This is a genomic window from Glutamicibacter sp. MCAF14 (genome assembly GCF_052114325.1).
Taxonomy (GTDB): domain Bacteria; phylum Actinomycetota; class Actinomycetes; order Actinomycetales; family Micrococcaceae; genus Glutamicibacter; species Glutamicibacter arilaitensis.
On the sequence record NZ_JBFREO010000002.1, the window covers coordinates 171259 to 397725 of the forward strand.

At 58.1% G+C, this 226467-nt stretch carries 233 protein-coding genes, 5 tRNA genes, 3 pseudogenes and 2 riboswitches (2 of these 243 cut by a window edge); of the genes and pseudogenes, 164 read left to right on the plus strand and 77 right to left on the minus strand.

Annotated features, from left to right (window positions below; genetic code table 11):
- From AB4Y71_RS03315 to gabT, 3 genes are all read left to right on the plus strand, one after another.
- A protein-coding gene (locus AB4Y71_RS03315) for a sodium-dependent transporter (RefSeq protein ID WP_441717970.1) crosses the window boundary here: on the plus strand, positions 1–302 show its 3' portion. Its footprint begins 1306 nt before the window's first position; only the last 302 of its 1608 coding nucleotides appear in the window; its start codon lies beyond the left edge, outside the window; its stop codon occupies positions 300–302.
- 2 nt (positions 303–304) lie between these two features.
- Entirely contained in the window at positions 305–448 is a 144-nt protein-coding gene (locus AB4Y71_RS03320; protein WP_013349747.1) for a methionine/alanine import family NSS transporter small subunit, read from the plus strand.
- Positions 449–652: 204 nt separating this feature from the next.
- Positions 653–1996: a 4-aminobutyrate--2-oxoglutarate transaminase gene (gene gabT / locus AB4Y71_RS03325; protein WP_013349746.1), complete on the plus strand. Its 1344-nt coding sequence runs from the start codon at positions 653–655 to the stop codon at positions 1994–1996.
- 97 nt (positions 1997–2093) lie between these two features.
- On the opposite strand, the gene rarD is transcribed toward gabT, so the two are convergent.
- Entirely contained in the window at positions 2094–3032 is a 939-nt protein-coding gene (gene rarD / locus AB4Y71_RS03330) for an EamA family transporter RarD (RefSeq protein WP_441717973.1), read from the minus strand.
- A 239-nt stretch (positions 3033–3271) separates the two neighbouring features.
- Here rarD and htpX point away from each other — a divergent pair, with 239 nt between their 5' ends.
- Together htpX and AB4Y71_RS03340 are read left to right on the plus strand one after the other, a co-directional pair.
- Positions 3272–4144: a zinc metalloprotease HtpX gene (gene htpX, locus AB4Y71_RS03335; protein WP_102597318.1), complete on the plus strand. Its 873-nt coding sequence runs from the start codon at positions 3272–3274 to the stop codon at positions 4142–4144.
- A gap of 225 nt (positions 4145–4369) precedes the next feature.
- Positions 4370–4966: a hypothetical protein gene (locus AB4Y71_RS03340; protein WP_441717976.1), complete on the plus strand. Its 597-nt coding sequence runs from the start codon at positions 4370–4372 to the stop codon at positions 4964–4966.
- A 105-nt stretch (positions 4967–5071) separates the two neighbouring features.
- On the opposite strand, the gene AB4Y71_RS03345 is transcribed toward AB4Y71_RS03340, so the two are convergent.
- Entirely contained in the window at positions 5072–5560 is a 489-nt protein-coding gene (locus AB4Y71_RS03345) for a YajQ family cyclic di-GMP-binding protein (protein ID WP_013349742.1), read from the minus strand.
- Between the two features lie 182 nt (positions 5561–5742).
- Here AB4Y71_RS03345 and AB4Y71_RS03350 point away from each other — a divergent pair.
- Positions 5743–5824 (plus strand) — tRNA-Tyr (locus AB4Y71_RS03350).
- A gap of 141 nt (positions 5825–5965) precedes the next feature.
- Positions 5966–6340: a thioredoxin gene (trxA, locus tag AB4Y71_RS03355; protein ID WP_013349740.1), complete on the plus strand. Its 375-nt coding sequence runs from the start codon at positions 5966–5968 to the stop codon at positions 6338–6340.
- Between the two features lie 24 nt (positions 6341–6364).
- Here the strand turns inward: trxA and AB4Y71_RS03360 are convergent, their stop codons facing one another.
- On the minus strand, positions 6365–7327 hold the full coding sequence (locus AB4Y71_RS03360; protein ID WP_013349739.1) for a DNA-3-methyladenine glycosylase family protein: 963 nt from the start codon (positions 7325–7327) through the stop codon (positions 6365–6367).
- Positions 7328–7466: 139 nt separating this feature from the next.
- Here AB4Y71_RS03360 and AB4Y71_RS03365 point away from each other — a divergent pair, with 139 nt between their 5' ends.
- Positions 7467–8831 (plus strand): pyridoxal-phosphate dependent enzyme, encoded by a 1365-nt coding sequence (locus AB4Y71_RS03365; RefSeq protein WP_102597321.1) that lies wholly within the window; start codon positions 7467–7469, stop codon positions 8829–8831.
- A 27-nt stretch (positions 8832–8858) separates the two neighbouring features.
- A complete protein-coding gene (locus AB4Y71_RS03370; RefSeq protein ID WP_134779707.1) occupies positions 8859–10016 on the plus strand; it encodes a cystathionine gamma-synthase in 1158 nt (385 codons plus the stop codon).
- Positions 10017–10114: 98 nt separating this feature from the next.
- Here the strand turns inward: AB4Y71_RS03370 and AB4Y71_RS03375 are convergent, their stop codons facing one another.
- Complete coding sequence (locus AB4Y71_RS03375; RefSeq protein WP_013349736.1) at positions 10115–10531, minus strand: hypothetical protein; 417 nt, start codon at positions 10529–10531, stop codon at positions 10115–10117.
- 308 nt (positions 10532–10839) lie between these two features.
- Here AB4Y71_RS03375 and AB4Y71_RS03380 point away from each other — a divergent pair, with 308 nt between their 5' ends.
- The gene (locus AB4Y71_RS03380) at positions 10840–12756 is read left to right on the plus strand and encodes a DEAD/DEAH box helicase (RefSeq protein ID WP_193057675.1); all 1917 of its coding nucleotides are present in this window, start codon (positions 10840–10842) and stop codon (positions 12754–12756) included.
- A 93-nt stretch (positions 12757–12849) separates the two neighbouring features.
- Here the strand turns inward: AB4Y71_RS03380 and thiC are convergent, their stop codons facing one another.
- Entirely contained in the window at positions 12850–14592 is a 1743-nt protein-coding gene (thiC, locus tag AB4Y71_RS03385; protein WP_441717979.1) for a phosphomethylpyrimidine synthase ThiC, read from the minus strand.
- Positions 14589–14696, minus strand: a riboswitch (TPP riboswitch). Its footprint overlaps the gene before it by 4 nt.
- Positions 14697–14896: 200 nt before the next feature.
- Positions 14897–14968, minus strand: a tRNA-Thr gene (locus AB4Y71_RS03390).
- A gap of 513 nt (positions 14969–15481) precedes the next feature.
- Here AB4Y71_RS03390 and AB4Y71_RS03395 point away from each other — a divergent pair.
- Positions 15482–15553 (plus strand) — tRNA-Thr (locus AB4Y71_RS03395).
- Positions 15554–15600: 47 nt separating this feature from the next.
- A tRNA-Met gene (locus tag AB4Y71_RS03400) sits at positions 15601–15677 on the plus strand.
- A gap of 162 nt (positions 15678–15839) precedes the next feature.
- Here AB4Y71_RS03400 and AB4Y71_RS03405 read toward each other — a convergent pair.
- Together AB4Y71_RS03405 and AB4Y71_RS03410 are read right to left on the minus strand one after the other, a co-directional pair.
- On the minus strand, positions 15840–16103 hold the full coding sequence (locus AB4Y71_RS03405; protein WP_134779711.1) for a hypothetical protein: 264 nt from the start codon (positions 16101–16103) through the stop codon (positions 15840–15842).
- Between the two features lie 264 nt (positions 16104–16367).
- On the minus strand, positions 16368–17186 hold the full coding sequence (locus tag AB4Y71_RS03410) for a GTP pyrophosphokinase (RefSeq protein ID WP_441717982.1): 819 nt from the start codon (positions 17184–17186) through the stop codon (positions 16368–16370).
- Positions 17187–17380: 194 nt separating this feature from the next.
- Here AB4Y71_RS03410 and AB4Y71_RS03415 point away from each other — a divergent pair, with 194 nt between their 5' ends.
- The 7 genes from AB4Y71_RS03415 (at position 17381) to AB4Y71_RS03445 (ending at position 22546) form a co-directional block, all read left to right on the plus strand.
- Positions 17381–18322: a DUF2797 domain-containing protein gene (locus tag AB4Y71_RS03415; RefSeq protein ID WP_441717985.1), complete on the plus strand. Its 942-nt coding sequence runs from the start codon at positions 17381–17383 to the stop codon at positions 18320–18322.
- A 99-nt stretch (positions 18323–18421) separates the two neighbouring features.
- Positions 18422–18697 carry a hypothetical protein gene (locus AB4Y71_RS03420; protein ID WP_013349730.1) on the plus strand — a complete coding sequence of 92 codons (276 nt, stop codon included), beginning with the start codon at positions 18422–18424 and terminating at the stop codon, positions 18695–18697.
- A gap of 98 nt (positions 18698–18795) precedes the next feature.
- Positions 18796–19242, plus strand: a complete 447-nt coding sequence (locus AB4Y71_RS03425; RefSeq protein ID WP_013349729.1) for a MaoC family dehydratase N-terminal domain-containing protein — start codon at positions 18796–18798, stop codon at positions 19240–19242.
- Between the two features lie 2 nt (positions 19243–19244).
- A complete protein-coding gene (locus tag AB4Y71_RS03430; RefSeq protein WP_102597328.1) occupies positions 19245–19685 on the plus strand; it encodes a MaoC family dehydratase in 441 nt (146 codons plus the stop codon).
- Between the two features lie 2 nt (positions 19686–19687).
- Positions 19688–20887, plus strand: a complete 1200-nt coding sequence (locus AB4Y71_RS03435; RefSeq protein WP_134779713.1) for an MFS transporter — start codon at positions 19688–19690, stop codon at positions 20885–20887.
- A gap of 53 nt (positions 20888–20940) precedes the next feature.
- Positions 20941–22002: a UDP-N-acetylmuramate dehydrogenase gene (locus AB4Y71_RS03440; RefSeq protein ID WP_134779714.1), complete on the plus strand. Its 1062-nt coding sequence runs from the start codon at positions 20941–20943 to the stop codon at positions 22000–22002.
- Between the two features lie 19 nt (positions 22003–22021).
- Entirely contained in the window at positions 22022–22546 is a 525-nt protein-coding gene (locus AB4Y71_RS03445) for a GNAT family N-acetyltransferase (protein ID WP_013349725.1), read from the plus strand.
- 93 nt (positions 22547–22639) lie between these two features.
- On the opposite strand, the gene asd is transcribed toward AB4Y71_RS03445, so the two are convergent.
- From asd to AB4Y71_RS03490, 9 genes are all read right to left on the minus strand, one after another.
- The gene (asd, locus tag AB4Y71_RS03450) at positions 22640–23758 is read right to left on the minus strand and encodes an aspartate-semialdehyde dehydrogenase (RefSeq protein ID WP_441717989.1); all 1119 of its coding nucleotides are present in this window, start codon (positions 23756–23758) and stop codon (positions 22640–22642) included.
- Positions 23759–23870: 112 nt separating this feature from the next.
- A complete protein-coding gene (locus AB4Y71_RS03455) occupies positions 23871–24098 on the minus strand; it encodes an NF038396 family protein (RefSeq protein ID WP_013349723.1) in 228 nt (75 codons plus the stop codon).
- A gap of 7 nt (positions 24099–24105) precedes the next feature.
- Complete coding sequence (locus AB4Y71_RS03460; RefSeq protein WP_441717992.1) at positions 24106–24681, minus strand: dihydrofolate reductase; 576 nt, start codon at positions 24679–24681, stop codon at positions 24106–24108.
- Entirely contained in the window at positions 24678–25481 is an 804-nt protein-coding gene (locus AB4Y71_RS03465; protein WP_441717994.1) for a thymidylate synthase, read from the minus strand. The genes AB4Y71_RS03460 and AB4Y71_RS03465 overlap by 4 nt, the downstream gene beginning before the upstream one ends.
- 74 nt (positions 25482–25555) lie before the next feature.
- A complete protein-coding gene (locus AB4Y71_RS03470) occupies positions 25556–25888 on the minus strand; it encodes a GNAT family N-acetyltransferase (RefSeq protein ID WP_441717997.1) in 333 nt (110 codons plus the stop codon).
- 139 nt (positions 25889–26027) lie between these two features.
- On the minus strand, positions 26028–27035 hold the full coding sequence (locus AB4Y71_RS03475; RefSeq protein ID WP_441718000.1) for an NUDIX hydrolase: 1008 nt from the start codon (positions 27033–27035) through the stop codon (positions 26028–26030).
- Entirely contained in the window at positions 27035–29251 is a 2217-nt protein-coding gene (locus AB4Y71_RS03480; RefSeq protein WP_134779718.1) for an RNA degradosome polyphosphate kinase, read from the minus strand. The genes AB4Y71_RS03475 and AB4Y71_RS03480 overlap by 1 nt, the downstream gene beginning before the upstream one ends.
- Positions 29252–29333: 82 nt before the next feature.
- Positions 29334–30290 carry a mycothiol synthase gene (mshD, locus tag AB4Y71_RS03485; RefSeq protein WP_102597331.1) on the minus strand — a complete coding sequence of 319 codons (957 nt, stop codon included), beginning with the start codon at positions 30288–30290 and terminating at the stop codon, positions 29334–29336.
- A 52-nt stretch (positions 30291–30342) separates the two neighbouring features.
- Positions 30343–31011, minus strand: coding sequence for a winged helix-turn-helix transcriptional regulator (locus tag AB4Y71_RS03490; protein WP_134779719.1), 669 nt, complete (start codon positions 31009–31011; stop codon positions 30343–30345).
- Positions 31012–31137: 126 nt separating this feature from the next.
- Here AB4Y71_RS03490 and AB4Y71_RS03495 point away from each other — a divergent pair, with 126 nt between their 5' ends.
- The 3 genes from AB4Y71_RS03495 to ygfZ all read left to right on the plus strand — a co-directional run bounded on the left by AB4Y71_RS03495 (position 31138) and on the right by ygfZ (position 33845).
- The gene (locus tag AB4Y71_RS03495; RefSeq protein WP_441718002.1) at positions 31138–31878 is read left to right on the plus strand and encodes a hypothetical protein; all 741 of its coding nucleotides are present in this window, start codon (positions 31138–31140) and stop codon (positions 31876–31878) included.
- A gap of 267 nt (positions 31879–32145) precedes the next feature.
- The gene (locus AB4Y71_RS03500; RefSeq protein WP_441718004.1) at positions 32146–32760 is read left to right on the plus strand and encodes an FABP family protein; all 615 of its coding nucleotides are present in this window, start codon (positions 32146–32148) and stop codon (positions 32758–32760) included.
- Between the two features lie 2 nt (positions 32761–32762).
- Positions 32763–33845: a CAF17-like 4Fe-4S cluster assembly/insertion protein YgfZ gene (gene ygfZ / locus AB4Y71_RS03505; RefSeq protein ID WP_102597332.1), complete on the plus strand. Its 1083-nt coding sequence runs from the start codon at positions 32763–32765 to the stop codon at positions 33843–33845.
- A gap of 74 nt (positions 33846–33919) precedes the next feature.
- On the opposite strand, the gene AB4Y71_RS03510 is transcribed toward ygfZ, so the two are convergent.
- From AB4Y71_RS03510 to AB4Y71_RS03525, 4 genes are all read right to left on the minus strand, one after another.
- Positions 33920–34948, minus strand: coding sequence for a 6-phosphofructokinase (locus tag AB4Y71_RS03510; protein ID WP_013349711.1), 1029 nt, complete (start codon positions 34946–34948; stop codon positions 33920–33922).
- A gap of 256 nt (positions 34949–35204) precedes the next feature.
- Positions 35205–35447, minus strand: coding sequence for a PspC domain-containing protein (locus AB4Y71_RS03515; RefSeq protein ID WP_013349710.1), 243 nt, complete (start codon positions 35445–35447; stop codon positions 35205–35207).
- A 34-nt stretch (positions 35448–35481) separates the two neighbouring features.
- On the minus strand, positions 35482–35730 hold the full coding sequence (locus AB4Y71_RS03520) for a hypothetical protein (RefSeq protein ID WP_013349709.1): 249 nt from the start codon (positions 35728–35730) through the stop codon (positions 35482–35484).
- 12 nt (positions 35731–35742) lie between these two features.
- Positions 35743–37062 (minus strand): PspC domain-containing protein, encoded by a 1320-nt coding sequence (locus AB4Y71_RS03525; RefSeq protein WP_441679914.1) that lies wholly within the window; start codon positions 37060–37062, stop codon positions 35743–35745.
- A 150-nt stretch (positions 37063–37212) separates the two neighbouring features.
- On the opposite strand from AB4Y71_RS03525, the gene AB4Y71_RS03530 reads away from it, so the two are divergent.
- Together AB4Y71_RS03530 and AB4Y71_RS03535 are read left to right on the plus strand one after the other, a co-directional pair.
- Complete coding sequence (locus AB4Y71_RS03530; RefSeq protein WP_223261467.1) at positions 37213–38442, plus strand: ATP-binding protein; 1230 nt, start codon at positions 37213–37215, stop codon at positions 38440–38442.
- A 4-nt stretch (positions 38443–38446) separates the two neighbouring features.
- A complete protein-coding gene (locus tag AB4Y71_RS03535; RefSeq protein WP_013349706.1) occupies positions 38447–39115 on the plus strand; it encodes a LuxR C-terminal-related transcriptional regulator in 669 nt (222 codons plus the stop codon).
- Between the two features lie 76 nt (positions 39116–39191).
- Here AB4Y71_RS03535 and AB4Y71_RS03540 read toward each other — a convergent pair whose 3' ends face one another.
- Positions 39192–40391, minus strand: coding sequence for a pyridoxal phosphate-dependent aminotransferase (locus AB4Y71_RS03540; protein ID WP_013349705.1), 1200 nt, complete (start codon positions 40389–40391; stop codon positions 39192–39194).
- A 268-nt stretch (positions 40392–40659) separates the two neighbouring features.
- Between AB4Y71_RS03540 and AB4Y71_RS03545 the strand changes: the two genes are divergently transcribed.
- The 8 genes from AB4Y71_RS03545 to AB4Y71_RS03580 all read left to right on the plus strand — a co-directional run bounded on the left by AB4Y71_RS03545 (position 40660) and on the right by AB4Y71_RS03580 (position 46234).
- A tRNA-Trp gene (locus AB4Y71_RS03545) sits at positions 40660–40732 on the plus strand.
- Between the two features lie 114 nt (positions 40733–40846).
- Positions 40847–41095, plus strand: coding sequence for a preprotein translocase subunit SecE (gene secE, locus AB4Y71_RS03550; protein WP_013349704.1), 249 nt, complete (start codon positions 40847–40849; stop codon positions 41093–41095).
- Positions 41096–41167: 72 nt separating this feature from the next.
- A complete protein-coding gene (gene nusG / locus AB4Y71_RS03555; protein ID WP_441688223.1) occupies positions 41168–41995 on the plus strand; it encodes a transcription termination/antitermination protein NusG in 828 nt (275 codons plus the stop codon).
- Between the two features lie 129 nt (positions 41996–42124).
- Entirely contained in the window at positions 42125–42556 is a 432-nt protein-coding gene (rplK, locus tag AB4Y71_RS03560) for a 50S ribosomal protein L11 (RefSeq protein ID WP_013349702.1), read from the plus strand.
- A gap of 135 nt (positions 42557–42691) precedes the next feature.
- Positions 42692–43393, plus strand: coding sequence for a 50S ribosomal protein L1 (gene rplA / locus AB4Y71_RS03565; protein WP_013349701.1), 702 nt, complete (start codon positions 42692–42694; stop codon positions 43391–43393).
- 555 nt (positions 43394–43948) lie between these two features.
- A complete protein-coding gene (rplJ, locus tag AB4Y71_RS03570; protein WP_013349700.1) occupies positions 43949–44470 on the plus strand; it encodes a 50S ribosomal protein L10 in 522 nt (173 codons plus the stop codon).
- 73 nt (positions 44471–44543) lie between these two features.
- The gene (gene rplL, locus AB4Y71_RS03575; protein WP_013349699.1) at positions 44544–44918 is read left to right on the plus strand and encodes a 50S ribosomal protein L7/L12; all 375 of its coding nucleotides are present in this window, start codon (positions 44544–44546) and stop codon (positions 44916–44918) included.
- A gap of 146 nt (positions 44919–45064) precedes the next feature.
- Positions 45065–46234, plus strand: a complete 1170-nt coding sequence (locus AB4Y71_RS03580; protein WP_441718007.1) for an acyltransferase family protein — start codon at positions 45065–45067, stop codon at positions 46232–46234.
- On the opposite strand, the gene AB4Y71_RS03585 is transcribed toward AB4Y71_RS03580, so the two are convergent.
- Positions 46188–46685 (minus strand): aminoacyl-tRNA deacylase, encoded by a 498-nt coding sequence (locus AB4Y71_RS03585; RefSeq protein ID WP_013349697.1) that lies wholly within the window; start codon positions 46683–46685, stop codon positions 46188–46190. The two genes, AB4Y71_RS03580 and AB4Y71_RS03585, sit on opposite strands and share 47 nt — an antisense overlap.
- A 610-nt stretch (positions 46686–47295) precedes the next feature.
- Between AB4Y71_RS03585 and rpoB the strand changes: the two genes are divergently transcribed.
- The 19 genes from rpoB (at position 47296) to AB4Y71_RS03680 (ending at position 69935) form a co-directional block, all read left to right on the plus strand.
- Positions 47296–50802, plus strand: a complete 3507-nt coding sequence (gene rpoB / locus AB4Y71_RS03590; RefSeq protein WP_441718010.1) for a DNA-directed RNA polymerase subunit beta — start codon at positions 47296–47298, stop codon at positions 50800–50802.
- Between the two features lie 98 nt (positions 50803–50900).
- Positions 50901–54791: a DNA-directed RNA polymerase subunit beta' gene (locus AB4Y71_RS03595; protein WP_134779725.1), complete on the plus strand. Its 3891-nt coding sequence runs from the start codon at positions 50901–50903 to the stop codon at positions 54789–54791.
- A gap of 600 nt (positions 54792–55391) precedes the next feature.
- Entirely contained in the window at positions 55392–55766 is a 375-nt protein-coding gene (rpsL, locus tag AB4Y71_RS03600; RefSeq protein WP_013349694.1) for a 30S ribosomal protein S12, read from the plus strand.
- Complete coding sequence (gene rpsG, locus AB4Y71_RS03605) at positions 55766–56236, plus strand: 30S ribosomal protein S7 (protein WP_013349693.1); 471 nt, start codon at positions 55766–55768, stop codon at positions 56234–56236. Before rpsL ends, rpsG begins: the two co-directional genes overlap by 1 nt.
- 69 nt (positions 56237–56305) lie before the next feature.
- Positions 56306–58420, plus strand: coding sequence for an elongation factor G (gene fusA, locus AB4Y71_RS03610; RefSeq protein ID WP_441718014.1), 2115 nt, complete (start codon positions 56306–56308; stop codon positions 58418–58420).
- A 242-nt stretch (positions 58421–58662) separates the two neighbouring features.
- Positions 58663–59853 carry an elongation factor Tu gene (gene tuf / locus AB4Y71_RS03615; protein ID WP_417364852.1) on the plus strand — a complete coding sequence of 397 codons (1191 nt, stop codon included), beginning with the start codon at positions 58663–58665 and terminating at the stop codon, positions 59851–59853.
- Positions 59854–60006: 153 nt separating this feature from the next.
- Positions 60007–63783 carry a hypothetical protein gene (locus AB4Y71_RS03620; protein WP_441718017.1) on the plus strand — a complete coding sequence of 1259 codons (3777 nt, stop codon included), beginning with the start codon at positions 60007–60009 and terminating at the stop codon, positions 63781–63783.
- A gap of 406 nt (positions 63784–64189) precedes the next feature.
- The gene (gene rpsJ / locus AB4Y71_RS03625) at positions 64190–64498 is read left to right on the plus strand and encodes a 30S ribosomal protein S10 (RefSeq protein WP_013349689.1); all 309 of its coding nucleotides are present in this window, start codon (positions 64190–64192) and stop codon (positions 64496–64498) included.
- A 20-nt stretch (positions 64499–64518) separates the two neighbouring features.
- Positions 64519–65169, plus strand: a complete 651-nt coding sequence (rplC, locus tag AB4Y71_RS03630; protein WP_013349688.1) for a 50S ribosomal protein L3 — start codon at positions 64519–64521, stop codon at positions 65167–65169.
- 4 nt (positions 65170–65173) lie between these two features.
- A complete protein-coding gene (rplD, locus tag AB4Y71_RS03635) occupies positions 65174–65776 on the plus strand; it encodes a 50S ribosomal protein L4 (protein WP_013349687.1) in 603 nt (200 codons plus the stop codon).
- Complete coding sequence (gene rplW / locus AB4Y71_RS03640) at positions 65773–66075, plus strand: 50S ribosomal protein L23 (RefSeq protein ID WP_013349686.1); 303 nt, start codon at positions 65773–65775, stop codon at positions 66073–66075. Before rplD ends, rplW begins: the two co-directional genes overlap by 4 nt.
- 31 nt (positions 66076–66106) lie before the next feature.
- Complete coding sequence (gene rplB / locus AB4Y71_RS03645; protein ID WP_013349685.1) at positions 66107–66946, plus strand: 50S ribosomal protein L2; 840 nt, start codon at positions 66107–66109, stop codon at positions 66944–66946.
- A gap of 12 nt (positions 66947–66958) precedes the next feature.
- Positions 66959–67240, plus strand: a complete 282-nt coding sequence (gene rpsS / locus AB4Y71_RS03650) for a 30S ribosomal protein S19 (protein ID WP_013349684.1) — start codon at positions 66959–66961, stop codon at positions 67238–67240.
- Between the two features lie 59 nt (positions 67241–67299).
- Positions 67300–67665, plus strand: coding sequence for a 50S ribosomal protein L22 (gene rplV / locus AB4Y71_RS03655; protein WP_013349683.1), 366 nt, complete (start codon positions 67300–67302; stop codon positions 67663–67665).
- Positions 67666–68445 (plus strand): 30S ribosomal protein S3, encoded by a 780-nt coding sequence (gene rpsC / locus AB4Y71_RS03660; protein WP_038992194.1) that lies wholly within the window; start codon positions 67666–67668, stop codon positions 68443–68445.
- Positions 68446–68862, plus strand: a complete 417-nt coding sequence (gene rplP / locus AB4Y71_RS03665) for a 50S ribosomal protein L16 (RefSeq protein ID WP_131088784.1) — start codon at positions 68446–68448, stop codon at positions 68860–68862.
- 2 nt (positions 68863–68864) lie between these two features.
- Positions 68865–69128 carry a 50S ribosomal protein L29 gene (rpmC, locus tag AB4Y71_RS03670; RefSeq protein ID WP_013349680.1) on the plus strand — a complete coding sequence of 88 codons (264 nt, stop codon included), beginning with the start codon at positions 68865–68867 and terminating at the stop codon, positions 69126–69128.
- Positions 69128–69415, plus strand: a complete 288-nt coding sequence (gene rpsQ / locus AB4Y71_RS03675) for a 30S ribosomal protein S17 (RefSeq protein ID WP_013349679.1) — start codon at positions 69128–69130, stop codon at positions 69413–69415. The genes rpmC and rpsQ overlap by 1 nt, the downstream gene beginning before the upstream one ends.
- Before the next feature lie 25 nt (positions 69416–69440).
- Positions 69441–69935, plus strand: coding sequence for a RidA family protein (locus AB4Y71_RS03680; protein ID WP_441718019.1), 495 nt, complete (start codon positions 69441–69443; stop codon positions 69933–69935).
- On the opposite strand, the gene AB4Y71_RS03685 is transcribed toward AB4Y71_RS03680, so the two are convergent.
- Complete coding sequence (locus AB4Y71_RS03685) at positions 69932–70549, minus strand: helix-turn-helix domain-containing protein (protein WP_441718022.1); 618 nt, start codon at positions 70547–70549, stop codon at positions 69932–69934. The two genes, AB4Y71_RS03680 and AB4Y71_RS03685, sit on opposite strands and share 4 nt — an antisense overlap.
- Positions 70550–70790: 241 nt before the next feature.
- On the opposite strand from AB4Y71_RS03685, the pseudogene AB4Y71_RS03690 reads away from it, so the two are divergent.
- Together AB4Y71_RS03690 and AB4Y71_RS03695 are read left to right on the plus strand one after the other, a co-directional pair.
- Positions 70791–71293: pseudogene (locus tag AB4Y71_RS03690) on the plus strand (VOC family protein).
- 241 nt (positions 71294–71534) lie between these two features.
- Positions 71535–72338 carry an endonuclease/exonuclease/phosphatase family protein gene (locus AB4Y71_RS03695; RefSeq protein WP_441718025.1) on the plus strand — a complete coding sequence of 268 codons (804 nt, stop codon included), beginning with the start codon at positions 71535–71537 and terminating at the stop codon, positions 72336–72338.
- A 53-nt stretch (positions 72339–72391) separates the two neighbouring features.
- Here the strand turns inward: AB4Y71_RS03695 and AB4Y71_RS03700 are convergent, their stop codons facing one another.
- Entirely contained in the window at positions 72392–72529 is a 138-nt protein-coding gene (locus AB4Y71_RS03700) for a hypothetical protein (protein WP_441718028.1), read from the minus strand.
- 309 nt (positions 72530–72838) lie between these two features.
- Between AB4Y71_RS03700 and rplN the strand changes: the two genes are divergently transcribed.
- The 18 genes and pseudogenes from rplN to rplQ all read left to right on the plus strand — a co-directional run.
- A complete protein-coding gene (gene rplN, locus AB4Y71_RS03705; protein WP_013349674.1) occupies positions 72839–73210 on the plus strand; it encodes a 50S ribosomal protein L14 in 372 nt (123 codons plus the stop codon).
- Positions 73211–73212: 2 nt separating this feature from the next.
- The gene (rplX, locus tag AB4Y71_RS03710; RefSeq protein ID WP_013349673.1) at positions 73213–73557 is read left to right on the plus strand and encodes a 50S ribosomal protein L24; all 345 of its coding nucleotides are present in this window, start codon (positions 73213–73215) and stop codon (positions 73555–73557) included.
- Entirely contained in the window at positions 73557–74126 is a 570-nt protein-coding gene (rplE, locus tag AB4Y71_RS03715; protein WP_013349672.1) for a 50S ribosomal protein L5, read from the plus strand. The genes rplX and rplE overlap by 1 nt, the downstream gene beginning before the upstream one ends.
- 57 nt (positions 74127–74183) lie before the next feature.
- Positions 74184–74582, plus strand: a complete 399-nt coding sequence (gene rpsH, locus AB4Y71_RS03720; protein ID WP_013349671.1) for a 30S ribosomal protein S8 — start codon at positions 74184–74186, stop codon at positions 74580–74582.
- Between the two features lie 20 nt (positions 74583–74602).
- Complete coding sequence (rplF, locus tag AB4Y71_RS03725) at positions 74603–75139, plus strand: 50S ribosomal protein L6 (RefSeq protein WP_441718031.1); 537 nt, start codon at positions 74603–74605, stop codon at positions 75137–75139.
- Positions 75140–75141: 2 nt separating this feature from the next.
- The gene (gene rplR, locus AB4Y71_RS03730; protein WP_013349669.1) at positions 75142–75513 is read left to right on the plus strand and encodes a 50S ribosomal protein L18; all 372 of its coding nucleotides are present in this window, start codon (positions 75142–75144) and stop codon (positions 75511–75513) included.
- A 29-nt stretch (positions 75514–75542) separates the two neighbouring features.
- Positions 75543–76220 carry a 30S ribosomal protein S5 gene (rpsE, locus tag AB4Y71_RS03735; protein WP_173362795.1) on the plus strand — a complete coding sequence of 226 codons (678 nt, stop codon included), beginning with the start codon at positions 75543–75545 and terminating at the stop codon, positions 76218–76220.
- 3 nt (positions 76221–76223) lie between these two features.
- The gene (gene rpmD, locus AB4Y71_RS03740; RefSeq protein WP_013349667.1) at positions 76224–76430 is read left to right on the plus strand and encodes a 50S ribosomal protein L30; all 207 of its coding nucleotides are present in this window, start codon (positions 76224–76226) and stop codon (positions 76428–76430) included.
- Between the two features lie 2 nt (positions 76431–76432).
- Positions 76433–76885, plus strand: coding sequence for a 50S ribosomal protein L15 (gene rplO / locus AB4Y71_RS03745; protein ID WP_013349666.1), 453 nt, complete (start codon positions 76433–76435; stop codon positions 76883–76885).
- A 256-nt stretch (positions 76886–77141) separates the two neighbouring features.
- Positions 77142–78446, plus strand: coding sequence for a preprotein translocase subunit SecY (gene secY, locus AB4Y71_RS03750; RefSeq protein ID WP_013349665.1), 1305 nt, complete (start codon positions 77142–77144; stop codon positions 78444–78446).
- Entirely contained in the window at positions 78443–79015 is a 573-nt protein-coding gene (locus tag AB4Y71_RS03755) for an adenylate kinase (RefSeq protein ID WP_134779732.1), read from the plus strand. The genes secY and AB4Y71_RS03755 overlap by 4 nt, the downstream gene beginning before the upstream one ends.
- 146 nt (positions 79016–79161) lie before the next feature.
- On the plus strand, positions 79162–79995 hold the full coding sequence (map, locus tag AB4Y71_RS03760) for a type I methionyl aminopeptidase (RefSeq protein WP_441718033.1): 834 nt from the start codon (positions 79162–79164) through the stop codon (positions 79993–79995).
- A gap of 229 nt (positions 79996–80224) precedes the next feature.
- A complete protein-coding gene (gene infA / locus AB4Y71_RS03765) occupies positions 80225–80446 on the plus strand; it encodes a translation initiation factor IF-1 (RefSeq protein WP_013349662.1) in 222 nt (73 codons plus the stop codon).
- Between the two features lie 127 nt (positions 80447–80573).
- Complete coding sequence (gene rpmJ / locus AB4Y71_RS03770; RefSeq protein WP_013349661.1) at positions 80574–80687, plus strand: 50S ribosomal protein L36; 114 nt, start codon at positions 80574–80576, stop codon at positions 80685–80687.
- A 148-nt stretch (positions 80688–80835) separates the two neighbouring features.
- Complete coding sequence (rpsM, locus tag AB4Y71_RS03775) at positions 80836–81210, plus strand: 30S ribosomal protein S13 (protein ID WP_013349660.1); 375 nt, start codon at positions 80836–80838, stop codon at positions 81208–81210.
- A 43-nt stretch (positions 81211–81253) separates the two neighbouring features.
- The gene (gene rpsK, locus AB4Y71_RS03780; protein ID WP_013349659.1) at positions 81254–81655 is read left to right on the plus strand and encodes a 30S ribosomal protein S11; all 402 of its coding nucleotides are present in this window, start codon (positions 81254–81256) and stop codon (positions 81653–81655) included.
- Positions 81656–81825: 170 nt separating this feature from the next.
- Positions 81826–82827: a DNA-directed RNA polymerase subunit alpha gene (locus AB4Y71_RS03785; RefSeq protein WP_013349658.1), complete on the plus strand. Its 1002-nt coding sequence runs from the start codon at positions 81826–81828 to the stop codon at positions 82825–82827.
- 83 nt (positions 82828–82910) lie between these two features.
- Positions 82911–83351 (plus strand): annotated as a pseudogene (gene rplQ, locus AB4Y71_RS03790) (50S ribosomal protein L17); the annotation flags it as partial.
- A 131-nt stretch (positions 83352–83482) separates the two neighbouring features.
- Here rplQ and AB4Y71_RS03795 read toward each other — a convergent pair.
- Positions 83483–83923, minus strand: a complete 441-nt coding sequence (locus AB4Y71_RS03795; protein ID WP_134779735.1) for a hypothetical protein — start codon at positions 83921–83923, stop codon at positions 83483–83485.
- Between the two features lie 307 nt (positions 83924–84230).
- Entirely contained in the window at positions 84231–84671 is a 441-nt protein-coding gene (locus AB4Y71_RS03800) for a hypothetical protein (RefSeq protein WP_441718035.1), read from the minus strand.
- Positions 84672–84925: 254 nt separating this feature from the next.
- On the opposite strand from AB4Y71_RS03800, the gene truA reads away from it, so the two are divergent.
- From truA to AB4Y71_RS03825, 5 genes are all read left to right on the plus strand, one after another.
- On the plus strand, positions 84926–85861 hold the full coding sequence (gene truA, locus AB4Y71_RS03805) for a tRNA pseudouridine(38-40) synthase TruA (protein WP_441680478.1): 936 nt from the start codon (positions 84926–84928) through the stop codon (positions 85859–85861).
- Positions 85862–86186: 325 nt separating this feature from the next.
- Entirely contained in the window at positions 86187–86630 is a 444-nt protein-coding gene (rplM, locus tag AB4Y71_RS03810; protein WP_134779737.1) for a 50S ribosomal protein L13, read from the plus strand.
- Positions 86631–86668: 38 nt separating this feature from the next.
- Positions 86669–87169, plus strand: coding sequence for a 30S ribosomal protein S9 (gene rpsI / locus AB4Y71_RS03815; protein ID WP_013349651.1), 501 nt, complete (start codon positions 86669–86671; stop codon positions 87167–87169).
- 170 nt (positions 87170–87339) lie between these two features.
- The gene (gene glmM, locus AB4Y71_RS03820) at positions 87340–88686 is read left to right on the plus strand and encodes a phosphoglucosamine mutase (protein ID WP_441718038.1); all 1347 of its coding nucleotides are present in this window, start codon (positions 87340–87342) and stop codon (positions 88684–88686) included.
- Positions 88687–88835: 149 nt separating this feature from the next.
- Positions 88836–90206 (plus strand): UDP-glucose dehydrogenase family protein, encoded by a 1371-nt coding sequence (locus tag AB4Y71_RS03825; protein WP_134779739.1) that lies wholly within the window; start codon positions 88836–88838, stop codon positions 90204–90206.
- 77 nt (positions 90207–90283) lie between these two features.
- Here the strand turns inward: AB4Y71_RS03825 and AB4Y71_RS03830 are convergent, their stop codons facing one another.
- The 3 genes from AB4Y71_RS03830 to glmS all read right to left on the minus strand — a co-directional run bounded on the left by AB4Y71_RS03830 (position 90284) and on the right by glmS (position 94204).
- Positions 90284–91810: an NAD(P)H-hydrate dehydratase gene (locus tag AB4Y71_RS03830; protein WP_134779740.1), complete on the minus strand. Its 1527-nt coding sequence runs from the start codon at positions 91808–91810 to the stop codon at positions 90284–90286.
- 83 nt (positions 91811–91893) lie between these two features.
- Positions 91894–92244 (minus strand): holo-ACP synthase, encoded by a 351-nt coding sequence (locus tag AB4Y71_RS03835; protein WP_441718040.1) that lies wholly within the window; start codon positions 92242–92244, stop codon positions 91894–91896.
- An 88-nt stretch (positions 92245–92332) separates the two neighbouring features.
- On the minus strand, positions 92333–94204 hold the full coding sequence (glmS, locus tag AB4Y71_RS03840; protein WP_102597349.1) for a glutamine--fructose-6-phosphate transaminase (isomerizing): 1872 nt from the start codon (positions 94202–94204) through the stop codon (positions 92333–92335).
- Positions 94205–94371: 167 nt separating this feature from the next.
- On the opposite strand from glmS, the gene coaA reads away from it, so the two are divergent.
- The 7 genes from coaA to tsaD all read left to right on the plus strand — a co-directional run bounded on the left by coaA (position 94372) and on the right by tsaD (position 99990).
- Positions 94372–95331, plus strand: coding sequence for a type I pantothenate kinase (gene coaA / locus AB4Y71_RS03845; RefSeq protein WP_102597350.1), 960 nt, complete (start codon positions 94372–94374; stop codon positions 95329–95331).
- Positions 95332–95440: 109 nt separating this feature from the next.
- Positions 95441–95839, plus strand: coding sequence for a large conductance mechanosensitive channel protein MscL (mscL, locus tag AB4Y71_RS03850; protein WP_041648926.1), 399 nt, complete (start codon positions 95441–95443; stop codon positions 95837–95839).
- A gap of 146 nt (positions 95840–95985) precedes the next feature.
- Positions 95986–97185: an alanine racemase gene (alr, locus tag AB4Y71_RS03855; protein WP_441686086.1), complete on the plus strand. Its 1200-nt coding sequence runs from the start codon at positions 95986–95988 to the stop codon at positions 97183–97185.
- Entirely contained in the window at positions 97178–97756 is a 579-nt protein-coding gene (tsaE, locus tag AB4Y71_RS03860; protein WP_287041399.1) for a tRNA (adenosine(37)-N6)-threonylcarbamoyltransferase complex ATPase subunit type 1 TsaE, read from the plus strand. Before alr ends, tsaE begins: the two co-directional genes overlap by 8 nt.
- Positions 97749–98426 carry a tRNA (adenosine(37)-N6)-threonylcarbamoyltransferase complex dimerization subunit type 1 TsaB gene (tsaB, locus tag AB4Y71_RS03865; protein ID WP_441718042.1) on the plus strand — a complete coding sequence of 226 codons (678 nt, stop codon included), beginning with the start codon at positions 97749–97751 and terminating at the stop codon, positions 98424–98426. Before tsaE ends, tsaB begins: the two co-directional genes overlap by 8 nt.
- Complete coding sequence (gene rimI, locus AB4Y71_RS03870; protein WP_441718045.1) at positions 98423–98914, plus strand: ribosomal protein S18-alanine N-acetyltransferase; 492 nt, start codon at positions 98423–98425, stop codon at positions 98912–98914. The genes tsaB and rimI overlap by 4 nt, the downstream gene beginning before the upstream one ends.
- Positions 98911–99990 (plus strand): tRNA (adenosine(37)-N6)-threonylcarbamoyltransferase complex transferase subunit TsaD, encoded by a 1080-nt coding sequence (tsaD, locus tag AB4Y71_RS03875; RefSeq protein ID WP_013349639.1) that lies wholly within the window; start codon positions 98911–98913, stop codon positions 99988–99990. Before rimI ends, tsaD begins: the two co-directional genes overlap by 4 nt.
- Positions 99991–100387: 397 nt before the next feature.
- Here tsaD and AB4Y71_RS03880 read toward each other — a convergent pair whose 3' ends face one another.
- From AB4Y71_RS03880 to AB4Y71_RS03905, 6 genes are all read right to left on the minus strand, one after another.
- The gene (locus AB4Y71_RS03880; protein WP_441718046.1) at positions 100388–100582 is read right to left on the minus strand and encodes a hypothetical protein; all 195 of its coding nucleotides are present in this window, start codon (positions 100580–100582) and stop codon (positions 100388–100390) included.
- A 34-nt stretch (positions 100583–100616) separates the two neighbouring features.
- Entirely contained in the window at positions 100617–100949 is a 333-nt protein-coding gene (locus AB4Y71_RS03885; protein WP_441718049.1) for a hypothetical protein, read from the minus strand.
- 266 nt (positions 100950–101215) lie between these two features.
- On the minus strand, positions 101216–102388 hold the full coding sequence (locus AB4Y71_RS03890; protein WP_441718052.1) for a metallophosphoesterase family protein: 1173 nt from the start codon (positions 102386–102388) through the stop codon (positions 101216–101218).
- 234 nt (positions 102389–102622) lie between these two features.
- Complete coding sequence (locus AB4Y71_RS03895) at positions 102623–103921, minus strand: MFS transporter (protein WP_133833644.1); 1299 nt, start codon at positions 103919–103921, stop codon at positions 102623–102625.
- Between the two features lie 39 nt (positions 103922–103960).
- Positions 103961–104866: a carbohydrate kinase family protein gene (locus tag AB4Y71_RS03900; protein WP_441718055.1), complete on the minus strand. Its 906-nt coding sequence runs from the start codon at positions 104864–104866 to the stop codon at positions 103961–103963.
- Complete coding sequence (locus tag AB4Y71_RS03905; RefSeq protein WP_013349634.1) at positions 104863–106335, minus strand: glycoside hydrolase family 32 protein; 1473 nt, start codon at positions 106333–106335, stop codon at positions 104863–104865. Before AB4Y71_RS03905 ends, AB4Y71_RS03900 begins: the two co-directional genes overlap by 4 nt.
- Before the next feature lie 122 nt (positions 106336–106457).
- Between AB4Y71_RS03905 and AB4Y71_RS03910 the strand changes: the two genes are divergently transcribed.
- The 16 genes and pseudogenes from AB4Y71_RS03910 to AB4Y71_RS03985 all read left to right on the plus strand — a co-directional run bounded on the left by AB4Y71_RS03910 (position 106458) and on the right by AB4Y71_RS03985 (position 130298).
- On the plus strand, positions 106458–107486 hold the full coding sequence (locus tag AB4Y71_RS03910) for a LacI family DNA-binding transcriptional regulator (protein WP_223261468.1): 1029 nt from the start codon (positions 106458–106460) through the stop codon (positions 107484–107486).
- A 391-nt stretch (positions 107487–107877) separates the two neighbouring features.
- On the plus strand, positions 107878–108882 hold the full coding sequence (locus AB4Y71_RS03915) for a LacI family DNA-binding transcriptional regulator (RefSeq protein WP_441718496.1): 1005 nt from the start codon (positions 107878–107880) through the stop codon (positions 108880–108882).
- 44 nt (positions 108883–108926) lie between these two features.
- A complete protein-coding gene (locus AB4Y71_RS03920; protein WP_441718058.1) occupies positions 108927–110603 on the plus strand; it encodes an ABC transporter substrate-binding protein in 1677 nt (558 codons plus the stop codon).
- A gap of 72 nt (positions 110604–110675) precedes the next feature.
- Complete coding sequence (locus AB4Y71_RS03925) at positions 110676–111653, plus strand: ABC transporter permease (protein WP_096256852.1); 978 nt, start codon at positions 110676–110678, stop codon at positions 111651–111653.
- Positions 111654–111658: 5 nt separating this feature from the next.
- Positions 111659–112633, plus strand: a complete 975-nt coding sequence (locus AB4Y71_RS03930; protein ID WP_441718061.1) for an ABC transporter permease — start codon at positions 111659–111661, stop codon at positions 112631–112633.
- Complete coding sequence (locus AB4Y71_RS03935; RefSeq protein WP_441718064.1) at positions 112630–113547, plus strand: ABC transporter ATP-binding protein; 918 nt, start codon at positions 112630–112632, stop codon at positions 113545–113547. The genes AB4Y71_RS03930 and AB4Y71_RS03935 overlap by 4 nt, the downstream gene beginning before the upstream one ends.
- Positions 113544–114491 (plus strand): ABC transporter ATP-binding protein, encoded by a 948-nt coding sequence (locus tag AB4Y71_RS03940; RefSeq protein ID WP_441718066.1) that lies wholly within the window; start codon positions 113544–113546, stop codon positions 114489–114491. The genes AB4Y71_RS03935 and AB4Y71_RS03940 overlap by 4 nt, the downstream gene beginning before the upstream one ends.
- 158 nt (positions 114492–114649) lie before the next feature.
- Positions 114650–116080 (plus strand): glycoside hydrolase family 32 protein, encoded by a 1431-nt coding sequence (locus AB4Y71_RS03945; RefSeq protein WP_441718069.1) that lies wholly within the window; start codon positions 114650–114652, stop codon positions 116078–116080.
- A 609-nt stretch (positions 116081–116689) separates the two neighbouring features.
- A pseudogene (locus AB4Y71_RS03950) lies at positions 116690–117454 on the plus strand (tRNA (adenosine(37)-N6)-threonylcarbamoyltransferase complex transferase subunit TsaD); the annotation flags it as partial.
- Positions 117455–118047: 593 nt separating this feature from the next.
- Entirely contained in the window at positions 118048–120018 is a 1971-nt protein-coding gene (locus AB4Y71_RS03955; RefSeq protein ID WP_441718072.1) for a type I restriction-modification system subunit M, read from the plus strand.
- Positions 120018–121259 (plus strand): restriction endonuclease subunit S, encoded by a 1242-nt coding sequence (locus tag AB4Y71_RS03960; RefSeq protein WP_441718499.1) that lies wholly within the window; start codon positions 120018–120020, stop codon positions 121257–121259. Before AB4Y71_RS03955 ends, AB4Y71_RS03960 begins: the two co-directional genes overlap by 1 nt.
- 2 nt (positions 121260–121261) lie before the next feature.
- Positions 121262–122197 carry a restriction endonuclease gene (locus tag AB4Y71_RS03965; protein WP_441718075.1) on the plus strand — a complete coding sequence of 312 codons (936 nt, stop codon included), beginning with the start codon at positions 121262–121264 and terminating at the stop codon, positions 122195–122197.
- A 10-nt stretch (positions 122198–122207) separates the two neighbouring features.
- Positions 122208–125285, plus strand: coding sequence for a type I restriction endonuclease subunit R (locus AB4Y71_RS03970; RefSeq protein WP_441718078.1), 3078 nt, complete (start codon positions 122208–122210; stop codon positions 125283–125285).
- A 584-nt stretch (positions 125286–125869) separates the two neighbouring features.
- Complete coding sequence (locus tag AB4Y71_RS03975; RefSeq protein WP_441718081.1) at positions 125870–127057, plus strand: SIR2 family protein; 1188 nt, start codon at positions 125870–125872, stop codon at positions 127055–127057.
- Positions 126976–128724: a P-loop NTPase gene (locus tag AB4Y71_RS03980; RefSeq protein WP_441718500.1), complete on the plus strand. Its 1749-nt coding sequence runs from the start codon at positions 126976–126978 to the stop codon at positions 128722–128724. The genes AB4Y71_RS03975 and AB4Y71_RS03980 overlap by 82 nt, the downstream gene beginning before the upstream one ends.
- A gap of 192 nt (positions 128725–128916) precedes the next feature.
- A protein-coding gene (locus AB4Y71_RS03985; protein WP_441718084.1) for an IS3 family transposase occupies positions 128917–130298 on the plus strand; the annotation gives its coding sequence in 2 pieces (ribosomal slippage) (positions 128917–129235 and positions 129235–130298; 1383 coding nt in all).
- A 179-nt stretch (positions 130299–130477) separates the two neighbouring features.
- On the opposite strand, the gene AB4Y71_RS03990 is transcribed toward AB4Y71_RS03985, so the two are convergent.
- Entirely contained in the window at positions 130478–131650 is a 1173-nt protein-coding gene (locus AB4Y71_RS03990) for a metallophosphoesterase family protein (RefSeq protein ID WP_441718087.1), read from the minus strand.
- A 227-nt stretch (positions 131651–131877) separates the two neighbouring features.
- On the opposite strand from AB4Y71_RS03990, the gene AB4Y71_RS03995 reads away from it, so the two are divergent.
- Positions 131878–133149: an MFS transporter gene (locus AB4Y71_RS03995; protein WP_441718088.1), complete on the plus strand. Its 1272-nt coding sequence runs from the start codon at positions 131878–131880 to the stop codon at positions 133147–133149.
- Positions 133146–133820 carry a FadR/GntR family transcriptional regulator gene (locus AB4Y71_RS04000; protein ID WP_441718091.1) on the plus strand — a complete coding sequence of 225 codons (675 nt, stop codon included), beginning with the start codon at positions 133146–133148 and terminating at the stop codon, positions 133818–133820. Before AB4Y71_RS03995 ends, AB4Y71_RS04000 begins: the two co-directional genes overlap by 4 nt.
- A 27-nt stretch (positions 133821–133847) precedes the next feature.
- Here the strand turns inward: AB4Y71_RS04000 and AB4Y71_RS04005 are convergent, their stop codons facing one another.
- Positions 133848–134990, minus strand: a complete 1143-nt coding sequence (locus AB4Y71_RS04005; RefSeq protein WP_102597364.1) for a glutamate--cysteine ligase — start codon at positions 134988–134990, stop codon at positions 133848–133850.
- Between the two features lie 155 nt (positions 134991–135145).
- Positions 135146–136387, minus strand: coding sequence for a THUMP-like domain-containing protein (locus AB4Y71_RS04010; protein WP_134779756.1), 1242 nt, complete (start codon positions 136385–136387; stop codon positions 135146–135148).
- Between the two features lie 530 nt (positions 136388–136917).
- On the opposite strand from AB4Y71_RS04010, the gene AB4Y71_RS04015 reads away from it, so the two are divergent.
- From AB4Y71_RS04015 to guaB, 5 genes are all read left to right on the plus strand, one after another.
- Positions 136918–138399, plus strand: a complete 1482-nt coding sequence (locus AB4Y71_RS04015; protein ID WP_441718093.1) for an amino acid permease — start codon at positions 136918–136920, stop codon at positions 138397–138399.
- 191 nt (positions 138400–138590) lie between these two features.
- On the plus strand, positions 138591–138887 hold the full coding sequence (groES, locus tag AB4Y71_RS04020; protein WP_013349608.1) for a co-chaperone GroES: 297 nt from the start codon (positions 138591–138593) through the stop codon (positions 138885–138887).
- Between the two features lie 33 nt (positions 138888–138920).
- Positions 138921–140522: a chaperonin GroEL gene (gene groL / locus AB4Y71_RS04025; protein WP_441718095.1), complete on the plus strand. Its 1602-nt coding sequence runs from the start codon at positions 138921–138923 to the stop codon at positions 140520–140522.
- Between the two features lie 431 nt (positions 140523–140953).
- On the plus strand, positions 140954–143050 hold the full coding sequence (locus AB4Y71_RS04030; protein WP_441718097.1) for an acyltransferase family protein: 2097 nt from the start codon (positions 140954–140956) through the stop codon (positions 143048–143050).
- A gap of 120 nt (positions 143051–143170) precedes the next feature.
- Complete coding sequence (guaB, locus tag AB4Y71_RS04035) at positions 143171–144676, plus strand: IMP dehydrogenase (protein ID WP_441718100.1); 1506 nt, start codon at positions 143171–143173, stop codon at positions 144674–144676.
- 82 nt (positions 144677–144758) lie between these two features.
- Here the strand turns inward: guaB and AB4Y71_RS04040 are convergent, their stop codons facing one another.
- Complete coding sequence (locus AB4Y71_RS04040) at positions 144759–145526, minus strand: SDR family NAD(P)-dependent oxidoreductase (protein WP_441718103.1); 768 nt, start codon at positions 145524–145526, stop codon at positions 144759–144761.
- 24 nt (positions 145527–145550) lie between these two features.
- Positions 145551–146900, minus strand: a complete 1350-nt coding sequence (locus AB4Y71_RS04045; protein WP_441718106.1) for a short-chain fatty acid transporter — start codon at positions 146898–146900, stop codon at positions 145551–145553.
- A 275-nt stretch (positions 146901–147175) separates the two neighbouring features.
- On the opposite strand from AB4Y71_RS04045, the gene AB4Y71_RS04050 reads away from it, so the two are divergent.
- From AB4Y71_RS04050 to AB4Y71_RS04105, 12 genes are all read left to right on the plus strand, one after another.
- On the plus strand, positions 147176–148237 hold the full coding sequence (locus AB4Y71_RS04050) for a LacI family DNA-binding transcriptional regulator (protein ID WP_441718109.1): 1062 nt from the start codon (positions 147176–147178) through the stop codon (positions 148235–148237).
- 76 nt (positions 148238–148313) lie between these two features.
- Positions 148314–149636 carry an MFS transporter gene (locus AB4Y71_RS04055; protein ID WP_441718112.1) on the plus strand — a complete coding sequence of 441 codons (1323 nt, stop codon included), beginning with the start codon at positions 148314–148316 and terminating at the stop codon, positions 149634–149636.
- Between the two features lie 28 nt (positions 149637–149664).
- Positions 149665–150450, plus strand: a complete 786-nt coding sequence (locus tag AB4Y71_RS04060) for an SDR family oxidoreductase (RefSeq protein ID WP_441718115.1) — start codon at positions 149665–149667, stop codon at positions 150448–150450.
- Positions 150451–150461: 11 nt separating this feature from the next.
- Positions 150462–151394 carry a 3-keto-5-aminohexanoate cleavage protein gene (locus tag AB4Y71_RS04065; protein WP_441718118.1) on the plus strand — a complete coding sequence of 311 codons (933 nt, stop codon included), beginning with the start codon at positions 150462–150464 and terminating at the stop codon, positions 151392–151394.
- 271 nt (positions 151395–151665) lie between these two features.
- Positions 151666–152982 (plus strand): BtrH N-terminal domain-containing protein, encoded by a 1317-nt coding sequence (locus AB4Y71_RS04070; RefSeq protein ID WP_441718121.1) that lies wholly within the window; start codon positions 151666–151668, stop codon positions 152980–152982.
- 174 nt (positions 152983–153156) lie between these two features.
- Positions 153157–154308: a GuaB3 family IMP dehydrogenase-related protein gene (locus AB4Y71_RS04075; protein ID WP_013349601.1), complete on the plus strand. Its 1152-nt coding sequence runs from the start codon at positions 153157–153159 to the stop codon at positions 154306–154308.
- A 175-nt stretch (positions 154309–154483) separates the two neighbouring features.
- Positions 154484–155293 carry an SURF1 family cytochrome oxidase biogenesis protein gene (locus AB4Y71_RS04080; RefSeq protein WP_441718123.1) on the plus strand — a complete coding sequence of 270 codons (810 nt, stop codon included), beginning with the start codon at positions 154484–154486 and terminating at the stop codon, positions 155291–155293.
- Between the two features lie 50 nt (positions 155294–155343).
- Positions 155344–155808 (plus strand): DUF3817 domain-containing protein, encoded by a 465-nt coding sequence (locus tag AB4Y71_RS04085; RefSeq protein WP_013349599.1) that lies wholly within the window; start codon positions 155344–155346, stop codon positions 155806–155808.
- Positions 155809–155955: 147 nt separating this feature from the next.
- A complete protein-coding gene (gene guaA, locus AB4Y71_RS04090) occupies positions 155956–157542 on the plus strand; it encodes a glutamine-hydrolyzing GMP synthase (protein ID WP_013349598.1) in 1587 nt (528 codons plus the stop codon).
- 254 nt (positions 157543–157796) lie between these two features.
- On the plus strand, positions 157797–158435 hold the full coding sequence (locus AB4Y71_RS04095) for a DUF4352 domain-containing protein (protein WP_441718126.1): 639 nt from the start codon (positions 157797–157799) through the stop codon (positions 158433–158435).
- A gap of 217 nt (positions 158436–158652) precedes the next feature.
- Positions 158653–162921: a DNA helicase gene (locus AB4Y71_RS04100; RefSeq protein ID WP_441718129.1), complete on the plus strand. Its 4269-nt coding sequence runs from the start codon at positions 158653–158655 to the stop codon at positions 162919–162921.
- Positions 162921–163238, plus strand: a complete 318-nt coding sequence (locus AB4Y71_RS04105; protein WP_013349595.1) for a hypothetical protein — start codon at positions 162921–162923, stop codon at positions 163236–163238. Before AB4Y71_RS04100 ends, AB4Y71_RS04105 begins: the two co-directional genes overlap by 1 nt.
- Positions 163239–163240: 2 nt before the next feature.
- Here AB4Y71_RS04105 and AB4Y71_RS04110 read toward each other — a convergent pair whose 3' ends face one another.
- Positions 163241–163951 carry an RcpC/CpaB family pilus assembly protein gene (locus AB4Y71_RS04110; protein WP_441718131.1) on the minus strand — a complete coding sequence of 237 codons (711 nt, stop codon included), beginning with the start codon at positions 163949–163951 and terminating at the stop codon, positions 163241–163243.
- A 61-nt stretch (positions 163952–164012) separates the two neighbouring features.
- The gene (locus AB4Y71_RS04115) at positions 164013–164627 is read right to left on the minus strand and encodes a 5-formyltetrahydrofolate cyclo-ligase (RefSeq protein ID WP_013349593.1); all 615 of its coding nucleotides are present in this window, start codon (positions 164625–164627) and stop codon (positions 164013–164015) included.
- An 85-nt stretch (positions 164628–164712) separates the two neighbouring features.
- On the opposite strand from AB4Y71_RS04115, the gene AB4Y71_RS04120 reads away from it, so the two are divergent.
- Together AB4Y71_RS04120 and AB4Y71_RS04125 are read left to right on the plus strand one after the other, a co-directional pair.
- Positions 164713–165333 carry a GNAT family N-acetyltransferase gene (locus tag AB4Y71_RS04120; protein ID WP_013349592.1) on the plus strand — a complete coding sequence of 207 codons (621 nt, stop codon included), beginning with the start codon at positions 164713–164715 and terminating at the stop codon, positions 165331–165333.
- 180 nt (positions 165334–165513) lie between these two features.
- Complete coding sequence (locus tag AB4Y71_RS04125; RefSeq protein WP_441718133.1) at positions 165514–166347, plus strand: hypothetical protein; 834 nt, start codon at positions 165514–165516, stop codon at positions 166345–166347.
- 72 nt (positions 166348–166419) lie between these two features.
- Here AB4Y71_RS04125 and AB4Y71_RS04130 read toward each other — a convergent pair whose 3' ends face one another.
- Entirely contained in the window at positions 166420–166926 is a 507-nt protein-coding gene (locus AB4Y71_RS04130; protein ID WP_193058247.1) for an Lrp/AsnC family transcriptional regulator, read from the minus strand.
- Positions 166927–167038: 112 nt separating this feature from the next.
- Between AB4Y71_RS04130 and AB4Y71_RS04135 the strand changes: the two genes are divergently transcribed.
- The 4 genes from AB4Y71_RS04135 (at position 167039) to AB4Y71_RS04150 (ending at position 170913) form a co-directional block, all read left to right on the plus strand.
- Entirely contained in the window at positions 167039–167509 is a 471-nt protein-coding gene (locus tag AB4Y71_RS04135) for an NUDIX hydrolase (protein ID WP_134779770.1), read from the plus strand.
- Between the two features lie 40 nt (positions 167510–167549).
- Positions 167550–168455: a hypothetical protein gene (locus tag AB4Y71_RS04140; protein ID WP_441718136.1), complete on the plus strand. Its 906-nt coding sequence runs from the start codon at positions 167550–167552 to the stop codon at positions 168453–168455.
- Positions 168456–168547: 92 nt separating this feature from the next.
- On the plus strand, positions 168548–169768 hold the full coding sequence (locus AB4Y71_RS04145) for a pyridoxal phosphate-dependent aminotransferase (protein ID WP_013349587.1): 1221 nt from the start codon (positions 168548–168550) through the stop codon (positions 169766–169768).
- Positions 169769–170049: 281 nt separating this feature from the next.
- The gene (locus AB4Y71_RS04150) at positions 170050–170913 is read left to right on the plus strand and encodes a PPK2 family polyphosphate kinase (protein WP_441718137.1); all 864 of its coding nucleotides are present in this window, start codon (positions 170050–170052) and stop codon (positions 170911–170913) included.
- Between the two features lie 20 nt (positions 170914–170933).
- On the opposite strand, the gene AB4Y71_RS04155 is transcribed toward AB4Y71_RS04150, so the two are convergent.
- Both AB4Y71_RS04155 and xseA read right to left on the minus strand, forming a co-directional pair.
- The gene (locus tag AB4Y71_RS04155) at positions 170934–171164 is read right to left on the minus strand and encodes an exodeoxyribonuclease VII small subunit (RefSeq protein WP_441718140.1); all 231 of its coding nucleotides are present in this window, start codon (positions 171162–171164) and stop codon (positions 170934–170936) included.
- Positions 171165–171192: 28 nt separating this feature from the next.
- Positions 171193–172455, minus strand: a complete 1263-nt coding sequence (gene xseA / locus AB4Y71_RS04160) for an exodeoxyribonuclease VII large subunit (RefSeq protein ID WP_102597380.1) — start codon at positions 172453–172455, stop codon at positions 171193–171195.
- 205 nt (positions 172456–172660) lie between these two features.
- On the opposite strand from xseA, the gene AB4Y71_RS04165 reads away from it, so the two are divergent.
- From AB4Y71_RS04165 to AB4Y71_RS04185, 5 genes are all read left to right on the plus strand, one after another.
- The gene (locus AB4Y71_RS04165; protein ID WP_441718143.1) at positions 172661–173746 is read left to right on the plus strand and encodes a 4-hydroxy-3-methylbut-2-enyl diphosphate reductase; all 1086 of its coding nucleotides are present in this window, start codon (positions 172661–172663) and stop codon (positions 173744–173746) included.
- A gap of 78 nt (positions 173747–173824) precedes the next feature.
- A complete protein-coding gene (gene ychF / locus AB4Y71_RS04170) occupies positions 173825–174910 on the plus strand; it encodes a redox-regulated ATPase YchF (RefSeq protein ID WP_441718146.1) in 1086 nt (361 codons plus the stop codon).
- 297 nt (positions 174911–175207) lie between these two features.
- Entirely contained in the window at positions 175208–175435 is a 228-nt protein-coding gene (locus tag AB4Y71_RS04175; protein WP_441718501.1) for a type II toxin-antitoxin system prevent-host-death family antitoxin, read from the plus strand.
- 104 nt (positions 175436–175539) lie between these two features.
- Entirely contained in the window at positions 175540–175818 is a 279-nt protein-coding gene (locus tag AB4Y71_RS04180; protein WP_441718148.1) for a HigA family addiction module antitoxin, read from the plus strand.
- Between the two features lie 176 nt (positions 175819–175994).
- Positions 175995–176228, plus strand: coding sequence for a hypothetical protein (locus tag AB4Y71_RS04185; protein WP_441718151.1), 234 nt, complete (start codon positions 175995–175997; stop codon positions 176226–176228).
- A 20-nt stretch (positions 176229–176248) separates the two neighbouring features.
- Here AB4Y71_RS04185 and AB4Y71_RS04190 read toward each other — a convergent pair whose 3' ends face one another.
- The 4 genes from AB4Y71_RS04190 to AB4Y71_RS04205 all read right to left on the minus strand — a co-directional run bounded on the left by AB4Y71_RS04190 (position 176249) and on the right by AB4Y71_RS04205 (position 178790).
- Complete coding sequence (locus AB4Y71_RS04190) at positions 176249–176542, minus strand: DUF4287 domain-containing protein (RefSeq protein WP_013349572.1); 294 nt, start codon at positions 176540–176542, stop codon at positions 176249–176251.
- Positions 176543–176725: 183 nt separating this feature from the next.
- Positions 176726–177112 (minus strand): hypothetical protein, encoded by a 387-nt coding sequence (locus AB4Y71_RS04195; protein WP_013349571.1) that lies wholly within the window; start codon positions 177110–177112, stop codon positions 176726–176728.
- Between the two features lie 47 nt (positions 177113–177159).
- Entirely contained in the window at positions 177160–177999 is an 840-nt protein-coding gene (locus AB4Y71_RS04200) for an alpha/beta fold hydrolase (protein ID WP_441718154.1), read from the minus strand.
- A gap of 95 nt (positions 178000–178094) precedes the next feature.
- Positions 178095–178790: an SDR family NAD(P)-dependent oxidoreductase gene (locus AB4Y71_RS04205; RefSeq protein WP_441718157.1), complete on the minus strand. Its 696-nt coding sequence runs from the start codon at positions 178788–178790 to the stop codon at positions 178095–178097.
- Positions 178791–178961: 171 nt separating this feature from the next.
- Here AB4Y71_RS04205 and AB4Y71_RS04210 point away from each other — a divergent pair, with 171 nt between their 5' ends.
- Positions 178962–179591: a hypothetical protein gene (locus tag AB4Y71_RS04210; RefSeq protein WP_441718160.1), complete on the plus strand. Its 630-nt coding sequence runs from the start codon at positions 178962–178964 to the stop codon at positions 179589–179591.
- Positions 179592–179612: 21 nt separating this feature from the next.
- Here the strand turns inward: AB4Y71_RS04210 and AB4Y71_RS04215 are convergent, their stop codons facing one another.
- The 4 genes from AB4Y71_RS04215 to AB4Y71_RS04230 all read right to left on the minus strand — a co-directional run bounded on the left by AB4Y71_RS04215 (position 179613) and on the right by AB4Y71_RS04230 (position 182633).
- Complete coding sequence (locus AB4Y71_RS04215) at positions 179613–180380, minus strand: SCO1664 family protein (RefSeq protein ID WP_441718162.1); 768 nt, start codon at positions 180378–180380, stop codon at positions 179613–179615.
- Positions 180377–180916 carry a DUF3090 domain-containing protein gene (locus tag AB4Y71_RS04220; RefSeq protein ID WP_013349566.1) on the minus strand — a complete coding sequence of 180 codons (540 nt, stop codon included), beginning with the start codon at positions 180914–180916 and terminating at the stop codon, positions 180377–180379. Before AB4Y71_RS04220 ends, AB4Y71_RS04215 begins: the two co-directional genes overlap by 4 nt.
- Before the next feature lie 10 nt (positions 180917–180926).
- Positions 180927–181610 carry an MSMEG_4193 family putative phosphomutase gene (locus AB4Y71_RS04225; RefSeq protein ID WP_441718165.1) on the minus strand — a complete coding sequence of 228 codons (684 nt, stop codon included), beginning with the start codon at positions 181608–181610 and terminating at the stop codon, positions 180927–180929.
- 189 nt (positions 181611–181799) lie between these two features.
- The gene (locus AB4Y71_RS04230; protein WP_441718166.1) at positions 181800–182633 is read right to left on the minus strand and encodes an RCC1 domain-containing protein; all 834 of its coding nucleotides are present in this window, start codon (positions 182631–182633) and stop codon (positions 181800–181802) included.
- Positions 182634–182900: 267 nt separating this feature from the next.
- Between AB4Y71_RS04230 and AB4Y71_RS04235 the strand changes: the two genes are divergently transcribed.
- Together AB4Y71_RS04235 and AB4Y71_RS04240 are read left to right on the plus strand one after the other, a co-directional pair.
- Positions 182901–183866: an RluA family pseudouridine synthase gene (locus tag AB4Y71_RS04235; protein WP_441718169.1), complete on the plus strand. Its 966-nt coding sequence runs from the start codon at positions 182901–182903 to the stop codon at positions 183864–183866.
- A gap of 26 nt (positions 183867–183892) precedes the next feature.
- Positions 183893–184747, plus strand: a complete 855-nt coding sequence (locus AB4Y71_RS04240) for an MBL fold metallo-hydrolase (RefSeq protein WP_441718171.1) — start codon at positions 183893–183895, stop codon at positions 184745–184747.
- A gap of 12 nt (positions 184748–184759) precedes the next feature.
- On the opposite strand, the gene AB4Y71_RS04245 is transcribed toward AB4Y71_RS04240, so the two are convergent.
- The 4 genes from AB4Y71_RS04245 to AB4Y71_RS04260 form a co-directional block, all read right to left on the minus strand.
- On the minus strand, positions 184760–185224 hold the full coding sequence (locus tag AB4Y71_RS04245) for a phage tail protein (protein ID WP_441718174.1): 465 nt from the start codon (positions 185222–185224) through the stop codon (positions 184760–184762).
- 65 nt (positions 185225–185289) lie between these two features.
- Positions 185290–186489 (minus strand): acyl-CoA dehydrogenase family protein, encoded by a 1200-nt coding sequence (locus AB4Y71_RS04250; RefSeq protein WP_441718176.1) that lies wholly within the window; start codon positions 186487–186489, stop codon positions 185290–185292.
- Complete coding sequence (locus tag AB4Y71_RS04255) at positions 186486–188078, minus strand: fatty acyl-CoA synthetase (RefSeq protein WP_441718178.1); 1593 nt, start codon at positions 188076–188078, stop codon at positions 186486–186488. Before AB4Y71_RS04255 ends, AB4Y71_RS04250 begins: the two co-directional genes overlap by 4 nt.
- Before the next feature lie 24 nt (positions 188079–188102).
- Positions 188103–189251 (minus strand): acetyl-CoA C-acetyltransferase, encoded by a 1149-nt coding sequence (locus AB4Y71_RS04260; protein WP_013349556.1) that lies wholly within the window; start codon positions 189249–189251, stop codon positions 188103–188105.
- 261 nt (positions 189252–189512) lie between these two features.
- Between AB4Y71_RS04260 and AB4Y71_RS04265 the strand changes: the two genes are divergently transcribed.
- Genes AB4Y71_RS04265 through AB4Y71_RS04275 form a run of 3 tightly spaced genes read left to right on the plus strand, consistent with a single transcriptional unit; the run spans position 189513 to position 191333 of the window.
- Entirely contained in the window at positions 189513–190238 is a 726-nt protein-coding gene (locus tag AB4Y71_RS04265; protein WP_441718180.1) for a class I SAM-dependent methyltransferase, read from the plus strand.
- Positions 190239–190257: 19 nt separating this feature from the next.
- Positions 190258–190809: a GNAT family N-acetyltransferase gene (locus AB4Y71_RS04270; protein WP_441718182.1), complete on the plus strand. Its 552-nt coding sequence runs from the start codon at positions 190258–190260 to the stop codon at positions 190807–190809.
- Entirely contained in the window at positions 190809–191333 is a 525-nt protein-coding gene (locus AB4Y71_RS04275; protein WP_441718185.1) for a 2'-5' RNA ligase family protein, read from the plus strand. The genes AB4Y71_RS04270 and AB4Y71_RS04275 overlap by 1 nt, the downstream gene beginning before the upstream one ends.
- On the opposite strand, the gene AB4Y71_RS04280 is transcribed toward AB4Y71_RS04275, so the two are convergent.
- Positions 191330–191908: a CDP-alcohol phosphatidyltransferase family protein gene (locus tag AB4Y71_RS04280; RefSeq protein WP_441718188.1), complete on the minus strand. Its 579-nt coding sequence runs from the start codon at positions 191906–191908 to the stop codon at positions 191330–191332. The genes AB4Y71_RS04275 and AB4Y71_RS04280 overlap by 4 nt on opposite strands.
- Positions 191909–192086: 178 nt before the next feature.
- A complete protein-coding gene (locus tag AB4Y71_RS04285; protein ID WP_013349551.1) occupies positions 192087–192380 on the minus strand; it encodes a hypothetical protein in 294 nt (97 codons plus the stop codon).
- A 183-nt stretch (positions 192381–192563) separates the two neighbouring features.
- Here AB4Y71_RS04285 and AB4Y71_RS04290 point away from each other — a divergent pair, with 183 nt between their 5' ends.
- The 5 genes from AB4Y71_RS04290 to AB4Y71_RS04310 all read left to right on the plus strand — a co-directional run bounded on the left by AB4Y71_RS04290 (position 192564) and on the right by AB4Y71_RS04310 (position 196077).
- Complete coding sequence (locus tag AB4Y71_RS04290) at positions 192564–193103, plus strand: GNAT family N-acetyltransferase (RefSeq protein WP_287042170.1); 540 nt, start codon at positions 192564–192566, stop codon at positions 193101–193103.
- A 49-nt stretch (positions 193104–193152) separates the two neighbouring features.
- Complete coding sequence (locus AB4Y71_RS04295) at positions 193153–193539, plus strand: VOC family protein (protein WP_441718191.1); 387 nt, start codon at positions 193153–193155, stop codon at positions 193537–193539.
- Positions 193540–193567: 28 nt separating this feature from the next.
- On the plus strand, positions 193568–193993 hold the full coding sequence (locus tag AB4Y71_RS04300; protein ID WP_441718194.1) for a GNAT family N-acetyltransferase: 426 nt from the start codon (positions 193568–193570) through the stop codon (positions 193991–193993).
- Positions 193994–194174: 181 nt separating this feature from the next.
- Positions 194175–194936 carry an isocitrate lyase/PEP mutase family protein gene (locus tag AB4Y71_RS04305; protein ID WP_441718197.1) on the plus strand — a complete coding sequence of 254 codons (762 nt, stop codon included), beginning with the start codon at positions 194175–194177 and terminating at the stop codon, positions 194934–194936.
- A gap of 58 nt (positions 194937–194994) precedes the next feature.
- Positions 194995–196077 carry a tellurite resistance/C4-dicarboxylate transporter family protein gene (locus tag AB4Y71_RS04310; RefSeq protein WP_441718200.1) on the plus strand — a complete coding sequence of 361 codons (1083 nt, stop codon included), beginning with the start codon at positions 194995–194997 and terminating at the stop codon, positions 196075–196077.
- Here AB4Y71_RS04310 and AB4Y71_RS04315 read toward each other — a convergent pair.
- From AB4Y71_RS04315 to AB4Y71_RS04330, 4 genes are read right to left on the minus strand one after another with little or no spacing between them, the layout of a single operon-like run.
- Positions 196074–196691 (minus strand): NAD(P)-dependent oxidoreductase, encoded by a 618-nt coding sequence (locus AB4Y71_RS04315; protein ID WP_441718202.1) that lies wholly within the window; start codon positions 196689–196691, stop codon positions 196074–196076. The genes AB4Y71_RS04310 and AB4Y71_RS04315 overlap by 4 nt on opposite strands.
- A 38-nt stretch (positions 196692–196729) precedes the next feature.
- Entirely contained in the window at positions 196730–197017 is a 288-nt protein-coding gene (locus AB4Y71_RS04320) for a transcriptional regulator (RefSeq protein ID WP_134779798.1), read from the minus strand.
- Positions 197018–197022: 5 nt separating this feature from the next.
- Entirely contained in the window at positions 197023–197454 is a 432-nt protein-coding gene (locus AB4Y71_RS04325) for a hypothetical protein (RefSeq protein WP_013349543.1), read from the minus strand.
- Complete coding sequence (locus AB4Y71_RS04330; protein WP_146040893.1) at positions 197451–197684, minus strand: hypothetical protein; 234 nt, start codon at positions 197682–197684, stop codon at positions 197451–197453. The genes AB4Y71_RS04325 and AB4Y71_RS04330 overlap by 4 nt, the downstream gene beginning before the upstream one ends.
- A gap of 223 nt (positions 197685–197907) precedes the next feature.
- Here AB4Y71_RS04330 and AB4Y71_RS04335 point away from each other — a divergent pair, with 223 nt between their 5' ends.
- Complete coding sequence (locus tag AB4Y71_RS04335) at positions 197908–198336, plus strand: hypothetical protein (RefSeq protein ID WP_441718205.1); 429 nt, start codon at positions 197908–197910, stop codon at positions 198334–198336.
- On the opposite strand, the gene AB4Y71_RS04340 is transcribed toward AB4Y71_RS04335, so the two are convergent.
- From AB4Y71_RS04340 to AB4Y71_RS04355, 4 genes are all read right to left on the minus strand, one after another.
- Positions 198333–198827, minus strand: coding sequence for a mycothiol transferase (locus tag AB4Y71_RS04340; protein ID WP_013349541.1), 495 nt, complete (start codon positions 198825–198827; stop codon positions 198333–198335). The two genes, AB4Y71_RS04335 and AB4Y71_RS04340, sit on opposite strands and share 4 nt — an antisense overlap.
- The gene (locus AB4Y71_RS04345; protein ID WP_441718208.1) at positions 198824–199723 is read right to left on the minus strand and encodes a GNAT family N-acetyltransferase; all 900 of its coding nucleotides are present in this window, start codon (positions 199721–199723) and stop codon (positions 198824–198826) included. Before AB4Y71_RS04345 ends, AB4Y71_RS04340 begins: the two co-directional genes overlap by 4 nt.
- A gap of 118 nt (positions 199724–199841) precedes the next feature.
- Positions 199842–199997 (minus strand): hypothetical protein, encoded by a 156-nt coding sequence (locus tag AB4Y71_RS04350; protein WP_441718211.1) that lies wholly within the window; start codon positions 199995–199997, stop codon positions 199842–199844.
- A gap of 29 nt (positions 199998–200026) precedes the next feature.
- Complete coding sequence (locus tag AB4Y71_RS04355) at positions 200027–200155, minus strand: hypothetical protein (protein ID WP_287042180.1); 129 nt, start codon at positions 200153–200155, stop codon at positions 200027–200029.
- A 329-nt stretch (positions 200156–200484) separates the two neighbouring features.
- Here AB4Y71_RS04355 and AB4Y71_RS04360 point away from each other — a divergent pair, with 329 nt between their 5' ends.
- From AB4Y71_RS04360 to AB4Y71_RS04385, 6 genes are all read left to right on the plus strand, one after another.
- Positions 200485–201165, plus strand: coding sequence for a VOC family protein (locus tag AB4Y71_RS04360; protein ID WP_441718213.1), 681 nt, complete (start codon positions 200485–200487; stop codon positions 201163–201165).
- Positions 201166–201207: 42 nt separating this feature from the next.
- The gene (locus tag AB4Y71_RS04365) at positions 201208–201927 is read left to right on the plus strand and encodes a lysoplasmalogenase (RefSeq protein WP_441718216.1); all 720 of its coding nucleotides are present in this window, start codon (positions 201208–201210) and stop codon (positions 201925–201927) included.
- Positions 201918–202751 (plus strand): alpha/beta fold hydrolase, encoded by an 834-nt coding sequence (locus tag AB4Y71_RS04370; protein ID WP_013349535.1) that lies wholly within the window; start codon positions 201918–201920, stop codon positions 202749–202751. Before AB4Y71_RS04365 ends, AB4Y71_RS04370 begins: the two co-directional genes overlap by 10 nt.
- 67 nt (positions 202752–202818) lie before the next feature.
- On the plus strand, positions 202819–203253 hold the full coding sequence (locus AB4Y71_RS04375) for a GNAT family N-acetyltransferase (protein ID WP_102597396.1): 435 nt from the start codon (positions 202819–202821) through the stop codon (positions 203251–203253).
- Between the two features lie 31 nt (positions 203254–203284).
- A complete protein-coding gene (locus tag AB4Y71_RS04380) occupies positions 203285–203716 on the plus strand; it encodes an OsmC family protein (protein ID WP_102597397.1) in 432 nt (143 codons plus the stop codon).
- Between the two features lie 295 nt (positions 203717–204011).
- The gene (locus tag AB4Y71_RS04385) at positions 204012–205232 is read left to right on the plus strand and encodes a mechanosensitive ion channel (protein WP_441686951.1); all 1221 of its coding nucleotides are present in this window, start codon (positions 204012–204014) and stop codon (positions 205230–205232) included.
- Positions 205233–205315: 83 nt separating this feature from the next.
- Here AB4Y71_RS04385 and AB4Y71_RS04390 read toward each other — a convergent pair whose 3' ends face one another.
- Complete coding sequence (locus tag AB4Y71_RS04390; protein WP_441718219.1) at positions 205316–206281, minus strand: GNAT family N-acetyltransferase; 966 nt, start codon at positions 206279–206281, stop codon at positions 205316–205318.
- Positions 206282–206360: 79 nt separating this feature from the next.
- Positions 206361–206465, plus strand: a riboswitch (TPP riboswitch).
- On the opposite strand from AB4Y71_RS04390, the gene thiO reads away from it, so the two are divergent.
- The 7 genes from thiO (at position 206463) to AB4Y71_RS04425 (ending at position 212843) form a co-directional block, all read left to right on the plus strand.
- The gene (thiO, locus tag AB4Y71_RS04395) at positions 206463–207575 is read left to right on the plus strand and encodes a glycine oxidase ThiO (RefSeq protein WP_013349530.1); all 1113 of its coding nucleotides are present in this window, start codon (positions 206463–206465) and stop codon (positions 207573–207575) included. (Overlaps the previous riboswitch by 3 nt.)
- 15 nt (positions 207576–207590) lie before the next feature.
- A complete protein-coding gene (gene thiS / locus AB4Y71_RS04400; protein ID WP_441718221.1) occupies positions 207591–207836 on the plus strand; it encodes a sulfur carrier protein ThiS in 246 nt (81 codons plus the stop codon).
- 2 nt (positions 207837–207838) lie between these two features.
- Entirely contained in the window at positions 207839–208660 is an 822-nt protein-coding gene (locus tag AB4Y71_RS04405; RefSeq protein ID WP_013349528.1) for a thiazole synthase, read from the plus strand.
- Complete coding sequence (gene moeB, locus AB4Y71_RS04410) at positions 208657–209802, plus strand: molybdopterin-synthase adenylyltransferase MoeB (RefSeq protein WP_441718224.1); 1146 nt, start codon at positions 208657–208659, stop codon at positions 209800–209802. The genes AB4Y71_RS04405 and moeB overlap by 4 nt, the downstream gene beginning before the upstream one ends.
- 31 nt (positions 209803–209833) lie before the next feature.
- Complete coding sequence (locus AB4Y71_RS04415; protein WP_102597401.1) at positions 209834–210376, plus strand: GNAT family N-acetyltransferase; 543 nt, start codon at positions 209834–209836, stop codon at positions 210374–210376.
- Positions 210377–210523: 147 nt separating this feature from the next.
- Entirely contained in the window at positions 210524–212431 is a 1908-nt protein-coding gene (gene typA / locus AB4Y71_RS04420) for a translational GTPase TypA (protein ID WP_013349525.1), read from the plus strand.
- 58 nt (positions 212432–212489) lie between these two features.
- A complete protein-coding gene (locus AB4Y71_RS04425; RefSeq protein WP_041648876.1) occupies positions 212490–212843 on the plus strand; it encodes a hypothetical protein in 354 nt (117 codons plus the stop codon).
- 70 nt (positions 212844–212913) lie between these two features.
- Here the strand turns inward: AB4Y71_RS04425 and AB4Y71_RS04430 are convergent, their stop codons facing one another.
- Positions 212914–213423: a helix-turn-helix domain-containing protein gene (locus AB4Y71_RS04430; RefSeq protein ID WP_102597403.1), complete on the minus strand. Its 510-nt coding sequence runs from the start codon at positions 213421–213423 to the stop codon at positions 212914–212916.
- Between the two features lie 123 nt (positions 213424–213546).
- Positions 213547–213789, minus strand: coding sequence for a putative acetyltransferase (locus AB4Y71_RS04435; protein ID WP_013349522.1), 243 nt, complete (start codon positions 213787–213789; stop codon positions 213547–213549).
- A gap of 214 nt (positions 213790–214003) precedes the next feature.
- On the opposite strand from AB4Y71_RS04435, the gene fdxA reads away from it, so the two are divergent.
- The 4 genes from fdxA (at position 214004) to AB4Y71_RS04455 (ending at position 217590) form a co-directional block, all read left to right on the plus strand.
- Positions 214004–214327, plus strand: a complete 324-nt coding sequence (gene fdxA / locus AB4Y71_RS04440; protein ID WP_013349521.1) for a ferredoxin — start codon at positions 214004–214006, stop codon at positions 214325–214327.
- Between the two features lie 12 nt (positions 214328–214339).
- Positions 214340–215455, plus strand: coding sequence for a succinyldiaminopimelate transaminase (gene dapC / locus AB4Y71_RS04445; RefSeq protein WP_441718226.1), 1116 nt, complete (start codon positions 214340–214342; stop codon positions 215453–215455).
- 98 nt (positions 215456–215553) lie between these two features.
- Positions 215554–216840 (plus strand): citrate synthase, encoded by a 1287-nt coding sequence (locus AB4Y71_RS04450; RefSeq protein WP_013349519.1) that lies wholly within the window; start codon positions 215554–215556, stop codon positions 216838–216840.
- A gap of 201 nt (positions 216841–217041) precedes the next feature.
- Positions 217042–217590 (plus strand): hypothetical protein, encoded by a 549-nt coding sequence (locus AB4Y71_RS04455; protein ID WP_441718229.1) that lies wholly within the window; start codon positions 217042–217044, stop codon positions 217588–217590.
- A 63-nt stretch (positions 217591–217653) separates the two neighbouring features.
- Here the strand turns inward: AB4Y71_RS04455 and dapD are convergent, their stop codons facing one another.
- A complete protein-coding gene (gene dapD, locus AB4Y71_RS04460; RefSeq protein WP_013349517.1) occupies positions 217654–218607 on the minus strand; it encodes a 2,3,4,5-tetrahydropyridine-2,6-dicarboxylate N-succinyltransferase in 954 nt (317 codons plus the stop codon).
- Positions 218608–218688: 81 nt separating this feature from the next.
- Here dapD and dapE point away from each other — a divergent pair, with 81 nt between their 5' ends.
- A complete protein-coding gene (dapE, locus tag AB4Y71_RS04465) occupies positions 218689–219765 on the plus strand; it encodes a succinyl-diaminopimelate desuccinylase (protein ID WP_013349516.1) in 1077 nt (358 codons plus the stop codon).
- Positions 219766–219857: 92 nt separating this feature from the next.
- Here dapE and AB4Y71_RS04470 read toward each other — a convergent pair whose 3' ends face one another.
- The 4 genes from AB4Y71_RS04470 to AB4Y71_RS04485 all read right to left on the minus strand — a co-directional run bounded on the left by AB4Y71_RS04470 (position 219858) and on the right by AB4Y71_RS04485 (position 223176).
- Positions 219858–220769: an amino acid ABC transporter permease gene (locus AB4Y71_RS04470; protein WP_441718232.1), complete on the minus strand. Its 912-nt coding sequence runs from the start codon at positions 220767–220769 to the stop codon at positions 219858–219860.
- The gene (locus AB4Y71_RS04475) at positions 220766–221443 is read right to left on the minus strand and encodes an amino acid ABC transporter permease (RefSeq protein ID WP_013349514.1); all 678 of its coding nucleotides are present in this window, start codon (positions 221441–221443) and stop codon (positions 220766–220768) included. Before AB4Y71_RS04475 ends, AB4Y71_RS04470 begins: the two co-directional genes overlap by 4 nt.
- A 139-nt stretch (positions 221444–221582) precedes the next feature.
- Positions 221583–222413, minus strand: coding sequence for a glutamate ABC transporter substrate-binding protein (locus tag AB4Y71_RS04480; protein ID WP_134779817.1), 831 nt, complete (start codon positions 222411–222413; stop codon positions 221583–221585).
- Positions 222414–222444: 31 nt separating this feature from the next.
- Positions 222445–223176: an amino acid ABC transporter ATP-binding protein gene (locus tag AB4Y71_RS04485; RefSeq protein ID WP_441718503.1), complete on the minus strand. Its 732-nt coding sequence runs from the start codon at positions 223174–223176 to the stop codon at positions 222445–222447.
- A gap of 177 nt (positions 223177–223353) precedes the next feature.
- Between AB4Y71_RS04485 and AB4Y71_RS04490 the strand changes: the two genes are divergently transcribed.
- The 3 genes from AB4Y71_RS04490 to AB4Y71_RS04500 all read left to right on the plus strand — a co-directional run bounded on the left by AB4Y71_RS04490 (position 223354) and on the right by AB4Y71_RS04500 (position 224778).
- A complete protein-coding gene (locus AB4Y71_RS04490; RefSeq protein WP_013349511.1) occupies positions 223354–224139 on the plus strand; it encodes a TIGR00730 family Rossman fold protein in 786 nt (261 codons plus the stop codon).
- A 3-nt stretch (positions 224140–224142) separates the two neighbouring features.
- Entirely contained in the window at positions 224143–224487 is a 345-nt protein-coding gene (locus AB4Y71_RS04495) for a DivIVA domain-containing protein (RefSeq protein ID WP_013349510.1), read from the plus strand.
- Positions 224488–224610: 123 nt separating this feature from the next.
- Entirely contained in the window at positions 224611–224778 is a 168-nt protein-coding gene (locus tag AB4Y71_RS04500; protein ID WP_134779820.1) for a DUF3117 domain-containing protein, read from the plus strand.
- 91 nt (positions 224779–224869) lie between these two features.
- Here the strand turns inward: AB4Y71_RS04500 and AB4Y71_RS04505 are convergent, their stop codons facing one another.
- The gene (locus tag AB4Y71_RS04505) at positions 224870–225535 is read right to left on the minus strand and encodes an O-methyltransferase (protein WP_193057840.1); all 666 of its coding nucleotides are present in this window, start codon (positions 225533–225535) and stop codon (positions 224870–224872) included.
- A gap of 171 nt (positions 225536–225706) precedes the next feature.
- Here AB4Y71_RS04505 and sigE point away from each other — a divergent pair, with 171 nt between their 5' ends.
- Entirely contained in the window at positions 225707–226291 is a 585-nt protein-coding gene (gene sigE / locus AB4Y71_RS04510) for an RNA polymerase sigma factor SigE (protein ID WP_134780598.1), read from the plus strand.
- A gap of 77 nt (positions 226292–226368) precedes the next feature.
- A protein-coding gene (locus AB4Y71_RS04515; RefSeq protein WP_193057838.1) for a sec-independent translocase crosses the window boundary here: on the plus strand, positions 226369–226467 show its start. Its footprint extends 306 nt past the window's final position; 99 of the gene's 405 nt are visible here — the first part of the coding sequence; it begins with the start codon at positions 226369–226371; the stop codon falls past the right edge of the window.

Consider the following 226467-nt stretch of genomic DNA (forward strand, 5'->3'; position numbering starts at 1 on the left):
ACAGCTCCATCAAGCTGGGTACCGGTTGGATGGTCCTGGTTGGCGGCATCGGCCCGGCAGCCTTGGGCTACATGCTGATCAATGAAGTCCAGAGCAAGATGGCCGAGTCCTACAGCGGTTACCCGGTCTGGTTCAACGGAGTCTTCGGCTGGGGCATGGCCGGCTTGCTGATTGTCGGCGCGGTTCTGCTCTCACTGGTTCCATGGAGCCGGAATTCGAAGATCAATGATCCTGAATTCGATCAGCATCGGGCAAATGTCGAAGCTGAAGAAGTTCCTGAAGTCACCGGAAAGGAATACTAGCCATGAGCGCTATTGCGATTGTCTTCATGATCATTTCCATGCTGACCATTTGGGGCGGCCTGGCCGTCGCGTTGATCAGCCTGAATCGACACCCTGAAAAGCACGACGATGATGTAATCGAGCCAGCTGGCTCGGCAGGCAACTGATACCTGCAGGCATCAGCTGAATTGAAGACCTCTGCGTAGCAAGCACAGCTTGAAACGCAGAGGTCTTTTTCTGTGCAAATGCACTACGCGACACGGAGGTCGTTGTGCCGATCCTCGTAGTCGCATGGTCATGAGAAGAATACTCTCTAGGTAGAGAGAAATCAGAGCGACCAAGCTCGTGAACAAGTTCTGGAAGGACAACACATGGACGTTACCTACCGCATTGATCAGCAGCGCAAGATCAACGGCCCATTCCCCGGCCCGAAGTCGCAGGAACTGGCTGCACGCCGTGCCAAGGCAGTTGCCGCTGGCGTCGCTTCCAGCCTGCCGGTCTACGCAGCGGATGTTGATGGTGGCATCATTGTTGATGTCGACGGCAACCAGCTGATCGACCTGGGCTCGGGCATCGCTGTGACGACTGTCGGCGCCTCGAACCAGGCTGTTGCCAAGGCTGTGGCCGAACAGGCCGCCCGCTTCACCCACACCTGCTTCATGGTTGCTCCGTACGAGAACTACATCGAACTGGCAGAGAAGCTGGCCACCATCACCCCGGGCAACTTCGAGAAGCGCGCAGTCTTCTTCAACTCCGGCGCCGAAGCGGTAGAGAACGCCATCAAGGTAGCCCGCATTGCCACCGGCCGCCAGGCCGTAGTGGCCTTCGACCACGCCTACCACGGCCGCACCAACCTCACCATGGGCCTGACCGCCAAGGCAGCCCCGTACAAGCGCGGCTTCGGCCCACTGGCACCGGAAATCTACCGCATGCCAATGAGCTACCCATACCGTGAAGAGAACCCGAACATCTCCGGCAAGGAAGCAGCAGAGCGCGCCATCCTGGCCATGGAGAAGCAGATCGGCGGCGACCAGATCGCTGCGATCATCATCGAACCAATCCAGGGCGAGGGCGGTTTCATCGTCCCAGCCACCGGCTTCCTGCCACGCATCGCCGAATGGGCCAAGGAAAACGGCATCGTCTTCGTTGCCGATGAAGTCCAGGCCGGCTTCGCACGCTCCGGCGCCTGGTTCGCCTCGGACATCGAAGGCATCGAACCTGACATCATCACCCTGGCCAAGGGCATCGCCGGCGGCATGCCGCTGTCGGGCATCATCGGCCGCGCCGAACTGCTTGACTCGGTGCACGGCGGCGGCTTGGGCGGCACCTACGGCGGCAACCCGGTAGCCGTGGCCGCAGCCCTGGAGTCCATCAAGTTCATGGAAGAGCAGGATCTGGCAGGCCGTGCCCGCGAGATCGAAGAGAAGTTCTTCACCCGCTTTGGCGCACTGCAGAAGGACATCAAGGAACTCGGTGACATCCGTGGCCGCGGCGGCATGGTGGCCATGGAATTCGTCAAGGCCGGCGGCCAGGAGCCAGACGCAGAGCTGACCAAGGCCATCGCCACCGAATGCCTGGCCCAGGGCGTACTGATCCTCACCTGCGGTACCTACGGCAACGTGGTCCGCCTCTTGCCTCCACTGGTAATCGGCGACGAACTGCTCGAAGATGCGTTCAACGTGCTCGAAGCAGCTATCCGCAAGGCCGTCGCGTAAGCAGCCTGGCTTCGGCTTGAAAACGACGAATGCCTCGAATCTCCCAACAGGGGATTCGAGGCATTCGCTGTATTAAGCGCTGCAGACCGCCCGGTTATCAGGCCAGTTTTTTCGGTTCGGGCATGGGCCCAACCCGTGGAGTGCGCAGCATGTCCACGAGGACAAAAATCACCGCGACCCACACCAAGCCAAAGCCGACCCAGCGTTCAAAAGGCATATGCTCGCCGAAGACCACCAAGCCCAAGATGAACTGCAATAGCGGGGCGAGGAACTGCAAGGATCCCACCGTGCTCAACGGCAGTCGGCGTGCCGCCCCGCCGAAGAGCAGCAGTGGAACAGCGGTGATGATGCCGCTGGCGGCCAAGAGCAGATGCCCGGGGACATCTGCGGAGAATAATGCTGACTGCCCGTTAACGGCCAGCCAGATCAGATAGGCAATGGCCAATGGAGTCAGCCACAGGGTTTCAATGGTCAACGAGCCCAGCGCAGTGCCGCTTTGCCCCACTTTGTTCTTCACCAAGCCGTAGAACCCGAAGGAGAAAGCCAAGCCGAGGGAAATCCACGGCACCCGGCCTAGGCCAACGGTCAGGACGATGACCGCAACGGTGGCTACGGCGACAGCAACCCACTGCAACGAGCGCAACTTTTCCTTCAGGACAATCACCCCCAGAAGGATCGCCACAATGGGATTGATGAAGTAGCCCAGTGACGCTTCCAAGACATGGCCGGTCAGCACAGCCAACGCGTAGAGTACCCAGTTCGCGGCAATCAGCACGCTGGCCAGCCCCAGCTGCCACATGGTCTTGGAATCCTTGAACATCTTCGCGAACTGCTTGAACTGTCCGGTGAACGCCAACAGCAACAGGCAGAATATCAGCGAGTAAATCACTCGCACGCCAACGAACTCGAAAGCCGAGATTGCGGGCAGCAGCAGGAAATAAGCTGGGAGCATGCCCCAAATCAGGTACGCGGCGGTGCCTTGGATCAGCCCGTAACTGTGTTCGGAGCGGATCGGTTTAGCGGTACTTAAGGACATGCAGAGCGCACACTTTCAGACACGATGTGGATCGGGGTCGTGGCCCGGACGGAAAATAAAATGCGGGACCACAGCTTAAAAGTACAACGTCAACGCGGTTGGAATATTCCCCTAGGCTCTCGATGCCGGCAACGCCACACCTTCATGTGATCTTTTCACCGGAACACAACCGGAATTCCAGACGTTGACTAGACTAGAGAACACCAACTTGGCTTGCTTCATTAAGGGAGTACCTCACCGTGCATGGACATAACAACGGACTGAAAACCGCCTTCTTGATGGGCGGAATGATCGCCTTGCTGCTGGCTATCGGATCGCTGATCGCCGCCGGTACCGGACGGTCGATGTTCATCTGGATTTTCGCGCTGATTGGCCTTGCAAGCACCGCATACAGCTATTGGAACAGCGACAAGCTGGCCCTGCGCTCGATGCATGCCTACCCGGTCACCGAACAGCAGCAGCCCGGCATGTACCGCATCGTGCGCGAGCTGTCGATGAACGCGCAGCAGCCGATGCCGCGCCTGTATGTCTCGCCCACTGCTTCGCCAAATGCATTCGCTACGGGCCGCAATCCACAGAACTCGGCAGTGTGCTGCACCGAAGGCATCTTGCAGCTTCTGGATGAGCGCGAGCTGCGCGGAGTGCTGGGCCACGAGCTGATGCACGTGTACAACCGCGATATCCTGACCTCCTCCGTTGCTGCGGCAATCGCCGGTGTGATCACCTCCGTTGCCCAGTTCCTGATGTTCTTCGGCGGCGGAGGCAATAACCGCGGTGTGAATCCAATTGCCTTGATTGCACTTTCGCTGCTGGCGCCACTGGCAGCTTCCATCATCCAGATGGCCGTAAGCCGCACCCGTGAATACGATGCGGATGAAGATGGTGCCAAGCTGACCAATGATCCGCTGGCGCTGGCCAGTGCGCTGCGCAAACTGGAATCCGGAATCAGCCAGGCTCCGCTGGCTTCTAATGACCAGAAGCTGGTAAACAGCTCGCACCTGATGATCGCCAACCCGTTCGGTTCGCGTCTCAAGCGCATGTTCTCCACCCACCCTCCGATGGAAGATCGCATCGCACGTCTTGAGGCGATGGCTGGCGGACGCCAGTACTGAGCCAAACATCGTCTTGATGCTGAAGGCCGCATCCTGCTTGCAACGCAGGGTTCGGCCTTCCTCCGTTTTAATGCGCTCTTCCTGAATAAGGAAGGACTTCTGGCTTCGAGCGTCACAACGATTTGCGGCTCGCCTACTTACCTAGCCATGCACGGGTGATGTGATGTGATTCGATGGTCAGAGAAAAGCACAACGAGCACGTACAGGTGTTGAAGAAGGAGCAGTATGCCAGGTCCTGAACAAGCACGTTTGCCGAGTCTGGCATGGGCCATCACCGGCCAACTGACAACAGGTGCCATCAAGTGCCTGATCGCCTTGGTTCTGGCATGGATTTGCTCGTGGTGGATCACCCTGGACACCGATTTCGGCAGGATCGCTCTTTGCTTGGTGATTTCCTACATCGTCTCGGAAATCGTTGGTGCCATCATCGCCAGGCCAATGGTCCTGAAAGAAGGCCGGTCGAACCCTGGGGGAGTGCCCTTTGCTGTTCTTCCGTTTACTGCGGGGCTGGTGATCAGTTTCGTGGCGTCCTACGCACTCACCGGCTCGATGCACGACAGCCTTTTGGCGGCAAGCCTGATTGCGGTTTGCAATGCGGCAGAGATTTTCTGGCTCAAGCTGTGGGAAAAGGGGCCGACACCTGAAGAAGAACAAGCCCGGTTCAGTGAATTCAAGGCAATGACGAAAGAATATTTCGCCGACGACGTTGCGCAGATCAAATCTCGTGCCCGCGACAAGACTCGCGAAAAATACTTTAGGAAGAAAGCCCGCCAAGAAGCGAAATCGAATCAGCGGAACTACCAGAGCGACGAGAACTCCTGAACGAGGCGCTCAGGCGCCACCTAAAAAGAACAGCGAGGACTGTTTCCCAATTGCCGTGGGAAACAGCCCTCGCTGTGCGATGCGCTTAATGGCGCACGGTGAGTCTTAGCGGAAATTCACGAACTGCAGGTCGGCTTCCTCGAAGTCACGCAGCAGAGCCATGGTGGCCTGCAGATCATCGCGGGACTTCGAAGATACTCGCAGCTCGTCACCCTGGATGGTGGACTTGACGCCCTTAGGAGCCTCATCGCGAATCAACTTGTTGATCTTCTTGGCAACATCCTGGGCGATGCCCTCCTTGATACTTGCCTCAATGCGGTATTCCTTGCCCGAGGCGAATGGCTCGCCGGCATCCAGGGATTTCAAGGAAATGCCGCGCTTGACCAGCTTGGACTGGAAGACATCGAGCACTGCGTTCACGCGCTCTTCCGAGTTGGCCTTCATCAGGATCTTCTCGCCGCTGAAATCAACTTCAGCGCCAATGCCCTTGAAATCGTAGCGCTGTACGATTTCCTTCTGAGCCTGGTTCATCGCGTTGGCGACTTCCTGGCTATCAACCTTGCTTACGACGTCGAATGTGGAATCACTAGCCATGTGAATACTCCTAGTTGAAACGGGTCTGATTCGATTCATAGCCTACCGGTTTTACCCTCTGAATTTGGGGTGTGATCAGGCTTACAGCAAAAACACCCTTCTCGATTTCACAACATCGAAAATCTCCTGTAGAGTTATTTCTCGTTCCGACAAGAGCAAATGTTCTTGAAGCGAACGTACTCGGCAGATTACCCGAGTGGCCAAAGGGGGCTGACTGTAAATCAGCTGGCAACGCCTTCACTGGTTCGAATCCAGTATCTGCCACAAAATAACTCCCGGATCTTAGGATCCGGGAGTTTTTTGCATACGGAAGGTATGCATGGCTACCGGCATTGTTTTTATTCCCGGGTCCAACCAAGATCACCTTTCTACATATTTCAAATAAGGATCGGCTACCGTATAACCATGGCAACGAAAAATGTGAGCGAAGACGAATTCGCGCAGCTGATTGATGAGAACGACATCGTCCTGGTGGACTTCTGGGCAGCTTGGTGCGGACCATGCCGTAATTTTGCGCCGGTTTACGAGCAGACTTCCGAGAAGTTCAGCGATGTAGTTTTTGCCAAGGTGGATACCGAAGCAGAGCAGGGCTTGGCCCGCGCCGCGAATGTCACCTCGATTCCAACCATCATGGCTTTCCGCGAAAACGTCCTCGTGTTCTCGCAGGCTGGTGCGCTGAACCAGACCCAGCTCGAAGACCTTGTCACCGCAGTCAAGGGCATCGACATGAGCGAAGTGCATAAGCAGATTGCTGAAGAAGCCGCACAGGCTGATTCCTAAGTATCCTTTCTAGCTTCGGACTCCTTAGCGCCGCCGGTGATCCAACGGCGCGTAGCGGGGTCCGAAGCTTTGTTTTTTCTGCCCCGAAAGCATCAGCATCCGCACGACGCGTTGACGATGCGGGGCGTAGGGTGCCAATAATTCCAGCATTTGCGAATCACTGATTCGTTTTCCGGTCAGCACCTGGCCAACAAAATCGGCAAGATGGTAATCACCCACCGAAATAAAGTCACCGGCTCCATGGGAGCGTTGCAAAGTTTCGGCAATGGTCCATGGCCCAATACCGGGCACCGAAGCCAAAGCGGCCGCCAACGTTCCCGGAGGCATTGCCGCAGGTTTGACCTGGTCAATTGGTTGGCCAGCCCACCACTGCAAACTATGCGCCACCTGCACCAGGCGTCCCATGGTGTTGGCTCGTTGGGCTTCCACCCTCGCCTTTTGCCAGTCCCATCGCTTCATGGATGCCAACCGGTGCGGTTCGGGAAAAATCATCAGCCCTTCGGGTACCGGACCGGGAGCGCGGTGTCCTAGATGGCGGATTATCCAACGCCACGCATGATTAGCTTCAATTCCGGTTACCCGTTGTTCCAAGATCGCACCTGCCGCGTGCTCGAAGATCCGCCCGGTAGTGGGCAATACCGCATCGGGATGTTCCAGTCGGGTACGCGCAACGATCTGCGGGAATCTTCCTTCTTTGATTCCCTGGTCAAAATCGCTCCAGTCATCCAAAGCGCCCAGCAAATTCGGCGCAGACTCCAAAGCCCACTGTGCTCCCGGGCCCCACGCCTGCAATGCCGCAGGCGAGCTGGTTGAAGGCTTGTGCAAATGCAATGAGGCATCTCCCAAGGGTGTGGCAAAAGCTAGCCACGCCTCGGTGGCCGATAAGCGGATGGTCGGATCACCCAGGCCACGGCGCAGGATTCCCAAAGTCTTGAGCAGCGATACCGGGCGCTTCGGGTCGTACTGGACGCTCAACGACTTCTCCATAATTCGCATCTTATAGCGTCCGCCCCACAGAAACGCGGGCCCGCTGCCGCTAGCACTGGAGAAAACTCTTCGTCCACTGCGTGACGTTTCGCTACGTACCGGAACGACATGTATGACGTACGCCGGTAAAGTTCTTGACATGAAGTATGCGTCCACAGTTCTAGATCTGATCGGCAATACCCCGCTGGTGAAGCTCAATCGAGTCACCGACGGAATCAAAGCCACCGTGTTGGTGAAACTTGAGTACTTGAATCCGGGCGGTTCCATCAAGGACCGCATCGCATTGAAGATGGTCGAGCGCGCCGAAGAATCCGGCCAGCTCAAGCCCGGCGGAACCATCGTGGAACCAACCAGCGGCAACACCGGTGTTGGTTTGGCCATGGTCGGCCAGCTCAAGGGCTACGACACCATTTTCGTCACCCCGGATAAGGTGGGCGAAGAAAAGCGCGACGTATTGCGTGCCTACGGTGCCAAGGTCGTTGTCACCCCAACCGCAGTCGCCCCGGATTCGCCCCAGTCCTACTACGGAGTTTCGGACCGTCTGGTCACCGAGATTGACGGCGCCTACAAGCCGGACCAGTTCTCCAATCCCGGCGCACCCGATAGCCACTTCGAAACCACCGGCCCGGAAATCTGGAATGACACCGAAGGCAAGCTGACCCACGCAGTAATCAGCGCCGGCACCGGCGGCACCATCACCGGCACCGGACGTTATCTCAAGCAGATCTCCGCCGACCGCGCCTCGGGCCCGGTCAAGATCATCGCCGCGGACCCCGATGGCTCGGTCTACTCCGGTGGCACCGGCCGCCCGTACTTCGTTGAAGGCGTGGGCGAAGACATGTGGCCGGGGAACTACGACCCATCCGTCCCGGATGTTGTCGAACCAGTCACCGACGCGGAATCATTTGAAATGACCCGCCGTCTGGCCAAGGAAGAAGGCCTGCTGCTGGGCGGTTCCTCGGGCATGGCCGTGGTTGCCGCATTGCGCGTGGCCAAGGACCTGGGCGAAGATGACGTCGTCGTGGTGATCGCTCCGGATGGCGGCCGCGGCTACCTGGCTAAGATCTTCAACGACCAGTGGATGCTGGACCAGGGCTTCACTACCGATGAATACTCCGCACTGGACTTCATCGGCGCCGCTCTGGCCAAGCAGGGCACTGGCACCGTAACCTTGGAAACCACCCTGGCTGAGGCTGCCAAGGCACTGCGCGAACAGGGCGATGACGCACTGGTGGTTTCTGCTGCACCGCTTCCGGCCCGTATCGGAGAAATCCGTGGGGTCATCGGGGCAGGGGACATCACCGATGCACTGCTCTCCGGCGCAGAACCAACCAGCACCCTGGCGGACCTAGGTGATCTGCCGATGCCGCTGATCGGCACTGCAGACACCGCCGAACATGCCCAAGAACTGCTCAAGAGCCATCCCGCGGTCTTGCTGACCAAGGGCGGCGAAGTGATCGCCGCAGCTACCGCAGCTGATCTATTGGCCTACTCCACCCGCTAGAGACAACACCTCAAAGGATTGATATCGATGACTGAAAACCATCAGGGAGCAAACACCCGCTTTGTCCATGCGGGCCAGGAATTCGAGCCGGTCACCGGTGCTGTAGTTCCACCGCTGCACTTCTCCTCGACCTACGCCCAGGACGGCATCGGCGGCCTGCGCAACGGCTACGAGTATGGCCGCGGCACCAACCCGACCCGCGACGCGTTGCAGGCACAGCTTGCTGGCGCCGAGTTCGGCAACCACGCTTTCTCCTTCAGCTCCGGCCTGGCCGCCGAGGACTCGCTGATCCGTGCGATTCTGCGTCCCGGTGACCACATCGTGCTGGGCAACGACGCCTACGGCGGAACCTTCCGCCTGATCGACCGCGTGCTGGGCGACTGGGGCATCGGCAACACCCCAGTGAACATGGCTGATGAAGCAGCGCTGGCTGCCGCCATCGAAAAGAACAAGGCCAAGCTGGTCTGGGTTGAAACCCCATCGAACCCGATGATGACCATCACCGACATCGCCAAGGTCGCTGAAATCGCCCACGCCGGCGGCGCGCTGCTGGTCGTGGACAACACCTTCGCCAGCCCATTCCTGCAGCAGCCGCTGACCTTGGGCGCTGACATCGTGGTCCACTCGACCACCAAGTACATTGGCGGCCACTCCGATGTGGTCGGCGGTGCAGTGATCGTCAAGGATGCGGCGCTGGCAGAAAAGATCGGCTTCATCCAGTTCGCCGTCGGTGCGGTCTCGGGCCCAATGGACGCCTTCTTGACTACCCGCGGGCTGAAGACCCTGGGCGTGCGCATGCGTGCCCACTCGGAGAACGCCGCACAGGTTGCCGGGTGGTTGCGCGATCGCAGCGAAGTGGAGCGCGTGCTCTACCCGGGCTTCGAAGACCACCCCGGCCACGAGATCGCCAAGAAGCAGATGTCCGGCTTCGGCGGCATGGTCTCGGTGCAGTTCAACGGCGGCGAAGCAGCAGCTCGCAAGATTGCCGAGAGCACCAAGCTGTTCACCCTGGCTGAATCCCTAGGTGGCATCGAATCGCTGATGAACTACCCATCGGAGATGACCCACGCTTCGGTGAAGGGCACCGAGCTGGCAGTTCCAGTGAACCTGCTGCGCCTCTCGGTTGGCATTGAAGACCCGGCCGATCTGATTGAGGATCTGGAAAAGGCCTTCACCAACCTCTAAGGCCAAAGCCAAAGGACCTGAGTTCCGCTGCCTAACGGGCAAGCGGACCTCAGGTCCTTTGTTCTTTCAGTTGTGCAGCCTGCTTGCTGGTGGCCTGCCTACCGGCGGGGCTTGGCGGGCTTGGGATCTACGATCTTGAAGTACTTGTTGCTTGCAGGCATCCACATCAGCACCACGCTGAACATGATGATGGCCGCCAGGATCGAATAACGGCCGAATCGCAGCAGCAACGGCAGTGCGGTGATCAGTCCGACCCAGGACAATTGGGTGCGTGCTGCCCGGTCTCCGGTGAATAAGCGGTAACCCAGCACACAGCAGGCCAGGCCGGCGGCGGCAAAAAGGATGATCAGTGCAATGACCGCGAAGCCCATGGTGGACTGCTGGGTATGCTCATGAACCAGGAAGCCGCCGAAGCCGAGAAAAAGCACTCCGGCTAGGAGCCATAGCATTTGGGCGATGAATAATCCGCCGGGGGTTGGCTCGTTGGGACGTCGTGGAAAAAGTGGTTTCTTCACATGTACAACCCTACGTGTTCCAGCGCGGTGCCCGATCTCACACGCTCTGGACACTGACAATAGTGGTGGGTTCAAGCTAGCATTAAGTGTTCGCGAACATCAGGGTATCCCTCTCGCATCCAGCCCAATTTTTGAGGCCGGAGCCTTCTCGTGTTGTATTTTCCGCAAAGTGTGTGCGGGTCTTTATGTCATAGGGGAGCGCTTGATGAGCGTGACTTGTATCTGACTGTGCAGCCTATACGTCGTTTCTTTTGGGACGGCCAAGGCCTATCCCCAAACGAATGAGGTAATTCTTCGTGTCTTCTGACATGCCCGTAAACACCGACGACAACCAGACCCCAGAAGAGCCAACTGTGCTCTTCTCCGAACTTGGTCTGGATGCCCGCGTGCTTGCATCGCTTGCCGACCTTGGCTACGAAAAGCCATCGCCAATCCAGGCAGCAACCATCCCACTGCTTCTCGAAGGCCGCGACGTTGTCGGTCTGGCTCAGACCGGTACCGGTAAGACCGCTGCTTTCGCACTTCCTGCCCTGTCCCGCATGGCAGAACTGGCTGACACCAATGGTCCAGCCAAGACCCCTCAGATCCTGGTTCTGGCTCCAACCCGCGAGTTGGCCCTCCAGGTAGCCGAGGCTTTCACTTCCTACGCCAAGTACCTGCCGAACTTCACCGTTCTGCCAGTGTACGGTGGCTCGCCATACGGCCCGCAGCTCAACGGCCTGCGCCGTGGCGCCCAGGTAGTCGTTGGTACCCCAGGTCGCGTAATCGACCACATCAACAAGGGTTCCTTGGACCTGTCCAACCTGCAGTACGTTGTCCTTGATGAGGCCGACGAAATGCTGCGCATGGGCTTCGCCGAAGAGGTCGACAAGATCTTGGAAGCCACCCCAGAGGACAAGCAGGTTGCCCTGTTCTCGGCCACCATGCCACGCACCATCCGCCGCATCGCGTCGGAATACCTGCGCAACCCGCAGGAAGTTGCCGTGAAGTCCAAGCAGTCCACCGGCACCAACATCACCCAGCGCTACCTGCAGGTGATGGGCGCCCACAAGCTTGACGCCATGACCCGCATCCTGGAATCCGAGACCTTCGAAGGCGTTATCGCCTTCGTACGTACCAAGATGGCTACCGAGGACCTGGCTGACAAGTTGAAGGCTCGTGGCTTCACCGCTGCCGCCATCAACGGCGACATCCCGCAGCAGCAGCGCGAGCGCACCATCGAGAACTTGCGCTCGGGCAAGATCGACATCCTGGTTGCAACCGACGTGGCCGCTCGCGGACTTGACGTAGAGCGCATTTCCCACGTTGTGAACTTCGACATCCCGCATGACACCGAGTCGTACGTGCACCGCATCGGCCGTACCGGCCGTGCCGGCCGCAAGGGCGACGCGATCTTGTTCATGACCCCACGCGAGAAGTACTTGCTGCGTGCCATCGAGAAGGCTACCCGCCAGCCGGTGACCCAGATGCAGCTGCCTTCGCTGGATTCGGTCAACGACCGCCGTATCCAGAAGTTCACCGATCGCATCGACAAGACCATCAGCGGCCAGGACCTGACTACCTTCCGCGAAATCGTGGAGAAGTTCGCTTCCGAGCACGAAGACCTGGATCAGCTGGAAATCGCAGCTGCGCTGGCTCTGATGGCTCAGGGCGGTCGCCCGCTGCTGATGACCGAACCAGTCATGTCGCCTTCGAAGAAGGCCCGCATGGATCGCCCAGAGCGAGGCGGCGAACGCGGTGAGCGTGGCGATCGTGGTCCACGTGCCCGCAAGACCGCTGCTGAAGGCAACGCCATGTACCGTCTGGCCGTTGGCCGCCGCAACCGCGTGCAGCCAGGCTCGATCGTTGGCGCACTGGCTAACGAAGGTGGCTTCGATTCTTCGGAAATCGGCGGCATCGAGATCCGTTCGGACCACACCCTGGTCGAGCTGCCAGCCGAGCTGACCAAGGACCAGTGGCGTGCACTGTCCAAGACCCGCATCGGCGGCGAAGCCATTGAGCTCGAGCTCGACAATGGCCGCAGCCCACGTCGTGAAGACGACGGCGACCGCGGTGGCTTCCGCGGCGGCCGTGGCGGCGGCTTCGGTGGCGGTCGCAGTGGCGGCGGACGTGGCGGCTTCGGCGGTGGCCGTGGTGGCGGACGTGGCGGCTTCGGCGGCGGCGGACGCGGCGGCAAGGATCGCTACAGCGATTCGGGCCGTAGCGGTGGACGTCGCGACTACTAAGCCTGTCGCACACTAGCTGAACAGCATTAGATAACGCCCTCGGGGCAAGCATGAAGCTTGCTCCGAGGGCGTTTTCCGTTAACCGGAGCCCGCTTACGGGGCCGGGCTTCCCAACGGGATCTGGTCCCCGAGGTAGACCGTGCCGCCGCTTTCCAAGAACTGCCTGCTCTTCTGCGCCATCCCGGCCAGCGCGGCTTGGGCCTCGGCGGATCCGTACTCGTCACGGATATCCTGGGAAATGCGCATGGAACAGAACTTCGGCCCGCACATGGAGCAGAAATGCGCGGTCTTGGCTGGTTCGGCCGGCAGCGTCTCGTCATGGAATTCCTGGGCTGTGACCGGGTCCAGGGACAGCGCGAACTGGTCATGCCAGCGGAACTCGAAGCGCGCCTTGCTCAACGCATCATCGCGAGCCGTGGCCCCAGGGTGGCCCTTGGCCAGATCTGCGGCGTGCGCGGCGATCTTGTAGGTGATGACGCCGGTTTTCACATCATCCCGGTTAGGCAGTCCCAGATGCTCCTTGGGAGTGACGTAGCAGAGCATCGCGGTGCCGTAGCGGGCGATCTCGGTGGCGCCGATGGCGCTGGTGATGTGGTCGTAGCCCGGAGCGATATCGGTGACCAGCGGGCCCAGCGTGTAGAACGGAGCCCCATCGCACAGTTCCTGCTGGCGCTCCACATTCTCGCGCACCAGGTGGAACGGGATATGCCCCGGTCCTTCCACCATCACCTGAACGTCGTACTTCCAGGCGCGCTTGGTCAGCTCTGCCAAGGTGTCCAGCTCGGCGAACTGGGCGGCGTCATTGGCATCCGCAATGGAACCAGGGCGCAGCCCGTCGCCCAGCGAGAACGCCACATCGTACTGCGCGAAGATCTCGCACAGCTCATCGAAGTGGGTGTAGAGGAAATTCTCCTGATGGTGCGCCAAGCACCAGCCTGCCATGATGGACCCGCCGCGCGAGACCATGCCGGTGACGCGGTTGGCGGTCAGCGGGATGTAGCGCAGCAGCACTCCGGCGTGGATGGTCATGTAGTCCACGCCCTGCTCGCACTGCTCAATGACGGTGTCCCGGAAGATCTCCCACGTCAGTTCATTAGCTTCGCCATTGACCTTCTCCAGAGCCTGGTAGATCGGCACGGTGCCGATGGGCACCGGCGAATTGCGGATGATCCACTCGCGGGTGGTGTGGATGTCATCTCCGGTGGACAGATCCATGACCGTGTCCGCACCCCACTTGGCTGCCCACTGCAGCTTGGAGACTTCCTCGGCGATGGAGCTGGTCACCGCCGAATTGCCGATATTCGCATTGATTTTCACCAAGAAGGCCTTGCCGATGATCATCGGCTCGGATTCCGGGTGGTTTATGTTCGCCGGGATGATGGCCCGGCCGGCCGCAAGCTCGCTGCGCACCAGTTCGACATCGCATTCTTCGCGTATGGCAACATAGCGCATTTCCGGGGTGATGATCCCGGCCCGGGCATAGTGCATCTGGGTCACACGGGCTGCGCTGACGGCCCTTCGCGGAGGCGCCGAGCGTCCGGCCCACTCTGCGCTGGCGGTGCCTCTGCGAACCGCAGAGCGTCCGTCATCGTGCAGATTGCGTTCTCGACCCTCATAGGTTTCCACATCCCCGCGTTCCAGGATCCACGGTTCGCGGAAAGGCTGCAATCCTTGGGTGGGTTCGCTTCCCGGTCCGCTGGTGCGATACACCTGCAACGGTTCATTTAGCTCGCCATTGGGGGAGCCAGCCAATTGGATCTGGGTGACGGGAACGGAAATTCCCTCAGACACGCGGTAGGCAAGGGTGTGGGCAAGGTGCTGTTCAAATTGTTCCACTGGGGAAACTCACTTCCTTCGCCGGCATTACCCGGACAGGTTCAACGGTCGCGGACGGCGATAGTCCGATCTCAGCCCTTGCCAGGGCACCCGTGTGGTCGCGATCAACTTAGCACGATTTCTGCCAGAAAAGACAGCAGCGCTGCACAAATTATGGATGTGAAGAAGCAGCGGTCCAGAAGATGGGAAGTGGTTTCACTCTCGCTGGCAGCTGGGAAACAGGCTGCTGTGGGGCGTAGTGGGAGAAACTTTTGGGGAAACGAAAAGAGAGACAATCTGCAATCAGATTGTCTCTCTTATTTCGAGCCCCCTGCCGGAATCGATCCGGCGACCTCGTTCTTACCAAGAACGCGCTCTACCACTGAGCTAAGGGGGCAACAGGTAAATACTTTACACAGGTTTTTAAGGTTTGCAAAATCCGCTGAGAATTTGTTGCTGACGTCACAACATCACTACTCAGGTTGCGTTTGGTGCATAGATACCCGAGTGTGAAATTAGCTGGGTAGTGAAAGGAATTTGAGGCATTCAGCATCTTAGAAAAGATCTTTTTCTTGCTTTGATGCTCCGGGCGCCCACCGCGGCTTCGTGCAGGGGTTTGCTGCCGATGGGAACGGGTTTCCCGTCGGGCGTCAGGACGGTTGCTGGGCAAAGTCACCTGATCATCGTTCGAGGCATGCGGTCTAGTGCAAAAGCGCTAGTGAGCCCAGGGAATTACCAAAGTGAGCATCGTCACCCAAGCCCTTTTTGTGCCACTCATAGTTCTACGTCGCATGGGCCCTGCATGTAAATTAGCACTGACTAGGCCTTATTCGTTTTGGATGGGCCATTCCTATGGGCGAGTTGGCCGATTTTTCTTTGCTGGGAAATCCGTGTAGAGTATTTACTCGTTGCCCCCTTAGCTCAGTGGTAGAGCGCGTTCTTGGTAAGAACGAGGTCGCCGGATCGATTCCGGCAGGGGGCTCTGAGTGAGAAGCTTTCTTGGCTTCTACTGGATTGCTTCTCACTTGTGGCGGCGTAGCTCAGCTGGTTAGAGCGCACGACTCATAATCGTGAGGTCCCGGGATCGAGTCCCGGCGCCGCTACCAAATGAAGACCCGCAGCTTTTGCTGTGGGTCTTTTTTGGATTTCAGGCACTCAGGACAAATCGGGCCCCTAAGTAAGGTCTGGAGAATTCTTGAATTTTTCGCCTGCTTGCTTGCCTGCCAAGTGATTCGTTTGTGAATCACCTGGCAGGTGAAGATCGCTTCTTATGGCTTTGGCTTGCCCAGTGCGTTGACTGCATCGCTTATCGTCGCGCCGCGGTGCTGCTGCCGGTAGGCTTTGACATCTTTCGGGTCAAGATCACTGGCATCCACAGTGACTTTTTGCTGTTTGTCGCGGAACCAGAACCACCCCATCAAAGCCCAGCTGCCAAGCAAGAGGCCATAGATTGGTTCATCGGATACCACGATGAGAAGTGCTGCCAGGAGAGCCAACGTCAAGATTGCCATTTCGCGTGCTGCTTTGCTCATCGAATGCCCCTAACTAATGCCTGCCGCCTCGAATCGAAAAACTATACTGCGCGGTCGTGGTCCCAAGGGTTCATGAATGTTCCAAGTTGCTTGAGGGGGTGATGTCCAGCCTCATGCCCGGATATTCCCACTCTATGAATTAATATGCGTCTTGTAAATCCTACTTTTGTGGGAGGAAACTTCTGGATTCGAGCAGTGGTTCTGCTTGGGCAAACCGCGGTAACCGAACACAAGAAATTACCGGGAGCACCGTATGGGCGGGAACTAGCTTTTTGACCCGGTGGACTTGCGCTTCTCCGCGCTTGATTCCCTGGCCAACGACAAGAGATTGTCGATTGCCGTGTTGTCGAAATCAGTGTGGCTGGCACCGTCGTGGTCGGCATCGTGGCCATGGACTTCGGTATGCAGCCGTTGCATTCGCATGTCCAAGGTCGTGGCGATTGCGGCCGCTTCAGCAAGCTCGTCCGCAAGACGGGCTGGAACGTCCCCTTCATACTTATAGAAAATCTTATGTTCCAAGCTGGCCCAGAAATCTTGGGCAATTGTGCGGATCTGCACTTCAACGACAACATTGACCGGCCCGTCGGACAAGAACACCGGAATCTCGATAATCGCGTGCACGCTCTTGTAACCGTTGGATTTTGGATTCTTGATGTAATCCTTGATCTGGATGACCTTCAGATCACTTTGAGAAGTTAGCGTGTTCAAGACCTTGTAGATGTCCTTCACGAAGCTGCAGGTGATGCGCACTCCAGCAATATCACTAATATTTTCCCGAATGATCGGCAAGGACGGAGCGATATTCCGCTTGCTCACCTTGCGCATGATGCTTTCAGGAGTTTTCACCCGTGAAGAAACATGCTCGATCGGGTTGTATTTATGCAGATACAAGAACTCTTCACGCAGAATTGAAACTTTAGTCAGCATTTCATCGACGGCGAATTGGTACTCCATCATGAAACGCTGGAAATCGTGATGGAACGCTTGTGCCATTTCCTGGAGCTCGGCAGGTGTTGCTTGCTTTGCAAGGGGAGCCGCAAGCGCTGCGTGAGACTCCTGATCGTGTTCGGCTGAAATTCTCAATCACCTCTGCGAATAGTTTTCATCCCAGCAAAGTAGAACTCACTGGGACTTCAGCCTAGTGCGCCCTCCTAAGAATTAGGCAAGAACAAGTAGAGAATTTGGCCAACTGGATTCTTGGGGCGCTTCGCAGGCACTTTAGAGTTCAGCGCAGCGGTGCTCTATCGTTGACTGGGTAACTGTGCGGAAAGGTATTGATGGAACTCGCTAGCGACTTTCGGCAGCTTTGCCACGGAATCAGCTTTTCCGAGCATGAGCCAGCGCCGATGCTTCGACTGCGGCAAGCAGCAAACTGGCGCACCGATTATCTGGAACCCAATCGTGTGCTGAGCCTGGAAATTGGCGACCTCAAATTCTGCCTGGGCTACGTCACGATGAACAAGGACGGTTCACGCAACACCTTGCCGTGCCCTAAGACCAAGGCCTTGCGCACCGGTACCCAATGCGATCGCTGCCGCCGGATGGACCAGACGAAGTTCATGCACCATTTCCACAAGACCGGTGAAGCTCCCGAGGGACTGCGCAAATATCTGGAGCAGCCGCATTTCTTGTATATCGCCAGCTTCGCCCATGGCGTGACCAAGGTCGGAACGACCTCTACGAAGAGCAAATGGAGCCGACTGGCCCAGCAGGGTGCGGTCATTGCCCGCTATGTTGCGCGTGCCTCAGATGGTGCGGCAATTCGAATTCTTGAAGATTTGGTGACTAAGCATGTGGGTCTGAGCCAGCAGGTTCGGCAGAAATCAAAGATCAAGGGGTTGAGCAGCTGGGAGCTGGACTACGCGCAGCTTGACGCCATCAATTCTGAAGCTGCCGAACGTGCACGGGAGTTCCTCGGATCCCAGCGCGGACTGGACACCTATGGCGTTGAATTACGCGACGAACTTTGGCAGCAGCCCTCCTTCGCCAAGCCGGTCATTGAAGCCTGGGATTCCCGTTCGTTGCATGCGTGGAGCAGCGTGCTGCCGGGCAGCACGGTGAATCTGCGTATCCGCGGGGTGCTGGGGCAAAGCATCCTTGCCGACAGCGGCGAGAACACCACGCTGCGCTTGCTTGATGCCGCAGAGCTGAAAACCCGCGCCGTGGCAGTCATAGAACAGCATGGTGACTTCAAAGAAGAGCAATCCGCATTGTTCTAAGCGTGCCACGCACCGAGCAGATGGTTTGTCGGGGGAGTCACGCGGAAATACCGCGCCCGCAATGAGAGCTGGCGCTGGGTGCTGAACTAGACTTGACCCATGACCAACACTCCTTGGGAATCAGCTTCCTCGCTCTATAAGAAGCTCGTCTTTATTGCGGTAAGCGTGATGGGCGCAGGCATCATCCTAGCTATCGTCGGCGCAAACATTCCTTCACTGCCCCTGGTGTATATCGCTATCGGGATCATGGTCCTCGGGATGCTCTGCCACATCGCTGGATTGGTAGTGCGTTCCAAGGACGCCCGTGCATGGCGCATCGCCAACGGGCTGGACAAGCCGCGCACCAAAAAGCGTTCTACCGAGACCGGGAAGTAGCTCCGGCAAGATTTGCACATCGTGGCCAGCTGGCTGGACCTGGAGCAGAATCCAGACCGGTGCACTGCGCTCACCAAGAACAACGTTCAGGAGAATCCATGGGCATCAACCCTGACCTGGTAGGGCGCATTTACCCTGCCGGCCAGTCCTACCAAGTAGGACGCGAAAAAATCCGCGAATTCGCCACCGCGGTGAAAGCCACTAGTCCGGCGCACTTCGATGTAGAAGCCGCCCGCAAGCTGGGCTTCAATGACGTCGTTGCCCCGCCAACTTTTGCGATCATCATCGCCCAGCGTGCCGACGCTCAGCTGATCGCCGACCCCGCCAGCGGCATTGACTTCTCCCGCGTGGTGCATGCTGACCAGCGCTTCACCCACCACCGCCCTATCGTTGCCGGTGATGAACTGCTCGCCGAGCTGTACGTGGACCAAGTCCGCGAAATGGGTGCCGGTGCCATGATTACCACTCGTGCAGAAATCACCACCGTGTCTGGCGATAAGATCGCCACCACCACTTCATCGCTACTGGTACGAGCAGAGGACTGATCATGATTGAATTCGAAAGCCTCGAAAAGGGCCAGATCATTGGTTCGCACACCGTGCAGGTCAACCGCGCCGACCTCGTGCGCTACGCAGGTGCCTCGGGGGACTTCAACCCGATTCACTGGAATGAGCGCTTCGCCAAGGAAGTTGAACTGCCCTCGGTCATTGCCCACGGCATGTTCACCATGGGCTCGGTCATCGAACTGGTCTCCACTTGGGTAGGCAACCCTGCAGCTGTCATCGACTACCAGACCCGCTTCACCAAGCCAGTGGTCGTCGAAGATCCTGAAGGCTCGAACCCAACGGATCACGAAGGCACCACCATCTCGGTAGAAGGCAAGGTCGGAGCACTGGATGCCGAAGCCCGTACCGCCCGCATCGACTTGGCCGTCTCGGCCAACGACAGCAAGGTACTGCTCAAGTGCCAGGCCGTGGTACAGCTCTAAGCATGCAACTCTCCGGTGATGCGCAGAAGCCAGTAACGCTCTGGCGCAACGCGCTGATGGCAGCCTACCTGGCCAGCGGTCTGCTGATCTCGGCCCTGGTTTCGCGGCTGCCCGCGGTGCGTGACGCCCTGCAACTGGACCACGCCAGTGTTGGCTTGCTGCTTCTGTGCATGAGCGCCGGATCCTTCCTATCGGTCGCCGTCTCCGGACAGCTGGTTCTGCGTCTTGGCGCCACCCTCGTCATGCGCATCGCCGCGACCCTGGCCGGAAGCTCACTGATCCTCGTGGGCGTCGGCGCCGGAGTCTTTGGAAGCGCCATCATGTGCGGCATCTTCCTCTTTACCCAAGGGCTGGGAACCGCTTCATGGAATGTGGCTTCCAACGTCCAGGGAGCCGCGATGGAACGCGCGCTAGGCAAGAGCATCATGCCTGCCCTGCACGGATTCTTCTCCATCGGCACCGTGATTGGTGCTGGCGCCGGGGCCCTTGGAGCCCGCCTACAGTTGCCGCTGCAGTACCACTACGGCTTCATGGGCCTGGTCATTGTCTTCACCGTCCTCTACAGCACCCGGTTCTATGGCGAAGACTTCAGCCGGGTGCCGCGCACCAGTGGTGGTACATCACTGAAAAAGGCGTGGACCGAACCACAAACGGTGCTGCTTGGCGTTCTGGTGTTGGGCATGGCCCTGGCCGAGGGTGCAGCCGGAGACTGGGTCGCCATGGCACTGGTAGATGGCTATGGGACCAAAGAAGGCGTGGGAGCTATTGGCTACGGCGTCTTCGTGACCGCCATGACCCTCACCCGGCTGCTCTCCGGGGACTTGATCCTGCGGCTGGGGCGGGTGGTGATGATCCGTGCCAGCGCCATCAGCGCACTGGTGGGCGTACTGCTCTTCGCCTTTGGCAATAGCCTGCCGCTGGCCTTCGTCGCCTTGGGGATCTGGGGCATGGGCGTGGCCCTGACTTTCCCGCTGGCCATGAGCGCGGCGTCGGATGATCCAATCCATGCCGCAACACGCGTATCGGTAGTCTCCACCATCGGCTACGGCGCCTTCCTGGGCGGTCCACCGCTCTTGGGCTTGCTTGCCGAACTGATCGGCTTGCTGCCGGCCCTGGGCTCCATTTCGATCTTGATAGTCCTGGCTTTCTGCCTGTCTTCAAATACCGCCGGATACCGCACCGGCGATCAAGACAAGGCATGAATCGCACGCCTGAGTGCACCCATTCGTCTTTTTATGGAAAGTAAACTGAAGCAATGCTGAAGAATCTGACCACGACCCGCGTTGGCGGGCCAGCCCAGCAATTGGTGACCGCAACCAGCGAAGCTGAATTGGCGCACGCCGTGGGGGCAGCAGATGACGCAGGAAATGATGTCCTGCTCATTGGCGGTGGCTCTAACCTGGTGATCTGCGATGAAGGATACCCAGGTGTGGGCGTGCAGATTGCCACCCGCGGACTGCACCTGGACGAACAGCCCAACGGCAAAGTCCTGCTGCGTGCGGCAGCCGGCGAGAACTGGGACGTCACCGTTGAATACAGCCTCACCGAAGGCCTGAGCGGCTTGGAAGCACTCTCGGGCATCCCGGGGTGCACCGGTGCCACCCCGGTGCAGAACGTCGGAGCCTATGGTGCTGACGTCTCGCAGACCTTGGCTTGGATCCGCGCCTATGACCGGCACAATGGGCAGGTCATCAAGCTTCAAAATGCTGATCTGGAATTTGCCTACCGCGATTCACTGATCAAGCGCACCAGCACCAACGGCTCCCCACGCTACGTCGTGCTGGAAGTGGCCTTCTTACTGGAACGCTCCAACGACTCAGCACCAATCCGCTACGCCGAACTCGCCCGCCGCCTGGGCGTGGAAGCCGGCGAACGCGCCGACGCGCACCAAGTGCGCCAGACAGTTCTGGAACTGCGCCGTTCCAAGGGCATGGTCTATGACCGGCAGGATGCTGATTCGCACTCCACCGGCTCCTTTTTCACCAACCCGATTGTGCCCAGAGAAATACTGGAGAACTTGCCGGACAACGCACCGAACTACCCGGTGGCGCAAGAAGGCTTCGTCAAGCTCTCGGCAGCCTGGTTGATCGACCAGGCGGGGTTCTCCAAGGGCTACGGGCTGGAAGGCACCGAGGGCTTCGCCCTGGCCCAGGGCCGTGCCTCGCTGTCCACCAAGCACACCTTGGCGATCACCAACCGCGGCGAAGCAACCGCACAGGACATTCTGGCTATTGCGCGAGCCGTCCGTGCAGGCGTGGCTGAGCGTTTCGGCATTGAACTGGTCAATGAGCCATTACTGATTGGCCTGTCCCTCTAAACTTCACAAAGGAGCGGTCATGGCCGAACTTTCCCTGCGCAAACTCAGCCAGATGGACATCGACCTGCTGGAAGCGAATTTCCAGTCGCTTCATGGAGCAGGCGCTTCGCAGTGGTTCGGTTTCTGGGACACTAACAAGCTGCGCCGCCGGATAGCCGAGGACCAGCTGATTGGCAGTGCTGACGGGGCGCTGGCCATCAGCTTGGGGGAGCAGATGATCGGCAAGGCCGATTGGTTCACCAGTACAGCCTGGGGCAGGGCCAACACCTCGGCCTGCTGGGAAATCGCGATTGGCCTGTTCCCGGAATACCGGGGCAAGTCCCTTGGCACCCAAGCCCAGCGCCAGCTTGTCGATTACCTGTTCACGCACTATCCGCGCCATCGCATCCAGGCCACTACGGCCGCCGAGAACACGGCTGAACAACGCTGCCTGGAAAAGCTCGGCTTCACCCGCGAAGGAGTGATCCGCCAAGCCCAGTGGCGCGACGGTGGATGGCATGACCAGATCATCTACTCGGTATTGCGCGATGAATGGGCTGGCTGATCCTTAAAGGCAAGGCCCTAGACCAAAAGGCACGGTCCGGAACAGAAAAACTGTTCCGGACCGTGCCTTTTAATTCTTGGATGCGTGAGGAGTCTAGAGACGACCCTGCGCGATAGCCAGCATGCGGCGCAGCGGTTCGGCCGCACCCCACAGCAGCTGGTCGCCTACGGTGAAGGCCGAGATGTACTCCGGGCCCATTTCCAGTTTGCGGATGCGGCCTACCGGGATGTCCAAGGTGCCAGAAGCGGCAACTGGGGTCAGCGCATCTACGGTGGCTTCCTTGGTATTAGGAACTACCTTGGCCCATTCGTTGTCAGCTGCCAGCAGCGACTCGATTTCCGAAACCGGGAGGTCTTCGGTCAGCTTCAGGGTCAGGGCCTGCGAGTGCGAGCGCATCGCACCAATGCGGACGCACAGTCCGTCCACCACGACTTTGTTCTCTGCGGAATTGCCCAGGATCTTGTTGGTCTCGACCCCGGCCTTCCACTCTTCCTTGGACTGGCCGTTGCCCAGATCTGCGTCGATCCACGGGATCAGCGAGCCGGCCAGCGGCACGCCGAACTGGGTGGCGTCCAAGCCGCCGCGCTGTGTTGCCAGGACCTTGCGGTCGATCTCCAGGATCGCTGAAGCCGGGTCATCAAGTTCGGAGGCGACGTGGGAGTTGATGTCGCCGAACTGGGTGAGCAGTTCGCGCATGTGGCGGGCACCGCCACCGGAGGCTGCCTGGTAGGTCATGGCGGTGCTCCATTCGACCAGACCGTTCTTGAACAGTCCGCCCAAGCCCATCAGCATGCACGAGACGGTGCAGTTGCCGCCGATGAAGTCCTTGGTGCCCGAGGCCAGCGACTGGTCAATGACATTGCGGTTGATCGGATCCAGCACGATCACCGAATCATCATTCATGCGCAGCGTGGAAGCCGCATCGATCCACAGGCCATCCCAGCCGGAATTGCGCAGCTGAGCATGGACCTTGGTGGTGTAGTCCCCGCCCTGGGCCGTGACGATAATGGGCAGCTTGGCCAGCGTCTGGATGTCATATGCATCCTGCAGCGGCGCAGCGCCTTCGGCGAATGCCGGGGCCTGGCCGCCAGCATTGGACGTGGAGAAAAATACCGGGTCGATCTGCGCGAAGTCGCCCTCATCGAGCATGCGCTGCATCAGCACGGAGCCAACCATGCCTCGGTAACCTACAAAACCAACAGATGAAGTCATACATCAATGGTAGAGGCGTTTAGCTGCCAGCACCCGGTTCGTTACAGCAGTTAAAGCAGAACCACACCCGAGGGCCAGCAGGCTTCGGGTGTGGTTCGGTGCAGGATAAGTATTACTTCTTCTCAATGAGCAGCTTGCGGTTCTTGATCGCCCACATGGCTGCAAAGATGAAGATCTGTGTCGGTACCAGCAGCAGGATCAGGCCAAAGAGCTTGTATCCACCGAGCACCATGAAGAAGCCGAGAACGGCCACGACCAGTGCCAACAGCGGGAAAAGCATGTATCCGAGAATGAAGAGTGCTTCGGGGTGCTGCTTTAGCTCTCCGATGTATTTTTTCATGGTCGTTCTAGTCCTTTTGGCGAAGCCAGGTTTCAAAGCGGTAGCGGGTACCGGTGGAGGAAGTGTGCCAGCGGGCAGCTTCCGAATCTAGCGAGGGATCGCTGGTGCCCAAGGCGAAGTCGGCAGTCAGCTGGGGTGCGGAAGTATCTCCCTGGGCCGCTACCTCAAGCTTGGTGATCACCGCGAGGTCCAGCAGTTCCAAGGCCTGGGCATAGACCTGGCCTCCGCCGATAATCCAGATCTCTTCACCGCCGGTGCTTGCCTTGGCCAGCGCAATGGCCTCTTCCAAGGTGGATACCGGTTCAGCCCCATCTTGGCGCAGCTGTTCGTGGGCTGAGACATCGCGGGTGAGCACGAGATTAGTGCGTCCGGGCAACGGGCGGAACTTCGCCGGAAAAGAATTCCAGGTGGCACGGCCCATGATGACCGGGTGTCCGGCAGTGGTGCGCTTGAAGTGGGCCAAGTCCTCAGGAACATGCCAGGGCATGGTGCCATTGGCGCCGATGATGCCGTTTTCAGCTTGGGCCCAGATGGCGCCAATCAGGGGTTCGAGAGCGCGTGCGTGGCGAGGCGCGGGGGTCATACGGCGACGGTTCCCTTAATGGTCGGGTGGTGCTGGTAATCGTTGATGGAGAAGTCCTCCAGCGTGTAGTTGAAGATCGAGGCCGGCTTGGAATTGAAGCTCAGGGTCGGGTACGGGTAAGGATCGCGTGAGAGCTGTTCCTTGACCTGTTCCACGTGGTTGGTATAGATGTGCACGTCGCCGCCGGTCCAAATGAACTCGCCTGGCTCCAAATCCAGCTGGTGAGCCAGCATGGCAGTGAGCAGGGCGTATGAAGCGATGTTGAAAGGCACGCCCAGGAACATGTCTGCACTGCGCTGGTAGAGCTGGCAGGAGAGTTTTCCGTCGGCTACGTAGAACTGGAAGAACACGTGGCATGGAGGCAGCGCCATATTCTGGATCTCTGCGACATTCCATGCCGAGACGATGTGGCGGCGGGAGTCTGGATTGTTGCGCAGCGAGTCCACCAGCTGGGAGATCTGGTCGATGTAGCCACCTTCTGGGGTGGGCCAGCTGCGCCACTGGACACCGTAAACCGGGCCGAGTTCGCCATCTTCATCGGCCCATTCGTTCCAGATGCGAACGCCCTGGTCCTGCAGCCACTTCACATTTGATTCACCGCGCAGGAACCACAGCAGTTCGGCTGCCACGGACTTGAAATGCACGCGCTTGGTAGTGATCAGCGGGAAAGAATCCTGCAGATCGAAACGGATCTGGCGTCCAAAGACCGACAGGGTTCCAGTCCCGGTGCGGTCTTCTTTGGCAGTGCCGTTTTCCAGCACGTCGCGCAGCAGGGTCTCGTATGGGGTCGCGATGTTCACGCACCCCAGTTTAGTTCAGATCATCCTTGCAGGACTAAAAACGTGTGAAAACCTACGCGGGTCGTGGACACGTACTAGCCAGCGTCAACGACCATGTCGTTGTACTCCGGATAACGGCGCAGGTAATCCTGGACATAGCTGCACTCGGGGATGATCTTCAATCCTTCATTGCGGAAGCGGTCCAGCACCAAGGTCACCAAGGCGCGGGCATAACCGCGGCGGCCAAATTCCTCATTGACGATGGTGTGCTGGATAGTGGCCACACCATCTTCCAAGCGGTAGCCCAAGAAGCCAACGAATGTGGATCCGTGCCACAGCGAATAGCGGCCGCGGTCAGCATCCTGATCCAGGCGCAGTCCATGGTGCACGATCTTGTCCACTGGATTGTGCGGCTGCTGGGCAGTCATGGCGATACCTCGTTCGTAGATGTGACTGATGTCCTATTTACAGTCTTATCCCTAATCGGAGCCAGATGCAACGACTTTTGCCAAGTCCTGCGAGAACACTGATGCCCGGCATGCAATGCCGGGCATCAGTTGCTCAACGCTAATCGTGATAGGGCGTATGAATTTCAAAGGAGACGATGCGCGGGGTGCCGCCGTGGACCTGCTGGGCCACGATCAACGACCCGGGGTCCAGATAGGGATCCTGATCTGGCAGTGCCTTGGCAAGCTCCGGGGTCGAATTGCGCGCCAGCACTTCGAGCACGAAGGGCAGGACCGGCCGGTGCGTGCATATGATCTGCGAGCGGTACTTGTCAAAAAGCTTCTGCACCGCCTTGCGGGCGCGTTCTGGCTTGCGCGTTGCCCCGTGCTCGGTCAGCGCCTTGATGGTCTTGAGCTTCATCGCGTGCAGGGCCGCATAGGGCGTGATCGTTTGAACGCAACGCATCCACGGCGATGAAGCCACATGCATTGGCTGCCACGCTTCGAGCATCCGGGATACTGCCTGGGCTTGGCGCCTCCCGGTAGCTGCGAGCGGACGTTCGCCTTCGGCACGGGTCCACTTGCCTCGCGGTTTGGCCTTGGCATGGCGCACAATGAGCACCGGGTGCGTGTTCAGCACCCCAGCATCATGGGCCTTGACCAGATCATCCAGCGGCTGGGCGTCGGTTGGATTGGACAGCATCTGCGCGGCCTTAGTGGGGCTGACCCACATGGTTTCATCGCATTCTTCGCCATCGGGCTCAACCACCGTATGCACATCGGTTTTTGCCGCCCAGTAATAGACAACCTTGGTTTTCTGCTTCACCGAGTACGCCGTGGCTGACAGCGGGATGCCCAAGGTGATGCGCAACCCGATTTCCTCACGGACCTCGCGCAAGGCGCATTCAGCGATGGATTCGCCCTGATCCAGTTTGCCCTTGGGCCATGACCAGTCGTCATACTTGGGACGGTGGATTACCAGAACTTGAAGTTTGCCGTTCTTCAACCGCCAAGGGATCGCCCCAGCAGCCACAATGTCGTATTCTCCGAGGCGGATTTCCTCGGCATCCACTGAACGAATGATCTCACGCGCCCTAATGCGGGTATCGCGCAGCTCTGATTCGGCCACTAGCTATTACGTCCGCTGTTTCGTCGTCGGGCATGCTCTTCGACCAGCCAGAACTGGACATCGGTCAGCGGGTTGCCATCCTCATCCTGGTAATGGCGGATCCAGTCGCCATCGGAGTTCAGATGCCATGAGGCGGTCTTGTCATCCATGTAGCGTGAGAGCAGGGTGATCATCCGGTCGATGTCTTCTTGGTTGCGCAGCGAAACCAAAGCTTCAACGCGGCGATCCAAGTTGCGGTGCATCATATCGGCCGAGCCGATGTACACCAGCGGGTCGCCACCGTTTTCAAACATGAAGACGCGGCTGTGCTCAAGGAAGCGGCCAAGGATGGAACGCACCTCGATGTTCTCGCTCAGTCCCGGAACACCTGGACGCAGGGCGCAAATGCCGCGAACAATGACTTCGACCTTGACTCCAGCCTGGCTGGCCCGGTACAACGCATCGATGATTGCTTCATCCACGATGGAGTTGACCTTGATGACCACCTTGGCCGGCTTGCCGGCGGCAGCGTTGGCGATTTCCTTTTCGATATGCGCCAGCAGTCCGGTGCGTACCGAGCGCGGAGCAACAAGCAGGCGTTTGTATGTCGAGCGCGGCGCGTAGCCCGAGAGCTGGTTGAACAGCTTCGAGATGTCCTCGCCCACCTCGTCATCGCAGGTAAGCAGGCCGAAATCCTCGTAGTAGCGTGCGGTGCGCGGGTGGTAGTTACCGGTGCCGATATGGCAGTAGCGGCGCAGCTTGTCACCTTCACGGCGAACCACCAAAGAGAGCTTGGAGTGGGTCTTGAGGCCAACGATGCCGTAGACCACGTGCACGCCGGCCTGTTCCAACTTGCGCGCCCAGGAGATGTTGGCCTGCTCATCGAAGCGAGCCTTGATTTCCACCAGGGCCAAAACCTGCTTGCCGGCTTCCGCAGCGTCGATCAGCGCATCGACAATGGGGGAGTCGCCGCTGGTGCGGTACAGGGTCTGCTTGATGGCCATGACCTTTGGGTCAGCTGCGGCCTGTTCCAAGAAGGCCTGCACACTGGTGGAGAAGGAATCGTAGGGGTGGTGCAGCAGGATGTCTCGGCGGCGAACCGCAGCGAAGACGTTGGCAGCCTTGGCGGTTTCCGATTCGTTGAGGTAGTTCGAGGTGTGGCCTACATGCTTGGTGTAGTGCAGCTCGGAACGGTCAAGCGAGGCGATGACGCCCAGTCCGCGCAGATCCAATGGGGTAGGAAGCTTGAAGACTTCATCCTCTTCAATACCGAGCTCGCGGGTGAGCAGTTCCATGATTTCAGGGTTGATGTCATCGGCAACTTCCAAGCGAACCGGAGGGCCGAAGCGGCGGCGCAGCAGTTCCTTCTCCAGTGCCTGCAACAAGTTCTCTGCGTCGTCTTCTTCTACTTCCAAATCTTCATTGCGCGTGACGCGGAAGTAATGGTGCTCAACGATTTCCATGCCCGGGAACAAGAGTTCCAGGTGTACGGCAATCAGCGCTTCGAGCGGGATGAAGCGTGCGGTGCGCAGCGAAGAGTGCGCTGCACGGGTGCCATCGATGCTGATCAAGCGCGCGATGGTGTCCGGCACCTTCAGGCGGGCAAAGAGTTCCTTGCCGGTCAGCGGGTTGCGCACCACCACTGCCAGGTTCAATGACAACCCAGAGATGTATGGGAAAGGGTGGGCCGGGTCAACGGCCAGCGGAGTGAGCACCGGGAAGACCTGGGAAACAAACCACTTAGAGAGTACCTCGCGCTCTGAAGCTGAAAGTTCATCCCAGGTGGTGATCCGGATGCCCTGTTCGTTCAAGTCCGGGTATACCGAGTCGGCGAAGACCTTCGCATGGCGGGTTTGCAGCGCGTGGGCCGAGGAGAGCAGCAATTCCAGCTGGTCTACCGGGTTCATGCCGTTGGCCGCAGGCACCGCCAATCCGGCGTGGATGCGGCGCTTGAGGCCAGCGACACGGACCATGAAGAACTCATCGAGGTTCGAAGCGAAGATCGATAAGAAGTTCACCCGTTCAAGCAACGGCAATTTGGTGTCTTCAGCCAGTTCCAGAACACGGGCGTTGAAGTGCAGCCAGCTAAGTTCGCGGTCAAGGAAACGCTCATTGGCGAATTCGCCCTCAGGATGCAGATCCGGTAGGGAATCCGCAGGCTCTATACGATCTTCGTTGACCTTCGATGAAGGGACATCTCGTAGTTGAGTGCTGGTTTCCTTGGGGTAGCTATTCATCTGCTGAACTCACTTCTTTCCTGCAAGTGGACGCTAAAGACACCGCTAGTTGAGGACCCGAAAGATCGGGACGGCCTGCTTACTAGTCTAGCTTCTGCGGACCGTACATGATGTCGGCATCCCAAAGTGTGAAGCCCAGCGAACGGTAAAGCTTCACCGCTGGCTCGTTGTCGGCATCGACATACAAAATCACCGAGTCGACGCCCAGCTCCAGCAGGTAATTAACGCCGGTATTGGTCAAGGATCGGCCTAGGCCCATGCCTTGCGCTTCGGGAACCACACCGACCACATAAACCTCACCGGTGGGGCGAATTTGGTCCCCGGTGGCAGGATGGATTTTGGTCCAGTGATACGCAAGCAAATTCTGATCAGAGTCGAAGGCCAGGAAGAAGCCGGTTGGATCAAACCAGTCCTCGGACATGCGCGCTTCAAGATCATTGAGCGTGAGTGAACCCTGCTCGGGGTGGTGTGCAAATGACTTGGCGTTGGCTTCCAGCCACACCGGCTCGTCCTCGCCGACCCGGAAGGTGCGTACGTTAAAGCGGCGATCAAGCGGAGCTTCTTCAAGGTAATCGGTGCCTTCGCGGCGCATGCGGTACAGCTCGCGTACCCGGTCCAGTCCGGCACCGGTGGCCAGCTTCTTGGCAGCCTCATGATCACCGTGCGCCCAAGCCTGGATCTGCGACAGGTCCACCAGCTCACCGAGCTTGCCCAGCAGCGCCCGGCCGATGCCGGCACGGCGCTGCTCAGGGTGGACTACCAATTCCAGAACCCATGGGTGATCCGGGGATTCCCGGACCGCGATGGCCACGCCAGCCAATTTCGCGTCGACACCTTCGCCGACCTCAGCAAGCAGGGCCAGCAAATTATCGTTTGGCTCGTCGGCTGCCAAGGCCACCAGAGTCTGGTCGCTTAGCGGCGGGTTGCCGTCGGCTGCCTGCGCGTCGAGGGCTAAGTCACGCACGTCGGATAAGGCCCGTTCATCAAGCTCACCGGGGACGTGCTGGATGGATACAGTGTTCTGTGGCAGTTCGCTCATGCATTTCACGATAGTCGCAAAATGTTCGAAGTGGCTAGGAGTTATCTGAACGTTATGATTCGGTGTAGAAGCGGTAGCCCACGTTGCGTACCGTTCCGATCAGCTGCTCATGATCGGTGCCGAGTTTCGCGCGCAAGCGACGCACATGCACGTCCACGGTGCGAGTGCCACCGTAGTAGTCATAGCCCCAGACTTCATGCAATAGCTGCTCGCGGGTGAAGACCCGGCCCGGGAACTGGGACAGGTACTTGAGCAGTTCGAATTCTTTGTAGGTCAGATCCAGCATGCGGTTATCGATGCGGGCGGTGTAGCTCAGCTCATCGATGCGCAGCCCCGAGGTGCTTTCGGCAGCCACTGGCGCAGGCGCTGGAACACTCGCGCCAGAGAGCATCAGGCGGATGCGTGCATCGAGTTCGGCGGGGATGGCCGAAGGCAGCAGAAAATCTGCTGCGTGCCAGTCCGAGTTCAAGATGCCAAGTGCGCCTTCGCTGACAACCAGCAGCAACGGGACATTCAAATTCGTGTGCAGCAACTGTGCCAAGGAGCGGGCTGGAACCAGATCGGTCCGAGCATCCAGGATGACTGCGTCGCACTCCGGCAGCTGGGCCAAGGACTCGGTGGTTGCCGGGAAGAAAGTTATCTCGTGCAATAGCAATTCGAGTGCCGGAAGAACTTCAGCGGCATTTTCGGCATGATTACTAAGTAGCAACAGGTGAGCCAATCGGTCTTCCTCCTGCCAGATAGTTGCGAAAAAATCACTTTTACGTGTCACAGTATAAGGAATGATTCAGTTGAAGCACGCATGTGAACACGCAAGTGCGGACACATTACCGTCAGGAAAAAGAATTTGAGAATCAAGGTTTTATTCAGTGGACTCGTCGCCGCGGCACTGCTTGTCGTAGCAGCCAGCCTCGATTCGATGAGCTGGCTGATGGGTGTTCTCACCGCCGTTTTACAGCTGATTTTCGCCTACACCTGGCCGCGCATGGTGCGCTCTGACGCGCCGTGGCCGATCAGCATCATCGTTGCGTTGTGCTCCTTGGCAGCCACTGCCGCCACTATGTTCATGCCCGGCGGGTCGGTGATGTCACATAGCGTCGAAGCAATCGCCGTGGGTGTGCTTCTGGTATTTATCAGCCAGGTGCTGCGCGGCGCGGAAGCCGAAGGCCGTTTGGCTGGTGTGGTTTCCGGCGTAAGTGGTGTGGTGCTGGGCGTACTTGGTTCAGCCTGGGCTGCAAGCGCACTGGTGCCATATGGCTTTGGGATGACAGTCAGTAGCGTCATAGCCCTGCTTGGTGCTGGTGCCGTTGCCGTAACCCGGCTGCCCAACCGGATCACCATGGCACTGGCCCCGGTGGTTGCCGCCGCTTTAGGGGCAGCCTCCACAGCGCTTCCCATGGATATGCTCTGGTACCAGGGCGCCATCCTGGGCTTGCTGATCGGCTTGTTGGTAGGTTCATTACGCGCCTTGGCCTTGGTCAGCCGCAGCGTGCGCAACCTGAGCGGAATTCTTGGCCTTTCCTGCGCAATCCTGCTGATGAGCGGTGCTGTCAGCTGGTACGCAATGGAAGTTCTGGCCTTCATTTAACGCTAAGCGGTTCAAATATGATGCAAGCTGCGTCACGAGTGTCGAAGTTCTCTTACCGCGCGCGCTAAGATGAAGCCATGAATGAAAATTACCTTGCAATCGAAATTTTCTTCCAGGCACTTGTAGTGATCGCCGGTATCGGAATGGCCGGGTTCGCAGGCTTGGTAGTGAAGCGTCTCTTCCAGGGCCAGAAGTAAAAACAGCGCACACAATAACGTGTGCGCTGTTTTCATTTCATCACTGACTAAATTTAGGAGCGAGTAGTCCATGGCTTTTGACCTCCCTACGGACCTCACCCCGGAACTTGTACCTTTCGCTTGGCTTATCGGCACCTGGGAAGGTGCTGGACGTCTTGGCGAGGGTGAAGCCGAGGACGAATTCTTCTGGCAGCAAGTCACCTTCCGTGACGTTGGTGGCCCATACCTCGAATACCGAAGCGAAGCTTGGCTCACCGAAGCCGATGGCACGAAGCTGCGCATCCTGGCTGTTGAAAACGGATTCTGGTCTTTGGACCGTGAACAGCAAGAAGCCGATGCAGGACCTGGCATGAAGCCCGGGGACATTTTCCCAGTGCTGCGTTCAGCCGATGATGTGCAGAAGCTGCACACCAAGGACGGGTTCAAGATCCAGGCGCATATTGTCCGCCCGGACGGCATCTCTGAACTGTATTACGGACTGATCGACGGACCGCGCATTCAGCTGGCGACCGAGAGCCTCTTGCGCAGCAAGAACGCTCAAGCATATGGCTCTTCCACCCGTATCTACGGATTGGTCAACGGCGAACTGTTCTGGCGTTGGGATGTTTCCAAGGGCAACATGGATCTGCAAGCTCACGCCTCGGCAGCGCTCAAGCGCGTCGCGGCAGAAGGTGCGGCGAAATAGCCATGACTGCTGGATACCGTTCGGTCCTGCTCGAACGCGCTGGTGCTGTGGAAGCTGGCGGTGTTGACGCTGGTGTTGCAGCTCATTATGGTGCTCCAACCCGCGAAGCCCGCAAGCTTGCTGAAGGCAAGGCCATCGCTGACCTGAGCCACTTCGACGTCGTTGAAATCCGTGGTGAAGACCGCCAGAGCTGGCTCGATACGCTCAGCAGCCAGCGCATTTCCACCTTGAAGCCGGGGCAGAGCACCCAGACGCTTCTGCTCTCGGTCCAGGGACGCATTGAGCATGAAATGAAGGTGCTGGCCACCGAGGACCGCCTGCTGCTGATTGCTGAACCCGGTGCCGGGGCGGGCCTGGCGCAGTTCTTGAACAGCATGCGCTTCATGCTGCGTGTTGAGGTTAATGACCTGAGTGCAACCCATGGCGTGCTGGCGGCAACCCGCACCATCGATACTGCCGGCTCCCTGATTTGGCAGAATCCTTGGCCGGGAATCAGCGAGGGCGGTTGGGCATACTCGCGTGAAGACCACCCGGGCAAGGAACGCGCATGGTTCATGCACATCATTGAGCTGGACAAGCTGTGCGAGGCTGTGGCCGAGGAAGAGCTGGCCGGCATGATGGCCGTCGAGGCTTTGCGCATCGCCGCGTGGGAACCACGCTTCGGTGCCGAGATCGATGACAAGACCATTCCTCATGAGCTGGACTGGCTGCGTACCGCCGTGCACATGGATAAGGGCTGCTACAAGGGCCAGGAAACTGTTGCCCGCGTGCACAATATCGGCCACCCGCCGCGCCGCATGGTGTTCTTGGATCTGGACGGTTCCATGCACACGCTGCCGGCAACCGGTGCTGAAGTGAAGCTGGGGGAGCGTACCGTTGGACGGATTACCTCCGCGACCTTGCACTACGAAGCCGGACCCATCGCGCTGGCAGTTATCAAGCGCAACGTCGACCCGGAAGCGGTCTTGACCATCGTGGATGGCGAAACCAACTACCCGGCCTCGCAAGAAGTCATTGTGGCTACCGACGCAGGACAGGTTGCCGGACGCTTTACCGGGTTCCTGAGAACCCCTCCACAGGGCTAAGAGGCAAAACCAAGGGCGTGGGTGCAACTGCTGATTACAGTATGTGCACCCACGCCCTTGGCATTCGCTTTGGCTTAGCCGAAGAGTACGGCAGCTTCCTCATAGCGTTCCATCGGGACACGCTTGAGGTTGTTCAGGGCCGCGCGCAGTGGCACGCGCAGCACCTTGGTGCCGTGCAATGCGACCATGGTGCCCCATGCCTGTTCGTTGACCGAATCAACGGCAGCCATGCCCAAGCGCGTGGCCAGCACGCGGTCGAACGCGGTAGGTACGCCACCGCGCTGGATGTGGCCCAGCACCGTCGCACGCGTTTCAATGCCGGTACGTTCTTCAATGATCGGGGCGAGCATTTCACCGATGCCGCCCAGGCGGGCACGCCCGAAAGTATCAACGCCACGAACGGAGAAGGCTTCTTCCATGCCTTCAGGCACAAAGCCTTCAGCAACAACTACCAATGGCGCACGTCCGCGCTCATGGGCTTCGTTGACCCACTGGCAGATCTGCTCCATGCTGGTGGAGACTTCTGGGATGAGCACCGCGTGGGCACCGGAAGCCATGCCCGCATGCAGGGCAATCCAGCCAACGTGGCGGCCCATTACCTCGGCCACCATGCAGCGGTGGTGCGAGTCGCCAGTGGTGCGCAGACGGTCAATGGCTTCTACGGCGATCTGGTTAGCGGTATCGAAACCGAACGTGTAATCGGTGGCGTCCAAGTCATTATCGATGGTCTTGGGAACGCCAACAATTGGCAGGCCGGCTTCGCACAAGCGCTGAGCTCCAGCCAAGGTGCCTTCGCCGCCGATGGCAATCAGCGCGTCGATGCTGTTGGTCTTCAAGATATTGGCGATGTTCTCGGGCCCGCCAAGTTCCCCTTCAAAAGCGTTGGTGCGCGAGGTGCCCAGAATGGTGCCGCCCTGCTTGGCAATGCCCCGCACAGCGGTTCGGGGAAGGTCGAAGAAGTCGCCTTCCTTGACACCGCGCCAGCCATCGCGAAAACCGACGAATTCGTAGTCGTAGCTTTTGATGCCGTTCAGTACCGCACCGCGGATAACAGCGTTCAGACCGGGGCAGTCGCCACCTGAGGTCATGATTCCAATGCGCATTGGCCCTCGCTTAGTAATAGGGAAAGCTTTGTGCGCCAGCTGGAGCGAGCGAGCCCCGTGGTCGTGCCGCGTCAACAAAGAGTTCCATTCGGATTTATTCAAGATCCGCGCGCCATTGAGCATCTACTCTGGGTGTCATTGTACGTGCTTAAAGCCACTAGGGCGAGTCTCAAGTCACTGTGTGTGCATGAGACTCGCCCTAGGGGAGATGAGCATGCTAGATGGTGTTCACCAGCAGGCAAGCTCGGAAAGGAATTTAGAATTTACGCAGCCATTTCTGCAAAATGATGGTGTCGTCCTGACCAGGAATGAGGATCCACGCCACGATATATGAGGCAATGCCCAAGACGGGAAGCAGGAAGGAAAGCAGCAGGGCAATACGCACCAAGGTGACGTCCCAGCCGAACTTGTCAGCGATGCCTCCGGCTACGCCGCCGGCCAAACGGCCAGGACCGCGGCGCAGGGGCATGGAACGAAGTGAATTGAAGAATGCGTCCATCAGGAACTCCTAAATGTTTGAAAGGCTATAAAGCTCAGAGGTTGGGATCGGTGGGAACCGGTGGTTCATCTTTGGATTTGCGGGACTTGCCAGCTGATGCCAGTCCGGAGAAGATCATTGCAACGCCGGCGAAAGCGACAATGGCAATGAGCAGCAACGGCATATCGAAGCTCCAGTGCAAAACCAGGCGGCTGAGCGATGCCAGGGCGACAACGATCAGAATCAGGCCGAAGACCAGTGTTCCGGTAGGGAACTTTTTGGCCGGTGTGGAAGAAGTATTCATCAAGCTCAGTCCTTAGAAACTCTCAGTGCTGCGGTTCAGTGCATCAGGAGCATCCACCGAAGTGGAGAACGAAGAAAACGCGCCGTCTACCTCAATGGTCAGCATAGGTGCATTTTCCGGCAGAGAAAGCGCATCCTGGGGAAGGTCCATCCCTGTCCCGGAAAGGAAGACCCCATCGCTCTCAATCGTTACCGGAACATTAGCCGGCAGCAGCAGTTCCATATTAGAAAATACCGAATCGATCTCTACCGTAGTTGGTTTGCTGATATTGCCTAGGTGGGTCAGGTCAACTGTCGAATTGCTGAACACTGCACTGTAGTGGCTGTCGCCATCGCTGGATGAGTGCACCAATCCGCGGCGCGAATCTCCAGCGGTGTTCGCTGCGAAGATCACGGTCAGCACCAGCAGGGGAATAGCCAGGCCCAGCAAACCGCCACTGGTCCGGCCAACAAGTGCGGCCAGGACAATGGCGACGCCAACAACCAGCAGGCCGCAGGCTAGTGCCACGGCCCAGCCTGAACCTGGCAATGCCACAATATTCAGGTAATCAGCCAGCAGGACTACAGCGATGACCAGTACGGTCAGCCCTACCACGGTGGTTGCCACCCAGCCTGGGATGGCGCGGCTGACCGGCTTGTCAACTGCCTTGGAATAGTAGGCCTTGGTGTAGGCGGGGTCCGGAGAATAACTGTTCTGGTATTGGCTTCCGGCGCCGGAGTCACCTGAACTCATGGGGTACTCCTTAGTCGAGGCATCCGTGGTGGCAGATGCGAACCCTGCTGTGCTGGCCGTGGAACTGTAGGCCTGCTCTTCACGCCACGGATGTTCCAGCGCCGTGCTCTTGGGATCCTGCGCGGCAGGTGAGGCCGAATCGGTGCCAGGGGATGCTGGCTTGCGGCTTTGGTTCGGGCGGGCAAATCTGGTGTTCTTTCGGCTGAAAATGATGAACACGATGGCGGCGACAATGGCCAGTGGCCACAACACCGGTGCCAGCGAATCGAGGAACCATGGAGCGGGGAAGATGCCCAGCGCGAAAATCAGCACTGCGCCGGTCATGCCGCTGGTCCAGTTCCGATTGCCAGCACTTTCCAGATGGATCTTGCCTTCGGTATCCGGAAGCAAAGCCCACGCCAGACCGTAGAGGACCATGCCCAGTCCGCCCAGCACACCGAGCACCACGAAGATGCCCCGGATCAAAACGACATCTACCTTGAAATAGTCGGCAATACCGGTTGCTACGCCGCCGACCCACTGCGAGTCCTTGCGCGCCACTGGTGACTTGCGCAGCTGGTCATAGAAGCCGCGACCACGTTGAGAGCCTTCGTTGTTCATAGTTCAATTCTCTCTTGGCCAAGGGATCGCCCGCTATGAGGGGATACCCTGAACTTTCCCTAGGGGTGCCCCTAGAACCGGTGATCAACCGCGAAGAAACACGAAGAACATGTTTGACTTAGAACTATGGAAAGTCCTGAAAGACGTTTGATGGTGCGCAGCGGAAACCGGCTCATTGCCGGTGTCTGCGGTGGCCTCGCCGAGCACCTGAATATCCCTCTGGGATATGTCCGTCTGGGCTTTTTGGCGCTCACGGCACTGGGCGGTATCGGGATTCTCCTTTACGCCTGGCTGTGGGTGTTCGTACCCAGCGCTGAAGAAGCGCATGCTGATGAACTTCGTTCTTGGAGTACCCGGTCCCGCAGTCTTGCCGAAGAAATGAGTCGTGTCCAGCAAGGAATCTTCGGGTCGCGTGAAGGCTGGGAACGGAACTCGACTTGGCGAGAGACCCTGATCGGTGCCGGGCTGTGTGCGCTCGCCGTGCTCGCCTTCGGGCAGTGGGTTGGCTGGAACATTCGTTGGGAATTGATTTGGCCCTGCCTGGGGATCGTGGCTGGCATCGTGCTGGCCTGGATCCAGTTTGATGAGGGCATCACCGATCAGAAAAAGCGGCTTGCCTTGCCACTGCTCCTCCGCTTGGCCTTTGGGCTGGTGCTGGTCATCGGTGGACTGCTGGCGCTATTGAGCGCCGCTGTCGGGACCACCGATCTGCTGAGTGGACTATGGACGGCCCTTGCGATCATTGTCGGTGCCGTTGCGGTGCTGCTGCCTTGGGGTACCAGGTTATGGCGTGATTACATTGCTGAGCGCAGTTCACGCCAGGCAGCTGCCCAACGTGCAGATTTTGCCGCGCATCTGCATGACTCGGTGCTGCAGACCCTGGCGGTCATCCAGAAGCGTAGCGAAGACCCGGCCGCGGTCAGGGCCCTGGCCCGCGTCCAAGAGCGCGAACTGCGCCAATGGCTTTATGGCAACCAGGACCTTGATGATGAAGATGTCGTCGCGGAAATCCAGCACGAGGCCAGTCACATTGAACAGCTGCTATTGCGCGATGTGGAAGTTATTGCCGTGGGTAACGCGCAGGGTTTTTCCGGACAGCAAGCGCTGGTGGCCGCGAGCCGCGAGGCGATGATGAATGCGGCTAAGCATGCGCAAGGAAAGATTTCGGTCTTCATTGAATGCACGGCCGAGCAAGTCGAAGTATATGTGCGTGACCGTGGAGCCGGATTCGAAGTCAAGGACATACCCACGGACCGGCACGGGGTGCGCGAATCCATCATTGGCCGCATGGAGCGTGCCGGAGGCACCGCGCAGATCCGCAGCAAAGATACCGGAACCGAAGTGCAGCTGAGCATGCCGCGGAACATGGAGGAAGATTAGAATCATGAGCACAGAAAATCCCGTCAAGACCTACCGCGTAGTGCTGGTCGATGACCATGCTATTTTCCGTTCCGGGCTGCGTGCCGATTTAGCCCACGACATTGAGATTGCCGGGGAAGCTGGCACCGTGGAAGAAGCCATCAAGGTGATCCACGAACAGCAACCGGATGTGGTGCTCTTGGACGTGCACCTGCCCGGGGGTCGTGGCGGTGGCGGGGCAGAAGTGCTCAAGGGCTGCACGGGCCTGTTGGGAAGCACCCGGTTCTTAGCGTTGAGCGTGTCCGACGCGGCTCAGGACGTGGTGACGGTGATCCGCAGTGGGGCACGCGGGTATGTCACCAAGAGCATTTCCGGGGCTGAGATTTCTGATGCGGTGCGCCGTGTGGCCGGGGGAGACGCGGTGTTCTCCCCGCGTTTGGCCGGGTTCGTGCTCGATGCCTTTGGCAGCAGCACTCCGGTGGCGGAAATTGATGAAGAACTTGATTTGCTCTCGGACCGGGAATTGCAGGTAATGCGGCTGATTGCCCGCGGATACAGCTATAAGGAAGTGGCCAAGGAACTGTTCATTTCGGTGAAGACCGTTGAATCGCATGTCTCCAATGTGCTGCGCAAGCTCCAGCTTTCTAATCGCCATGAATTGACCCGTTGGGCAGTGGATCGCAAGATCCTCTGAGCCCCTCAGGTAGAAGCAAAGAAGCCGGGCAGTCCATCATCCTGGACTGCCCGGCTTCTTCAGCGTTGCTACTTGGTTACTTGGCTTCGCCCAGCAGCTTGGCCATGCGCGATACGCCTTCTGCGAGATCTGCATCGCCCAAGGCGTAGGACATGCGGATGTAGCCAGAAGGACCGAAGGCCTCACCAGGCACTACAGCAACTTCGGCCTGTTCCAGAATGAAAGCGGCCAGTTCTGCACTGGTGTTGTTCACTACGCCACGAATTTCCCGACCCAACAGGCCGCGGACATCCGAGTATGCGTAGAACGCGCCTTCAGGGGTTGGGCAGTGCAGGCCGTCAATTGCATTCAGCGACTCGACGATGGCCAGGCGGCGGCGGTTGAAAGCAACCTTCATTTCGTTCACCGCATCCAGTGGACCGGCCACTGCTGCTAGGGCCGCACGCTGGGAAACGTTGGAAACGTTGGACGTGGCGTGGGACTGCAGATTGGTTGCGGCCTTGATGACGTCGGCAGGACCGGCCATCCAACCCACGCGCCAACCGGTCATGGCGTAGGTCTTGGCCACGCCGTTGAGGATGACCACGCGGTCTTCAAGTTCTGGGACCAAAGTGGCGATGGAGCTGAAGGAAGCATCACCGTAGGTTAGATGCTCATAGATTTCGTCGGTCACTACCCACAGGCCCTTGGAAGCAGCCCACTGGCCGATCTGGCGAACCTGCTCCGGGGTGTAGACCGCACCGGTTGGATTCGACGGGGAGACGAACAGCAGCACCTTGGTGCGTTCGGTCAGTACCGACTCGAGTTGCTCGACGGTGACCTTGTAGCCCTGCTCGGGGCCGGCGAAGATCGAAACGGCTTTGCCGCCGGCAAGCTGGATGGCCTCCGGATAGGTGGTCCAGTACGGAGCCGGAACGATGACCTCGTCGCCTGGATCAAGCAGGGTTGCGAAAGTGTTGTACACCGCCTGCTTGCCGCCATTGGTCACCAGTACCTGGTTGGCCTTCAGCTCGTAGCCCGAATCGCGCAGAGTCTTTTCTGCGATTGCTTCGCGAAGCTCTGGCAGGCCGGCAGCAGGGGAGTAGCGGTGGTTCTTTGGATCCTGAGCCGCTTTGACTGCTGCTTCAACAATGTAGCCGGGGGTGGGAAAGTCGGGTTCACCGGCACCGAAACCGATGACTGGTCGACCTGCTGCTTTGAGTGCCTTCGCCTTGGCATCTACTGCGAGAGTCGCGGATTCGGAGATTGCGCCGATGCGGCGAGAAATGCGAGACATTAGGGATTCGTCCTGAGATCTATGGGGACAGCTGTTAGTTCCCAGTTTAGTTCGCGCGAGTGCACTTGAGCATCCCAAAAGTGAAAATGACACAATATGGTGCGAAACAGTGCCCAAGAGTGCGTTCTGCGCCACACCGGAGGTTGTCAGTTCGACAATTCCCATTTCGTTGCGTAAAGTTATTTCTCGTTGCCGAGACATCGCAACGGAGAAAGCAACTTGTTTGATCCGCTAAGATGTTCTAGGTGGGAGCAGTAAAAAGCTCCGAAGGGTAGTGGCGCAATTGGTAGCGCAGCGGTCTCCAAAACCGCAGGTTGCAGGTTCGAGTCCTGTCTGCCCTGCGCAGTAGCGATTTATCGCTTAGCGAATTATCTCATCACGGTGTGTTGCAGTCGAATAGACTATGGCACACCGTGATTGTTTCAACTGGCCAAATTTTTGAAACGAGGAAGAACATGACCGAATCTGCTCTGAGCTCAGGTAAGGGCGGACAGAAGTTGGGTTTCTTTGCCCGAATCTTCTTGTTCTTCCGTCAGGTAATCGCAGAACTTAAGAAGGTCGTCACACCGACCCGCAGCGAACTGGTGAATTACTTCCTGGTTGTTGTCGGCTTCGTGGTCGTGGTGATGCTGATCGTGACGGCCCTGGACTTTGTCTTCGGGCAAGGTTCGATCCTCCTGTTCACCAAGCAGGTCGAACAGTAATTTTGTTGCCTCGGAGGTATGATTACCCCGAGGCAATTTAGTGTCATTCAGTCAAAGAAAGCAGGAGCTGCAGTGTCCGACAAGGAACTCGAACCGCAGATTAATGACGAGGTCGAAAACGAGTTCGTTGAAGCCGCCGGCGATCAGGTTGAGCCAGCTGTTGAAGCTGACATCGACCCAACCGAAGCACCAGCACAGGACGCTGAAGACGCTCAGGTAATCGAAGGCGAAGCCGACGAAACCGAAGCTGAAGCCGAGGACGCTGAAGACGCTGACGGCGAAGACAACGTAGCCAAGCTCAAGGAAGAATTCCGCGCCAAGCTGCGTCGTCTTCCAGGTGACTGGTTTGTTATCCACACCTACGCTGGCTACGAAAACCGCGTGAAGGTCAACCTCGAGACTCGTATCCAGACCCAGGACATGGATGAATTCATCTTTGATATCCAGGTTCCAATGGAAGAGGTCGTTGAGGTCAAGAACACTCAGCGCAAGATCGTTCGCCGCGTGCGCATCCCGGGCTACGTCCTGGTTCGCATGGAGCTGACCGACGCTTCGTGGGGTGTTGTTCGACACACTCCAGGTGTTACCGGATTCGTTGGCAATGCCCACGATCCAAACCCATTGAGCCTTGATGAAGTGTTCTCCATGCTGGAACACACCATCGTTGACCCAGTAGAGCAGCCTTCGGCTTCGAAGCCAGGCCGTGCTCCAATTACTGAGGTCACCGTGGACTTCGAGGTTGGCGAATCGGTCATCGTGAACGACGGACCGTTCGAAACCATGCCGGCAACCATCTCGGAAATCAAGCTGGATGCCGCACAGCTGGTCGTACTGGTTTCGATCTTCGAACGCGAGACCCCAGTGACCTTGAACTTCAACCAGGTCACCAAGATCCAGTAGTATTAAGTCTTCGTGCTCCATATCGGTCGCTTATCGGTATGAGAGCGCGCTTGGCTGTCGCGCCACGATAGCCAGATCCCCGTGCCACGCTCCTGTGCCGCGGGAAACGCAAGAGTAGAAGGACCCGACATGGCCCCAAAGAAAAAGGTCACCGGACTCATCAAGCTGCAGATCCAGGCAGGTGCTGCTAACCCAGCTCCTCCAATCGGTCCAGCCCTTGGTCAGCACGGCGTCAACATCATGGAATTCTGCAAGGCTTACAACGCAGCGACCGAGTCGCAGCGCGGTAACGTAGTTCCGGTTGAGATCACCGTATACGAAGACCGTTCGTTCACTTTCATCACCAAGACTCCTCCTGCAGCTGAGCTGATCAAGAAGGCTGCTGGCATTGCAAAGGGTTCGGGTGTTCCACACACCGACAAGGTTGCAAACCTTACCTTGGCTCAGGTTGAAGAAATCGCCAGCACCAAGATGGCAGACCTGAACGCAAACGATCTGGCTGCTGCAGCTAAGATCATCGCCGGCACCGCCCGCTCCATGGGTGTGACCGTAGAAGGCTAATTCCGCCTTCCGCTATTCACCTGGTGAACAGCAACAAAGAATTTAAACTAAGGCGTTTCGATCCATTGGTCGATTCGCCCGTGGCAGGACCGGGCGCGGTCCATATGACCACGACTGCATAAGGAGATAACGCAGATGGCAAAGCGCAGCAAAGCATACGTAGCCGCCGCGGCTAAGATCGATGCCGACAAGTTCTACGCTCCAGCCGAGGCAATTGCCCTGGCTAAGGAGATCGCAGGCGACAAGGGTCACTCGACCGTTGAGGTTGCTTTCCGCTTGGGTGTTGACCCACGCAAGGCAGACCAGATGGTTCGCGGTACCGTAAACCTTCCACACGGTACCGGTAAGGTAGCTCGCGTGGTTGTATTCGCTAACGGCGACAAGGCAGAAGCAGCTCGTGAAGCTGGCGCCGACTTCGTTGGCTCGGACGACCTGATCGAAAAGATTCAGGGCGGCTGGACCGACTTCGACGCAGCAGTTGCAACCCCTGACCTCATGGGCAAGGTTGGCCGCTTGGGTAAGGTACTGGGTCCTCGTAACCTGATGCCAAACCCTAAGACCGGTACCGTAACCATGGATGTTGCTAAGGCTGTTAACGACATCAAGGGCGGCAAGATCGACTTCCGCGTTGACAAGCACTCGAACCTGCACTTCATCATTGGCAAGGTTTCGTTTGACGCTCAGCAGCTGACCGAGAACTACGCAGCTGCATTGGACGAGGTTCTGCGCCTGAAGCCTTCGGCTTCGAAGGGTCGCTACATCTCGAAGGCAACCATCGCTACTACCTTCGGTCCAGGTATCCCTGTTGACGCGAACGTAACCCGCGTTGAGGCCTAAGCCTAAAAGCTGACGAAGTTGAGGAGCATACCGATTATCGGTGTGCTCCTCAACCTTTTAAGCCACCTATCTTTGGAATTGCTCCGGTCGCTGAATACTTCCTGCGAGTTTCGTGGCAGCCGGCGCCCGGTGATAAACTTGGACTACCGAGAACCTCGGTCATCCGCGTATGGATCCCCCAAGGCCCTACGCGGATGAGATATGAAAGTTTCCCCAAAGCTTTTGTATCGGCGGGACTTACTATCCGCGTTCCCCAAGCGTTGGTATCTGAGTCCCGCCACACCAATTTAATGCGTCTAGTGACCAGGATCATCGTTTTGCTTCCGGGCTTAATTTGCTGTGGGCTTGATGGCTCCTATAAACTAGAACTACCGAAGACCGTCGGTTGAACATTTGGTTTCCAGATGTTCCTAAAGATCCGCAAGGATGACCAACGCAGGTTACATAGATTTTTTGACTTGAATTAGTTGAAACGCCCTGTGCTCCTGCGCGGGGCTATTTTTATGGCCTCGCCGGTTTTGAAACGGTACCGAACAAATCCCCGGAAGGAGTGTTATGGCAACCCCAAGCAAGACTGCAGCGATTGAAGAAATCACTACGGAATTCAACGATTCGTCGGCGGCTGTCTTGACCGAATACCGTGGGCTTACCGTTGCACAGCTCAAGGATCTGCGCCGCTCGCTTGGTCAGGAGACCAAGTACGCAGTCGTAAAGAACACCTTGACCGCAATCGCAGCGAAGAACGCCGGCATCGATGCATTCGATGACCAGCTTTCTGGTCCAACCGCAATCGCCTTCATTAAGGGCGACGCAGTTGCTGCCGCTAAGAGCCTCACGGAATTCGCCAAGACTAACGACAAGCTGGTCATCAAGACCGGTTGGTTCGAAGGCAAGGCACTGGATCAGAGCGGCATCGCTGCTCTGGCTGCTCTGGAGTCCCGCGAAACTCAGCTCGCCCGCGTTGCAGCAGTGCTGCAGGCTCCAGCTTCGGCTGCTGCCCGCGCTGTCGAAGCTCTGCGTGCAAAGCTCGACGAGAACGGTGGCGCAGCCGCCGAGGAAGCTCCGGCAGAAGCCTAAGCTTTCGAGTTCTCTCGCAACGTAAACCCAAATTCATCGGCCCTCAAGGCCAAAAAACGAAAGGACGCCCACCATGGCGAAGCTCAGCAACGAAGAGCTGCTTTCCGCATTCAAGGAAATGACCATCATCGAGCTTTCCGAGTTCGTTAAGGAATTCGAAGAGACCTTCGACGTAACCGCTGCTGCTGTTGCAGTTGCTGGTCCAGCTGCAGGCGGCGAAGCTGCTGCTGAAGAGCAGACCGAATTCGACGTAGTACTCGAGTCGGCTGGCGACAAGAAGATCGCAGTTATCAAGGAAGTTCGCGCACTGACTTCCCTGGGCCTGAAGGAAGCTAAGGAGCTCGTTGACGCTGCTCCAAAGGCTCTGCTTGAGGGTGTTGCAAAGGACGCAGCCGAGAAGGCAAAGGAAGCTCTCGAAGCTGCCGGCGCAACCGTTTCGGTTAAGTAAGTTCCGCGGTCACTCGCAACTTATTGCTAAAGGTCCACAGACGAAAGTCTGTGGGCCTTTGGCCGTTAAACGGTATAAACCTTAGCAATTGTTTATAACGTTTCTATTAACAGGGTTCATTCAAGTTCATTGCATACAGTGAATATGTGTCAAAAACTGTAGCTACCCAGACCCACAAGCCAGCACCGCGGCTAGGACTCCTAGACGCGTTGCGAATTACAGCTGCGCTAATTGTCGTCCTATACCACTACACGGCATGGGGACATGAGCACTGGGGGACCAAGGCCGCAGAGTACTGGCCGGTCCTTTCGGAATTCACTCGCTACGGACAGCTCGGTGTCCAGTTATTCTTCCTGATCTCCGGCTTTGTCATCCTGATGTCCCTGCAGGGCAAAAACGTCATAGGTTTCATCGGCTCACGTGTAGGCCGGCTCTATCCGGCTTATTGGCTGGCGGTAATCGCCGCAGCAGTGATCTCGCTTCGCATCTGGCCCACCGGCAATGAAGGCCGCTCGGCCAGTGATATCCTGCCGAACCTGACCATGATGCAGGCGGGCTTCGGAGCAACGGATATGGACGGGGTCTACTGGACCCTCTGGGTGGAACTGCGCTTCTACATCTTGCTTGCGGTGCTGTTGGCCTTCGGTTTGGTGAAGAACAGGCACATTCTCTGGCTGGCGGGCATCTGGCCCGCACTAGGCCTCTATCTGCACTTCACCAACCTGGACTCGCTTCAGGAGTGGATCGCTGGTGAATATGCGGCCCTGTTCGCAGCTGGCATGGTGCTGTACCTGATCTACCAAAGCGGACACAGTGCGCTTCGCTGGGCAATGGTTGCCGGCAATACTGCCATCGCCGCCTATTTCACCGGCATCAAGGGCCGCAAGGACGCGGACTTCCTTTCCGGTCTGGATATTCCGGCATGGCATTTCCAGCTGCTAGCAGTGTTGTGCGTCGTACTGCTCGCGGTGTGTACCCTGACCCCGCTGAAAAACGTCCAGGGCAAATGGCTAGCAGTGGCAGGCTCACTGACCTACCCGCTGTACCTGATCCACCAGCTATGGGGCTGGTGGCTGATCAACCAGCTGCACGACGTGGTCAACAAGTACGTTTTGCTGGCCGGGTTGATGGTGCTGATGCTCTTTGTTGCGTATCTGGTGGCCCGCTACGTTGAACAACCATTTGGACTGCCACTGCGCAATGCGACCATCAACGGCTTGACCATGGCCCGGAGCTGGGCGAAGAAGGCCTTGGCCAAGCCGGAGCTGGCTATTCCGGAGTCGAAATATCAACAATCTTGGCATCAAATCCGCTAACCAGATCCTTAGCCCGAACCAGCAAGCCATGGGTGCGGTCCCCACTGCCCAAGCCGATATGTTCTGGGACCGGCTCATCAAAGACGGTGGCATCGATATAAACCGGCAGCACCGTATGCGAGCCGAAGGGCGTGATGGTTCCGGGTTCGTAGTGCGTGACATCCCATGCGATATCCGATGGCGGTAACGAAAGCTTGTTGACGCCAATCACCGTGCGCAGCTTGGCCCAATCAAGTTTCCGGCCGCCCGGGATCAGAGCGAAAACGAACGTATCGTCGGATTTCTTGATCACCAGGGTCTTGAGCAGGGCGGAGGCTGAGATGCCTAAAGCATCGGCAGCTTCTTCCAACGAGCTCACCTTCTCGCGCGGCACAATCTCAATCGGTACATTCCGGCGCGAAGCGTCCAGGGTAACTCGGGTGAGTGCTTCATCTGACTGCAGCTTGTTCACTTCTTCTCCTTAACCGTGGATGTTTGCTCGATCATAGCTAGTGGTCCTACAAGAAGCCACCAGACACACGTCGGCGCCAAGGCTTAACTCAGCTGGGGAGCAGGGAGCAATGACCGGCAGAAGCGGTTTAAAATTATTGCCAAAAAACCTTGAGCAGGTACCGAAGGGGCGCAAAAACTGGCGTTTTCCGCCTTGTTTGCACAGATGTGACAAAACACATATGTGCCACAGAAATTCGAAAAACGGACAGCGCGTTGGCTGCGAGCTGAATTTCAATGATTTCCTCAGAACGCCGAAAACAAGGGGATCATTTGGGTAAATATGAATCAAAATCCGCGCAGGAATCGCTTGGGGGAGTTGCTAGGCTCGGCAGTCAGAACGCAATGGTGCCCCGGGCGAAAGAGGGGGCGAAAACTATAGCACGAATTTCTGCACCGAGTATCGACAACCGGATTTTCCTCCGGTAGAGTAGAAATTTGCGCCTTGCTGTTTGCGCGCGGCCTTCATATAGCGGTGGGTTCGTGCGGACGAAAAAAGAGGAACTGTCCTATGGCAGGAACCTTAGCACGGTAAGCGTTCGGAAACCTGACGGTCTTTGGAAGGATCCATCTTGGTCGCCTCGAGCAACCCTAACAACCAAACCGCTAGTTCGGCCCGCGATGCTGCATACGCTGGCCGACTTTCTTTTGCAAAGATTCACGAGCCCCTTGAAGTGCCTAACCTGCTGGCATTGCAGACCGAGAGCTTTGACCGCCTCGTCGGCAACCAGAACTGGGTAGAGCGCCTGGCCAAGGCAGAAGCCGCTGGCGACTTCAGCGTGCCTAACACCTCGGGCCTGGCAGAAATCTTCGAGGAAATCTCCCCTATCGAGGACTTCCAGGACACCATGTCCTTGAGTTTCTCGGAGCCGGAGTTCGCTGATCCGAAGTACTCGATTGCAGAGTGCAAGGACCGCGACGCCACTTACGCGGCACCGCTGTATGTCAAGGCTGAATTCATGAACAATGAAACCGGCGAAATCAAGCAGCAGACCGTGTTCATGGGCGATTTCCCGCTGATGAGCGAGAAGGGCACCTTCATCATCAACGGCACCGAGCGTGTCGTTGTTTCCCAGCTGGTTCGCTCCCCAGGTGCGTACTTCGAGTCCGCACCGGACAAGACCAGTGACAAGACGATCTACTCGGCACGCATCATCCCATCGCGTGGTGCATGGTTCGAGCTGGAAATCGACAAGCGCGACCAGATTGGCGTACGCCTTGACCGCAAGCGCAAGCAGTCGGTAACCGTTTTGCTCAAGGCCCTTGGCTGGTCCGAAGAGCAGATCCTGTCTGAGTTCGGCCAGTACGATTCGATGCGCGCTACCTTGGAAAAGGACAGCATCAAGGATCAGAACGAAGCCTTGCTGGACATCTACCGCAAGCTGCGTCCAGGCGAGCCTCCAACGGTTGAAGCCGCACAGGCACTGCTGAAGAACATGTACTTCGAGCCTAAGCGCTATGATCTGGCCAAGGTTGGCCGTTACAAGATCAATCGCAAGCTGGGCGTGGAGACTCCGGTCAACGCTGAGAACGCTTCGGTGCTCTCGCTTGATGACCTCGTTGCCATGATCCGCTACCTCGTTGCGCTGCACGCCGGCGAGAAGAGCGTCAAGGGCACCCGCAAGGGCGAGATCGTCGATGTTCCTGTGAACGTCGATGACATCGACCACTTCGGCAACCGCCGCATCCGCGCAGTTGGCGAACTGATCGAGAACCAGGTCCGCACCGGCCTGTCCCGCATGGAGCGTGTTGTGCGCGAGCGCATGACCACCCAGGACGTCGAGGCAATCACCCCGCAGACCCTGATCAACATCCGCCCTGTCGTAGCTGCCATCAAGGAGTTCTTCGGAACCTCGCAGCTCTCGCAGTTCATGGACCAGAACAACCCACTGGCCGGCCTGACCCACAAGCGTCGCTTGTCGGCTCTGGGCCCAGGTGGTCTGTCCCGTGACCGCGCAGGCATGGAAGTTCGAGACGTTCACCCGTCGCATTACGGACGCATGTGCCCAATTGAAACTCCCGAAGGCCCGAACATTGGTCTGATCGGTTCGTTGGCAACCTACGGCCGCATCAACTCCTTCGGCTTCATCGAAACCCCATACCGCCGCGTTGCCAATGGCGTCGTGTCCAACGAGGTCGACTACCTGACCGCCGATGACGAGCTGCAGCACTACATCGCACAGGCCAACGCGCCGCTGGATGAGAACGGCCGCTTCGTTGAAGAGACCGTGCTGGTTCGTGAAAAGGGCGGTGGCGGAGAGCCTGTTATCGTCGATTCCGCTGAAGTAACCTTCATGGACGTTTCGCCTCGCCAGATGGTTTCGGTTGCAACCGCACTGATTCCATTCCTCGAGCACGACGATGCCAACCGTGCACTGATGGGCGCCAACATGCAGCGCCAGGCTGTGCCGCTGCTGAAGTCCGAGCGTCCGCTGGTTGGTACCGGCATGGAGAAGTTCGCCGCGGTTGACGCCGGCGACTCCGTTGTCGCCGCCAAGCCAGGCGTGGTCACCGAGGTATCTGCTGACCTGGTTGTCGTCATGAACGATGACGGCACCGAGTCGATGTACCCGATCATGAAGTTCGCACGCTCGAACCAGGGCAACGCCTACAACCAGCGCGTTCGCGTTTCCGAAGGCGACCGCCTGGAGTACCAGTCGATCATCGCTGACGGTCCGTCGACCGACTCCGGTGAGCTGTCCCTGGGCAAGAACCTGCTCGTGGCATTCATGTCGTGGGAAGGCTACAACTACGAGGATGCGATCATCCTCTCCCAGCGCATGATCTTCGATGACGTGCTCACCTCGATTCACATCGAAGAGCATGAAGTTGACGCTCGCGACACCAAGCTCGGTGCTGAGGAAATCACCCGCGACATCCCGAACGTCTCGGAAGATATCCTCTCCCAGCTTGATGACCGCGGCATCGTCTACATCGGTGCTGAAGTTGAAGCCGGCGACGTACTGGTAGGCCGTGTCACCCCTAAGGGCGAGACCGAGCTGACCCCGGAAGAGCGCTTGCTGCGTGCCATTTTCGGTGAGAAGTCCCGCGAAGTTCGCGATACTTCCCTGAAGGTTCCGCACGGCGAGTCCGGCACCGTCATTGGTGTTCGCATCTTCGACCGCGACAACGACGATGACCTGTCCCCAGGCGTGAACCAGCTGGTCCGCGTTTACGTGGCACAGAAGCGCAAGATCTCCATTGGTGACAAGCTTGCAGGCCGTCACGGTAACAAGGGTGTCATCTCGCGCATCATGCCGCTGGAAGACATGCCATTCCTGGAAGACGGCACTCCTTTGGATGTCATCTTGAACCCGCTGGGTGTTCCAGGCCGCATGAACGTCGGTCAGGTGATGGAAATCCACCTGGGTTGGGCTGCCAAGCAGGGTTGGACCATTGAAGGCGAGCCTGAATGGGTCCGCGATCTGCCGAACCTGCCACGCGAGTCCGGTTCCACCACTGTGGCCACCCCGGTCTTCGACGGTGCCTCGGAAGAGGAAATCCGCGGAATCCTGGATGCGACCAACAAGACCCGTGACGGTGTTCGCCTGATTGGCAACTCCGGCAAGGCGAAGTTGTTCGACGGCCGCTCCGGTGATCCACTGCCGGATCCAGTATCCGTGGGCTACATGTACATCTTGAAGCTGCACCACTTGGTGGACGACAAGATCCACGCCCGCTCCACCGGTCCATACTCCATGATCACCCAGCAGCCACTGGGTGGTAAGGCCCAGTTCGGTGGCCAGCGCTTCGGTGAAATGGAAGTTTGGGCACTGGAAGCATACGGTGCCGCTTACACGCTGCAGGAAATCCTGACCATCAAGTCGGATGATATCCACGGCCGCGTGAAGGTCTACGAAGCTATCGTCAAGGGCGAGAACGTTCCAGAGCCAGGTGTTCCGGAATCGTTCAAGGTGCTCATCAAGGAAATGCAGTCGCTGTGCTTGAACGTTGAGGTACTTGGTACCGACGGCAACACTATCGAAATGCGTGAGTCGGACGAGGAATCGTTCCGCGCCGCTGAAGAGCTGGGCATCGACCTTTCCCGGTCGGAGCCGAACTCCGTAGAGGAAGTTTAATTTGACGCCCTGCCTGCGCTGAACGTGCAGGCAGCGGCCGAGAATTCAACCCTCATTCGTATCGACTTCAGACACCACAGAAGAGAGAAAAGGACCATATGTCCAGCGATTCCTCATTCGGCCTCATGCGAATCAACCTTGCCACCGCGGATGAAATCCGTGGATGGAGCTACGGCGAGGTCAAGAAGCCGGAAACCATTAACTACCGCACCCTGAAGCCGGAGAAGGACGGTCTTTTCTGCGAAAAGATCTTCGGCCCTTCCCGTGACTGGGAATGCTACTGCGGTAAGTACAAGCGCGTGCGCTTCAAGGGCATCATCTGCGAGCGTTGTGGCGTTGAGGTGACCCGTGCGAACGTTCGTCGTGAACGCATGGGCCACATCGAGCTTGCTGCTCCAGTGACCCACATCTGGTACTTCAAGGGCGTTCCATCGCGCTTGGGCTACCTGCTTGATCTGGCTCCGAAGGACCTCGAAAAGGTCATCTACTTCGCTGCCTACATGATCACTTCGGTCAACGAAGAGCGTCGCCACGCCGAAATGCCTAACCTGCAGGCCCAGCACGATCTGGAACTGCGCAACCTTGCGAACAACGCAGAAGCTGACAAGAAGGCTGTTGCAGCCGACTTGGAAGCCGAGCTGGAGCGCATGGAAGCTGACGGTGCCAAGAACGCGGAGCTGAACAAGGCCCGCACCCTGGCTGAGAAGACCGTGCTGCAGATCGACAAGCGCGCCAAGGCTGAAGCTGAGCGCCTGCGTGCAGTATGGGAGCGCTTCAAGACCCTGAAGGTCGCTGACCTTGAAGGCGATGAAGGCCTGTACCGCACCATGCGTGAGAAGTACGGACTGTTCTTCGAAGGCTCCATGGGTGCAGAAGCCATCCAGAAGCGCCTGGAGAACTTCGACTTGGCCGGCGAAGCTGAAGAGCTGAAGACCATCATCGAAAACGGCAAGGGCCAGAAGAAGGCTCGTGCACTGAAGCGACTGAAGGTTGTTAACGCCTTCTTGGTCAACGGCAACTCGCCTAAGGGCATGGTCCTTGACGCCGTTCCGGTGATCCCACCAGAACTGCGCCCAATGGTCCAGCTCGACGGTGGCCGTTTCGCTACCTCGGACCTCAACGACCTGTACCGTCGCGTGATCAACCGCAACAACCGCCTCAAGCGCCTGCTTGATCTCGGTGCGCCAGAGATCATCGTGAACAACGAAAAGCGCATGATGCAGGAAGCTGTTGACTCGCTGTTCGATAACGGTCGTCGTGGCCGTCCGGTCACCGGTCCGGGCAACCGTCCACTGAAGTCCCTGAGCGACATGCTCAAGGGCAAGCAGGGTCGTTTCCGCCAGAACCTGCTCGGCAAGCGCGTTGACTACTCGGGCCGTTCGGTCATCGTGGTTGGCCCGCAGCTGAAGCTGCACCAGTGTGGTCTGCCTAAGCAGATGGCTCTGGAACTGTTCAAGCCTTTCGTGATGAAGCGCCTGGTTGACCTCAACCATGCACAGAACATCAAGTCGGCTAAGCGCATGGTTGAGCGCTACCGTCCACAGGTTTGGGATGTTCTCGAAGAGATCATCACCGAGCACCCGGTACTGCTGAACCGTGCACCTACCCTGCACCGCTTGGGCATCCAGGCCTTCGAGCCACAGCTCATTGAAGGTAAGGCACTGCAGCTGCACCCACTGGTGTGTGGCGCGTTCAACGCTGACTTCGACGGTGACCAGATGGCAGTACACCTGCCGCTGAGCCCAGAAGCACAGGCTGAAGCACGCATCTTGATGCTGTCCTCGCACAATATCTTGAAGCCTTCCGATGGCCGCCCAGTGGCACAGCCTTCGCAGGATATGATCATCGGTCTGCACCACTTGACCACCAAGCGTGCCAACGAAGTTGGCGCCGGTCGCGTGTTCGCAACCGTTTCCGAGGCCATCATGGCCAAGGATCTGGGAGAGCTGCACCTGAACGCACCGATCAAGGTCCGCGTGGAGAACTTTGTTCCTTCCGCAGACCAGCCGGCCCCTGAGGGCTGGGAGCCAGGTACCCCGGCATTGCTGGATACCTCGCTTGGCCAGGTGCTGTTCAATGACACCCTGCCTGCGGACTACCCTTGGGTAGCCACCGTAGCTGGCAAGGATGCACTCTCGGAGATCGTCAACGATCTGGCAGAGCGCTACCCGAAGATTATTGCCGCAGCCACCCTGGATAACCTGAAGGACGCCGGTTTCTACTGGTCGACCCGCTCAGGTGTCACCGTGGCGATCTCGGACATCACCTCGAACATGGACAAGGCAGCCATCTTGGCTCCTTACGAGGAGAAGGCCGCCAAGGTCCAGGCTTCCTACGACAAGGGTCTGATTGCAGATACCGAACGTCGCCAGGACCTGATCGACATCTGGACCAAGGCTACCGATGAGGTTGCCGAGGCCATGAAGAACGGCATGGAAGAGCTGAACACCATTAACCGTATGGTGACTTCCAAGGCTCGTGGTAACTACCTGCAATTGCGTCAGATTGCCGGTATCCGTGGTCTGGTGTCCAACCCTAAGGGTGAAATTATTCCTCGCCCGATCAAGTCTTCCTACCGTGAAGGCCTGTCGGTTCTGGAGTACTTCATCGCAACCCACGGTGCGCGTAAGGGCCTGGCCGATACCGCACTGAAGACCGCAAACTCCGGTTACCTGACCCGTCGTCTGGTAGACGTTTCGCAGGACGTTATCGTCCGCGAAGAGGACTGCGGTACCAAGCGCGGCTTGACCGTTGCCATTGCAGATAACACTGCAGGCATCCGCATCAAGCACGAAACCGTGGAGAACTCGGCTTACACCCGTACGCTGGCTACCGACGTGAAGAACGCCGAAGGCACCGTACTGGCTACCGCCGGTTCGGATGTGGGCGATGTGCTGATCGACGAGCTGTACGCTGCAGGCGTGGATGAAATCCGCGTTCGCTCCGTACTGACCTGTGATTCGGCTGTTGGAACCTGTGCACTGTGCTACGGCCGTTCGCTGGCATCGGGCAAGACCGTGGACATCGGCGAGGCTGTTGGCATTATCGCCGCACAGTCCATCGGTGAGCCTGGTACCCAGCTGACCATGCGTACCTTCCACACCGGTGGTGTAGCGTCGGCTGACGATATCACCCAGGGTCTGCCTCGTATCCAGGAATTGTTCGAAGCCCGTACCCCTAAGGGTGTGGCTCCGATGTCCGAGGTTACCGGTCGCGTGTCGATCGAAGACGACGAGAAGCAGCTGCGTGTTGTAGTTACTCCAGACAACGGCGACGAGAAGCAGGCCTACCCGGTTCTGCGTCGTGCTCGCCTGTTGGTTGAAGAGGGCGAAAGCATCGTAGCAGGTACCCAGCTGACCAGCGGTACCCTGGATCCGAAGCAGGTTCTTCGAGTCCTGGGCCCACGTGAAGCGCAGAAGTTCCTGGTCCGCGAAGTCCAGGATGTGTACCAGTCCCAGGGTGTAGGCATCCACGATAAGCACGTGGAAGTCATCGTCCGCCAGATGCTGCGTCGCGTCACCGTGATCGAGTCCGGCGAGACCGACTTGCTGCCAGGCGAGTTGGCCGATCGTTCGCGCTTCACCGCTGCGAACCGCAAGGCCGTTTCGGAAGGCAAGCGTCCAGCTGCCGGCCGTGACGAGATGATGGGTATTACCAAGGCATCGCTGGCCACCGATTCGTGGCTGTCGGCTGCTTCCTTCCAGGAAACCACTCGCGTCCTGACTCAGGCTGCGATGGAAGGCAAGGAAGATCCTCTGCGCGGTCTGAAGGAAAACGTGATCATCGGTAAGCTGATCCCGGCCGGTACCGGTCTGGATCGCTACACCCAGGTCAACGTTGAGCCTACCGACGAAGCAAAGGCAACTTTGTTCACCGGTACCTCAGCCTTCTCCTCGGGTCTGTACGACGATGCATTGGAAGGCGGGCTGTCGCCTGAATTCCGTGCCATCTCGATGGACGACTACGACCACGGCTCGGACTTCCGCTAAACCGGAAGAGCTGACACCGTAAGGTAGTTTGATCTGATGCCTGTCTGCACATTGTGCGGGCAGGCATCAGTCATTTAAGCGCACTAGTTCTTGTGATTTGCAACCGGGGGGCAAGTGCACTGCCGGGCGCAAGAATAGTAGTAGATGAATCATCTGGGAGAAAGCTCATCTAGTCATTTTTAAGAGAAAATTGCCAGGGCCCATGGCCGGCAGAGGTGCGCTAGGCCGCGGGATTCAGGCGCTTTTCATCTACTGGACCTGCGGCGTTCAGCTAAGCCCGGTAGCGTGATCACTACCCAAGCCGTTCGAGGGCGCTGGGGGCCAAGGGTGGCCTGATCGGTGAGATAGCTTACTGTACATGGTGGCTCGGTGGATTAATGCTAGACTGAAATCAATTGTTTTATGTGTGGCAAAATGGACTCGGTCCGGGTTGCGGGTAGGTTGCGCAACGAATGCCACACTTTCGCACGCCTAGGGACATTTGCTTCCAAGTGGGCGGTAAAGCAAGCAGCTAGCTACACAGCGAAGCGCTAAAACTTTTCTAGGCTTAGGCGTTTTCGTCGTGTTGCCGAAGAACTTAGACAATGGAAGGACACGAAAGTGCCTACTATTCAGCAGCTGGTCCGTAAGGGCCGCTCGCCTAAGGTCGTCAAGACCAAGGCCCCTGCCCTTAAGGGCAACCCAATGCGCCGTGGCGTGTGCACCCGTGTGTACACCACCACCCCGAAGAAGCCAAACTCGGCTCTGCGTAAGGTCGCACGTGTGCGCCTTGCCGGTGGCGTCGAAGTTACCGCTTACATTCCAGGTGTCGGACACAACCTGCAGGAACACTCCATCGTGCTCGTTCGCGGTGGTCGTGTAAAGGACCTTCCAGGTGTTCGCTACAAGATTGTTCGCGGTGCTCTGGATACCCAGGGTGTTAAGGATCGTAAGCAGGCTCGTTCCCGCTACGGTGCAAAGAAGGATGGTAAGTAATGCCTCGTAAGGGTCCGGCGCCAAAGCGCCCACTAGTTTCTGATCCAGTCTTCGATTCCCCATTGGTCACCCAGCTGATCAACAAGGTACTCGTAGACGGCAAGAAGTCCACTGCAGAGCGCATTGTTTACGGTGCACTCGAAGGTGCCGCAGCAAAGTCCGGTGCCGACGCTGTTTCGACCCTCAAGAAGGCTATGGACAACATCCGTCCAGCCCTCGAGGTTCGTTCCCGCCGCGTTGGTGGCGCTACCTACCAGGTTCCTGTTGAGGTCAAGCCAGGCCGTGCAACCGCACTGGCTCTGCGCTGGCTGGTTGGCTACTCGAAGGCTCGCCGCGAGAAGACCATGATCGAACGTTTGATGAACGAGATCCTGGACGCATCGAACGGTCTGGGTGCCGCTGTGAAGCGTCGCGAAGACACTCACAAGATGGCCGAGTCCAACAAGGCCTTCGCACACTACCGCTGGTAAGAACCGCTCGGAAAAGCTGGGCATCAACCGATGCCCAGCAATTCCGGCCTCACCTTATAGGGAGACAACGTGGCACAGGACGTGCTTACTGACCTTAACAAGGTCCGCAATATCGGCATCATGGCTCACATCGATGCCGGTAAGACCACTACTACTGAGCGCATCCTTTTCTACACGGGTGTAAACCACAAGCTCGGTGAAACCCACGACGGTGCTTCGACCACCGACTGGATGGAACAGGAAAAAGAGCGCGGTATCACCATTACCTCCGCTGCTGTTACCTGCTTCTGGAACAAGAACCAGATCAACATCATCGACACCCCGGGCCACGTTGACTTCACCGTTGAGGTGGAGCGCTCGCTGCGCGTGCTCGATGGCGCCGTAGCCGTCTTCGATGGCAAGGAAGGCGTTGAGCCTCAGTCTGAGACCGTTTGGCGCCAGGCTGACAAGTACGACGTTCCTCGTATCTGCTTCGTCAACAAGATGGACAAGCTAGGCGCTGACTTCTACTTCACCGTAGATACCATCATCCAGCGCCTTGGTGCCAAGCCGCTGGTCATGCAGCTGCCAATCGGCTCCGAGTCCGAGTTCACCGGTGTCGTTGACCTGCTGTCCATGAAGGCATTCGTTTGGGAGGGCGACTCCAAGGGTGACGTCACCATGGGTGCTGCTTACGAAACCCGCGAAATCCCTGCCGACTTGGTTGAGCGTGCTGAAGAGTACCGCGCCAAGCTGGTTGAAGATGTCGCTGAGGCATCCGAAGAGCTCATGGAAAAGTACCTCGAAGGTGAAGAAATCTCCGTTAAGGAACTCAAGGCTGGCATCCGCAAGCTGACCGTGAACTCGGAAGCCTACCCAGTGTTCTGTGGTTCGGCCTTCAAGAACCGCGGCGTTCAGCCAATGCTGGATGCAGTCATCGACTACCTGCCAAACCCACTGGACGTTGGCGCCACCATCGGTCACGATCCGAAGGATGAAGAAGTTGAGCTGACCCGCGAGCCTTCGGAAGACGCACCGTTCTCGGCACTTGCGTTCAAGATCGCCGCTCACCCGTTCTTCGGTCAGTTGAACTTCATCCGCGTTTACTCCGGCAAGGCAGAGTCCGGCGCACAGCTGCTGAACTCCACCAAGGGCAAGAAGGAACGCGTAGGCAAGCTCTTCCAGATGCACTCCAACAAGGAGAATCCGGTAGACGAGATCCACGCAGGTCACATCTACGCTGTGATCGGCCTGAAGGCCACCACCACCGGTGACACCCTGTGCGATCCAGCCCACCCAATCGTTCTCGAGTCGATGAGCTTCCCGGATCCAGTGATCTCTGTGGCCATCGAACCAAAGACCAAGGGTGACCAGGAAAAGCTGTCGACCGCTATCCAGAAGCTGTCGGCAGAAGATCCAACCTTCACCGTGTCCCTGAACGAAGACACCGGCCAGACCGTCATTGGCGGTATGGGCGAGCTTCACCTGGACATCCTGGTTGACCGCATGAAGCGTGAATTCCGCGTGGAAGCAAACGTTGGTAAGCCACAGGTTGCATACCGCGAAACCATCAAGAAGGCTGTGGAGAAGGTTGACTTCACCCACAAGAAGCAGACCGGTGGTTCGGGTCAGTTCGCAAAGGTCCAGGTCTCGTTCGAGCCTCTGGAAGTTGTTGACGGCGTAACCTACGAGTTCAAGAACGCCGTGACCGGTGGTCGTGTTCCTCGTGAGTACATCCCTTCGGTTGACGCTGGTATCCAGGACGCAATGCAGTACGGTATCCTCGCAGGCTACCCACTGGTCGGTGTCAAGGCTACCCTCATCGATGGTGCTTACCACGATGTTGACTCCTCTGAAATGGCCTTCAAGATCGCTGGTTCGCAGGTATTCAAGGAAGGCGCACGCCGCGCTAACCCTGTTTTGCTTGAACCGCTGATGGCTGTTGAAGTTCGTACCCCGGAAGAGTACATGGGCGACGTTATCGGCGACCTGAACTCCCGTCGTGGTTCGATCAGCGAGATGTCCGACGCTGCTGGCGTCAAGGTCATCCGCGCTGGTGTGCCACTGTCGGAAATGTTCGGTTACATTGGTGACCTGCGTTCGAAGACCCAGGGTCGCGCAGTTTACTCGATGACCTTCGACAGCTACTCTGAGGTCCCGAAGGCAGTTGCCGACGAGATCATCCAGAAGTCCCGCGGCGAGTAATCGTCTCGGAATAAAAACCTGGCCGTGACCCCCATAGCGGGGAAGTGGCCGATCGCGGGCCGGTTGGGCTGAGAAGTCCAGCCGGCACCGCAAACGGCCAACGAGGGATTTGCATCACAATGCAGGACCCGCAGAGGACCGGAATTTCCTAAATTATCCAAGCCCCCAGTAGACTATTTCTAGTTCGTTTGCGAACCGCGCAGACGAAGAATGTCTTCTGTAAATGTTTCTAGGAGGAACTTGTGGCAAAGGCAAAGTTCGAGCGCAACAAGCCGCACGTCAACATTGGTACCATCGGTCACGTTGACCACGGTAAGACCACTCTGACCGCGGCAATCTCCAAGGTTCTGGCTGACAAGTACCCAGACCTGAACGAACAGCGCGACTTCGCTAACATCGACTCGGCACCGGAAGAGCGCCAGCGCGGTATTACCATCAACATCTCGCACATCGAGTACCAGACCGAGAAGCGCCACTACGCACACGTAGACGCTCCAGGCCACGCTGACTATGTCAAGAACATGATCACCGGTGCTGCACAGATGGACGGCGCAATCTTGGTTGTTGCCGCTACCGATGGCCCAATGGCTCAGACCCGCGAGCACGTTCTGCTGGCCCGCCAGGTTGGTGTTCCAACCCTGATGGTTGCACTGAACAAGTCGGACATGGTTGATGACGAAGAGCTCCTCGAGCTCGTGGAGATGGAAGTTCGCGAACTTCTGTCCTCGCAGGGCTTCGACGGCGACGACGCTCCAGTGATCCGCGTTTCGGGCCTGAAGGCTCTGGAAGGCGATCCAAAGTGGGTTGCAGCTGTTGAGGAACTGATGGATGCAGCTGACAGCTTCATTCCAGATCCAGTTCGCGACCGCGACAAGCCATTCCTGATGCCAATTGAAGATGTCTTCACCATCACCGGCCGCGGTACCGTTGTTACCGGTCGCGCCGAGCGTGGCACCCTGGCTATCAACTCGGAAGTTGAGATTGTTGGCATCCGCCCAATCCAGAAGACTACCGTTACCGGTATCGAGATGTTCCACAAGCAGCTCGACGAAGCATGGGCAGGCGAGAACTGTGGTCTGCTGCTTCGCGGTCTGAAGCGCGACGACGTTGAGCGTGGCCAGGTTATCGTAGCCCCAGGCTCGATCACCCCACACACCAACTTCGAAGCTAACGTCTACATCCTGTCGAAGGACGAAGGCGGACGTCACAACCCGTTCTACTCGAACTACCGTCCGCAGTTCTACTTCCGCACCACCGACGTAACCGGCGTTATCACCCTCCCAGAGGGCACCGAAATGGTTATGCCTGGCGACAACACCGAAATGTCGGTTGAGCTTATCCAGCCAATCGCCATGGAAGAGGGCCTCGGCTTCGCAATTCGCGAAGGCGGCCGCACCGTTGGTTCGGGCAAGGTAACCACCATCACCAAGTAGTCTCTACTTGATGTGGTAGTTCCTTAGTGAACTGAAAAGAATCCCCCAGCACTTCGGTGCTGGGGGATTCTTTCGTTAAAAAAGTGCGTCAGCTAGTGAATATATCAATAAGGTGGTCTAATTGGAGGGCACGCCAATTCAATAACCGGGGGAGTGAACGTCATGACCGGCTGGGTCATCATCACCATCATCTTGATTCTGCTGGCGTTCTCCCTTGGACGACGCCAAGGCAAACGCGCCGAATCCCGCAATGAGCGGCACCTCGATGCCCTGCAGCAAGCATGGCAAAAGGGCTACGACGATGCGCTGAACTACCTGGGCAAGAATGCCGCCGTAACCGGGCGCCCACTCGCCCGGGCACCTTCCGAACCCACCACCCCCGAGCCGGCAACTCCCGAAGCTAACTGGCATGCGGCTGCACCCAGTGGACCGAGCGCACCGGCCCCCAGCTATGGACCGGCGGTGCCGCACCAGCCTGCTCAACAACCGGCACCGGCCCAGCCATATCTGCAGCCATCCGCTCCCAGCTCCGCCCCCTTCGCTCAGCCGATCGCCTCCCCTGTAGCCCTGGCGGCGCCAGCCAAGCCAATTAAGGTGCTGACAAAGCGCGAACGCGAACTGCGCAATATCAACATCACGTTGTACGTAGCAGCCCTGATGATTGTCGCCGCGGGAGCACTGTTCCTGAGCTTCGCCCTGCCACCGCTTTCCAAGCTCATCGCCTTCTTTTTGCTCACTGCCGCCTTTTACGGCGGGGGACTGCTCACCTACGCGCTCAAGCCATCCTTGCGTCCAGCCGGCGCGGCCTTTGCCGGAACCGGATTGGCGCTGCTGCCGCTGTGCGCCATCGCTACCTACACCACCACCGGTCTGTCTGGACCGGCTACCTGGCTGGTCTTCTCGGCTATCGGTACCGTGGCAGTGGGCTATGCAACATTGAGATTCAAATCCCGCGTCTTGGCCTGGGTTGCCGTGCTGATATTGGTCAGTACCGCAATGGCCAGCGCCGCGGCCATGCAGCGCGGCGTGCTCTACTACATGCTGATCCTGCTGGTCCTGTCGATTATCCTGATGATCTTGGCGGTACGCAGCCCAAGGGTGCGCCGGTCAATTTTCTTCCAGGCGCTGTTCGGTACAGCCCAGCTGCTGCCAGCCTTCGTCTTCGCCCTGACTCTGATCCTCTTCGAGCCGCTGACCAGCCGGGACGTGTTCTGGATCTTCGCCCTGCTCACCGCCCAACTGCTGCTGAGCGTCAGGTTGCTGGCCAACTTGCGGCTAGTGCGCTTCTACGCAGCACGGGCCAGCTTCATGCTGATGCTCGCCGCCGGGTGCCACTATCTGGACTTCTCCGGTACCACCACCTGGCTGGTTATCGCCTTCGCCTTCGGCATCCAAGCGGTCGCGGTACTGCTCTATGCCAGCGGATACCGGCAAGCATTGGGTTTGCGGGCAGATGTGGTGCGGATAGAACGCGCTGTGCTGTGGGGCTTGGGCATCTTGGCGATGACTGCCGCTTTTGCCTTGGCGCCGACTAATGAAGAATCCATCCTCCGCTATGTCGTGCTGCCACTGTTCATGGCGCTGAGCCTTCCAGGGCTGTTGCGCAGCACTAAGCTGGAAGCAGGAGTCTTGGCGGTACTGCCACTGCTGGCGCTGGTGAATTGGAAAGAGCATACCTGGAGTCCATTGCCTGCATTCGCTGTGGCATTACTCGGACTGTCCTTGGCTCACCACCGCGCGAAATCAGTGCATCGATTGGTCTTGGGCCATACCCGTTGGGCGCTGGGGCTGGTTGGTGCCGGGGTGCTGGGCGCCGCGGTGAGCGAACTGACCGCGCCGTGGTACTCGGGTTCGATAGGCCCATCGATTGTGATTGCGGCGCTGCTCGTAAATCTGATCTGGTGGGCGGCCAGCCTGGCCCAGCGGTCTTTCCTGGCCCCGGGCACATATTTAGTTCACCGTATGGCGCGTGTAGGTGCTTCGGCACTGATCGCGGTGGTGCTGTCGCTGACTCTGCGCCTGCGATCAGCAGTCCCAAACGAGGTGTTGCCCAACTATGAACGCGTGCTGTTCCTGGGACAGAGCACGCTGATCTGGTTCATGATCTGCCTGCTGCTCAGCCTCGGCGTGGTTATTGCTTCTGGCTGGCGGCTCACCGGACTACCGGATCAAAACGCGCCGCTGCAAAATGTCGTTGATGCCTCGGCACTGGGCCTGATCGGCGCACTGTACGCGTTGAGCTTCGGCGAAGATTTCTGGGTGCTGTCCGTCGTTGTCGGACTGATTTCCCTGGGCTACGTACTGTTCAACTTGCGCAGGAGCATGGACCAGCATTGGAAGATCATTAATGCCGCTGCGGCCCAGGTACTCTTCAGCTCCATGGTCTGGTGGTTCGCCACCAGCCTTGAATTCGATATCCACGGACGCTTCAGCCTGCTGCTGGTATCGCTGGGAATCCCACAGCTTGTCCGCTTGGCCATCAGCATCCGCAGCGCCAAGGCTTTGCGCAAGGAATTGCGCTTCATAGCCATTGGGCTGCTTGGCGGCATTCCGCTAGCCACGCTGGCCTATGGGCAGATCATCGGCTTTGACCGCGGAGCGGTGCTGCTGGCCACCTTGTTCTTCGGGCTGCATGGACTGGCCGCGTTCAAGGCTGATTCCGCCTTGGATAAGATCAGCCGGCAGTTCTACCTGATAGCTCCCGTCCTCTCGCTGGTTTTGATCTCTTGCATCCCAGCTACGAGTCTCTGGGCTGAATCCGGATGGATTCGCTCATCGTGGTGGAGCGCCGAGGTAGCTTGCGCCATCTTGCTGGTCATGAGCCTGGTCGCGGTGATCAGCGAATGGCGTTTGCGTGGGAATCCCAAGTATTCGATAGCCGTGGGCACAGCGATCTTCCTGCCGGCTACTGTGGCCGCCATTTGGCAGGAAGGAACCTGGTGGGCAGTGGGCGCCTGGCTGCTGGCAACCGTTGCGTTGATCTTGATGGTGCATACCCGGCACAGCGCTTGGTACGCTGCGGCGGCCAGCCTGACTCTGGGTACGGCGATCTTGCGCGCGGTGTTTGAGCTGCGCCAAGCTGGCGGTGCTTGGAGGCTTGAATCCATGGATGTCGTGTGGTCGCTGCTGGGCACGGGCATAGCCTTGTATCTGCTGTCGATCTTCCATGGGCGGATGAAGGATCCGGAACCGAAATATCCAGAATTTGGCTACCGCCATGATGACGCAGCCGGCGGAGCCTCGCGGATCTACATCCTGGCGATGCTTCTGGCATTGCTGCTGGCCGGCGGTATTGCGCACGCAACGGGCGGTCAGAACTGGTTCATTATCGGCGGGGCCGTGGTGATCTTCGGTGTGGCCTTGCTGGTGCGCTACTTTGAATTGGGCCAGCACCTGGTTACCTATGCGGTTGACGGGTACATTGTCTTGGCCGCGTTGCTGGCATTGACCAGCTACGCGCAGATTCTGGGCACCCCGCAAGCCAGCAATATGGCAGCCTATGCCTGCATCGTCACGGTGCTGCTGGTTCTGTGGCGCAATATCAAAGCCGATGCGCGGTTGGAAAAGTACTACCTGCTGGCCGCTTCGGTGGCAGGCAGCCTCACCTTGCTCACCGCACTGGTCGAATCCAATTCTGTCGCACAGATTATTGGCTTGGTCTTCTTCGGTGCCTTGGTGGCGTGGGGGTTGAAGCTGGGGGAGAGGCTGCTGATCTGGTGGGGTGCCATAGCTATCACGCTATCGATCCTCTGGTTCCTGCGTGATCTGGCTTTCCTCTGGCTGGTGATCATCGGCATGGGCTTGATTGCGGCGGCCGTGTTCAAGCTGGTGAAGGTGGACAAGCAGAATTCGCTACCTGAGCAGATCCGAGAACCGCAGGCACCGGTCGTGCCGCCGGCGCAGGGACCCGAAGGCGATGGCCCGCGCTAGTGTGTGAGGTCAAGATCACGGGCGCAGATAGGCATAAAAGATTTGCGCGATCGTTGCCGACCTGTCAGACTAGATAAGTTGCTTGAGTGCAACCCGGTCCCCATTTATGGGGTAACCGGATCTGGTTTGAACGACCGGGATCGACTCTCACGCAGGATAATGCCTGGGGTTCGGGATCGATACAACTGCTTCAAACTATAAGGCCCTTCGATAAAGTGAAAACTTTGTGGGAGTGTTGTGACTGAAAATTTCACGACACGCCCGAGCGCGGGGGTCGGAGCCTCCTGCGAGTGAGGAACCCGGATCTGATTCGGATTCAGTCGCAGAGCAAGGCGTGCCGGTCTGCAAAGACCCGTATATAGGCACAGAAATTTTAGATAGTGCTAACAGAAAGAGGCATGACGCCATGGCGGGACAGAAAATCCGCATCCGGCTGAAGTCGTATGACCACGAGGTCATTGACGTTTCGGCCCGGAAGATCGTTGAGACGGTCACGCGCGCAGGCGCAACCGTAGTCGGCCCAGTGCCGCTGCCAACGGAGAAGAACGTGTACTGCGTTATCCGTTCGCCACACAAGTACAAGGACAGCCGTGAGCACTTCGAAATGCGCACGCACAAGCGTCTGATCGACATCGTTGATCCGACCCCGAAGGCTGTTGATTCGCTGATGCGTCTCGACCTGCCAGCGGATGTCAACATCGAAATCAAGCTTTAAGGGGAGGTGGCGAGAAAACTATGACCGCAACCCGTAATTTCAAGGGCCTGTTGGGCACGAAGCTCGGCATGACCCAGGTTTGGGATTCGAACAACAACCTGATTCCTGTCACCGTCGTGCAGGCTGATAGCAACGTTGTCACCAAGCTCATCAACGAAGAGCGCGATGGCTACACCGCAGTTCAGATCGGCTACGGCCAGATCGATCCTCGCAAGGTCACCAAGCCACTGGCTGGTCACTTCGAGGCTGCAGGCGTCACCCCACGTCGCCACTTGGTAGAACTGCGCACCGCAGACGCTGCTGAGTACACCGCAGGCCAGGAACTTTCCGTAGAGGTCTTCGAAGCCGGCCAGAAGGTCGACGTCGTTGGCACCTCCAAGGGTAAGGGCTTCGCCGGCGTTATGAAGCGTCACAACTTCCACGGTGTTGGCGCATCGCACGGTGCTCACAAGAACCACCGCAAGCCAGGTTCCATCGGCGGCGCATCGACCCCAGGTCGCGTTTTCCGTGGACAGAAGATGGCTGGTCGCATGGGTGCTGAGCGTGTTACCACTCAGAACCTGACCATTCACGCTATCGACGCTGAGAAGAACCTCCTGCTGATCAAGGGTGCCGTTCCAGGCGCCCGCGGCCGCGTCGTTCTCGTACGCAACGCCGTGAAGGGAGCATAAGTAAATGACTAAGGCACTTAACGTCGAACTGCCTGCAGAGATCTTCGACGTACAGACCAACGTCCCGCTGCTGCACCAGGTTGTCGTTGCACAGCTTGCTGCTGCCCGCCAGGGTACCCACAAGACCAAGGACCGCTCGGAAGTTTCCGGTGCAGGTCGCAAGCCGTTCAAGCAGAAGGGTACCGGCCGCGCCCGTCAGGGTTCGATCCGTGCTCCACACATGACCGGCGGTGGCATTGTCCACGGTCCAACCCCACGTGATTACTCGCAGCGTACCCCGAAGAAGATGAAGGCTGCTGCACTGCGCGGCGCCCTGTCTGATCGCGCACGCTTCGATCGCGTTCACGTGATTGAGAACTTGGTTGCTGGCGACAAGCCTTCGACCAAGGATGCTCTGGCTACCTTGCGCTCGGTTACCGAACGCAAGAACCTGCTTGTCGTCATCGATCGCGCCAACGATGTTGCAGCCCTTTCGGTTCGCAACCTCGTCAATGTGCACGTTCTGTACGTCGACCAGCTGAACACCTACGATGTTCTGGTTTCGGATGACGTAGTCTTCACCAAGGCTGCCTTCGATGCCCTGGTCCAGAAGGAGGAAGCCAAGTGAGCGCGTTCTCAAAGGCTCCACACGACGTGGTCATCGCACCTGTCGTTTCGGAAAAGAGCTACGGTCTGATCGACCAAGGTCAGTACACCTTCGAGGTGGCACCAAGCTCCAATAAGTCGGAAATCAAGTACGCCGTTGAAGCTATCTTCAACGTCAAGGTTGACTCCGTAAACACCATCAACCGAGCTGGTAAGCGCAAGCGCACCCGCTTCGGGTGGGGATCGCGCAAGAGCACCAAGCGCGCCATCATCACCTTGAAGGACGGCTCGATTGACATCTTCGGCGGTCCGCTTTCCTAAGCGGAGACCACTTTAACGAGGAATATTAATAATGGGAATTCGTAAGTACAAGCCGACTACCCCGGGCCTTCGCGGCTCGTCGGTAGCCGACTTCGCAGAAATCACCCGATCGACTCCGGAAAAGTCGTTGGTTCGTCCCCTGACCAAGTCAGGCGGCCGTAACAACACCGGTAAGATCACCACCCGTCACAAGGGTGGCGGACACAAGCGCGCTTACCGTGTTATCGACTTCCGTCGTCACGATAAGGACGGCGTTCCGGCAAAGGTCGCTCACATTGAGTACGACCCGAACCGTACCGCTCGTATCGCTCTGCTCCACTACGTGGACGGCACCAAGCGCTACATCATCGCACCGAACAACCTCAAGCAGGGTGACCAGGTTGAGGCCGGCGCAAACGCTGACATCAAGCCAGGTAACAACCTGCCACTGCGTAACATCCCGGTTGGTTCCGTGATTCACGCTGTGGAGCTCCGCCCAGGCGGCGGCGCTAAGATGGCTCGTTCCGCAGGTGCTTCGATCCAGCTGGTAGCCCGTGAGGGCCGCTTCGCTCAGCTGCGTTTGCCTTCGGGCGAAATCCGCAACGTTGATGTGCGCTGCCGCGCAACCATCGGCGAAGTTGGCAATGCTGAGCAGATCAACATCAACTGGGGCAAGGCCGGCCGTATGCGCTGGAAGGGCGTACGCCCAACCGTTCGTGGCGTTGTCATGAACCCAGTTGACCACCCACATGGTGGCGGTGAGGGCAAGACCTCCGGTGGTCGTCACCCGGTCAACCCGAACGGTAAGCGTGAGGGACGCACCCGTCGTCCAAATAAGGAAAGCGACAAGCTCATTGTGCGTCGTCGCAAGACCGGCAAGAACAAGCGATAGGAGCCTGGAAACATGCCACGCAGCCTGAAGAAAGGCCCCTTCGTCGATCAGCACCTGTTCCTAAAGGTCGTTGCTGAAAACGATAAGGGCACCAAGAACGTCATCAAGACGTGGTCCCGCCGTTCGATGATCATCCCGGACATGCTGGGACACACCATCGCCGTACATGACGGTCGCAAGCACATCCCTGTGTTCGTAACCGAATCCATGGTTGGTCACAAGCTCGGAGAGTTTGCTCCAACCCGTACGTTCCGTGGCCACGTGAAGGACGACAAGAAGGGCAAGCGCCGCTAGGCCCCGCAAGGGTACTAGTATCGCTTAGCACTTCTTCGATAGACGAGAGAAGGATAGCAATGGAAGCCAAGGCAATTGCGCGTCACATCCGCGTAACGCCTATGAAGGCCCGGCGCGTCGTCAACCTTGTTCGTGGTCTGCAGACCAACGAAGCACTGGCCATCTTGAAGTTTGCCCCACAGGCAGCTTCGGAGCCGGTATACAAGGTTGTCGCATCGGCAGTGGCTAACGCCCGTGCCGCCGCGGACCGCGCAGGTGAAGCATTCAATGAGGACGAGCTGTTTATCAGCGAAGCGTTTGTTGACGAAGGTCCGACCATGAAGCGGTTCCAGCCGCGTGCACAGGGTCGCGCATTCCAGATCAAGAAGCGCACCAGCCACGTGACTGTGGTTGTTTCAACCACGCAGAAGGGTGGGGAGAACTAAATGGGACAGAAGATTAACCCGAACGGTTTCCGTCTCGGCATCACCACCGATCACGTATCCCACTGGTTCGCTGATTCCAGCAAGCCAGGCCAGCGTTACGCTGACTACGTGAAGGAAGATGTCCAGATCCGCGCCCTGCTGTCTAACGGCATGGATCGCGCTGGCATCGCTCGCGTAGAGATCGAACGTACCCGTGACCGCGTACGTGTGGATATCCACACTGCACGTCCAGGTATCGTAATCGGTCGTCGCGGCGCAGAAGCTGACCGTATTCGTGGCGAGCTGGAAAAGCTCACCAAGAAGCAGGTTCAGCTGAACATCCTCGAGGTCAAGAACCCTGACATGGAGGCCATGCTGGTCGCCCAGGGCATCGCCGAGCAGCTTGCTTCCCGCGTGGCTTTCCGCCGTGCGATGAAGAAGGCAATGCAGTCGGCAATGCGCGCTGGTGCCAAGGGCATCCGCGTTCAGTGCTCCGGTCGACTTGGCGGCGCAGAAATGTCCCGCAAGGAGTTCTACCGCGAAGGCCGTGTGCCACTGCACACCCTGCGCGCGAACATCGACTTCGGCAAGTTCGAAGCCAAGACCACCTTCGGCCGTATCGGCGTAAAGGTTTGGATCTACAAGGGTGACGTCACCGCCAAGGAACTGGCTGCACAGCAGGCTGCTGCTCCAGCTCGTGGCGGCCGCGGCGGCAACGATCGTCCACGTGGCGGCGAACGCCGTCGTCGTAACGATCGCAAGGGCGCTGCAGCTCCGGCTGCGGAAGGAGGACAGGCTTAAATGCTTATCCCACGTCGTGTGAAGTTCCGCAAGCAGCACCACCCAAAGCGTTCGGGTGCTGCTAAGGGCGGTACCACCGTTTCGTTCGGTGAGTACGGCATTCAGGCGTTGACCCCGGCTTACGTGACTAACCGTCAGATCGAAGCCGCTCGTATCGCCATGACCCGTTACATCAAGCGTGGCGGTAAGGTCTGGATCAACATCTACCCAGACCGTCCGCTTACCAAGAAGCCTGCCGAAACCCGTATGGGTTCCGGTAAGGGTTCGCCGGAGTGGTGGGTCGCCAACGTCAAGCCAGGACGAGTCATGTTTGAACTCGGTGGCGTCAGTGAAGAGGTAGCTAAAGAGGCATTGCGACTTGCAATCCACAAGCTGCCAATGAAGGCACGCATCGTGCGTCGTGAAGGTGGTGAATAGGGATGTCTATCGGCTCGAAAGACCTTAGCATTGAGTCCCTGGACGGCTTCGATACCGCTCGTTTGAACGAGGAATTGAAGAAGGCCAAGGCAGAACTGTTCAACCTGCGTTTCCAGTCGGCCACCGGCCAGTTGGATGCACACGGTAACCTGAAGTCCATCAAGCGCGACATCGCACGCATTTACACTGTGCTGCGCGAGCGCGAGCTGGGCATTCGACAGGATGTCGTTGTTCCGGTTGAAGAAACCAAGAAGGATTCCAAGTAATGAGCGAGAAGGAGAACGGTGTGGATAACGCTACCGAGCGTAACGACCGCAAGACCCTCCGTGGTTACGTGGTATCTGACAAGATGCAGAAGACCATCGTCGTTGACGTTGAGGACCGTGTAAAGCACGCCCTCTACGGCAAGGTCATGCGTCGCAACAAGAACGTGAAGGCTCACGACGAGAACAACGAAGCCGGCATCGGCGACTTGGTTGTAATCGCTGAGACCCGCCCGCTGTCCGCTGACAAGCGCTGGCGTCTCGTTGAGATCGTAGAGAAGGCTAAGTAAGCTTCCCCGCGATTTCACGGATCTCGTGATTGAAGAATGCCCCGAACTTTTCGAAAGAAGAATTCGGGGCATTTCTGCATTTAAAACCAGTGGCGCAAGTGCAACACTGGAGCTAGGAACAGATCAAGAAGCTGCGCGCCCCGCAAGGCTGGTCAGCTCGCCGGCGTTCAGCCATGTAGCGATCGTCCCGCCCGGTGCCACCACCATCTATCTCGGCGGGCAGAACGCCGTAGATGAAGCCGGGCAGCTGATCGGTCGCGAAGACGCTGCAGTGCAAGCAGCCAAAGCCCTGGGCAATGCCAAGCTTGTCTTGGCTGCCGCAGGAGCAGGTTTTGAAGATGTTCTGCAGTGGAACGTGCTGCTGGTGGACGGCACCGATATCAATAGCGTCTATGGGGTTATTGGACCGCAGCTGGCTTCTGATTCCCCGCCGCTGGTGACCGCTGCTTTCATCACGCAGTTGGGGGTGCCTGGCGCGTTGATTGAAATCAGTGCCGTGACTGCAAGGCTGGCAGATTAGCCGCTGCCCTTGCGATAAGCGCTGGGGGAGTACCCGAGAACTTTTTGGAAGTCGGCGGCAAGATGGGCTTGATCCGTATAGCCCAGTGTCGCCGCGATGCCAGTGATAGACGCTGCTGGATCTTCACGCAGCCAATAAGCGGCTTCCTGCAATCGGTAGTGGCGAATGAGCGCCAGCGGACTCATGCCCAAATGCCTTTCTGAAATGCGTTGTACGCTGCGTGTGCTCAGCGATAAGCGGTGAGCTAGCTGGGACACTTTCACGATCCCGCGGTCTGTTGCTACAGCGTCGAGCAGCTCATTGGCTTGATGGCCGGCGCTAGTGGCCGATGGAAGAGTAGCGCTGATCCACGAGCTGAAAACCTTGACACAGGCTGTTCCCGGGCTCTGGTGATTGGACTCTGTCTTGATCTTGCTTATCGCGGACAACAGCTGCCGGGCATCGAACCGCTCTACTTGATCCAGTAACTGCGATGGGTCAACACTCAATCCCTGCGCGGCTGCTGGCAGCAGCAATGCAGCGACGGCCCAACTGGTCCCCGATAGGTCGCGGTGAGAAGCTCCGCTGGCAGGCCCGGAAAGCGTGACGCCCTCGGGCTGAACCACCAAATTCATTTGGGGAAATGACAGGAGGTCTTGCCGTGAGGTGCGCCCGGGCAAGATATCCCAATCCACAAGCTAAAACCAAGAGACCAATTCTTTGACGTGCGTGCCCGGGAAATGGCGCTCGATTGACGGCAGTCGGGCCGGGTAGAGAATGCCGTGGGGATCCGGCGCTGAATCCATGACCTACCGCCAATAATTGTAGTCGCATATTTACAAGAGCCAGCCTGCCATATGGACATAGCCCAGGGACATGGAAAAACGAGATGAATTGACCGGCGGCGTAACCGGAAAGCACACTACCGCCGGTGTCCCTCATGGATTCAGCAGCCTGACACCGTTCCTCGCTGTGCCCAATGCCCGTGCGGCCTTGGAATTCTACGAGGAAGTGTTCGGTGCAAAGGTGCTTGACTCCACTGAAATGGGTGGACTGGTGGTGCACGCCGAAGTTGATTTCGGCAGTGGCCGGTTACAGATCGGGTACCTTCCCCAGCCTATGGGCTGGTCAGACCGCCAGATGCGCCGAACGCCTGCTACTCCTTGGGGTACTACTGCGAGAACGCCGATACGGTTGTAGCCAAGGCTGAAGCTGCCGGTGCTAGCATTCGTGAACCATTGGGGAACTTCGTCTCAGGGGACCGGTTTGCCTCGATCGTGGATCCTTTTGGAGTCCGCTGGTCCATCATGAGCCGGATCGAAGACCTGTCTACCGAAGAAAGCTCCCGACGGGTGGCCCTGTGGGCTTCACAGCAGTAGCGGACTAGGAGGTGGCACGGCAGCGGGAACCGGAGCGGACGAGGGTATAAAGAGATTCTTCAACTACTTCGAATAAGATCGGGGGATGAAGATAACAACCCGAAAGCTCAGTCTGGGATGGATTTCGGGTAGCGTCCTCTTTGCTTGCCTAGCCATCGGGACACTTCCGTATCTCGATTTTCTCGGCGCTGGCTGGATTCCCAAGTTGCAGGCATTCCAGCCAATGCTCTTGGCTTTGCCCGTGCTGGCGCTGATTATTGGAGTGCTTCGCCGACGGTGGATCGCCTGCGGTTTCGTGGTGGTGTTTCTACTCTGCGGACTATTACCGAACCTGAACCTGGCCACTACTGCCATCCAGAAGGACAGCGCCGACTTTGATCTGTCGGTCTTAGCATTCAATGCCTTGAAAGCAGGCTCGGACCCGGAACAGCTCGCAGAATTGATCAGTGTTGCGGATCCGCAGATCCTGGTTCTCGTTGAAACCAGCGAACCTTTGCATCAGCAGCTGGCCACGCGGGGTGCCTTGGACCACCTTGGCTATCGGAGCCTGGAAGCGCCCGCCGGGGGAGAGCGAGACACCGTGATCTTCTCGAAGTACCCACTGCACGAACGCACTACCGAGCTTGATACGAAGACGACCGGTTGGTATTCCTTGCCTGTCGTTGATGTGAAGTCGCCGGGCGGCATTTTCACGGTTGCCGGGATCCATATCTATCCGCCCGTTGGCGATGCGCAACGTTGGAGGAATGGACTTCAGGCGGTCGATGGCTGGACAGGTGGGCAACGGGATCATCCACTAGTACTTGCCGGAGACTTCAATTCGGTTAGAGCTCATCCGGGGTTCCGTGCGCTGACGAACGACGGCTTTTCCGAGGCGGATGGAATCTGGCCTGCATCAACATGGCCGGCTGATCGAAAATTCAATGCAATGATCGGCCTTGACCACATCATGTCCAGGGGAGCATCCGTGACAGAGTTCTCCGTTCACGCTGTTGATGGGTCAGATCATTTGGCAGTGAGCGCTACGGGTGAATTCGATCATTGAGCGGTCCTGCCTGCCGGTGCCTAGGCTCATGGCTGGACGAGAATATTTTTCACTCATTGCGAATCGGACTCCGGATTTTCGTCGTAACGCTGGCTGGAGCCGGGAAACTCTCGTTGATGCCGTTTGAACTGACCGGCTGCCAGGGCAGTGAGCAGCACCAAAACCCCGTATTTTCGGGATTCTTCGGTCATTGGGATGTGACGAAGGACGCTCACTTTTCTCCTACCACACCATTTCGGATTCGCGCCACTCTAGGCTAGACTTAAGAATCTGTGCGCATCATGCCCGGGGACTATCCACCTTCGACATAATGCAGTGCGGTCCAAATCCGTTTTGGCCGCGCAAGTACAGCCTCGATATTTTACGCCTCGGCCCTGCCGGCATTTGGGATCAGCATTCGGTGCGCCCGCGCCAGTGGGGGTAAGCGATACGTATCGTGGAGACCATATCCGTTCCGCAAGGCTCATTTATGAGAACCAGCGAGACGACAGGAGTAAGAAGTGATTCAGCAGGAGTCGCGACTTAAGGTTGCCGATAACACCGGTGCTAAGGAAATCCTTACCATTCGTGTTCTCGGTGGCTCGAAGCGTCGCTACGCAAGCATTGGCGACACCATTGTCGCTACCGTCAAGGATGCAATTCCTGGCGGCAACGTGAAGAAGGGCGACGTCGTAAAGGCAGTCGTCGTTCGCACCAAGAAGGAAATCCGTCGTGCAGACGGTTCCTACATCAAGTTCGATGAGAACGCTGCAGTTATCCTCAAGGGTGACGCTGCGGATCCTCGTGGTACTCGTATTTTCGGCCCAGTGGGCCGCGAGCTTCGTGACAAGAAGTTCATGAAGATCGTTTCGCTGGCTCCGGAGGTGCTGTAACCATGGGCGCAAAGATCAAGAAGGGTGACCTGGTTCAGGTCATCGCTGGCAAGGAACGTGGCTTGCAGGGCAAGGTCCTGAAGGTCATTACCGAGTCCAACCGCGTGCTCGTTGAAGGCGTTAACCGCGTCACCAAGCACACCAAGGCAGGTCAGACCGAATCCGGTTCGACCACCGGCGGCATCGAGGTTGTCGAGGCTCCAGTGCACGTTTCCAACGTTGCAGTGGTTGACCCAGAGACCAAGAAGCCAACCCGCGTCGGCTTCCGCGAGGAAACCGTAGAAAAGAACGGCGTGTCCAAGACTGTACGCGTTCGTTACGCCAAGGCTTCCGGAAAGGATCTGTAATGACTGAAGCAGCCACCAAGATCCAGCCACGTCTGAAGGCTAAGTACGCAGCTGACATCCGCCCTGCTTTGCAGGAGCAGTTCAACTACGCCAACCCAATGCAGGTACCATCCCTGACCAAGGTTGTCGTGAACATGGGTGTTGGCGAAGCAGCCAAGGACTCGAAGCTCATTGAAGGCGCCGTACGCGATCTGACCGCAATTACCGGTCAGAAGCCAGTGGTCACCAAGGCTCGCAAGTCGATCGCACAGTTCAAGCTGCGCGAAGGCATGCCAATTGGTACCCACACCACCTTGCGTAACGATCGCATGTGGGAATTCGTTGACCGCCTGATCACCCTGGCACTGCCTCGTATCCGCGACTTCCGCGGCTTGAGCGATCGCCAGTTCGATGGCAATGGCAACTACACTTTCGGTCTGACCGAACAGTCGATGTTCCATGAAATCGATGTGGACAAGGTTGACCGCGTACGTGGTATGGACATCACTGTCGTAACCACTGCCAAGACTGATGACGAAGGCCGTGCCTTGCTTAAGGCTCTGGGCTTCCCATTCAAGACCACCAACTAATCTCACTACGTTACAGGTCCGCTAAGGAAACCGTAACGAGGAAGGGCTGAAGCCCACATGTCTATGACAGATCCAGTCGCAGATATGCTGACTCGTCTGCGTAACGCTAACTCGGCATACCACGACACTGTGTCGATGCCGTCGAGCAAGCTTAAAGTACGCATTGCTAACATCCTGAAGGAACAGGGCTACATTGCCTCGTTCGAGGAAGTTGCAGCTGAAGTCGGCAAGACTCTGACTATCACTTTGAAGTACGGTCCATCGCGCGAGCGCTCGATCGCTGGCGTACGCCGTATCTCCAAGCCAGGTCTTCGCGTATACGCAAAGTCCACCAACTTGCCTCACGTGCTCGGTGGTCTTGGTATCGCTATCCTGTCCACCTCCTCCGGTCTGCTTACTGACCGTCAGGCTGCAAAGAAGGGCGTGGGTGGGGAAGTCCTCGCCTACGTCTGGTAACGGGAAAGGGGAAACATACAATGTCACGTATTGGACGTCTTCCGATTTCCGTACCTGCCAACGTTGAGATGAATGTCGACGGCCAGCTGGTCGCCGTCAAGGGTCCTAAGGGTGAACTTTCGGTCACCGTCAAGGCTCCTATCACCGTTGCCAAGGACGAGAACACTGTTACCGTCAGCCGCCCGAACGACTCCCGCGAGGCTCGTTCGCTGCACGGTCTGACCCGCACCCTGATCAACAACATGATCATCGGTGTGACCGAGGGTTACGAGAAGAAGCTCGAAATCCACGGTACCGGTTACCGCGTACAGGCTAAGGGTGCCGAGCTGGAGCTTGCTCTGGGCTACTCGCACCCAGTGAAGGTTGCTGCCGTTGACGGCATCACCTTCTCGGTCGAGGGCAACAACAAGATCACCGTTGCTGGTATCGATAAGCAGCACGTCGGTGAAGTTGCCGCTAACATCCGCAAGCTGCGCAAGACCGAGCCTTACAAGGGCAAGGGCATTCGCTACGCTGGCGAGATCATCCGCCGCAAGGTCGGAAAGGCTGGTAAGTAATCATGGCTATCGGAATCAAGGGCAAGAGCAAGTCCGCTCAGCGCGGTCGTCGTCATCAGCGTTTGCGCAAGCACATCGTTGGTACCTCCGTTCGTCCACGCCTGGTTGTCAACCGCTCGGCTCGTCACATCTTCGTACAGATCGTAGACGACTCGCAGGGTATCACCCTGGCCAGCGCTTCGACCATGGAAGCAGATCTTCGCGCAAGCGATGCCGACAAGACCGCAAAGTCCAAGCAGATTGGCCAGCTCGTTGCAGAGCGCGCCAAGGCTGCTGGCATCGAAGCAGTTGTCTTCGACCGCGGCGGCAACAAGTACCACGGTCGCGTGGCTGCTGTTGCTGAGGGCGCACGTGAAGGTGGGCTGGCACTGTGAGCGAAGCAACTAACAAGAAGGAAACTCAGGTGTCTGAAGCTACTGAAGCAGTCGAGACTGCATCGGCTCCCGCTACCGAGAACGCAGGATCCCGTCGCGGCGAAGGCCGCGGTCGTGGTGAAGGCCGTGGACGTGGCGAAGGCCGCGGTCGTGGTCGTGACCAGAAGGATAGCCGCAACGAAGACAAGGACAAGTTCCTTGAGCGCGTTGTAGCAATCAACCGCGTCTCCAAGGTCGTCAAGGGTGGTCGTCGCTTCAGCTTCACCGCACTTGTCGTTGTTGGTGACGGCAACGGTATGGTCGGCGTTGGCTACGGTAAGGCCAAGGAAGTTCCTGCTGCTATCGCCAAGGGCGTTGAAGAGGCTAAGAAGTCCTTCTTCCGCGTTCCACGCGTAGGCACCACCATTCCACACCTGGTCAAGGGTGAGGCCGCCGCTGGCGTTGTCTTGCTCCGTCCAGCAGCTCCTGGTACCGGTGTTATCGCCGGCGGTCCAGTGCGCGCCGTGTTGGAGTGCGCAGGCATCCACGACATCCTGTCGAAGTCGATGGGTTCGCAGAACCAGATCAACATCGTTCAGGGCACCATTGCTGCACTGAAGGCTCTGGAAGAGCCTGCAGCTGTTGCAGCTCGCCGCGGTCTTCCGCTGGACGAGGTTGCTCCAGCAGCAATGCTGCGTCACATCCAGTCCCAGAAGGCAGGTGCTTAATCAATGGCTAAGAACATTGTTCCAAGCGACGCCAAGCTGGCAATCACCCAGGTCAAGTCCATCATTGGTGGTAGCCAGGTTCAGCGCGACGTAGTTCGCTCGCTGGGTCTGAAGCGCATCGGTCACACCGTTGTGCGCACCGCCGATCCTGTGACTGTTGGCATGGTCAACAAGGTCCCACACCTGCTGAAGGTTGAGGAGGCGAAGTAGAGATGGCTGAAGAAAAAGCACTTAAGATTCACCACCTGCGCCCAGCTGAGGGTGCGAAGACTGCGAAGACTCGTGTCGGTCGCGGTGAAGCATCCAAGGGTAAGACTGCAGGTCGCGGTACCAAGGGTACCAAGGCTCGTTACCAGGTGAAGGCAGGCTTCGCAGGTGGTCAGCTTCCGCTGCACATGCGTCTGCCAAAGCTGCGCGGCTTCAAGAACCCATTCCGCGTCGAGTTCCAGGTTGTAAACCTGGACAAGATCTCGGAATTGTTCCCAGAGGGTGGCGAAGTCACCGTCGAGGCACTGGTTGCCAAGGGCGCCGTTCGCAAGAACCAGCCTGTCAAGGTCCTGGGCACCGGCGATATCACGGTTAAGGTTGACGTGAAGGTTGATGCCTTCTCGACTTCCGCTTCCGAGAAGATCGCTGCTGCTGGCGGCTCGGCAAACACCCTCTAATACGGGGTATAGCCTTTGAATGGTCCCGGTTCGCGTTGAGCAATCAACGCGAACCGGGGCTTTTCTTTTCTAACAGCGAAACATTCTAAGATTTCTTATAAATGCTTGGATGGTTAGTAGGTTTAGTTTCAATTCTGCAAATATTTGTGCTTATTTCGTGTGGCGCATTTGGCAGGATTGGCTCACAGACCGCTAGAATCGTTAGGTCTGGGAAGATTCTCTTCCTCAGGTTCAAGCACATACTTCAGGAGGACGCTTGTTCAGCGCCATAGCCCGAGTTTTTCGGACGCCTGATCTGCGCAACAAGTTGCTGTTCACGCTTGGGATCATTGCGATCTATCGTGTCGGTGTATTCATTCCCGCTCCGGGCATTGATTACAGCAACGTTCAGCAGTGTCTGGCAATGGGTGAAACCACCGGTGGACTTTATTCGTTCGTAAACCTGTTCAGTGGCGGCGCCCTGCTGCAGGTCTCAGTTTTCGCAATGGGAATCATGCCGTACATTACTGCGGCAATTATCGTCCAGTTGCTGCGCGTGGTGATCCCGCACTTCGAGACCTTGCACAAGGAAGGCCAGGCCGGCCAGGCCAAGCTGACGCAGTACACGCGTTATCTGACCATCGCGCTGGCGCTGCTGCAGGGAACCACCTTGGTGACTCTCGCGCGTACTGGCAGCCTGTTCCCAAGCTGTACTCTTTCGCTGGTCCCGGATGACTCGCTGATCGTGATCATGCTGATGATCATCACCTTGACTGCAGGCACGGGCCTGATCATGTGGATGGGTGAGCTGATCACCGAGCGCGGTATCGGCAACGGCATGTCCATCCTGATCTTCATCTCGATTGCTTCGGGCTTCCCATCCTCGATGGGTGCGATTTTCCAGGCTCAGGGTGTCATGACCTTCATCGGCGTGCTGCTGGTGGGCTTGCTGATTGTGGCCTTGGTGGTCTTCGTTGAGCAGTCCCAGCGTCGTGTGCCGGTGCAGTATGCCAAGCGCACCGTTGGCCGCCGTACCGTTGGCGGTACTTCCACCTACATTCCGTTGAAGCTGAATATGGCGAATGTGATCCCAGTGATCTTCGCCAGTTCCATTTTGGCGCTGCCGCAGATGATTGTGCAGTTCAACCAGAATGATGATGGCACATTGCCTCAGTGGGCGATGTGGCTCCAGGAGCACTCGGCGACCTCCTCGCCGTGGTACATGCTGGTTTACACGCTGCTGATCATCGGCTTCACCTACTTCTATGTTGCGATTACCTTCAATCCTGAAGAGGTCGCGGACAACATGAAGAAGTACGGTGGCTTCATTCCTGGTATTCGCGCTGGTCGTCCGACCGCTGACTACCTGCAGTACGTGATTTCCCGTATTACTTTCCCGGGCGCCTTGTACTTGGCGTTCGTGGCGTTGATTCCACTGATTGCTTTCGTGTTGTTCAACGCTGATCAAAGCTTCCCATTTGGCGGTACATCGATCTTGATTATGGTTGGTGTGGGTTTGGAAACCGTCAAGCAAATCAATGCTCAAATGCAGCAACGGAACTATGAAGGGCTTCTGCGATGAGTCGACTGCTAATTATTGGACCACCCGGTGCCGGCAAAGGCACCCAGGCCGTAAAGATCTCCGAGCGCTTGGACATTGTTGCCATCTCGACCGGTGATATCTTCCGTGCCAACGTCAAGGGCGGCACCCCGCTGGGTATCGAAGCCAGCAAGTACATTGACAATGGAGACTTTGTACCTGACTCGGTCACCAACAACATGGTCGAAGACCGGTTGAACCAGGACGACGTCGCAACCGGCTTCCTGCTCGACGGCTACCCACGCACCAGCGCACAGGTTGACGCGCTGGATGCCATGCTGGCCAACAAGGGCATCGCCCTAGACGCTGTGCTGCAGCTGACCGCCGATGACGACGAGCTGGTAGCTCGCCTGCTGAAGCGTGCAGAGATCGAAGGCCGCGCAGATGACACCGAAGAGGTCATCCGCCACCGCCTGAGCCTGTACAACGAAGAGACCCGCGTCGTCGTAGAGCGCTACGAGGAACGTGGCATCGTGCGCAAGGTCAACGGCCTGGGCGCAATCGATGAAGTCACCGAACGTGTTCTTGCAGCGTTGAACGTCAACGCCTAAGCACCGAGTTCTACATCGCGCAGGGACCGTGCGGCAACAATGGATGTTGCAGCCCGGTCCCTGCGCACTTTTTGCATTGATGGACCTTGCGCCGGTGGGCAACTGCGGCAGGCAAGGACATCACACTTTGAGGCAGGGGAATCACATTGGCTTTAGGACAGCCGAAAATCGAGTACAAGTCCAACTCCGAGATCCTGAAGATGCGCCAGGCCGGATTGGTGTTGGCTGAAGCTCTGGATGAGGCAGTGGCCATGGCTCGTCCGGGTGTGCGAACCGAAGAGCTCGACCAGGCCTTCGGCAAGGTGCTCGAACGCCACAACGCCACCAGCAACTTCCTTGGTTACCACGGTTTCCCGGCGAACATCTGCGCCTCGGTGAACCACGAAGTAGTCCACGGCTTCCCATCGGACTACGTGCTTAAGGACGGGGACGTGCTGAAGATCGATGGCGGTGCCATCATCGACGGATGGCACTCGGACTCGGCACGCACCGTACTGGTGGGGGAGAACATCGATCCCGCCGACCAGCGCCTGAGCGATATCACCGAGCAGGCAATGTGGGCCGGCATCGCCGCCCTGGCTAATGCCCGCTTCATCGGCCAGATCGGCCAGGCCGTCGATGACTTCGTGACCAGCCAGCCAGGTGCTGAACTGGGAATCCTCGAAGACTATTGCGGCCACGGCATCGGCTCGCAGATGCACATGGCCCCGGATGTGCTGAACTACAACCCCGGCCACCGCGGTCCGCGAGTGAAGCCGGGCATGTGCCTGGCCATCGAGCCAATGCTGGTTCGTGGCGGCATCGAGACCTCCGTGCTGGAAGACGACTGGACCGTAGTCACCAATGACAAGTCCAACGCTTCGCAGTGGGAGCACACCGTTGCAGTGCACATGGGCGGTATCTGGGTATTGACTGCCCATGATGGGGGAGCGGCCGGACTAGCACCTTTCGGCGTCACTCCATCCCCAATCCAGGGCTAGAAGCCAACTGGAAATCCTTAGATCCAGCAGGCCACCAAGCGGTGGCGTGCTGGATCTAACATTTTAAATGTCAATGAACGATTGGCGATGTGCGGGCTAATGCCGTATCGTTGTTTGTTGGTTCCTGATTTAATTGCGCCTAAAACTCCTAAGTTTTCGGTACAGGGATCATGGACCAGAACCAATTACTTGTTGGTGAAATTACCAACAAAAAAAGTTAGCGGGGAAAATGGGCAAGAAGGAAGGCGTCATCCAGGTAGAGGGCACCGTTTCAGAGGCACTGCCGAACGCGATGTTCCGCGTGGAGCTGCCGAATGGACACGTAGTGCTCGCCACTATCTCGGGTAAGATGCGTCAGCACTACATTCGAATCCTCCCAGAGGACCGAGTGCAGGTTGAAATGAGCCCATACGATCTCAACCGAGGTCGTATCGTTTACCGCTACAAGTAAATCTGCAGACTCAAAGACTTTCCCAGCGAGCAAAGCACGGTTTAGTGCGATGGCCGCTGGATGAATGTTCTTGGACAAAGCTCTTTTACTGCTCCACATTTAACTGCAACCGCAAAAGGACAAAGCCTTGAAGGTTAACCCTAGCGTGAAGCCGATCTGCGACAAGTGCAAGGTGATCCGTCGTAACGGCGTGGTCATGGTGATCTGCGAAAATCCACGCCACAAGCAGCGTCAGGGCTAATTCCGTTTTTACGGGATTCCCACGCGTAGTCAAATAGGCAGTATCAGTCAGGACGCAAGTCCTGGTTCACCCCCGGATTCGGAGGCCGGGGCCGTGAGAAGTCACGGAAGATGCTGCTCCAGACCTCCGTTCGTTGAAAGGTAGCCACTTGGCTCGTTTAGCAGGCGTGGACATTCCACGCGAGAAGCGCGTAATCATCGCGCTGACTTACATCTACGGCGTGGGCAAGACCCGTGCAGAAGAGACCATCGCTGCGACCGGCATCAGCCCGGACATCCGCGTGAAGGATCTCACCGACGAACAGCTCGTGCAGCTGCGCGACTTCGTCGAAGGCACCTACAAGGTTGAAGGTGACCTGCGCCGCGAGGTTCAGGCTGACATTCGCCGCAAGGTAGAGATCGGATCCTACGAAGGTATTCGTCACCGTAAGGGCCTTCCGGTCCGCGGTCAGCGCACCAAGACCAACGCACGTACCCGCAAGGGCCCGAAGCGTACCGTCGCCGGTAAGAAGAAGACTCGCTAAATCTTAGCGATCTAGTTCAAATACTTTTTTCGTAGGAGAAGAAATGCCCCCAAAGACTCGTGGAGCGGTACGTAAGCCGCGTCGCAAGGACAAAAAGAATATCGCGCTTGGACAGGCGCATATCAAGAGCACCTTCAACAACACCATCGTATCGATCACCGATCCGACTGGCGCTGTTATCTCGTGGGCTTCGGCCGGCGAGGTAGGCATGAAGGGTTCGCGCAAGTCGACCCCATACGCTGCCCAGATGGCTGCTGAGTCCGCTGCAAAGCGCGCTCAGGAGCACGGCATGCGCAAGGTTGACGTTTTCGTCAAGGGCCCAGGCTCGGGACGCGAAACCGCGATCCGTTCGCTGCAGGCTGCTGGCCTTGAGGTTGGATCCATCTCGGATGTTTCCCCAAGCGCACACAACGGTTGCCGCCCATCGAAGCGTCGCCGCGTCTAATTGATTCGCTAGGCTTAGCCTGAGAAGTCACCGAAGCATTCCCTTACGGGTGCTCCGGTGACTATCTTGGACTTATTAGCCTGCAAAAAGACGAACGGCCACCTCAGGCTACCGTCGTTTCCACCCCCGTGAGGCGTCATATAGCGGACGCTCGCTGAAAGGAAATGTAAGTGCTCATTACGCAGCGCCCAACCCTGACCGAAGAAGTAGTTGCTGAAAACCGCTCCCGGTTCGTAATCGAACCACTGGAGCCAGGCTTTGGCTACACCCTTGGTAACTCGCTCCGCCGTACCCTGCTCTCTTCGATTCCTGGTGCCTCTGTCACCAGCATTCGAATTGACGGTGTACTGCACGAGTTCACCACTGTAGCCGGTGTCAAGGAAGACGTCACCGAACTGGTCTTGAACATCAAGAACCTGTCGGTCTCTTCCGAGCACGACGAGCCAGTCGTTGCCTACCTGCGCAAGCAGGGCCCAGGCATCGTTACTGCAGCGGACATCACCCCTCCAGCAGGTGTGGAGTTCCACAACCCTGATCTGCACATCGCCACCCTCAACGCCAATGGCAAGTTCGACATGGAACTGACCATTGAGCGCGGCCGTGGCTACGTGTCTGCCGCTCAGAACAAGAGCGCTGATGGCGAGATCGGTCGAATCCCAGTTGATTCGATCTACTCCCCAGTGCTGAAGGTGACCTTCCGCGTGGAAGCAACCCGTGTTGAGCAGCGCACCGACTTCGATCGCTTGATCGTTGACGTGGAGACCAAGGAATCGATCACCCCGCGCGATGCAGTTGCATCCGCAGGTACCACCCTGGTTGAGCTGTTCGGTTTGTTCCGCGAACTGAACACTCAGGCTGAAGGTATCGAAATCGGTCCATCGCCAACCGATGCAGCCATGGCTGCTGACATGGCACTGCCGATCGAGGATCTGGAACTTACCGTTCGTTCGTACAACTGCTTGAAGCGTGAGGGCATCCACTCCGTGGGTGAACTCGTTACCCGCTCCGAAGCTGACTTGATGGACATCCGCAACTTCGGTGCGAAGTCCATTGACGAAGTCAAGGCCAAGCTGGTTGAACTGGGTCTGGCCCTGAAGGATTCCCCTCCGGGCTTCGATCTGGCCGCTCGTAGCGCCATCGACGATGGCGACGAATACGACGAAGGTCTGTAAAGACCCGCGTCTAGCGACACACTACTTCATCCGACTGAACGAAAGATTCGTTCAGTACGGGTTATTCATCTAGGAGAACCACCATGCCTACCCCTACCAAGGGTCCGCGTCTCGGCGGCAGTGCAGCACATGAGCGATTGATTTTCGCTAACATGTCGGCACAGCTCTTCGAGAACAAGAAGATCACCACCACCCTGACCCGTGCCAAGCGTCTGCGTCCACACGCAGAGCGCTTGATCACCTTCGCAAAGCGCGGAGACCTGGCATCGCGTCGCCGCGTCCAGGCCGTCATCGCTTCGCGTTCGCGCACCAACAAGTCGATCGTTCACGAACTGTTCGAGAACATCGCACCAGCAATGGCAAACCGCGAGGGTGGCTACACCCGCATCACCAAGATCGGTAACCGCAAGGGCGACAACGCTCCTATGGCTGTTATCGAGCTCGTGATGGAGCCAGTTTCGCCAAAGCAGGCCGTCGTCAAGGAAGCCACCCAGGCTACCGAGAAGGCCGCTGAGACCGAAGAGGCCTAAGCCCCTTCGAGCTAAAGCTCATCACCTTTCGAGGTGAAAAAGATTCCCGTTGGATCCGCAAGGAACCAACGGGAATCTTTTGCTTTAACCAGTTGCTGCCACGAGGGCAGCATCCGGCTATCGGACTAGTTGAAACTGTCCATGTTGGGGCAGGCTTCGTCCAGATAGGCGGTAGTTTCTGAGGCTTCATCGGTATCCAGAGCGGCGAGTTGCTCGTTGATCTCGGCGGAATTCTCACCGTTGCCCTGAGCCATGAGCTTGGAGACTTCTCGATTCTGTACGGAAGCGGCGCTCAAGGCATCAACAAGCTTCTTGTCCTTGGTCTTGGATTCCGCGTCAATGAGAATCGCATTGAATTCGTCAATGATCTTGGCGTAATCCTTGGTGTCTCCGGCGATGAGCTGTTCACTGAGATCTTCGGCCTTTTGCAGCAAGTTCTGCTCGGCTACTTGGTCGTTGATGAATGAACAGGTTTCTTCGGTATCCAGCTTTCCCGAGGAACAACCGGTGATAACCGTGGCGGCCAGCGTCAGCACTGCGACGCTGGCCGCAACTTTCTTGAGCATGTAATTCCTTGAGTCGAGATGATCGAGTGACAGTGAGCATTGATGGCCTTGTCAACATTGTTTTAAGCCTACACAAGGGAAATGAGCAAATTGGTTCGACGAAGGGTGGTCATGCCGGACAACAAATTCTGTTGACGCGATGAGAAGCAGCAGGCGGTGCTGCCGGCCTGATGCACTTTGTGCCGACGGTAAAGCGGTATCCTGCGGGGGCGAGCATTTGGAGCTAGTGCAAAGAAACGGCTCCACACGAATTGAAACAAATTCGTGCGGAGCCGCTTACCCTTCAAATGGCCAGTCAGCAGTGCCGCTACTGGCCCAATTCCGCCAGGCCTGGGCATGCGGTATTCACGTAGCCCATTTTCTCTGAGTCCTCTGTGGTGTTAGTGTCTTGGCTCTTCGCGATCTTCTCCATCAGAGTTAGATCGTCGTCGGTCAGGGACTCAATCATTTGGTTGTTCTGGTCAATAGAGACTTGAAGCCCGTCCGCCAAATTCTTGTCGCCGGTCTTGTCTACGGCTTCTTGCAAGAATGCAGTGACCTCCTCCATCGCCGACTTGAAGCTCTCATCGTCGCCCTCGAGCAGGGCTCGCACGGAGCTCTCGGTTTTCTCAGCGAGGCTCAACTCCGTGGCCTTGTCGACTAACAATGCGCAAGTCTCCTCAGTGGAGAGTTTTCCCGACGAGCATCCGGAAAGGGTTGAGAGTCCAAGCGCGATTACTGCCGCTGTTACGCCAATTTTCTTGAGCATGTGTTCCTCATATAGCGATGATGGGGGCCGACGGATGTGTTTGGTGTTGGCAACTGATCTTTACTCTACATGTGGGAGTTATCTGGATTGCAAGAATTAAGTGACTCTTGTCGCGGGGAAAACGCAATTTAGTCTCCATGTGCTGTCTAACTCGGATCTTCCGATGAAAAGCGCGAGAACGCTGTGCCTTGCGGTGCCAAGAGGAACTGAATCCAATTGGCTCCCACCATGGGCCAGCACGCATAATTGAACCCATGAGCACTGACCCTGAATCCATCGATCCTCTAGGCACCACCGCTTTGGGGGCCACGCAAACACCAGCATGGATCCGCATGCGCATGGTGCTCGGATATGACGGTGCCGCATACAGCGGGTGGGCGAGACAGCCCAACGTCTTGGGCGTGCAGCAGCTGGTTGAAGAAGCCTTGGAAATGCTGATCCGGCGACAGGTACGCGTCGTAGTTGCCGGCCGCACCGATGCCGGAGTGCACGCACGCCGCCAGGTAGTGCACTTCGACCTGACCGAGGAAGAATACACAAGCCTGCCGCGCAAGGCGCCACTGGCCCCGGGCCCTGCGCTGGTACGCCGCATCAACGGGATTCTGGGACGCCAGGATGGCGCGGTATGGGTCCATGAAGCAGAACGTGCTCCTGAAGGCTTTGATGCCCGCTTCTCGGCGCTGGCTCGCCGGTATTCCTACCGGATTGCCGATGGCCAGCAGCGCTGGGATCCACTGACCCGCCAGTTGACCACGTGGCACCGCGAGGAGCTGGATGTCGAGGCGATGAACCGCGAAGCGCAGAGCGTGCTGGGACGGCATGACTTCTTGACCTACTGCAAGCCTCGGCCCCATGCCACCACTATCCGCACCCTGCAGGAATTCACCTTCACTCGTGGAGCGGACGGATTAGTCCTAGCGCACTTGAAGGCGGATGCCTTCTGCCACAATATGGTCCGCGCCCTGATTGGCGCAGCGATGATGGTGGGTGATGGCCGGGAGCAGCCAGGATTCCTCGCCGAGCGCCTTGAGTTGATGGTGCGCGATTCGAAGACAAAGCTTTCGCACCCGCGTGCACTGGTTCTCGAAGAGGTCTACTATCCGGAAGCTGCAGAGCTGGCCGCACGGGCGCTGCAGACCCGGGCCCGTCGAACCGAGGCCGAGGTAGATGAAGCTGCCGCGGGGAGCTGATCACCCCATGATCCCCGGGATCTTAAGGGTGTTGTTGCTCACGAGGCACATGCTTTTTTGGCCGGAAACACTTTAATCCGCTAAACTCTTATGAGTTGTGTATGTCCACGTTCGACACTACACGCCCAAGCGTGACGGCTTAGTTGCATAGTCGCTGGTCTGCTGGGTGTGCGAACAATATATGGACGGCCGGATATCTTCAGTCCTCACCTGACGTACTGGTCTAAACACAAGAACAACACGACAGTGCTCGTCACTGAGGGATCTCACCGCCTTCAGCCAAGCGACTGTTTGACCAGAAACGAATCAACGTAAGGCAATTACTGTGCGTACGTACACCCCAAAGCCGGCTGACCAGACTCGTCAGTGGTATGTCATTGACGCCACCGACGTAGTACTCGGCCGTCTCGCCGTCCAGGCCGCAACCCTGCTGCGCGGCAAGCACAAGCCAACCTTTGCAGCCCACATGGACATGGGCGACCATGTCATCATCATCAACGCTGACAAGGTTGCACTGACCGGTAAGAAGCTTGAGAACAAGCGCGCTTACCGCCACTCCGGTTTCCCAGGTGGCCTGAAGAGCATCAACTACGCAGACCTGCTGGAAAAGAACCCAGTTCTGGCTGTAGAGAAGGCTATCAAGGGCATGCTGCCTAAGAACAAGCTTTCGGATGCCCAGCTGTCGAAGCTGAAGGTCTACCGCGGCGCAGAGCACCCACACGCTGCTCAGTCGCCAAAGGCACTGGAAATCACCCAGGTCGCTCAGTAGTCCTGGCCCCGAGAAGAAATACTTAATAGGAGATTATCGTGGCTCAGAACACTGAAGAAACCACTGAATTCGAGGGTGAGACCCCTTCGACCTACACTACCGAGACCGTAGCTTCGACTGCTGCTGTTGACACCGAGCGCGCTCCACTGACCGTGCCAGGTGCAGCAGTTGGCCGCCGCAAGCAGGCTATTGCTCGCGTTCGCCTGGTTCCAGGCTCCGGCAAGTGGACCGTTAACGGTCGCACCCTGGAGAACTTCTTCCCTAACAAGCTGCACCAGCAGGACGTCAACGAGCCTTTCAAGATCCTTGGTCTTGAGGGTGCTTACGACGTTATCGCTCGTATCAACGGTGGCGGCATTTCCGGCCAGGCCGGTGCACTTCGTTTGGGTATCGCCCGTTCGCTGAACGAGATCGATCGCGATGCAAACCGCGCAGCCCTGAAGAAGGCTGGCTACTTGACTCGTGACGCACGCGTCATCGAGCGTAAGAAGGCTGGTCTGAAGAAGGCACGTAAGGCTTCGCAGTTCTCGAAGCGCTAAACCTTACTTCAAGGTCTTTCCAAAGGTCCTGTCATCCTGCAAAGGGTGGTGGGGCCTTTGGCCTTTTAATGCTGAAGGTAATGAAATCCCATTAATCTTTTCTCATTTCACTGTGATTGTCGGGACTTAAAGCCCTTTAAATCAATGCAGAGGGCATATGATTGTATGCGATGGCAAGGTTATTTGGGACCGATGGGGTCCGAGGAAAAGCAAACGAACTGTTAACTCCCGAGCTCGCGCTGGAACTGGCGCAGGCAGCATCGGTGGTGCTGGGCTTGAGCCAACCAGAGGACGGCTACAAGCCGGTCGCTGTGGTTGCCAAGGACCCGCGCATCAGTGGTGACTTCCTGTCCGCCGCAATTGAGGCTGGCCTCGCCGCCTCCGGCGTTGATGTCATGGATGCCGGCACCCTGCCGACACCTGCGGCAGCATTCTTGGTGGGGGACCTGAACGCCGATTTCGGTGTCATGATCTCCGCTTCGCACAACGCGGCTCCGGATAACGGTATTAAGTTCTTGGCCCGCGGCGGCAAGAAGCTGGACGATGCGCTGGAAGACGCCATCGAAGCCTGCTTGAAGATGCCAAAGCCACGCCCAACCGCAGGAGAGGTAGGCCGAGTCTCGCGTTTCGCTGACGCTGAAGACCGCTACATCATGCACCTGCTGCAGGCACTGCCAAACCGCCTTGAAGGGCTGAAGGTAGTCCTGGACTGCGCCCACGGCGCAGCCTCGGGTTGCTCCCCAGAAGTCTTCAAGGCCGCCGGCGCCGAAACCATCGTAATTGGTGCCGAGCCAGATGGCATCAACATCAATGACGGCTACGGCTCCACGCACCTGGAGAAGCTGCAGGCCGCTGTGCTGGAGCACGGTGCAGACCTGGGCATCGCCCACGACGGCGACGCCGATCGCTGCTTGGCCGTAGACCATGAAGGTACCGTCGTTGACGGCGACCAGATCATGGCAGTCATGGCACTGGATATGAAGGACCGCGGAGAACTCAAGGACAACACCCTGGTAGCTACCGTGATGAGCAACCTCGGACTGACCCTGGCCATGGAAGCTGCTGGCATCACCGTCAAGCAGACCGGCGTGGGCGACCGCTACGTGCTAGAAGGCATGCGCGAAGGCGATTACTCGTTGGGCGGCGAACAGTCCGGCCACGTGATCTTCTCCAAGCACGCCACCACCGGCGACGGCGTGTTGACCGGCCTGATGATTGCAGCCCGCGTGAAGGCAACCGGCAAGTCCCTGAAGGAACTTGCCTCGGTGCTCATCGTGCTGCCGCAGGTACTGATCAACGTGCGTGGCGTGGACAAGGCAGGTGTTCCAGAATGCGAGCCGCTGCAGGAGGCCATTGCCGCCGCAGAAGCACGCTTGGGCACCACCGGCCGTGTACTGCTGCGCCCATCGGGCACCGAACCAGTTGTCCGCGTCATGGTCGAGGCAGCTACCCACGAGCAAGCCCAGGCTGAAGCTGAGACCCTGGCCGAATCGGTCAAGGAACACCTGGCCCTCTAAAGTTCAGTAGCTTCCCAGCAACCAATACGTAAATATCAAGAAAACTCACACCCCCGCAGGGCGTTCCACGAGGAAGCGCGCTGCGGGGGTGTGGCATGCTAATTATTAGAAACTGATATCGGTTCGCGTTCTCGGAGAGAAGGACTTTCGTGACTTTACGCATTAGCGTGATCGGCACCGGCTACCTCGGTGCAACCCATGCCGCCTGCATGGCCGAAATGGGCTATGAAGTCATTGGACTGGACATAGACAAGGCCAAGCTGGACGCACTGGCCGCTGGCATCCTGCCCTTCCACGAACCAGGCCTGCCCGAACTGCTGCGCAAGCACGTAGCTTCCGGACGCTTGCGTTTCACCGACAGCTACGCGGAAGTCGCGGCCGGAGCTGATATCCACTTCATCACCGTAGGCACCCCGCAGCGCGCCGACTCCCAGTCTGCAGACATGTCTTATGTCGACGGTGCCGTGGACTCGTTGCTGGAACACATCACCGGCGACGCGTTGATTGTCGGCAAGTCCACCGTCCCAGTAGGCACCGCACGTCGGTTGAGCGAAAAAATTGCCCAGGGTGCCAAGGCTGGAAGCAGCATTGCACTGGCTTGGAATCCCGAATTCCTGCGTGAAGGCTTCGCAGTCCAAGACACCTTGCGCCCGGACCGGTTGGTATACGGCCTGGATAATGGGCGCGGTCTGGAATTGCTGCGCGAAGTGTATGCACCCGTCCTTGCCCTGGACACCCCAGAGGTCGTCACCGACCTGGAGACCTCAGAGCTGGTCAAAGTCGCAGCCAATGCCTTCCTTGCCACCAAGATTTCCTTTATCAACGCCTTTGCTGAAGTTACCGAGACCGTGGGCGGCGATATCAAGGTACTCGCCGACGCCATTGGCTACGACAAGCGCATTGGACGCCGGTTCTTGAACGCAGGAGTGGGCTTTGGTGGCGGTTGCCTGCCCAAGGACATTCGAGCTCTGCAGGCACGCGTCAGCGAGCTTGGCCTGAGCCAGACCATGGGGTTCCTAGCTGAAGTAGACCAGATCAACCTGCGCCGTCGTGACCGCGTAGTCTCGCTGGCCTCGCACATGCTGGGCAATGAACTGGCCGACAAGCAGGTATCGGTGTTGGGCGTGACCTTCAAGCCCAACAGCGATGACGTGCGGGACTCACCAGCATTGGACATTGCCGTACGCCTGTACAACGAAGGCGCTGAAGTCTCGGTCTACGACCCGGAAGGCAACGCCAACGCAGCTGGACGCTTCCCGCGCTTGAACTACGTGGATTCCTATACGGAAGCAGCCAAGAACGCGGACCTGGTCCTGGTGCTCACCGAGTGGGATGAATTCCGCGAATTGCAGCCAGCTGATCTTGCCAGCGTCGTGTCCCAGAAGAAGCTTATTGACGGACGCAATGTCCTTGACCGTCCAGAATGGCGGGAGCAGGGCTGGAGCATTACCGGTCCGGGGGAGTACTTCGAACTGGGCAATATGGCTCCGGCAACGACCGCGATCCCCGTGCAGTCCTAAGTGCTGAAAGCACGAAAAACGGGCGGTGTTCTTCTCAAAAGAAGAACACCGCCCGTTTCGTTTGGACAAGGTGAAGATTAGAAGCCGAACTGCTTCATTACCTTCGGCAGATTCTCGATCAAGCGCGAAGCGTTCACAGTTCCGTCAGCAGCGGTCACTCGGCCCAGATGGCCGTGGATGTAAGCCGCGCAAGCGGTCAGTTCCATCATCCGGCGGTTAGGTACGGTTCGCAGGCCCTCAGTGCCCGTCAGGGAGCTATCTGAGAGCATGTAGCCAAGGATGCCAGTCAGGACATCTCCACTGCCTGCAGTGGCCAGCTCAGGAGCTGAATGGCTCACCATCAAGCTGTCGCCATTAGGTGCAACGATGTAGCTGGTTGGACCCTTGAGTAGCACCACTGCGTTGTAGGCCAACGCAGCCCAACGGGTCCAGCGAATTGGATCCTGGGCAATCTCATCCGGGGTGATCTTCACGCCAGCGCGGCTCAGGAGCATGCGTAGTTCCTTGGCATGAGGTGTCAGCACACGAGGCTGCTCGCTGGGACCGGCAGGAACAACTTCCAAACCGGATGCATCAATCACTGCCGGCTGCGGGCTGGCAAAGACATCAGCGATAGCACCAGTTGGGGGAGTGCGCCCATCGAGGCCCGGGCCAATAGCCCATGCCTTGATCTTGGCACCCTTGCCGTGGATCTGTCGGCGCGAAGAAGACAATGCTTCCTTGATCTGATCATCATCCAAGGGAACAGATTCCGGTACGGACAGAGCCATCATCGGCTGGATGGACTCCGGAACGTGAGTGCGCAGCAAACCGACACCACAGGCTACGGCAGCCTTGGCAGTCAGTTGCGCGGCTCCCGGATACAGATCAGAACCAGCAATCAGGCCCAAGACCCCGCGCTGGTACTTATGCCGACCGGCGTCCCTCCAAGAGCGGTGCTGGTTCAACAGCTCGCGGGTAGCGGTCTCTTCCACCAGCTGCGTTCCAGCCTCAACGGAAGAAAAATCGAATTCCAGATCTGCCACGGTAATATCCCCGGTGACCAGCGGACCATCAATGGCCAGCAGTCCGGACTTCAAGGCACCGAAAGTGAGCGTGCGTTCGGCAAGGAGGACACCGTCCTCGGCCACGCCGGTATCCGGATTCAAACCTGATGGAACATCGCAGGCAAGCACTCGTGCGTTCGCAGGAAGTACGGGCAGGGCAGAGCCGGGACGGTATCCAAGGCCATAAATGGCGTCAATGATTAGTGAGGCATTAGCTAGTTCGCTTTCGCCATCGGAGAGATCCAGCATGGTGCCGCCAGTTGCTTGATAGGCGGCAGCAGCTTCAGCGTGGACCTGTTCGTGGCACTGCAGTGCCAGCGTGGAAATCTTTTGCAGTTGGAGTTCTGCCAGTGCGTACAGCCCATCGCCACCGTTGTTGCCCGGGCCAATGAGTGCCACCACGAAAGCCGGTTCGGCGCTGGTATTCTCGGCCAGCATTCCAAGCGCTGTTGAAGCCAAATGGGAGGCTGCCTGCTTCATTAAGCTGGTTTCGCCCCGCTTGGAGTTCTCCTGGGCTTCAACCGCACGAATTTGCGCAACACTGTAGACAGGAATCATAAGTCAAACAATACTCAAGGCTTCTGTGTGATGCCTTATTTAATGAGATACGTGTCGTTATTCTTTCAACGTGGTCGCAGAGCTTAGCGCTCGGCAACCACCATCGCGATAGCCATGTCGCCATCATGGGACATGGTCAGATGCCATGAAGTGATCCCTCGCAGGTTGCTTGCCTCGGCGACAGACCCGGTGTTGTGAATCTGCGGATCACCGTCTTCATCCTTGCGGATGGTGCAGTGCTGCCAATTCATGCCCGAAGGAGCGCCCAGTGCCTTGGCAATGGCTTCCTTGGCTGCGAAACGGGCCGCCAGGGAACGCAGGGGCAGGTCGCGTTCTTCTTCGGTGAAGAGCCGCTCACGCAAACGTGGAGTCTTTTCAAGCTGACGTCCAAAACGTGGCACATCAACTATGTCCACTCCAATACCTGCAATCATGCCTCCTAGTTTATCCAGAGCCGGCAGGGCAAAAAAATTGCGGGCACTCCTCAAAAGGGAATACCCGCAATTTCTAGAGCTTGGTGGATTACTCCACGGTCACCGACTTGGCCAGGTTACGTGGCTGGTCAACGTCGAAGCCCTTGGCGGAAGCCAGTTCGCAAGCGAAGATCTGCAGTGGCACGGTGGCCAGCAGAGGCATCAGCAGGGTTGGGGTTTCTGGTACGTAGAAGACCCACTCGGAGAAGTCTTTGACGGCGCTGTCGCCATCTTCGGCAATAACCAGGGTCTTGGCGCCACGGGCGCGCACTTCCTGGATATTGGAGACAACCTTGGAGTGCAGCGAGTCTCGACCACGTGGGGAAGGAACTACAACGAACACTGGCTGGCCATCGTCAATCAGCGCAATAGGGCCGTGCTTCAGCTCGCCAGCGGCGAAGCCTTCAGCATGGATGTAGGCGATTTCCTTGAGCTTCAAGGCGCCTTCCATTGCTACCGGGTAGCCAACGTGGCGGCCCAGGAACAGCACGGAATTGGCATCTGACATATTGCGTGCCAGATCCTTTATCTCTTCAGCGCGGTCCAGGATGTCCTGGATCTTGGAAGGGATCTTGCCCAGGTCAGCAAGGATGTCCTTGATCTGGCCCTGGAACAGGTTGCCGCGCAACTGTGCCAGGTACAGGCCCAGCAGGTAGGTGGCGGTGATCTGTGCCAAGAATGCCTTGGTGGATGCCACTGCGATTTCTGGACCGGCGTGGGTGTACAGCACCGCATCGGATTCGCGCGGGATGGTCGACCCGTTGGTGTTGCAGATCGACATGGTCTTGGCGCCCTGCTCCTTGGCATAACGCACAGCCATCAGGGTGTCCATGGTCTCGCCGGACTGGGAGATCGAAACGATCAGGGTCTTCTCGTCCACGATTGGCTCGCGGTAGCGGAACTCGTGGGAAAGCTCAACCTCAACCGGGATACGGCACCAGGATTCGATAGCGTACTTGGCAACAGAGCCGGCGTAGGCCGAGGTACCGCAGGCAAGAACAACAATCTTGGAAATTTCTGCCAGTTCTTCTGGAGCAATACGCAGCTCGTCCAGGGTCAGACGGCCATCAGCGTCTGAACGGCCCAGCAGGGTATCAGCAACAGCTGCTGGCTGGTCGAAGATTTCCTTCTCCATGAAGGATGGGAAGCCGCCCTTTTCAGCGCTGGCTGCGTCCCAGTCAACGGTGAATTCCTTGCCTTCGGCAGGGTTGCCGTCGAAGTCGGTGATGGAGTGGCTATCCGGGGTGATGGTAACGATCTGGTCCTGGCCCAGCTCTACGGCACGACGGGTGAAGTCGATGAAGCCCGAGACATCCGAACCCAGGAAGTTTTCGCCCTCGCCCAGACCCAGAACCAGAGGGGAGTTGCGGCGTGCCGCAACTACAACACCTGGGTGGTCCTGGTGAACGGCCAAGAGGGTGAAAGCACCCTCGAGCTGCTGAACTGCAAGCTGCATGGCGTAGGTCAGGTTGCCTTCGGCCTCGGTGCTGTAGAGCTTGCCCAGCAATGCTGCGGCAACCTCGGTATCGGTATCAGAGAGGAATTCAACACCCTCGGCTACCAGGCCGGCCTTGATGCCGGCGAAGTTCTCAATAATTCCGTTGTGGATCATGGCAAGCTTGCCACCATCAGCCAGGTGTGGGTGAGCGTTAGAGTCGCTCGGTCCACCATGGGTTGCCCAACGGGTATGCCCGATGCCGGTCATCGACTTAGGCAATGGGGACTCGGCAATTTCATTTTCCAGATTGACCAGCTTGCCGGCCTTCTTCCGAGAATGAATGGCACCATCGGCAACAACAGCGACACCAGCCGAGTCGTAACCGCGGTATTCCAACCGACGCAAACCTTCAATTAGAACGTCGAGGGCGCCGTGATCAGCGACCTGGCTCGAGGTTCCTGCATATCCAACAATTCCGCACATGGGAAAAATCCTACCGGTTCAATGCCCATCGATGGGAATAATCGTGGCAGAGCACTCAAAAAAACCTATGTCTTAGATCACGCATTTACCGGTTTTTGCCGAAAATGAATGCACTGTTGACCTTGTTAATTGGGTTGTAGAGCATATTCTTGGCAGAATTTACCCTCGTGGAACCACACGGAACACTAGAAACACCCATTTCGCCCTTTGTTGAACTGGAGCGCGAGACGTGGGCACGGCTGTCCAACAAGATGGAACAACCGCTGAACTACTCTGACATTGAACGGCTGCGTGGCCTGGGAGATCAGCTGAACCTGCAAGAGGTCCGCGATGTCTACCTGCCGCTGAGCCGCCTGCTGTATCTCTACGTCGAAGGCGCCGCAGCGACACATCAGGCAACCACCACTTTTTTGGGTGAGCAGACACGGCGCACCCCATTTGTCATCGGAGTTGCCGGTTCAGTAGCTGTGGGCAAATCCACAACAGCCCGTGTGCTCCAGGAAATGCTGCGCCGCTGGCCGCAGACTCCTGACGTCCAGCTGATCACCACCGACGGCTTCTTGTACCCGAACGCTGAGCTTGAGCGCCGCGGGATCATGCACCGCAAAGGTTTCCCCGAATCCTATGACCGGCGTGCACTGTTGCGTTTTGTCTCGGCGATCAAATCTGGGGCACCGGAAGTAAGCGCCCCGGTGTACTCGCATTTGACCTACGACATCATTCCGGGGGAGCGCAACGTGGTGCGCTCGCCGCAGGTGCTGATTGTCGAAGGGCTAAATGTCTTGCAGCCGGCACGCACGCGTTCGGATGGAACCGTGGGCCTGGCTTTGAGTGACTTCTTCGATTTCTCTGTATATGTAGATGCACGGAGTTCGGATATTGAAGAGTGGTACATCAAGCGATTCATGCGGCTGCGCTCTGGTGCTTTCTCTGACCCGGCCAGCTATTTCCACCGCTATGCCCAGCTCACTGACGTCGAAGCAAGGGAAACGGCTCACGGTATTTGGAAGCGTATTAATGAGCCGAACTTGAAAGAGAATGTCTTGCCGACGCGTGGGCGCGCGCAGCTGGTGCTGCGCAAATCCGCAGATCATTCGGTACGCCGGATGCTTTTGAGGAAAATCTAGGCGCGATCAATTGTTATTTATGTAAACGGTTCCTGTGAATTTGCCGAACGATTGGAAATCGAAGGCAAAATTATGCCAGTCCTGTGATTATCCTGTGTATGCTCGAACCATGCTAAAAGGTTTCCGCGATTTTATTATGAAGGGCAACGTTGTCGATCTGGCCGTTGCTGTCGTCATCGGTGCTGCCTTCGGCGCCGTTATCACTGCCCTTGTTGACAATGTGCTGATGCCATTGATCGCTGCGTTGGTTGGTTCGCCAAACTTCGACAGCTTCTTGGTACTGACCATTGATGGCGTAGACATCAAGTTCGGTGTCTTCCTCACTGCTCTGGTCAACTTCCTGTTGATCGCTGCTGCAGTCTACTTCGCACTGGTACTGCCAATGAACAAGCTGAATGAGCGTCTTGCTGCTCGCCGCGCTGCCGGCCAGGAAGAGCCAGAGGAAGAAGTTGATCCTCAGCTGGAACTGCTGGCTCAGATCCGCGACGAGCTGAAGACTCTGCGCTAAGCACCGACCATCATCCGTCTCCAAGGAGCGGATCAAAGCAACTTAGTTGTCTTGATCCGCTCCTTCCGACTTTAACCAGGCCCATGTGCTGAACTGCGCACCGGGGTAACAAAGCATCTGAAAGCGAAAAGTGCGAAGATGTTTAGGTGAACTCTGAAGCGCTTGAAGAAAGCAACCTGACAAACAGCACCAGCAGTGCACAGGCCACTGGATTTGAACGCCGGGCAGTCATTGACCTGTCGGCCATCCGCAACAACGTCAAGCAGATTTCTGATGTTGTAGCTCCCGCTGCCGTCATGGCCGTCGTCAAAGCTGACGCATACGGCCACGGCGCCATCCAGGTGGCAAAAGCCGCCTTGGAAGGCGGAGCCCGCTGGATCGGATGCGCCCACGTCACCGAAGCCCTGGCCCTGCGCGAAGCTGGCATCGACGCACCTATGCTTGCGTGGCTGCACACTGAAGACACCCCATTCGAAGCCGCCATTGACGCCGGCCTGGATCTGGGAGTCTCTGGCTGGGAACTGGAACGCGTCGCCGCGGCAGCTCGTGCCGTGCAAACTCCGGCCCGCATCCATATCAAGGTCGATACCGGACTGGGACGCAACGGCTCCACCATGGAGGCTCTGCCGGACCTGCTGAACCGTGCGAGCGACTTCCAAGAAGAAGGACTGCTGCGTGTAGTAGGGCTCTTCTCCCATCTGGCTGTGGCTGATGAACCTGAGCGCCCGGAGACCGATGAGCAGCTTGCCGTCTTCAACACCGCCATTGAGCTGATTGAAGCAGCCGGCTTCGATCTAGAAGTTCGCCACATCGCCAATACCCCTGGCATTCTTTCCCGACCCGATTCCCATTACGAGATGGTTCGACTTGGACTGGGCCTGTACGGACTGAGCCCATTTGAGGAAGACACCCCGCAAAGCTTTGGCCTGCGCCCAGCGATGACGGTGAAAACCCGCGTGGCCAACGTCAAGAAGGTCCGCCCCGGACAAGGCGTGTCCTACGGACTGAATTACAAGACTGAAGGCGAGACCTACTTGGGGCTGATCCCAATGGGCTATGCCGATGGTTTGCCGCGCATCGCCACAGGTGCCCCGGTGACAGTTAACGGACGCACCTACCCGGTACGCGGACGCATCGCCATGGACCAGTGCGTCATTGATCTTGGTGCGGATATCAATCCGGAAGACTTCCTCGGCGCTGAGGCGATTATCTTCGGCGATGGCGGACAGTCGGTGAACACCTGGGCCTACGCTGCGAACACCATCAACTACGAAGTGGTAACCCGCATTTCTCCACGAGTGCCTCGCTACTACGTTGAAGGCAGCTGGGGTGAAGCCGGTGAGTAACCCGGTGCAGGAGTTCTCCTGCCAGCTAGATGACCTCACCGTCACCGAAGCACTGGGCGAAGCCTTGGGTACTCAGCTCAAAGCTGGAGATCTAGTGATCCTCACCGGTGCATTGGGTGCTGGCAAGACCACCCTGACGCAATCACTCGGCGTAGGCCTGAACGTGCGACAGGGAATTATCTCCCCGACCTTCGTCTTGGCTCGCCAGCACCCATCACTTGGCGATGGACCCGGACTGATCCACGTCGATGCCTACCGCTTGAACGGCCACGACGACGTTGACACTCTGGACCTCGAATCAACCTTGGCTGAATCAGTCACCGTGGTGGAATGGGGACTGGGCAAGGTGGAACACCTGACGGACTCGCGTCTGGAAATCCAGCTGGACCGCGAAGCCTTGGCCGCACCGAGCGCTAACCCTTGGGAAGAATCCGAGGAAGAACTGGACGAGCCACGGTTGTTTAGCCTGAAGGGGATCGGCCCACGCTGGGACGAGAACACTTTTGCCCAGTTGAAAGACACATTGCTGTCCGCAATTGTTGCGCAGCACACGGAAGAGAAGCATGCCTAACTACTTAGCTATCGACACCTCAGCCAACGCATCGGTGGCACTGGTTGATAAAACCACCGGTTCAGTTGTCGACCAGTGTGTGTCTTCCAAGGGAAACGACCAAACCGAAACCCTCTCGGGCTACGTCAAAGAACTCTTGGACGCTCATGGACAGAAAGGCCAAGACCTCGCCGGCATCATTGTCGGCGTAGGCCCAGGCCCATTCACCGGCCTGCGCGTGGGACTGGTTGCCGCACGAACCTTCGGCTTCGTATGGCAAATCCCCGTGTACGGAGTGATGTCCTTGCATGCGCTCGCCGAACAGGTGCTTGATGCAGGTCAGGTTCCGGCCGAATTCGTCGTGGCATCTGATGCACGCCGCAAAGAAGTGTACTGGGCCCGATATGACCAAGACGGCACCATAGTGGATGGCCCGCACGTTTCCGCAGCTTCAGCACTTCCGGCATTGCCGATCTACGGCGTTGGCGCAGGGATCTATGCCGAACAATTTCACGAAGCAGGCGCCCAGCCAATGCCTGCGTCCTTTGAATGGATTGCCAACGCTGGCTACCTTGCCCGTCGTGGCATGAATGAACTGGCAGTGGGCAAGGATCTATCTGATACTTCGCCGCAGTACCTGCGCGAATCCGATGCTCAGGTTCCGGCATTCATGAAGCAGGCCAAGTCATGAGTGAAGCAAATCAGATCACTTTGCGCCGCATGGCCGCAGAAGATCTGCTGGCTGTCCACGAGCTGGAACAGCAGCTGTTTCCAGAAGACGCGTGGCCGCTGGCAGGTTTTGAATCCGAGCTAGCTCAGAGTGATACCCGCACCTACTGGGTCTATGAGGACGCTGGTCGAGTTGTCGGCTATGCCGGCCTCTGCGTGGTCTTGCCGATTGCCGATGTGCAGACCATTGCCATGCACCCGGACTACCAAGGGCGAGGCTTGGGACGCAAGCTTTTGGCATTGCTCATCCAGACCGCAGGCGAGAAGAATGCATTGGATGTGATGCTCGAAGTTCGCTTTGATAACCCCGGTGCCATTGGTCTGTATGAATCCATGGGATTCACTTCCATTCACCGTCGCAAGGGCTACTACAAGGGCGGGGTAGACGCACTGATTATGAGACTGCCGCTGGATGTCCAGCAAGGACAAGAGGAAGAACGCAACGCATGAGCAACACAGAACCCGTAGTACTGGGCATCGAGTCTTCCTGCGATGAAACCGGTGTGGGAATCGTGCGCGGCAATAAGCTGCTTGCTAACGCTGTCTCCAGTTCCATGGATGAGCACGTACGCTTTGGCGGAGTGATTCCAGAGATCGCAGCGCGTGCACACCTGGAAGCCTTTGTGCCCACCCTGCAGTCAGCTCTGGACACCGCGGAACTGACTCTTGATGACATTGACGCCATTGCCGTGACCAGCGGTCCAGGCCTGGCCGGTGCTCTGATGGTTGGCGTTTCGGCAGCCAAGGCTCTGGCGTTGGCTACAGGGAAGCCGTTGTACGGGATCAACCACCTGGTAGCCCACGTGGGTGTTGGAGTACTTGAAGGAACGGTGCTGCCACCTACGTTCGGCGCCCTGCTGGTATCGGGAGGCCACACCGAAATCTTGAAGGTCACCTCGCTGACCAACGATGTACAGTTGCTGGGCTCCACCATTGATGATGCAGCTGGCGAAGCCTATGACAAGACTGCGCGACTGCTGGGCCTTGGATACCCAGGCGGACCGGCTATCGACAAGGCAGCCAAGGACGGAGACCGCAAGGCTTTCCGCTTCCCTCGTGGTCTGTCGTTGCCAAAGTTTGTCGGCAGTGCCGAAAATCCAGGCAAGCATCGCAATAACTTCTCCTTCTCGGGGCTGAAGACTGCTGTCGCGCGCTGCGTAGAGCACTTCGAGGCCAACGGAGAAGAAATTCCTGTCGCTGATATTGCTGCGTCATTCCAGGAAGCAGTCGTTGACGTGATCACGTCGAAGGCAGTCCGGGCGATGCAGGAACAGGGACTGAAGACTCTGCTTCTGGGCGGGGGAGTGGCGGCGAATACTCGACTGCGTGAACTTCTGGCGGCCCGATGTGCTTCTGCGGGCATAGCCTTGGTGGTTCCTCCGTTTAGCTTGTGCACGGACAACGGCGGAATGGTTGCAGCTCTCGGCGCGCAGCTGGTTGCTGATGGCGTTTCTCCGTCTGGGCTGGAATTCGCAACCGACTCTTCGCAGCCGGTAACGAACATCGTTTTGAATTCTCGAAGCTAGACACCTGAGCAACCTCAGTTTGGGGCCACCACGTACAGGCGGTGGACCCCAAACTAATTTCTAGGGTTGTCCATCCTAATCGGCATTCGTAGTCAAGATCTGTCGGTCCAAGACTAAACAAAACTCCTAACGGGGCCATGTGCCACCGAGTGGAAAAGCGAACAGCAAGACCTCTTGCACCTATGTACGTCTATGTGTCTCAGGGTAATGATTCGTCATAGCATCACGTTGCGAAGGCTTCCTAGCCCGATCTTGCAAACCAGTAGCAAGAAGAAAATGAACTATCTCGTCCGGGGCATCCACCTCTAGCTAGGCATTGATTGCCTTTTGCGTCCTTCTCCCGAGGTGTAGGTGATCTTATCAATAGTCTCGGGAAGACTTGGCGATGAACTGAAATCTATCGGTCCATTTGCAATCGCTTCACGTTGTAACTGCTCGTGTGGTTCGGCGTGCGCATGATCGATTCGACGGCATTGATTTGGTCGTCGTCGCTGATTCCGGTGTCTTCGAATAGCTCGTTGATCTGCTTAATCTGTCCGTCGAAAGTGGGTAGGGTCGTCTCCCGCACAACGCCCGAATCGGCTGCAGTCACCTCTCGATTCCCTTGCCTTGCCCACCCACTAGCTTCAGGTCCTGTGCTTCTTGCACCTCAGGGCATAGTGGGTGAGCGCCGCATCGGAAAGGTCCAAGCTGTTGCCGGTGGCTGTGGTCTGCAGTGCCTTGGCCAGTAGCTTCAGGTAGATCGCGAATTTCTCGATTCGGGTGCTGCCGTAGTCGATGACCTGCGAGAAGAAGTCGTAGGACTTGTTGAAGGCGCCCGCGGTTTTGCGGAATTCGACTGGTTGTTCCGGTTCCAGAGTGTTGTTATCCTGCGTGGTATTCCTGCGGCGGTCGTGGAATACGTCGATGGGAGGTTGCAGGTGTGAGTCCGAGCCCTTGTGGTTGTGTTGGGCTACCACTTCGTGGCGACCAGGTCCACGTCCTTGTCGCTGTAGCTCCCCATCGAGTCCGGTTTCATGATCATGTCGAGGATGATGTCGGGTTGGATTCCTTGTGGATGGAGACGTCTTCGTAGTAGGTCTGGAACGCTTTACAAATACGCCGGCCACGGTTTCCAGCTGTTCGATAATTTGCCGTTACCAGTTTCGCTGCGGTAAAAAATGTCTGGGCAAGACGAAATCGCTCATTCGTCGGTCGGTTTCGTCTTGCTCAGAACTTGTCTTGGCTATGGAAGCGGCAGTGGCCCGTCGATCGGTTGTCCCTGAGTACCCATGTCGATACCCAGATCCTTGGCGAACACGGTGCGGGTTCCGGCGTAAACGCTTTTCTTGTTCTCGTCGAGTTCGAAGACCCGGGCGCCACGTAGGTGATGGTTCTCGGTCCCACCGAGGCCGTAGGTGCCGAAACCGGTACCTGGACCGTAGCCGAGCTCGATGCCGTAGTAGTCACCCATGTAGGTGTTGATGTGGTCGTGGCCGCAGTACACGCCCCGGACATCTCCGCGTTCCTGCAGCGCGGCGAACATGCCGGAATTGAATGCGCCGGTGTAGACGCCCTCGTTCTTCACTCCGACGATAGAGTGCTTCTTGATGGCCTTCTCGTGGTCAGCGTCGTTCGAGGTGAACTGGGCGCCGTACCACATGTGGTTGTGCTCCCACAGCGGTATGTGGAAGAACATTAGCGACTGAACCTTGCCGTAGCGGTTTTCGGTGGCTATGGAAGCCTGACGATACCAAGCGATCTGCTCGGGACGGATCCAGTCGTAGGACATGAGGCCCTCGAAGTCCTGGCCGCCAACAGTCTTTGGAGCGTAGCGGTTCGAATCAAGCAGCCAGATGCCAAAGACAGGTTTGGCGCTCTTCGAGGAAGCGATCAGCAACTGGGAATTCGATTCGCCAACAATCTTGTCATTCTTCGAGTTGGCATTGAACTCATAGCCTCGGATGAAGTCCAGGATCTTTGCCTCGTCCATGCCTGTGCCATTGGGCATTGAATCTTCATCGTGATTGCCGAAGGTAAGTGCCCAAGGGATACCGCGGGACTCCATCGGCTGCACGACGTTGTTGATAGCCTGCTTGACGACGGTAACTGTTTGAGAGGAGCCATTGATTACATCGCCGTTGATCAGGGCGAAGCCGGGCTTCTCGGCATCTAGAACCTTCTCCATCAGCTCAATGGTGCGACGATCGGTGCGCGGTCCATCCTGGGTGTCATTGAACTGAACGATCTTGAACTTGCCATCTGCCGCGAATTTCAGTTTTGGCCTGGGAGCCGTTCCCGGATTCTCAGCTGGTGCTGGGGATGCAGTTGCGCTGTTGGCGGCGAAGAGTCCGGTGATAGCGGCTGCGGTGCCGGCAACCAATACCCCGCGACGTGGAACAGAAGACGATGTTTTCATGGAGACCTTTCAAAATGATTCTGTGATTCGCCGTGTAATTATCGTGGCGACAATGTTTAGATCGTAGGAATCCAGAGTGACGAAATGATGAAATTAAGTCATCGACAATAGGTGTGCAACATAAATAAACCCAATGCAGAAGTTGCGCATTTTTGACATTACTTACTCAAACGAGAGCGGGGTGGGATGTCGTCGAATTCGACAACATCCCACCCCGCTTCGCCTAATAGTCAGCTATGAGTTCATGGCAGCTTTTGAATGACGCATGAACGGGTCACCATCTACCTGCTGATCATCTTTTTTGAGAGCGAAGAATCCGTAGATCCCAGCTAATAGCACAACTAGAGAAATCACGATGAAGGTCTGCTGGTAGCCCATACGGTCATGGAGCGCGCCGAGGGGAGTGGACAGAATGACGTTGCCAATCTGTGCCGATACTTGGAACCCAACCATGTATAGGGTTGCCGACAGTGCCGGATTGAAGTGCAGCGTGAAGTAACGGAAGATCGGCAAGATGAATAGCGGTGTCTCAATGGCATGCAACATCTTGATTGCCGAGACCAGCACCGGATCGTCAACCAGGGCGCAGCCGATGATGCGGACAAACATGATGGCCACTCCCAGTAGCAATGCTGAACGAATGCCTATCCGGCGCATGACCAGGGGGATGATGCCAAGCATGGCTGCTTCAACGAACACCTGAACTGAGTTCAAGATTCCGTATACCCGCTGTCCGGTCTCGGGTGATTCAAATAGGCCGGTGTAGAACTCGGGGAACATCTGCTGGTCGAAGACGGTGTAGAACGTCCAAGAGAGCATGACGAACAAGATGATCAGCCAGAGACTCGGCAGACGGAATAGCCTGAACATCTCACGAATTGTCGGTGTAGTTGCGGGGGAAAGAATTTTCCTGCCGGAACCGGCGGCGATCACTGGCTGTCTATTGGTACGGCCCAGCACCAGCAGCAGGAGATGGGCCAGGCCCAGAACGGACCCGATCCAGAAGTTCAGCATGGGGTTGATAGTGAACAGGAAGCCGGCCGCCAATGCGACCAGAGCGTAGCCAAAGGACCCCCACATGCGGGCCTGCCCGTATTCAAAGTTGAAACGGCGACTGTAGCGTTCGGTCAAGGCTTCAAATAGCCCAACTCCGGCTAGGAAACCAGTTGACAAGACAATGGCGCCAATGAGCACGCCGGCCATGAACTGGGACTGCAATAGCGGCTGGTAGACCCACGTGCAGAATGGCCCGATCAGGGCGGTCACCGAGGCAAGAATGGTGGCCAGATGCTTTCTGTCGCCAAGCCGATCCTGAATGGCCCCGTAGGCAAACATCAGGATCAGCGTTGCGAGCGAGTTTACCGAGTAGAGCGTACCGACCTGTGCCCCGGTGAGTCCTAGACCTGCTGATTCGCTGGTGAGCCAGATCTGGAAGAAGGACCACCAGATGCCCCACGATGCGAAGAACAGGAGCATCGAGAAGGAACTCTGGAGGTAAATAGGATTTTTGTAAGTAGTCGTAATGCCAGCCATCTTTGTCCTGGATTCTTTCGTGAACGCTGCGAAGCGTAGTTACTGAGCGATTGCGAGGGAGAAGTCTTTAATCCACGGGGGATTGGCTCCGGCTTGTGCCACTGTCAGTGCAGCTGAGGTTAATGCCTGACGAAGTGCCTCTTCAACATCTTGAGACTCAGCCGTTGCGCCGTGACGAAGAGCTTGAGCGAATTCTGGATTAGCCAGCACTCCAAAGAGCAGCCCGGACATGAAGGCGTCCCCGGCACCTATGGTGTCCACAAGATTGGTGGGAGAGGCAGCGACATCAAATTGCCGTCCCGAGGAAAGCGCCACGCAACCATCGCCACCCTGAGTCATCACTGCCAAGGCTGGGCCGAGGCTGGCTACGTGCTTCAGAACCTCCCATGGCTCTAGGTCTGGGTATAGCCACTGACCATCAACGTCGCTGAGCTTCACGATGTGGCTCAGGCCCATCAGCAGCTCAATGCGTTGCAAAGCCGAGTCCCTGTCCTCGACAAGATCCGGACGGAGGTTAGGGTCATAGCTTCGAAGTGAATCGTCTGATGCATTCTTGAAAGCATCGACAATGATTTGACCCGAGGGTTCAATCCAAGCAGCGATGGAACCGGTGTGCAGCAATTCGCTGGAATCATCAGCGGGGACAGCAGGAATCTGCTGGTGGATGTCGAAGGTGTAACGAGCATTTAAGTGCTCATCCATCACTACCTGGGCTACGGACGTGGGATGCCCAGTTACTGAGCCGGCGGCAACATGCACTCCCGCCTGATCCAGGTGCTCCGCAATTTGAATGCCGTAGGAATCCTGACCGAATTCCGTATAGAACTGAACATCATGTCCCAGCCGGGCAAGCCCGACGGCGACATTCAGCGGTGATCCGCCAGGATGCGCAGTTTCTTCAACAACGTCGACGAGGGATTCGCCCATTACGCTAATGCGGCTCATGCCTTGGACTCCAGTGCGTTATCAAAGAGTTCTTGAACTTTGAAAGACGCATTCGCACCAGTTGCGACGCGCAAGGTCGCGTAGGCCAGCGCTGCCTCACCGGTGAGCTGATCCGTAAGGGAACGTCGACCACCAGCAGCTAGGATTTCGATAGATCCGTGATCCACGAGAACTTTCACATCTAGTTCATCCGAACCAACGGGCAGAGGCATGCGCTGGTTGGAGGCGTAGAGCTCGTGGTCTACCTTGCCTGCTTCGCGGCGGTGCTGAATCAATTCGGATTCAACGGTGAGTTCGCTGATAAGAGTGTCATCGGCGCGGAATAAGGAAAGGACTGCTGGTTCGATTGGGCTCGTAGCAAACGTCAGTTCAACCAGAGCGGGGGAGCCCAGCTCAATACGATTTTCGCCAGCGTTGGCCTTGCTTGATGCAACGTCGGCTTTTGGCAATCCGAGAATGCGCTGGCGAATGTCAAACTTGCCGTTGGAGTCTTTCACCAAATCCAGCCGGCGTGCGGCGCTCATGGATCCGCGCCATCCATCGTGGGGGAGGTCGCGGGCGTAGTCCCAGTTGCTCATCCAGGCAATGAGAGTTTGCTCGTCTAGTGGCAAGCCGTGGAAGCTGACACCTGCATAGAAGTCGCGCCCCCAGTCCAGCCAGTCGCCCTGCTTCAAGGATTCGTATCCGAAGCTATCCCAAGTTTCCTGAGTCTCATCAGGAGTGAAGGTGGTGCCGTTGAATTCACCAATGAAGTACTGGGTACCTGAGCCGCCGGCCACGCCGCCTGGGTTCAGCGAAACAATTAGAACCCACTTCAGCTGGTCTGTGCCGGCAACTGGTAGCTGGAATAGATCTGGGCATTCCCAGATTCCGGCAACAGCAGCCTGGGGTCCGAAGCTGGAGAGCTCGGTCCAGTCCTTGAGGTTCTCAGAACGGTAGATCATCACTCGGCGATCAATGGCTTCAACAGCAACCATGACCCAGAAGGAACCCTGCTCGGATTCGTATCGGATGACCTTTGGGTCGCGGAAGTCCTTGGACCCTCGATCCAGAACTGGATTCTGCTCGTATTTGGTGAAAGTGATTCCACCATCCAGCGAGTAGGCGATGGCTTGGGACTGGTTGGTCTCATCCTTGGCTGCCGCGGTGTAGATGGCAACGACCGGCGCAACCGTGCCGTCGCCGAAGCCGCTGGTATTTTCGTGGTCCACCACGATGGAGCCGGAGAAGATATCAGCCATGTCGCCGTGCAGAATCGCGATAGGAAGTTCTTCCCAGTTCACCAGATCGGTGCTGACCGCGTGGCCCCAAGACATGAATCCGTGGCCTACGCCGTGAGGATTGTGCTGGAAGTACAGGTGGTATTGCTCTCCGTCAAAGAACAATCCATTGGGGTCATTGATCCAGTTTTTCTTCGCAGTGAAATGTAGCTGTGGTCGCTTCACCGCGACCTGTTGAGTTTCGGGCAACGCTGCCATCCTTCGATATGAGTTGGCTAAATGGATTTAGCACAAGACTCTAACAGCGCGGCCGAATCACTGCAATAGGCTAGGGTCGAATAATTGCATTCGAACTGTCTCAAGAGGGAAATGTGGAATCGCCTAAAGCCAAGCGGATAACAATTGCTGACGTTTCAGAAGCTTCGGGGATGTCCAAGGCTGCCGTCAGCATGATCCTGAACAATAAGCCGGGCACGCGACTGTCCGCCGAAGCCACAGAACGAGTGCGCGCGGCCGCCAAGAAACTGGGTTACCGGCCAAATGCGGCAGCCCAATCCTTGCGAAGCGGGAAGACGCGCACCCTGGGGTTCATCTCTGATCAAGTTACCGTGACTCGTTTTGCTTCCGAAATGATCACCGGCATCCTGCGCGCAGCGGAAGAGCGAGGCCATACGGTGCTCATTGCTGAGACCTTCGGCAAGCCAGAGCAAATGGCTGAAGCAATAACGCAGATGACCCACCGGGACGTTGACGGGCTGATTCTTGGGTTCATGGATTCTCGCCAACGTGATTTGAAGATCCCGAAAACTGGATTGCCCACCGTGCTGGTCAACGGCCTAGACGACAGCCCTTGCGTCGCAGTGCTTCCCAATGAGATGGATTCGGGGGCTAAAGCCGTGCAGAGGGTTATCGAATCCGGGGCGAAGAGTGTTGCGGTCATCGGTGAACTTGAAAACGCCGAAAAGGATCCGCGAACCTATCCAAGTATCTCTCGCCGCTTCGGCTCCCTGCGCAGAGCCTTGGCGGAATCAAACCTCGAAGTACTGGGCCACTGGGTGCTCGACGACTGGAACCCCACCGACGGATATGAAGCAACAATCCGGATGCTAGCCGACGGGTACAACCCTGACGCCATCATTTGCGCCAATGACCGCGTGGCCATGGGTGTCTTCCAAGCGCTCGCCGAAAATGGCCTGAAGCCAGGAACGGACCTGTCCGTGCTGTCTTTCGATGACGAGATTATTGCCAGCTACCTTCGCCCGCAATTGACCTCTATTCGACTTCCATATGAGGGGATGGGGGCTCTGGCCGTTGAGCTTCTGCTCGATGGAAAGCTGGAGCCCGGGGAGCATCAGATCGACATGCCGCTCATCGAGCGCGAGTCCATGAAATCCCGCTGACTCGCGGGCACAACCGAGCCGGCCGGTTCCGCGAACCTGATTTCCACGATTTCCTTTGTGTCCACCCGTGCCATTTCGGGGAATGGCTGCCATGCTTCGGGATGCTGATTACGCCTCTGCCCTGTGGCATCGTGCCCCATTTGCCCTACTCAGCTGAATGAAGCAAGGGATTTCGATGTCTTGGATCCATGGCCTTGACGGTCAGGAATCGATCCTGTCAATGATTTTCACTGCCGCAAAACTTCTTCCTTGACAGCCGTAAGTGATGTAGGTTACCTTATTTCACAGCGTAGTAACGCGCGTTACTGAATCGTGTTAGCAAACCGTTGGCACGACGCGAAACGCACTGATCTCGAAGGGGAGGAGGGGCATGTCTCAACAGTCAGTGACCATGGCCGACGTTGCCAAAGCAGCCGGGGTGAGCCGAACAACCGTCTCATTCGTACTCAACGGCCGGATGGAATCAAGCATCCCCGAAACCACAAGAGAACGAATCAACCAAACGGCGCGCGAACTGGGCTACCGCCCCAACGCAGCCGCACGAACCTTGGCCAGCAAACGCAGCTCCTGGTTCGGGCTGGTGACCGAAATTGCCACCTCGCCCTTTGCCACTGACGTGATCAAGGGAGCGCAGCAGGCAGCATGGAAAGACGGCAACTTCCTCCTTATCGCACCCAGCGACGATGATCCAGGTATGGACAACCTCGCCGTTGAGAAGCTGCTTGAACAGCAGGTTGGCGGATTGATCATCGCGACTTCCTGGCACCGCCAAATCACGGTGCCGGAAAATGCAAAAACAGTTCCCTGCGTACTGGTCAACTGCTTCGATGCCGGAGGCCAATTGCCATCAATTGTTCCGGACGAATTCGGCGGCGGATACGCTGCCGCCGAAATCCTGGCCAAGGCCGGGCACACCAGCATCGGGCACATCACTCTCAAAACAGGAATTCCTGCGCAAATCGGACGCCAAGCCGGTATGAAGCAGGCCCTGCGCGATCACGGAATTGAATTCAATGATTCCCGGATCGTGCCTGGTGATGGAACTGCCGACAGCGGGTACCACGGTACGCAAACACTGCTAAGCCAACTGGATCCGCCTACCGCAATTTTTTGCGGTAATGACCGGATCGCCATGGGCGCCTATGACGCAATCAAGGAACTCGGTTTGCGAGTGGGGGAAGACATCTCAATCGTCGGTTTTGATGATCAAGAGATTCTGGCACCACATATGCGACCAAAACTGACAACCATCGCCTTGCCCTTTGAAGAAATGGGTATGGCAGGGGTGTCATTACTGAATCAAATGGTAGAGGGCTCACCGATTGAGAATCGCCAAATTACCATCGGCTGCCCTCCACGCATTCGTTCATCTGTGGCCATGCACGGCCAAAGATGAGCTTCCCCTCCGCTACACATCACATGAATGGATGAGGAACTTCCATGATAGTCAAATACTTACGCCGCGCGCACCTTGCCGTGGCTGCGACCGCAGCGGTCGGCGCGCTCGCGCTGACCGGATGCGTCGCATCAAATCCAGGCGGAACCGAAGCTGACGGAGCAACAACCAGCTCAGCGTTCCTCACTATTCCGCGTGAAGACATGGGTACCTTCTCCAAGAATTTCAACCCGTTCTCGCCCAACGCCGCGCCAATGACCGGCCAGTCCATCTACGAGTCCATGCTGGTTTACAACCCTGCCGGCGGCGACACGGTGCCCTGGTTGGCCACCGACTGGGAAGCGGGCACCGACGGCAAGTCGCTGACCTTTAATCTGCGTCCGGGAGTCAAGTTCTCCGATGGCACCGAGCTGACCTCCAAGGACGTGAAGCTTTCCGTGGAGCTGCAGAAGGAACTGCTCGGCGGCTATGACTACCTGAAGTCCATCAAGACCCCGGATAAGACCACCGTGGAGTTTACCTTCAAGAAGGCTTTCGCCCCGGCACTGTACGAATTGGGCCAGCAGGTTATCGTGCCTGCGCACATCTGGTCCAAGTTCGACAAGCCAGGCAACGAAGAGAACCCGACTCCGGTCGGCACCGGCCCGTACACCGAGATTGCCAACTTCCAGGCCCAGTCCTTCGAGCTGCAAAAGAACCCGAACTACTGGCAGCCCGAGAAGCAGAAGCTTGGCGGCATCCGGATGCTCGCCTTCGCCGGCAACGACGGTGCCAACCTGGCAGCTATCTCCGGCGATGTCGACTGGACTCAGACCTACATGCCGGACATCCAGACCACCTATGTGGACAAAGACCCAGAACACCGCCACTACTGGTTCCCAACTACCGGGGCAGAGATCAACTGGCAGCTGAACACCACCAAGGAAGAATTCTCCGACGTCCGGGTGCGCAAGGCATTGAGCATGGCCGTGGACCGTGAACAGGTTGTTAAGGTCGGCATGACCGACTACACCGTTCCGGCCGACTGCACCGGGCTGTCGGGCAACTATGACAAGTGGCGTGATGCCTCGGTCGTAGAGAAGTGCGACTGGACCAAGCGCGATCTTGAAGGCGCCAAGAAGCTGCTGGATGAGGCTGGCTACAAGGAAAACGCCCAAGGACAGCGCACCACCCCAGACGGTAAACCATTCACCTTCGACATCTCCGTGGGTTCAAGCTCCACTGACTGGCTGTCGGTAGCAAACATTATCGCGCAGAACCTTCAGGATGTGGGCATCAAAGCCACCGTTGATTCCCCTGACTGGGCCGCGGTGACCGCAGCCTACGAGACCGGTGAATTTGATACCGGTATCGTCTGGACTGCTAACGCTCCGACCCCGTATCAGTACTACCTGAACCTCATGGGAAGCCAAAACGTCAAGCCGGTCGGCAAGCAGACCTTTGACAACTACCACCGCTTCAGCGACAAAAAGGCAGATGACCTGCTGAACAAGTTTGTGGCTACCGGTGATGAAGGCGAGCAGAAGCAGGTCATCAATGACTTGCAGTCGCTGTATAGCGAACTAGCTCCGGTTGTGCCGTTGTTCCCTGGCCCGGAGTGGGGTGCCTACACCACCGAGAACTTTGTTGGTTGGCCCACCGAGGAAAACCCTTACGCGACTCTGAGCAACCGCGCACCGACCACCGTGCTGGTGCTCACCAACCTAGAACCCGCGAAATAGCATCAAGCTCCCACGTGGTGGGCGGCCTCTAGCTGCCCACCACGACGCGATCTTTCGTGAAGGACACATATTATGAGCTTCCTCTTCCGGCGTCTGGGCTTTTACCTGCTAGCCTTCTGGGCGTCCATCACCCTAAACTTTCTGCTGCCGCGGCTGATGCCCGGTGACCCGGTCACCCGCATGCTTTCCCGCTCGCAGCAACGCCTCGAACCACAGCAGGTCGACGCGCTACGCACCATGATGGGCGTAGACGGCGGCCCGCTGATCCCCGAATACTTCAGCTACCTTGGCCGCATCCTCACCGGCGATTTCGGTATGTCGATTTCTCGTTTCCCCACGCCAGTCTCCGAAGTTATCGCCTCTCAGCTGCCTTGGACGCTGTTGCTCGGGATCACCTCATTGGTGATCGCGGTGATCCTCGGCAACTTGCTGGGTATCCTCGCGGCCTGGCGCCGTGGCGGTTTCCTGGACTCGGTGGCTCCGCCACTGCTGGTATTCATCGGTTCCTTCCCGTACTTCTGGCTCGCCATGGGTGCGCTATATATCTTTGGCATCAATATGGGTGTCGCCCCGATGCGTCACGCCTTCTCCGTGGGTCTGGTCCCCGGATTCAACCTTGAATTCATTTTGGATGTGGCAGCTCACCTGTTCCTGCCAGCATTAACCATTGTGCTGGTGTCCTTGGGCGGCTGGATGCTGGGCATGCGCAACACCATGATTGCCACCAACTCCGAGGATTACATCCTGATGGCCGAGGCCAAGGGCCTGCGCCCGCACCGCATCATGCTGAACTATGCTGCACGCAATGCAATGCTGCCCTCGGTGACAAGCATGGGCATGAGCATCGGGTTTATCGTCGGTGGAGCCTTGCTCACCGAAGTAGTGTTCGCCTACCCGGGCGTTGGATACCAGCTGCTCGCTGCAGTCCAAGGCCTTGACTACCCATTGATGCAGGGCATGTTCCTGACCATTACCGCCGCGGTGCTGATCGCGAACTTCCTTGTAGACCTGGTCTACGTCCGACTCGACCCTCGTGTGCGGAAGGGCTGAACCTCATGAGCCAGATAACCACAGATTCCCTGACCTTGACTCCCGAGGACCCGGCGGCAGAAAGCTCCACGGCTCGCGCTCGACTAGGTGCCACACGCCTGCTGCGTACCTTGCTGCGCAACGGCAAGGCGGTGGCCGGGCTGAGCATCATTTTAGTGTTCATTGTGCTGGCGCTGCTGGCCCCGGTGTTCTTCCCGGGAGATCCGGCGCGCATCACCTCTGCCGGTGCCTCCGCTCCGAGTCTGGAACACTGGCTGGGCACCACCACCAAAGGCCAAGACGTCCTCGGCTTGACCTTGTGGGGAGCGCGCTCCTCGCTATTTGTCGGCTTTGCCGCTGGTATCTTGTCCACCGTGATCGGCGTGCTGATCGGTTTGAGCGGCGCGTACTTCGGCCGTGGTCTGGACGAAGCGCTCTCGCTGGTGACCAACGTGTTCCTGCTGGTTCCGGGTCTGCCGTTGTTGGTCATCCTGGCAGCATTCATGCCGCCGGGTCTTGGAACGGTCATCGTGGTGCTGGTGATTACCGGTTGGGCCGGTAGTGCCCGCGTCATGCGTTCTCAAGCCATGTCCATTCGGGGCAAGGATTATGTGGCGGCCGCCCAGGTATCCGGTGAACGTCCACTGCGCATTATGGTGCGCGAGATCTTGCCGAATATGGCCTCAGTGGTCATGACCACCCTGCTGGGCTGCATCATCGGTTCCATTGGTGCCCAAGCCGGACTCGAATTCCTGGGTCTGGGAGATGTAAACACGCTCTCCTGGGGCACCAACCTGTTCTGGGCTACCAGCGATGGTTCGCTGATGCTCGGCCAGTGGTGGATCTTTGTTCCATCGGGTCTGGCTATTGCGTTGGTGGCCTTCGCCTTGGCGTTGTGCAACTACGCGGTAGATGAGATTACCAACCCGCGCCTGCGCAGGCCTAAGCATGCAACGAAGAGCACCGCGGCGACCACCGTGGCGCGAAAGGAAGAAAAATGACCGTCCCGGTATTGGAAGTTCAGGAGCTGACCGTCGAATACGTCAGCGATGAACGTGCGGTCCGCGGTGCGGATCGGGTCAGCTTCACCATCCATTCTGGTGAGATCTTTGGCCTGGCCGGCGAGTCCGGCTGCGGTAAGTCCACGATCGCGAACTCGATCATGCGTCTGCTCAAGGACCCTGCCCGGATCAGCAACGGGAAAGTCCTCTTTGACGGCACGGACGTGCTGGGCATGGATGAGGCAGCGTTGCGTTCCTGGCGTTGGAATAACGTGGCCATGGTGTTCCAGTCGGCCATGAACTCCCTGAACCCGGTCACTCGTATCGGTGAGCAATTCATCGACGTGATCCGCACCCACCGTGGCGGTACCCGGGCGGCCGCGCTGCATCGTGCCCACGAACTGCTAAAGATGGTGCGCATCGATCCGATACGGTTGCGCGCTTACCCGCACCAGCTTTCCGGAGGCCAGCGCCAACGCATTGTCATCGCCATGGCCTGTGCTTTGAACCCGCGGCTGTTGATCCTCGACGAACCTACTACAGCGCTAGATGTGGTGGTTCAGCAGGAGATCTTGGAACAGATCCGTGAACTGCAAAAAGAACTCGGCTTCGCGATTTTGTTCATCACCCACGACATGTCGTTGATGCTTGAACTATCTGACCGTATTGGCATCATGTACGGCGGTCGCATTGTGGAGCTGGCTCCGGCAACAACGCTGCGCCATGGTTCCCGGCACCCCTATACTCAAGCGCTGCTGGGAGCTTTCCCACCTCTGCATGGCCCACGTGTCAAGCTCACAGGGCTTGCCGAAGGTACCAAATTTACCAACATCCAGGATCTGGAAGACACCGGCGAGGGCCATTGGGTGGCTCCCTCGGATCAGCCTGTGCTGTCGCAAGGAGAACTGCTATGACTTCAACTGCTACCCAGCGGACCGCAGTGGGTCCGGCCGTGCGAATCCGTTCGCTGAGCAAATCGTTTACCAGCTCTGCGCTGTTTAGTCGAAAGAAAATTCCTGCCTTGCGAGATATAGATCTGGAAATGCAACACGGGGAAATCGTGGCACTGGTGGGGGAGTCGGGATCCGGCAAGTCGACGCTGGCCCGTTGCCTTGCTCTGCTTGAAACTCCGGATTCCGGCGAGGTTCTAGTTAATGGAACAGATATTGCGGGGCTGAAGGGGGCAGCGGTGCGCAAGTACCGAAGCGAAGTGCAGATGGTCTTCCAAGACCCCTTCGGTTCGCTGAACCCTACCTTCCGCGTGGAGCATATCTTAGAACGTTCCTTGGCTCTGCACCAGCCAGAAATTAAATCAAAGCGCAGTGAAATGGCAAAGCTGGTGAGTACCGTGGGCCTCAGCCCGGATGTGCTCTCCTCATTCCCCCACGAGCTCTCTGGCGGACAGCGTCAGCGCATCGCGATTGCCCGAGTGCTGGCGGCCAAACCGAGCATCATTCTGGCCGACGAACCGACCTCAATGCTAGACGTCTCGGTGCGCATTGGTGTGTTGAACCTGCTGCATAAACTGCGTGACGAGCACGGGATCACCATCTTTTACGTCACCCATGATCTGGCTTCGGCCCGTTATCTCTCGGACCGAATTGCTGTGCTTAACGAGGGGCGAATCGTGGAATCAGGAGAATCCGTGCAACTGCTGGATAACCCGAGCCATCCATATACTCAGCTGCTCGTGGGTGCGGTGCCTGACCCTGACCGAGACGGTAGCCTCGACGCCCCAAAGCGTGCGGCCCTACGCGAACAAATCCAGCGTTGGTCCACCAGCGCCAACCTGCAAAAGCACATTATCGATGAATCAAGCCAGCACTGGGTGCTGGCGGACGAAAGCGAAATGACATGAGCTCAAACAAAGACATGACCAATGCTGGACCGTCCAGACGGAGCATCGTTGCCACTCTGACCTCGGCCACTGCATTGACCCTGACTGGACTAGGCGCTGGGGCGGCCGTTGCGACCCCATCAAAACGGGGAAAAAATAACAAGAAGGCTTCTGCTGCGATGAGCTACCGTCCCAGTTATCACTTCAGCGTTCCGGATAATTGGAAAAATGACCCGCAGCGTCCGGTGTATCTGGACGGTGAATACCTGTACTACTACCTATACAACGAGGACTACATTCTCGGTGGCACCGGTACGAGCTGGCGTTTGGCAACCACCACGGACCATGTGAACTTCACCGACCACGGTGTAGCCATCAGCAAGCATGAAAGTCCTAACGGGGATTGCTGGTCCGGCTCGATAGTCATCGACGAAAAGAACACCGCGGGCTACGGGAAAGGCGCGTTGATTGCTCTGGTCACCCAGGCACCGGGCGGCGTGCAAGCCCAGTACCTCTGGTACTCCACCGACAAAGGACGCAGCTTCAAACCCGGTGGAACCAATCCGGTACTGGCTAACCCAGGCGTGGAAGCCTTCCGAGACCCGAAGATCATCTGGCATGAGCAAAGTTCACTGTGGGTCATGCTTAATGCTGAGGGGGACCGCATCGGGTTGTATACCTCGGTGAACCTGAAGCGGTGGAAAAGAACCAGCGAATTTGTGCGCACCACCTTGGGCACCCTCGAATGCCCGGACCTGTTCCAGATCCAGGCTTCTGACGGAACCAAACAATGGGTGCTTGGCACCAGCGCCAATGGCAAGCCACATGATCTGCCCGCCACTTACGCATACTGGGTGGGCGACTTTGATGGAGAGGCCTTCACCACCAAGGAAGAAGATCCGCAATGGCTTGACTGGGGCTTTGACTTCTACGGTGCGGTGACCTATCCGGATCATCGTGCTGACGGGAGCGAAAATCCCAAACTGCGCCGTGTCATTGGGTGGAACAACTTCTGGGATTACCCACACAATGCCCCAAGCATGGCCACAGATGGCTACAACGGAGATGACATGATTGTGCGCGAGGTGCGGATGATCGCCGGTGCAGAAGGCTACTACCTCGCCTCGATTCCGGTAAAGCAGTTGGACAAGCTGGCCGGTCCGACAAAAAGCTTAGGCAGCCCGGCGGTATCTGGGGAGCAGGTCCTGGATTTCTCGAGCAGTGCTTATGAGCTGGAATGCGAATTGAGCTGGGATCCAGCTAACCCGCCAGAGAACGTGGGATTTGAGCTGTGCCGGGCAAAAACCGGCACGCGTCACGTGGCCACCGGAATCTTTCTGGCCGGAGGGTTCGCCTACATGAACCGCAAGCCGAGCTTCCACCCCGGGGATAAGAGCGAAACCAAGAGTCCATTAGAGGCACCGAGCGGAAGACTCAAGGTACGCATCCTGGTGGACCGCTCCAGCGTCGAAGTGTTCTTCGGTAATGGCAGGATCGTTCACTCGCACCGGGTATTCCCGCTGGCCACAGATTCCGGGATCAAATTGTTCGTTTCGGGCGGGACAGCAACGTACAAGAACCTCACCGTGCGCAATCTGGCATTCGCTTAGAAGTTAGGGCAAGACCGGTATGACGCTAAGCCGGTTCCCGACACCCAAGGTTGGCCCGGGGAAGCAAGCTTTCCCGGGCCAATACCCTACTTTTCCTGGCGCAAAGAGGAGTATCCGGCCGGTCGTGCGATCGCCTGCTACGGGGAATCGCGGATCTTGCTGAGGAATTTGTAAGTCATGATGAGTGCTGGCATCAAGTCGCGCTTCAACAGTGCCCCACCATGTTCGGTGTAGTCTTGAACAGGATAGTCCGAGAGGAACAAGCCATGTTATGCACAGTTGATCATTTGTGAGGCAAATTTTGTCGCTGCGCTTACCGGATTTGTCAGTTCACCATTCCCCCCGCACTCGGCAAGTGAGTTCGTGACCATAGGTGAGTCGACGGCATTGCGTGGGGAAGCCAGTCAGAATGACATCAGGGGGTTGCCGTGGCATGAACCACTGAGATAAACCAAGATTTCTTTCACCCCTCCCAACCTAAATCCTTGGGTGTTGCATGAAGTAGTGGTTCTCCGTTATGGACAACGCTTATTTTCCAGCCGGCAAGCGCGGCATCGATTTTGATATCAACTGGCGTGGAGAAGCGGGTATCGAAATAGTCCAGTGCCGGCCACCGGCAAGCCGCTGTACGGCATTAACCACTTGGTGGCGCACGTGGGTGTCGGGGTGCTTGAAGGTACCGTGCTTCCACCGACCTTCGGTGCGCTGCTGGTCTCCGGTGGCCATACCGAAATTCTGAAGGTTACCTCGCTGACCAACGATGTGCAGATGCTTGGCGCCACCATCGATGACGCAGCTGGCGAAGCCTATGACAAGACCGCCCGTTTGCTGGGCCTGGGCTATCCGGGCGGGCCGGCCATAGACAAGGCAGCCAAAGACGGAGACAGGAAAGCGTTCCGTTTCCCTCGCGGGCTGTCGCTGCCGAAGTTCGTGGGCTCCGCCGAGGAACCGAGCAAGCACCGGAATAACTTCTCCTTCTCCGGGCTGAAGACCGCCGTGGCTCGCTGCGTGGAGCATTTTGAAGCGGCGGGGGAGCAGATCCCGGTAGCGGATATTTCCGCATCTTTCCAAGAAGTTGTGGTGGACGTGATCACCTCTAAGGCAGTGCGCGCTATGCAGGAGAATGGGCTGAAGACTTTACTGCTGGGTGGGGGAGTCGCGGCGAATACCCGCTTGCGCGAGCTACTTGCGGCGCGCTGCGCTTCGGCCGGAATCGAACTAGTGGTTCCGCCGTTCTCGCTTTGCACGGATAACGGTGGAATGGTTGCCGCTCTCGGCGCCCAGCTGGTGGCCGCGGGCGCCGAACCTTCGGGCCTGGACTTCGCGACGGACTCTTCGCAGTCGTTGGTCCAGATGGTACTGAAAAAACCATAGCTTCAGTTCTACGCCACGGAAAACTTCCAGAGCCATCCTAAATCAGTTGATCAAAGCGGTGAATTCAAGTTGGCCACGGCTGTCGATGGCGTAGGTACTCGACGACGTTTTTGAATCGACGTGTCATGTAAGACTCGGTCCCATGTACAAGAGTCGGCACTGCAAATTACTTCTAGCTAAGTAGCGTACCGCGAGTCACCTTGGCGCGAGTTCTTACAGCAGGCGGCCTCATCACTTGGATGATGAGGCCCCTAGATAGCCATACCAATGAGCGACCGTTTCCGTTCGTTATTGGCCGCAGACGAATTGGCATGCATCTCAGGCATCAGTTCTAAGCTGACAATCGTGGGCGCTACATGCGGAGGATCACTCCCAAATACTCATGCAGCACTAGCAGAATGTCAGGTACTCGTTTTGGATCACTAACAGTTCATCTACGAGAGCGTCAATCGTCAGAACATGGCTGGTCTCAACATACAATTCAAGGTAAGTACGTGTGCGATCAATCTAAGCTGCACGGCAATGGGGACGCGGCCAGTGGCAAACAAGACTTCCGGTGTGCCCCCTGCCTGTGGCAATGGAAGTAGGAGTAAGTGGCCGGGAATAACAACGCCAATCTGGTGTGGAGCATCGCAAACATTCTGCGGGGTACCTATAAACCGGCACAATACGGTTCGGTGATTCTCCCGTTCACCATCCTGCGCCGACTGGACGGTGTGCTTGCAGAAACCAAGGATGCCGTCCTGAAAGAGGCAGAGGACAAAAAGAAACTGAACATCCCTCTGGACACCTTCCTCCAGAAGGCTTCAGGCCATAGCTTTTTCAACACTTCGCTATTCAACTTCGCCAAGCTCCTAGATGATCCTACGAATATCAAGGCCAACATCCTCAACTACGTTCAGGGGTTCTCGGAAAACACCCGTGACATCTTCGAACGATTCGAGTTCTACAAGACGCTTGATAAGTTGGACGGCTCGGACCTCCTCTACCACGTGGTCAAGGACTTCGCGGCGATTGATCTCCGCCCGGAAACCATCAGCAACATCGAGATGGGCCTCATGTTTGAAGAGCTCATCCGTCGCTTCGCTGAATCTTCCAACGAGACCGCCGGTGAGCACTTCACCCCGCGCGAAGTCATCCAGCTCATGGTCCAGCTCCTACTGAACTACGACGACGACGTCCTCACCAAGGAGGGAATCGTCCGCAGCATTTACGATCCCACCGCCGGGACAGGGGGCATGCTCACCGTCGCCCAGGAACACTTACACTCGCTCAACCCCAGCGCCTCACTCGTTGCATATGGCCAGGAAATCAACGACGAGTCGTACGCCATCTGTAAATCCGACTTGCTCATCAAGGGCCAGGACATCTCCAAGATCTCCGTTGGCGACACCCTGGCTAATGACCAGAACATCGGCCAGCAATTCGACTTCATGCTTTCCAACCCTCCTTTCGGCGTGGAATGGAAGAAGATCCAGTCGCAGATCCAGAAGGAGCACGAGCTCCACGGATTCGACGGCCGCTTCGGCCCAGGCCTCCCGCGGGTCAGTGGCGGCTCCCTGCTCTTCCTACTACACCTCGTCCGCAAGATGCGCCCGGCCCACGAAGGTGGCTCACGCATCGGCATCGTCCTGAACGGCTCGCCGCTGTTCACCGGCAATGCTGGCTCCGGTGAATCCGAGATCCGCAAGTACCTGATCGAGAACGACTTCGTGGAGGCCATCATTGCCCTGCCCACGGACATGTTCTACAACACCGGCATCGCTACCTACATCTGGATCCTCTCCAACAGCAAGAAGCATAAGCATCCGGAGCGTGTCGGCAAGATCCAGCTCATCAATGGTGTTGACTTCTTCCAGAAAATGCGCAAGAGCCTCGGGTCCAAACGCAAGGAACTCGGTCCCAACGACATCGCGAGCATCGTGCGGATGTACGGGGCGTTCGAGAACGACGGCGAGACCTCCAAGATCTTCAACAACCAGGACTTCGGCTACTCCACCATCACCGTGGAGCGCCCGCTGAAGATCAACTTCGCCTTCACCGCAGAGCGTATCGACGCCGTGCTGGAGCAGAAGCCGGTGGAAAAGCTGGCCAACGACGACCGGCTGCTCTTGGAAAAGGCACTCCGCTCCGAAATGGTCGACCCAGCTGAGGTTTACAAGAACCGCGAGGCCTTTCTCAGGATCCTCAAACCGGCACTCACAAGAAGCGGACTGAAACTCGGCGCGCCAACACTCAAGGCCGTGCTCGCGGGGCTATCCGAACGCGACGAGACCGCGGACGTGTGCAAGGGGCCAAAGGGAAAGCCAGAAGCCGACACGGAGCTTCGCGACACGGAGAACGTGCCGCTGTGCGAAGACATTCGGACCTACTTCGAACGAGAAGTACTCTCGTACGTCCCCGATGCCTGGATCGACGAAACAAAGACCAAGGTGGGCTACGAGATCCCGTTCACGCGGCACTTCTACAAATACGTCGCACCGAGGTCTCTGGATGAGATCGATGCGGACCTCAACAGCCTTATCTCGGAGATCACCACGCTGTTGGCCGAGGTCGAGAAGTGATGGTTGCTGCTGGACGAAAGTCCTCCGGGTCATTTTGGTATGACACGATTCCCCAAGCGTGGGCGGAGCCTAACCTCCGCTATCTTGCCTCAATACGAAATGGGTCAGATTACAAAGACTTCCAAGTTGACGAGGGCGGCTACCCGGTCTTCGGTTCGGGCGGCGAATTTGCCCGAACGTCTCGTTTCTTGCACGATGGAGAGTCCGTTCTCCTCGGGCGAAAGGGAACGGTAGACAAGCCTCTCTATGTCAATGGCCGGTTCTGGACTGTCGACACCATGTTCTATACGTCCGTAAGCCGCCGAATTTCGGCAAAGTACCTGCACTACTTTGCGACGACGATTCCTTACGATTACTTCCAAACCAACACGGCTGTACCGAGCATGACCCAGGGAGACCTTGGTTCGATCAAAGTTCCACTGCCGTCCCTCGTGCAACAGCAGTCCATTGTGGTGTTCCTTGATCGTGAAACGGCCCAGATTGACGACCTGATCATCAAGCAGGAACGCCTCATCGAACTGCTTGCCGAGAAGCGCCAAGCCACCATCACCTATGCCGTCACCAGAGGCCTCGACCCCACCGCCCCGACCAATCCCTCCAGCGTCCCTTGGCTCGGTGACATCCCTAGTCATTGGACGGAGAAGCCGATGTGTCATTTCATGGCAGGGCGAGTGGACTATCGCGGTGCGACTCCAAAGAAGACCGACGATGGGATCTTCTTGGTTACGGCAAAGAACGTGAGGAAGGGCTACCTCGACTATGAAGCCTCGACCGAATATGTGGGGGTGGATGATTACGATAATGTCATGAGCCGAGGCCGACCTGCGCTAGGCGACATTCTCATGACGATGGAGGCTCCTCTCGGAAACTTCGCACTCGTTGATGATCCGGGGGTGGCTTTGGCCCAGCGTGTTATCAAATTCCGGCCGAAGGCAGAGTTGATTCCAGAATTTTCCGTGTATGCAATGAATTCTCCTTACTTCCAGGCTCAGCTCGAGGAACGGGCAACTGGATCGACTGCTTTGGGGCTTAAGGCAAGCAAGCTTATCGAACTTCGACTTGTTGCTCCATCCATTACGGAACAGCAGAGGATCGTCGACTATCTTGATTCGAGGACGGGACGCATCGACGCCTTGATACGTCGTTCGGAGACGGCCGTGAAGCTCCTATCCGAGCGCCGCTCAGCCCTCATTTCCGCTGCCGTCACCGGGAAAATAGATACTCGAAAAGGAGCTGCTTAACGATGGCGCTGCCACAGTGGCATGGGTTTGTTGACCCCGTCCTAAGGATCATGTCGGATGGGCAGATCCGGAGGAATGCCGAGATACGGGCCGCGGTGGCGGACCGTACGAATCTCTCCGACGAGGACATGGCCGAAGTCATGTCCTCGGGGGAAGCCCGCTGGGTAAACCGGGTCTACTGGGCAGTGTTCGACTCGATGAAGGCCGGATTGGTCGTGCGCGAAGCTCGCGGTCAATATCGGATCAGCGACGAGGGACGTCGCCGCATTGCAGACGGTGCACCCATCACCTATCAGACACTGATGGAGTACGACTCCTACCGCGAGTATCAGAAGAAATCGAGGCTCCCCAAGGCTCCTTCAACGGCAAGCACTCGCACAATGGATGCTTCGGCAATTCCAGTGGCCGAATCCGATCCCTCTGAAGTCCTGGAACAAGCGGCGAACCAGCTGAACCAGGTCGTGATCGACGAGATCTACCGCAACCTTCTGGAACTCACTCCTGAAGCGTTCGAACGCTTGATTCCATTCGTGGTTAAGGCGCTGGGCTACGGAACCGACAGGGAAGACAACCTGAGGCCCACGCAGCGATCCGGCGACAAAGGGATCGACGGCATCGTGTGGCAGGATGCCCTTGGATTCGACCGCGTCTATCTCCAAGCGAAGCGGTACGCCGAGGGGAACAATGTTGGCTCACCCGAGGTGCAGGCCTTCAGCGGCGCCTTGGGCCAGTTCCGTGCCACCAAGGGCATCTTCATTACCACCTCGACGTTCACAAGCGGTGCGCGTGCCGTTGCCCGGGACACCGCCCACTACACGCTGATCCTGATCGATGGTCAACGGCTGGCGTCTCTCATGTTCGACTACGGCGTCGGGGTCCAAGTGGACCGTACCGTGGTGGTAAAGAAGCTTGACCAAGACTTTTTCGACGGTTTCTAGGGGGAACTAAATGGCTCAGCACAATGAAGTGACGTTTGAGGACGAGATTTGCCAGGCGCTTGCAGCCCAGGGCTGGATCTACGAGCCGCAACGCAAGGCCAGCGGACTTTACGACGCCACCCGGGCGCTGATCCCCGAGGATGTGTTTGCCTGGTTGGCGGACACCCAGCCGCAGCAGCTGGCAAAGGTCCTGAAGCCCACCGATTCGCCGGCCGAGCAAGCGGTCGCCAGGAGGCTGCTGCTGGACCGTCTCTGCAAGGTTTTGGACAAGCCGGCCACCAAGGAAGCAGGCATGCTTTCTGTCCTCCGCACCGGGTTCAAGGATGTCGCTGCTAAGTTCGAAATGTGCCAATTCAAGCCCGCCATGGGCCTGAACCCGGAGACCCTCGAGCGATACGGCAAGGTGCGCCTTCGGGTGGTTCGGCAGGTCCACTACTCCACGGTCGACACCAAGAAAAGCATCGACCTGGTCCTGTTCGTCAACGGCCTGCCCGTGGCCACCATTGAGCTGAAAACCGACTTCACGCAGAACATCAACGACGCCGTCGCACAGTACCGTAACGATCGATTGCCCCGTAACGCAAAGAACAAGGACGAGCCACTGCTGTTCTTTGGCCGACGGGCGTTGGTGCACTTCGCTGTCAGCAACGATGAGATCCAGATGACCACCGAGCTGAAGGGCAAGGACACGTATTTCCTGCCTTTCAACATCGGCGACGACGACCACGCGGGAAACCCTGTCAACCCGAAGGGATCGGCCACGAGCTACCTGTGGGAGCAGGTGTTGCAGCGTGATTCTTGGCTGAACATCATCGGCAAGTTCCTGCACTTGCAGGTCAGCGACAAGACCGACCCCGTCACCGGTGAACGGGAGGTCCGCAAGTCCCTGCTCTTCCCGCGCTATCACCAGTGGGACGTGGTCAACCAGCTCATCGAGACCGCCCGCACCGATGGCCCCGGCCACCGATACCTGGTCCAGCACTCGGCAGGTTCCGGCAAGACCAACTCGATTGCCTGGACCGCACACCAGCTCAGCTCCCTGCACGGGGCCGGCAACGAGAAGCTCTTCGACTCGGTGATCGTGGTGACGGACCGCACCGTGCTGGATTCCCAGCTGCAGGACGCGATCTACCAGATCGAGCACAAATCCGGCGTCGTGGTTCCCATCCGCGGCAACTCGGGTTCCAAGTCCGCCGAACTCACCGCCGCACTGGTGGCCCGGACCCCGATCACCATCGTCACCATCCAAACGTTCCCCTTCGCACTGAAGGCCATCGCCGAATCCCAGGCTCTGAAGGGACGGAATTTCGCAATCATCGCGGACGAGGCGCACTCGTCCCAGACCGGGTCCACGGCCAACAAGCTGAAGAAGGTCCTATCCGCAGAAGAACTGGCGGACGTCAACGACGGCGGTGAGTTCGACGTCGAGGCGTTCCTGGCGGCCGAGATGGCCGAGCGTGCGGACGCGAAGAACATCAGCTACTTCGCGTTCACCGCCACCCCGAAGGCCAAGACGCTCGAGTTGTTCGGCCGCAAGGGGCCGGACGGGTTGCCGCAGCCGTTCCACCTGTATTCTATGCAGCAAGCCATCGAGGAACGTTTCATCCTGGACGTGCTGCAGAACTACACCAGCTACAAGGTTGCATACCGGCTAACCCACGAGGGACAGGACTATGACTCCGAGGATTCCAAGGTGGAGAAGTCCGAGGCGCTCAAGTCGTTGATGGGGTGGGTGAAGTTGCACCCGTACAACATCAGTCAGAAGGTCCAGGTGATTGTCGAGCACTTCCGCACCAATGTCGCCTGGCGCCTGGACGGCAAGGCCAAGGCCATGGTCGTCACGGGGTCCCGTAAGGAGGCAGTGCGGTACAAGCTGGCGATCGACAAGTACATCAACGACGCGGGCTACGTCGGGCTGGGGACCCTGGCCGCTTTCTCCGGTGAGGTGACCGACGACGAATCCGGTCTCGAGCAATTCACCGAAATCAACATGAACCCGGGGCTCAAAGGCAGGACGCTGCCCGAGGCGTTCTCCACCGACGAGTACAAGATCATGCTGGTGGCCAACAAGTTCCAGACCGGTTTCGACCAGCCACTGCTGGTGGCAATGTATGTGGACAAGAAGCTCTCCGGGGTCTCCGCTGTTCAGACGCTCTCCCGGCTGAACCGTATCGCAGTGGGCAAGGACCAGACGTTCGTGCTGGACTTCGTCAACGATCCCGACGAGATCCTGGCCTCCTTCCAGCCCTACTTCCGCGAGGCCGCATTGGAGGGCGTCTCGGACCCTAACGTGGTCCACGACCTTCAGGCTAAGCTCGACGCCGCCCAGATCTATCTCGAATCCGAAGTGGACGGGATGGTGAAGGCCTATGTCCTGGAGGAAGGCAACAACGCCCTGTCCGGCTGGGTGGCACCGGCGAAGTCCCGCTTCAACACCCGGTACAACGCCGCCGTGGCCGCGAAGGACAAGACGTCACAAGATGAGCTTGACCTGTTCCGCAAGGACCTGGGCTCGTTTGTCCGTGCCTACGATTTCCTGTCCCAGATCTTCGACTTTGCCGATTCAGACCTGGAAAAACGCTCGATCTACTACAAGCACCTGTTGCCGGTGCTCAGGGTAAACGACTCAAAAGTGGCACTGGATCTCTCCGGCGTGGTGCTGGCGAAGTACGCGCTCAAGGACAAGGGGAAGGCGCAGCTACAGCTCACCGGGGAGGGCTCGACCTTGAAACCTTCGACGGAGGTAGGCACCGGGCAGACAAAGGATCCTATCCTGTCGACCTGGGAAGAAATCATCCAGCAGGCCAATCTGCCTTTCGAAGGCGAGGAAATGGATGCTGTGGCGCACTTCGTTGAAGGCGTCCGGCGGGAGCTGGTGAAGAACGAGACTCTTCAGAAACAAGCAAGAAACAATTCCCGCAGCCACTTCGGAGGTAGTCCCGACCTGGCCCAAGCAATCACTGATGCTGTGTCGAATTCAATGGATAGCCATTACAACCTGAGTTTGCAGGCGCTGGGGGATAAAACGAAAATGGGTGCCCTGCTGAAAATGCTCAGCGAACTCGTATATGAGGAGCTACAGCAATAAGAAGCAGGCCGGCCCAAACTCGATACCTGCCTATTCGGGAGGAAGCGAATAAGAACAGTCCTCTAGTTTTTCCCTAGGCAAAGGATGCGGCTGAGAGACATATTGTCAGTCTGTCTTGTAGTGTCCCTCTCGGTAAGGCTGTAAGCGAGTCACTCAAGACCCACTCCTGACCGAAAGAAATGACCATGAGCACCGTCGGCGTCACCCGCGAAGAAATCAGAGAATACGTTCACCAGTACAACCTCCAGTCTCGCTGCACCATTAAAGTTCCGGCTAAGCGTATCGTGCACGAAAGATACACCTGTTTTGCCTTCTAGAATGGGTCGTAGCGCCAAAGAGAGGCTAGAAGTCATAACGTTGGCGGGAAGTGTAAGCAGGGAGCTCGGTCGCAACTGAAGTATGGAATAAAGTGCCGTTACGCGCGAAACTCCAAGGATATCCACAAAAACAAAGAATTTAGTGGATGTACCAGCTGGAAACCAATATTTTGATATCAAAAGGAATAAACCGTAACCTATGTTATGCCAAAGTGAAAATTCATTGAGGTTATCTGTAGATTCGAAATAAAATTGTTTGGGGTAGAAATGAAGTTTTCCGGAGACGCGAAAGATCTTGTCCGTCGTATTGGCCGTGCTCTAGAGCCGGTGGACAGGAAGAAGCCAATCGCATTTTTGTTCGGAAGTGGGTTAACGCTAGCCTCAGTGCCGGGAGTTAACGACATCGTTATTCGAGCCCGGGGCGCTATAGATTCCCGGGACCATGCAGACTTTGATCGTGAAGTCGCAACTTTCGAAGCTCCTTCAGAAAAGTACCAGGCGGCCCTAGGCTTCGTTAAAAAGCGGTTTGGCGCAGAGTTTGTTGACGAGATTATTGCTAAATGTACACTCGCGGCATATGATGCGGAAAACGTGTCAAGCGTAAAAATAATAACGGATAACCATTCCAAAATCGAGCGAGACTATAGTAATTGGAACATTCCGGCGGGCGTTGAGTCGCTTGGACGAATACTTTGTGGACTACCTCGTAATCTGAGAGGAAAAGTTCTAACTACGAATTTTGACCCACTTATAGAAGTGGCTATTTCGAAAGCAGGTTCCAATCCGCATCCTATGGGAATCGATGCGGGCGGTCAATCAATCTACGTTGAGCAAGCTTGCGACATCTACCATCTTAACGGATATTGGCGTGATTCAATTACGTTGCATAATGTTACTGATCTAAAAGCCGAGCGACCGAATCTATCTAGCATGATTCGCGACATTGTGACAAGGTCTATTCTTGTGGTAGTTGGATACTCGGGGTGGATTGACGCGGTTATGCTCGCAATTGAAGCTATGATTGACGATGGGTCGGCTAGGCGTGCAGACATATTATGGTGCACATTTGAGAATGAGACGAAACTAGTTGAGTCTTTCGAAAAAAATGAAATTTTAAAAAGACTAAACAATGAGCTTACAGGAATACAGTTCTACACAGAAATAGACGCAAATGAGTTTTTTCCGGAATTGGAAAAAGCATTTCTGAATATCTGGTTTATGACAATGTTCACCGGGCACCTGACTTATCCGCGATTCCGGTGGGTTGGAGTACCGGAGAATTTTATGAGTGGGTGGATAGTGAAGCTCGCATTAGGGCAATTGAATTCTTCGACGGTCGAGTTCCCACTCCTCGAGACGGGTTTAATTCTTATATTCCTAGGCGAGACGTTGTGGAGACTGTTTGTAATAATATTCGTCAAAGTGTTGTCTCTAAATCGAGTTCGTTCGATGTAATTCAAGGGCCTAGTGGCGAAGGTAAGACCACCGCACTCTTTCAGGTGATGGCAACAATGAAATTAGAGTTTCCAAAGGCCGTGATTCTCAATTTCACACACAGCGCATCACTATTAACTCCGGATATTCTAACCTCCTTTGAGCAAAGTGAAGAAGTATTTCTTTTTCTCGATGAAGTAGATAAAGCGATTCCCTGGGTTCAAGGTATAATATCGCAGATTCATGAGTTAAATTTCAGACACATACATTTGATATCTGCAGTGCGTGATATTCAGTGGCAGTTCTCTGGTGGTGCGACAGTCAACTGGAATGCCTATGTAAAAACACGCAAGCATTCCCTTTCTCAACTGTCTCGACCGGATGCCCTCTCATTGGTCTCTTCTTGGGCAAAAATCGGGAGGGAGGCTCTAGGGGAGCTGGCACTTATTGCTGATGTGGATGGTCGAGTTGAACGACTGTTGAGCGTAGCTCAGAGTTACCGTGGCGGTGCTAAAAATTCATTATTTGGCGCCATGCTTGAGATTCGTTACGGCGATGGGCTGAAGGAACACGTTCGTGAGTTGTTGGGGCAGCTCAAAGACAGAACATTTTATGGACGAAAAGCGGATGGCAGTGATTCAGATTCTTATAATTTCGCCGAAGCCTTCTTGGTTATATCACTTATGCACGACGTGGGTAATACGCCAATTAGCAAAGAGCGTTTGGGCTCCGTCTTCGGATTGGGGCAGGCAGAACTAGCCAACTCCGTTCTTGTCAGCCTTGGAGAAGAATCACCCGTTGCCTTCGAAGGAAACTTTGTGGTTACCCGCCATCGATCGATTGCGGCTAGTGCATTATCGCTTGGCCAAGAAATGGGTATAGGTGTTGAATATTTAGTCGAACGTCTTGTTCGCAAAGCCGTCGAAGATGCGGAACGACCGACAAGAGGGTTCGACGAATCGTTACGCCCTTATTGTTACCTAGCGCGATCCCTGGAGTTGGGTAGATTACAAATTGTGGCAGCAGAAGCTGCTGTGGATGCATCGCCGAACAGGTTGTCCTACCGAAGTACACTTAGTGCGGTTTATCGTCAGAATGAAATTCTCGATTTGGCACTAAAAGCAAACGTCGATGCAGCATTACTTTTTCCGACTGCAGCAGACCGGTCGACGGGAATTCGAGTCAGCTTACACGAGTGGGCCGTAACGGCAGGCTCTGCTGGGTCCCCCTATGCAAATGCTTTCCTGGCGGGGCTTGCGTTGGCTGACCTATGGCCAGACTCTGAGATGAATTTTGATCAGATATCTAAAACACTTATGGTCGTTGGCATCGGATTGGAGAATGCCATCAAAGAGCAGCCCAAATATCCCTACATGGCAGGTCTCAATGCAGTCGTCGAATTGTTTGAACTTTGTAGGCCTTATCTGCAGGGTGAATCCGAAAGTAAGGTTGAGAGGCGACTTAAACTTTGGAAAGACGAGATAAGTAGTTTCGGAGTAGAAACCAATTTTAAGGATCTTGCTCAAATATTTTCTTTGCTTCTAAGAGCGCTTCAAGAGGCTCGGTCTAATTGCGAAAGTGAATACGTACGTCCAGTCCAAGGAATGAAACTGCAATTCGAGCGATTGCATAAGAAAATTCGTTCGAAATTGAACTACGGTCATAACTACGCCTATACCGACAGATAATTTTGTGTCAAACCTGTTTAGCAAAGCCATTTAGTAGTGCATGTGTAACGAAACGATGTGCAATCCCCTACGTGTCAGGCTGGAACGGTACCAACGCCACATAGCAAACCCACTCCAGCACGTAAGGCGAGAACCAGGAAATCATCCTCAATGTCTGACCTAGCCACAACCGCCATAGGACAAGATAGTCCTATGACTACTCCCGGACCCCGCGCCGGTGGACCGTCCCGACGCAGGACTTTCACCCCCACCGAGAAACTTGAACTGCTTGCCGGTTACGACGAAGCCATCGTCGAGCAGAAGGGCGGTGCCTACCTGCGTGAGCATGGCGTGTATTCCTCGCATATCACCGAATGGCGCAAGCTGCGCGACGCTGGCGTGCTGGAAGGCAAAGCAGCCGGTACCCGTATTGGCAAGCTCAGCGCCGAACAGGCCGAGATTGCCCGTCTGCGCCGTCAGTTAGAGGTGAGTGAGGGCAAGCGGAAGAAGACCGAGGACGCCCTGGATATCATGGGAAAACTCTCGGCGTTCTTCGAGAACGCCATCAACGAGTCGCAGGACGAGCCGAAGTCCAAGAAGAAATGAAAGCCGCTTACCAGCAGCTTCTCTCGATCAAGATCCCGTCACGGAAAGCCGCTGTCATAGTGGGCGTTTCACGCACCACAATGAATCGCAAACCGAGCAAGCCGCAGGATGCTCCGCGTCCGGCGCCACCGAACAAGCTCAGCCATGCTGAACGGGCTGCGATTCTTAGTGCTTTGAATAGTCCTGAGTGCGTGGATATGGCCCCGATGCAGGTCTATGCGAAGCTACTTGATGAGGGGAAGTATTTGGGTTCTCTATCATCGTTTTATCGGGTGCTCAATGAGAACCGGCTGGTCAAGGAACGCCGCCGATTGGCGAAGCATAAGCCGCGTGCGATCCCTGAGCTGGAAGCTAATGCGCCAGGTCAAGTCTTTAGTTGGGACATCACAAAACTAGCTGGTCCGGTGAAGGGCAGGTACTTCGACTGCTACCTTATGGTCGATATTTATTCACGGTATATCGTTGGCGCGCACGTGCACGCTACCGAGTCTGGCCAGCTAGCCGTGGAGATGATGAAGGAAATCTTTGGTGTTCATGGGATTCCACAGGTGGTTCATGCTGACCGCGGGACGAGTATGACTTCGAAAACGGTCGCGGCGTTGCTCTCTGATTTGGAAGTGACGAGGTCGCATTCGAGACCTCGGGTGAGCAATGATAACCCCTATTCAGAGTCGCTGTTCAAGACTTTGAAGTATGGTCCGCAGTTCCCTGAGCGTTTCACTTCGTTGGGTGATGCACGGCAGTTTATGAGTGAATTCGTGCAGTGGTACAACCATCATCACCAGCACTCTGGGATTGGGTTGCATACGCCGGCGGACGTTCATTTCGGGTTGGCCGATTCAGTGGCTGTGAAACGCTTACAGACGTTGGCAGCGGCTCGCGCTCAGCATCCTGAACGTTTTAGTACGTCGCGGGACCCGAAGATCCTGGCAATGCCTGAAGCTGCATGGATTAATAATCCTAAGGATCGGGTAGTTCAGGCCGCTTGATAGTTATTTAGACTCGTGTTGGTACCGTTTGACTTGAAAAATTCCGATGCGGCACCATGTTGGCCCCGTCGGTGCTCAAATATGACCGTTCGCAATGATGCTCCGACTTGAAACGTCCAAGTGAAGCAAGAACAGAAACTTGTCGAATGGTTCCGCTTCGCCCAGAGACTCGTCTTGGTTTATGGCATTGGCAACGGCGCATCCATAGGCTGCGCCTTTGTGTTCATGTCGATACCCAGCTCCTTGGCAAACACCGTACGAGTTCCGGTGTAAACACCGTCCTTGTGTTCGTTAAGTTCGAAGACGCGAGCGCCACGCAGATGGTGGTTCTCGGCATCTCCTAATCCGTAGGTGCCGAAGCCGGTACCCGGTCCATAGCCAAGCTCGATGCCGTAGTAGTCGCCCTTGAAGGTATTGATGTGGTCGTGGCCGCAGTACACCCCACGGACATCGCCGCGTTCCTGCAGGGCAGTGAACATGCCCGAGTTGAAGGCACCCGTGTAGATGCCTTCGTTCTTGACTCCTTCAATGGAGTGCCTCTTGACTGCCTTCTCATGGTCGGCATCATTCGAAGTGAACTGGGAGCCATACCACATGTGGTGGTGTTCCCAGAGTGGAATGTGGAAGAACATCAAAGACTGGACTTTGCCGTAACGGTTTTCGGTAGCCTTGGACGCCTCGCGGTACCAGGCGATCTGTTCGGGTCGGATCCAGTCATAGGACATGAGTCCTTCAAAGCCCTGGCCGCCCACAGTCTTTGGCGCGTAGCGGTTCGAATCGAGCAGCCAGATGCCGAAAGCTGGCTTGGAGCTCTTCGAGGAAGCGATCAGCAGCTGCGAGTTCGACTCGCCCTGGATCTTGTCATTCTTGGAATTGGCATTGAACTCATAGCTGCGGATGAAATCAAGAATTTTGGCATCAGACATGTTCGTGCCGTTGGGCATTGAGTCTTCATCATGGTTGCCGAAAGTCAGCGCCCAAGGGATCCGCCGAGACTCCATTGGCTGCACGACATTGTTGATAGCCTGCTTGACCTCCGCAGCGGTCTTGGAATCACCGTTGATGACGTCGCCATTGATGAGCGCGAAGCCAGGCTTCTCGATGTCCAGGACCTTGTCCATCAGTTCAAGGGTGCGCCGGTCGGTACGCGGACCATCCTGGGTATCGTTGAACTGAACAATCTTGAACTTGCCATCTGCCGCGAATTTCAGTTTTTGCTTAGGCGCAGTTCCCGGTTTCTTAGCCGGTGCTGCGGACGCAGCCGCAGTGTTAGCGGCGAATAGCCCGGTAATCGCGGTAGCGGTGCCACCAATCAGTACTCCACGACGGGGGACAGAAGAAGAATTGCTCACGCAAGCGCCTTTCACGTTTATTAGATAGCCAGCCACAAGGTTGGTTGGCTGATAACCCCTAGAGCGTAGGGATGGCTAGTGACGAAACAATGAACATTGGAAGTCGCTGGCTTACCATGCGCATAAATAAAATGACTGAACAAGCATCTCGGAACCTCATGTCGACTCGTCGGTGCAATAGGACACGGAATTCGATGGCTCGATCATCAGACATCTAATGTTTAAACGTGATCGACAACTCATCTGAACCCCTGCCCACGTCTAATGCCAGCGAGGCCCGCAAGCATTCGTGGCGCGCGGGTGCCCTTGCTATTGCAGCGGTAATCCTCGTCGGGCTGAACCTGCGCATGGGCATCGCTTCGGCTTCTCCGCTCTTCCACGACCTGCAGGACATGCTGGGCTACGGCACGTTCATCGCGTCGCTGCTGCCCACGATCCCTGTGCTCTGCTTCGCGCTTGCCGGTGCCGCAACCAGCATTGTGCTCCGCCGCACCGGACTCGAGCTCGGGATCGCCTTGTCCCTGCTGCTGCTCACTGCCGGTTTGGCGCTGCGCGTTGTCGATTCAACCTGGGCCTTGCTGGCCGGCACCGTCGTGGGCATGAGCGGCCTGGCCATCTGCAATGTCGCCATGCCATCGTTCATCCGCGAGCACCATGGGAACCGCGCCGCTTCGATGACTGCGGTCTACACGACCACCATGTCCATCGGAGCAACACTGGCCTCCGCGGTCAGCATTCCGCTGGCCGTGCAAGCAGGCTCGCCGACAGCAGCCCTGGCCTTGTGGGCGATTCCCGCCGGCCTGGCCTTGCTGGCCTTCATTCCGCTGTCCATTCCGGGACAGCGCCAAGTAGCCAAGCAGGGCGCGCACGTTCCTGCCTGGCCGCTGCTGGCCACGCGCAAAGGCATGCTGTTCACTTCCGTATTCGGCATCCAGTCGCTACTGGTCTACACCGTGGTCAGCTGGCTGCCGCATATCCTCATCTCGCGCGGGCTGGAACCGGCGGCTGCCGGCCTGATGCTGGGAATCGTGCAAGCGGTGAGCATCCCGGCTGTCATGGTGATGCTCTGGATGGCTTCGAAGCCGAGCTTGCTGCGCAGCGCCTTCTTGCTGACCACCAGCTGCTCGGTGCTCGGGTTCACCGCCTTGCTCCTGCTGCCAGTTGAACTTTCCTTGCCTACTTCGGTCTTGATAGGCCTTGGTTTCGGAGTGTTCCCGCTGGTGATGCTCATGCTCAGCCGCAGCGGCGGCAGCGCGGAAGAGACCACGGCGCTATCCACCGTCGCCCAGTCAGTCGGCTACCTGATTGCTGCCATCGGGCCATTCGCCTTGGGACTCATGCAGGGCGCGCTGGGATCGTGGACGGCTGGCCTGGTGATCATCTTGGGCTTTGCGGTGGTGCAGCTTCTGTTCTGCTACAAGCTGGGAGGCCTGCGCACCGAAGCCGAGACCCATCAGCTGATCGAAGTCGACGGCTCGGCTGAAGCGGAGCGGCCATGAGCAAGACCCCATTGCGTCCGCCGCTGTCCGAAGAGGTCGTGGCGAAGCTGCAGAGCGCCGTAGCGAAGGGCCGCTGGAAGGTGGGGGACCGCATTCCAGCAGAGCCCGAGCTGATGGCGGAAATGGGCGTCTCCCGGGGGACCCTGCGCGAAGCTATCAAGGGGCTGGCCAGTACGGGGATCTTCGAGGTCCGCCGCGGGGATGGCACGTATGTGCGGGCGACCAGCGAGATCAGCGGCACCGCCCAGCGGGTGTACCGCGACCACTCCGACCAAGACGTGCTCCAGGTGCGTTTCGCGTTGGATACGCAATCGGCGCGGCTGGCTGCACGGGCTGCTGAGCCGAAAGTTATCGACAAGTTGCGCGCACTGCTGAGCCAGCGAAGCGAGGCGTGGGAAGCCCGGGACTACCCTGCCTGGGCGCAGGTCGACTGGCAGTTCCATCTGGAAGTGGCGCAAGCTTCCGGGGTTCCCTTGATGCATGAGATCTACGAGAGCTTCGGCGACGTCTTTCATGGCACCAAAATGGTGCAGCGTCTCGCAGACGGATTCGACGGCTGCTTGCGTGCGGGCCACGAGGCGCTGGTAGAGGCCATCGAAGCTGGAGATCCGGAGCGCGCGGCCAGAAGCGTTATTGAAAATCTCGATTACTGCATCAGCTGGATGCCGTAATTTGCGGCCTCAGCGGTGCCGCCCAAGCTAAACGGCCTTCATGCGCCGCACGTTTTCCTGCACCACGGCCTTGAAGTCACCGCCAGAGGCAGCAAAGGTATTGCGCTGCAACTGGTATTCCGCGCCGAGTTCGATCAAGCGGATGATGCCTTGCAACTCCTCGAAGCAGCCAAGCTGCTTGGCAATCGGGGCCAGGCGCTTGACCTCTGAGCGCAGGTGGTCAGTCACCAGCATCTCATCGCCTTGGGCGTTGAGGATGATAATGGCATCCAGCCCGTAGCGGGCGGCGCGCCATTTGTTCTCAACACGGAACCAAGCAGGCATGACAGGAATCTTGTAGCCGGCTTCAATGGACAGCGACATGTCGTGCACCAGGCACTGGGTCAACGCGGTAAAGGCGGCAATGTCCTCCAGGGAGCTCACGCCATCGCAGATGCGCATTTCCACGGTGCCCAAACGAGGTACCGGACGCACATCCCAGCGGATCTCGGAGACATCATCAATAACCCCGGTATGCAGCATGTCTGCCACGTGCGCTTCGTATTCAGACCACGAATCGAAGTGGAAGGGGATTCCTGCAGCTGGCAGCTGCTGGAACATCAGTGAACGCTGCGAAGCATAGCCGGTGTCTTCCCCGCCCCAGTAGGGGCTGGAAGCGCTGAGCGCCTGGAAATGCGGCTGGTAGTTGATCAACCCATCAGTGATGGGAAGTGCTTTTTCGCGATCATCCAAGCCCACGTGCACGTGCACGCCGTAGATAACCATCTGGCGGCCCCACCACTGGGTGCGGTCAATCAGCTTGGCATAGCGGTCCTTGTCCGTTACCGGCTGCAAGGTCGGCGGAGCAAAAGGATGGGAGCCTGCCGAATACAGGTCGACGCCGTGGTCGCCAGCAACCCGGTTGAGCATGCGCACGTTAGTGCGCAGTTCTTCGGCCGCTTCAGCCACGGTCTTATGGACGCCGGTGACCACCTCAACGGTGTTCATCAGCAATTCCGGCTTCACCGTGGGATGCTCATCCTCATGGGCCAGGCCTGCCTCGTCCTTGAGCTGGTCAAGGATACTCTCGGCAACAGAGCACAAGTCCGCATTCTCGCGATTAACTAAGGCGATTTCCCATTCGACTCCAATGGTGGACTGGGAAGAGTGAGCGAACTCGATTTTCTGCATGGGGCTCCTATTGATCACATCTCGGACGGAATGCTCCGGGGCCGAACAACTGGGACGGAAAATGCGTCGATTTTCCGACGATTCTCCACACCTATTGTATGTATTGCGCGGCACCTGCATCGGCACTGGGCCAATGGGAGGTGCGTCACCTAAGACTAGTGCGGTTCAACCTCGAAGGCTACGCGCTTATCTCCGAGCCGAGCCAGGATAAGCGTTGCCTTGTTCTTGGCACTCTTCGGAGAGCCGGCCAGCAGTATGCGGCGCAGCTCTTCAGGAGTGACGTCTACACCGCGCTTCTTGATATCCAAGGTGCCAATTGCATTGGATTTCACCCAGCTGCGCAGTTTCTTCACGTTGTAGTCATGCGTCGCCAAGACCTTGTAGCCGCGGGCAAACGGGGTAGAAATCTTCTCTGCGTGGGTGAAGTACGCAATGTGCTCATCTAAGAGATGTCCACCGGTCTGCTCAAGCAGGGTGGAAATCAAGTGGGAACGGATCACGGCGCCATCAGGCTCGTAGATATGCGCTTCCAGCTCGCCAACTGGAGCAAGTGCGTCATTCTTGGCGCTCGCCGAGCTGACCAATTCATGTGCGCCGTCCTTGTCGATGACCAACGCTGCGCGGGTGACTTCTGGGCGCTTGAGCTTGCCGAACCACAAGCAGGCCTCGATCACGGACCCATGATCAGAGATCCATACGGCTTCTGCGCTATCAGGAATAGCTTCATGGGGCAGGCCTGGGCCGAGCTTCACTCCAACATCCAGTCCGTCATCCACCAGCTTCTCAACGAAAGACAGGGGAGGGGAGAAGGCTTCTGGATCGAACAGGCGCCGGGTGCTTCCCTTGACGTCCGTGCGGCGGGCCGGGTCCAGCCAAACTCCATCGATGCCGGTGAGGTCAGTTTCCTCGGCTCCGCCGTGAACTACGGTCGCGTTTTCGAATGGCATGAGGTTCAGGGTCGTGGCCGCGGCAGTGGTTTCATCCATCTCTACTGCGGTGACTTTCAAGCCGGCACTGGCTAAAGCAATGGAATCGGTGCCGATTCCGCAACCGAGGTCAGCCACGTGGGTGGAACCTGCATTGGTGTAGCGGCGGGCATGCAGGCCGGCAATGGTCAGACGCGTTGCTTGCTCAAGACCTGCTGGGGTGAATATCAAGGAGTCGGCAAATGGTCCGAACTTCACCCGGGCTTTGAATCTCAACTCGGTCTGGGCAATGACGGCGCGGACTACTTGCGGGTCGTGGCCGTCCTTGCGCAGTTTTTCGTTCAGCGACCATGCGGCATCCTTGGTCGCCACCATGGACGGGTCAATGGTGGAAAGCAACTTCCAGCCTTCTTCAGAAAGAAGGGCGGTGAATTGTTCTTTGAGCGATGAGTCGTTAGAAGCCTGAGCCATGTCTCAAGCCTATCGTTGAACACTCGCGGAATACTGCGCGCAGTGCCGAAACTGCAGAGCGGTGTGAAGGTGACGTATGTGACAAATGTGCGTCACATTCAGATTTAATTAGTCGACCTGTTTCTTTCAGGCTGGGCGCCGATTGGTCGACTTTGCGGCACTGGCGATCGTGTCTTTTGATGCCGAATCCAGTTCAGCAAACTTTTCAATAATGAAGCAATGCTTATTCATGAGTAGTGCATTGGTAAGTAAGGGTAATGCTTGGTGCGCGCTTATGGTCCTGTCTTCCGAGTAGCTCGATTCATGCTCTACTGTTCTCTGGCTTTTGGGGAACTCGATAGATTCCCAAACGCATCCATGGATGGAAAGTGGAGAATTGATTGCCGGAATCGCGCGTTTCGGCGCATCGCGTCGAAGCGACTTAATGGTGTTGTATGTCACTCGTGATGAAACCTATGCAGCAAACGACGAAGACGTCAGCCCCTGAGACTCAGCCCGGCTCTTCAATGCAGTCCGCGGGACCCGACCAGATGGAGAACACCCTCAAGCGAGGCTTGAGCAGCCGCCACCTGCAGATGATCGCCATTGGTGGATCCATCGGCACCGGACTGTTCGTTGCCTCGGGTGGATCCATCGCCCAAGCCGGTCCCGGCGGGGCACTGGTAGCTTTCGCCGCAGTAGGGCTGATGGTCTACCTGCTCATGCAGTCCCTGGGCGAGATGACCGCCAAGATCCCCGTTGCGGGATCCTTCCAGACCTTCGCCACCCGCTTCGTCTCTCCATCCTTCGGCTTTGCCATCGGGTGGAACTACTGGTTCAACTGGGCTATCACCGTGGCGGCCGAGCTGGTGGCCGCTGGAATCGTCATGAGCTTCTGGCTGCCGGATGTCCCCGGTTGGGTCTGGGCCGGAGCGTTCCTTGCCGTACTGACCCTGCTGAACGCCATGTCCGCCAAGGCCTTCGGCGAAGGAGAATTCTGGCTGGCGCTGATCAAGGTAGTCACCGTGATTGCCTTCATTCTCGCTGGCGTCCTGATGATTTTCGGAATTCTCGGAAGCCGTACCGATCCACTAGCCAACTGGACCGAAGGCAAAGACGTCTTCCATGGTGGATGGATCTCCATCGTGGCCGTCTTCATGATTGCCGGCTTCTCCTTCCAAGGCACCGAGCTGGTCGGCGTCGCCGCAGGCGAAGCCAAGGATCCGCGCCGAGAAGTGCCCAAAGCCGTGCGCACCGTCTTCTGGCGCATCATGCTCTTCTACATCGGCGCCATCTTCATCATCGGTACCCTGGTGCCGTTCACCGACCCGAGCCTGCTGGCCAGCGGAGAAGCCGATGTCGCTTCCTCTCCATTCACCTTGGTCTTCGAGCGTGCCGGCATTGCCTTTGCGGCCGCTGCCATGAATGCAGTGATCCTGACCGCCATCCTCTCGGCAGGCAACTCCGGGCTCTACGCCTCGACGCGCATGCTCTATTCCATGGCCCATGATGGCAAGGCACCGAAGATCTTCGGGCGCACTAATAAGCGCGGAGTGCCCATGGCAGCCTTGCTGGCTACCGCAGGCGTAGGACTATTCGGTTTCCTGACCGCCTTGATTGGCCAGGGTGCCGCCTACGCGTGGCTGCTGAATGTCTCCGGACTATGCGGATTCATTGTCTGGGTGGGTATTGCCGTGTCCCATTACCGCTTCCGCCGCGGCTACAAGGCCCAAGGCTTCGACCTGTCTGACCTGCCCTACCGGGCGCCATTGTTCCCGTTGGGTCCCATCGTTGCCTTCGTAATGCTGCTGGCTGTGATTGCCGGTCAGAACTATGAGGCGGTGGCCGCTGGACGGGGCTTAGAAGTGCTCTCGGCCTATATCGGATTGCCGCTGTTCCTGGGGCTGTGGCTGGTGCACCGGCTGGTCACCAAGTCCAAGGTGGTCAAGCTTTCGGAGATGGATTTGTCAGCTCCTGCGGACATCGAGGAATCGGCCAAGGTGCGCTCTGCGCGAACCGGTGTGACGAACTAGGGCTTTCATTAGCACTCGCCTTGACCGAGTGCTAATGCTCGTCCTAAAGTCAGTGGTGGAAGTTCTGCACGCAATTGCGGGCAGAACCACCGCCTGACTGGATACCACCAACTGGCACCGCGACGACGGTTGGTCCAATGCCATAGGGCGCACCCCTACAACCATTGGTTCATACACGAAAAGGAGAGACCATGTCTGTCTCCATCAAGCCGCTCGAAGACCGCATTGTCATCAAGCAGGTCGAAGCCGTAACCACCACCGCTTCGGGCCTGGTCATCCCAGACTCCGCTAAGGAAAAGCCACAGGAAGGCACCGTAGTTGCAGTAGGCCCAGGCCGCATCGACGACAACGGCAACCGCATTCCTCTGGACGTTGCTGAAGGCGACGTAGTCCTGTACTCGAAGTACGGCGGAACCGAGGTCAAGGTCGGCAACGAAGAGTACCTGGTGCTCTCGGCTCGCGACGTACTGGCAGTCGTCGTAAAGTAACGCCAACCTCTCTAAAGTTTCAGGAGAAAATGCATGGCTAAGCAGCTAGCATTCAACGAGGAAGCGCGACGCGCCCTCGAAGCGGGCATTGATAAGCTCGCAAACACGGTGAAGGTTACCCTCGGCCCACGCGGCCGCAATGTGGTGCTTGCCAAGACCTGGGGCGCCCCAACCATTACCAATGACGGTGTCACCATTGCTCGTGACATCGATCTGGAAGATCCATACGAGAACCTTGGCGCGCAGCTGGCCAAGGAAGTAGCTACCAAGACCAATGACGTAGCAGGTGACGGCACCACCACCGCCACCGTGCTCGCTCAGGCACTGGTCAAGGAAGGCCTGAAGAACGTCGCCGCTGGCGCTGCTCCAGGCGATGTCCGCAAGGGCATTGAATTGGCTACCGAGATTGTCTCCGAAGCATTGGCCGCTAACGCCGTTGCCGTGGAAGACAAGGTTGCCAACGTAGCTGCGATCTCCGCACAGTCCGATGAAATCGGTGAACTGCTGGCCAAGGCCTTCAAGACCGTTGGCACCGATGGTGTCATCACCATTGAAGAGTCCTCGACCACCGCTACCGAGCTGGTCTTGACCGAAGGCATGCAATTCGACAAGGGCTACCTCTCGCCTCAGTTCATCACCGACCAGGAGCGCCAGGAAGTTGTCCTGGAAGACGCCCTGATCCTGATCAACCCTTCCAAGATCTCCACCGTGGCAGAATTCCTGCCGCTGCTGGAAAAGGTCCTGGAAGCCAAGAAGCCACTGCTGATCATCGCTGAAGACGTCGAGGGCGAAGCCCTGTCTACCCTGGTGGTCAACAAGCTGCGCGGCTTGCTGAACGTGGTTGCCGTCAAGGCTCCAGGCTTCGGCGACCGCCGCAAGGCCATGATGCAGGATCTGGCGATCCTCACCGGCGCCCAGGTTGTCTCCCCGGAACTGGGCCTGTCCCTGGACCAGGTTGGCACCGAGGTGCTCGGCTCGGCCCGCCGCGTAACCGTCACCAAGGATTCCACCACCATCGTTGATGGCGCTGGCACCGAGGAAGATGTTGCAGAGCGCGTAGCCCAGCTGAAGGCAGAGCTGAACCGCACCGATTCGGAGTGGGACCGCGAGAAGCTTTCCGAGCGCCTGGCCAAGCTGGCCGGCGGCATCGGCGTGATCAAGGTGGGCGCTTCCACCGAGGTCGAGCTGAAGGAACGCAAGCACCGCATCGAGGACGCAGTGTCCTCCACCCGTGCAGCTCTGGAAGAAGGCATTGTTGCCGGTGGCGGTACCGCACTGGTAGATGCACTGGCTTCGCTGGATACCGATGCCCGCATCGCATCAGCTGAAGGCGACGTAGCAGCAGGCGTAGCGATTGTTCGCCGCGCACTGGTGCAGCCGCTGTTCTGGATCGCTACCAACGCCGGCTTCGACGGCGCAGTAGTCGCTTCCAAGGTGGCGGAATCGCCAGCCAACGAAGGCTTCAACGCCAAGACCGGCGTCTACGAGAACCTGCTCCACGCAGGTGTCATCGACCCGGTCAAGGTCACCCGTTCGGCACTGCGCAACGCAGCATCGATCGCAGCCTTGGTTCTGACCACCGAGACCTTGGTGGCCGAGAAGGTTGAAGCAGCTGACGAGGCACACAGCCACTAAGGCTTGAGCCAGTCACGCAAGCAACGCTTCGTGAACGAAAGCCGCTGTTGGTTCCAGGATTAGATTCTTGGAACCGACGGCGGCTTTTTCAGTGCCATAACACCTGATGCTGGTATCCAGAAGCCGGGAGAGCGGTGCCTGCTTCGCGTTGGCAAAGGGGTTGCCGAATAGGTGCCAAAGATCCTGGATGGTCACTGCCAACGTCTCATCGGAGCCAAGCCACCACGTTATTGAACAAGGTTCTCGAAAATCCTCGGCTAAACCACAGCAGGTCAGCACGATACCGGGTAGCAATATAGCCGGGTTCACAACGCAGAATCAGCGGAATTCCGGGGCTGGAACGCACTGGGTTGGTATGATGGTTGGTTGTCTGACGTGAATTGAAAACTCAACGCCGAGGACAAGCCAAGTCCCCGACGGAAGTGCAGTCTGTGAGCCAAACCCTGAAACAGCCTCGGAATAGCACCGAACGTGCAGGTTTCCGAGTCGATTTGCAGGGACTTCGCGCCCTCGCAGTCCTGCTGGTGATGTGCTATCACATCTGGTTCTCCAAGGTCTCCGGCGGTGTCGACATCTTCTTGATGCTCTCCGCCTTCTTCCTCACTTCATCCACTGCACGTCGAATCGCCCGCGGGCAGCGTCCACCACTGGTAGATGGCTGGCTGCATCGATTCTCCCGGCTGATCCCGCAAGCCGCGGTGGTGATCATCGGCGTGGTCATTGCCGCTTGGATCATCCTGCCAAGCACACGTTGGCTGGAGCTGATTGACCAGTCCAGCGCTTCGCTGTTCTATTGGCAGAACTGGTATCTGGCTACTCATCAGGTCGACTACTACGCTTTCAATACCGCCTCGGCATCCCCGCTGCAGCATTTCTGGTCTTTGTCTGTCCAAGGACAGATTTTCATCCTTTGGCCGCTGGTGCTTGCCGGCAGCGCGTTGATCTGGAAAAAGTTCTTCTCCCGCCACAACTTCGCTTGGGTGGCCGGTAGTGCTTTCGGTGCCATCTTCATTGGTTCCCTGGCGTTCTCTATTTACATCACCGCCACCAACCAGCAGGTGGCTTACTTCCACACCGGCGCACGCCTGTGGGAGTTCGCGCTGGGCTCGCTGTTCGCCTTGGCCTTGCCATGGCTTTCCAACCTGCCGGAAAAGATCCGCCGCATCGGCGGCTGGGCCGGCCTGGTCACCGTCATTGGCAGCGGAGCCGTACTGGATGTCCAAGGACAGTTCCCGGGCTTCATGGCCTTGGTTCCTACCGTGGCAGCAGCCCTGGTTATTGCCGCACCAGCACCGCGAAGCTGGACCAACCCATCTGGACTGCTTTCCCTGCCTCCGCTGGTGAAGCTGGGCGACCTGTCCTACGGCATGTACCTGTGGCACTGGCCGCTGCTGGTCTTCTACCTAGAGGTCTCCGGAAAACAGAAAGCATCCTTCCTGGCAGGTACGCTGCTGATCCTGGTATCCATCGCCGCCTCGTGGTGCGCCACCAAATTCATTGAAAAACCGGCTATTGCATGGCAGGCCAGCGCAAGTTTCTCACGGTTGATTCCGCAGAGCGGTTTCAAGCTGATCGCCCAGTTTGCAGTGGTTGCCGTGGGCCTTGGCGTAGCTAGCCTTCCGGTCATGGCGTGGGAGAACAACGTCGAGCACCGCCGTGCTATGGCAGCTGCGCAGACCGCCACCGACAACCCCGGGGCGAACGCCACCGAGGGCTGGGATCCTTCGCCAGCATCCTTGGTGCTGCCGCTGGCTACCGAACTGGATAGCGAATGGCAGACTCCCGGCGAAGTCTGCGAAGGGGCCGCAGCGCCAGATGATGAGCGCATCCGGTTCTGCGAGCAGGGTGGCACCTTTGACGGGGGAGCACCGGACCTGGTGCTGCTGGGCGACTCGCATATGCAGCACTGGTCTGCAGCTGCCTCGGCGATGATCGAGGAAGCTGGCGGAAGCTGGATCCTGGTCTATGAGCCAGGTTGCCGCTACGGCTCGGATGCCGACCGGGTGAAAGAAACCTGTTCTGACTTCCAGGACGCCGCGCAAAACTACGTTGCAGACCTGGCGCCGGAGATGGTGCTGACCACCGCCAGCAAGACGGTGGCCCGGCCCGACGCGATGCTGCGCAGTCCCGGGGAGCAGGAGATCCTGGTCGATAACTACGAAGCGATGATCCAGCCGCTGCTGGATGCCGGCAGCCGCGTAATTGCGATGCGCGATACCCCGCGCTATTCCTACTCCATTCCAGAGTGCGTTGATTCCAATAAGGACAACTTCGCCAACTGCGACGGTTCGGTTGGCTACGCCTTGAACAGCGTGAATCCAGTAGAGAAATTCCTAAACTCAAGGGATTACGGGGATCAGGTTGTTTCCCTCGACATGACGGGGTTGCTCTGCCCTGACGGGGTCTGCAAAGCTGTCATTGGCAACGTCTTGACCTACCTGGATGATTCGCACCTGTCCAAGACTTTCGTGCTCAGTGCCAAGAACCAGTTCGCCTCCTCATTCAAGGAAGCAACAAACTCCGAATAAGTCACCTAGATGCCGGGTGGAGCATGAGCTTGAACACAGTGCGCCGAGAAGGAATATCGGGAACGCCAAAAGAGCTCTACCATTTAACCAACCTCCGCTGTCGCCCCGAAAGGTTCCCACGTGACTGAGTTCAACCCCTTTGCCTTTGAAGGACTCACCTACGACGACGTTCTGTTGTTGCCTGGCCCGACGGATGTGATTCCTTCGGAAGCGGACACCACCACTCGCTTCACCAAGCGCATCAACATCCAATTGCCAATCAGCTCAGCGGCCATGGACACCGTGACCGAAGCACCAATGGCTATCGCACTGGCTCGCCAGGGCGGTATCGGCGTGATCCACCGCAACCTGTCCATCGAGTCCCAGGCCAAGCAGGTTGACCAGGTCAAGCGCAGCGAATCCGGCATGATCACCGACCCAGTCACCGTGCACCCCGGAGCCACCCTGGCCGACTGGGATGAACTGTGCGCACAGTACCGCGTCTCCGGCCTGCCGGTAGTCGACGAGAACAGCAAGCTGATGGGCATCATCACCAACCGCGACACCCGCTTTGTTCCTCGCGAGCAGTACATGACCACCAAGGTCTACGAAGTCATGACCGGCATGCCGCTGATTACCGCCAAAGAAGGCGTAGCGCGCGAGACCGTTATCGAACTGCTGTCCAAGAACCGCATCGAGAAGTTGCCGCTGATCGATGACGACGGCAAGCTCACCGGCCTGATCACTGTCAAGGACTTCGACAAGGCTGAGCAGTACCCGCTGGCCACCAAGGACGAGGAGGGCCGCCTGCGCGTAGCCGCAGCCGTGGGCTTCTTCGGCGAAGGCTACGAGCGCGCAATGACCCTGATCGACGCCGGCGTTGACGCGCTGGTAGTCGACACCGCCAACGGCCACTCCCAGGGCGTGCTGGACATGATTGCACGCCTGAAGAAGGATCCAGCCGCTGCACACGTGGACATCATCGGCGGCCAGGCAGCCACCTACGATGGCGCCAAGGCACTGATCGACGCTGGCGCGGATGCCATCAAGGTTGGCGTGGGCCCGGGCTCCATCTGCACCACCCGTATCGTTGCCGGCGTGGGCGTTCCACAGGTTACCGCCATCTACGAAGCAGCCAAGGCAGCAATCCCAGCTGGCGTTCCAGTGATCGCTGACGGCGGCCTGCAGCACTCCGGCGATATCGGCAAGGCACTGGTTGCCGGTGCCGACTCGGTCATGCTCGGCTCCCTGCTGGCAGGTACCGCAGAGTCCCCAGGCGATCTGGTCTTCATGGGCGGCAAGCAGTTCAAGGCCTACCGCGGCATGGGCTCGCTGGGCGCCATGGAAACCCGAGGCAAGAACACCTCGTACTCCAAGGACCGCTACTTCCAGGCTGATGCTCCTTCCAACGAGAAGCTGATCCCAGAAGGCATCGAAGGCCAGGTTCCTTACCGCGGCCCGCTGTCGGCAGTAACCCACCAGCTGGTAGGCGGCCTGCGCCAGACCATGTTCTACGTGGGCGGCCGCACCGTTCCAGAGCTGAAGGCACGCGGCAAGTTCGTCCGCATCACCGCAGCAGGCCTGAAGGAATCGCACCCGCACGACATCATGATGACCGTTGAGGCACCGAACTACCGTTCGCGCTAAGACTCATCTGATGCGGAAAACCCCATCACCACCGGCGCATTGCCAGAGGCGATGGGGTTTTTCCGCATCTCTGCTAGCTGATTCAGGAGGCCAGCCAGCCACCGTCGACGTTGAGCATCTGTCCAGTGATGTACCGGGATGCTTCCGAAAGCAAGAAAACCACCGGTCCGGCAAAGTCATCAGTGTGCCCCAGCCTGTTCATCGGGATCCGTGAGAGGATTCGTTCTCTGTCTGCCGGTTTGGCCAGGAGATCTGAAGTGAGCTGCGTTTGGACGTATCCGGGGGCAATGCCGTTCACGCGGATGCCTTGTTGCGACCATTCCCGGGACAGCGCGCGGACAGCTCCGAGTACGGCTGACTTCGACATGACGTATGGTGCGACATTGGGCAGCCCAATGGTGCTTGCCAGGGAGCAGAGGAAGACGTGGCTTCCGACCGCGCTGCCGCGGGAGATCTCCCGCCGCGCGATCTCGGTGCTGAGGAACAGAGGGGCTTCGGCATTGACCTTCTGTACCCATCGCCATTCCTCAGGATCCAAATCGATGGCCTGCTTGCGCAGCTGCACACCCGCAGCATGGATCACGGAATCAACCGGACCGTTGCCTTCGGCAAGGTCTATAAGTTCATTGGCTTTGCCGGTTTGCGCTACATCCCAGGTATAGGTGTGCAGGCGTTGCCCATCGAGTCCGGCAAGCTGCCGTGTTTGCTCCAGCTGGGACTCCGTGCGGGACACTGCACTGACACGTGCGCCAGCTTTGACGGCTGCCAGTGCCATAGCCTGCCCGATGCCGCGGCCAGCTCCGGTCACCAAAACGTGACGGTTGGCCAGTGAAAACTGTTCAAGACTCATGGGAATTCCTTGTTTGCGTGCTCGTTAGAAAATGTAGGTGGGCAACAGCAAGATGAAGAGGAATACCGCACCGCTGATGACCAATGAAACAAAGGTGTACTTCAAGATGGATCTCACTCCGAGCCCCGCGATCGCCAAGATCGGCAATGCGAAGAACGGCTGGATCATGTTGGTCCAGGTGTCGCCGTAACCGATTGCCATGATGATCAAGGCGGGATCCGTGCCCAAGGCGTTGGCCGCTTCGATGAAAATCGGTCCCTGAATGGCGAATTGGCCGCCACCACTGGGCACGAAGATGTTTACCAAGCCAGCGGCGAGGAAGGCGACAATCGGCAACGAGTTCGCGTTGGACATCGAGATGAACGCGTCGCTGAGCACGGTGATCAGTCCCGTCGTTGTCACGATCCCCAGGATGCCGGCGTACAGCGGATACTGCAGCAGCACTTCGCCGGTGACTGTCGAAGCGTTCTTGATCAGCCCGACCAATGCTACAGGGGAGTCAACCAGCAAGAGGATGATCGCGAGCATCGACCAGTTCACGATGTCGAAGGTCAAAACGAAGCCCAGGCGCATGAAGTGCCCGACGATGAAGACGCTGAGCAGTAGTCCCAGTCCGGTCGTGACGTAGCGCTTGGATTCAATCCAATCTGCCGGGCTTTCCGGTTTCCCAGCTTGACGGGCCTCCGTCTGGGAATCCGGGTTGCTGAGCGGGATCTCCAGGATCTCCTCGTCGGTCTTAGGCCGGGACATCACCATGCCGATGACCAGCGCGGGAATCATGATGAGCAGGCCAGTCATATTCCACCAGCTGAAGACCGTTTCCGTGACCGGGACCGGAGCACCCAGGAATTCCTCGATGAAGCTGCCAGGAGTGGCCGAAGTCAGCGGGGCTGCCCCTGAATATCCCATATGGTAGGGAATGAAGCCGGTGTAGGCGGCAGCGACCAACAAAGGGAAGTGGACTTTGATGCCGCGTTCGCGGCAGCTGGTGGCGATACCCTTGGCCAGAATCGCTCCGACGATTAGTCCCAGGCTCCACTGGGCCCAGGACACCAAGCAGGTCAGCAGGGTGACCCAGGCGTAGGCCTGCACCGCGTTCTTTGGAATGCTTGATACTTTCGACAGCACCCCCTGGACCTGGCGGGTATGGGCCAGTGCATGCCCGAAGAGCAAGGCCAGGCACATCTGCGTGATGAAGGCCAGTAGCCCTGTCAATCCTTGGCCCCAAGCATTCACCACGGCGACCGGAGACGAGTCGGTCATCGTCAAGGCCATGAGCATCACGATCAACGTCAGCAGGACGGCGAATACCATTGCTGATGGCATCCATCGTTCGACAAGACGAGTCACAGGCTTCATTGCGGTTGTGAGCATCGTGCACCTCCAAGAGTAGGCCGATCAATTTGCTGGAGGAATATGACTGTCGTCACATCCTTTCGAGGACGCTACTAGTGCGGTTCGGCATTAAGCAATCGTAAGTGGCTAGGCGTCCTATCTCCGGTTGCACCCGGTGCTTCAGGTGCATGAATAAGGTGATTCAGTAAATTTAGCTTTTGAAGCTTAATGTTGCTTAACGTATTTCCATGCCATGTAATGGTGAACACAAGCATTCGCAGGTTCTTATCCGATTTCACCAATGGAGGTGCGCGTTGACCACGCAGTCGCATTTATCGCTTCGGCCAGCGCGTGTCTCTGCTGCTGCTGTTGCCCGAGCCGCAGGGGTCTCTTCTGCAACGGTCAGCTACATCATGAACGGTCGACCCGGTGCCTCGCCTGAGACCCGGCGCCATGTGCTGAAGGTGGCGAACGAACTTGGCTACCGTCCCGCCAACGCTGGGCAGCAGCAGGACCCGCTTCTGACCCGCGTGGTCGGCCTAGTGCTGCCGAACATCGTGAACCAGATGTATACGATCTGGGCACAGCACATCATCAATGCCACCGCCGCGGCCGGGTTCGATGTCTTTGTCGCAACAACGGGGGACGACCCCGAGGCGCTGGATCAAGTTGCTCGTACCCTGGCTGCCCGGAATGTTGATGGCGTCATTATCGCCGCTGCAATCAAGGAAGATTCGCGTTCTCTGAGGACCTTTCGCCAGAAACGAATTCCCTATGTCTGCCTGTCGCGCAATTCCGAGCATCTGCCTGGTGATTTCGTCGGGATCGATGACGACGCGGCTGCGGGGGAACTCATGTCCCACGTTCTGGATCACGGCTATTCGGAGGTGGCCACTGTCATCGGGCCGCGTTCCTCTACTGCGTCTTTGTTGCGCGAACAGGCTTTTGTCCGGGTTGCCCAGCAAAGGGGTATCCGGGTTACGGGAGAACGCCTGATCAGTACCAAGCTCAGTTCGGAAGGCGGGCAGCTGGCCGCCAAAAGATTGTTCAGCTCGGCGCATCCGCCACGGGCTGTGGTCTGCGGATCGGATGAAATTGCCATTGGTGTCATGGAGCATGCGCTGTCGCTGGGTCTGCGCATTCCACAGGATGTCGCGATCGTCGGCTGTGACGGACTCAGGCACAGCCGCTCGAAAATCATCGGGCTGACAACAATTGTCCAGCCGGTGAAAGACATGGCGGAAAGGTCCTTCGAGCTACTCCTGGAACAGATCGTCGAGCCGCGGAACACCTACAAGCACACGATCTGCGAGCACAGCCTCCATATCGGTAGGACTTGCGGGTGCCCTGCTACAGGGCGAAAGCCTGCCCTCTAGCTCACCACTAGACATTCTCAAAGCCAAGGGCCTGGTGCCCTCTACTCGTCATGCCTGCATGCGGAAGGAACTGACCGTGCAAACTACCAACGCGACACGTCGGATGCGCTCACCGGAAATGCTCAACAAGCTGATTTTCCGGCGCATCATGCCGCTGCTGATCGCAGCCTATGTCATGGCTTTCATTGATCGCACGAATATCGGCATGGCCAAAGACCGGTTGGAAATCGATCTGGGTATCTCGGCTACAGCGTACGGCGTGGGTGCCGGGCTGTTCTTCTTGACCTACGCGCTTTCGGAGATTCCCTCAAACCTGATCATGCACAAGGTCGGCGCACGGTTCTGGATCATGAGGATCATGATCACTTGGGGAATCCTGTCTGCCTGCATGTCACTGGTCCAGGGGGAGTGGTCCTTCTATATCCTGCGCATGCTGCTGGGCATCGCTGAGGCGGGCCTATTCCCGGGAGTCATCTACTTCATCACCCAGTGGTTTGTCGTCAAAGACCGCGCCCGGGCCAACGGACTCTTCTTGCTCGGCGTAGCCCTGGCGAACGTCATCGGGGCGCCGCTGAGCGGCCTGCTGCTGACTATGGACGGCGTTGGCGGGTTGCACGGATGGCAGTGGATGTTCATCATCGAGGGGTTGCCAGCGTGCTTCTTGGCTATCGCAGTTTGGAAATTCCTGCCCAACAAGCCCACCGAAGCTAAATTCCTCACCCAGGCCGAGGCCGAGGACTTGGAAGCGCGAATCGCGGCTGAGGAAATCGCCGGCGCGCAGGCTGCTGGAAATTCCAAGCTGCTCCATGTTCTCAAGGACAAGCAGATCCTGTTGGTCGTTGCGATCTACTTCGCCCACCAGATCGCAGTCTACGCATTGAGCTTCTTCTTGCCTTCGATCATCGGTACATACGGAGAGCTATCCACCATCCAGATCGGCTTGCTCACCTCGATACCGTGGGTCTTCTCTGCCGCAGGCGCCTTGCTGATTCCCAAGCTGGCCACCAATGGCTCGCGATCGCGGATCGTTGCCAGCGCAACCATGACCGGCATCGTTGCCGGGTTCACCCTCGGTGCGCTTGGCGGACCGGTGCTCGGACTGATCGGCTTCTCGCTAGCCGCGTTCAACTTCTTCGCGTTGCAGCCGATCCTGTTCACCTACCCGGCAACCCGCCTTTCCGGTGCGACTCTGGCTGGCGGCATTGCTTTCGTGAACACCGTCGGGCTGTTCGGCGGATTCCTTGGTCCCTACATCATGGGGCTGATGGAAGAAGCTACTGGAAGCAAGATGTCGGGCCTCTGGTTCATTGTCGCGATCTGCGCCGTTGGCTCACTGCTCACTCTCAAGCTCAAGCAAGGCACTGAGGATCCCGCTAAAGCCGCTGTGTCCGGCCACTAGGCATCTAACTAAGGAGCAACGAACTCTAATGAATACCCACAACATGAAAATGGACTTTGACGGACTGCGGGTTCTCGTCACGGCTGGAGCTGCGGGCATCGGCCTGGCGATCGCTCAAGAGTTCAGGAACCATGGCGCACAAGTCTTCGTTACGGATATCAATCCTGAAGCAGTGCGTGCCGCCGCGTCGGCGGGTTTTGCCGCCGCCGTGAGCGACGTGTCGAATGAAGATCAGGTGCGTGGATTGCCCGATCAGATCCAGCAATCTCTAGGGGGACTGGACGTCCTGGTGAATAATGCCGGAATCGCCGGTCCTACCGGGCCTATCGAGACTCTTGAATCCGAAGATTGGAAGACGACTTTCGATATTAATGTCCACGGACAATTCTTCTGCATCAAGCACTTGCTCCCGTTGCTGCGCCAGTCCACCCGCGGATCCATCATCAACTTGTCCTCGGCCGCTGGCCGTCTGGGCATGGCAGGTCGCAGTCCGTACTCGGCATCGAAATGGGCAGTGATCGGGCTGACCAAGACGCTTGCCATCGAGCTCGGCGGTGAAGGAATCAGGGTCAATGCCATCTGCCCGGGGGCAGTCAATGGCCCGCGCATCCAAGCCGTCATCGAGGCGAAGGCGCGAATGCTCCAGCGTCCGGTGGACGAAGTCTCCGATCTGTACCACGCGCAGTCATCACTCAACAAGCTGGTCGAGGCCGAGGACATCGCCAATATGGCGGTGTTCCTGGCCAGCCCGATGGCACTTCGGATCAACGGCCAGGCCATGGCAGTCGATGGCAACACCGAGAAACTGTACTAGGAAGGCGTATTGTGAAAAACAAGCGAAAAGTCATCATTACCAGCGCTGTCACCGGCGCTATCCATACCCCCAGCATGTCGCCGCACCTGCCGGTGAGCGCCGATGAGATTGCCGAAGCTGCGCTTGGCGCCGCCAAGGCTGGCGCGGCCATAGTCCACATGCACGCGCGTGATCCCAAGGACGGCCGCCCATCTCAGGATCCCAAGCATTTCGAACCGATCTTGGAGAAGCTCAAGAACGGCACCGACGCGATCGTCAACATCACCACCGGTGGCTCCCCGCATATGACCGTCGAAGAACGCATGCTTCCGGTGGCAACCTTCGAACCTGAACTCGCTTCGCTCAATATGGGATCAATGAATTTCGGACTGTATCCCATGCTTGACCGGTTCACGGAGTTCGAACACGATTGGGAACGAGAAGGCCTGGAAAAATCACGGGATCTGGTCTTCAAGAACACCTTTGCCGATATCCAGAGGATCCTAGAAATCGGTAACGCCAATGACACCCGGTTCGAATTCGAATGCTACGATATTTCCCACCTAAATAACCTGAGTCACTTCCACCAGCACGGCCTGGCCCGTGGCCCGCTTTTCGTGCAGTCGGTTTTCGGTCTGCTCGGCGGCATCGGGGCGCATCCGGAAGACTTGATGCATATGCGCCGCACGGCTGACCGCCTGCTGGGAGAGAACTACGAATGGTCCATCCTCGGTGCAGGCAAGAACCAGATGCCGTTAGCTACCATTGGAGCGGCCATAGGATCGCATGTACGTGTTGGGCTGGAAGATTCCTTGTGGATCGGACCGGGGCAGCTCGCCGCTTCCAATGCCGAGCAAGTGACCCGTATCCGGACCATACTGGAAGCACTGAATTTCGAGGTCGCGACTCCCGAGGAAGCCCGGGAGATGCTGGAGCTCAAGGGGCGCGACAAAGTCGGTTTCTAGGCGCCAAATGCCTTCGGCCTGAATAGCAGCACAAAATCAAACAGACTCGAGGCTCCATCTGTCCTGCCCCATGCAGGCATAGATGGAGCCTTGTTTTGTCCTAGTCCCAGTTTGACGCCGCGCATTGGCGCGCGCCGTGGCGTATCCAATCCCACTAGAACATCGCGGGACTCGCTCGCCGCGGCCACGTAGACTTGTTCGATGGCGGCGCTTCCCTGCGCGTGCGGGAAACCTCGCGCCAATGCGCCGGTGACGGAAGGACAATCAGTACATGGGCCAGCCAGCCAACCTGAAGAAGCAAACCCGACAGCGTATGGAACGCACGGGGGAGAGCTACACCACCGCGCGCAAGAACATCTTGGCCGGCAAGCCTGAAAGTCCTCGGGCTGCCCGCGCTGCCGCCGCACGCGACTATGCCAAGGAAGCACGCGACAAGGCCAAGGCCCAGGAGCAGAAGGGCAAGAACGCTACGGCTGCCGCACCGGCCGATGAGCTGCCTGAATACCCGGCCCCAGAAGATGTCGTGCAGTATGACGCCGCACTGTGGCACCGCGTCTTGGTCCAGGCTGGCGTCATCAACAAGCACACCGGCCAGCCACTGAGCCAGGCCCTGCTGTCTGGCCTTGCCGGCGGTATCGGTTTCATGGCCTTCACCCATGAGGGCGCGGAAGAAACCGCAGTCACCCTGGTGACCCGCCACAACCCTGAGCCCTACACCCAGAATCTGCTGGCCCGCTGCGGTGCCACGGTTACCGAACGCACTACCGGCTCAGCCGAACGCGCCGTGGAATACATGGACGCCGCACTGGATGCAGGGCGAGCGGTCGTGGTCCGCGTAGCCATCAGCGCACTGCCATGGATTGATGGCAACACCGTTGACGAAGCCGAGACCCTGGATCTGGTAGTAGTCGGCGAGCACAAGAAGAACCTGCTGGTTGATGACGGATCAGGAGCCCTGAACCTGATCAGCCCCAAGGAGCTGGCCATCGCTCGCGCCATGCGCAAGAAGGAAAAACACTGGCAGGCATGGATCCCATCCTCGCGCTCGCCGAAGGGCCCAACCTTGGCAGCTAATGCTGTTGAAGCCATTGAAGAAACCACCGCACGATTGCTGGGTACCAGCGAGCTTTCCGGGGTTCCAGTGCACTTCGCCAAGAACTTCGGCATCACCGGAATGCACACCCTGGCTGCACGTCTGCGCGATACCGAAGCCAAGACCGGATGGACCCAGATCTTCGCCAGCCAGCAAGCACTGGCCAGCGGCCTGAACCAGCTTGCCGGCTTCTTCTCGGACACGCGTTTCAGCGGCGAAGGTGCCTTGCGCGGCCTGTACTCGGACTTCCTTGCCGAGGCTGCAGAACTTCCAGGCCTCTCGGCCTTGGCAGCGCACGTAGATGCCTACCAGCAGCTGAGCTCCCAATGGGATCAGTTTGCCGATCTCATTGATCCAGAGATCGATTTCGTCAAACGCGCTGAGCACTTCGCAGTCCTGGCTGATGCGATTGAGCGTCTGGCACAGGCAGAGGAGCAAGCAGCTACCGCCCTGGCAGCGACTGCCCAGGCCTTGTCGGTCAAGGCTGGCAAGTAAACCTAGCTCAACAAAAGCCCTGCCAGCGGGTGATCTTACTCACCGGCTGGCAGGGCTTTGTGCCACCCAAGTGCCAGCAGTTCCATTAACTGCTGCCACTGGCAAGTGAACATGGAACAAAGCCAGGAGAGCATCAAAAGCGGGAATATCGTGGAATCTTGGTAACCTAGTTAGGTGAGTAACGAGATTGAGATCGGCCGCGGCAAGCGGGCAACTAAGGCATATTCCCTGGACGACGTAGCGATCGTACCGAATCGCCGTACCCGTGATCCGAAGGACGTTTCGGTGTCCTGGCAGATCGACGCCTTCCAGTTCGACACCCCCATCCTGGGCGCACCTATGGATTCGGTGACCTCCCCGGCTACCGCAATCGCACTGGGCAAGCTCGGCGGCCTGGGCGTGCTGAACCTCGAAGGGCTGTGGACCCGCTACGAGAACCCGGAAGCAGTACTGGCAGAAATCGCCGGTCTGAAGTCCGAGTCGGCAACCCGCAACGACCCGAAGATCACCGCAAAGCTGCAGGAACTGTACTCGGCTCCAATCCAGCCTGAGCTGATCAGCTCGCGCATCGCCGAGATCCGCGACTCCGGAGTAGTTGTCGCCGGCTCGCTGACCCCGCAGCGCACCCAGGAGCACTACAAGACCGTCATTGCCGCCGGCGTGGACATCTTTGTCATCCGCGGCACCACCGTTTCGGCCGAGCACGTCTCGAAGACCACCGAACCGCTGAACCTCAAGCAGTTCATCTATGAACTCGACGTCCCAGTGATCGTTGGCGGCGCAGCCGGCTACACCCCTGCCATGCACCTGATGCGCACCGGCGCAGCTGGCGTGCTGGTTGGCTTCGGTGGCGGCGCATCCTCGACCACCCGCCGCACCTTGGGCATCCACGCACCAATGGCAACCGCAATTGCTGACGTTGCAGCTGCACGCCGCGACTACATCGAAGAATCCGGCGGACGTTACGTACACGTCATTGCCGATGGCGGCATGGGCAACTCCGGCGACATCGTCAAGGCCATCGCCATGGGCGCCGACGCGGTCATGCTCGGCACCGCACTGGCACGTGCCGAAGAAGCACCAGGCGCCGGCTACCACTGGGGCATGGAAGCTGTCCACGAGGCCAGCCCACGTGGCGACCGTGCCAAGATCGGCACCGTCGGTTCCCTGGAGAAGGTCCTTCACGGCCCATCGCATGAAACCAATGGCACCTCGAACCTGGTTGGCGCGCTGCGCCGCTCGATGGCCACCACCGGCTACTCGACCTTGAAGGAATTCCAGCGCGTAGACGTTGTGCTTTCCCCATACGAATCTGATCGCTTCTAAAGCATCTGGCTCTGGCCTCGCCCTCCAAATGGAGGACGGGGCCAGTGCCGGTTAAGCGCCCGGTCTCAACGAATGGGCAAGCAAGTTGGTTCCATGGGTGCCAAATAGGGCGGCAGGGCTAATCTCACGCCCCACGCATTTCGAGTTCTACGCCAAATAGAAGTACCGTTAGAGTGTGTTTAAAACCGCCCTGAAGCTCAAATGGATCGGCGCACTCATAGCTGCGCTAGCTCTCGCCACCGGATTCGTTCTCCTCTCCGGCTGGCAGTTCGGCATCTCAGAAACCGAGCCACCGGTCAAGATCGATAAGACCGAGAAGCCGGTTGCACTGATTGAGCATCAGGAAGTCGGCAAGGAACTGTTGGGCACCAAGGCAGACCAGATCGTCACCATGGAGGGCGAATTCGTCCCCGGAACTGATCAGCTGGTCGCCCCGCGACTGCAAGATGACCAGCGCGGTGTCTGGGTGCTGACCGAATTCAAGGTCGAGGGCGCAGCCCAGGAGGCAGGCGTTGCCGTAGTGCGCGGCTGGCAGCCAGAAGCCACCAAGCCCGCTGCAGCCCCAGAAGGCGAACTGGAAATCACCGGCCGCCTGCTGCCTAGCGAAGGCCCGGAATTCCGCGAGGACCTGCGCAGCGCCACCCTGCCCACCGTCGCATCGGCACAGCTGGCCAATATCTGGGACTCAGTACTCTATGAAGGTTTTGTCACCGCTCACGAAATCACCACCGCCAAGGGCGAGGCAGTAGAACAGCCTGGCCTGGAGTCCGTGATTGTCGGACCGCAGCCGCAAGAAGGCCAGATCAACTGGCTGAACGTCTTCTACGGCCTGGAATGGGTTCTCTTCGCAGGCTTCGCCATCTTCCTCTGGTACCGGATGGTGCGCGATGATTACCAGCGAGACCTCGATGAAATCGCTGAGCGCGCCGCCGAGGCCCGACGCAAGAACGGGAACGCCACCGAGCCTGGCAACAGCAACGAATAGCATTTCACGCAAACCGTACTTCTTACCGAAATCGGAAGGAACCACCAACGATGTCCAGCACCACCCCGGCACCGAAGCCCCGGAAATTCGGCGGCACCCCTAAGCAGATCCGTGCAGCCGCAACCTTCTACAAGGTCTTCGCTTACATCACCGGTGTGATGCTGCTGCTGCTCGTACTGGAAATGATCTTCAAGTACTTCTGGTCCCTGGAGCTGTTCGTAGGCGGCACCCTGGTGGATGGCACCGCAAACGCCATTGGCATGTACAACCGCGCCGAGGTAGCCGGGGGATTGAACCTCTCCTTGGGCATCCTGATTGCCCACGGCTGGCTGTATGTCGTGTACCTGTTCGCTGACTTCCGCCTCTGGTCCCTGATGCGTTGGCCATTCATGCGCTTCATTACCATTGCATTGGGCGGCGTGGTTCCATTCCTATCCTTCTATACCGAAGCCAAGGTCCATGCAGAAGTAGACCGCGAGCTGGCCGCGCATCCAAAGGCCGCTAAGCGCTACTAGCATTTAGCTTCTTTGACTTCCAGAAGGGCGGATCAGTTCACCATAAATGAACTGATCCGCCCTTTATTTCTGCCATAAATCCACTAGGTGACGCTGATGACACCACCTTGGCTGTTTCGCGCGGGGCGAACCGCGTAGACTAGTACGGTGACTACAGCTCCCCTAAATCCAGAACATAAGCCGGTTCTGGTCGTCGACTACGGGGCCCAATACGCGCAGCTTATCGCTCGCCGCGTACGTGAGGCCCGTGTGTACTCGGAGATCGTTCCGCACACCCTGTCCACCGAAGCCATTTTGGCCAAGAACCCTGCAGCGATCATCCTTTCCGGTGGTCCTTCCAGTGTTTACGCCGACGGCGCCCCATCCGTTGGGGCCGACCTGTTTGAAGCCGGCGTGCCGGTCTTGGGCATCTGCTACGGCTTCCAAGCCATGGCCAATGCCTTGGGCGGAACCGTGTCGGAAACCGGCCTGCGCGAGTACGGCCGCACCGCAACCACCTTTGATGGCGAAGCACGCTCCATCCTGGCAGGCGCCGCACAGGCTCCTACCGTTTGGATGAGCCACGGCGATGCCGTCTCCAAGGCCCCAGAAGGCTTTGAAGTACTGGCAACCACCGCCGGCGCTCCAGTTGCCGCTTTCGCCAATGAGGCCAAGCGCCTGTACGGCGTGCAGTGGCACCCAGAGGTCAAGCACTGCGAGTACGGCCAGGATGTTCTGGAGAACTTCCTGTACAACGGTGCAGGCCTGAAGGGCGACTGGACCGCTGACAACATCGCTGACGAGCAGATCGAGCGCATCCGCGCCCAGGTCGGCACCGGCAAGGCCATCTGCGGACTGTCCGGCGGCGTTGACTCCGCTGTTGCAGCTGCCCTGGTGCAGCGCGCCATCGGTGACCAGCTCACCTGCGTGTTCGTCAACCACGGCCTGCTGCGCGAGGGCGAAGCCGAGCAGGTTGAAAAGGACTTCGTAGCTTCCACCGGCGCCAAGCTGTACATTGCCGACGAGCGCGAACGCTTCCTGACCGCTCTGGACGGTGTCACCGATCCGGAGACCAAGCGCAAGATCATCGGCCGCGAATTCATCCGCGCCTTCGAAGCAGCAGAAGCAGCAATCATCGCTGAAGCCGCTTCCGAGGGCGAACCGGTGAAGTTCCTGGTACAGGGCACCTTGTACCCGGACATCGTCGAGTCCGGCGGCGGCGAAGGCACCTCGAACATCAAGAGCCACCACAACGTGGGCGGCTTGCCAGAGGACCTGCAGTTCGAACTGGTTGAACCACTGCGTACCCTGTTCAAGGATGAAGTACGTGCCGTGGGCCGCGAACTGGGCTTGCCTGAAGAAATCGTTGGCCGCCAGCCATTCCCCGGCCCAGGCCTGGGTATCCGTATCATCGGCGCCGTCAACGAAGAACGCCTGTCCATCCTGCGCAAGGCTGACGCGATCGCTCGCGCCGAGCTGACCGCTGCAGGCCTGGATGACGAAGTTTGGCAGATGCCAGTAGTGCTGCTCGCTGACGTGCGCTCGGTAGGCGTACAGGGCGATCACCGCACCTACGGCCACCCGATCGTGCTGCGTCCGGTTTCCTCCGAGGATGCCATGACCGCTGACTGGTCGCACCTGCCATACGATCTGCTCTCGAAGATCTCCAACCGCATCACCAATGAGGTAGATGGGGTGAACCGCGTGGTGCTGGACGTAACCTCCAAGCCACCTGGAACCATCGAGTGGGAGTAAATCCCTAGTTGAAACCGCCCTCCGCTTAGGCAACTAAGCTGAGGGCGGTTTTTTCTTCGCCCTCGAAGGTTACCTGTATGTTTCGTGTGAATTTTACAAAAATACCCTGAATGATATTTAATCGCTACGGAGAAACTTGAAAGTTTTTGTAACGACTTGGCGACCCTTTGTGCATTGCGTTGCTCTGTAATGCAATTTTCATCTTTCTTTAATTTCACTCACGTTGACATTCACGAACCAAATGGGGGTTTCAAGTGGCTAAGGAAAAAGTTAAGAAGCCGTTTTATAAAAAATGGTGGATCTGGGCAATTGTTGTCGTCGTAATTTTTGCATTCGCTCAGAGCGGTGGCGACTCTGAAACCACTGCAAGCACTTCGGCAGACTCCCAGCCATCGGCAAAGGCGGAAGTTGCGGCCAAGGAAGATGCTCCTGAAAAGCAAGAACCTGCCAAAGAGGAAGTCGCTGAAGAGAAGTCGTACAAGATCGGCGACAAGGTAGTTGTTGGCGATATGGAATACGTCATCAATGGCAAGGAGACCGCCGCAGCGGTCGGTCCGGCGGCTTTCCCGACTAAGGCAAGCGGCAAATTCGTCCTCATCGATGTCACTTTGAAGAATAACGGTAACGAAGCAGTGACTGTTGATTCGAGCTTCTTCAAACTGCAGCAGGGCGAAAAGACTTTTGAAGCCGACACGACTGGCAGTATGTATGCCAATCAGGGCGATGACGGAATTGACAACAGCTTCTTCCTACAGGAAGTGAACCCAGATTCTGAAATTACCGGCAAGGTCGCATTCGACGTTTCGAAAAAAATTGCAGATTCCAAGGAATTGCAGCTCCAGGTTCAGACTGGTTTCTGGGGCACCGAAACTGGAATTGTTGACCTGAACTAATTGCTTGGTCCTCACGATGCGTTGTGCGCACACCTAGACAGTGGCGTGGCGAGCATCATGAGTTGAAGCGGAACTGTCGCGCGGAATGGCGACAGGTTCCGCTTCATGCGCTTAAAACGCGTTTCGCGCCCTCGTTCTTGAGCCTTGGTGCACTAACTTGGAAAGAGGCGTATCTGTACCAGTGGTGCGCCCGATTTTGGTCGGTTCAGTGAAGGGAATGACTGTCGTGACTAGTGGACAGAATGCTGCCGCCGAGCGTGTAGCTGCCTGGGTGAAATCCCTGGGGCAAAGTGCCGGTGCGGACACCACCCTGCGATTTGCACCGTCGACCTCCAATAGCATCGACATCACCCATGCCAACCCTTCGGGATTGGCCCAGTTCCTTGCCGGACGGCGTACCCGCTTATCCACCCTGCTGCATGACGCGGACCAATACGCGACCGCGCGCCGCACGGCCCGCGCGCTGGCAGCCAAGATCAGCGAACTGTGGGAAGAACGCGGCATCGACGTCGGCTACCTGGCCGCCGGTGTCGCCAACTGGCGTGCAGTCCATGAAGGCAGGAGCGAGCCAGTCTCGGCTCCGATCATGCTCGGACGCATCACCCTGACCAAGCATGTAGATGCCGATGACTATGATCTTCAGCTGGTTGGCCGTGCCACCGTATCCCCGGCCTTCGTCCGCCAGTTCGAGGCAGACCACAACTCCAAGGTCGACGTTGACGCTGTTGACGCGGCTGCCTATTCCATTGCCCGCTTTGATCCGGTGCGCGGCATGGACGCACTTCGCCACCAGATGGCCGAGGTTCCCGGCGTAGTTGTTGGGCACCGGCTGCTGCTGTCCACCTTCTCTGAACTGATGGACCCAGCCGACCCCGCCAAGCTCTCCGGCTCCCACCCGGTGATCGAAGCCTTGATCCGCCACGACACTGCTGAGAAGCAGGTTGTAAACAGCCCAAGCAGCAAGACTGCCGAGGCTCTGGCCAACCTCGTGGCATCCAAGCCAGGAGCAAGCAGGGTTGAGGAAGCCAAGCCGGCGGCCGCCAAGGCAGAAGATGCCAAGAGCGAGGATGCCAATGCGGACTCCGATGACCCGAAGAAGCAGGGTGAAGAAGCACCTGCCGCAGAGGCTGCTGAAACCAAGGGCCATGAAGGCTCCGGTTCCCGGCTGAGCCGCGTGAAGAACATCTTGAAGGAGACCGCACGCTCGCGCAAGCAGAGCATTGCATCCGAAGAAACTGCTGCCCGCAAGGTGCACACCGGCAACTCCACCATTGCCAAATCTTCTGATGACCGCGATCCAGAAGATGAACTGTTCTTGCTGGACGCTGATGAGTCCCAGTCAAAGATGCTTGACTACATTGCGGCCGGTGAGTCCGTAGCGATCAGCGCCGCCGCCGGCACTGGTGCCACCCAGACCGCACTGAACGCCGCTGCACTGCTGGCAGCCCAGGGCAAGCGCGTATTGGTGGTTGCAGAACAGCGTTCGGCCGCTGAAGAATTCGTGGCTCGCTTCAACGAGCACCTTGATTCAGGCAGCATGCTGCTGGAACCCAATGAGGATCCAGACGCACTGCGCGCCATGATGACCAAAGCCATTTTGCGCAACGAGCGTGCCACTGAACCGCAGCTGGGTTCCATGTTCAAGCGCCTGCGCGAATCCCGCCACGCACTGCACGAACACGTGAAGTCCCTGCATTCGGTCCGCAGCCGCTGGGGATGCTCGCCATACCAAGCCATGCAGGAGCTGGCACGCCTCTCCGCCCTGGAACAGGCTCCATCCACCACCGTGCGCCTGAAGCGTTCGGTGCTGGACTCCATGGGCCAGCGCGGACACGTCGCCGCGCAGCTCAAGCGTGCAGCCCAGCTTGGTGCGTTCTCCAAGGAACACACCACCAGCCCATGGCACGGTGCACCGCTGCGCAATACCGAGGCCACCGAAAAGGCACTGAATCTGGCCAGCGGCCTGGGCCGTGACCTGCCGATCCTGCATGAGCACATGCTGCAGATCGCCGAGCGTTCACAGATCCGCCTGGAAGAAAGCTACGACAAGTGGGGAGACCAGCTGCAGTTGCTGGTCGCCGTACGCGGGTCGCTGGATAAGTTCGAGGCTGACATCTTTGAAGGCGATATCGATGATTTGATCGCCGCGACCGCTACCAGCGCTTGGCGCCGCGAGCACGGCGTGGAAATGGGCTCCATTGTCCGTTCCCGCCTGCGCAAAATTGCCAAGGAATATGTGCGTCCGGGCATGCACGTCGCTGACCTGCAGTCCGCACTGCAGGCCGTATCCGTGCAGCGCGATGCGTGGCGTGCCATCGCCACGAGCCAGCGCAACCCACAGGTCCCAGGCGGCCTGCTCGATGTTGAAGCCGGCTACCACGATGCCGGAGCACGCATCGACAAGCTGGCCGAAATGCTGCCACCTTCGGTGGGTTCGCGCCTGCGCGAAATGCCAATCAAGGAACTGCTGGCAATGATCGCTGCCCTGGTTGAGCGGCGCGAAGATCTGCGCGAGCTGCCGGAGCGCACCCTGATCGCTGAACAGCTGGCTGAAGCCGGACTGGGCGACCTGCTTGATGACTTCGCCGATCGTGAGATTGACGCTGATCAGGTAGACAGCGAATTGGAACTCGCCTGGTGGCAGTCAGTCCTGGACGCCATGATTTCCGGGGATGACTTCCTGGCCATGAACGATGGCTCCAAGCTGGAGAAGATCGAGGCTGACTACCGTCTGGCTGACGGCGCGCACATCGCCGCCGGTCCACAGCGTATCCGCTGGGCACTGGCCAAGAACTGGAAGGCTGCACTGGCTGACCACCGCGCCGGCTCCCGCGCACTGCGCGAGATGCTCAAGGGCGGTACCCCGAGCATCGCCGGGCTGCTGGATCTTGGTGCACCGCTGGCTAATTCGCTGACCCCGGTCATCGTCTCGGCTCCACTGCTGCTGGGCAGCGCCGTGCCAGAGGACGCGAAGTTCGATGCCGTGATCCTCTTGGAAGCCAACTACCTGACCCTGCGCGAGGTCTTGGATGCGATTCGCCGCTCCGACCAGGTCATCGCCATCGGTGATGAAATGCTGGGCGGACCGAAGCGCTTTGAAGTATCCGTGGATCCAACCGCACGCATTCGCGAGCAGGGCGTGGACCGTTCTGCACTGGAAGCCTTGAACCAGGTGCTGGTCACCGGTTCGCTGTCCACCGTCTACCGCGGCATCGACGAGGGCCTGGTAGAGCAGCTGTCCAACACCTACTACGACGCAGCGCTCTCACGCTTGCCAATGGCGGTGAACCTCACCGGCAACTCCTCGCTGCTGCGCAGCGAATACGTGCCTGATGCCACCGGCTCGCTCTCCAGCAGTGAAGATGGCGTGCAGACCACTGCCGCTGAGGTAGCACGCGTGGTGGACCTGGTCTTCGCGCACTTCAAGAACCACAGTGGGGAATCGCTGTCGGTCATCGCCTCGAACCGCAGCCACGCCTCGGCCATTGCTGAAGCGATCCGTGTCCAGCTGCCAAACCACAAGTACGCGATGGAATACCTGCGCTCCAAGCGCGAACCATTCGTGGTCACCACCATGGACCGGTTGATCGGCCTGCGCCGCGACGCGGTCATCTTCGCCTGGGGCTACGGACGTACGCCGCACGGCAAGACCCTGCACGAATTCGGTGCACTGTCCCGCGAAGGCGGCGAACAGCTGTTCGTTGCCGCGATGACCCGCTCGCGCAGCCGCATGACCCTGGTCTCCAGCTTGCTGCCAGAAGACGTGGACCTGAATCGTGTCTACCGTGGCGCCCGCCAGTTCTTCGAACTGTTCGGCCGGGTAGAAGCAGGGGACTCCGGTGTCAGCTCGATGCGCAACCCGCGCTTTGATCCACTGGTTTCGGACTTGGCTCGCCGACTGCGCGAAAGCGGCGCAATTGTCTCCGAGGACTACCGCGGTGTGCTGGATCTGTCGGCTCACGCCTACGACTCGGCCAACAGCGGTATCCGTCCACTGGCTGTGGTCTATGACGGAACCGAGCACTACGCCGGGTTGACCGTGCGTGAACGCAGCCGCCTGCGCCCGGAATTCTTCGAGAAGCACGGCTGGCGTTATGTTCCGCTGTGGACCATCGATGTCTTCACCGATCCAGGTGCGGTCACCGGCCGTCTGGCTCATGCGTTGGGACTGAAGAAGTCTGCACCGCAGACCGCGTCGTCGACTCGAACCGGTGTGGCCGCAGCCCCTCCGGTCTCGGCCCGCGAGGTCACCACCGAACCAGAAGCCCCAAAGGAAAAGTCCAAGCTGCTGAAGTCAGCCAAGTCGCGTCTGGAACCTAAGTCGGAAAGCAAGGCTGAAACTGCCGTGGCTCCAAGCGAAGCCAAAGCTGAATCCGATGCTCAGGCCAAGGACGACGCCCATGTAAAGGACAGCGCGCAGCAGCCGCTTACTCCAGCGCCGGTGCCGGCTACCAGCAAGACGAATGATCCGGAGCCAAAGAAGTAATGACTTCTGAGCAAGAACCAACGCGCGGTCGCCGCAAGCGACCGCGCGTTGTCGCACCCCCGCAGCATCTGACTGCTCGCGTTGAACTCACCGGCAGCTATGCTCCGGTGCCGCATTCAAAATCGGTAGACCGCGCCTTAGCCGGCGGGCAATCCGGGGATTCATCGGCTGAAGCGGTCGCGGCTCGCGCCAAGAAGCGCGCCACCGATCCGCTGGCGGAATTGCTGGCCAAAGACCAGGACCCGCGCAACTGGGGCGAAGCCAAGGAAGACTTGGCAGAGATGATGAAGCGCGAGAAGCCACCGCACTGGGGATAGCGCTAATTCACCAAGACGGCTGACACCTTGCCTCGCGATACCGCGCCGGCAAGGTCATCAGAAAGGCTGCTGGCCGCCGCGACCACAACAATTCCCTCACCGGATTGCCTCGTGCCGCTGAGCATGCCGAATTCAGAAGTGCTGGCATTATCCGGAACCCAGAGCACCGGGACAGCCTTGGCAATGGTTTCCGAATTGATCTGCTTCTCAAAACCATCGCCGGTGGTCAACACAATATCCACCAGCTGTCCGGGATGGAGCAAGGTCACAGTTGCCGGATCGCTGAGCCGCAAGGGAACAGCAACTGTGCCTTGCGGTGAACCAGCCAACAGCTGCGGACCCACCAAGGAATAGCTGCGCAAGACCGTTCCGGCAGGAAGCGCTACCGCGGCCCGTTGCCCCGACACCGGTTCTAGGCTTTCAAAGACTTCAGCATCTTGAGGATCCAGCCGCACGGTTTGCACCGCCAACTGGTTGGAAGTTATTTGGGATCCAGCAGGAATATCGCTGATCGCCACAACGACTTCACGTTGGGACAGCTGTCCGGAAGAAAACACATTGAGCATTCCGGCCAAAGCCATCAAGGCGCAGGCTATAGCCAGTGGCTTGCGGTATCGCCGCAGCAGCTCATTGCGATTGCGTACCGGCCTGATCTTCGGCTTGGGAATCACCGGGGGACGGGCAGTGGCATGGGGCCTGGAAAAATAGCTCATGACCCCATGCAACCCCCAGGCCTTTGACAAGATCATCGCTGGGCGACGGACTGTGGGTAAATCAGATGATCTGATGCACCTGCTGCGGGGTGAACACCAGATCTACTGGCTGGTCATGCGCATCAACGTCGAAGGTGCCGGCAGCGACGAATTCATGTTCATAAACCACAGCGGCCACGCGTACCGGCGCATCTGCAATCAGTGGCAGGAAACGGTCATAGTAGCCACCGCCCTGGCCTAGGCGCAGGCCGTTTGAATCAATGGATAGTGCTGGCATGATCAGTGTATTGATCTGTTCGAAAAGTTCTGTGCCTGCTTTTTCGCCTACCGGTTCCATGACCGGGGCCATGGTGCTTGGCTGGAACTCCATGCCGGGGGAGTACTCAACCCACGACAGTGCGTAGCCCGGTTCGCACACCGGCAGATACACTTCAATGCCTTCAGAAATCAGAGCCGCTAGGAGCGGCTCTGTGGACGGCTCATCGGGTGCCGAACAGTAGGCCGCAACTTTCTGCACGACTCCGGTGCTTTGGCTCAGGTAGCCAATCACCGTCTGTGCCAGCTCTTGGCCCAATTGCTCGCGTTTATCCGTGTCGAGGTTCCGGCGCCAGGTGCGCACAGCGGCACGCGCGCTCTTCTTATCGCAGCTGTGGTTCTGATCAGCAGTGAGGTCCATGACTACAGCTTACGCAATAGAAACGAAACGCTGCTGGCTTGCGCTGTTGCCACTACTGAGCGCGTGGAAGTAATACGATGTGCACATGTTCTTCTCTCGTCGGGCCAAGCATCTGGTTCCGGATTTAGTCTCGGACCGATTGCTGTTGCGCCAGTTGGCCGCGCGTGATGAAGCCGAGTGGATCAACCTGCGCTACGCCAATTCCAAGTGGCTGAAACCGTGGGATCCCACCAGCCCTATGGGACCGCCAGCGGCGATCACCTTCCGGGAGATGCTCAAGGCCAAGGATGAAGCGGCAGTCGAGGGCAGCGGCTACTCGTGGGCGCTGGCGCTTCCGCAGCTGCACCAGTCACAGCCGCCCTTGATCGGGCAGGTCTCTGTTTCCTCGGTGCAATACGGTGCTGCGCGGACGGCGTCGATTGGCTACTGGATTGACCGCAACCATGCCGGGTTCGGCCTGATGCCGGAGGCCTGCGCCCTGGTTGTCGATCATTGCTTCGAGCAGTTGCAGCTGCATCGGTTGGAAATCAACATCCGGCCGGAGAATGCGGCGAGCCTGCGCGTGGTGGATAAGCTCGGTTTCCGTGATGAAGGACTGCGCAAAGGCTATCTGCACATCGATGGGCAGTGGCGCGACCACCGGACCTTTGCCTTGAACCGTGAAGAGCTGAAAACTACGATGCTCGAACACATCTACGAACACTGAGGCTGATTCCGACCCGAATCGATCAATCAAGCTCTGATATGAGAGAACTGGATTGAAAACTTGCGGACACGCCATGAGATGTGCGTGAGCCCGTCGCCAAGGTTGCATAGTGTTGATTCGAAGGAACCGTATTTAGTTCCATAAGGATTTGACCGACCCAATCGGTGATGGAGGACCCACATGGCTGGCACGTCACAGAGCGTTGCGCAGGAAAGCGCTGCGGCCAAACTCAAGATTCGTGTGCGCTATGGCCGTTTGTCAGTCGCGCTCGTTGGCGCCTTGGCTGTTATCGCAACCGTAGTCGGCCTGGTCCTGGCTCCCTTCACTGCTTTGGCCTTCGGAACCGTTGGACTATTTGCACTCGTTGCCGTTGCTTCCTTCGCCACCCTGCGTGGCCTGGCTGTACGCGACCGTAACCGCAAGCTGCTTGAGCATCTTGAAGCTACCCGCCAGCAGGCACTGCAGACTCCGGCCTTTGACGACGCCGCCAACCAGGTCATCTCGCGCAAGCGTGAAGATGATGAGGTCTTCGACGCTCGTCCGGGTTCTTCCCGCCGTGCTCCGGCAATCACTGCCGAAGAATTGCGTGCCGAAGCACTTCGCGTGGCCCACGGCCATGGCGGAGTCAAGCAGCCAGTCACCTGGGAACCAACCCGCGTGCCAAAGCCAACCTACGTGGAAGCCAGCGAGCGTATCGCCAAGACCGCGCAGGCAGCTGCTGAGCAGGGTGCCAAGACCAACCACAAGCCGGCTCTGCCAGTGCAGGAACCTTTGCGTCCTAGCAAGCAGATCAGCTTGAAGGCTTCGGAGGATGCCAAGCGCTTGGCCACCGAGGTTTCGGCCGAAGATCGTGCAGCAGTCGCATCGGTTGCTGCCAAGCGTTCCGAGAGTGCCCCAGCAGCCAAGGAAAGCGTTCCGGCTGCAACCGTTGCTCCAGAAGCAGAACCCGTGGTTACCGCAGGCACCAAGCCTCGCTTGAACCTGGATGCAGTGATGCAGCGCCGCCGCGCATAAGAATTTCACGTACAAAGACTTGTGGCCCGGATCCTTTTCAAGGATCCGGGCCACAAGTCTTTTGGAGCACGATTAGCTGATCATGTCATCGAACGGCAGCGGGCCGCGGTTGCCATGATGGTGTGCAAAGACCAAGGTGGTTTCGGTGTGGCCTACCGACTCGTCGGTGGCCAGGTTATCCAGCACCCAGTCGCGCAATGCGTCGGTGGAACCAACTGCGATATGCAGCAGGTAGTCCGTGCCACCGGAAACGTGGAACATGGACAATACTTCTGGCAGCTGCGGAATGCGCTGCACGAAGGTATCGATCTTCTCGCGGTCGTGGGCACGCAGCTTGACCGAAATCAGGGCCTGCACGGTGCGTCCAACGGCGCCCAATGAAACCTCGGCATGGTAGCCGGTGAGGATTCCGCGCTCGACAAGTGAACGGGTGCGCAAGAGGGCAGTGGACGGTGCGATGCCTGCACGTTGGGCGAGCGTGGCATTGGAGATGCGCGCATTGGAGACTAATTCGTCGATGATGATTCGATCGATTTCGTCCAGATCGACGTTTGATGAAAGCTCTGATTGCTGGGCCATAAGAATATTTCATCATATTCGGAGAGCATCAGTGGGATCTTTGGAAGAAAAATCGCGCTATGCCGTTCGCGTGCGAGCAAATAAACGGTGAACAAACCGATATATTGGGGATATGACACGTCGTTCAGAGCATACCGGTGAATCCTTCGATACCAGGCTGGCAGCCTATTGCTTGGTAGAAAATGAAGGAAAAGTACTGCTCACGCTTTGGGACATGCGTCATCGGGATCCGCGCTTCACCCCGCGCTGGTCCTTGCCCGGTGGCGGAATCGATCTGGGCGAGCCTATCGAAGAAGGCGCCCGCCGCGAGGTCTATGAAGAGACCGGCTACGCGGTGGATGATTTGAAGCTCTTGGACGTAACCACCGGAGTCATTCCCGGTTCCAAGCGCTACTCCGGAGAAGGACATCCCATGCAGACCGTGGCAGTGACCTACCGGGCTAAACTGACCGGGGGAGAACTGCGCCATGAGGTCAACGGTTCTACCAGCCAGGCTGCCTGGTTCACCCGTGAAGAGATTGCCAAGTTGAACTGCATTGAGCGCGTAGAGAGCATTTTGCGACTGACCGCACCAGGCAAGTAACGGCAGAACGCCAGTGAACTGCCCTAGAATCAATAGGGACATGAACTTGCGAAACACACTTACCCTTGGCGCGCTCAGCGCAACCTTGATGCTCACTTTGTCTGCTTGCACTACGGAAGCAACGCCCATCGCAGAGCCAAGCCAAGAGATCACCTTGAAGATCGCAGTCGGCTCGCAGCCAGCCGATCAGGCTCTGGCGCAGGTCTATGCCAATGCGCTGAAGGCCGAGGGCCACCAGGTGAAGCTGAACAAGCCCACCGGCAACCCGTACGCGCAGGTCATTGAAGGACAAGCCGATTTGGCAGCAGACCAAGCAGGCAAGGCTCTGTCATTGGCTGCAGATCCTGCTGCCATCACCGGTGAAGACCAGAAGCTCAGTGCCGAGGAAGCCAAGAACCTGCGCGATGCCATCAATGACGGGGACCAGAAGGTCACTGCGCTGGCGCTGAGCGAGGCTGATGCCGGGATGCTCTTGGCCATGAGCCAGGCCCAGGCGACCTTGCACAAGGTGGATTCGCTTGAAACCCTGATTGCGGCCTGCGAAGACCTCAAATTCATCAGTGATGAAGCCAGTGCGGCCACCCTGCATGCATCGCTGGAGGAAGCTGGCTGCCAGAAGCCCCAGATCTCAGAATCAAAGCCGGAAGACTTGGCAGCCAAGCTGCGTACCTCGGTCGATAGCGCAGTGGTGCTCAGCTCAGCTGATCCGGTGATCTCCGATGAAGGCTTCTACAGTGTTCCGGGCACCGCCGCCTTCTTCAACGCCCAGCCCTACATGGTGCTGGCCGATGCCGACGTGGATGACAAGGCTCGTGCCGCCGTGGACAAGATCACCGGAGAATTATCCCAGCAGTCCCTGGTGGACCTCAAGCGCATGGTTGGCAATGCAGATCCGCTGAGCCCAGCGGAAGCGGCAACCCGCTGGGAATGGATCATCGAAGAGTAGGCTGAAGCCGGCTCTCCCAAGATTTCGGCCGTTGCCCATAGCGGCCGAGTAATAAGGTGTGTCGATCGCACCTGACGTGAGAAAGTGTAATCATGGCAGAATTCAAACAATCAACGAAACTGCACAACGTCCTCTATGACATCCGCGGCCCGCTGCTAGAGCACGCCCAGCGCATGGAATCTGAAGGACATCGCATCCTGAAGCTGAATATCGGCAATCCCGCGCCGTTCGGCTTCGAGGCGCCAGACGCGGTGCTCGTTGACATGATTCGCAACCTGCCAAACGCCCAGGGCTATTCCGACTCCCGCGGCATCCTCTCGGCACGCACCGCCGTCTCGCAGTACTACCAGACCCGCGGCATCCAGACCATTGGCGTGGATGACGTTTACCTGGGCAATGGCGTGTCCGAGCTGATCACCCTCTCGCTGAACGCCCTGCTGAACAACGGCGACGAGATCCTGATCCCTGCCCCGGACTACCCGCTGTGGACCGCCTCGGTGTCGCTGGCTGGCGGCACTCCGGTGCATTACCTGAACACCGAAGAAGAGGGTTGGCTTCCAGATCTTGAGGATATGGCAGCCAAGATCACCGATCGCACCAAGGGCATCGTACTGATCAACCCGAACAACCCCACCGGTGCGGTGTACCCGAAGCAGACTCTGGAAGGGATCCTGGAGCTTGCCCGCAAGCACAACCTGATTGTCTTCTCCGACGAGATCTACGAAAAGATCCTCTACGAAGATGCAGAGCACATCAACACCGCATCACTGGCCGATGACGTGCTGATCCTGACCTTCTCGGGACTCTCCAAGGCCTACCGCGTGTGCGGCTTCCGCTCCGGCTGGATGGCCATCTCCGGCCCGAAGCACCAGGCGAAGGACTACATCGAGGGCATCAACCTGCTGACCAACATGCGCCTGTGCGCCAATGTTCCCGGCCAGCACGCCATCCAGACCGCTCTGGGCGGCTACCAGTCGATCAATGACCTGATCCTGCCAGGCGGACGCCTGCTGGAGCAGCGCGATGCTGCCTACAACCTGTTGACCGCCATTCCCGGCGTGAGCGTGCAAAAGGCCAAGGGCGCGCTGTACATGTTCCCGAAGCTTGATCCCGAGGTCTACCCGATCCACAACGACGAGACCTTCGCGTTGGAACTGCTCAAGGCCCAGAAGATCCTGATTTCCCAGGGCACCGCCTTCAACTGGGTCCGTCCAGACCACTTCCGTCTGGTCACCTTGCCCAATGTGCGGGACTTGACCGACGCGGTAGGACGCATTGGACAGTTCCTGGCGGACTGGCGCGCCCGCGCCTAAGCCACACGCTGCTTTGCCGGCCCGGAATCATTAGGTTGATTCCGGGCCGGTTTTGTGTTGAAAGACCAGTAATAATCCAGCGGTGTTGGAGTGCTACCAGGCCGAGATCCACCTAGACAGCTCCATAACGATCCGTGGTTCTGAAGACGCGAATTCCTTAGGGAACAACAAGTACGATTCTTCCTGCGCAGCAGTGCGAGCCCTCTTCTCAGGGGTTAGCTGGGACAGTAGGCTGGCAACTACGTAGAGCATGACCTTGAACAACGCTTGAGGAGTTTTTGATGAGCGCTTATCCTGCCAGCCTGATCCAAGCGCTGCGTGCCGAGCCAGGGCTGAAACTCTCTGACAGGGCAACCAAGAACCCTGCCTGGTGGCCCAAGGACGCACCCGGCGATAAGAACGCGGCCGAGAAGCGCCTGGAAGAATTGGCGCCGTTGCTTTCAGATCTGCAAGAACAGCTTTTCGCCGCATCAGTTTCCGGAGGCCAAGCCCCGGCGGTCCTGCTGATATTGCAGGGAATGGATACCGCCGGAAAGGGCGGCATTGTCCGCCACGTGCTGGGCATGCTGGATCCGCAGGGCGTGGAGCATCATGCTTTCAAAGCTCCGAATAAAGAAGAAGCCGCCCATGATTTCCTCTGGCGCATCACCAAGGAATTGCCGGCCGGGGGACTGGTGGGTGTCTTTGACCGCTCGCACTACGAAGATGTGCTGGTCGCCAAGGTCAAGGGCTTCGCGTCTCCAGAGGTCATTGAATCCAGATACGGGAAGATTGTCGACTTTGAAAAACAGCTGATTGAGCAGAATATTCACCCCATCAAGGTGATGCTGCATATCAGCCGCGAAGAGCAGTACGAACGTCTCTCAGAGCGGTTGGAACGCACCGACAAGCATTGGAAATACTCTCCCGGGGATGTGGATGACCGTTTGTTGTGGGACGGCTACCAGTCAGCCTATGAGACCGCGATCAACCGTACCGACAACCAGAGCGCACCGTGGAATATCGTTCCGGCGGATCAGAAATGGAAGGCGCGGTTGTGCGTTGCCGAACTGTTGCTGGCCACCCTTGAACGCATTGCTCCAGAGTGGCCCGAGGCCACTTTTGATGTAGTGAAAGAGAAAGCGCGGCTGGAGGCTGCGAAATAGCTCGCAGCCAAGTGCAATGACTACTGGCCTGAGGCCTCGTTGTGATTGGCGCGTGCCTGCTCCAGGCGCTGGGAGACTCCGTTGAGCCAGTTCTCGCAGTGAGCTGCCAGCACTTCGCCGCGTTCCCATAGGGCCAGCGAGGCTTCCAATGCCACGCCACCTGTTTCCAGCTGGTTCACTACGGTCAGCAGTTCTTCGCGAGCCTGCTCGTAGGAAAGCTTGGCAATATCTTCAGGGATCTGTGCAGTCATGATTACTCCAGGTCAGTGATGGGCGTGCTTAGTTGGCGTTCTGGCCGGCGGGAATTGATTCAAGGGTCTGTGCAACCAGCTGGCCGGAAGCCACACGGATGAACAGCTTGCTCTCAGCTGGAGCTTGGGCGGCTTCTCGCACAATGCTTCCGTCTTCAAGCTGGGTCACCGAGTATCCACGGTCCAAGGTTTGCTGCGGAGACAGTGCACGCATCTGATTCTTCAGATGACTGATTTCGTCACTGGCGCGCATCACCCGGTGTCGCAGCAAATCGGTGGAACGCTGCTTCCAGCGTTCCAGATCTTCGGCACGGCTCGTGACCATGACCTGCGGATTGGACAGCACCGGGCGTTCGCGTACCGAGGCGAGCAGCTGGGCCTCGCGCTGGAGCAAATTGTTGATGGAGCGGTCCAACCGGTTGCGCGCCATCTCCAGGCCAGCGAATTCTTCATTCAGATCCGGGACGATTCGCTTGGCTGCGTCGGTCGGTGTAGAAGCACGCAGATCAGCTACGTCATCCAAGATGGGGCGGTCTGCCTCGTGGCCAATAGCCGAGACAACCGGGGTCGAGGCGGCAAAGACCGCGCGCACCAGATCTTCATTGGAAAACGGCAGCAGATCCTCTAGGGCGCCACCGCCGCGGGCGATGACGATGACATCGATTTCCGGATCGGCATCCAGCTTCTGCAAGGCGGCGATCACTTGGTTGGCTGCATCCATGCCCTGGACTGCGGTATTGATGACCTTGAATTGCACTGACGGCCAGCGCAGCGTCGCGTTGCGCAACACGTCCTTTTCGGCGTCCGAATCACGTCCGGTAATCAGGCCGATACGATGGGGAAGAACCGGCAACGGGCGCTTGTGCTCAGGGGAGAAGAGGCCTTCTGCCCCCAGCGCCTGGCGCAGGCGTTCAAGGCGTACCAGAAGCTCGCCTAGTCCAACTGGACGCAGGTCGCTTGCATTCAAGGACAATCTGCCGGTCTTGGCGTAGAAGCTCGGTTTGACCTGGGCAACCACCCGCGAGCCCACCTGCGGGGTGGAATCCAGCTTGCGCATGGTCGAGGCCCAGATGGTGACCGAGAAGGAGAAATCCGCATCCACATCGCGCAGGGTGAGATAGGCATGCCCATTGCGCACATTGGCTTCGAGCAGCTGGCCTTCGACCCAAACCACGGGTGAGTTCTCAATGTGGATTTTCAGCTTCTCGGAAAGCAAACGCAACGGCCAAGGATTATCCGCGGTGGTCTGCCCGGCGGTCGCCGGCAAACTGGCAGGGGAGTTCGAATCCATTCGCCGCTCCTTAAAAGCTGGTTGATACGCGACGTTGTGCATCTCGCGCACTTGTGACGCTACACCAACAAACGGACAGAATCAGGTATTTTTCTTCGCTCCAGCTCCAAGGAAACCTACTCAGAGGTAGAACTCACAGCGAATAGGGCGTGCTTCAGCTCATATGAGCATGCGCTAACTTGCATGCACTTCGTAGACTAGAGGTATGGCTACTTCCACTTCTACTACGGTCTCGCTGTCAATGCCTCGGATCCCGCGGGTGCGGCGCACCCCGGCCGAGATTGCTGCCGCCTCCCCGACGGTCATCGAGCGCAAGGTTTTGCTTGCTGCTCCTCGCGGCTACTGCGCAGGAGTGGACCGTGCGGTGGTTGCTGTTGAAAAGGCCCTGGAGCACTACGGCCCACCGGTCTATGTGCGCAAGCAGATCGTGCACAACCTGCACGTGGTCTCCGAGCTGGAGTCCCGCGGCGCGATCTTCGTTGAGGAAAACGAGGAAGTGCCCGAAGGCGCACTGGTGGTCTTCTCCGCCCACGGCGTCTCCCCGGCAGTGGTGCAGTCCGCAGCGGACCGCAACCTGCAGACCATCGATGCCACCTGCCCGCTGGTCACCAAGGTGCACCGCGAAGCCGTGCGCTTCGCCAAGAATGACTATGAGATCCTGCTGATCGGCCACGAAGGTCACGAAGAGGTCGAAGGCACCTACGGCGAGGCCCCGGAAGTCACCACCATCGTGAACAACCCGGAAGAAGCCGACACCGTCCAGGTGAAGAACCCGGACAAGCTGATCTGGCTCTCGCAGACCACCCTAAGCGTGGACGAGACCATGGAAACCGTGCGCCGTCTGCGCAAGCGCTTCCCGAACCTGCAGGATCCGCCAAGCGATGACATCTGCTACGCGACCACCAACCGCCAGGCTGCGATCAAGACCATCGCGCCGCAGTCGGATCTGGTAATCGTGGTTGGCTCGGCCAACTCCTCGAACTCGGTGCGCCTGGTCGAGGTGGCACTGGATCACGGTGCCAAGGCTTCCTACCGCGTGGACTTCGCCAACGAGGTGGACGAGGCCTGGTTCGAGGGAGTTTCCACCGTAGGCGTGACCTCCGGCGCTTCGGTGCCAGAGGTCCTGGTCCGCGAAGTGGTAGCCCTGCTGGCAGAGTACGGCTTCACCGACGTTTCCGAGGTCACCACCGCGCAGGAAGACATCATCTTCTCGCTGCCCAAGGAGATCCGCGGCAAGCTCAAGGAAGCTGGCGACGAGGAACGTGCCCTGGGTGGGCACGCCCGCCCATAGCCCTGATCTGTCAATAAGAATTCAAGCGCCAGTACACCATTGCGCGCTCATCACTAGTAAAAGGTAGAATTTCCTCCTGTGGCTCTTACTATCGGAATCGTCGGACTGCCCAACGTCGGCAAGTCCACCATGTTCAACGCGCTGACCCGTGCCCAGGTGCTGGCAGCCAACTACCCGTTCGCAACCATTGAACCTAACGTGGGTGTCGTGCCGTTGCCTGACTCGCGCCTGAAGGTGCTCGCCGGAATCTTCGGTTCCGAGCGCATCTTGCCAGCGACCGTGTCCTTCGTGGATATCGCCGGCATCGTCAAGGGTGCTTCGGAAGGTGAAGGCCTGGGCAACAAGTTCCTGGCCACCATCCGCGAAGCGGATGCGATCTGCCAGGTAACCCGTGCGTTCGTGAACGATGACGTGATCCACGTGAACGGCAAGGTGGACCCTGCTTCGGACATCGAGACCATCGCCACCGAACTGATCCTGGCTGACCTGCAGACCATCGAGAACCAGCTGCCTCGCCTGGAGAAGGAACTGCGCACCAAGAAGATCGAGAAGTCCTTCCTGGATGCAGTGCTGGCAGCGCAGAAGATCCTCGAAGAGGGCATCACCCTGTTCGCCGCGGCGAAGACCAAGGGTGTTGACCTTGAAGAGCTGGCGCCGATGCAGCTGATGACCACCAAGCCATTCATCTACGTGTTCAACACCGATGAGGCTGGTCTGGCCGATGCCGAGATGCAGGCCAAGCTCTCCGCGCTGGTTGCTCCAGCCGAGGCGATCTTCCTGGACGCCCAGTTCGAATCCGAGCTCGCCGAGCTGGAAGAGGACGAAGCCGAGGAAATGATGGAAGACGCCGGCATCGAAGAGTCCGGCTTGGACAAGCTGGCCCGCGTCGGCTTCGACACCCTGGGCCTGCAGACCTACCTGACCGCTGGCCCGAAGGAATCGCGTGCCTGGACCGTTCGAAAGGGTGCCACCGCGCCTGAGGCGGCCGGCGTAATCCACACCGACTTCCAGCGTGGCTTCATCAAGGCCGAGGTCATCGGCTTTGAAGACCTCGTTGCCGCCGGTTCGGTGGCTAACGCCAAGTCTGCGGGCAAGGCCCGCATTGAAGGCAAGGACTACATCATGAAGGACGGCGACGTCGTGGAGTTCCGCTTCAACGTCTAATCCTGATTAGCTTTGGCGCCCTCGGTTTCTTATGGAAACCGGGGGCGTTTTTACATGCGCGCGAGGGCCTTCCGCGTATTAAGAAGGACTGCCGAGATATATGGCAGAAACGGATGTTGCACGGCTCGTGTGGCCTCTGGCAGATACCGAACTGAACGAATGGGACCCAGAGCGCGTCGCTGGTTATCGCGGTCAATCGATCATGTTCCGGATCATGCACAGCAGCGATGCTATCTTGTTGATCCCTTCAGGTAGGACTTGAACAAGTCGTACAATCGATTCACGGTCTCCGTAACCTTGTCCCAATTCCGAAACCAACAGAGCGACTATATTGCGGCCGCGCAGCGAGAGCCTATCGAAATCTCTTCGCGTGGCGCAGGTCGTCGCGCTGTCGTTGTATCACCAGAGTTCTATGACCGTGCCCTGCAGGCTTTGGAAGACCAAGCCGACGTCCGCGCCGCTGCGGATGCTCGCAAAGAGCCCCAAAGTCCTTTTGAAGACTTAATGGAAAAGATCGGGCTCTAGCCTCAAACTGAGAAGACGTACAGGATCACGATCGCGCTGGAGCTGATAGGACCTTTCGTGGGCTTCACCCGCAAATTGATGCACGACTGAAGGATGTGCTGAAGATGTCGAACTCGTCGACTATCACTGAGAAGTGGGCTCCCATTCACCCGGGCGAAGTCCTGATGGAGGACTTTATCAATGGCTTCGGAATCACTCAGAACAAATTGGCAGTGTCGATTGGTGTGCCGCCGCGGCGCATCAACGAGATCGTCCATGGAAAACGTGCGATCACGGCCGACACTGCGCTTCGTCTAGGTCGCTATTTCGGTATTGACCCGCAGTTCTGGTTGAACCTGCAGTCGCACTACGAGTTGGAGCTCGCAGAGGATCGAGTGGCCTAGCAAATCGCGGCTATCACCCCGCCACAGGTCGCGTGACTCATCTGTCGATCGCAGTCGTCGCGCATAGCGCGCTGACGCTCGGAAATGTCAATGATTATTTCCGATGCCTCGCAGCAACTGCCGGCAGATGTATGAATGGTGAACTGCAGGCTGGGACATGAATCGAATAGGAATAAATGAGAAGACTCAGCAAAACCACCTGGCGGCGCATCGCGGTTTATCTTGGGGTCTCGATTGCGGGATTGGCCCTATTCATTGCAGCTTATTGCCTGATTTCAGGCAGAACCCTGATCGAAGCACTCGATAGCTTCTGGATCGCGTTGGCGATTGCTCTAGCTACGGCCGCTACCAGTGCAGTACGAGACCAGCGAAAAGACGCGCAGACCGAGGCAGGCGAGCAGGAGCTCTAGCAGCTTTTCCTTTGGCAAATTCAGTTCGAAGGCTTGGTAGCGATGCCGTCCAGCCACAGAACAGCTGAGTCGTCATTGTGCATGCCGCCGGATCCGACGTGTTTGCTGGAGATGTTCGGTCCCTTCTGGATGACATGGACCAGCGCCATGCCGTGGCCCCGGCCCAGTTGGTAGTCCTCCTTGAGCCAATCCAAGATCTCCGCTGCTTTGACACCTTCTTGGCCAAGTCCTTTTTCGCGGGCAATCTCCAGCAGCTGGCGGGGCGTGAGCCCGGTCTTCTTTTCTATCGTGTCCAAATAAGCTTGGAAAGACATGGCTAAACCTTTCGAATGCACGGAAGCTTGCCCAGAATCCTAGTCCTGTTCGCCCGCTGCGCATAGGGGAAATGATCGCAGAGCGCCAGGCTTGCAACGCCTAGGCTGGATGAGGTGGCCGATAGGCAAGTCAAGACGTGCGTCTAAGAACAGATAAGACCTGTCGGTGGCCAGAGCGTGGAACTAGTTCCGGCCGCTGAATTCCAGTGTGTAGTCCCGGGTGGTTGGAAGGTGTCCCGGGTCGTCTTCAAACGGCATGTATTCGACTGAGTGGAGGTAGCCGTCGAGCAGCCACAGATCCAGAAGCCCAAGGACCGTGCCATCCTTGGAAACAGCAGCGGTGGAGAATGGCCCGCCAGCGTGGCGGACGCTTTCGCAATCTCGCTTGCTGGGAAAAGAGATGCAAAAGCAATCGCAGTCGTCGAATTGGTAACCGCCCCAACGGGCATACTTCAATTGCTGGCGCGCCTTTGCCGATTCATCGTCGCTGCCGCTGCACAGCAAAGCCAGGAGCTCCAGCTCGTCAGGACGGAATTCGTCGCCCTTGTCTCGGACCGGTCGGCTATCCATGGGAACAGCCTATACCAGACGTGACAAGGAACTGGATGCAAGCATCCCTAGAGCTGCAGCATTGCGGCCGCAACTTCACCGAAGTCGGACGGCGGAATGACGGTCGAAGCGTTCTCCAAAACGAGCAGGGAAGCATTCGGAATTTCCCGCACCAAGGCTTCGCCATTGCCTACGGGGAAGAACGGATCTTTCGCACCGTGGATCACCAGGGTTGGCATTTCCAGCTCGGGCAGCCGCTCGCGCCAGCGCGGAGTGCAGTCCAGCTTGGAGAAGACGATTCCGATTTGGTTTGCCATGTGCACTTCCGGCGTGGAGCCCGCCGTGCGGTCCCAGATTCGACCAGCAAGGACCTTGGCAGTTTGGTGGTCATTGCCAAGAATCTGCGAACCTTCGGCTGAGTGCCGGGCCACGGCTTCGCGGTCCATCCAATCGGGCATCGGCCGGGAAAACAGCTTGCCCATGGTTGCCTGATCGTGATCGGGCAAGTCGTCATCCACCGGTCCGGGTGCCACCGGACGGGTCCCAACCAATGTCAGCGCGTCAAAAGAGCCGGGATGATCCAACGCCGCCACCTGCGCGACCATTCCGCTGACACCGATTCCTGCCAGATGCGCCGGTCGATCGTCCAAATGAGCAGCCAGCGTAGCGGTATCGGCAGCCAGATCACGCAGATCATAGGCGGGCTTCATGGGGTTCCCTGCCGTTGAATCGCCAGAATCCCGCAGATCATAGCGCACGGCATGGCGTCCTCCCGCGGCCAGAGCTTCGCAGAATGCATCAGGCCACGAGAGCATCGTGGTGCCTCCGATGAGCAAGACCAATGGATCTTCCTCGTTGCCGAAGGAATTGATTCCGAAAACGACACCGTTGACTTCAACTGTACTCATGAGTGACCCGCCTTAGTTATCCGGTTCCAAGAATGACCTGTTGGCGGACGTCGGTCAAGAGCCTGCGGCTTGCTGGCAATAGGGGAGCGCTGAGGCTATTCGCTGTAGGTTTCCTTCAGCGCTGCTGCCGAATCCTGTGACGGATCGATATAGAAGCGTTCTGCACCATCGCGCTGCTCATACATGTCGATGTATTCGTCAGCGATCTTGTCGGGGGAGAAGTAAGTTCCTTCTTCGATGACTCCGGCAATGGAAAGCATCCCCACATGCACGCCATGGCCAGATAGCTCTTCATGCAGGCAGTGGGCGTAGGCGCGCAGCCCCGACTTGCCGATGCTCAAGGTCGTCAAGATTGGCGTGGCAGTCAGTTCGCTCGCTCCACCGCTGGTGAAGAAAATGGCTCCGTCCTTGCGCTCAACCATCTGAGGGATGACCTGCTGTGCGCTGGCGATGCCGCCGATGATGTTCACCTGCAGGTGCTGGTTGGCCATCTCGGCGGTGGTGTCGACGGCGGATACCGGTGCGATGACAGCGGCATTGTAGATCAAGACGTGGATCTGCCCGAAGGCCTCGCGAATCTGGGTAAAGGCCTTATCTAGTTGCTGCTCGTCGGTGACATCGGCAGCGAAGCCGGAGCTTTTGATGTTGAGTTCGGAAAGTGATTTCTGCAGGGCATCGAGATTGTCCTGATTTCTGGCAATCAAGGCTACATCGAAGTTCTTCCTGCCGAATTTCTCAGCAAGGCTGAGGCCTAGTCCTGGGCCTGCTCCTACGATCACCAGTGTGCTCATGCGTGGATCTCCTGTTCCGGAAAAGTAATTTGCCTACTATCCGGTAACAACGTTGATGCACTGGCCGTTATTCCTGAACTTGTGTTGGTTGGTAAAATGGCAATCGTATAGATTATTAGTTGGAATACTGCGGACAGCATCCGCGACAAAGCCCCAGGAGAAGTTGTTCGCGTGCAAACAGGTCCAAGCCAAGCGTGGGATACCTTGCAAGCCACCGGACGCATCTGCTTGGCAGGCGAACCGGCGAGCTGGTCCAAAGCATCGAAATCGCTGGTCATGGTCCTGCTTGGGTTGATCGGCTTGCTTGCAGTGGGAGTCTTTGTTGGTTTTCCCGTGCTCATTTTCACCGGCATGGAAGTCTCGGCAGGTTCAGTTTTCGGCTTTCTCGGGTGCCTGGCCATGCTGACCGCGATGGGATCACTGGTGCTGCACTGGCATCGGGTGCGCAACCGGTATCGCGAGGTTGAGTCTCTGCCAGTAATCCTCGACGCCAATGGACTGACCTTGCGTGGGGTGGGACCCATCCCGTGGCAGGACTTCGGCCTGGCCGAGCACCAGATGGTGCGCGCCGAACACGATTCTTCCTACACCCGCAGGGCAGTGATGCCATTGACCGCCGCCGGCTACCATAACGTCAATCAGCTGCTCGCGTACGAGCTGCGCCCACGGGTCTCCCCAGCCACCGGTTCGATATGGAACCGCCACCATCCGAACATCTACGTACCTGGCGTCGCTGGGATGAAGACCAGCGAAGTCATGTGGCTGATCAACTCAGCGCGCAGCCTTTTCACAGCTCGCTGAAGGTAGCTCGTGGCCAAGGTCTTAGAACAATGGCCAGGGCACCGCCGGCATTTGACCGTGGGGCGCCGGGAAATGCGCATCATCCACTAGCGACTGGCAACGACGGGAAAAGGCCGCTATTTCCTCAGCGGTCAGCAGTTCCGCCAACTCCGCGCCAAGTTCTGCCTCCAGCGCTTCGATGACTCGGGTGATGCCAGCAAGCTCGTCTTCGGACAGGGACTGCCCAACCCAACCCCACAGCACCGTGCGCAGCTTGTGCTCTTCGTTGAAGCACAGCCCATGGTCCACACCGAACCTATGGCCATCGGCCATGGCTAGAACGTGGTCGCCTTTGCGGTCCGCGTTGTTCACCAAGGCATCAAAGACTGCCATGCGCCGCAGTGCAGGGGTGTCTTCATGCACCAGGCTCATCTGCTGTCCGGCTTCATCCTGCCCATCAAGGACTCGCAGCAAGCCGGCGGCTGGCAGGCTGCTGGTGGGGACGATGTCCACCGGATGCTGTGCTGGGTCGGTGTCCTGCCACAGCTGCACCATGCCTTCGCCAAACCGCCCTTCTCGCAACCAGGTGCGCGGCACCAGATTCCATCCCAAGGCTTCGGAAACTAGATAGGCCGCGATCTCCCGAGAGGCCAAGGTACCGTGCGGGAAGTCCCACAGCGGCTGTTCCCCGGCGATCGGTTTGTACACCACCTTGGAGTTGCCGATATTCCCCAGGAACGTGGCGTTGGATGCGGTGGTGATGCGGCCGGTCAGTTCCAGCTGCGCGGTGAGCAGATCCGAAGAGCTCATTGGCCGTTCTCGTCCTGGCAGGTATGTCCATCTGGATCAATCGGATAACCGCAGTTGGCGCACATTGGCCTGCCTGCCGCGACGATCTCGTGGGTGCGCATGGCGAAGGCGCGTGCTGTGCCTACCGGCATGCGAACCCGCATCAGTGCACCGGGGCCGTCGGGGTCGTAGGTCTCTTCGTCTTCCTCATTCAAGGAGAAAGCTTCCAACACTACTTGCGCCACGCTGGCGTCCCATCCCAGATTCATCGATCCGACGCGGAATAACTCATCGACTTCTTCCAGCGCTTCGTTATCCACCAATTCCACGGGGGTGTGCTCCGGAACGCTGAAGGGATTGCCCTCGACGGTGGAGAGCTGATCAAGGATTTCATCGATCATCTCAGCGACCACTGCGGCCTGCTGCTTTTCCAAGGCGATGCTGGCCAGCTCGGAACCAGCCCGGGCCTGGAGGTAGAAGGTGCGGGAACCGGGCTCGCCGATGGTGCCGATGACAATGCGGTCTGGCCAATTGAATTCGTTGACTGTTGCTGTCATTTCAGTTTCCTTAGTGTCCTGCGCCGCCACCGACCGGGGCATCCGCTGCCTTGAGTCCTGGGGCGAGCCATGAGAGATCTCCGGCATCGGTGTTGATGGAGTACACCCGGGGCGCCCCGGCCCCGTAGTGCACGATTGATGCGGACGCTGGTCCCGCATTCAGCCGCTGGAACAGGTCCAGATGCATTCCCAGCGCATCGGCCAATACCGACTTGATGATATCGCCGTGGCTGAAGGCCGCCCACACTGCGCCGGATCCATGTTCGGCTTCGATCGCAGCATCGTGGCGCCTGATCGCCGCCACAGCGCGTGCCTGCATCCCGGCCATGGATTCACCCTCTGGGAAGGTCACCGCGGAGGGGGTGGACTGCACTTGCTTCCATAGGTCTTCGCCAGCCAAGTCCTGCAGCGTGCGGCCCTGCCACAGTCCGTAGTCGCATTCGGAGATTTCCGGCTCAAGGAGCGATTCAGGGGCTTTGTCCTGACGCCGCAAGGCGAAGTTGGCGGTCTGCACGCAGCGTTCCAGCGGGCTGGTAACCACCGCTGCCAAGGGCACGGCCGCGAGGCGTTCGGCGGTACGCATCGCCTGTTCTTCGCCGGTTTGGTCCAAGAACACCGACGGGGTTCGTCCAGCCAATACGCCGCTGGCGTTGGCGGTAGTGCGGCCATGCCGCACGAGAATAACTGTGGCCATGTTCCCAGCCTAGCCACCGTCGGGCCCCCATGCGATGTCCTGGCGGCATGTTGTCCGGTGAAAAGGGGGTTTGCAGTGTGCAGGGGTGCCGAAACAATGAGCCGGGAAACCACGACAGGAGGATGCATGGAAGTCGGGATCCTTGGCGCCGGAATCCGCGGGCTGTGCGCCGTTGCACCAGCAGGCGGGTCAGTCCCGGACGCTCCACCCGGCGACATCGCATTGCCCGTCGCTGTTGCTGCCAGTGGCCACGAAGGTGCCGTCGGCGAGCAACCCGAGGGTATGCAATGAACCGGCGGCAATGGCGATGACCTGCCTCCATGAACCCACATTGCACTGGCCGAACGAGTTGTCTCCGGTGGCCAGCACCGTGCCATCGCTGCGCAGGGCCACGGTGTGCTGGCTGCCGGCGCATAGCGCGGTCACCGCATTCCAGCTTTGCACTTCGCACGCGCCGCTTCGCTGATCGCCAGCAGCAACGACGGTGCCGTCGGTGCGCAACCCGACAGTATGCAGATGACCGGAGGCAATCGCTTGCAGGCCGCTCCAGCTGGTCACGGAGCATTGGCCTCGCTGGTTATTACCGGTGGCTAGCGCCGTGCCGTCGTTGCGAACCGCCACAGCATGCCAATCGCCGCAAGCGATCTCGATCACTTCCTGCCAACTGGCGGTAGCGCACTGGCCTTCGGCATTGCGCCCGGTGGCGACCACGCGGCCGTCGGATCCGAGCCCGAGGGTGAAGCGCCAGCCAGCGGCAATGCGCCGGATTCCGTGCCAGCCGGACACCTCGGTTTGGCCATCGGCGTTCCACCCGGTGGCCAGCACCGTGCCGTCGGCGCGAAGCCCTACGGTGTGCGAACGGCCGGTGTTGCGGGCCGCATGAACATTGCCGGCCGCTACGCTGGTGATGGCCGGCCACTGGTCGATAGAACATTCGCCGGACCGGTTATTGCCGGTGGCCAGTACGGTGCCGTCCTGCCGCAGTGCCACCGAATGCCTGCGCCCGGCTGCCATGAGTGCCATTGGATCCTCCAAGTCTGCCAGCGTGCTCTGTCCGCTGCCCATCGTACTTGGGCTTCAACCTGAAGATCGCCCCTTGAAATGGCGGCGGATGCTCCGGCAGAGCAACTCTGGGTGAGAGTGGCGCGGGAGCTTCGGGGTACGATGAAGGTTGGCCAAATCCGGAGTGCACATGCGCATCTTTTTCTGGAACCGATGTTGACCGTACGCCGCATCCGGCGTAGCCAGGATCCCGCTGACGGGTCCGGCACCCAAATGGAGTGATATTTTTTGCCTGGAGCAGATCCGCATCCAGACCTCGCCGCCGATCGTTCGGTGAAGAACGAAACCATCGTCATCGACGACGAGCATGCCGGACGACGCATCGAGAAGTACCTGCGTTCCGCGCTCAAATCCATGCCAGCAGGGCAGATGTTCAAGCTCATGCGCAAGGGACAACTGCGGGTCAACGGGAAGAAAGTCCAAGAAGGCTACCGGCTGGCGGCAAATGACAAGATCACTCTGCCGGCATTCCACGCCCAGCCAACCCGCGAACCGCGCATCGAGGTCCCGCCAGCGCTGCTCAAGCGCCTGCGCAATACCGTGGTGCACGAGGACGAAGATGTGCTGGTGATCGACAAGCCCGCTGGCATTCCGGTGCACAAGGGCACCGATAATCCAGCCGGCGTCATCGAGGCATTCCGCCAGCTGCGCCCGGAACTGCCCGATCTTGAGCTGAGCCACCGACTGGACCGGGATACTTCCGGACTGCTGGTGCTGGCCAAGACCCCGAGCATTCTGCGCTATCTGCACGAGATGCTGCGCGATCGGGAAGATGAAATTGAAAGGCACTATCTGGCGCTGGTTGCCGGCAGCTGGAATGAGGACACCGCAGTTATCCATACTCCGCTGCTGCGCCTGGCTGACCGCATGGTCGCAGATCCAACGGGCCAGCGTGCTGAAACCCGGGTATGGGTACAGCAGCGGGTAGGGAAGCGCGCCACCATCTTGGATGTGCAGCTGATGACCGGACGCAAGCACCAGATCCGGGTCCACTTGCAAAGCGAAGGGCACCCGATTGCCGGAGACGACCGGTATGGTTTTGCCAAGTTCAACAGCCGTGTCGAACAGCTAGGGGGTCGCGGGCTCTTCTTGCATGCGACTAAGCTGGTGATTCCCAAGCCCGACGGCCAGGAACTGGTCGTCGAGGCCCCCATGCCGCAGCGCTGGAAGCAGCTGCTGAAGGCAGGGCTCTAGCCCAATCAACTCTGGCAAGGCGGGACATGATGGCCGAAGGACAGTGGAAGCAGGTAGCCCAGCGAGTTTTCCAGCGGCGTTATGATCCGTTGGACATCACCGTCGGGGCGGTGCTCGGCGAGCACGGCCTGACGGTTATCGATACCCGCAATAACGCGTGTGAGGCACAGGAAATCATTGATGATGTCTCGGCACGTTTCGGCCTGCCGATTGTTGCCGTCATCAACACCCATGCGCACTATGACCATACCTTCGGCAATCAGCTCTTTGCCCAGCACTCGATTCCCATCTATGGCCATCATCTGATCCCTGCGCACTTCGAGGAATATGAGAAGCCCCGGCTTGAAAAGGTGCAGCGCTCGCCGGAAGCAGAGCCCGAGATGGATTGGGATGGCGTGGTTCTGACCCCGCCAACCCACTTGCTGGCGCAACCTTGCACGCTGAACTTAGGCGGACGGGAAGTCGAGCTGATTCCGCTGGATGCAGGGCATACCGACACGGACCTTGCGATCCATATTCCCGACGCCAATACGTGGTTCCTTGGCGATATCATCGAGCAGTCCGGTCCGCCGATGTTCGGCTCCGGAGCCTACCCCCTGGACTGGCCCATCGTGCTCGAATCATTGCTTGAGCGCATCCAGCCAGGCGACATCATTGTCCCGGGCCATGGCGAACCGGTGGACCGGGACTTCGTAGTGCGGCAATTGCACTGCTTCCAGCTGCTGGCCACCACCCTGCGCGACGCGCATCAACGGGACGAGAGCATCGAGCAGATCTCATACAGTGCGGAACTTAAAAACCTGTGGCCGGAGGATTTCCTGCAACAAGCTGCCGCTGATGCCTACGTGCAACTGCCTGGCACCGAGCCGGATCCGCGCTAGCGCGGCGACGGGCTAGTATTCGTTCTTGATCACGAAGAACGAGCCGCGGATGGTTCCGGCGAGCTTGGATTTCTGGCGGGCGAACTTGAACTTTTCCGCCAGTTCCTCGGGCACTTCCATGCCATCGGAGAGCTTGAAGCCGACGGCGCGCTTGGCATCTGGCTCCAGCCCGTACAGGACATTGATGGACAACCCGGATTCGTAGAAGACATAGGCTCGACGGGAGCCATCAGCCTCGAATTCAGCGGCCTGCAAGGGCTTGGATACGATGTGCAGATCGCGTTCTTCAGCAAGAATCTGGTGCACCCAATCAATGGTTTGCGTTGCGTCGCCAGCTTGCTCCACCACAAAATCATGATTGAACTTGTTCTTCAGGTAGCGGGCTTCATTGGCACGCAATCCTGCCAGCACGTCTGATACCGGGGAGGTTTCCAGACCCTGGGTGGAGACGTCTTTGAAATCAACAAGGTACGGCATGAGCACTCCTTGGCGGTGTTCGGTTGGTCAGCTTCGGAAAATTATTCTTATCGTACTGCGCGAAATCAGCTGAAGGCGCTGAAACCGGTCAGGTCCCTGCCAAGAATCAGGGCTTGGACCGATTCGGTTCCCTCGTAGGTATGCAAAGCCTCGATGTCCCCGAAATGGCGAATCACATGATTCTCCAGCAGAATGCCGTTGCCGCCGAGCATATCCCTGGCTGTAGCCGCCACCCGGCGGGCCGCACGGGTGTTGTGGTACTTCAACAGCGAAGCCTGGGTGTCCTTGAGCGCTCCAGCTTCCTGCACCGCGGCCACCGCAGCGCACTGCAGCTGCATGTTGGTGATCTCCGCGAGCATCTGGGCCAGGCGTTCCTGCACCATTTGGTGCGCTCCCAGCGGCTTGCCGAATTGGGAGCGTTGCTTGGCGTATTGCAAGGCCGCTTCAAAAACGAACTGCGCATGGCCCAGAGCTGACCAGACAACATTCACGCGAGTCGCAACCAGCGCCTTGGACACGTCCTTGAAGGAAGCAACTTCGCTGAGCCGCGCCGAGTCCGGAACCCGCACATCAGTGAGCCGGATCTCGGCCTGCTCGATGGCGCGCAGCACGCCCTTCCCTCGCACCGGCACCGCTTCATAGCCTTCGGCCTGTTGCTCRACAATGAATCCCTTGACCTGGGAATCAGCCTCGTCGCGGGCCCACACAATGGTGATGCCGCCAGCAGCACCGTTGCCGATCCACTTCTTGTTCCCGTTCAGGATCCATCCATCGCCATCCTTGCGGGCACTGGATTCCAGGCCCACCGAATCCGAGCCGTGATGCGGTTCGGTCAGCGCGAACCCGCCCAATAGCTGGCCGGTGGCCACAGGCTCCAAATACTGCTCTTGCTGTGCCGGGGTACCGAACAGGCGCAGGCTGCGCAATACCAGGCCGCCCTGCACCGCGGCGGCGGCAGCCATCGAGCCATCGGCACGGGAAAGTTCCATCGCCACCAGTCCGGCAGCCAGCGCAGAAAAATGCGCATGGCCCGGAATCTGCAGGCCATCGGTGAACAGATCGAGCTGGCCCATCCGGCGCACCAAATCCAGCGGGTAGTGTCCGTTCTCCCAGTGCTCGTTGATTACCGGCAGGATCTCCTCGCCATATTGCCGGGCGCGGGCCCAATGCACGCGGTCCGCATGATCCAGCGCCCCGAAGGCCTGCAGGTAGTCGATATCCAGCGCCGAGGACAGGTCATAGTCCTGCCATGGGTCGCGGGTCAATTGCCGGCTCCTTGCACTCCAGTGCGCTCGGCACGCAGCTGGCGCTTGAGCAGTTTTCCGGACTGGTTGCGAGGCAACTGCGCGACGAAGTCCACCCGTTTGGGGACCTTGTAGCCAGCGAGCCGGGACTTCACATGATCGCGTACCGCCTGGGCACTGAGGTGGGTGTCGTCCTTGAGCACGATGACCGCAGTGATTGCTTCGATCCAGCGCGGGTCATCAATGCCCACCACAGCCACCTCGGCGACTTCGGGCAACTCGTAGATGGCGTCCTCGACTTCGCGCGGGGCCACCAGCACCCCGCCGGTGTTGATCACATCCTTGATGCGGTCCACCACCTGGATGTAGCCGCCTCGATCCTTGGCCACCTGGTCTCCGGAACGGAACCAGCCGTCGGTGAAGGCCTGCTCGGTTTCCTCCGGCTTGTTCCAATATCCGCTCATCACCTGCGGGGAGCGGTACTGGATTTCTCCTGGTTCGCCGGCCTCGGCCAGCTGGCCCTCGGCGTTGATGACCCGCGCTTCGACATGGAAGACCGGGCGCCCGCAGGAAGCGGGCCGGGCATCGTGTTCCTCGGGGCGCAGCACCGTGCACAGCGGACCGAGTTCGGACTGGCCGAAGCAGTTGTAGAACCCGATTTTCGGGAAGCGCTCGCGCAGCCGGGCCAGCACCGTGGTGGGCATGATCGAAGCCCCGTACTGGGCCTTGGCCAGCGAATCCAGGTTCCGGGTTTCCAGATCCGGGTGGTTGCTCAGCGGCACCCAGACCGTCGGGGCCAGGAACAGCGAGTTGATGTGCTCTGCTTCCACGCGTTCAAGCATCTGGCCGATATCCGGCTTGGCCAGCAAGCGGATGCTGGCACCCAAGGATAGATAGGGGAGCAAAAAGACGTGCATGGCCGCCGAATGGTAAAGCGGCATGGCGATCAGCGGACGGTCCGAAGCCTCCAAGTCCAGTGCGATGATAGCCGAGATGTATTGGGCGACCAGCGCAGCATGGGTCATCATCGCACCCTTGGGCGCTGAAGTGGTGCCCGAGGTGTAGAGCAGCTGGACCAGATCACCGCTTGAAACCTGGCTGGTGTTCGCATCGATGGGTGCGTTTTGATCCAGTGCGGTTTCAAGTACCGAGACGCCGGGGGATTCACCGGGCAGCATCGGCCAGACTTGTTGCAGCTGCTCAAGCTTGTGGGCATCGCGCAGTTCCTGCACCAAATCAATGCGCGGGCCATCGGCAATCACTAGTGCGGCGCCGGAATCGTTGAGCAGGTAGGCCAGCTCTTCGCCCTTCAAGGCGAAGTTCACCGGGACATGGACCAGCCCGGAGGCGGCACAAGCGATGAACAGGATCGCGTAGGCATCAGAATTCGCAGCGTAGGCGGCCACGCGCGAACTAGCAGGCAGCCCAGCGCGCTGCAGGCGGGTGGTGAGCCTGTGCACTGCGGCATCGAGCTGCTGGTAGTTCCAGCTGCGCTCTTCAAAGCTCAGCGCCACCGCTTTGGGAGTGCGGGCCGCCGCCCGGCGCAGCAGGGCATCGATGGTGTTCTGGTCTTGGGACTTGGACTGGGTGCCGGATGCTAGGGGATTCACGGTGGTTTTCCTTTGCTGCGGGTCTTAGAGGCGTTCAATGATGGTGACGTTGGCCTGGCCGCCGCCTTCGCACATGGTCTGCAGCCCATAGCGGCCGCCGCTGCGTTCCAGTTCATGCAGCAGCGAAGTCATCAGCCGCGCGCCAGTGGCACCGATGGGATGGCCCAGCGCGATGGCCCCGCCATTGACATTGACCTTTGACATGTCCGCGCCGACTTCCTTCTGCCAGGCCAGGACCACTGCGGCAAAAGCCTCGTTGATCTCGATCCGGTCCATGTCATGGATGGACATGCCGGTGCGCTCCAAGGCGTACTTTGTGGCGCGGATCGGGGCAGAGAGCATCATCACCGGATCATCCCCGCGGGCACTGGCATGGTGGATTCGGGCTCGGGGCTTCAGCCCGTAGCGCTTGACCGCGGCCTCAGAGGCAATCAGCAGCATCGCTGCACCATCGGACATCTGGGATGCGGTGGCCGCGGTATGTGCTCCGCCTTCGGTGATCGGGGACAAGGAAGCCATCTTGGCGCGGTCCACCGGGCGTGGCCCTTCATCGATCGACAGCTGATCCATGGCCAGGATTTCGCGGTCGAAATAGCCTTGGGCCTGGGCATGCAGGGCGCGCTCATGCGAGGTGGCAGCGAGGTCTTCCAACTCGCCGCGGGTGAAGCCCCAGTGCTGGGCCATCATCTCAGCGCCGCGGAATTGCGAGATCTCCTGATCCCCATAGCGTGCCGCCCACTTTTCGGATCCGGCGTACGGGTTGGGGAAGCCGAAATCCTTGGCCGCCGAGTTGGAATAGGACAGCGGGATGCTGGACATGGACTGCACCCCGCCGGCCACGACCAGATCGCTGGCTCCGCTCATCACGGCCTGGGCGGCATAGGACACGGCCTGCTGCCCGGAACCGCATTGGCGTTCCACGGTAGTTCCCGGGACATGATCGGATAATCCGGCGGCCAGCCAAGCGTTGCGGGCGATGTCCATGGACTGCGGCCCAAGCTGGTCGATGCAGCCCAGAATGATCTCATCGTATTGCTCGGAATCGATGTTGTTCCGGTTCACCAATTCGGCCAGTGGTGCGGCGGCCAGATCCAGCGGATGCAGCTGGGCCAATGATTTTCCGCGTCGTCCGACAGGCGTGCGCAGCGCATCGATGATGTAGGCCTGGGTCATGGGTGTTCCTCCAGCGTATTTCAGGGTGCGAATTGGCACTATGGAACTAACAATGCCCAAGTCCGAACCTGTTGTCTAGGTCACACGCGGGTAGGATGGAAGCAGTTCTCACGCCATTTCCCGGCAGCGGGCCGCGGTGCCAGGCACGTGGTCTTCCTGAAATGAGTTTCCGGCCCAGCTGCCGGAGGGGAGCTGCGGCACCTGATGCCCGGTGCGCTGTACCTTTGAACGAAACCTTGTACTGCCGAAAATTGGAGAGCAATGGCTGCTGACTACGACCCGCGGATCGTCGCGCTCTATGACCGGGCAAATCCTAACGGGCCGGATCATGACTACTACCGGGCGCTGGCCAGCAGGCAGAATGCCCAGCGGATCCTGGACCTGGGATGCGGAACTGGAATGCTCACGGTGAGCTTCACCGGATCCGGCCGACGCGTCGTCGGTGTTGATCCATCGTCTTCCATGCTCGCCTACGCCCGGCAGCGCCCCGGGGCGGACAACGCCACGTGGATCCAGGGCGATGCCACGGCGTTGGCTGAAGGGGAATTCGACTTCATGGTCATGACGGGCAATGTCGCCCAGCACATCATCGATCCGCAGTGGCAGCTCAGCCTCAACGCGCTGCGCAAGGCGGCAGCCAAGGGCGCGGTGCTGGCCTTCGAATCCAGGAACCCGGCGGTGCGGGCATGGGAGAAGTGGGCGGACGAAGCCCCTGGAAGCAGCGAAACCCCATACGGTGTGCTCACCGAATGGTGCCAGACCGAACTACTCGATGAACACAACGTGATGCTGCGCAGCTTCAACCGCTTCGAGGCCACCGGGGAACTACACGTCGAGGAAACCCTGCTCGCATTCCGCAGCGACCAGCAGATCCGGGCGCAGCTTGCCGAGGCGGGATTCGAAGTGCGCGCGGTTTACTCGGGCTGGAAAGGCACCGAATTCAGTGCCGATAAGCCACTCATGGTCTTCGAAGCCGTGGCAGTGTGAGGCACGAAAGGATCGACGCATGAATGGCACCGGCAATGAGCTGGACATCGAGCGCATTGATCTCCAGCATGAAGCTGCGGTGCAGCAGCTGTTCCAAAGCAATCGCGAATACTGCGTGCGGGTCACTGGAGCACCGGCAACGGATGATGCCGCGTTCAAAGCGCTGAGCGAACTTCCGCCCGGGGTTGATGCCCAGAACAAAATTGATCTCGGGCTGTGGGAAGGAAGCGAACTTGTAGGCTTTGCAGACCTGATTCTCGGGTGGCCGCACGCAGATACCGCGCATATCGGGTTGCTCATGGTGACCACAAGCGCCAAGAGCCGCGGATATGGGCGCCGGATGCATGAGGAGGTGCTGAACCTGGTCGCCAAGCACCCGCAGTTCTCCCGTCTGCGGATATCCATCGTCCAGTCCAACGCAGATCTGGCCGAGGGATTCTGGCAGCGCATGGGCTACCGCAACACCGGCGAATCCTTCGCGTACACCGCCGGTACGGTCCAGAGCACTGCGCGCATCTGGATGCGGCCGGTTGGCCGAAGCGCAGGTGCCCAAGGGGAGGGGAGTCTTTGATGAGCAGATCACCGGATAACATCTTGCTGCATCTTGCCCAAGAGCAGGAGGAGAAGGTGCGGGAGATCTTCGCGCAACTGGCGCAGCGCGGCTTCCCGGTACAACAGCAAACTCCGCACATTACCATCACGTTTTCACCGGATATGGGCCAAGAAGCCGTGGCGAAAGCAGCACAATTGCTGCCGGCGGTGATCCCTGCACAATTCCAGCGGGTGGGTACCGTCATCTTCGGAACCAAACGCAAGCAAACCGTTGCCTGGCTGCTGGAAACCTCCGACGAGCTGGAACGCGCCGCACGCCAGATCAGCGCAATGAACCCCGACGGACGAGGAGAGCGGTGGACCCCGCACCTGACGATGGGCTTGCGGCTGCCACGCGACATCGTCCCGAACTATATCCGTGCCCTAGATGAGATCACGGGCAACAGGCTGAACCAGATTGATGCGGTGCGTGCGGTGCTGTGGAAGCCGCGCCTGCAGCAACTTCGCATGCTCGCTGGGCAGCCTCCGGTCCACGACGGCTAAGCGGATGCGTCGCGCTGCCGCACGGCAGTATCCTTCATGATCCGCAGATAGCCGAAGCCGACAAATAGATGCAGCACCGTTCCAAGGGCCAAAATGACAACGCCCGGGATGGACAGCATCGAGAATTCAGGAATTCTGCCAAAGGCCACGCAAGCTAATCCCAGCATCATGATGGCGGTGCGGATTTTTCCCAGCCAGGTGGATGCTGGCGGAGCTTCCAGCTTCAGGAAGAAATAGGTGCACAGCAGGATTAAATCGGTGATGAAGATGGCCAAGCCAACCCATAACGGGATCGCCCCGTTGATCACCAAGGCAACAGCGATAGCGACGATGCCCAAGCGATCGGCAATCGGATCCAACAAGATTCCCAGCTTCGACACTTGATTGAATTTACGGGCAATGAACCCATCGATCCAGTCGCTCAGCCCAAAAGCCAGCAGTAGTACGGCAGTCAGCGTGGGTTCAGTGTCTGCCACCAGATAACCGAAGATGGGAATGACCAGGAGAAAACGGATGACCGTGATGGCGTTCGGAACTGTCGCCCACTCATGTTTGCGTACCGCGCGCGTATCCACTGCGTTCCCCTTTCGCTTAGTAGAACGATGACGCACTGAGCGGCAATATACAAGGGCGGCAACCATCTGATGGGCACATTCCCTGCCCCCGCACCTGGGCGGGAATCTTGTTAACGCACTGCGGGGGCCATCCTGGCGGATGGCCCCCGCAGCCAAAGCTGAAAGGCAGGCTGGAGAATTAGCCCTGCTCGAGGAGCTGGAAGCTGACTCCACCCTGTTCATCTACCGCAGCGTCGAGCACCTTGCCTTCTAGGGCGTCGGCAATTGCTTCATCCACGTAGACGGGGCTTCCTTCGGTAGCCACGACCCCGTCGGTGCTTTCTGGTGCTGGTACAACCTGAAGGCCGAAAGCGGCTTCTTCTGGTTGGGTGCTGTCTGCTTGCATGATGCGCAGTCCAGCGTTTTCTTCCTCGGACTGGTTGGTGACGATCGCGGTCACGATCGATGCTGCTTGGTCGGTCAGTGCGAGCACGAAGGCTCTCCTTCCGGTTGAGGACATGCCAAGGTCAGGACATGTGGGTGCCACGATTCCAAAAAATGCCATAAAACTCAACATCGCTTAACAGCTGCGCAACATGCTTGGACTCAGGCACCGCAAGCCAGATAGGGTGCCGCCTTGCACCTAGGCTAGCGTGGGGCGGGGAAAGAGGAATAGATGTCTGAAGACTTGGCAGTTCGAACAGTCAGTGCGGCAGGACCGCGGATCGCGCTCGCGCATTTCCAACCCGGTGACGCATCTGACATCCATGCATTTGCCAGTGATCCGTTGGTATGCCGGTACTCGACGTGGGGCCCTAACCAGTTGGCAGATACCCAAGCGTTCCTCCAAGATGCGCTGGTCGAGCAGCCGCAGCGGTACTTGCAGGCAGTCTTGGTCGATGGCGTGCTGATCGGCTCAGCTTCAGTATGGGTCACCGACCAGATATCCAAGGCCGGGGAAATTGGCTACACCCTGAATCGAAACTATTGGGGCCGCGGATATGCAACCGAGGTTGCTGTGCTGCTGCTCCAGCTGGGATTCGAGAATCTTGGTTTGGAACGGATCAGTGCGACGTGCGATGCAAGAAATACTGCGTCCATCCGAGTCCTTGAAAAGGCAGGGCTCACGCTTCAAGCACGACGGGGCGAAGATCCAGAAAACTGCTCGCAACGGGCTGAAACCCTGATTTTCCATATCGTTGAAACACGGACCTAGCCAAGGACGAGATGGGTATATTGGCAGCAAGAAGCAATGGAAGGTGCCGATGAGACTCCACCACATTCAGATTTCCATGCCGAGAGGCCAAGAAGCCGAAGCCCGCCGGTTCTACGTCGAAGGCCTGGGTATGAGCGAAGCCAGCAAGCCACCAGCGCTTGCAGGCCGCGGCGGGTGCTGGTTCCGTGCGTTGGACGCCGGTACTGTGGTGGCAGAAGTTCATCTGGGCGTCGAGGACGAATTCATCCCAGCCAAAAAGGCCCATCCGGGATTGGTGTGCGATTCGCTTCAAGAGTGGGAAACCCTTGCCGGCCGCCTGGATTCCATGGGATATGACCTGTCGTGGGCTGAACGTGAAACTTTTGAAGGATATCTTCGATTCCATGTGCGTGATGGTTTCGGCAACCGCCTGGAAATCATGACGCCGGCAAACTAAGCCAATCAACGCATAACCAGGAGCCATAGTGGAACCGACCCCGCTGGCAGCAGCCAAAGATCATCCGGTGCCAGGAGAAGTTGCGCGTCTGCTTGCAACTGTTCCCCAATGGTTCGGGCAGGCTGAATCAAACGCAAAGTACATCCAAGCCGCCCGGAGTATGGAAACCTGGACCGTCCGCGATGCCCGAGGCACGGTGCTCGGCGTGCTCTTGGCACAGAGGCACTACCAGCACAGCGCCGAAATTCATTTGATGGTGGTTGACCGGGCCCATCACGGCAAGGGAATCGGCACGGCGTTGTTCGCCGCAGTAGAAGCTGAAGCGCTCGCCGGGGGAGCCCTGCTCTTGCAAGTCAAAACTCTGGGGCCTTCCCACCCGGATGCTGGCTATGCGAAGACCCGTCGATTCTATGAAAAGCAAGGTTTCTTGCCCCTGGAGGAAACTGACCTGTAGGGAGCTGGAACACCCTGCCTGATTATGATCAAGCCGCTTGGAGATAGGCAGGAAAAGGTAAACCAAGACGGATGATTGCCTCGTGGAATCCAGGACCCTTGGAGTTCACTGACCGGCTGTATCAATTAGTTGGTGCCGGCCATAGACTGGGTGCATCCGGCCCCTAATCTAGGAGATCTCCTTGACTGGAATTCCAGTTCTCGCCCAGAACCTCGCCACGCAGCACGCCTCAGGAGACCTGCTGGTCATGCCAACTGTGTGGGACGCCTTCAGCGCCAAACTCGCGGTCTCTGCAGGATTCAAGTCACTGACCGTCGGTAGCCACCCGGTCGCAGATTCCTTGGGTAGCAAAGATGGCGAAAATATGGATTTCGCCGATTATCTCGGGGCAGTTCAGCGAATTACCGGCAGCGTCGATGTGCCAGTCAGCGCCGATGTCGAATCAGGCTACGGTTTGGATCCGAAGGAACTCTTTGAACGCGTGGTGGAAGCTGGCGCGGTAGGGGTGAATATCGAGGATGTGCTGCACCGTGAAGGCGGCCGTGTGCGTGAACGCCAAGAGCATGCAGACTACATCAATGCGGTCAGGCAGGCAGCGGATGGTGCAGGCATCGACTTTGTAATCAACGGGCGCACCGACGCGGTGAAGCTGGTTGATCAATTTTCGGACCCGCTAGGCGAAGCCATCGAACGGATGAAGCTGATGGAGCAAGCCGGGGCGCGCAGCGTGTATCCGGTGGCGCTATCCAGCGCGGACCAGGTGGCGAAGGCAGTGCAGGCGGTGGGTATTCCGGTGAACGTCACCGCCCATCCGGTCAAGGCGCACGCAGCGGGCGACCTGGCCGCTTTGCGTGAGCTGGGAGTGCGCCGAGTGAGCTTTGGACCGCTCTGGCAAATGTGGCTGGCTGAGGTTTCCGGCAAGCAGCTTCAAAGCTGGCTCTAGAGTCTTGCCCGGGGCACTGGCTTGCACCTCAGGCAGGCAACGGTCGTAGTCTGGATGCATGGATGAACGACAAATCAAGCAGCGTGCGGTTCCTTCTAAACCTTCGGCTTTCCGCGGAGTTTTAGAACACCTGTCGCCGGGGTATTTTGCTCTGACGATGGGAACCGGCATTGTTTCGGTGGGTCTTCACGAAGTCGGATGGGATCTGCTCTCTCACATCCTGCTTGTCATCGCAGCAGTGTCCTATGTGCTGCTGTGGGTTCTGTACATCTGGCGGGCAATAGCGTTCCGCGCCGCCATGAAAGCAGATCTTCGCGGGCCGGAGATGGCCTTCGCCTACTTCACGGTGGTTGCCGGCACCGATGTTCTCGCAGTGCGCCTGGGAGCTGAAGGCTTCGGCGCGATCTGCCTGGCACTGGTAACCCTGGCTACGCTGCTCTGGTTCATCTTCGGCTATGTTCTGCCGTGGCAGGTGTTGCTGAGCAGGGATGGGAAGCCGATCCTCTCTCGGGTCAACGGCACCTGGTTCATCTGGGCTGTAGCCAGCCAGTCACTGGCCATCGGGATGAGTATCGTCCAGCCCTATGTGGCGACCGGAAAATCCCTGATTGGACTGGTGGCCGTGCTGAGCTGGTCCGTGGGCGTCGCGCTGTACGCCGGCGTAGCCGTGCTGGTGCTGCTGCGAATCGTGTACTTCGGGATGACACCGAAAGAATTCGAACCGCCGTACTGGGTGGCGATGGGAGCCATGGCAATTGCTGTGGTGGCCGGCGCCAAGATCATCGCCATGGAATCCACGCCGATGGTCGAGGCCACGCGTGTTCTGATTGCCGGGACGGTTGCGGCCTTCTGGGGCTACTGCCTGTGGCTGATTCCCGTACTGGTGGGTGCTGGGGTGTGGCGGCACGTAGTGCACCGCATTCCCTTGGGATACACCCCAACACTCTGGTCCATTGTTTTCCCGGTGGGCATGTTCGCCGTCGCATCGATCAATTTGGGCCGTGCTGACTCATTGCCGGTGGTTGAAGCCATCGGAGACGGTTCGCTGGTTGTCGCGGTGCTGGTGTGGGCCTTGGTCTTTGTTGCCATGATCCGTCACTACGTGATGCTCGGATGGCGCAGCCGGGTTGTGGCTAGCTAGTTGCTGATGCCGTAGGCCTTGTGGATGCTCTGCTCGTTTTCAAGAGTTTGAAGCATGAACGCAGCCAAATCATGGCGGGTGATGGTTCCGCCTAAGCGCCCTGATTCGCCCACTTGGAGCGCGGTCCACTTGCCCAGCGCCGGTTTGTTGTTCAAGCCGGTGGGCCTTACGATACTCCAGTCCAGCGCGGAATTCTCCACCAGCTTTTCCTGCTCGGTGTGATCAGCCAAGGGCTTGGCCAAGAGTACTTTGGAAACAAATCCGATGACCCCGGGAAGCTGTGTTCCGGAATTTCCGGCGCCCAGCGAAGATTGGATCAGCAGACGCTTGGGACCGTTTTGTTCCATGGCGTGCACCACGCTTCGGGTGACACTGGTGCGGGCGTTTTGCTTTCCTTTGCTTCCGCCTACGGTGATCGCCACAGCGTCGGCGCCGGCAATTGCCTGGGCAGCAAGAAGAGGATCTGAGGCATCGGCCTGGATGTGCGTGATCTGTTCATCGGCTGCGTGTGCGGCACTGCGGGAGACTACGGTAACTTCATGGTTTGCTTCGCGTGCGAGCTTAGCCAGCAAGGCGCCGGTTCCGCCATTTCCGCCGATAATAACGAGTTTCATGTGCTTCTTTCTTAAAGTGATCAGACAGGCGCTCTGCACTATTCTCCCGCAAGGCGATTAAGTGTTTGCATCAGCTTCTTGAACGTGCGCTGGCCGGTCTCCGAGAGGCAGACCAAGGTGACTCCGTAGCGTTCTTTGCGTTCCTTGGACAGATGCACCAAGCCGCGGGTTTCCAAGTCCTTGAGAATCTTTGACATGTCGGTAGTCGACAGCCCGGTTGTTTCTTGGAGCGTGAGGAAATCGGTCTGTTCCACCTGGTTCAAATGGGCCAGCGTAACGAACCTCTTGGGCGCCAGGAGTAGCGGATCAAGTTCTTGATACTTCATCGGGCTCAGCGCCGAATCAGCAGGAAGAGGTAGTAGCCAAGCCAAAGGAGCGGAGCCAGGCCGCTGAGGATGAGGGAATCGGGCCAGGGAGCAGTTTCCTGGTGGACGAGATTTCGCCATGTGGGCTGGAGCAGCCACACGGTGAAGATGGCCAAGATGATGCGGGCCCCGCGGAAGCGCGGTTCGTTGACCCGCCGCTGCCGTGCGGCAAACCAGTGCTGGGCGCAGAGGAAAGCAATGATTGCTGGTGCGATGGACAGCCAACCGTAGCCGGAGAGCGCCAGTTGTCCTGCCGCAAACGAAGCGGCAATGACGGCAACGGCCATCAGATGGTCGAAGGCCTTGAACTTGCGGCGCGGTCGGGAGGGAACCGAGCTGAGAAGCTGCTGGGCATCGCTTGGTGTGAGGCGGGCTGAACCGCCGGAATCCTTGCTCATATTTCTACCCTTGCAACTAGTTGCAATATTTGCAAGTAGTTGGAGGTTTTAATCTGATGTCTATTTTCAACCTCCATGAGATCGAAGAACTGATATTCTCGTGCGGAAGAAGCAAACCATTCCACGGCACCGAGGCGCAAAAAGATGATTGCTTTATCCGCACCGCGTAGAACAGTTCCTGGCAAACGGCCCAAAGCTTTCACATGGCAACCTGAAGCCGATACGTTCATCGCCCTATTTACCCTGCTGGCATTTTCGCTTTGCTATTACGCAGGCACGTCGATCAATAGCATATTCCTGTGGTGCGGCATCTTGGTGTTCGGAACATTCATCCCCTTATGGACGGTGCTTCATCGTCGCGGAGAATCACTGGAGCGGCTGGGGATTACGAGAAAATTCCTTGTCACATCACTGATCGTTTCCTTTGTCTTAGCTGCAGGATCCGCATTCCAGTTGATTACCTTGGCCAACGCCAGTAACGCGAATATCGCAAGCCATCTGGTGGCGAACTTCTTAGTGCTGTGGGAGCCGTTCTTCGTTTTCGGCTGGCTGTATTTGCGCTGGGAGCGGGCCTTTGGATGGCTGCCGGCAATCGCCTTGACCGGTTTGGGGTTCACCATCCAGCATCTTGGATCCGTCCCACTGGCTGCCGCGGCGGGATTTGGCGTTTTTGCGATCATGTTCGCGGTGGTCTTTGCCCTGGTGCGCAATCTGGTGGTGCTGTGGCCGCTGTTCTATCCGGTGGCCAGCGGAATCGGGACCTTGCAGGCTGGGTTTGTGATGGGCTGGGACGACGCAGGCATCTCGGCGATCCTGCTGGTGCTTCAGCTGCTGATCTTCTGGTGGGTGGCCACGAAGCCAAGAAGCTTGCGGGCAGCTTAGCCAAGGGCGCCGGCTGCGTAGGCTGCCTGCCCGACATGCACCGCGGCGTCGTCAATGATGGAGACCAGCCGGACCCCGCGGGTTACTGCCGGTTCCCAATTGCGGTCAATGATTTCATCGAGCTGCTCTTCATCAAGTGCCGTGGCGTAATCGCTCAGTGCGTTCATGCAGGCTTCCAGATAGTCCACCAGCAGGTGCTGGTCATCGGCGACAATCGCGCGGGCTTGTTCGGCGCTGTGCCCGTATCCCATGGAATCACCCAGTTCGCCCAGATTGAAGCGTTCGCGGAACTGCTCCCACAGCTGGGGCTGTCCGCTGAGCTGGGACAGCTGGATATCTGCTTCGCGACCCGAATGCCATAAAAGCCACGCAATCGAGTTGGGATGGTTGCCCGGATGCGCGTTGAGCTGTTCAACACTGAGCTGCGGCAACGCGCGCACCGCGTCAATCGGACGATGGGCCAGGCTGGTCAGGATGTCGGTGATGTTCATGATTCCTCAGTATTCTCGCGATGCCAGTCATGGGATTCGCTATCGGCGGTGAATCCGGCGGCCAGGTAGGTGGATACGGCAGTGGTGTTTTCACTCGGGGTGCACACTAGCGCGCTGGAAGCGCCCATGGAGCGCAGTTCGGCGGCTGCTGCCAAGCTGATCGCTGTGCCGTATCCCTTGCCCCGGGAGGCCCGGTGCACGGCAATCGGTTCCAGAAGCCCCGGGCGGCCGGACCCTGCGGACCAGACCGCGGCGATGGCCAGTGGGTTCATCTCGCTGTCGTAGGCGGTGAGGCATTGGCCCTGTTCATAGATGGGCGTATTGGCCATGGTGTGCCAGCGCTGCACGGCTCGTTCCAAGTCCGCTGCACTGAAATCCTGGCCGCGGAAGGCATTCAGGTGGGTTTCCATCCACTGGCCGGCCTGAGCCGGATCAACTCGGCGGAAACTCAGTTCCGGCAGCCGCACCGGTTCATCCAGCGACCGGCGCAGCGGAGTCCAAGCTTCCCCGGGCTTCCAGCCATTGCCCTGCAGGACCTTGCCCAGGGCAGTGGCGCCCCGGGCTTCGATACTGGCACTGGCTGAAGGAAAGATCCGGTTGGCCGGCGAGGCCAGATCAGCATGGATCTGCTCGGCAAGCGGCTGGATGTCCAGGAAGTCCGGGTGCACTGCCATCCGAATCAGATCCGGGCCATCGAGCAGGCCCAAGGCGTAGATGGCTTCGCGATCCGCCCAGACGCGAAGGCTGCGGGCAGTGCTGTTCAATCCACGCATGGCATACCAGCCCACATCTCCGGGGTGAAGCTGCAACGGCAGGCCGTCGTGCTGCCAGCTGGCGAGCTCATCGACGAGGCCGGCAACCTGCGGTGCGGCGGGGATAAGCATTTTGAGGCCCATCAGCCTATTCAAGCACCCGGTGAGTCATCGCGACAAGACTCCGCCCAAGGCAACAGGCCAGCGGCATTGGTTCAATGCCGCTGGCCTGTTGCCGGTGTTCTAGTTCCTGTGCCTGGCCCTACAGCTCTGCGGTGGCCTTCCATGCCGAATGCACGGCGCCGTGGATGCAGTTGAGCGCGCCGACATCGCCAATGACATCGACGTTGAAACCGGCTGTGCGCAGTTCATCGGCTACCGGAGCGGCACAGGTGGTGCCATTGAAGTAGATGACCATGTCGGCTAGGGCACTGTGCTGCTTTTCGCCTAGGCGGCTCCATAAGGGAAAGCGATGGCACGGGCGGCGTAATGGTCGATTTCCGACTGCTCGATTTCACAGTCTTCGGAAACATTCATATCCATCGCTGGAAGCACGATGCGATTCGGGGTACTCATGGGCCCGATCCGGCCCTCTGACACCAGGCGGGGAAAAGACTTGTTGCTCATGACAACATAATACTTCCGAAAAATGCAAGGAAAATCTCCGAAGTTGACTTAAAACACTGAAGTTGAACCTATAAAATTAAAGATTGGCCTAAATTTCTACAGGTAGTCAAGCAAGCTAAATATAGACTGTGTTTTTATCTGAGAAGAAATTCTATGCAAAAAATTCCTAATTCCCTTACCTCAGTAAACAATAAATAATTTCCATAAAGGGAGAATAACTAACGGGTTCAGGGCAGTGGTGAGCGTGAGGTGGGCCACTGCCACGGTAGGCTGTCAGCATGTATTGGGAGAACATGGTCTTCGATTCCGAAACGCCCAAAGAGCATGCCAAATTCTGGGAAGAACTGCTGCACTGCCAGATGCTTACGGATAACGAGGGCGGATACGAAACTCGGCTGCACCTGCCCGAACAGCGCTACCTGGATTTCTGTTTCCCTATGGTCCAAGATCCGGACCGCACAATTCAACGCGCCCACCTGATTCTTGCTCCCAGCGCCGGTCCGCTGGGAGGATGCGGCAATGATCCGGGGCAGGCGCTGGAATCCAGGAGGGATTCCGCTGGCAACGAGTATTTGCTCTGTGCCGGTGAAGAGCGCAAGGGCCTGGAACTAGTTGCCCTGCAGCTGGCTTGCTCGGACCCCCTGCGCGATGCAACTTTTTGGTCGAAGCTGATGGGGTGGGACATCGTAAGCCAAATCCCAATGACTTTGGCCCATCCATCCGGCCTCGGCCCGCAGCTGATCTTTGTCCCAGAAGAATCGCCTAAAACTTCGCGGAAAAATGCGCTCCACCTCGACTTGCGCCTTGAAGCAGGGAAGAGCTTGGATGAAGCGCTGGCAACAGTCCGTTCGCTGGGCGGAGAAGAGCTCGACCAGCAGTGGGGAACCCTTCCTTGGAAGGTCTTCACCGACCCGTCAGGAAATGAATTCTGTATCTTGGAACCGCTGCCAACAGCCTGAAGGGTAATCGAGAAAGCCCAAGGACCCGCAAAAAGGAATAACGTGCCAGCACAATCACACGGCCAAAGCGCCCGCGGAACCGAACCGAACCGTGCGCGCACCAGATTGCTGGTCCTGGCGATGGCGTTCGTCACAGCAATCCATCTGCTCACCCAGCTGTTCGCACCTGCAGGGATATTGGCCGACGTTACGCAGATAATGCTGATGCCGCTGCTTGGCGCGATCATCATCGCGCTGACCAGCGCACAGCGCGGCAAACTGATCAAGCTGGTGCTGATCGCGATCCTCTTCTCGTGGGTAGGTGACACCCTGCCACGGTTCATGGAGGGCGACCAAGGATTCCTGGCCATGGTCGGCAGCTTCCTCATCGCCCAGTTCTTCTACATCGCGGCGCTGGCCAGGTACTGGAGATCCTCCGTAATGCGGCACTGGTGGATGACAACTCCATATCTCGGCGCATTCACAGTTTTAGTGCTTCTGTGTGCGCCCGGGGCCGGGGCACTGCTGGTCCCGGTGCTCATTTATGGAGTGGCGCTGACGGCGATGGCCATTTTCGGCACTGGGCTGGGGGTGCTCGCTGGCTGCGGCGGGGCGATATTCTTCCTATCCGATTCCTTGATCGCCTTACGATCCTTCACCACCCTTGACATCCCCGGAATGGGATTTTGGATTATGCTCACCTACGTGGTTGGACAGGCGATGATAGGAATTGCCGCAACGAGAACCGAGCAGCACCAGAAGGAAAAGAATCCATGCCGTTAGCACCAGAAGCCAAGATCCCGTTGATCCTGGTGCATGGCAATGGAGTGGACCACCGTATTCTCAAACCGCTGGAGCCGGTGCTGGAAGAAGCCGGAATTTTCGACCTGCACTTTATTGATTTGCCCGGCTTCGGTACGTGCCCGCCACTGGATGGCACCGGGGGATTGCCTGAGCTTGCGACATGGCTGGAAGAACGAATCAAGCGCATCGCGGGAACTGGGAAGTTCGCCCTGCTGGGCAACTCCCTTGGAGGTTTGCTCTGCCAGGAAATGGCCGACCGTTTCCCCAACCAAGTCCAAGGCCTATTCCTCCTGGCACCGGCGGTCTTCCCTGATAACGCGAGGCGGACCCTTCCCGAAGCACAGGTACTCGTGGAAGATCCGCAATTAATTGCCCAGCTTGAACCGAAACAGGCACAGCTATTTCAAGAGGTTGCCGTGATTCAGTCACCCCAGACCTGGAAGCGCTTCGTCTCGTGGGTTCTGCCCGGTTTGGAATGCGCGAACTTGCGGGCCATGGCCAAGCTCTCCAGACGCTACGTCCTGGACACTTTGCCCGTGAACCGCGAGAGCCAACTGAACATCCCCGTTTCGATCCTGTGCGGCAAACAAGACCACGTCACCGGATATCAGGATCCAGAACGGCTCGCGCACCGTTATCCTGCGATGCGCATGGTGGTGCTTGATCCTGCTGGGCATAACTTGCATCTTGAGCAACCCGAGCAAGTAGCCTTCGAACTACAGGACTGGTCCTGCCGCATTGGCAACATCCGTGGCCTGTTCCCAGAACGCGAGGTACGCAAGGAGCCGGAGAAATTTGAGTAATCGCTTGCATCCGGCTACATTTCGAATCAGCAAGTACGGTTGTTGCCAGAGCACGAAGGAATAAGGCATGGAAGAAGAACTCGTGCTGCGCGAGCTCGAAAGCGTAGATGAAGTGCCTGACCTATTGGACATATGGCGCGGTTCGGTGGAACGGCGAGGAGATTTCCTCTCCGCGGCCGATATCGATGCCGTGGCCGTGGCTTTGGAGGCAATCTACAGCCAATCGGTGTCCATTAGAATCGCGCAGCAAGGGCAGCGCATTGTCGGCTTTGCTGCCTGGGGCCCGACACAGATTGAATTGCTCTGGGTGAGTCACAGTGATCGGCAAAAAGGCGTGGGCCGAGTCTTGCTGGAACAAATCATTGCCACCACTCCGGGCGTTAGTGTTCATCTCGATAGCCAGCGTCGGCACGCCATCGATTTTTTTGGCACCTGCGGATTCAAGCTGATTTCCTCGGACGCAGAAGCTTCGGAGCAACGCGTCATCTTGCGCCACGGATAATCTGCTCCCCAGATCGTGGCACCATAGTTTCATGAGCGAAAATAGCCGTGAAATCCGTGAAGTCAACATCGAGCGCCTCGAAGCGCGCAAGTACAAAGCCACCAGCCTTGAATCAGGTGCCAGCCTTGAATTCGGCCAGGGCGAGGGTCTGCTGACCCCCGTTGAGCTGTTGCTTGCCGCCATTGCAGGATGCTCTTCCATCGACGTGGATGTGGCAACTACGCGCAGAAGCGAACCAGAGAAATTTGAAGTCAAGGCCAGCGGCTACAAGGTCACCGAAGACTCTGCGAGCCGGATGGAAGACATCCATCTTGGTTTCGATCTGAAGTTCCCGGATACCGAAGAAGGACGCAAAGCCGCTGGCATGATCCAACGCATCGTCAAGCTGTCCCATGACAAGTACTGCACAGTTTCACGGACGGTTGAACTTGGGGCCGCCGTGCAGAGCGAAGTTATCGACTAAGCGTAGGGAAATTTTCGCAATTCTTAGCTTGATATAGGGCAACGGCCGAATCTGCAAGAGATTCCAAGGCAATTCAGGGGTTCTAGCTGTGCGTGGAACTTTCTAACATTGCGTGAATCAGTTGTGGCATAGGGCACATATTGCGGATTTCGTGCAATCAGCTAATATTTCATAAGGTTTTCGCAATTCAACCTGTGAAAGTCTATTGAATCAAGCTGGGGGTATTGGACTTTGCCCTAGTCAGTGTTGGAACTTCATCGTAGGGTCGGATTGTCCCTACGTTGAAGGAGCAGCAATGCAGTCTGAGAACGTTTTAGGAAATATCGACTGGGCGTCGATGCTACAAAAGGTTGGCATCGCGCTAATCATCCTCATCATTACGTGGCTTGTTGCGCGCATAGTTCGTTGGGCTGCAGCCAAACTGGTGACTAGGGTGAAGTTCCTGCAAAAGCAGGGCAATGACGGAGAGCAGATAGGCCAATCCCTCGGCAAGGTTGCAGGGTTGATTGTCTGGCTCTTTGGCCTGGTAGCAATCTTGCAAGTCTTCGCACTATCTGAAGTCCTCTCGCCGGTGCAGGGTCTGCTCGGCGGCGTAATGGCCTTCATTCCAAACCTCATCGGTGCAGGCTTCATCTTCTTCATCGGCTACGTGATCGCAAATATCGTTCGCCAGCTATTGAAGACCGCGTTGGGAACCGTAGACTTCAGCAGCTTGGTCCGCAAAGTCACCCCGCGCGGCGAACCTGTAGATGGAGTCCAGTCACGCGAATCCCAAGCGAAGATCGTTGACATCATTTCCAACATCGTCTTCGCCTTGATCTTGCTGGTCGTGGCAATTTCGGCCCTGCAGGTACTGGGAATCGCGGCAATTTCGGATCCTGCTCAGCAGATGCTGCAGCTGGTCTTCACCGCAATCCCACAGGTCATTATGGCCTTGGCTCTGTTGGCAGTCGGTATCCTGATTGCCAAGTTCGTCGGTCAGTTGCTTGAAACCACTCTTCACGGTGTGGGTACCGACTCGGTCGTGGCCCAGTGGGGCATTGTTCCCGAAGGCAAGAGCGCATCGGGAATCATTGCCGGCATCGTCAAGATCGCTATCGTGCTGTTCTTCGGCGTGATGGCAGCTCAGATGCTGAACTTCCCAGCGATCACCAACATCCTCAACGAGATCCTGGCCCTGGGTGGCAAGATCATCTTCGGCGCAGCAATCATTGCCGCAGGTTTCGTCATCGCCAATGTCATCGGACGGTTCTTGGGTGACACCACCGCTTCAAAGATCATCCGCTACACAGCAATTGCGCTGTTCGTAGCGATGGGCCTGAAGTACATGGGTATCGCCGATTCGATCATCAACATGGCCTTCGGCGCAATTGTCATCGGTGCAGCACTGGCAGCAGCGCTGGCCTTTGGACTTGGCGGACGCGATGCAGCCGCACGCACGCTGACCAAGATGGAAGCAAGCAAGAACAACGACGGCCCGAATACGATGCCACCATCGTCAACCCCTGGTATCTAACTATCAATCACAGAACTTGAGGGACAGATAAAAAGCCACGGAATCCAATTTTGGATTCCGTGGCTTTTTTGAATTTCAGCACGCTACGGTTGCCTGCTCCACGGCAGCGCGTTCACTGCCGGTGCCGGGTCGGTGCGCAACCGAGCATAGGTATACACATCAATGCGATTGCCATCCACCAAGAACTTGCCCCGCTCGATTCCCTCACGCAGGAAACCATTGCTTTCGGCCACGTGCTTTGAACTGGGATTATTTGCCCGCAGTCCAAGCTCCAAGCGGTAGAGACCCAACTCGCCGAAAAGATAATCCACCAAACTCGCCACAGCACGGGTAGCCAGTGATCGGCCACGGTACTTCTGGTTCATCCAATACCAAACCCACGCGTTCTCATTGGAATGGTTCACCGTCCCGCACACCAAGCCAACCAACCGATCTTCGATGGTCACCGCCAGTGCCCGCTGGCGTTTCCTATCCTCAAGCAGCGCTTGGACATACGCGTGAGCTTTCTGCGGGGTATCGGCATCGCCTTGGCGCTTCATATCAGGGTTTGAAGAAAATGCCTCGAACACCGCTGCTGCATCAGATGGTTCAAGTGGACGCACACAAAATTCATCTCCTGCGCTCGCAGCCGCTTCAGCTTTTGGAGTAGAAGCAGGGATCTGTGCGCTGCTGGTGGTGCCCTGATGGAAGATCATCTGCCAGCGATCCTGCTCAAGGATCCACAGCGAACTGCGCTCGCTGCTCACCTCGGCATGCAAGTGCCAGCGTAAAAGCACCAGGTGCCCTGCCAGCTGCAACGCCACCGGGTTCGCCACCTTCAACGGGCCCGACTGTCGAATGGGTTCCATGGCCAGCTGGGCGATGATGCTCTCCCGGTCATAGTTCCGTCCGCTGGCTCCAACCTCGCGGAACCAAGGATGCAAGAGCCGCTTCAATTCCTCGACGCTGCTCCGGCGACTTGGATCCAGCAGTTCTTGCTCCAAGTCGATGATGACTTGGGCCAGCGAAGAATCAAGCCGAAGAGCTACAGGGAAGTCTTGAAAATCCATACCAGTAACTACATCACAGAAGATGACGGAACTAGTGGCAATAAAGTTCGACATTATGAGCTAGCTCATGCTTATAATCGCAGTAATCCGCGGGAGCCTGAATTGACCAGGCTGAGAGGGCACCGAGCCGACCGCTACACCTGATGCGGGTCATGCCGCCGTAGGAAGGAAGCGTGCCCTTGTGCATGTCAATATCGTTGGTGCCGGAATTATTGGCCTGGCTATCGCATTCGAACTCCAATCCCGAGCTCACACCGTCACGCTTATCGATCCGGGTCCGGGCCACGGCGCCAGCTATGCAGCGGCAGGAATGCTCGCTCCGGCAGCTGAAACCAATTGGGGCCACGGTGAGCTGCATCAGCTGCTCGCCGCATCGAATGCAGCCTATCCACAATTTATTGAACGCATAGAATCCGTGACCGGGCACCGGCCGGACTACCTGCAAAACTCCACGCTGGTTGTCGCTGCCGAGCCTGCTGACCGCGAAGCATTACATGAATTGGCAGAGCTGCAAGTATCCCTTGGACTGTGTGCGCAAAAGCTGTTGCCAAGCCAAGCACGAAAACTCGAACCGGCGTTGGCCGCCAATATCGCAGGCGCGGTCCTGTGCGAAGAAGACCATCAGGTCGACCCGCGCTCAGTTCTCAAGATCCTGCTGGCGCACCTGCGTCCGTCGCTCATTGAAGAATCCGTGCAGACGCTGCTCACTAAAGGGGAGCGGACCGTCGGGGTTCGCACCGTAACAGGCCGGATCCTCGAAGCTGACCAGACCATCCTTGCCACCGGGCTTGGCACGGTTCAAGGCCTCCCGCATCTTCCGCTGCGCCCGGTCTATGGAGATATCCTGCGGATCCAAGGACCTGCAGGACCTCCGCTGATTACCCGCACCATCCGCGGCATCGTGCACCGGGACAACGTGTACTTGGTCCCGAGAAAGGACGGCAGCCTGGTGCTTGGCGCCAGTGTCCGCGAAGATGCGCAACCGGCAGTGAACATCGGGGCCATGCACAACCTGCTGGACAATGCCCGCAAGCTGGTTCCCGGGATCAGCGAGTGCACCTTGAACGAAGCCACAGCCCGAGCCCGTCCAGCCACCCCGGATGACCGGCCGCTGATTGGCCGCCTTGATCCGGGCCTGGTTCTCAGCACCGGATATTCCCGCCACGGTGTCCTCTTGACCCCGTTGGGCGCCCGGATGACCACCGACCTCATCGATGGCGCAGAACCTGGGCAATTCGACTTGGCAGTGAACCCGCACCGCTTTGCTACGACAACTACTCTGAGCACTCATTGAATGGAGCACGCAGCTATGAAAACCATCGGCATCAACTTCAATTCCCAGCCAGTAGACCTGGCCGAAGGCACGACCCTGCGCGAACTGATCAGCACGAGCATCGGCAAGGAAATGGATGACAACTCGCTGGCAGTAGACGGCAGCAAGCTGGGAATCGCAGCCGCGGTCAATGGGGCCGTTGTCCCACGAAGCGCGTGGAATACCTGCCTGCTGGCCCAAGGGCACAGCGTTGAACTCGTTACCGCCGCCCAAGGAGGCTAAGCATGGAAACGCAAAACATCACCGAATTAGACAGCCAAACCGATCCCTTCCAGATCGCCGGGCGCACCCTGTCCTCCCGCTTGATCCTGGGCACCGGGGGAGCAACCTCGCTTGCCACCTTGGAAACCGCGCTGCAAGTCTCCGGCACCGAACTGACCACCGTGGCCATCCGCCACTTCTCGGCAGCCGGAGCCGGCAGCGTCTATGAACTCTTGCAGCGCAACAACGTGATCCCGCTGCCTAACACAGCCGGATGCTTTACCGCCCGTGATGCAATTCTGACCGCGCACCTGGCGCGTGAAGCATTGGAGACCAACTGGATCAAGCTCGAAGTCATTGCCGATGAGCACACGCTGCTGCCCGATCCGCTGGAACTGCATGCAGCTGCCGAGCAATTAGCCGCCGACGGCTTTGAAGTGTTCGCCTACACCAATGATGATCCTGCCCTGGCCCAGCGTTTGGAAGATGCAGGGGTGGCCGCCATCATGCCAGCCGGTGCCCCCATTGGCTCAGGTCTGGGAATCTTGAATCCACACAACATTTCCACCATCGTGTCACGCGCAAATGTGCCGGTGGTCCTCGATGCCGGGGTGGGAACGGCCTCGGATGCGGCCCTGGGAATGGAATTAGGCTGCGACGCGGTACTCCTCGCCAGTGCAGTCACCCGGGCGCACAATGCACCCCTGATGGCAGCCGCCATGCGCGATGCTGTGCGGGCCGGCCGAGCCGCACGGCTGGCAGGGCGCATTCCTCGACGCGAGACCGCGCTGGCCTCCTCGCCAGCCGAGGGCATGATGAAAACCCTGATCGGCGACTTCTCATGACCCGGGCACCCCTGGTCTCTGCTGGTGCCGAATTGGAACCGGCCGAATTGGCGCGCTATTCGCGGCACTTGACCCTGCCTGGAGTTGGCGCAGAAGGCCAACGGCTTATCGCCAATGCCAAGGTGCTGGTCATCGGGGCCGGGGGACTGGGAAGCCCCATCGCCAGCTATCTGATTGCCGCAGGTGTCGGCACCCTGGGCGTGGTGGATGATGACCGGGTTGAACTGTCGAATCTGCAACGCCAAATCATGCACCGCGAACACGACGTGGGGCGATTGAAAGTTGATTCCGTGCCGCGGCTGGCCCATGAACTGAACCAGCATGTCCGGATCACCACCGTGGCGCAGAAACTGGACGAAACCAACGCCGTGGCCCTATTCAGCGATTATGATCTGGTGATCGACGGCAGCGATAATTTCGCGACCCGGTACCTGTCCAATGACGCCGCGGAAATTACCGGCACGCCGTTGGTCTGGGGCACGCTATTCCAATTCTCCGGACAAGTCTCCGTATTTGATCCGCGCACCGGACCGATGCTGCGAGACCTGTTCCCAGAAATTCCCGATGCGGATTCTGTGCCCAGCTGTGCCGAGGGTGGAGTCTTTGGCGCCCTGTGCGGAGTGATCGGTTCGGTGATGTGCACCGAAGCTTTGAAGCTCATCACCGGTGTCGGCACTACCCTCAGCGGCAAGCTCTGGCTCTATGACGCACTGGATGCCAGCGTGCGGACCTTGTCCTTCTCCAAGGATCCAAAGCGAGAACCGGTTGTCGAGCTAGGACAGTACCAGGCTGCGGCGTGCGGCATTGAAAAACAAGACCTGGAGCTGAGCGTTGGGCAATTGACCGAAATGGAAGCGCAAGAAGCGGTCTTGGTCGTGGATGTACGCGAAGGCTGGGAACGCGAAATCGTGGCGATTCCACATAGCCAGCATGTGCCGCTGGCGCAGCTGCACGAAGACGAGCTCGCAGAACTGGCCCGTAGCGCGTCGAAAATCGTGTTCGTGTGCAAGACCGGTGCACGCTCCTATCAAGCCGCGCAGAACTTCGCATCCGGCCCGACATCAAGCATTCCGGTCTACAGCCTCAGCGGCGGAACCCTGGAATGGGTGAAACAAGTGCAGGGGCGCGACCTGGCCTACTGAACGGAAGATTCTGCACTGGCATACTTAACGCATGAGATTGGGAGCTGCGCTGGAAATCCGCGAATTGGAAAGCCAAGACGAACAGCAGGCAATCGATGCGCATCACCAGCTAATTGCCGAAGACTTCGAGTTCTTGCCTACCTGGTCTGCCGATGAGGATTGGGAAGACTACATCTACCGGATGAGTGCGGGGCGCCGCGGTGAGCACATCCCGGAAGGGTGGGTGCGCTCGGGGTTGTTCGCGGCCTTTGACCAGGGCGATCTGGTGGGGCGAGTTTCACTTCGATACGAGCTCAATGAAGGCCTGCTTCAAGTCGGCGGACATATCGGCTATGGTGTAATTCCCGAGTATCGTCGTCTTGGTGTGGCACGGGCACTGTGTAAATTCGGATTGCAGGAACTTCGCGAAGCGGAAATTGAACATGCGCTCGTAACTTGTGATTCCGATAACATTGCCTCAAAATCCACCATTGAAAGTTGCGGTGGCTTGCTGGACGCGGAACTTCCCGAAATTGAAGTCAGTGATGGGCCCAGCAAGTTGCGGTTTTGGATTTCAACGCGGTCAATCCGCTGAATTTTTCGCGACTGGTACATGAAATTCCTGTATGTTCTGACACAGATCAACAGACTATGAGTCTCGAGCGCGTAAACTGGATTGTTGGGTCGACTTTGGCCCCGACTCCATAGACCCAAATTCTCGAGCGGAAGTGAGCCTTCACGCATGTCAGCAAACACCATTACTCGCGATGAACTTCGCAATGTAGCCATCGTTGCACACGTTGACCACGGTAAGACCACCCTCGTCAACGCAATGCTCCAGCAGACTGGCGCATTCGACAGCCATGGTGAAACCGAAGATCGCGTGATGGACTCAGGTGAGCTGGAACGCGAGAAGGGCATCACCATTCTTGCTAAGAACACCACCGTGTTCTACAACGGCCCAGCAGCCGAGGGCAAGAAGATGACCATCAACGTCATCGACACCCCAGGCCACGCCGACTTCGGTGGCGAGGTGGAGCGCGGTCTGTCGATGGTTGACGGCGTTGTTCTGCTCGTCGACGCATCTGAGGGTCCATTGCCCCAGACCCGCTTCGTGCTGCGTAAGGCACTGAGCGCAAACCTGCCAGTAATCATCGTTGTCAACAAGACCGACCGCCCGGACTCCCGCATCGATGGCGTTATCTCCGACTCCATGGACCTGCTGCTGGGCTTGGCTTCGGACCTGGCTGATGAAGCTCCAGACCTGGATCTGGATGCGATCTTGAACGTACCTGTCGTCTTCGCCTCGGGCAAGGCCGGCTACGCTTCGATGAACCAGCCTGGCGATGGCACCCTGCCAGACAACGAAGATCTCGAACCACTGTTCGAGACCATCATCAAGCACGTACCTGCACCGACCTACACCGAAGGTGAAGTTCTGCAGGCTCACGTCACCAACCTCGACGCTTCGCCATTCCTTGGCCGTCTGGCACTGCTGCGCATGATCAACGGCACCCTGCGCAAGGGGCAGCAGGTTAACTGGGCACGCCAGGACGGCACCATGAAGCAGGTCAAGATCACCGAGCTGCTCGCAACCCAGGGTCTGACCCGTGTTCCAGCTGAGGAAGCCGGACCAGGCGAGATCGTTGCAGTTGCAGGTATCGAAGACATCATGATCGGCGAGACCCTCACCGACCTTGAGAACCCGAAGCCGCTGCCACTGATCACCGTTGATCCACCTGCGATCTCGATGACCATCGGTATCAACACCTCGCCACTGGCTGGCAAGGTCAAGGGCGCCAAGGTCACCGCTCGCCAGGTCAAGGATCGCCTGGACAAGGAACTGATCGGTAACGTTTCGCTGAACGTTCTGCCAACCGAGCGTCCAGACGCTTGGGAAGTACAGGGTCGTGGCGAATTGGCACTGGCCATCCTCGTTGAGCAGATGCGACGCGAAGGCTTCGAGCTGACCGTTGGCAAGCCACAGGTTGTGACCAAGATGGTCGACGGCAAGGTTCACGAGCCAATGGAACGCATGACCATCGACGTACCAGAAGAGTACCTGGGTGCTATCACCCAGCTGATGGCATCGCGCAAGGGCCGCATGACCGACATGGCTAACCACGGCACCGGCTGGGTCCGCATGGAATTCATGGTTCCTGCACGTGGCCTGATTGGCTTCCGTACCCGCTTCATGACCGAAACCCGCGGCGCCGGCATTGCCGCTTCGCTGGCCGAAGGCTACGAGGCATGGGCAGGTAACATCGAGTACCGCATCAATGGTTCGATCATTGCTGACCGTGCAGGCGTTGTGACTCCGTTCGCGATGATCAACCTGCAGGAACGCATGAACTTCTTCGTGAAGCCTACTGAAGAGGTTTACGAGGGCATGATCGTTGGCGAGAACTCCCGCGCCGATGACATGGACGTGAACATCACTAAGGAAAAGAAGCTCACCAACATGCGTGCAGCTTCCTCGGACAGCTTCGAGAACCTGACCCCACCACGCACCCTGACTCTGGAAGAATCGCTCGAATTCGCTCGCGAAGACGAGTGCGTTGAGGTTACCCCAGAAGCAATCCGCATCCGCAAGGTGCTGCTGAACGCCAACGACCGTGCCAAGGCTACCCGTGCACGCGCTCGCTCCTAATAAGCAAACAACCCTCGGGAGCAACCTCTCCGCGCTATGGCGTGGAACGGTTGCTGCCGTGGCAGCAGGATTGTTCGGCACCTCAATCCACGCATCCATCACCTATGTCGGAAACGATATTCCGCTGGTGTGGGGAGTGGGGCTGGCTTGGCTTCTGCTTGGAGTCCTGGTGTACTGGGCTGCGGTTTCCTCATCGAAACTCTGGGCCGGAGCGCTGGGGTTCATCGGCTGCTATGTCACTGTTGGCCTGATTTCCTATGTGGGTAACGACCAATTGATTTTGGGCATGCAGTACTACCGGTTCCTGCCCGGACCAACGCTGGCCTCAGCGTTGTGGATGTACGGCATGGTTATTCCGTCGGTGATCGCCTTGCTCTGCGCCCTGCGGGTGCTGCGCAAGCAACGACGCTAGAACTAAACACTGAAGGAGTTCTTCCCCATATGGGGAAGAACTCCTTCAGTGTTTAACGGCTAAGCGCTGCTTACTGGTCTTTGGGCGTATTGCCGGTCAGATCCAGGTGATGGGCAAGGAACAAGGATGTGGCCACGCCATCTGGATCAGGGTCGCGCACCGCGTAATCCTCAATGACAGCACGCAGGCGGCTCATCAGCTCCTTCTGATTCTCCTCATTGAGTTTCAGGCCCAAGCGGACCACCTGTATTTCCTGCGGAGCAAGTCCTTCAATTTCCTGCAGGAAAGTATCTACCAGCATCGGGGCCGCATCGGGGATGCGGGTGCCCCAGGACTGCTTGGTGCTTCGGTAGGGCACTTCTTTGGCCCCGCGGTTGCCGCGGCGTGCCTCCTCAGCGGCGAGGTAGCCGTTGCTGACCAAGGTGCGCACATGGTGCAACGAGGTCGCGGGATTCAAATCGAGAATGTCCGCAATTTCCTTGTTTGTACGTGACTCGTGGAGGCACAAGCGCAAAATGCGAAGCCTCAACGGAGAGCTGAGAGCTCGTGCTCGCGATTGGACAAGTTTATCGGAGGGCATGTAGACAGCATACGCGAAAAGCCTTGAGTGATTGGCAGATTCAAATCACATGTCGCCCCTAGCTACAGGGCAAAGCTGGCCAAGCACCATGGCTCAAATGAATCCTGGCTCCGCTTCGAGGGGCTACTCGCTGCGCGAAGCACGCGGCCGACGCCGTGCCGGGGGAGGCGGGACACGCTTGGCATGGGTGATCGCCTCACGGGGGATTCTCACCAGCTCGGTGCGCGTCTGGATGGTCACCGATTGCTCGGTGACTTCCTGCAACTCGCCCAAGGCATCTGAAAAATGTTCGCCGGTGCGCACATCGGATAACCGGTAGCGCACAACTAGGCGTTCACCGGGAGTCACATCACTAAAACTCAGCATTTGTGCACGTCATCTTTCCGTAAGAAGAATTCATCTGAACCCCAAGTAGCTGAAATGTGAATCGTCGATTACGTCACAGCGGGTCAATGGGCGGTCCGATGCATGGGTATCAGGACTAGACTGTAGTTTGAGCTGGTAGAGGTTTCAAAGAGCATCTAAAGAAACCACTAGCTCCTGTTGAAACCACCCAGTGCAAGGAAAGGTCTCGGCCCTCGTGACTTACATCATCGCTCAGCCGTGCGTCGACGTTAAAGACAAGGCGTGCGTCGAAGAGTGCCCGGTAGATTGTATCTATGAAGGTGAGCGCTCGCTCTACATTCACCCGGATGAATGTGTTGACTGCGGCGCCTGCGAACCTGTCTGCCCAGTTGAAGCCATCTACTACGAAGATGATGTGCCTGATGAATGGGCCGACTATTACAAGGCAAACGTCGACTTTTTCGACGAACTTGGTTCCCCCGGCGGTGCCGCTAAAATTGGTAATACCGGCACTGACCATCCATTGATCAGCGCCTTGCCACCACAGAACCAAGGCTAGGTTTTCACTTTTATGCTTGAGCTCCCCGATTACCCCTGGAACCAGCTTGCTCCGTACCGGAAGCAGGCGTCCGCGCATCCAGGGGGAGTCGTGGATCTGTCGATCGGCACCCCGATCGATGACACCCCGCAGCTGATCCAGCAGGCGCTAGCCGACGCCGCGAACTCCCACGGCTATCCGACCACACACGGAACGCTGGAAGTCCGCCAGGCCATCGTTGACTGGTTCGCCCGTCGACGTAATGTCACGACGCTGAGTACCGATGACGTCATGCCAACGGTGGGCTCCAAGGAAATGGTGGCTTGGTTGCCGCTGTTCTTGGGACTTGGTGCAGGCGATATCGTGGTTCGTCCCAAGATTGCCTACCCCACCTATGACATTGGTGCTCAGCTGGTCGGTGCCACACCGATCGCCACCGATGACCTCTCGGAACTGACCGCAGAACAGCGCGCCCAGGTGAAGCTGATCTGGGTGAACTCCCCGGGAAATCCCACCGGCAAAGTCCTTGATGCCGCCCAACTGGCCGGCATCGTGGCTCAGGCCCGTGAAATGGGTGCGGTTGTGGCCTCCGATGAGTGCTACGCCGAATTGGGCTGGGACGAATACGAGGGGAAGATTCCAAGCATCCTGGACCCGGAGGTCAACGCGGGAAATCTTGATGACCTGTTCGCCCTGTACTCGCTGTCCAAGCAATCGAATCTTGCTGGCTACCGCGCTGCTTTCGTGGCCGGTGCGCCAAACTTGATGCCTGCCCTGGTCAACAGCCGCAAGCATGCAGGCATGATTCTTCCCGGCCCGATCCAGCACGCCATGGCTGTGGCCCTGAACGATGACGCCCATGTCGCCGTGCAGCGCGAGCTGTACCGTGCCCGCCGTGCTGCATTGCGCCCGGCATTGGAAAACTTCGGGTTGACCATCGAAGATTCGGTGGCTGGCCTGTACCTTTGGTGCACTGATTCCCGCCCGAGCTTCCAGACTATCGAGGCCTTGGCTGAACTTGGCATTGTTGCCGGCCCGGGAGTCTTCTACGGCAGTGCGGGGGAGCGCCATGTGCGCGTTTCCCTGACCGCATCCGATGAACGGATTGCTGCTGCCGTTGAACGGCTGAATTCTTCCGCCAATCGGTGAAGATGACAGCCTAATTAGCTTGAAAGGGTCAAATCGCGGTATGTTCTACGGTGACGACTGACCTTTCGGAACTACACGCTTTCCGGTTAGGAGATGCAATGACAGATACTACGTCTGCACAGCTACACTTTGGAGAATCCAATCTTGAGCTGCCAGTAATTCAGGCAACTGAGGGCAACGATGGATTTGGCGTAGCCCCGCTTTTGAAGACCACCGGGAACGTGACCTACGATCCTGGCTTCATGAACACCGCGGCTACCAAGTCCGCGATCACCTACATCGACGGTGACGCAGGCATCCTGCGCTACCGCGGTTACCCTATCGAGCAGCTGGCCGAGAAGTCCAGCTTCATCGAGGTAACCTACCTGCTGATCTACGGCGAACTGCCAACTGCTGATCAGCTTGCCGACTTCGACAACTCGCTGCGCCGCCACACCCTGCTGCACGAAGAGCTCAAGGGCTTCTTCGGCGGCTTCCCACGCGATGCGCACCCAATGCCAGTGCTGTCCTCGGCTGTTTCGGCCCTGTCGACCTGGTACCAGGATTCGCTGGATCCAAAGGATGACGCACAGGTCGAGCGTTCGACCCTGCGCCTGCTGGCAAAGCTGCCTGTACTGGCCGCGTACTCGCACAAGAAGTCGATTGGCCAGGCACTGCTGTACCCGGACAACTCGATGAACATGGTCGAGAACTTCCTGCGCCTGTGCTTCGGCACCGCTGCCGAGCCGTACATCGCGGATCCAGATGTGGTCAAGGCTCTTGACCTGCTGCTGATCCTGCACGCAGACCACGAGCAGAACTGCTCGACCTCCACCGTGCGCCTGGTTGGTTCTTCGGAAGCCAACATGTTCGCTTCGGTTTCGGCTGGTATCCACGCACTGTCCGGCCCTGCCCACGGCGGCGCCAACGAAGCTGTGCTGAAGATGCTGCGCGAAATCCAGTCTTCGGGCATTAGTCCTGAAGAGTTCATGGCCAAGGTCAAGAACAAGGAAGACGGCGTACGCCTGATGGGCTTCGGCCACCGCGTATACAAGAACTACGATCCTCGCGCCAAGATCATCAAGAAGACAGCCCACGACCTGCTGGCAAAGCAGGGCAAGAACGAGCTGCTTGAGATCGCGATGAAGCTGGAAGAGACTGCGCTGAACGATGAGTACTTCATCTCGCGCAAGCTCTACCCGAACGTGGACTTCTACACCGGCCTGATCTACACCGCCATGGGCTTCCCGGAGAAGATGTTCACCGTGCTGTTCGCCATCGGCCGTCTGCCAGGCTGGATCGCACAGTGGCGCGAAATGATCAAGGACCCAGAGTTGAAGATCGGCCGCCCACGCCAGCTGTACATGGGTGAAACCGCTCGTGACTACCCCGGCTACCAGGCCTAAGGGAAGTTTCTAGAAACTGGTTCAAGGACCTGTCTTTCCACGCAAGTGGCAGACAGGTCCTTCCCTGTTTTAAGCGGTATTTCGGGAGTATCCTTTGAGACAGGGGAAACGACAAGTGTGCCGAAAAGTCAGGTGGTATGCATGTACTCGCGTCGTGGAAATAATTGGTCTCTGGCCATAAATACCAATCAGAATATGCTGATGGCGCTGTACTTGCGCGAACTGTCAGGCGTGCACCCCGCTGAAGCCGGGCCCAACAGCAAACTGGCATCGAACATCAAAAACCGCAACATCGAAGATGACTCGCACGGCCAGCTCAAGCAGGAATGGAGTTCTTGGTGGGATTCGCTGACCACCGCAGCTCCTGCCGATGAACCCAGCGCCAATGAGGAACTGATCAGGCGGCTCGAAGATGAAGGCTATCCGGCACTGGCTCGCCTAGCCCGTGCGCACTATGGCCAAGCCACCGTTTTTGCCCAGCAGCATGCCCAAGACTTTGCCGAAAACAGCGGGCAATACGCGCCCCAGCGGATGGATGAGCTGGAAAGAATCCTGATCGACCACGGGGTGGAACACGAAACCCAAAGCTGCCGCCAAGAGATCCAGCTCATTGACGTGCCTTTAGGCGAGCCAAGAGCCTGGCTGACCGGCACAGCTACCATCGTGGCCAGTACGTCGCTGCTACGCGACTCCAAGGCCTTCCAAGGCTTTATTCAGCCGATGGTGACCATCATCTTCCCCGGAGGATGAGCAGGAAACGAAAAAACTGGCAGATCACCATGGTGATCTGCCAGTTTTTTGATGGGCAATAAATTAGTTGGCGTGCAGGGCGCTGTTCAGCTCCACAGTCTGGCCGGCACGAGGCAGCGCTTCGACGGCGCCGGTGATCGAGTTGCGGCGGAAGAGCAGATTTGGCACACCGGAAAGTTCCAGCGCCTTGACCTGCTGCTCGTCCAAGACCACGCGGGTGCCCGCGGTGACATACAGGCCGGCTTCCACGACCGAGTCATCCCCGATGGAGATGCCCACACCGGCGTTGGCGCCCAAAAGCACGCGTTCGCCAATGACGATGCGTTCCTTGCCGCCACCGGAGAGGGTGCCCATGATGGAGGCGCCGCCGCCCACATCCGAGCCATCGCCCACGACAACCGAAGCCGAGATGCGGCCTTCGACCATCGAGGTGCCCAGAGTGCCTGCATTGAAGTTGACGAAACCTTCGTGCATCACGGTGGTTCCTGCCGCCAGGTGGGCGCCGAGGCGCACGCGGCCGGCGTCGGCGATACGCACGCCAGCAGGCACCACGTAGTCGACCATGCGCGGGAACTTGTCCACTCCGTACACGGTTACATCGCCACGGGCGCGCAGCTTCAAGCGGGTCACCTCGAAGCCTTCAACTTGGCACGGACCGAAGTTGGTCCACACGACGTTGGCGAGGTGGCCGAAGATGCCGTCGAGGTTGATGCTGTTGGGCTGGACCAGACGGTGGGAGAGCAGGTGCAGGCGCAGCCACACATCAGCGGTGTCAGCTGGGGCTACATCAAGATTAATGGTCAGTGAAACGACTTTTTGGGTGGTGCCGCGGGCTGCATCGTCCTGCGCAGCGGCAGCGAGTTCACCGGAAAGCTCTTCAGCCAAGGCGATTTCGCCCAAGACCGGAGCCGGGTACCAAACATCAAGGATCGTTCCATCGGAAGCGATCGTTGCCAGCCCATGGGCCGAGGCTAAACGTACAGATGATTCGCTGGATGCCACAGATTCTGAAGTCATACACTGATCGTATCTTTGTTGCCCGGAGTAACGTTGAAAATGACAAAAAAGTGAAGCTGAGAGACTCAGGAAAAGCCAGTCGTGAACGAATTGGATCTGCAGCAAGACGTTGCCCTGCTCACCGAACAGATCATGAACATTGAATCTGTTTCCGGCAATGAACAAGAAATTGCCGACAAGGTGCACCAGGCACTGCTTAAGTACCCGCATCTTGAAGTGCATCGGGACCAAGATGCCATTCTCGCCCGCACCAATTTTGGCCGCGAGCGCCGCGTGGTGCTGGCCGGACATTTGGACACGGTACCGCTGCCGCGCACCGAAGGGGCCAAGGGAACGGTGCCCGCCCAGGTTATTGACGGGGTGCTCTACGGCCGAGGAGCCACCGACATGAAAGGCGGCGTCGCCGTGCAGCTGGCGCTGGCTGCCGAGCTGACCGACGCCAAATACGATGTCACCTACGTCTTCTACGATCATGAGGAAGTCGAAGCCGCCAAATCCGGGTTGGGACGCCTAGCAAGGAACAGCCCCGAACTGCTGGAGGCGGATTTCGCGATCCTGCTTGAACCAACCAACGGCACGGTGGAAGGCGGTTGCAATGGAACGAGCCGCTTCGTCATCCGAACCCACGGCAAGGCAGCCCACTCGGGCCGAGCCTGGATGGGGCATAACGCCATCCATGATGCCGGTGAAATCCTGCGCCGCTTGGCTGAGTACCAGCCGCAGACCATTACCGTTGAGGGCCTGGAATACCGCGAAGGAATGAACGCGGTCCGGGTTGCTGGCGGTATCGCCGGCAACGTGATTCCGGATTATTGCGAGGTGGAAGTGAATTACCGCTTCGCTCCGGATAAGTCGCTGGCGCAAGCTGAAGCGGTGGTATTCGATCTTTTTGACGGCTTTGAGATCGAACGTACCGATGGTGCTGATGGAGCCAAGCCAGGATTGGATCAAGAAATCGCCGCCGACCTGATCAAGGTGCTGGGCCAGGAGCCCAAGCCCAAGTACGGTTGGACCGACGTTTCACGCTTCTCCGCCTTGGGGATTTCGGCAGTGAACTTCGGACCGGGCGATGCCCTGCTGGCGCACAGCGATGATGAGCATGTGCCACAGCAGGCTATCCGCGAATGCTTGCAGACCCTGCGCACCTGGCTGAGCTAGCGGACGCACTGGGCCAGTAGGCTTTTGCCGCAATAAAAAAATCTCCGTACCGTTTTGACTCAAACGGTACGGAGATTTTTTGTTCTCAGCTGCTAGGCCTTGGGATCGGCAGGATCCTTTGGACCTGGCACGTCAAGGCCTGCAGGGGCTCCGACAATTGCTGCAGCTGGGTTGGCAGGAGTATTCTTTTCCTTCTTCACACGGCTGCTCAGCCGGCTCGAGACCAGCACGGCGATCTTGCTGAGGGTGAAGTTGATCAGAATGAAGATGGCTGCTGCCACAATCAGCGCCTGCAACACGTTGCCGTTAGGCGAGGAATATGTGCGGGCGAAGAACAGCAATTCGTTGAAGCTGATGATGTAGCCCAGTGCGGAGTCCTTCAAAATGACAACGAACTGGCCGATCAACGCCGGCAACATGGCCACCAGGGCCTGTGGGATTTCAATATGCCGCAACGACATGCCACGGGTCAGTCCGATGGCAATGCCTGCTTCACGCTGGCCTCTAGGCAGGTTGTGCACGCCAGAACGTACCAGCTCTGCCACAACCGAACCGTTGTAGAAGATCAGGGCGGCAACAACTGCCCACATTGCCGTGTCGCCTGGCAGGGCCAGGGAGCGGGCGAAGAACACGTTGAAGAAGACGATCATCAGCAGCACTGGAACGGCACGGAAGAACTCGACGATCACGGTGCAGAAACCGTTGATCAGCTTGTTCTGCGAAAGCCGTCCTACGCCGAAGATCAAACCGAAGATCACCGACCCGATGATGCCGAAGAGCGCGGCCTTCAGGGTGTTCCACAGTCCGGGTAGCAGGTAGTTCTTCCAGGTACTGCCTTCAATGAAGTCATCCCACTGGGAAACCTGCATCTGGTCCTTGGCTGCAAGGCCCATGATGATCCATGCCACGATGCCCGCAGCAATCAGGGCGCCGACGATGTTGATCAGCAGGATCCGGCGTTTGGCCTTCGGGCCGGGAGTGTCAAAGAGAATTGAGGCGCTCATCGTGCCACCGCCAGTTTCTTCGAGGCCCAGGTGGTCAACAGGCCAACAGGGATAACAATGATCACGAAGCCGATGGCGAAGGTCAAGAAGATCGGGATCACGATATCTGCTCGGAACTCAATCATGGTCTTCATAACAGAGGAAGATTCGGTGGCTACCGAACCGACCGCTGCAACGGTGGAGTTCTTGATCAGGGCAATCAAGGTGTTGCCCAGCGGAACAATCGCGCCGCGGAAAGCCTGCGGCAAGATGACCAAGCGTGCAGCTGGCAAGAAGCTCAGGCCAATGGCACGGGCAGCTTCTGCCTGTCCCAGCGGAACGGTGTTCACACCTGAACGAATTGCCTCGCAGACGAACGCGGCGTGGTAGACCGCAAGACCGACAACGGCCAGGCGGAAGAAGTTCGCTTGGAAGTCGCCGCTGAGCACGAATCCGAGCTGGCCGTAAAGCGCCAGGACGCAGAACAGGATGATGATGGTCAGTGGGGTGTTACGAATCAAGTTGACGTAGCTGGTGCCAATGGCTTGGAAACTTCCCACGGGGGAGATGCGCAGCAACGCCAAGATGGTGCCCAGGACCAGGGCGCCAATGGCGGCCCAGAAAGTTAGTTGGATATTGACCCAGAAAGCTCCGGGAATGTCGTACTCAGTGAATATGGATAAGTAATTCTCCACTGCAAGCCTCTGTCTCGATGGCCGGGAACCGGCCAAGTGGCTATGGGTCCGATACCGGGGTCAGCCGGTTATCGGAGAAACACAGATTGCAGATGGGGGCCAAACACGCTGCGTTTGGCCCCCATTGCATCAGGTGCTGCTAGGCGCAGGTATCCGAAAGTGTTGGTGGGTTGGTCTCAGCGTTTGGCTTGTAGCCGGTACCCTCGGTGTTCTTGTCCAAGGCCTTCTGCCATTCGCCGGACTCGATCATCTTGGTGATCGCTGCGTTGATGTCCGCGCACTTGTCGGTGCCATCAGGCAGGCCCACGCCGTAGTTCTCCTCGGTGAATGGAGCGCCAACAACCTTGAACTTGCCCTGGTAGGCAGGCTGTGCAGCCAGGCCGGCAAGAATGATGTCATCGGTGGTGACCGCGTCGATGGTGCCGCCGCTCATCTGAGTGGTGCACTCTGCGTAGCCCGGAAGCTCCTGCAGGTTGGTGTTCTTCGCGTAGTTGTCCTTGACCTTCTGGGCCGAGGTGGAACCGGTGACCGAGCAAAGGTTCTTGCCATCCAGGTCCTCTGGGCCCTTGATGTCGGAGTCATTCGGGACCAGCAGGTCCTGGCCGGCAACGAAGTACGGGCCAGCGAAGTCGACAACCTTGTTGCGCTCATCGGTGATCGAGTAGGTTGCGAAGATCATGTCAACCTGATCGTTCTGCAGCATGGTTTCGCGGTTTGCCGACGGTGCCGAGATGAACTCGATCTGGTCTTCGGTGTAGCCCAATTCGCCGGCTACGTACTTGGCAACATCCACATCGAAACCGGTGTAGTTGTCGCCGTCCTTGAAGCCCAAGCCTGGCTGGTCGTACTTGATGCCGATGCGGATCTTGTCGCCGTCAGCTTCGCTGCCGCCGCCTCCGCCGCATGAAGTCAGGGCCAGAGCTGCTACTGCTGCCATTGCGGCTACAGCGCCGAAACGAGTCTTACGCATTGTTCCTCCTATTGGGTGCGTGATGATGAAATTAGTGGTTGGTGATGAGCTTGCCGAGGAAGTCCTTGGCACGATCCGTCTTCGGATTCGTGAAGAACTCCTGTGGGGTGGCCTGTTCAACGATCTGTCCGTCAGCCATGAAGATCACGCGGTCCGCAGCCTTGCGGGCGAAGCCCATCTCGTGGGTGACCACGAGCATGGTCATGCCTTCCTTAGCCAGACCCACCATGGTGTCCAGGACCTCGTTGATCATTTCCGGGTCCAAGGCACTGGTTGGCTCATCAAAGAGCATGACCTTTGGTTTCATGGCTAGGGCGCGGGCGATCGCCACACGCTGTTGCTGGCCGCCGGAAAGCTGTGCTGGCAGTTTGCCTGCCTGATTGGCTACGCCAACCCGTTCAAGCAGCTGCATCGCCAACTTCTTGGCTTCTTCCTTCTTCATGCCCTTGACCTTGATCGGACCGAGGGTCACGTTTTCCAAGATCGACTTATGGGCGAAGAGGTTGAAGGACTGGAAAACCATGCCGACATCGGCGCGAAGGTTCGCTAGCGCCTTGCCTTCGTCAGGAAGGGTCTTGCCATCAATTTTGATGGCGCCGTCGTCGATGGTTTCCAGCCGGTTGATGGCGCGGCACAGTGTCGACTTGCCAGAACCCGAAGGGCCCAGGATCACAACAACCTCGCCCTTGGCGACTTCGAGGTTGATGTCGTTGAGCACGTGCAGGGCACCGTAGTGCTTATTGACCCCAGTCAGCTGGACGATGGGGCCGTCAGAAGAAGCTTGAGCCTGATGATCGCTTTTCATGTTGTAGACATTACTTGATGTGACGCCGACTACGCGACCTTCCGACCATGTCACATCGAGTTGTTATCAAACTGTTCTTCAATCAGGGGTAGGTCACATCCGAAGTTGCACTGAAGTAACCGATAGAGTGAAGGTATGGTTCATCAGCGTAAGAGTGAAGAAAATGCTCGGGTCGGGCAAAAACGCCACATCGAAGCGAGCTGGCCAGGAAAGCAACCGGAAGATCAGCTTGACCACTATCTTCTGGAAAGCCCGCAGGCGGACGTAACCCACACCGATGTGTGGCGAGTGCTGCGCATCCAGTCCGAATTCGTCAGCGGCTTTGGAAGCATGGCCGGCACCGGCCCAGCTATTGCCGTTTTCGGTTCCGCACGCACCGATCCAAACAGCCCGTATTATGCGATGGCGCAGCGTGTCGGCAGCCGTCTGGCTGAAGAAGGCATCACGACCATTACCGGTGGCGGCCCCGGCGCGATGGAAGCTGCCAACAAGGGCGCAGCTGACAAGGATGGAATTTCTGTCGGCCTTGGCATCGAACTGCCATTTGAAACCGGGCTGAATGCCTCGGTGAACAAGGGCCTGAATTTCCGCTACTTCTTCGTGCGCAAGACGATGTTCGTGAAGTACTCGCAGGGCTTCATTGTGCTGCCTGGCGGCTTTGGCACCTTGGATGAACTATTCGAGGCCCTGACCTTGGTGCAGACCAAGAAGATCACCAGCTTCCCGATTGTGCTCGTAGGCTCCGAGTTCTGGGGCGGCCTGGTGGATTGGATGACCAATACGCTACTGGCCGAAGGCACCATTTCCGCTGGCGACTTGAACTTGTTTACCATCACTGATGATCCGGATGAAGCTGTGGACCTGGTGCTGCGTGCGCACCAGGAGCATCGGAAAGTCGGCGATCTGGCGAAGGGCGATTAGCTGATGCCGTTTCTGCTGATTGCCATTGCTGTCCTGTTGGTTGGCGCCGTCGCGCTGCTGCTCTCCAGCCAGCGGAAAAACGTGCCAGCCGGCCGGCATTTTGAATCAACTGGCGGGAACATCACCGGGTTGGTGGAGCATCAAGCCTCGTTGCCGCCGGTGCTCTTGCCCAAGAGTCCTCGCGCCCAAGACGTGGATAAAGTTCGCTTCTCTCTGGGATTGCGCGGTTACCGTTGCGACCAGGTAGATGAGGTGCTCGATGTCTTGGCTGCTGAAATCACGAACCTTGAGAATACGATTCGTGACCTTGAGTCACGGCGTGTGATTAGCGACACGGGCGAAAATTAGTAATAATAAAAGATAAGTGTCCCAACTCAGCACGGATTCCGTGCGGAGGATGGACTAGGCATTCGGTTGCATGCAGGGCAATTGCCAGTGCATGCGTTAGCCACAGACGAAGGGAACAGCTTAATGGCTGCTATGAAGCCACGCACCGGTGACGGGCCAATGGAAGTCGCAAAAGAAGGCCGCAGCCTCATCTTGCGCCTGCCAATCGACGGAGGCGGACGACTGGTAGTCGAGTTGAACAACGACGAGGCAACCGAATTGCGCGAGTGCCTGCTCAAGGTAACTCAGTAAGCTTGCCCAAGTTCTAGCTTTGCCGCACCAATAATTGTGGGACGGCAACCAAGGACCGACAGAAATGTCGGTCCTTTGTCTTGCCTGGAAGCTAGCGCTTTACGCCGGCCTTGGCCGGGAGCACAGTAGCGACGAACAATCCCTGCTCGGTAGGGAACAGGTGGGTCTGCAGGCGCGGATCTTCACGCAGCATGCGCAGTGCGTCCCGGGTCATGACCGTCGAATTGCGGCGTATCGCAGGCTTCGCCAAGCGGTGCTCATCAAAAGCGTTGTTCACGATGATGACCCCGCCGGTGCCGGCTAAACGCTTGGCCTCGGCAACGTACTCGAGCAATTGCTCAGCGCCGGCATCAATGAGCACCATGTCATAGGCGTGGTCTGCCAAGCGCGAGAGGACATTCTCGGCGCGTTCGTTGATGATGCGCGCCCGTGCCGAGGGGATGCCTGAATCGCGCAGGCCTTGGCGCATCGCGTTGGCATGCTCCAGATCCGATTCAATGGCTGTCAGGGTCACCGAGCTGCCCATCACTTCGAGCATCGCCAGGGAAGCGACGCCGACGCCGGAACCAATCTCTACGATGTTCCGAGGTTGGCGCAGAGTGCAGAGCATTTGGAGCATGGAGCGGCCCGCGGGATCGATGCACCGCACGCCCAGGTCTTCGGCACGCTCGCGAACCGATGCGACATGCTCTGGCTCGTTGACGTGCGTCTGGGTGTAGGTCCAGCTCGCGAAGAGTTCTGGATTCATCGAAGGCATTGGTGCGGGTCCTCAAGAGTTGATTTGGCGTGGCCACTTCCAATCGTACCTACGTCGTTACCTGAAGTTGTTGAACTTGGAGGTACTCGCGCAGGGGATTCTTAGCTTCAGCTCAGCTTTCCACTACATACTTGAAGTGTGAACAATGCAGGAAGTGACGCAATCTCGACAATGATGGATGCAGAAACCACGACCCCGACATGGGATCAAATGGTCCAAGAGCATGGCCAACAGGTGTTCCGCCTGTCCTACCGCTTGACTGGTAACCGCCAAGACGCCGAGGATCTTTCCCAAGAAGCATTTGTTCGCGCCTTCAAAGCGCTGGAAAAATACACGCCGGGAACCATGGGTGGCTGGCTGCACCGCATCACCACCAACCTGTTCCTGGATCAGGCTCGGCGCAAAAGCAAGATCCGTTTTGATCGTTTCGCCGAGGGCTCCGAAGAGCGTTTGCCTGGCACCGCGGTGACCCCGGAACGCTACTTTGAATTCAACAACCTGGATATCGATGTGCAGGAAGCCTTGCGCGCACTGTCCCCGGAATTCCGTGCTGCGATTGTACTTTGCGACATGGAGGGCTTCTCTTATGAGGAAGTCTCACGCATCCTGGATGTGAAGCTGGGTACCGTCCGTTCACGTATTCACCGCGGACGCGCCATGCTGCGTGACGCGTTGGCTCACCGCAATCCCGCCAACCGCCCAGCAAAGACCATGTCGTTGCCGCGTATTACCCGAGGCCTTCGGGCCGCTGGCTAAGCTCGTTCACGACATGTTCACCATTGGCATGGTGCGGTGACTTCGCTCGTGGCACTGGAACAAGGTAAACTTTTTACGTGGACTTTATTGGTATTAATGGCGGCGAGTTCATTATTCTCGCTGTGCTCGCGGTGGTTATTCTTGGCCCCGAAAAGCTTCCCGAGTACGCCAAAAAA

What these genes read in the sequence shown, in the direction of transcription:
- AB4Y71_RS04290 (WP_287042170.1), top strand. Translation starts at nt 192,564, where the DNA reads ATGTCTGAAGACTTGGCAGTTCGAACAGTCAGTGCGGCAGGACCGCGG.
- AB4Y71_RS03540 (WP_013349705.1), bottom strand. Translation starts at nt 40,391, where the DNA reads ATGTCTCGCATTTCTCGCCGCATCGGCGCAATCTCCGAATCCGCGACT.
- rplD (WP_013349687.1), top strand. Translation starts at nt 65,174, where the DNA reads ATGACTAAGGCACTTAACGTCGAACTGCCTGCAGAGATCTTCGACGTA.
- AB4Y71_RS04225 (WP_441718165.1), bottom strand. Translation starts at nt 181,610, where the DNA reads ATGGCCACAGTTATTCTCGTGCGGCATGGCCGCACTACCGCCAACGCC.
- AB4Y71_RS03945 (WP_441718069.1), top strand. Translation starts at nt 114,650, where the DNA reads ATGAGCTACCGTCCCAGTTATCACTTCAGCGTTCCGGATAATTGGAAA.
- rplK (WP_013349702.1), top strand. Translation starts at nt 42,125, where the DNA reads ATGGCCCCAAAGAAAAAGGTCACCGGACTCATCAAGCTGCAGATCCAG.
- AB4Y71_RS03470 (WP_441717997.1), bottom strand. Translation starts at nt 25,888, where the DNA reads ATGACTGCCCAGCAGCCGCACAATCCAGTGGACAAGATCGTGCACCAT.
- AB4Y71_RS04155 (WP_441718140.1), bottom strand. Translation starts at nt 171,164, where the DNA reads ATGACTGCACAGATCCCTGAAGATATTGCCAAGCTTTCCTACGAGCAG.
- AB4Y71_RS04105 (WP_013349595.1), top strand. Translation starts at nt 162,921, where the DNA reads ATGACTTCTGAGCAAGAACCAACGCGCGGTCGCCGCAAGCGACCGCGC.
- AB4Y71_RS03960 (WP_441718499.1), top strand. Translation starts at nt 120,018, where the DNA reads ATGGTTGCTGCTGGACGAAAGTCCTCCGGGTCATTTTGGTATGACACG.
- rpsK (WP_013349659.1), top strand. Translation starts at nt 81,254, where the DNA reads ATGCCCCCAAAGACTCGTGGAGCGGTACGTAAGCCGCGTCGCAAGGAC.
- AB4Y71_RS04430 (WP_102597403.1), bottom strand. Translation starts at nt 213,423, where the DNA reads ATGCCCTCCGATAAACTTGTCCAATCGCGAGCACGAGCTCTCAGCTCT.
- AB4Y71_RS03320 (WP_013349747.1), top strand. Translation starts at nt 305, where the DNA reads ATGAGCGCTATTGCGATTGTCTTCATGATCATTTCCATGCTGACCATT.
- AB4Y71_RS04350 (WP_441718211.1), bottom strand. Translation starts at nt 199,997, where the DNA reads ATGGTCATCTACTTCAATGGCACCACCTGTGCCGCTCCGGTAGCCGAT.
- groES (WP_013349608.1), top strand. Translation starts at nt 138,591, where the DNA reads ATGTCTGTCTCCATCAAGCCGCTCGAAGACCGCATTGTCATCAAGCAG.
- rplP (WP_131088784.1), top strand. Translation starts at nt 68,446, where the DNA reads ATGCTTATCCCACGTCGTGTGAAGTTCCGCAAGCAGCACCACCCAAAG.
- AB4Y71_RS03700 (WP_441718028.1), bottom strand. Translation starts at nt 72,529, where the DNA reads ATGACCGAAGAATCCCGAAAATACGGGGTTTTGGTGCTGCTCACTGCC.
- sigE (WP_134780598.1), top strand. Translation starts at nt 225,707, where the DNA reads ATGATGGATGCAGAAACCACGACCCCGACATGGGATCAAATGGTCCAA.
- AB4Y71_RS04355 (WP_287042180.1), bottom strand. Translation starts at nt 200,155, where the DNA reads ATGAGTACCCCGAATCGCATCGTGCTTCCAGCGATGGATATGAATGTT.
- xseA (WP_102597380.1), bottom strand. Translation starts at nt 172,455, where the DNA reads ATGGATTCGAACTCCCCTGCCAGTTTGCCGGCGACCGCCGGGCAGACC.
- AB4Y71_RS04505 (WP_193057840.1), bottom strand. Translation starts at nt 225,535, where the DNA reads ATGCCTTCGATGAATCCAGAACTCTTCGCGAGCTGGACCTACACCCAG.
- AB4Y71_RS03525 (WP_441679914.1), bottom strand. Translation starts at nt 37,062, where the DNA reads ATGAACAACGAAGGCTCTCAACGTGGTCGCGGCTTCTATGACCAGCTG.
- AB4Y71_RS04200 (WP_441718154.1), bottom strand. Translation starts at nt 177,999, where the DNA reads ATGAGTACAGTTGAAGTCAACGGTGTCGTTTTCGGAATCAATTCCTTC.
- AB4Y71_RS03415 (WP_441717985.1), top strand. Translation starts at nt 17,381, where the DNA reads ATGGAACTCGCTAGCGACTTTCGGCAGCTTTGCCACGGAATCAGCTTT.
- AB4Y71_RS04455 (WP_441718229.1), top strand. Translation starts at nt 217,042, where the DNA reads ATGGCGCTGTACTTGCGCGAACTGTCAGGCGTGCACCCCGCTGAAGCC.
- AB4Y71_RS03970 (WP_441718078.1), top strand. Translation starts at nt 122,208, where the DNA reads ATGGCTCAGCACAATGAAGTGACGTTTGAGGACGAGATTTGCCAGGCG.
- AB4Y71_RS04330 (WP_146040893.1), bottom strand. Translation starts at nt 197,684, where the DNA reads ATGAACGTATCGGCTTCAGGTTGCCATGTGAAAGCTTTGGGCCGTTTG.
- rpsJ (WP_013349689.1), top strand. Translation starts at nt 64,190, where the DNA reads ATGGCGGGACAGAAAATCCGCATCCGGCTGAAGTCGTATGACCACGAG.
- AB4Y71_RS03535 (WP_013349706.1), top strand. Translation starts at nt 38,447, where the DNA reads ATGAGCACAGAAAATCCCGTCAAGACCTACCGCGTAGTGCTGGTCGAT.
- AB4Y71_RS04320 (WP_134779798.1), bottom strand. Translation starts at nt 197,017, where the DNA reads ATGAAGTATCAAGAACTTGATCCGCTACTCCTGGCGCCCAAGAGGTTC.
- AB4Y71_RS03445 (WP_013349725.1), top strand. Translation starts at nt 22,022, where the DNA reads ATGGCCGAACTTTCCCTGCGCAAACTCAGCCAGATGGACATCGACCTG.
- AB4Y71_RS04315 (WP_441718202.1), bottom strand. Translation starts at nt 196,691, where the DNA reads ATGAAACTCGTTATTATCGGCGGAAATGGCGGAACCGGCGCCTTGCTG.
- asd (WP_441717989.1), bottom strand. Translation starts at nt 23,758, where the DNA reads ATGACTTCATCTGTTGGTTTTGTAGGTTACCGAGGCATGGTTGGCTCC.
- thiS (WP_441718221.1), top strand. Translation starts at nt 207,591, where the DNA reads ATGAAAACCATCGGCATCAACTTCAATTCCCAGCCAGTAGACCTGGCC.
- AB4Y71_RS04140 (WP_441718136.1), top strand. Translation starts at nt 167,550, where the DNA reads ATGAACTTGCGAAACACACTTACCCTTGGCGCGCTCAGCGCAACCTTG.
- tsaD (WP_013349639.1), top strand. Translation starts at nt 98,911, where the DNA reads ATGAGCAACACAGAACCCGTAGTACTGGGCATCGAGTCTTCCTGCGAT.
- AB4Y71_RS04265 (WP_441718180.1), top strand. Translation starts at nt 189,513, where the DNA reads ATGGCTGCTGACTACGACCCGCGGATCGTCGCGCTCTATGACCGGGCA.
- AB4Y71_RS04125 (WP_441718133.1), top strand. Translation starts at nt 165,514, where the DNA reads ATGGCTGGCACGTCACAGAGCGTTGCGCAGGAAAGCGCTGCGGCCAAA.
- AB4Y71_RS03360 (WP_013349739.1), bottom strand. Translation starts at nt 7,327, where the DNA reads ATGGAGAAGTCGTTGAGCGTCCAGTACGACCCGAAGCGCCCGGTATCG.
- AB4Y71_RS03900 (WP_441718055.1), bottom strand. Translation starts at nt 104,866, where the DNA reads ATGAGCCGCATTAGCGTAATGGGCGAATCCCTCGTCGACGTTGTTGAA.
- rplA (WP_013349701.1), top strand. Translation starts at nt 42,692, where the DNA reads ATGGCAAAGCGCAGCAAAGCATACGTAGCCGCCGCGGCTAAGATCGAT.
- AB4Y71_RS03420 (WP_013349730.1), top strand. Translation starts at nt 18,422, where the DNA reads ATGACCAACACTCCTTGGGAATCAGCTTCCTCGCTCTATAAGAAGCTC.
- AB4Y71_RS04270 (WP_441718182.1), top strand. Translation starts at nt 190,258, where the DNA reads ATGAATGGCACCGGCAATGAGCTGGACATCGAGCGCATTGATCTCCAG.
- rpsS (WP_013349684.1), top strand. Translation starts at nt 66,959, where the DNA reads ATGCCACGCAGCCTGAAGAAAGGCCCCTTCGTCGATCAGCACCTGTTC.
- AB4Y71_RS03795 (WP_134779735.1), bottom strand. Translation starts at nt 83,923, where the DNA reads ATGCTCAAGAAAGTTGCGGCCAGCGTCGCAGTGCTGACGCTGGCCGCC.
- AB4Y71_RS04375 (WP_102597396.1), top strand. Translation starts at nt 202,819, where the DNA reads ATGGAAGAAGAACTCGTGCTGCGCGAGCTCGAAAGCGTAGATGAAGTG.
- AB4Y71_RS04370 (WP_013349535.1), top strand. Translation starts at nt 201,918, where the DNA reads ATGCCGTTAGCACCAGAAGCCAAGATCCCGTTGATCCTGGTGCATGGC.
- AB4Y71_RS04360 (WP_441718213.1), top strand. Translation starts at nt 200,485, where the DNA reads ATGTATTGGGAGAACATGGTCTTCGATTCCGAAACGCCCAAAGAGCAT.
- rpsQ (WP_013349679.1), top strand. Translation starts at nt 69,128, where the DNA reads ATGAGCGAGAAGGAGAACGGTGTGGATAACGCTACCGAGCGTAACGAC.
- AB4Y71_RS03800 (WP_441718035.1), bottom strand. Translation starts at nt 84,671, where the DNA reads ATGCTCAAGAAAATTGGCGTAACAGCGGCAGTAATCGCGCTTGGACTC.
- rimI (WP_441718045.1), top strand. Translation starts at nt 98,423, where the DNA reads ATGAGTGAAGCAAATCAGATCACTTTGCGCCGCATGGCCGCAGAAGAT.
- AB4Y71_RS04060 (WP_441718115.1), top strand. Translation starts at nt 149,665, where the DNA reads ATGAATACCCACAACATGAAAATGGACTTTGACGGACTGCGGGTTCTC.
- AB4Y71_RS04390 (WP_441718219.1), bottom strand. Translation starts at nt 206,281, where the DNA reads ATGGATTTTCAAGACTTCCCTGTAGCTCTTCGGCTTGATTCTTCGCTG.
- AB4Y71_RS03530 (WP_223261467.1), top strand. Translation starts at nt 37,213, where the DNA reads ATGGTGCGCAGCGGAAACCGGCTCATTGCCGGTGTCTGCGGTGGCCTC.
- AB4Y71_RS04230 (WP_441718166.1), bottom strand. Translation starts at nt 182,633, where the DNA reads ATGGCACTCATGGCAGCCGGGCGCAGGCATTCGGTGGCACTGCGGCAG.
- AB4Y71_RS03965 (WP_441718075.1), top strand. Translation starts at nt 121,262, where the DNA reads ATGGCGCTGCCACAGTGGCATGGGTTTGTTGACCCCGTCCTAAGGATC.
- AB4Y71_RS04405 (WP_013349528.1), top strand. Translation starts at nt 207,839, where the DNA reads ATGGAAACGCAAAACATCACCGAATTAGACAGCCAAACCGATCCCTTC.
- AB4Y71_RS04165 (WP_441718143.1), top strand. Translation starts at nt 172,661, where the DNA reads ATGGCTACTTCCACTTCTACTACGGTCTCGCTGTCAATGCCTCGGATC.
- infA (WP_013349662.1), top strand. Translation starts at nt 80,225, where the DNA reads ATGGGCAAGAAGGAAGGCGTCATCCAGGTAGAGGGCACCGTTTCAGAG.
- rplJ (WP_013349700.1), top strand. Translation starts at nt 43,949, where the DNA reads ATGGCAACCCCAAGCAAGACTGCAGCGATTGAAGAAATCACTACGGAA.
- rpsC (WP_038992194.1), top strand. Translation starts at nt 67,666, where the DNA reads ATGGGACAGAAGATTAACCCGAACGGTTTCCGTCTCGGCATCACCACC.
- AB4Y71_RS03340 (WP_441717976.1), top strand. Translation starts at nt 4,370, where the DNA reads ATGCCAGGTCCTGAACAAGCACGTTTGCCGAGTCTGGCATGGGCCATC.
- rarD (WP_441717973.1), bottom strand. Translation starts at nt 3,032, where the DNA reads ATGTCCTTAAGTACCGCTAAACCGATCCGCTCCGAACACAGTTACGGG.
- AB4Y71_RS04450 (WP_013349519.1), top strand. Translation starts at nt 215,554, where the DNA reads ATGACAGATACTACGTCTGCACAGCTACACTTTGGAGAATCCAATCTT.
- AB4Y71_RS03920 (WP_441718058.1), top strand. Translation starts at nt 108,927, where the DNA reads ATGATAGTCAAATACTTACGCCGCGCGCACCTTGCCGTGGCTGCGACC.
- AB4Y71_RS03520 (WP_013349709.1), bottom strand. Translation starts at nt 35,730, where the DNA reads ATGAATACTTCTTCCACACCGGCCAAAAAGTTCCCTACCGGAACACTG.
- AB4Y71_RS04245 (WP_441718174.1), bottom strand. Translation starts at nt 185,224, where the DNA reads ATGCCGTACCTTGTTGATTTCAAAGACGTCTCCACCCAGGGTCTGGAA.
- AB4Y71_RS04000 (WP_441718091.1), top strand. Translation starts at nt 133,146, where the DNA reads ATGAGCAAGACCCCATTGCGTCCGCCGCTGTCCGAAGAGGTCGTGGCG.
- AB4Y71_RS03595 (WP_134779725.1), top strand. Translation starts at nt 50,901, where the DNA reads ATGTCCAGCGATTCCTCATTCGGCCTCATGCGAATCAACCTTGCCACC.
- AB4Y71_RS03830 (WP_134779740.1), bottom strand. Translation starts at nt 91,810, where the DNA reads ATGATTCCTGTCTACAGTGTTGCGCAAATTCGTGCGGTTGAAGCCCAG.
- AB4Y71_RS04295 (WP_441718191.1), top strand. Translation starts at nt 193,153, where the DNA reads ATGAGACTCCACCACATTCAGATTTCCATGCCGAGAGGCCAAGAAGCC.
- rpsG (WP_013349693.1), top strand. Translation starts at nt 55,766, where the DNA reads ATGCCTCGTAAGGGTCCGGCGCCAAAGCGCCCACTAGTTTCTGATCCA.
- AB4Y71_RS03480 (WP_134779718.1), bottom strand. Translation starts at nt 29,251, where the DNA reads ATGAATAGCTACCCCAAGGAAACCAGCACTCAACTACGAGATGTCCCT.
- AB4Y71_RS04115 (WP_013349593.1), bottom strand. Translation starts at nt 164,627, where the DNA reads ATGGACCTCACTGCTGATCAGAACCACAGCTGCGATAAGAAGAGCGCG.
- AB4Y71_RS04220 (WP_013349566.1), bottom strand. Translation starts at nt 180,916, where the DNA reads ATGACAGCAACAGTCAACGAATTCAATTGGCCAGACCGCATTGTCATC.
- gabT (WP_013349746.1), top strand. Translation starts at nt 653, where the DNA reads ATGGACGTTACCTACCGCATTGATCAGCAGCGCAAGATCAACGGCCCA.
- AB4Y71_RS04015 (WP_441718093.1), top strand. Translation starts at nt 136,918, where the DNA reads ATGGAGAACACCCTCAAGCGAGGCTTGAGCAGCCGCCACCTGCAGATG.
- AB4Y71_RS04070 (WP_441718121.1), top strand. Translation starts at nt 151,666, where the DNA reads ATGGGCCAGCCAGCCAACCTGAAGAAGCAAACCCGACAGCGTATGGAA.
- rpmD (WP_013349667.1), top strand. Translation starts at nt 76,224, where the DNA reads ATGGCTAAGAACATTGTTCCAAGCGACGCCAAGCTGGCAATCACCCAG.
- AB4Y71_RS04100 (WP_441718129.1), top strand. Translation starts at nt 158,653, where the DNA reads ATGACTGTCGTGACTAGTGGACAGAATGCTGCCGCCGAGCGTGTAGCT.
- rplO (WP_013349666.1), top strand. Translation starts at nt 76,433, where the DNA reads ATGGCTGAAGAAAAAGCACTTAAGATTCACCACCTGCGCCCAGCTGAG.
- rpsH (WP_013349671.1), top strand. Translation starts at nt 74,184, where the DNA reads ATGTCTATGACAGATCCAGTCGCAGATATGCTGACTCGTCTGCGTAAC.
- AB4Y71_RS04195 (WP_013349571.1), bottom strand. Translation starts at nt 177,112, where the DNA reads ATGGATAGCCGACCGGTCCGAGACAAGGGCGACGAATTCCGTCCTGAC.
- AB4Y71_RS03925 (WP_096256852.1), top strand. Translation starts at nt 110,676, where the DNA reads ATGAGCTTCCTCTTCCGGCGTCTGGGCTTTTACCTGCTAGCCTTCTGG.
- moeB (WP_441718224.1), top strand. Translation starts at nt 208,657, where the DNA reads ATGACCCGGGCACCCCTGGTCTCTGCTGGTGCCGAATTGGAACCGGCC.
- rplR (WP_013349669.1), top strand. Translation starts at nt 75,142, where the DNA reads ATGGCTATCGGAATCAAGGGCAAGAGCAAGTCCGCTCAGCGCGGTCGT.
- AB4Y71_RS03835 (WP_441718040.1), bottom strand. Translation starts at nt 92,244, where the DNA reads ATGATTGCAGGTATTGGAGTGGACATAGTTGATGTGCCACGTTTTGGA.
- AB4Y71_RS04085 (WP_013349599.1), top strand. Translation starts at nt 155,344, where the DNA reads ATGTCCAGCACCACCCCGGCACCGAAGCCCCGGAAATTCGGCGGCACC.
- AB4Y71_RS04340 (WP_013349541.1), bottom strand. Translation starts at nt 198,827, where the DNA reads ATGAACATCACCGACATCCTGACCAGCCTGGCCCATCGTCCGATTGAC.
- AB4Y71_RS03405 (WP_134779711.1), bottom strand. Translation starts at nt 16,103, where the DNA reads ATGAGCAAAGCAGCACGCGAAATGGCAATCTTGACGTTGGCTCTCCTG.
- AB4Y71_RS04135 (WP_134779770.1), top strand. Translation starts at nt 167,039, where the DNA reads ATGACACGTCGTTCAGAGCATACCGGTGAATCCTTCGATACCAGGCTG.
- AB4Y71_RS04480 (WP_134779817.1), bottom strand. Translation starts at nt 222,413, where the DNA reads ATGCGTAAGACTCGTTTCGGCGCTGTAGCCGCAATGGCAGCAGTAGCA.
- AB4Y71_RS04130 (WP_193058247.1), bottom strand. Translation starts at nt 166,926, where the DNA reads ATGGCCCAGCAATCAGAGCTTTCATCAAACGTCGATCTGGACGAAATC.
- AB4Y71_RS03510 (WP_013349711.1), bottom strand. Translation starts at nt 34,948, where the DNA reads ATGCGCATTGGAATCATGACCTCAGGTGGCGACTGCCCCGGTCTGAAC.
- rplE (WP_013349672.1), top strand. Translation starts at nt 73,557, where the DNA reads ATGACTGAAGCAGCCACCAAGATCCAGCCACGTCTGAAGGCTAAGTAC.
- rpmC (WP_013349680.1), top strand. Translation starts at nt 68,865, where the DNA reads ATGTCTATCGGCTCGAAAGACCTTAGCATTGAGTCCCTGGACGGCTTC.
- AB4Y71_RS04185 (WP_441718151.1), top strand. Translation starts at nt 175,995, where the DNA reads ATGAGAAGACTCAGCAAAACCACCTGGCGGCGCATCGCGGTTTATCTT.
- AB4Y71_RS04495 (WP_013349510.1), top strand. Translation starts at nt 224,143, where the DNA reads ATGCCGTTTCTGCTGATTGCCATTGCTGTCCTGTTGGTTGGCGCCGTC.
- AB4Y71_RS04010 (WP_134779756.1), bottom strand. Translation starts at nt 136,387, where the DNA reads ATGGCTCAGGCTTCTAACGACTCATCGCTCAAAGAACAATTCACCGCC.
- AB4Y71_RS03455 (WP_013349723.1), bottom strand. Translation starts at nt 24,098, where the DNA reads ATGAAAAAATACATCGGAGAGCTAAAGCAGCACCCCGAAGCACTCTTC.
- glmS (WP_102597349.1), bottom strand. Translation starts at nt 94,204, where the DNA reads ATGTGCGGAATTGTTGGATATGCAGGAACCTCGAGCCAGGTCGCTGAT.
- truA (WP_441680478.1), top strand. Translation starts at nt 84,926, where the DNA reads ATGAGCACTGACCCTGAATCCATCGATCCTCTAGGCACCACCGCTTTG.
- AB4Y71_RS03930 (WP_441718061.1), top strand. Translation starts at nt 111,659, where the DNA reads ATGAGCCAGATAACCACAGATTCCCTGACCTTGACTCCCGAGGACCCG.
- ygfZ (WP_102597332.1), top strand. Translation starts at nt 32,763, where the DNA reads ATGACTGCTGGATACCGTTCGGTCCTGCTCGAACGCGCTGGTGCTGTG.
- AB4Y71_RS04435 (WP_013349522.1), bottom strand. Translation starts at nt 213,789, where the DNA reads ATGCTGAGTTTTAGTGATGTGACTCCCGGTGAACGCCTAGTTGTGCGC.
- AB4Y71_RS04380 (WP_102597397.1), top strand. Translation starts at nt 203,285, where the DNA reads ATGAGCGAAAATAGCCGTGAAATCCGTGAAGTCAACATCGAGCGCCTC.
- AB4Y71_RS04275 (WP_441718185.1), top strand. Translation starts at nt 190,809, where the DNA reads ATGAGCAGATCACCGGATAACATCTTGCTGCATCTTGCCCAAGAGCAG.
- AB4Y71_RS03380 (WP_193057675.1), top strand. Translation starts at nt 10,840, where the DNA reads ATGCCCGTAAACACCGACGACAACCAGACCCCAGAAGAGCCAACTGTG.
- AB4Y71_RS04500 (WP_134779820.1), top strand. Translation starts at nt 224,611, where the DNA reads ATGGCTGCTATGAAGCCACGCACCGGTGACGGGCCAATGGAAGTCGCA.
- AB4Y71_RS03365 (WP_102597321.1), top strand. Translation starts at nt 7,467, where the DNA reads ATGAAGTATGCGTCCACAGTTCTAGATCTGATCGGCAATACCCCGCTG.
- AB4Y71_RS03440 (WP_134779714.1), top strand. Translation starts at nt 20,941, where the DNA reads ATGCTGAAGAATCTGACCACGACCCGCGTTGGCGGGCCAGCCCAGCAA.
- AB4Y71_RS04205 (WP_441718157.1), bottom strand. Translation starts at nt 178,790, where the DNA reads ATGAGCACACTGGTGATCGTAGGAGCAGGCCCAGGACTAGGCCTCAGC.
- rplF (WP_441718031.1), top strand. Translation starts at nt 74,603, where the DNA reads ATGTCACGTATTGGACGTCTTCCGATTTCCGTACCTGCCAACGTTGAG.
- AB4Y71_RS03755 (WP_134779732.1), top strand. Translation starts at nt 78,443, where the DNA reads ATGAGTCGACTGCTAATTATTGGACCACCCGGTGCCGGCAAAGGCACC.
- AB4Y71_RS04045 (WP_441718106.1), bottom strand. Translation starts at nt 146,900, where the DNA reads ATGCTCACAACCGCAATGAAGCCTGTGACTCGTCTTGTCGAACGATGG.
- AB4Y71_RS04215 (WP_441718162.1), bottom strand. Translation starts at nt 180,380, where the DNA reads ATGAGCTCTTCGGATCTGCTCACCGCGCAGCTGGAACTGACCGGCCGC.
- AB4Y71_RS03895 (WP_133833644.1), bottom strand. Translation starts at nt 103,921, where the DNA reads ATGGCTGGCATTACGACTACTTACAAAAATCCTATTTACCTCCAGAGT.
- rplL (WP_013349699.1), top strand. Translation starts at nt 44,544, where the DNA reads ATGGCGAAGCTCAGCAACGAAGAGCTGCTTTCCGCATTCAAGGAAATG.
- AB4Y71_RS03935 (WP_441718064.1), top strand. Translation starts at nt 112,630, where the DNA reads ATGACCGTCCCGGTATTGGAAGTTCAGGAGCTGACCGTCGAATACGTC.
- AB4Y71_RS03975 (WP_441718081.1), top strand. Translation starts at nt 125,870, where the DNA reads ATGAAGTTTTCCGGAGACGCGAAAGATCTTGTCCGTCGTATTGGCCGT.
- rplV (WP_013349683.1), top strand. Translation starts at nt 67,300, where the DNA reads ATGGAAGCCAAGGCAATTGCGCGTCACATCCGCGTAACGCCTATGAAG.
- AB4Y71_RS03345 (WP_013349742.1), bottom strand. Translation starts at nt 5,560, where the DNA reads ATGGCTAGTGATTCCACATTCGACGTCGTAAGCAAGGTTGATAGCCAG.
- AB4Y71_RS04415 (WP_102597401.1), top strand. Translation starts at nt 209,834, where the DNA reads ATGAGATTGGGAGCTGCGCTGGAAATCCGCGAATTGGAAAGCCAAGAC.
- AB4Y71_RS04145 (WP_013349587.1), top strand. Translation starts at nt 168,548, where the DNA reads ATGGCAGAATTCAAACAATCAACGAAACTGCACAACGTCCTCTATGAC.
- AB4Y71_RS04120 (WP_013349592.1), top strand. Translation starts at nt 164,713, where the DNA reads ATGTTCTTCTCTCGTCGGGCCAAGCATCTGGTTCCGGATTTAGTCTCG.
- secE (WP_013349704.1), top strand. Translation starts at nt 40,847, where the DNA reads ATGACCGAATCTGCTCTGAGCTCAGGTAAGGGCGGACAGAAGTTGGGT.
- AB4Y71_RS03435 (WP_134779713.1), top strand. Translation starts at nt 19,688, where the DNA reads ATGCAACTCTCCGGTGATGCGCAGAAGCCAGTAACGCTCTGGCGCAAC.
- AB4Y71_RS03890 (WP_441718052.1), bottom strand. Translation starts at nt 102,388, where the DNA reads ATGAAAACATCGTCTTCTGTTCCACGTCGCGGGGTATTGGTTGCCGGC.
- trxA (WP_013349740.1), top strand. Translation starts at nt 5,966, where the DNA reads ATGGCAACGAAAAATGTGAGCGAAGACGAATTCGCGCAGCTGATTGAT.
- AB4Y71_RS04345 (WP_441718208.1), bottom strand. Translation starts at nt 199,723, where the DNA reads ATGGGCCTCAAAATGCTTATCCCCGCCGCACCGCAGGTTGCCGGCCTC.
- AB4Y71_RS04150 (WP_441718137.1), top strand. Translation starts at nt 170,050, where the DNA reads ATGAGCGCTTATCCTGCCAGCCTGATCCAAGCGCTGCGTGCCGAGCCA.
- AB4Y71_RS04310 (WP_441718200.1), top strand. Translation starts at nt 194,995, where the DNA reads ATGGATGAACGACAAATCAAGCAGCGTGCGGTTCCTTCTAAACCTTCG.
- AB4Y71_RS03685 (WP_441718022.1), bottom strand. Translation starts at nt 70,549, where the DNA reads ATGAATTTGGTGGTTCAGCCCGAGGGCGTCACGCTTTCCGGGCCTGCC.
- AB4Y71_RS04240 (WP_441718171.1), top strand. Translation starts at nt 183,893, where the DNA reads ATGATGGCCGAAGGACAGTGGAAGCAGGTAGCCCAGCGAGTTTTCCAG.
- AB4Y71_RS04180 (WP_441718148.1), top strand. Translation starts at nt 175,540, where the DNA reads ATGTCGAACTCGTCGACTATCACTGAGAAGTGGGCTCCCATTCACCCG.
- dapD (WP_013349517.1), bottom strand. Translation starts at nt 218,607, where the DNA reads ATGACTTCAGAATCTGTGGCATCCAGCGAATCATCTGTACGTTTAGCC.
- AB4Y71_RS04110 (WP_441718131.1), bottom strand. Translation starts at nt 163,951, where the DNA reads ATGAGCTATTTTTCCAGGCCCCATGCCACTGCCCGTCCCCCGGTGATT.
- AB4Y71_RS03430 (WP_102597328.1), top strand. Translation starts at nt 19,245, where the DNA reads ATGATTGAATTCGAAAGCCTCGAAAAGGGCCAGATCATTGGTTCGCAC.
- tsaB (WP_441718042.1), top strand. Translation starts at nt 97,749, where the DNA reads ATGCCTAACTACTTAGCTATCGACACCTCAGCCAACGCATCGGTGGCA.
- rplX (WP_013349673.1), top strand. Translation starts at nt 73,213, where the DNA reads ATGGGCGCAAAGATCAAGAAGGGTGACCTGGTTCAGGTCATCGCTGGC.
- AB4Y71_RS03940 (WP_441718066.1), top strand. Translation starts at nt 113,544, where the DNA reads ATGACTTCAACTGCTACCCAGCGGACCGCAGTGGGTCCGGCCGTGCGA.
- AB4Y71_RS03515 (WP_013349710.1), bottom strand. Translation starts at nt 35,447, where the DNA reads ATGGACGCATTCTTCAATTCACTTCGTTCCATGCCCCTGCGCCGCGGT.
- AB4Y71_RS04325 (WP_013349543.1), bottom strand. Translation starts at nt 197,454, where the DNA reads ATGAGCAAGGATTCCGGCGGTTCAGCCCGCCTCACACCAAGCGATGCC.
- groL (WP_441718095.1), top strand. Translation starts at nt 138,921, where the DNA reads ATGGCTAAGCAGCTAGCATTCAACGAGGAAGCGCGACGCGCCCTCGAA.
- AB4Y71_RS04470 (WP_441718232.1), bottom strand. Translation starts at nt 220,769, where the DNA reads ATGAGCGCCTCAATTCTCTTTGACACTCCCGGCCCGAAGGCCAAACGC.
- AB4Y71_RS03915 (WP_441718496.1), top strand. Translation starts at nt 107,878, where the DNA reads ATGGCCGACGTTGCCAAAGCAGCCGGGGTGAGCCGAACAACCGTCTCA.
- mscL (WP_041648926.1), top strand. Translation starts at nt 95,441, where the DNA reads ATGCTAAAAGGTTTCCGCGATTTTATTATGAAGGGCAACGTTGTCGAT.
- AB4Y71_RS03425 (WP_013349729.1), top strand. Translation starts at nt 18,796, where the DNA reads ATGGGCATCAACCCTGACCTGGTAGGGCGCATTTACCCTGCCGGCCAG.
- AB4Y71_RS04190 (WP_013349572.1), bottom strand. Translation starts at nt 176,542, where the DNA reads ATGTCTTTCCAAGCTTATTTGGACACGATAGAAAAGAAGACCGGGCTC.
- mshD (WP_102597331.1), bottom strand. Translation starts at nt 30,290, where the DNA reads ATGAGCGAACTGCCACAGAACACTGTATCCATCCAGCACGTCCCCGGT.
- dapC (WP_441718226.1), top strand. Translation starts at nt 214,340, where the DNA reads ATGCTTGAGCTCCCCGATTACCCCTGGAACCAGCTTGCTCCGTACCGG.
- AB4Y71_RS03460 (WP_441717992.1), bottom strand. Translation starts at nt 24,681, where the DNA reads ATGACCCCCGCGCCTCGCCACGCACGCGCTCTCGAACCCCTGATTGGC.
- AB4Y71_RS03370 (WP_134779707.1), top strand. Translation starts at nt 8,859, where the DNA reads ATGACTGAAAACCATCAGGGAGCAAACACCCGCTTTGTCCATGCGGGC.
- AB4Y71_RS04260 (WP_013349556.1), bottom strand. Translation starts at nt 189,251, where the DNA reads ATGACCCAGGCCTACATCATCGATGCGCTGCGCACGCCTGTCGGACGA.
- AB4Y71_RS03500 (WP_441718004.1), top strand. Translation starts at nt 32,146, where the DNA reads ATGGCTTTTGACCTCCCTACGGACCTCACCCCGGAACTTGTACCTTTC.
- typA (WP_013349525.1), top strand. Translation starts at nt 210,524, where the DNA reads ATGTCAGCAAACACCATTACTCGCGATGAACTTCGCAATGTAGCCATC.
- AB4Y71_RS04040 (WP_441718103.1), bottom strand. Translation starts at nt 145,526, where the DNA reads ATGAGTCTTGAACAGTTTTCACTGGCCAACCGTCACGTTTTGGTGACC.
- rplB (WP_013349685.1), top strand. Translation starts at nt 66,107, where the DNA reads ATGGGAATTCGTAAGTACAAGCCGACTACCCCGGGCCTTCGCGGCTCG.
- glmM (WP_441718038.1), top strand. Translation starts at nt 87,340, where the DNA reads ATGGCAAGGTTATTTGGGACCGATGGGGTCCGAGGAAAAGCAAACGAA.
- AB4Y71_RS04490 (WP_013349511.1), top strand. Translation starts at nt 223,354, where the DNA reads ATGGTTCATCAGCGTAAGAGTGAAGAAAATGCTCGGGTCGGGCAAAAA.
- AB4Y71_RS04005 (WP_102597364.1), bottom strand. Translation starts at nt 134,990, where the DNA reads ATGCAGAAAATCGAGTTCGCTCACTCTTCCCAGTCCACCATTGGAGTC.
- rplC (WP_013349688.1), top strand. Translation starts at nt 64,519, where the DNA reads ATGACCGCAACCCGTAATTTCAAGGGCCTGTTGGGCACGAAGCTCGGC.
- AB4Y71_RS04385 (WP_441686951.1), top strand. Translation starts at nt 204,012, where the DNA reads ATGCAGTCTGAGAACGTTTTAGGAAATATCGACTGGGCGTCGATGCTA.